Here is a 230,686-nt window from a genome sequence, read left to right as displayed (position 1 = left end):
AACCGGTGATCGGCTGTCAGTGCGGTGCCCGCATCCTGTCTCCTCGGGGCCCATCGTGAAGGTGGAGAAGTATGTTTTCTCCGCGGGAGATTGTTCCGGTGAAGTCGAAGGAGCGGGCGGGCATCGGGGTTAGGATGCACAAGGAGATCTGCCCAGCTGGTACCGCTCATCGGCGCGGTATCGGACTCTGCCGCAGAGGCGGTGATGCCGACGATGAGGAATTTTCCGGTGGGGAACGTGGCGAGCCGGACGGTCGGAGGGCGCCGGTGCCGCACACTGAATACCACCCGCGCCGCTGCGCTCGCGGTGGGCGTTGCCGTCGCGATCGCGGGCTGCTCGACCACTTCCGATCCGACGACCTCGCAGACGTCGAACGGTGCAGTGCCCGCCTCGACGACCGCCGCCGCACCAACGGGGTCGGCGCTGAAACCCATCGACCCGGCCGCATTCCAGGACGCTGTGAACGCGGCGGCCGAGGAGCTGCTCGTACCCGGCGCGGTGGTGCAGCTCCGCACCCCCCAGGGGAACGTCGACGCCGTGGTCGGTACGACCGAACTGGGCGCGCAGACGCCGCCCGACGAACACACCCATTTCCGGATCGCGTCGAACACCAAGACCATGACTGCGGCGCTGACCGTGCTCCTCGCCCAGGACGGGAAGCTCGAGTTCAGCGACCCGGTGTCCACCTACGTTTCGGATGTGCCCAACGGCGAGAACATCACCGTCGCAGAGCTGTTGACGATGCGCAGTGGGCTGTACAACTACACGAACTCGCCCGAGTTCGCGGCCACTCTGGATACCGACCCGGCGAAGGCCTGGACGCCGCAAGAGGTCTTGGATATCGCGTTCCGGCACCCGCCGGAATTCCCGCCGGGCACCTCCTACGAGTACAGCAATACGAATTTCGCGTTGCTGGGTCTGATCGCCGAGAAGGCCGGCGCGCGCCCATTGGCCGAGCAATTCCGGGATCGATTGTTCGGGCCCCTCGGGTTGCAGCAAACCTCGCTTCCCGCCGCCGACGATGCCGCGACCATCCCGGATCGCTATTCGCACGGCTACATGTACGGCGAATCGTCCTACGCGATGATCGACGAGGAGTATCCCGCCGACATGCAGGCCGCCGCACGCGCGGGAACGCTCCAACCCCTCGATTACACCAACCAGAATTCCTCCTACGCCACCGCTGCCGGTGGCGCCATCTCCACGGCAGACGACCTGGCCACGTGGATCCGGGCCCTGGTGTCGGGCAATGTCCTGAATCCCGAGTACCAGCAGCAATGGCTCCACAGCCTGCAACCCGAGGATCCGAGCGCACCCGACGGGCAGCAATACGGGTACGGCATCAGCTATCAGCGTTTCGGGCCGAATGCGTCGATGTATTACCACGGCGGTGAGCTGCCGGGTTTCAACTCGTTCATCGGCTACGACCCGGACAACGACGTCACGCTGGTGATCTGGACGAATCTGACCCTGTCACCCGAGGGCAAGACCACGGCGAACGCTATGCTCCCCACCGTTCTCGACGAGGTCTACGCCGGGATGTCGCTGGCGCCCACACCGGCTCCGACCACCACCAGGTGATGCGGTGCGCTGTGCCACGGTCCGATGCTCGAGATCGACCGCGGGGGCCCGTCTACCGCGGGCAGGTCTCGTCGGTCGCCGGTGCGGCCGCCGGCGGTCGGGCAGAATCGTCCCTTGTGACCGACATGTCCGCACGAACACCCGGCGCGGCAGACGCCGAGGATGCCGACCTGGCCAGGGCGCGCGACGGAGACGATGCCGCGTTCACCCGCCTCGTCGGACCGTTGCGCCGCGAACTGCACGCCCACTGCTACCGCATGCTCGGCTCCAGTCACGACGCCGACGACGCACTGCAGGATGCCCTGCTGCGGGCGTGGCGGGGTTTTGCGCGGTTCGAAGGTCGGAGCACGCTGCGCTCCTGGCTGTATACCGTCGCGACGCGCACATGCCTGGACGCTGTCGAATCGCGCGGTAGGCGGGCGCTACCCGTCGACCTGGGTCCGTCCAGTGATCGTGCTGTCATCGGGGACGTCCCGCTCACGGACGTGGCGTGGCTGGGGCCCTACGCCGACGCGGGTCTGACCGCCGGTTCGGCGGGGCCGGCCGCACGCTACGAGCAACGCGAGGCTGTCGAATTGGCATTCGTTGCGGCACTGCAACATCTGCCGGGCAATCAGCGGGCGGCCCTGCTGCTCTTCGAAGTCTTGGGCTTCTCCGCCGCCGAGATCGCCGACACCATGGACACGTCGAGGGCGTCGGTCAACAGCGCGCTGCAGCGGGCACGGGCGATCGTCGCCGAGAAGATTCCGCCGGTGACGCAGGCGCAAACTTTGCGAGAGATCGACGACACGCGTCTGCGTGCCATCGTCGCCGGGTACTCCACCGCATTGGAACGCGGTGACGCCGACGCCCTCGTTGCCCTGCTGACGGAGGATGTCACCTGGTCGATGCCGCCGATGGCGCACTGGTACCGCGGTCTCGACGCGGTCACCGATTTCGCGGTCCGGGTCCCGCTCACGGGGTGCGGTTCGTGGCGTCACCTCCCGGTCTGTGCGAACGCTCAGCCCGCCGTCGCCTTCTACCTGTGGGACGAAGACGCCGGCACCCACCTGCGCTGGTCGATCACCGTGCTGACCCTGCGCGGCACCAAGATCGCGGACCTGACCTCGTTCCTCGGGCCGGAGCATTTCGACCCCTTCGGTTTGCCCGAATCGCTGCCCTGATTGGGGGCCGGATGCCATCGTGCGCCGTTCGTCGGCACCCCTGCGGGCGGGCGATCGCCGAGGTAGTCTTCCGATGCCGCGGTTTCGCCACCGATGATGCAGCCGCAGGTTACAGTCGGAACCGGTTTTTCCTTCTTCAGCAGGGTGGGATCGCGATGAACTTGATCAAGAAATCGGCAGCGTCGGTCCTCGTCGTAGCGACGGTGACACTCGGGGCGGGTACGGCCCACGCCGACCCAGTCCTACCGAACACGGGAACGCCTGCACTGGCGATCCCCGGCAGGCACGAGGTCGACAAGCAGAAGGCGCTCGAGAACATGCTCAACGAGCTCGGCGTCGGCTGGGCCAACGGGGGAGCGGCCGGGACGGCGATCGGCGCGCTCATGGGTCTCGGCGTCGGATGTATCTCGATGTTCCCCGGCAGTCTCGCCGGTTGCATCATCGGCACACCGATCGGGGCGATCACCGGCGCGATCGTCGGTATCGGACAGGGCAACCCCCGGGCGCAGCAGGCCATCCAGGAATACATCAACACACCGTGAGTCGTTGTCCGTCAACTCTGTTCGCGGAGTTGACGGATCACGGGCGCCAACAGCTCCAGATACGGTTCGTGGACGGTGATGTACGAGAAACCGTAGCGCTCCCGATGGCGTCGGAGTTGCTCGGCCATCTCCTCCACGGTTCCCACGAGGACATACGGGGTGTCGAGGACGTCGTCGACCGTCATCGTCCCACCGAGCCGGTCCGCGATCTCAATGGCCGCGGCCCGGCGGTCGTCCGTCTCGACGACCATCTGGACCAGTAGATGCCACTCGATGTCTTCGGCTCTCGCTCCGGCGTGTGTCCGTACGAAGCGAATTCGTTCGGCGGTCTCGTCCGCGGTGGCGAGGCGAAAGGTGCCCGGCGGTCGGCCCGGGATCTGAAATGCCCCCGCGACGCCGACGATGTCTGCGTGGGCCGCTGCGATCCGCAGCACCCGGTCGCCGGTGCCGCCGATGATCAGCGGCGGGCCCGAGCCGCCGAATCCGCGCCGCTGCAACGGTCGTGGCAGGGCGCGGCCCTCGGGTAGTTCGTCGAGATCCCCGGTGAAGAAGGTGCGTAGGTCATCGACCATCTCGGACAACTGTGCGACCCGTCCGCCGAGGGCTTTCCATTCGATACCCGCAGCGTCGAACTCCCACTTCATGTGTCCGGCACCGAGTCCGATGTCGAGCCTTCCGTCGGTGAGGACGTCCGTCGTCGCGATCTCGCGGGCGAGTAGGGCGGCATTCCAGAACGGTGCGTTGAGCACCAGCGTTCCGACACGTAAGCAGGTGGCGTCGGCGACGGCCACCATCAGCGGAAAGGGGGCCGGGGCGCCGAGATGGTCCGCGGCGAACACCGTGTCGTAGCCGGCGCTCTCGCCGAGTCGACATCGGTCGAGAAGGGCGTCGCGGGATTCGAAGCCGAAGATGTTGAACGAGAATCGGAAATCACGCATGGACTTCACGATGCACCCGAACTGGCTCGGCCGGTGACCGAATGCGGTGAGTGAATCCCGGGACCGCACGACGATGAATGTGATGCTCGCCACAATTAGGTCAGTTTTCCCACGTGACTGTGTCCCATACACGCGGTAGCGCAGAGATTAGGGCAGGCATGCCTTATCTTCTGCGATGTGACAACTAAGAGCATTTCACGCCTTCACGGCCCCAGCGTCGACTACGCCATCGCGGCTTTTCGTGTGGTTATCGGCTTCCTGTTCTTCTGCCACGGCACGTCGACCTTGTTCGCGTGGCCGACTGCACCTCATGGAGGGCACACCGCAGCGGTAGGCGCCTGGCCGAGTTGGTGGGGCGCAGTCATCCAACTCGTCTGTGGCGCCGCGTTGTTCCTCGGCCTGGGGACGCGCTTCGCCGCGTTCATTGCCTCGGGTTCGATGGCGTACGCCTACTTCTGGAGTCATCAGCCGGACGGCGTCCTCCCCATCCAGAACAACGGTGAGCTCTCCGCCATCTTCTGCTGGGCCCTGTTCCTGATGATCTTCCTCGGCGCCGGCGCTCTCTCGCTCGATCGCCTCATTGCTCGCGGTGGGCGCACGGCGCAGTCGGACAACGGCGACGACGGCACCGCCGGCGAACAAGGACCGACCACCGAATTGCGTGAGGTGAACGCCTGAACTGCTTCTCATGGGCCGGGGCGGTGACCGTCATCCCCGGAGGTGAGGTAGGCATCGACCGCGTGCTGGAGGCGGTCGAGGGGGGCACCGAACGCACTGAAGTCGCCCCGTCGCTGGGCGTCGCGGAGCTGTTCGAGTGCCGCCTTCAGCTCGACAGCCGCGGTCGCATCCGCCGTCGGCGGGTCCGGTGTGGTGATGCCGCCGACATCGGGTGGGGGCGCTTGCGGTGACGCGGCCGGATCCGGCGCACCCGGATTGCGCTGGACAGGCGAACAGTGCCCAGCGTCACGACGACTGCTGGGCACTGCTCTCGTGCTCGGTATCGACCGAGGTGAGAATGGGTGGGGCTACCGAGTTCGGTACGTCGACGAGAAGGGTGGCCTCGCCAGCCGGAGCAATTCCAGGGCCAGCAGCGAGCCGCGGGGGCCCAGCTCGTCCTGATAGCGGCGGATCACGTCCGTTTCGCCGCCGAGCGCGACCATCGGCGCTCCGGACTCGACCCGGGTTCGAGCCGCGAGCTGCGCGAGAGCGAGACGGCGATTGACCGCGTCCAGGATCTCCGCGTCGAGGCGAGCGATCTCGGCGTGAACGCGATTCAGATCTGTGGCGGCAGGTAATGCGCCCGCAGCGTTTTCGGTGACCGCCCCGAAATCCGTGTCCGTCATCGTTGCTCCTCGACTGGGTGATCGTGTACCACCATCGTCGGACCCGAGTGGCCGTGACGACAGACACCCTGGGGTGCAGATCGTCGACCCCTTGCCTTCCGCGAGGCATTTGCGGACTATCGCAGTGCGATGAACCGCTGCAGTTTCCCGCTCGCGAGATGACGCTGCAGATGGTCGACCACTTCGATCCGGACCTGCGGATCGGCCACACCTTGCCGGCGCAATGCCGCCGTGACAGCCGACGTCAGGGCGGCGACGTCGGGTTCGCCGACCGCGAAGATCTCCGCTCCGTCGACGGTCTGTCGGACCTGGTACTCGGAAATCCGCGGATCTGCACCGAGGACGTAGCGAAAAGTGCTTGCGGGCACGATCGTGGTTCCGTACCGGAAATCGTCGTCGCGCCGCCCACCGATGTCGGCGACGCGCGCGAACGCGCTTCCGCACGCGCACCTACCGGGCAGCAATGTGACCTGGTCTCCGAGGTCGTACCGGATGAAGGGAAACGTGCGGTTGGCCAGACCCGTCGCGAGGGTTCGCGCCGCAGGCACATCGGCTGCGACCGGAGCACCACTGTCATCGACACGCTCGAGCACAACCTCGTCCTCGCACACGTGCAGGCCCTCGCCGTATCCGCAACCCACGGCTTGAACGCCGATCTCGGTCGACCCCCAGAGGTTGTGGATCGGCACCGACCAGGCGTCGCGGATGGCTTGCCGGTCCTCCTCCAGCAGGGGTTCGGAGTTTGTGCTCACGCGCACAGGACTGATCTCCAGATCACCCGCCACCGCGGCTCGGGCAAGTCGCCCGACGACCGTCGCGTAGCCCACCAGATGCGTGGGCCGGGCAGCGGCCACCGCGGCGACGATCTCGTCGAACGGTGCGCCCGCCGGGATCACGACGGTCTCCATTCCCGGTGCGGTCGGCACATCGAACAGTGGTGTGCTCGCATGCGGGGGGACACCGGCCGCCAGCACCGCCAGCCGCGCGGGAGACCGCACCGACGACGCCCGCCGTTCCTCGCGCGCCTGTACCCGCCAGGCGAGGCACGCCGCCGAAACGTAGAACTGCCAATCCCAGACGTAGACGCCCCGGACACCACTGGACCCACCCGAGCTGAAGATCTGCTCGTCGCCCGACGTGTACGAAAACCATTGCTGCTCGGCCAGAATCCGTTCGGCACGTTCGCGATCGAGGTCGCGCACCGTGACGATCGCATCCCACTCGTCCTGAGCGTCCCGCTTCGTCATCATCGGCAGCGTTGCCAGGTCGGTGAGCGAGGCCGAGGACGGATCGAGATCACGAAGTCTCCGGGCGTGAAATGGTGACCGCTCGCGTGCGTGCGCGAGGAGGGCCCGCAGCCGGTCGGTTCGGTAGCGCTCGATCTGATCTCTCGACCAGTCCAGGCGTCCCAGGTGATCCTCGAGGGCGGCCTGAACCGCACTCACCTGACCGGCGCGCACACGCGCGTACGCCGCGTGCTCCGCGTCGTCCGAAGCACCTCCGGGAACCGATCGGGACATGACGCCCTCCGCATCACAATGGTCCGGCGCAGCACGTTCGTGCGTACCCCTCCGAGTTTTGCACAGCGCCGCACCGGCCGTCATACACGTGCGCGAACCCAGCTCGGTCGCGTCCATCGGCGCCCGCGGCCCGGGGCAGGTCTCGTCGTATCGAGCGAGCGTCCTTCAGAGTTCAGCGGACGGTGCGCGTTCGGCGGTGCGAACCTTTCGCAGGAGCCGCTTCAGTGTTCGGGAGTCCCTCCACCCGAACGATGTGCGGTCTGTGGCGCGGCGGTGGAGCATGTCGAAGATTCGTGCGGGGACGACCACCTGGTGTCTCGCCGCACTTGCCACGACCTCGATGACCGCGCGGTGGGGCCGGTCGTCCTCGAGCGCGAAGCCCGCATCGTCCAGCGCCCCGGGAGGCAGTGCCGGCCGCAATGCCGAGATCACCTCCTATGCAAAGGCGTTGAAGTCTTCCCTGCCGAAGGCGTTCGTGAGGGTGACCGTGGCGACGGAACCGAGCAGTTCGCTCTCGCGGGCCAACCGGGGGAGTTGCCGTTCCCAGCCGGGCGTCGAGGTGATGCCCGCTCCGGCGATCACGCCGACCGCGCCGAGGGCTCGAACGTGGTCGATCCACCCGTGCGGGGGCTCGACCACGCCCTCGAAGAGGACGTCCGTGTCGTCCTCGATCAACAGGGTGCGCCCGTCGACCGAACGCAACGACAGCACCGCCGAGGTCACGCCGTCGACGCCGTCGAAGACTGGGCTGGGATCCCGCCATCCGCGCCCCGCCAACCTTCGCAGCAGGGGTTGTCGCATGCCGGGTTCGACGCTGTTGTCGAGCGCCACCGTCGGTGTGACCCGGTGGCCCGCTGCGTGGTAGATGGCGATCGCGTCGACTCCTGGTTCCCCCATGGATCGTTACGATGCCACATAAAAAATCCGACTGGAAGGTTTTGTTCTCCGTTTTCGCGCCCACGCGCTTCCTGCGAGACAGTCAATTCGAGTTTCGAAGTTCGAATTTGAGGACCTTCCCGGTCGGGGTGCGGGGGAGTTCGAGGGGAAAGACGATCTCATCGGGCACCTTGAACTTCGCGATACGCCCACGGGTGTGCTCGACGAGTTCCTCAGCCGTGACCGTGGCCCCCTTCCTCACAACGACGAATGCCTTGGGTCGCTCGCCCCACTTGGGATGTGGGACACCGATGACCGCGACGTCGAGTACGGCGGGATGCGTTATCAATGCCTGCTCCACCTCGATGGTCGAGATGTTCTCGCCGCCGGAGATGACGATGTCCTTCGCGCGGTCCTTGAGCTGGATGTAGCCGTCCGGGTGCAAGACGCCGAGATCGCCCGTGTGGAACCAGCCGCCCGCGAAGGCTTCCGCCGTGGCCTCCGGGTTGCGGTAGTAGCCGAGCATGACGTTGTTGCCGCGCAGCACGATCTCGCCCATGGTCTCGCCGTCGGCGGGGACGTCGTTCATCTGCGCGTCGACGACGCGGGCGTTCTCTGCCTGCACCATGCCCACGCCCTGCCGGGACAGCAGGGACGCGCGTTCCTCGGCGGTGCGCTCGCTCCACGACTCCTGGTACTCGCAAATCGTGTACGGCCCGTAGACCTCGGTCAGCCCGTACACATGGACGACCGTGACGCCGATCGCCTCCAACTGGGCGATCACCGTCGGTGACGGCGGCGCCGCGGCGGTGGTGATCCGCAGGGCGTCGACCGGATGTGCCTGGGGCGCTTCGGCAATTGTGGAGCACACGGCGGGAGCGCCGCACAGGTGAGTGACCCCGAGGGTGTCGATGGCGTCCCAGATCGCGTCGGCACGCACCGCGCGCAGGCAGATGTGCGTGCCGGCGGCCTGCGTGACCGCCCACGGGGTGCACCAGCCGTTGCAGTGGAACATCGGCAGCGTCCACAGGTATTTGGTGGACCCGGTGAAGCCGTTGTGGAACGTTTCGCCGAGGGAATTGAGATAGGCGCCGCGGTGCGTGTACATCACGCCCTTCGGTTTCCCGGTGGTTCCGGACGTGTAATTGATCGCGATCACCTGCTGTTCGTCATCGACACCCCAGTGCAGCGGGATGTCGTCCACGGCGTGTGCGGCCGCGAGGAAGTCGGCGTACATCCCGGTCGCGATCCCCTCCGGGACTACCGGCCGCGCGATCGTTGAGTCGGGAATCTCGATTACCTCGCGCAGGCTCGGGACGGCGTCGCGGGCGGTCGCGACGGATCCCACGAGTTCGGAGTCAACGAACAGCAGGCTCGTCCCGGAGTGCTCGAGGATGTACTCCAGTTCACGGCCCGCCAGCCGCCAGTTCAGCGCGATGAAGATGCCACCTGCGAGGGGCACCGCGAAGTGGGCGAACAGCATCTCGGGGGTGTTCGGGCACAGGAACGCAACGCGGTCGCCGGGCTCGATCCGGCTCCGCAGGACCCGGGCGAGTCTCTCGACCTCGTCGCCGAACTCGCGATAGCTGTAGCGGCGGTCGCCGTGAATGACGGCGACCCGATCCGGGAACACCGTCGCCGAGCGCTCCAGGAAGCGCAGCGGACTGAGCGGTGTGTGGTTCGCGGGCGAGAGGGTCGGTCCGGACACTGGAACCTCCGAGATGTGGTGAAGGTGCTCTGACGGGCGATACCCGCCCAAGATGACGTTATGGAACATCACTCCGGTGCCGCTACCCTCCGAGGTGGGTACGCCGAATATGAGAGTGCCGGTGAACGACACGTCGAGACCCCGCGATTCGCCGACCGGCTGTCGCCGAGCGTCGAGCCCGTCAAGTCGTACATGCGCAATCCCGTGGGCAAGTAGGAGGTGCGCAGAAGGTAGGAAGCTGTCGTGGACGTCCTGCGACAGGGTGTGCTTCCCTGATCTGTCGCCGTCTCGGTTGGTGATTCCGAGATACCTTGCATGCGAGGGCTGTTCATCTCGTCGGGATGGGCCGTCCGGACAGGGTGCTGCCACGACTACGGGCCGCGGCGGGCTCGTCGCACCGGGCCGTGTCGAAATCGAGACCACGCCGCAGAGCGGGAACGGGTGAGCCGCTGGGGCATTCGGCTACCCGTCAGACGTATTACGGACTTGTCACGACATGACGTCGAAACGGTAACGAAACCTCAGAACAGCACAATTTTCACTCGCGTTTCTCAATAGTCGAACATCCGTACCTTGTTCATGCCGTGTGAATTTCGGGAGGAGGCCACGTTCGGGGGCCCGCCGCTGCAGATCTGCCGACGCGGGTTCGTAATCCCGACACCTTCGAGGCGCGGGACGAGGCACCGAAAGGGACGGCCGACAACCGAGGCGTTGTCGCCGGCGCGCCGCGTCCGCACGCGCGGAGAGGATTGAGCCAGCATGACCACTCGCAACATGGAGAAACACACCCTCGGCTGGATCGCCCTGATCGGCGCGGTCGTCACCGTTCTGCTCGGGCTGGGCGCCGGAACCGCCGGAGGCGCCCCGCACGACTGGGAAGAAGTCGCCGAGTGCGAAAGCGGCGGCGACTGGACCACCGACACCGGAAACGGGTTCTACGGCGGACTGCAGTTCACACCGGAAACCTGGAAAGCCAACGGTGGAACGGGAGTGGCCTCGGAAGCCAGCCAGGCCGAGCAGATCCGGGTCGCCGAGAACGTCCTGAAGACCCAGGGCCCCGGCGCATGGCCCGTGTGCGGACAGTATCTGAAAAAGGGCGGCACAGCGCCCGTCGAGGTACCCCACACCACGCCTGCACCTGCACCTGCCATTGAAATTCCTGAGCCTGTCGAAACTCCTGACCTCGCCGAGACGCCGGATGTTGTCGAGACGCCGGATGTTGTCGAGACGCCGGATGTTGTCGGGACCCCGGATGTTGTCGAAGCGCCTGCGACCGTCGACGATTCCGCCGCGGTGAAGGCGGCGGTGAAGGCGGCGGCCCAGGAAGCGCTGAACAGCGCGCGTGAACTTGCCGAGCAGAGCGGGTCGGGTCAGGTGTTCGAGGAGCGGGCGTCGGCTCCCCGGTAACGTCCGACGGTTCTTGTGCGAACTAATCACACAGAACTGTCGTGTCGTCGCCTACGAAGGAGATCTCGTGCAGAAGAAGTCCGCTCGGCGTTCCGCAGCATTGGTCGGGATATTGTCCGCACCCCTCGTCCTCGGAGCCACCGTCGGTGCCGGAACCGCGAGTGCGGAACCCTGGCACGTCGGCCCCGTCTACCGGGCCGAGACGTCCGGTGAAGGCGCGGAGTACTTCTGCGGGAAGGCCGCGGCTCTCGAACAGACGTCGGGAGTCGTGATCGTGCCGTGCACGTTCGATGAACCGACCAACGTCTGGTACCGCGTCGTCTTCAACCCGGCCTCCTGGGGCTTCGACTTCTGAGGCGGACTGCCGGGATGTGAGGCGCACCTGACGAAGCGGTGACCGGACACCGTCTGCGCACTCCGCTTCGTCGAGTGCGTCGCCTACCGGCCGCGCGCAGACTTCTCGGTATGGCCGAGGGAAGAACAGAATGAGTGTCGAGACAGCCCAGCGCAGTGAGGTCGGCGTCGCAATGGCGCGGAGTTGGCTTCTGGTTCCTGCAGTCGGGAGCGAGGTCCTCGCGGCGGCGGCTGCGTCCGGCGCCGACTCGCTGATCATCGACCTCGAGGACGGTTTGCCATTCGCTGCGAAAGACGAGGGGCGGGCCTGCACCGCCGAGTGGCTCGCTCGGAATGCAGGTTGGGTGCGGATCAACGACGCGACCACCCCGCACTGGCAGCGCGACCTCGACGCGATCCGCGATCTGCCCGGACTGCGCGGGCTGATGCTGTCGAAAACCGAATCGCCCGAACAGGTACGGGACACCGCTGAAGAGATTCCCGGTGTTCCGGTGGTCGCCCTCGTCGAGTCCGCGGCCGCGATCGTGGCAGCCGAGGACATCGCTCGCACCGCTCCCGTCTCTCGGCTCGCGTTCGGGATCGGCGACTACTGCCGCGACACCGGTGCCGGGCGAACCCCGATGGCTTTGGCGTACGCCCGATCCCGGCTCGTCAATGTGAGCAGGGCGGCCCGGATCGGAGCCCCGATCGACGGACCGACACTGTCGCTCGACGCCGAGGCCGTCCGGGACGACACGCGACTGGCCCGCGAGATGGGGATGACCGGAAAACTGACCCTCGCTACTGAGCAGGTGCCGGTGATCAACACCGCGTTGGCACCCGACTCGAACGATATCTCCTGGGCCGAAACGACGATCGCGCGTCTGGGTGCGGACGGCAGTCGTGTTACCCACGGCGGGCATCCGCCGCAACTCGCCCGCGCCCACGACATTCTGCGTCGCGCAGCTCACTTCGCGTCGCGGACGTAGGGCGGTCCGGCGTCCTCGCGCTCGGCTTGCCGGGTCGCGCGGTACGCGGTGAACACGCCGGCCGCCGCGATGACGCCGAGGCCGAGGAAGAGCAGTCGTGCGGAGGCCAGGGCCGAGGGCGCACCGAGATTGACCAGCACACCGGCGAACGCTGACCCCACGGCCATAGCGATCAACTCGACCGTGTTGAGCCCGGCCGCGGCCTTCGCTCCCTCCTGCTCGTCGTCGGTACTCCGCATGGCGGCGACCATCAGGTGCGGGAAGGCGAGGCCGATTCCGGCACCTGCGGCGGCCAGGGCGCCCGCCCACAGAATCACCGTGACCGGTCCGGCGTCGTCACGCCAGAGGGCCGCCGTGAGGAGCAGGCCGGCGGCGAGGACCGCGGGTCCGGCGATCTTCGCCGCCGTCTGCGCCCGCGGGCGGGAGATGTCGGAGCTGAAGATCATGGTCGCCGACCATCCCACCGACATCATGGCGCCGAGGAATCCCGCGGCGAACGGCACCAGTCCGGCGAGCCGTTGACCGAACAGCGGTGTGAAGGCCTCCGACACGGTGCCGGACGCGAGCACCGCGATGGTGAGGTAGATCCACTTCAGGGACGACGCCCGGGTGTACGTCGACTGCGGCAACACCCGGCGCGGTGACCGCAGCTCCCAGGCCAGGAAGAGAACGATGAATGCGGCCCCGACCGCGATCAGGGCCAGCATGTGGGTCCGGTTGCCGACGATGCTCGCCACGCTGATTGCGATCGTCGCGAGGGTGAGCAGGACGAGTGACGTGGCAGGCACGGGTTCTCCGCCACGCACACGCTCGGTGCGAGGCAACGCCCGGGGCGCGATCACGGCGATGGCGGCGGCGACCACTGCCAGGGCGACGAACGCGAGACGCCACTGGCCGAGTTGCGCGAACAGCCCACCGATCGCCGGTCCGGCCAGAGTTCCGACGCCCCACATCGCCGAGACCAGCGCGGTTGCACGGGCCCACAGATGCTCCGGTAGCGCCTCGCGCAGTACCGCGTAACTCAGCCCCGCGAGCAGGCCCCCACCGAGCCCCTGGACCGCTCGTCCGACGAGGAGCACCTCCATCGAAGGGCTCACGGCGCAGATCATCGTGCCGACGAAGAACGGAGCCAGCGCGAACAGGTACGCACCGAGCGCCCCGCGATGTGCGAGCAGCCGGCTGACGGTCATCGACGAGATCACGGACGCCACCATGAAGACGGTCGCGCTCCACGCGTACAGCGATTCGCGCCCGAGTTCGCCGATGGCGGTGGGCAACAGGCTCGTCGTCAGAAAGATGTTGACGGCGTGCAGTCCGACGCCGCCGGCGAGGACGGCGGAGGTGGAGCGGTAACGGGGTCCGAGCAGCTCGGACCAGCTGGCCGGTGACGGGGCGGTCGATGTCATGCACACCACGCTAAAATCTCGAGTGGACTCGAGGTCAAGGGGCGGATGTGATGTCATTGGATCCGAAGGATCTGCTGTCGGTGGGGGAGGTGTCGCGTCGGACCGGTGTGGCCGTCTCGGCGCTCCATTACTACGAGCAGCTCGGACTGATCGCGTCGACGCGGACATCCGGGAATCAACGCCGGTACGAACGGCACATGCTCCGACGGATCTCGCTGATCGTGGTGGCCAAACGGCTCGGGATTCCACTGGCCGACGTGGGAGCGGTGTTCGAGACGCTCCCGGCCGACCGGATGCCGTCGATCCGCGACTGGCAGCGCGTGTCGAAGCTGTGGCGGGTGCAGCTCGAGGATCAGCGCAAGCGTATCGAGCGTCTCGAACGCGAGCTCACCGGATGCATCGGGTGTGGTTGCCTGTCGATGAAGGCGTGCTATCTGCTCAATCCCGAAGACCAACTCGCCGTGGAAGGTTCGGGTCCGAACCGGCTCTGAAGAACGGATTCCGGCAGTCGGTAGGTCGCGATCGATCTCCGTGAGGGAGGGGTGATTCCACTCCCAGGGGTGCCGCGAAGCCCCCCGAGGGTTGGTTCAGTTCGGGCGCTGGAGTGGGCAGAGTTGTACCTGTCAACGAAGCACGATCCGACCATCCCTTGGAGATACTGAATGATCAACGCCCGCCGCACCATTGCCGCCATCGCTTTCGCTGCTCTTCCCGTCCTGAGTGCCTTCGGGGCGGCGTCCGTTGCGCATGCCGAGCCGATCGGCCCGAACGGGCCCACCGGTGGCCCCTGCCCGATCGTGAACACGGACTCGCAGGGCAACGAGACAGTGACGTACGGCAAGCCCGGAGACCGCAACGGCGCCCTGGTGTGCGGTGCGGACGGTGAATGGACGGTGGGTAAGGCCGGCGGTTTCAAGGGCGGCCCCGGACAGATTCAGACTCAGCCCGGACTCTCACGCGGGTGAGCAGGGCATGAACTCGCTCGGTTGAACGTTCCCGGCGAGCATTGACGGACGGGTCAGAGGTATTCGTGGCGGTGTCCGCATTCGAGACCGTCGGGCGCTGATCGTGGGCATCGATTCATGCAGTGGAAGACGCGATACCGCTTCCCCGGGGGCAGTGACGCGAAGCCTGCATGAGCGTCCTTGATCTCGTATCCGATCGGACCGCGGCAGAACGAACAGGTCTTGGTCTCGTCGGTTCCGGTCTCCATCCATCGATCGTAGGGCGGTTCACGGTGAGGAAGTCAGGAATCTCGCGTTCCGTTTGCCGCGGGTGACCTCAGGTCGTGGACGTCGCCAAGATGTGTTTGAGGACGGCGAGGTCTGTCGTCGCGCCGAGGTCGGCGATCGTCACACCCGATAGTGATGCGCGCCAAGCCTGTTCGGCACCGGCCATGACTTTCGCGATGCCGCATGCAGAGCGGCACTGCTCTGGAGGGGCGGCGAGCACTCCTTGTCGTCGGATTTCGGTGCACCGAAAGGCGGGCTCGGTTCCGTCGACGGCCTGGACGACGTCGAGGACCGTGATGGCCTCGGGTGCGCGGGTCAGGACGTATCCGCCATCGCGCCCCTCGGTGGGGTGGACGAGGCCGGCACGTGCGAGCGACTGTAGATGCTTGGCGAGGTATGTCTTCGACACACCGTGCAGTTCGGCCAGCCGGGCCGTGGGTACCGGGCTCTCGGCCTGGCTGAGAACCACGCAGCAGTGAAGTGCCCACTCCACGCCGCCGGAAAGCTTCATGGCCACGACTCTATCCACGCCCCTGTGTCGGTGTTGTGGGGTGGTACTGCGTCATCGTGTCAGGCGTGTTCGCGCAACCACTCGTCCAGCGTGGTCGGTGCGATCCAGGTATTGGCGCCGGGTGTCGGAGTGATCGCAGCGTCATCGAGCTCGGCGCCGAAATAGCCGGCGTCGGGGTCGGTGGTCACGGTCCGCTGGTCGCCGGTCGAGGCGAACAGCCGTCGAACGAGGGCATCGATGCCGAGCGGTTCGGGCCCGGCAATCTCGACCGTGCCGCCGAGTGGGGCGCCGACGGCGACCTCGGCTACCCGGGTGACGACGTCGTGCGAGGCGATCGGCTGAAGGTGTGCCGGGGTCGCGTGGACGGTGTCGCCGACAGTGCCTGCGTCGGCGATGCCGGCGATGAACTCGAAGAACTGCGTCGATCGCACGATCGAGTAGGGGATGGGGCCGGACTTGACCAGATCCTCCTGGGCGACTTTGGCGCGCATGTATCCGGAGTCGGGGAGCCGGTCGGCGCCGACGATGGACAGGACGACATGGTGCCGGCCGCCTGCCGCCTCTTCGGCGGCGAGCAAGTGGTTCGTCGATTCGCGGAAGAAAGCCAGGACGTCGTCGTCTTCCCATGACGGCGAGTTGGTCAGGTCCACGACGACGTCGGCGCCCTCCACAGCCTCCGCGACGCCCTTGCCGGTGGTGGTGTCGATGCCGTCGCCGCGACCGAGTGCAGCGACGTCGTGACCGGTCTCGGTCAGCTTCGATGCGACCTGACTCCCGATGAGTCCGGTTCCGAAAATGACGATCTTCATACCCGTCTCCTAACGTGGATTTATATTGTCCTAGTTTACTCGGATGGTAGGTGTCCGAGTCAAGGGTTGTGTATGTTCCGTGCGCCGGGCCGGGGGTGGGCTTCCTCGTCCTTCGTGGTAGAGCTATGCATGCAGCGACGGCGAGAATCAAATCTGTTCTGGTGCAGGGACTATGTCGAACCGGCATCGAGACCAATGCCGGTCGCCGATGCGGCGCCCATCGGGGGGTGTCCCTGGCGGTTGCTCCACGAAGTCCTTGATAAAGCGAGTCCTTCACACCGAACACGCTGTCCCCGCATTCGAATTGCGGGTCACCCAACCGCCCGCGGACGTCGCAAAGCTCTAGCGCTCTGCGATGTCGGCACCGCGATATCACAGCCGGCGCGGACCCTCGCACACCGGAGAACATCGCCGCCGGTCTCGCAGGGCTCTTCGCAGCATTTCCCGACGCGCAATGGAACCTCGATGACACGCTCCTCGATGGCAACGGTGCAGCGGTGACCTACGCACTGTCCGGTCACTCGGATAGCCGCCTGGGCCCGTACGAGCCGAAAGGGCAGAGTGTGCACCTGGCCGGAGTGCAGATGCTGGAAGCGAAAGGCAACCACATCATTACCAGCACCGACTATTGGGACGGCGGTGCCCTTCATCGCCGGCTGGGCACGGCATGAATCTTCAATGCGACTTCAGCCCTTCCTCTTTCGGACGATCTCCGTCGACTCCTGGGCCTTCGCCCGCTTCTCCGCCCGGCGCTCCTCGAGTGTGCGTGCGGACTGTTTCGAACTCTTGACGGCGGATTTGTCAGCCATTGTCGCTCCATCTTCGAGAGTGGCAACCACGAACTGATCCCGACCATACCCAGGTAAGTAGATAAGTCCACTTCGGTATCCGACTCGAACGTGGTGCCGAGCTGGAAGCATCCTTCCGTGAGATCCCAAGAACCGCAGGAACGCTCACGAACTTGCTTATTCCTGGGCGGTGGCTATGGTGCATGCAGGCATCAACGGCATCTACCGGAGGACTGAAATGTGAATGCAGCTACCGATCGTCAATGGGCGGTTCGTGACGCTGTTCTGCGTTGGCTTCTCGCGAAGACCACGGAAGGGTACCGAAGTCCGATTCTGGACGCGGATGCCATCGGTGAGACCGTTGGCTGGGCACCCGCGCCCCTGACTCGGGACGAAGTGGCCGATGCGTCGAATTACCTCTACCGGGAAGGGTATGCGACAGGGGTGCCGGTGACGGGTATCGGCATTCCGCGCCCGATGTTGACGGTGGCCGGGCGGCGCGTCGCCAAGACGGAAAGGCCGTTGCGCCGGGCGATGCGCGGTCACGACGTCGTGAGCTAGCGGCATCTCGCTCCGTCCGTCGACGCACCAGCTGTTGCGTCACCTGTGCAGACGAGAGCGAGGCGGTATGGGTGCACGAGACTGCCGTCGCCCGTAGCGTCTACATAGATCTCATACTTCCTACCACTGGCGTGGCTGGTGTTAGAGATGTATGTACTTCACGGCTACCCGTAACACGCTGCGGTGTTGCGGGTTTTACCGTGTCCCACACCGACGCTTGTGGCGCAGGAACAATCCTGGTCTGGTTCACCCCCACCCGGGGTGTCGCGGCGGGAGCACTACGACGGACACGGCGATGCCGCGGCCTGCTCGGAGTGGGACTCTTCTTGTCGCGGCATTGGCGCACCGGCGCATGCTCGATCACCCGGATCCGCGGATTCTCCCCGCGCTTGCGAACGGATTGTCCGCGTCCCAGCAATGCCCGCTTGGCCAGGTTCACGCCCGCGACATGGTCACGATGTCCGCCGACTTTGCACCGCGCACACCAGGCCCGATGGTAACCACCCGGCCGGATGAGAGGTTCGTTGCAGCCCGGACACAACGCCGAGGATCCTCGTGCTGGTACGGACACCACCGTCACACCGACACCGGCGGCGGTGTGGGTGAGAGCGTCGACGGCTTTGCGGCGGGCTGATTGCGCGGCCCGGTTATTGTTGACCCGCCCATGCCCGCGGGTTTCGAGAGTGGTGAGGTCTTCCACCGCGATCACGCTCGCGCCCGCTGCGGCAGCGAAGTCGGTAAGCTGGCGGCCGAAGTGAAACGCCAATTCCCGGTTGATCATCCCCCGCTTGGCACCCACTGCCTCGCGGTATCCATCGAGGACGGCGATCTTCGCCTCCAGCTGGGCGCGGACCTCGGGGGGTGCGGTCGCGGCGAGCCGGCGCAGGCGAGCCGCTTTGCGGTGCAGCAGCTGCCCTTCGGCCTGCAGTCGGGCCAGCTTGATCCCGAGGCCTCGGTCGTCGTACGTGAAACCCCGATAGTCCGAGACCAGACCATCCGGGGTTTCGGTGGCAACGGCGGCCACCCCGAGTGTGGACGGAGACCAGTCCACGCCCACCACGGTAGTTCCCGATGTCACATCAGCGGCTGGGACCGCTTCGGTGGCAGCGCACCGCAACAGCAGACCACGGTGGTCGACATCGAGGGTCGGTAAATGCCACTCGCGGATCGGCCGCCCGTGCAGGTGCCGTGGGATCGCGGCGGCCAGCCGGACTCGTCGCCACTGCGCGCGTCCTGTCGGGGCGACGGTGGTGGGTAGTGTGACCGTCAGCGTCATGGCGGCGTCGGTGACGGTGATGTGTGCGAGTTGTCGATCCGCTGCCGAAAGCCGAGCCATCGCCGAGGTTCGGGGTGGCGTCTGCACGTCGGTGATCCGCACCCGCGCGGACTGCGCTGCACCCGAGTCCGCGCCGTCGATCTGGCGGGTGCGGGCGAGCAATTGCCGACGGACTCCCCGCGCGAAACCCGACGGCACATACTCCGCAGCACCACTCGGTGCGCTCAGACGGCCGGTTTCCGAATCGAATCGGGCCGACAGCGACGCGATGGCGGTATCCCGGTAGGTCAGGGTCCGCAGCGTCGCCACAGCTTGCGCGGTGACCACGCGCGTGACTCGTGAGGGCGCGTAGACACCGTCCGGGTAGCGCGGGGTCCAGCCCAGACGCGCGGCCGCGACATGCCCGTGCTTCGGCAGTGCCCGGCCGTGGCTGTCACGACCGGTAGCGAGGACATCGAAGGTGGCCGGTTGCCACAGCCGTGAAATCAGCTCGGTTTCGGCACCGGAGATCAGGTCGAGCATCCACCCGACACGAATGTCGAGGTCGTCGAGTCCGATCGGCGCACCGGTCGCGTCATCGACAGCCAGGTAGGGGCGGGTGGTGAACGAGAACTGTCGCAGCGCAGTCAATCCGGTATCGGCCATCAGTTAGTCCATCTCCAACCGTGCTGCCGCGTCGCCCGGAAGAAGTCGACGTTGATTCTGCTTCGACCGCAATGGGTAGAAGCGGCCGGAAAACGAAGCGAGCACTGCCATGAAGTCATCCATCAGCTCCTCTACCAGCGACGTGTCCCCATGGTCACGCAGGACCTCGACCTTAACCCCGACCGCCGACAGGTACCGCTCGATCCACGCCACCGGAGAACCGCGCCAACCGATCCCGCCACACCACTCGCACCACCGTGAAGTGGCCCTTGGCTGCGTCCTCGAGCATCCGATTCAGTCCCGCTCGGGTCTCCCGCAGACCTGAACCACGATCCCTGTAGACCCTGTACACGGTGCCGGCGGCACTCTCACGCAGCATCCTTTCCTGATAGGCGAGCGAAGATTCCTGACCGGTCGAGCCGGACACCCGGCAGTACAACGCTTCCGCCCTGTCGGCTGGAACACTCTCCGGTGTAGGTCGACCCAGGTAGACGTCGAGATCCTCCCGATCGAAGACTCGCTGACCGGAACCTGTACGCCGAGAGGGTAACCGGCCCTCCGGCGCGGCCTTCCGGACACCCACCACCGACATGTTCAGGTATGCCGCAGCTCGCCGATGCGCATGATCCGACTAGCAACAGGAAGGATTAGGAAGTATTAGGAAGTACGTCAACAGTTGAGAGCCTTCGGCGGCGGGGGAGTCGGGCCGTCACAGGTCGGCCGGCTCCCCGCGCCTCGCTCAGATGGCTCACGGCGCAGTCAACCCTTCGATGACGGCCGCGGTGGTGTCGGCGATCGCCTGGTTGTTTCCCTGCGCGTCCTGCTGATTGGTGAGGCTGTCGGTGAGGATGGCGAGGACGACGGGTGCGCCGTCCGGACTCCACGCGACACCGGCATCGTTGGCGGTGCCGAACCCGCCGCCACCGGTCTTGTCGGCGGCAGTCCACCCGGTCGGCAGACCGGCGCGCATTCGCTTGTCCGACGTCTTGCTCGCCCGCATCCACTCGAGAAGCTGATCGCGGCTCGCCGCGTCGAGGGCGTCTCCGAGGAGCAGCGCCCGGAAACCCTGCGCGAGGCCGTTGGGTGTCGTCGTGTCCCGGGGATCGTCGCGGAATGCGGTGTTGAGTTCGGTCTCCCACCGGTCCAGTCGTGTGCTCCCGTCGCCGACGTCCCGGGCGAGTGCGGTGATCGCCTGCGGCCCGCCGATCTCCCGGAGTAGGTAGTTCCCGGCGGTGTTGTCGCTCTGCGTCAGCGCTGCTTCGGCGATCTGCCCCAACGTCATCGGGGTTCCGACCGCTGCGGCGGTGACCGGCGAGTTCTCGACGAGGTCGCCGGGTTCGATCACGACCGTCTTGTCGAGTGACGTCGATCCGTCCTCGGTCTTGCGCAGAACCGCCGCGGATGCGTAGGCCTTGAAGGTCGAGCACATCGCGAACCGTTCGTCGCCCCGGTGGCTGTAGACCTCGCCGGTCGCGGGATTGACGGCCGTCACTCCGATCCGGGTGGAGTACTGCGCCTCCAGGGCGTCGATCGTCGCGTCGAGGGGCCGCCGATCCGGCGCCGCAGCCACCGACGTGGTGGGCTGGGCCTGTTCCGCGGTGGCCGTGCACGCCCCGAGCAGCAGGGGCAGCGCCAGCGCGAGAGCGACGGCACCTCGGCGACCGGTGCGCCTGGGCTTCGGATGATTTCGGTGTGTGGGCATGGATCCAATGTCGGATGCGGACACTCATAGCGCAAAGACGAAAGCGGCGTCGTCGCGAGTCGGGTGCGCTATCACCCCAGTTCAGGACGACGTTTTATGCCAGGGAAACGGTGGCGTCGCCCGACGTGGGCGGTCGGAACTGGTTCAATGGTCGCCATGGACCTGCTCCGCCACCTCAGTTTCTTTGTCGCCGTTGCGGAGGAGGGACATTTCGGCAACGCCGCATCCCGGCTCGGGATGACGCAGCCGCCGCTGTCACAGGGAGTGCGGCGGCTCGAACAGCGACTCGGCGCGGAGCTGGTCCAGCGCAGTGCCCGCGGAGTCGGACTCACCGACGCCGGACGCCAATTGCTCCCGCGTGCGCGACTTCTCGTCGCCGACGCCGCCCGATTCGAGGACGAAGCGCACCGCATCGCCGGCGGTCGCGACGCGGTGGTGCGATGGGGTGTCCCGCACTCGGTGGCCGACGGTGTGGTGGTGCGGTGTGTCCGTGCCCTTCGCGACGCGGACGAGACCCGGCCCACCCGGGTGGTGACGACCACGGCGCCCACCACCGAACTCGTGGACGCCGTCCGTACGGGCAGTCTCGACGTCGCCGTGGTCGAGCATCCCGCGCTGCTCACCGGTCTCGACAGCGGGCCGGTGCTGAAGCTTCGGCGGTGGGTGGTGGTGCCGGACGACCACCCGGCCGCGGTCGCGAAGAAGGCACAGGTCCGGATGCTGCGCGGGCTGGCGTTGGCCATCGGTCCACGCTCGGACAATCCACCTGCCCACGACCTGTTCGTCGACTTGTGGCGGGTCCGGGGGCTGGACCCGGACATCGTGATCGCACCGGGTCCGCGAGAGATTCTCACGCACGTGGCCGCGGGCGGTCATTTCGGGGTGACGGCGACGGCACCGACGGTGATGCCGGGTGTGGCCTGGGTCGATCTGCTGCGCGAAGACCTCGCGCTGCGTCTGCGCATCGTCTGGCGATCGGGGACCGACGTCGCACCGTCCGCTGCCGCCCTCGACCGGGTGCTGCTGAGGGCCGATCGATGACCCCGCCGGCGGCGAAGCGGATCCGTGACGTCTTCGCCGACGCCGGGTGCACCGGATGGCTGCACGCCCGCCGCGTCGGGACCCCGACCGGCGACGCGGGTGACATCGCGGTCGGCGCGGACGACCTCGTGGTTCTGGCGTCGGTCTACAAACTTCCGCTACTCGTAGCCCTGTGCCGTGCTTTCGAATCCGGGGAGTTGTCGCCGACCGCGACCGTCCGGGTCAATCCGGCCGACTGCACTCCGGGGCCGACGGGGGTGTCGACGTTCCGTGATCCCGTCGTGCTGAGCTGGCGGGATCTGGCGATGTCGATGATGACCGTGTCCGACAACGCCGCCGCCGACCTCGTCCTCGGGCAGGTGGGACTGGCGAGCGTCGAGCGCACACTGTCCGAGCTGGGCATGACGAGCACGCGCATCCTCGGCGGCACAGCGGATGCGCACCGCAGCCTGGTGATCGACGCCCATGCGCACACCACCGCGGAAGCATTCGCGGCGCTGGCCGACAACGACGAGGCGTGGACCGTGTCCGCCTACGACCCGTCGTATGCGAGCGCGACGACTCCGCGGGAGATGACCTCGCTTCTCGACGCGATCTGGACCGGAAGGGCGGTGCCCGAGCCGCAGGGCGAGTTCGTCCGGCACGTGATGTCCGCGCAGATCTGGCAGCACCGCATCCGGTCCGGGTTCCCGTATTCCGAGGTGGACGTTGCCGGGAAGACCGGGACCATCGGCGCCATCCGCAACGAGGTGGCCGTCGTGACGTTTCCCGGTGAGATTCCCGTCGCGGTCGCCGTCTTCACCCGTGCCGCCCGAACCGACCCTGTACTACCGGTGGTCGACGCCGCGATCGGGCACGCCGCCCGGATCGCGGTGACCGAACTCCGCTCCGGCCGCGTCGACTGAGGTACTCAGCCCGGATAACGCCGGGGCGTGAACACCCTGGTCCCGTGTTCGTTCTCGACGACGGTCGTCATGGAGGAGCCCACGATGAGCAGGCAACGCATGTCGATCTCGGCTGGGTCGAGGTCCGCGAGCCGCACGACCCGCACCGACTCCTGCGCGCCGGCCACGTCGCGGCCGATGATCACCGGGGTGTCGGGGGAGCGGTGCTCGAGAACCAGGTCGCGCATCGCGGCGACCTGCCAGGTGCGCGACTTCGACGCCGGGTTGTAGACGGCGAAGGCCATGTCGGCGCTCGCAACCGCGGAGATGCGCTGCGCCACCACGTCCCACGGCTTGAGCCGGTCCGACAGCGACAGGACGGCGTAGTCGTGCCCGAGGGGCGCGCCGACCCGGCTCGCGACGGCGTTCGCGGCGGTCATGCCGGGTAGGACGCGCACGGGGACGCCGCGCCACTGCTCCTCGGCCGCGACTTCCAGCACCGCGGCGGCCATCGCGAACACACCCGGGTCGCCGGACGACACGACGGCGACGCGGGCGCCGTTCTTCGCCAGGTCGAGTGCCATCGCGGCGCGTTCGGCCTCGACGCGGTTGTCGCTGGAGTGGCGGCGCTGGCCGGGACGTTCGGGGACCCGGTCTATGTAGGGGCCGTAGCCGACGAGGTCGGTGGCGAGCGACAGTTCGTGCTGCACTTCCGGTGTCGTCCATGCCTGATCACCGGGACCGAGCCCGACGACGACGAGTTCGCCCTGCGGTGCCGCGTCGTCGCGGCGGGCGTTCGACGGGCTGGGCACGATGGCGATCGAGAAGTAGGGGACGTCGCTGTCCGAGACGTCGTCGGCGGCGTCGATCTTCTGCCTGGTCGTGCTGGCCCGTTCGACGTACCACGTCTCGTCGATGCGGCCGGAGTCCTTCAACGCCTGCCGGACGGCCGGGTAGGTGCGTCCGAGCTTCAGGATTGCGGCGGCGTCGGTCTCCCGCAGGCGCCGCGTCAGCTCGCCGGGCGGCAGCGTTCCGGGCAGGACGGTCAGGATTTCCTCGCCCTCGACCAGCGGCATCGCCAGTGCGGCGGATGCGGCGCTGATCGACGTGACCCCGGGAATGACTTCCGCCTCGAAGCGCTGCGCCAACCTCTTGTGCATGTGCATGTAGGAGCTGTAGAACAGCGGGTCGCCCGCCGCGAGGAGCGCGACCGAACGGCCGGCGTCGAGGTGGGAGGCGAGTCGCTGCGACGCCTCCTCGTAGAACTCGTCCATCGCCCCCTGGTAGCCGCCGGGATGGTCGACGGTCTCGGTGGTGACGGGGTAGACGAGGTGCTCCTCGATCTGTCCCTCACGCAGGTACGGCGCCGCGACCGCGCGGGAGATGCTCTTGCCGTGCCGGGCGCTGTGGAACGCCACCACATCGGCCTCGGCGATGACCCGCGCGGCCTTGACCGTCACCAGTTCCGGGTCACCCGGTCCGATGCCGACGCCCCACAATTTGCCGGTCACGCGCTCTTCGGAGCTCATTCGACCTCGCTCGCAATCGCATTCAGTGCCGCAGCCGTGATGGCACTGCCACCCCGGCGGCCGCGGACCACCAGATAGTCGAGTCCGCCCGGGTGCTCGATCAACGCTTCCTTCGACTCCGCGGCACCGATGAAACCGACCGGACCGCCCACGATCGCGGCGGGCCGGGGTGCACCGGATTCGATCATGTCCAGCAGGTAGAACAAGGCGGTCGGGGCGTTGCCGATCGCGACGACGGCACCCTCGAGTTTGCTGCCCCACAATTCCAGCGCGGCCGCAGAGCGGGTGTTCCCGATCTGCTCCGCCAGCACCGGGACCCGGGGGTCGCGCAGGGTGCAGAGCACCTCGTTGTCTGCGGGGAGACGCTTCCGGGTGACGCCTGCCGCCACCATCTGCGCGTCGCACAGGATCGGGGCGCCGCCCGCCAGCGCCGCGCGGGCGGCCTTCACGACGCCGGGGGTGAACGCGACGTCGTCCACGAGGTCGACCTGACCGCTCGCGTGGATCATGCGGACCACGGCCTGTGAGACGTCCTCGGGAAAGGCACTGAGATCCGCCTCGGCGCGGATCGTGGCGAAGGACTGGCGGTAGATCTCCGCGCCGTCTCGGATGTACTCGATCATTCGCTCACGATAGAGGCACCGCGGTCACGGCTCCTCCACCCGGTAACCCGTCTCCGTGGCGACGACGTCGGCGACCTCCCCCTTGGGTCGCCCGCAGCACCGCTCGCAGCCCGACCAGTGCTGCCTGCCCTCCACCGGGAGTTCACCGCGCGCGACGGCATCCCGCGCGTCGGACCGCACGTCGGCGAGCGCCTTCTCGCATCCGGGCTGCCCGGTGCAGGCACTGACGTTCAGCCAGGGGGAGTTCTCGTCGAAGATCAGGCCCATCGGGGCGAGGACCCGGACGACCTGCTCGGCGGACCACTCGTCGAGATCGCACAGCAGCACCGATTTCCACGGCGTGACGACCACCGGCTTCTCGACGGCGGCGAGGAACTCCGCCAGCCGGGCGTCGAGGATCCCGAACGCGAGACCGCCGCCGAGGGTCACGTTGCCGTCCGGTTGGTCCAGCCATCCGATCGGTGCCCGATGCTCGTCGAACCCGCTCACCGGGTCGGCGGTCGGTGCGAGCGTCAATGCCGACAGGGTCCGTTCGACCCCGTCGGCGATCTCGGACAGCCGCCAGTGCTGATCACGCAATTCCAGGAAGACGCGGGCGGCGTCGAGGAGCACCGCCACCGATTCCGTCGTCGTGATCCGGGCGCCGCTGTCGCGACCGGCGAGAACCAGGGCGACCTCCGTCTCGCTGACCGCATGGACGCCGAAATCGCCGCCGAGCGCCGACACGTCGCCGCGCCCATCGTCGAGAGTGAACAGGGTGCGGCCGGGGAGGTCCGCCAACGCGGAGTCCGCGCACAACGTCCGGTCGAGTTCGTCGACCAGATCCCGCAGATCCGCGAGACCACCGATCCGGCCGGTCAGCGGCGAGACGAGGATGTTGCGGACCCGCTCGTGCGTCTCCGACGGCAGGAGACCTGCGTCGGCGAGGCGCCGGGCGAACTCCCGCGGGTCGCGGACCGCCCGCAGTTGCGCGTTGCCGCGGGAGGTCAGTTCGATCTCGCCGTTCCCGAGGTCGCGGGCCGATTCCGCGAGGGTCTGCAGCTGGGTGGAGGTCAGCACACCTCCGGGAAGGCGCACGCGCGCGAGCGCGCCGTCCGCGGCCTGGTGGACCTGCAGCGCGCCGGGGCATGCATCGGGGCGGGAACGGGAGTCGACCATGGTCCCAGGTTACGTCCGGCCCCGGGTAGCATCTCCAGCACTTGCGACAGCAGGAGAGGAAGCCGGTGAAAATCCGGCGCGGTCGCGCCACTGTGAGCTCGCCGAAACCGGTGGGCGAGCCAGACCCTCACCTGCCGTCCTCCGACCTACGGTTCCGCACAGAACCACTGCCACGGGGCGCGACACCCCCAGGAAGGCTCCACACGTGATCCTGCTGCTCTCCACCTCCGACACCGACCTGCTCAGCGCACGCGCCAGCGGGGCGGACTACCGCTGGGCCAACCCGGCACGGCTGCTGGTCGAGGAGGATCTGCCGGGACTGCTCGACGGCGCCGACCTGGTCGTGGTGCGCATCCTCGGCGGCCGCCGGGCGTGGGAAGAGGGCCTCGACGCGGTCCTGGCCAGCGGACTGCCCGTGGTGGTCCTCGGCGGCGAGCACGCCCCGGACGCCGAGCTGATGGAGTGCTCGACGGTCACCGCCGGTGTGTCGGCGGAGGCGCACAACTATCTCGCCGAGGGCGGCGCCGACAACCTCGCCCAACTGCACCACTTCCTGTCGGACACCGTGCTGCTGACCGGTCACGGTTTCGAGGCGCCTATCCACCTGCCGAGCTGGGGCGTCGCGCCGTTCGCTCCCGCTGCGAACCCGGACCGCCCCACGATCGCCGTTCTCTACTACCGCGCCCAGCACCTGGCCGGGAACACCCGCTACATCGAGGCGCTGTGCGACGCCGTCGACGCGGCGGGCGGCACCCCGCTGCCGATCTTCTGCGCGTCGCTGCGCACCGCCGAACCGGAGTTGCTGAACACTTTGCGCCGGGCGGACGCGATGGTGGTCACCGTGCTCGCCGCCGGCGGCACCAAGCCGGCCGGGGTCTCGGCAGGTGGCGACGACGAGGCGTGGGACGTCGCCGCGCTGGCCGCGCTGGACGTGCCGATCCTGCAGGGTCTGTGCCTGACCAGCAGCCGTGAGTCGTGGGAGTCCAACGACGACGGATTGTCGCCGCTCGACGTCGCCACCCAGGTCGCGGTCCCCGAGTTCGACGGTCGGCTGATCACGGTGCCGTTCTCGTTCAAGGAGATCGACGCCGACGGTCTCTCCACCTACGTTCCGGACGCCGAGCGCGCCTCCCGGGTGGCGGGCATCGCCGTCCGGCACGCCCGACTCCGGCACATCCCCGCATCCGACCGCCGGATCGCTCTGATGCTGTCGGCGTACCCGACGAAGCACGCCCGCATCGGCAACGCCGTCGGTCTCGACACCCCGGCCAGTGCGATCCGGTTGCTCACCGAGATGCGGACCGCCGGATACGACCTCGGCCCGGCGGACGGGCCGGATTCCGTGCCGGGTCTCGCCGCCCAGGACGGCGACGCGCTGATCCATGCCCTCATCGCCGCCGGCGGACAGGACCCGGACTGGCTGACCGCGGAGCAGCTCGAGGGCAACCCGATCCGGATCTCCGCCGCCCGCTACCGCGAGTGGTTCTCGGCGCTGCCCGCGGAACTGCGCGAGGGCGTCGAGGAGCACTGGGGACCGGCGCCGGGCGAACTGTACGTCGACCGCTCGCAGGATCCTGCCGGTGAAATCGTGATCGCCGCAATGCAGTTCGGGAATCTCGTGCTGATGGTGCAGCCGCCGCGCGGGTTCGGGGAGAAGCCGGTCGCGATCTACCACGATCCGGACCTGCCACCGAGCCACCACTACCTCGCCGCCTACCGGTGGATCGCCGCGGACGCCGCCGCCGGCGGTTTCGGCGCCGACGCAGTCGTCCACCTCGGCAAGCACGGAAACCTCGAATGGCTGCCCGGCAAGACGCTCGGCATGTCCGCGTCGTGCGGCACCGACGCCGCGCTGGGCGACCTGCCGCTGATCTACCCGTTCCTGGTCAACGATCCGGGCGAGGGCACGCAGGCCAAGCGCCGCGCCCATGCGACGCTCGTCGATCACCTGATCCCGCCGATGGCCCGCGCCGAGAGCTACGGCGACATCTCACGACTCGAGCAGCTCCTCGACGAGCACTCGAACATCTCCGCGCTCGACCCGTCCAAGCTGCCTGCCATTCGCCAGCAGATCTGGACGCTGATGCGTGCCGCCAAGATGGATCACGACCTCGGACTCGAGGAGCGGCCCGACGAGGACGTGTTCGACGACATGCTGCTGCACGTCGACGGCTGGCTGTGCGAGATCAAGGACGTCCAGATCCGTGACGGCCTCCACATCCTCGGTGCGGCCCCCCGCGACGACGCCGAGGTCGAACTGGTGCTCGCGATGCTGCGCGCCCGGCAGATGTGGGGCGGCGAGCAGAACGTTCCCGGACTCCGGGAGGCGCTCGGCCTCAGCGAGGACGGCGACGAATCCCGCACCCGCGTAGACGACATCGAGCAGCAGGCGCACGCACTGGTGCAGGGGATGCACGACGCCGATTGGGAACCTGAGGCCGCCGACACCCTCACCGACGATGTCACCGTCGCGAAGATCCTGCGTTTCGCCGCCACCGAGGTGGTGCCCCGGCTTCGCGAGACCGACAACGAGATCGCCCAGGTGCTGCACGCGCTCGACGGCGGATTCATCGCCGCCGGGCCGAGCGGTTCGCCGCTGCGCGGGCTGATCAACGTGCTCCCGACAGGCCGCAACTTCTACTCCGTCGACCCGAAGGCCGTGCCGTCCCGGCTCGCCTGGGAAACCGGCCAGGCGATGGCCGAATCGTTGCTGGACCGCTACAAGTCCGATCACGGTGAGTGGCCGCGCTCGGTGGGCCTGTCCGTGTGGGGCACGTCCGCGATGCGCACCTCCGGCGACGACATCGCGGAGGTCTTCGCGCTCCTCGGTGTGCGCCCGGTGTGGGACGAGGCGAGCCGCCGCGTGGTGAACCTCGAGGTGATCGACCTCGAGGAACTCGGCCGGCCGCGCATCGACGTCACGGTCCGGATCAGTGGCTTCTTCCGGGACGCGTTCCCGCACGTCCTGGCGTTGCTGGACGACGCCGTCCGGCTCGTCGCCGCGTTGGACGAACCGGCGGAGAGCAACTTCGTCCGCGCCCACGCGCAAGCGGATCTCGCCGAGCACGGCGACGAACGGCGCGCGACCACCCGCATCTTCGGGTCGAAGCCGGGCACCTACGGGGCCGGGCTGCTGCAGCTGATCGATTCCAAGAGCTGGCGCGGCGACGCCGACCTCGCCGACGTGTACACCACGTGGGGTGGTTTCGCATACGGCCGCGGACTCGACGGTGCGCCCGCCGCCGACGACATGCGGACCGCGTACCGTCGAATCACCGTGGCGGCCAAGAACACCGACACCCGCGAACACGACATCGCAGACGCCGACGACTACTTCCAGTACCACGGCGGAATGGTCGCGACCGTGCGGGCGCTCACCGGAAAGTCGCCCGAGGCGTACATCGGCGACAGCACCCGTCCGGAGTCTGTGCGCACCCGAACCCTGTCGGAGGAGACGTCCCGAGTGTTCCGCGCCCGCGTCGTGAACCCGCGGTGGCTCGAGGCGATGCGCCGCCACGGCTACAAGGGTGCGTTCGAGATGGCGGCCACCGTCGACTACCTGTTCGGATACGACGCCACCACCAACGTCGTCGCCGACTGGATGTACGAGAAACTCGCCGAGTCGTACGTGCTCGACGACCAGAACCGCAAGTTCATGGAACAGTCCAACCCGTGGGCCCTGCACGGCATCGCCGAACGCCTGCTCGAGGCGGCCGAGCGGGACATGTGGGAGCACCCCGACCAGCAGACCCTCGACGGCCTGCGGCAGGTGTATCTCGAGACCGAAGGCGAACTCGAAGGGGACTGACCCACCGTCCGGGCTTCGCGGTTCGGTCTAGCATGGGGCCGGTGACCACAGAATTCGACCGGGTGTCGTCCGCGAAGTATGTCCTGCTCACCACGTTTCGGAAAGACGGCACCCCGGTGGCGACGCCGCTCTGGGCCGCCGCCGACGGTGAGCGTCTGCTGATGTGGACGGTCACCGACTCCTACAAGGTCAAACGGATCCGCCGCAACCCGGAGGTGACGGTGGCTGCGTGCGATGCTCGCGGCAAGCCGAAGGGGCCCGAGGTTCCCGCCCGCGCCGTCATCCTCGACGCCACCGACACCGATCACACGCGGGACGTGATCGCCCGCAAGTACGGCATCCTCGGCTGGCTCACGATGAAAGGCAGCCTCCTGCGCCGAGGAAAGACCGGCACCATCGGGCTCGCCGTCACGGCCGACGACCGGTAGGCAGGGGCCGCCATCGAACCGAGAACGTGATCCGAACGCGGCGTCGTCGAACAGTCGGTTGCCGAAACCGTCCAGGCGGCGGGCAACAATAGGTCTCGTGATCGGCTGAACGAGCCAACGAGTTACGGTCACGAGTATGCCGAGAGAGACGCGCGACTCGGAGGAGCGTCCCTATGTCGTCGCTCATGTTGCGGTCGCCCTGGACGGGGCCACGACGGGCTTCGAGCCGGATGTGGGCCGGTTCTACGAACTCGCGGCGACCTGGAGAGAAGACGTGACCCTGGTGGGGGCGGACACGATGCTGGCGCAGGAGCAGGCGTTGGCTGCCGCTCCCCGCCCCGGCCCGCTCGAGGGCGGGCCGCTGCTGGCCGTTGTCGACAGCCGGGGACGCGTCGACGACTGGGTGTGGGAGGCGCTGCGGGACGTCGGACACTGGTCGGAGGTGCTCGCTTTGCACGCCGAGGCCACCCCGCCTCGCGGAGGTGGCCGACCGGTGCAGGAGTTGGTGACAGGTACCGAGCGTGTGGATCTGGCTGCTGCTCTGGAGATCCTCGGCGGGCGCGCCGGCGGCGAGGTCGTGCGGGTGGACAGCGGGGGTGCGCTGATCGGCGTCCTGCTCGGCGCTGGGTTGCTGGATGAGGTGAGCCTGCTCGTCCACCCCCGGCTGCCTGGTGTGCGGACACATCGTCTGTGGCACGGATCGGCACCGGCAGCGATCCGGTTCGACCTCATCGCGAGCCGTGCCTTCGAAGACGGCCTCGTCTGGCTCCGCTACCGGCCCGCGCGATGAGGGGGCGGGTCGCCTCTTCGCGGAACGGGTATGTGGCACCGCATCTTCGGTGACCGGTCAGGCGAGTGTGCGGAGATGGTCGGCGATCATGCGCTGAGCGGTGTCCGGGGTGTCGGTGTCGCCGAGCAGAACGTGCATCGCGGCGCCGTCGACAAGTGCGTGCAGGCGCATCGCCTCGGTGTCGACGTCGATGTCCGGCGCGATCAGGCCCCGTTGAGCGAGGCCGGTCAGGATCGCGGCGCAGGCACCGCGGAGCTGCCGTTGGGCGTCGAGGGCGATCTCCTTCAGCAGGGGATGGGCGGGGCTTTCCGCGACCAGGGCCAGGTTCACTTCCATTTCGCAGCGTCGGCGGTCGTCGAGGGGGAGGACTTCGTCCAGCACCGCGAGAGCGCGCTGCCACGGGTCGGTGATCGAGGCGTGGGTCTGTGCTCGTTCGCGGACACGCGTTGCGACGAGCCGCATCGAATAGGCGAGGAGTTCGGCCTTGCTGGCGAACACGTGTCGGAGCGATCCGCTCGAGATTCCGGCCTCCGCGGCAACATCCCGGACGGACACGGCGCCGATGCCCTCGCGTTGGATCACCCGCCACACGGCCTCGGCGATCTCGTGCTGCCTTCGGTCGTGGTCGATGAGCTTCGGCACTCTGCCATGTTAACACGACCGTGTTAGCATGAGCGCTTGCTAGCACGATCGTACTAACAAGTACTGGAGGGCTGAAGGCATGACGTCGCTGTCGAGTTCCCACCGCTATGCCGCGCTCGACGTCATGCGCGGTGCGGCCATCCTGGGCACTCTCGCCACCAACATCTGGATCTTCACCAACGTCGGGGGTCTGGTGGGGTATATCAACGGCACCGGACGAGCCACCGGCGGATGGGCCCCGGTGCAGGCGGTACTGCAGCAGTTCGCGCAGGGCAAGTTCCTCGGCCTGCTCACCATCATGTTCGGCATCGGACTGGTCATTCAGCAGCGCTCCGCGCAGCGACGGGGCCGGCGGTGGCCGGGCGGCTACCCGTGGCGTGCGGGGCTGCTGATGCTCGACGGAGCACTGCATTTTCTGCTGTTCACCGAGTTCGACGTCCTGATCGGATACGCCCTCACCGGATTGATCGTCGCCTTCATCCTGACCACAGGCATTCGCGCGCAACGCGTCTGGGTGGCGTGTGCCGTGACCGTCCACGCGGCGATGCTCGGCCTCGTCGTCGCGGCATTGTCCTCGGCGCCCGCGCGGGAGCCCCAGCCGCTGTCACCGAACCCCTATGCGGACGGCAGCTTCTGGGATCTCGTCGTCTTCCGCGCCGACCACGTGTTGCTGTTCCGACTCGAGGTGCTCTTCATCTTGCCGCTGTCGATCGCCCTGTTCCTCGTCGGCGCACACCTCTACGGTGCGCGCGTCCTCGACCCGGACCGCGGCGACTTGCGTCGGCGCCTGATGGTCGCGGGCCTGGCAATCGCACTTCCGCTGGACTTCGCGCTCGGATTGTTCGGCGGAGACGTAGGCCTGATCCTCGGCAGGTACGGGACCGCTCCGGTGGTGGCGTTGGGGCTACTCGCCGCGATCGCGCACCGCTACGCCGACGGACGCGAACCCGGCCCGGCCGGTCGGGCGCTCTCGGGAGTCGGCCGCACTGCGCTCAGTTGCTATGTGCTGCAGAACATCCTGTGCTCGATCGTCTGCTACGGCTGGGGATTCGGCCTCGCGGCCCGGTTGAACGGCGCCACCGTCGTTCCGGCGACCATCGTGTTGTTCGGTGCCGTCTCGGCGACGCTGATCGTCGTGTCACGCCTGTGGTTGCGGCGGTTCGATCGGGGGCCACTCGAAGGGCTCACACACCGGGGCTACCAGCGTCTCACCCGGGCGGACAGGAACGGTGTCACCGCGCCAGTAGCGTCGTCCATTCCTTGAACTCGAGGGCGTACGACGGTGCGGGCGTCGTCACGGAGGGGCACGGCTGTCGCCGAGTCGCCAACTCCACCAACGACTTCGCTGCCCGCATCACGCTGACGTGATGATGCCGGGAGACGTCGAGCAATTCCTCGAACGCCTCGGCGTCGCCGTAACCGCGGGTGGCGATGAGGATGCCTTTCGCGGTGGCGAGAACCTCGCGTCCGTCGGGGTGACGGTGCGGAATCGGATGTGCGGGCGGTGCGGCCTCGAGTACGTCGTTCGACACGGTGATCTCCTGGGTTGTGGTGCTTCGCTGATGTCTGGGCGCGGTCATACCGCCGCCACCATCAGTGCCGTGGCGAGGGCGACGATCAGTCCTCCCGTCGCGGCGGCGAGAACTGAACCGGTGATGATGCCGATTCCGGTGGCGCAGACGAGGCAGACGAACGTCGTCAGTGCCACGTCGGCGAGAGCGAACCGTCTCGTGACCTTGGTGTGGTCGTGGAGCAGTTCGCGGGTGGTGGTATCGGAGTGCATGAAACCTCCTGGTCAGACGGGCAAGGGACGTACTCGGCGCATGCGCCGGCCACGCGGCGCTACGGTGAGTTTCGGCCCCGTTCTCTGGAGACCTGAATATGACATGCGCGGCGAAACGGCTCTGGAGTGAGCAATCTCATATGCGCGATGTCTGCAGCATTTATAACGGAAACAGTACGGGCTGTCACCTAGACGAGCGTCCGCATAGGATCCGCGACTCAGAGCGCCTTGCTGACCGACGACATGTGGAAGTCCGGGACACGCAACGGCGGCATCGCGGTTCGGGTGAACCAGTCCTTCCATTCCCGGGGCAGCGTCCGCTCGGTGGCTCCGCCCTGGGTGACCCTCCGCAGCAGGTCGAGGGGGCTCTCGTTGAACCGGAAGTTGTTCACGGCGCCCGTGACCTTCCCGTTCTCGACGAGGTAGACACCGTCCCGCGTCAGTCCCGTGAGCAGCAGGGTGGCGGGGTCGACCTCCCGGATGTACCAGAGGGTGGTCAGCAGCAGCCCGCGTTCGGTCTCGGCCACCATCTGATCGAGTGACACCGAACCGCCGGCGTCGAGGATCAGGTTGTCGCCGGGCACGGTCACGTCGGCGCCGAATTCCTTCGCCGCCGCCCGCGGGTACGCGAGCGCATTGACGGTGCCGTCACGGATCCAGTCGACCCGGCCCGCGTCCATCCCGTTGTCGAAGACGGACACCGATTCGGACGACGACCCGGTGACGACGAACGGTGTGTATTCCACGCCGAGCGCGGCCGGATCGGAGTAGAGGGTGAGGGGCAGCGCACTCAGCTTCTCCCCGATGCGGGTGCCCCCGGGCGCCGACAGGGCGGAGTGCCCTTCTTCCGCTGCCCGGCCCTCCATGGTCCACATCAGGTAGATCATGAGGTCCGCGACCGCGGACGGCGGCAGGATCGTCTCGTAACGGCCGGCGGGCAACTCCACCCGGTTGCGGGCCCAGTCGAGGCGCGTCGACAGGTCCTGGAGCAACTTCACGCTGGCCACATCCGTGAAGTCCTTGGTGCTGGTGCCCACCCAGGCGCTGGCGTCGCCGCGTTTGCCGTTGATCTCGACCGACCCGGTCGGCTGGGCGAACCGGCGCCGGATCCCGGTCGACGTGCCCAGCCAGGTGGTGTGCAGCTGGTGGTGGGCGAAACCGTAGAGCTGGTCGCTGCCGTCGAAGCCCATGCTCAGATCCTGGGCGAGCTGTTCGAACGCGCCGATCTCGGTGCGCTCCGCCGAATCGTCCCACCGCTCGTCGGTGTCGGTGCCGGTGAGCAGCGGCATCGCGTCCGATGCGGGTGTGGCTGCGCGGGCGGCGATTTCGGCCGAGCGGACCACGCCGTCGATGTCGGCGGCGTCGACGGAGGCGGACGTGACGATGCCGACCCTCGCGTCCTCGCCGGCCCGGACGATCGAGATGACGGTCCAGCTGCGCGACGTGGACACCCCGTTGGTGGTCATCGAGTTGCCTGCCCACCGCAGGGACGCCTCGCTGGCATCGGTGACGATCACGATGGTCTCGTCCACGGTGGCCCGGGCGAGGACCTGCTCCACGAGTTGCTGCGGTGCGATCATCGGCCGCCTTCCGTCCGAGTGTTCAGTACGTTGACGCCGCGGAAGAGTGCCGACGGGCAGCCGTGGCTGACGGCCGCGACCTGGCCGGGTTGCGCCTTGCCGCAGTTGAAGGCGCCGCCGAGCTGCCAGGTGGAGCGGCCGCCGACGGCCTCCATCGAACCCCAGAAGTCCGTGGTCGTCGCCTGGTACGCGACGTCGCGGAGTTGCCCGTCGAGCTTCCCGCCGCGGATGCGGTAGAACCGCTGACCGGTGAACTGGAAGTTGTAGCGCTGCATGTCGATCGACCAGGACTTGTCGCCGACGACGTAGATTCCGTCCTCCACACCGGAGATCAGGTCGTCGGTGCTGCGGTCGGTGTCGGGATCGGGCTGCAACGACACGTTGGCCATCCGCTGAATGGGGACGTGATGCGGCGAGTCGGCGTACGAGCAGCCGTTGGAACGCGCCAGCCCGAGCCGGGGCGCGAACGCCCGGTCCAGCTGGTAGCCGACGAGAATCCCGTCGGCCACCAGGTCCCAGGACTGGGTTTCGACGCCTTCGTCGTCGTAGCCGATCGTGGCGAGACCGTGCCGCTCGGTGCGGTCCGCGGTCACGTGCATGATCGGCGTCCCGTAGCGCAGCGTGCCGAGCTTGTCGGGGGTGGCGAACGACGTGCCGGCATACGCGGCCTCGTAGCCGATGGCGCGGTCGTACTCGGTGGCGTGCCCGACGGATTCGTGGATCGTCAGCCACAGGTTCGTCGGGTCGATCACCAGGTCGGTGGGGCCGGGTACCACGGTGGGGGCCTTCACCTTCTCGGCCAGCAGGTCCGGCATCCGGGCGAGTTCGTCGGTCCAGTTCCACACCCCGTCGCCGGCGACGTACTCCCATCCGCGGCCGACAGGGGGAGCGAGGGTGCGCATCGTCTCGAAGACGCCGGCCGACTGGTCGACGGTGGTGGCTTCGAGTTGCGGATGCAGCCGCACCCGCTGCTGCACGATGGACGATCCGGCGAGATCGGCGTAGAACGTCTGCTCCTTCACCTGCAGGCATCCGGCGGTGACGTGGTCGACGCCGTCGGATCCGAGTAGCCTGCGGGAGTATTCACCGAGCAGCGAGATCTTGTCCGAGGCGGGAACTTCGAACGGATCGACGTCGTAATCGGACACCCAGTGGACATCCGTGTGCACCGGTTCGGCGGCGAGTTCGACGTGCTCCCGGTTCAGTCCACGCAACGCCCGGGCGACCGCGACGGCCTGTTCCGCGGTCGCGGCGGCGGTCGCCGGCGTCAGCTCGGCATGCGAGGCGAAACCCCAGGTGCCGTCGACGACGACACGCACCGCGAAGCCGAGTTCGCTGGTGTCCACCGCCGACTGCACCTCACCGTCGCGCAGCCGCAGCGACTGGCTGGTCAGCCGATGCACGCGCAGGTCGGCGTGCGACGCACCCGCCGCGCGGGCAGCGGCGAGTGCCGCGTCCGCCAGCGAACGCAGGGGGAGGGCAAGGAATTCCGGATCAACCTGTCGTGGAGCCGTCACCTGGACCACCGTAGTCGGTCGCTCAGCCGAATTGCTGCCAACCCAACCGGATCACCATCGCGATCACCACGATCAGCAGGGTGATCCGGACGAATCCGGCGCCCTTGCTCAAGGCCATTCGCGAACCGATGACCGCGCCGATCACGTTGCAGACCGCCATACCCAGACCGAGTGCCCACAGCACGTGGCCGGTGGCGGCGAAGAACACCAGCGCACCGAGATTCGATCCCAGATTGATCACCTTCGCCATCGCCGCGCTGCGCACGAACTCCGTGCCGAGGAACGTGGCGAAGCTGATGATGAGGAATGTTCCGGTGCCCGGCCCGAACAGGCCGTCGTAGAAACCGAGGAGCCCGGCAGACAGCAGGACGACTGCGACGACCTTCCGCCGTGTCGGCGGATCCTTCGCCAGCGTGGTCCCGAGCTGCGGACGGATCGTCACGAAGACGGCGACGCCGACGAGTACCGCCATGATGAGCGGGATGAAGACGTCCTTGTCGATGCGCGACACCGTTGCCGCGCCGAGCGCGGACGCCACCGCCGCGAGCAGGCCGGCGGGAACCAGCAGCCGCCAGTTCATGGGGATCCGGCGCGCGAACGTGACGACGGCGGCGGAGGTGCCGGTGAACGCGGTGAGCTTGTTGGTGGCCAGCGCCGCCTGCGGCGTCAGCTGCGGTGCGACGAGAAACAGTGCGGGAATGAGGATCAGTCCGCCGCCGCCGACGACAGCGTCCACCCACCCGGCGGCCGTCGCGGCGGTGAGAAGAAGCGCCCAGTCACCCACATTCATGGTGCAGACTCAACCACACCCACCCTGAGGTACTTACGCTGTGCACATGCGGAGGTTCAGTCTGTGGCTGCGAGGAAAGCCGACGGTTGCGGACTCGATGTTGGCGGCGATCCTGTTCACCCTCGAGGTGTTCGTGTTCACCGCGTCGGGAGACCGCTCGCCGTGGGTGCAGCTGGTCATGGGTTTCCTGCTGTGCCTGCCGATCGCGTGGCGTCGGAAGTACCCGCGGGCGGCGGCCGGTGCCGTTCTGGTGACGTCGATCACGATCACCTTCATCAGTTATTCGATCGGTGACCTCGACGCCGAACATCCCGGTCTGCTGGCCCTTGCCGTTGCCCTCTATACGCTCGTCGCCTACGTCGACCGCCGCACGGCCGCGGTGTACGCGGTGGGCCTCGCCGTCGATTCGGCCCTGTCGATCTGGTTGCTGGAACAGGAACTGGTGGCGGCCGGACTGTTTTCCGTCCTCGTCTTCGCGCTCTCCTGGATCACAGCGGAGTTCCTCGGCGCCCGCCGGGCCTACGACGAGGAGGTCGCCGCACGCCTCGTCGTCGCCGACTACGACCGGGATCGCCGCGCCGAGGACGCGGTGGCCGCCGAGCGGACCCGGATCGCCCGGGAACTGCACGACGTGGTCGCGCACGCCGTGAGCGTGATGATCGTGCAGGCCGACGGCGCGTCCTACGCCCTGAAGACCAACCCCGACATCGCGAAGCAGGCGCTCACCAACATCGCGAGCACCGGGCGGGAGGCCCTGGCGGAACTGCGGCGCACCGTCTCGCTGTTGCGCACCGAACCGGCGACCGACGACATGCCCCAGCACGGCACGGCCGGCCTCGCCCGAGTGGTCGACATGATGCGCAGCGCCGGCCTGCCCGTGGAACTCGAACTGACGGGGGAGCTGGACGACATCAGCCCCGCGGTCAGCCTCGGCGTCCACCGGCTGGTCCAGGAATCGCTGACGAATGTGCTGCGGCACGCCGGGGAACGTCCGCGCGCGAAAGTGCGGGTGCGGCGCCGCGAGACGGACGTGCTCGTCGAGATCACCGACAACGGCAACTCGTCCGGACAGTTCTCGCTCGGGTCGGGCAACGGGCTGCTCGGCATGCGAGAGCGGGTCGCCGTCCTGCACGGCACCCTCGAGGCGGGACGGCAGACCGACGGCAGTTGGCGGGTCACCGCGGAGTTGCCGCTCGAGCTGGAGGACTGAGCGGCCCCGGTCACTCCGTCTCCGGTGGCGCTGCTTCCTCCGGCTGGTCGAGGACGCTGACGGTGACGCCGTAGGGGAGGAACCGCACCGACCGGTGGGGATCCGTGTTGTGCTTGTGCGCGCGGAGCGCATCGAGTTCGGTGGCATACACCTGCTCGACACGTGCGACGCCCTCGTCGTCGAGCGTGTAGATCGCCCACACACCGTCACCGGTCTCGCCGGCCGTTTCCGGCTTCGACGCGCCGCGCGGCGAGCGGGCGAAGTCCGCGAACACGCCCGTCCACGGAATCTGAGAATCCGCCTGGTCCAGGAACCTGACGATCCGGTCCTTGACGCCCTGCAATTCCTCGCCGGCCTCACGGATCACGCGGTCGAGATCGTCGGGGTCGAACCCGAACGGCCTGTTGTCGCCCATCACTGTCTCCTGACTTCGGCGGGACATCTCCAGTGTGGCCGCGGATGCCGATCGGCGCCACGACGGTCCGCCGATCGGCATCCGCGGCCACCGAACAGGGCCTCCTCCCGCGGGACCTCACGCGTCCGGTGCGGTGTAGACGCGATCACCGCCCACATAGGTCAGGACCGCCCGGCTCCCGCCGATCTCGTCGGCAGTTCCCGTGAACGGGTCCCGGTCGAGGACTACCAGGTCGGCGAGCTTGCCCACCTCGATGCTCCCCGTGTCGTCGAGGTGGTTCACGTACGCGGACCCGGCGGTGTAAGCGGTCAGTGCGGCCGTGAGGTCGATTCGTTGCTCCGGGAGGAACACCGGGCGGCCTTGCCCGTCCCGGCCCGGCAGCACGCGATTGACCGCGACGTGGATGCCGTGGATCGGGTCGGCGCTGCTGACCGGCCAGTCGCTGCCGGCCGCCAGCGTTGCGCCCGAGCGCAGCAGGGAACCGAAGGGGTACTGCCGGCGGGAGCGTTCGTCCCCGAGGAAGGGGATGGTGAGTTCGTCCATCTGCGGTTCGTGGGCTGCCCACAGCGGTTGCATGTTGGCCGTGACGCCGAGCGCGCGGAAGCGCGGGATGTCGTCCGGGTCCACGACCTGAAGGTGGGCGAGGTGCGGCCGGGTGTCGCGGAATCCGTTCGCCGTCCGAGCGGCGTCGACCGCGTCGAGCGCGTCGCGCACGGCCCGGTCGCCGAGCGCGTGGAAGTGCACCTGAAAGCCGAGGGCGTCGAGCTCGGTGACGTACCCGCGCAGCGCGTCCGGGTCGACGAAGCTGGTGCCGGAATGGGCTGTCGCGCAGCCGCATCCATCCAGATACGGGGAGATCATGGCCGCGGTGCGGGATTCGGCGACACCGTCGAGCATGATCTTCACGGTGTCGGCCCGCATCCTCCCGACGCGGAGACGGGAACGTCGCCGGAGCAGGTCGGGGATCTGCTCGGCGCCCCGATCGCGATCCCACCACAAGGCGCCCGCCACCCGCGCAGTGAGGGACCCGTCGCCGGCCGCGGTCAGGTAGGCGTCCGAGACGTCCGAGATCCCGGAGGTGTCGCCGAGTAGCGCGTCCTGCCAGGCGGTGATGCCGAGCGCATGCAGGTGCTGCTGGGCATGGAGCAGGGCCTTCAGTCGGTCGTCGGGCGTGTGCTGCGGGGTGTGGCAGCCGACCAACTCCATCGCAGACTCCTGGAGCATGCCGGTCGGCACGCCGTCGGCGTCGCGTTCGATTCGTCCGCCGACGGGGTCGGGGGTGTCTCGGGTGATGCCCGCGATGTCCAGGGCTCTCGTGTTGGCCCAGGCCCCGTGGTGGTCGCGGTTGGGCAGAAACACCGGCCGATCCCGCACGACGGTGTCGAGGAGTTGCGCGGTGGGTGTCCCCCCGTCGAACGCCTCCATCGACCACCCGCCGCCGACGATCCACGGCAACTCCGGGTGTGCGTCGGCGTAGCTGCGGATGACGGCGAGGGTGGCGGCGGCATCGCTGACGCCGGTGAGGTTGCACCGGGCGTACTCGAGTCCGGCCACCACGGGATGGATGTGCGCGTCCTGGAAGCCGGGGAGCAGCAGCCTGCCGGTGAGGTCGACGACCTCGGTGCGGGTGCCGATCAACTCCCGGACCTCGTCGTGGCCGACAGCCGATATCCGGCCACGGGTGACCGCGACCGTCGTGGCGCGGCTGCGGGCCGGGTCCAGGGTGGCAATCGATCCGCCGGTGAAGACCAGATCTGCGGGTTCTGCTGACATCGAAAATCTCCTGTCGGGAAGTGATTTCGTCGGTGGTCGGATCAGGTCGCGTCGCGCTGATCAGGAACGGGTGGTCACGGGAACCTCGGTGGGTGCACCGAGCAGGTCGGCGGCGTCGGCATCTGTTCCGCGTCCGGTGACGAAGTAGGGCGACCGCCGGACCCACTTCGCGTGCGCGGCCACCACCAGCCCCGAGATCAGGATGAGGACCGGGAACAGCAGCTGAAACCAACCGTTGGTCGCGCTGAACTCGAGATGATCTGCCGAGGTGTAGAAGATCCAGCCCAGGTAACCGCCCAACGCCAGCAACACCAGGGCGCTGACGGCGGGAAACACGACCGCGCGCAGTCCCTCCCACGGACGTTCGCGCAGGAGTCCGCGGAACCGGACGGCGGCGGCGAGCGCCGTCAGGCCGTACCAGAGGGCGACCACCAGACCGATCGAACTGATGCCCGCACCGAGAAGGTCGCTGAGCTTGGGGATGACCGTGGCCAGCAGTGCGACCACGGCGGAGATGCCGCCGAGCAGCACGGTTCCGGCCGCCGGGGTTCCATAGCGGGAATGGATGCGGGTCCACACCGGGCCGAGCGTGCGGTCCCGGCCCATCGCGAACAGTCCACGCGCGCTGGGTATCACGGTGGCCTGGAGCGAGGCGACGACGGAGAACATCAGCGCCACCACGGGGAGCGCGGCCAGCGGCTGACGGGCGAGTGCCTCGCCGAGGAACGCGAGCCCGACGGTCCCGTTGTCCGCCAGTTCCGTGGGGGTGAGGACGCGCTGGAAGGCCACCGCACCGAGCAGGAACAAGCCGAGGACCAGGAAGACGGTGATCACGCCGGCGCGGGACGCATCGCGCGGATCGCGCACCTCCTCGCTCACACTGAACGCCGCTTCGAAACCCCAGTAGAAGAAGACCGCGATCACCATGCCCTCGGCGAGCACGGCGAACGACGGAATCGCGAAGGGATTGAACCAGGACAGGGAGAACGGCTGGCTCCCGGCAAACAGTCCATACGTGCAGAAGCCGATCAACACGACGTACTCGAAGACGAGGAGATACTTCTGCAGCCGTGCCGCGACCGCGACGCCGCGGACGGCGGTGAAGGTCACCGCACCGAGGATCGTCAGCCCCAAGATCGTCGACTGCAGCGTGGAGTCGGGATCGAGAGCGAGCCCGCCGATGCCGTGCAGGCCGGCCATGCCGGCGAGTTGCAGGATCGCCGACCCGGCGATCGCGGTGGTGTAGGCCATGAACACGACAACCGCGACGATGGCCATCCACCCGGTGAGGAAACCCAGCCACGGACTGAGACTGCGGCCCACCCAGACGTAGCTGTTGCCGCAATTGGGTTCGACCCGGTTGAGCCGGGCGTATCCGCTGGCAATTCCCAGAATCGGGACGAACGCCAGTAACAGCACCACGGGCATCTGGAGACCGACCACGGCGGCGATGACCCCCAAACCGACACCGATGCTGGTCGTCGCCGCGGTACTCGAGGCGGCGATCGCAACTCCATCCATGACGCCGAGGGATTTGCGGAGGGACGTCGCCCTCGGCGCGTCCGCCGCGCCGTTGTTCACTGCTGCCATGTGTGCGTCGCTTTCGCTGGAGGTGGAGAGGGACGAGAGGCCACGCGCCGGTCCGGTGTCTCGTGCCCGCGGCCTGGGGCTTCGCTCCCTGCCTGTGACATGCAACACCGTCGCCGTTTACACCGTCAACGGTGTTGGCATAAGCTGCGGCCGACGGAAGGATCCCGGAATGGCGAAGCAGGTGGTCTCGGACTCGGCCCGGAAGAGGCGCAGGCCGACGAAGCAGGGTGGAGTTCTCTCGGAGCAGCTGATCATGGAGACGGCACTGCGGTTGCTGCGGCACCACGGCAGCGCGGGCCTGTCCGTCCGCCGCCTCGGTGCTGCGCTCGGGGCAGACCCCAGCACCCTGTACCGGTACTTTCGCGGCATCGACGACCTCACGTTGGCGATCGCCGACGAGCTGATCGGCCGGTCATTCCGCGGGTGGGAACCCACCGGAGACTGGTGGCGCGACTTGCACTCCCTCGGAATACGTTCGCATGCAGCGTATCTGGACCACCCCCAGGCGGCAGTCCTGTCGGCCAGCCGTGTCAGCGGTCGCACCTCGGAGAAAGCGGCCGTCGACACGATCCTCGGGATACTGCGCGAGGCGGGGTTCCCCGACGGCGCAGCGGTGCGCCTCTACCGTGCGTTCGTCGATCAGATGCTGGCGTTCGCCGCCCTCGACGGAGCCGAACTCGCACTGCCCGAGGACGTCCGTGAGTCCGACCGGCAACTGTGGCGATCGTCCTACGCGCAACTGCCGGCCGAGACGCACCCGCACATCGCCGCGACGGCGGGCCTGCTCGTCGACCTCTCCGACCGCAGCGCCTATCCCGACGCACTCGAACTGCTCCTCGACGGCGCGCGCGCACTGCTTCACCGACTCGACGCGAAGCGAGGATCGGCAACCTCGTGACCTGGCAGGCGGGTCGTAGAATCCATGGAAGGAGAACCCGATGGACCCGCACCTTCGCAACGCACGGACCACCGATCTGCCGCCGCCGGCGCTGGACGGCGAGCTGCGGTTCGATCAAGCGACGCGAGAACAGGCCGCCGACGATTTCGGGCACCTCGTGCACACGGAACCGGAGGCCGTCCTGCTACCGGGATCCACCGACGACGTCGCTGCGACGATCCGCTGGGCCGCGAAGCGGGGCCGCACGTTCGCCGCGCAGGGGCAGCGCCACTCGGTGTGGGGACGATCCGGAGCCCGGAACGGCATCGTGGCCGCCATGTCGACGCGGCACTCCGTCGGCCGGGCGGTGAGCGACCGGATCGTCGTCGGCGCGGGCACGACGTGGCGCGAGGTGCTCGCCGCGACGCTGCCGCGGGGACAGACCCCGCCCGTGCTCACCGACTACCTCGACCTGTCGGTCGGCGGGACACTCGTCGTCGGGGGCGTGGGCGGCACGACCTCGCGGTACGGCGTCCAGAGCGACAACGTCATCTCGATGGACGTGGTGACCGGCACGGGGCAGACGATCACCTGTTCGGCACAGAGCCACTCGGACCTGTTCGACGCGGTGCGGGCAGGGCTCGGCCAGGTGGGCGTGATCACCGAGGCGACGCTCGAACTCGTCGCGGCACCCGAGCAGGTGCGCAGGTTCGTGCTGGTCTACCCGAACCTGGCGGGGATGCTGAAGGACGCGCGCCTCCTGTCCGCGGGCGCCGGCTTCGACGCGGTGCAGGGCGCGATCCTGGCAGCACCGACCGGTGAGCTCTCGTTCCAGCTGGACGTGGCGAAGTTCTTCACCGGGAGCCCGCCGGACGACGACCTCCTGCTCGCCGGACTGTCCGACGACCCCGCCGGACGGATGCCCGGCACGATTGCGTACGTCGACTACCTCGAGCGGCTGGCCGGGCTGGAAGCGGCGTTGCGGGACAACGGCCAGTGGTTCCACCCGCACCCCTGGATCACCACCTTCATCGGAGACTCGCACGTCGAGTCGGTGGTCGACGACGAGCTGGGCAGGCTTGACCCTGCGACCGACCTCGGCAAGTTCGGTCAGATCGTGCTGTCGCCGATCCGCACCGGAGCGATCACCAGTCCACTGCTGCGGACACCCTCGGAGGGCCTGTGTTTCGCGTTCAACTTCGTCCGGGTGCCGACGACCGCCGACCTCGGCGACGCCAACAGGCTCGTTGACTCCAACAGGGCCGCGTACGACCGCGTCCGCAACGCCGGCGGCGCGCTCTACCCGGTGAGCGCGGTCCCCATGTCCCCCGAAGACTGGCGCCGGCATTTCGGGTCCGCGTTCCACCGCCTCGACGAGGCCAAACGGAGGTTCGACCCGGATCACGTCCTCACCCCCGGCTACGACGTGTTCGAGGGCGTCAGCCGCCGGCGAGCGGCACCAGGATGAAGTGACCGGCTCCGCGGGCAGCGGAGAACACGTCCCAGGACATCGGACCGCCGGGACCACGGCCCTCCTCGTACCGGAGATCGAACGCGGGATTCACGGGTGCGAGCCGGTAGTCGAAGAAGGCGTAGTTGGCGCGCAGCAACGTTCGCGCCGGTTCCGTGGCCTCCGCGAGACGGGGCACCAACCGGTCCTCGACCACCAATCCGCGGTCGGAGAACTCGTCGACGATCACACACTCACAGAAGTAGGCGAGGGTCCCGATCTCACCGGGGGATCGCACCGGCGCCTCCCCGACGAGTGTCCCGACCGCCCGGCCGACCCGTTCGTAGTCCTGCGCGCTCGCCCAGTTACCGAAGATGGGGGGTGCCTCCCACGGGAGACCGCTCTCGACGTCGTAGTACACGGCGCCGACTCCCAGCACGGCGAGGAGGCCGGCCAAAGTGCCTGCGGCGGCGCGGTACGGGGTGTCGCGCGCGGCGCTCCAGTGGATGCCGGCGGCGAGGACGGCGAACATCGCCAGCGTGGTCGCCGGCGCCACGTAGTACCAGTGGTACGGCACGGTGTCGAGCACGACGTAGGCGACGTAGTAGAGGGCGCCGGACAAGCCGAGCGCGAGCAGCGGCACGGGGACCGGCACCGGTCGCTTCCAGGGTCTGGCGTACGAGGCGAGCGCGACGAGAATCAGCACCAGCGCGAGGACCGCGGGACCGAATGCCGCCACGGTCCGCCACGGGTTGGACTCGAAGTACATGATCGGGCCGGTGAGGTAGTTGTAGCCGCCCACGTCGGAGGCCTGGCCCTGCTTGATCAGGAAGGTGTCGGGCAGCGCCGAACCGAGGACGACCCAGCTGAACAGGTACCACGGCCCTGCGATCGCGGCGAAGCCGGCGAGGGCGCGCCGCAGTTGCGTGCGAATCGCCGGTGACAGGGCAGCGATGACCACGACGAAAACGAGCAGGTCCAGACGTACCAGCGCCGCCATCCCCGCGGCCGCACCGAACCAGGCGGCCCTGCCCTCGAGCGCGAACCACACCATCACCGCGACGGCCGCCGGGATCAGCAGCACCTCGAGCCCGACCGCGGACAACACGAACGGGTTGAACACCACCAGCGCGCCGGCGAGTACCGCCCACCCGGTCCCGATGCCGAGCCGCCGGCACATCCGCGCCAGTACCCAGCCCAACAGGGCGGTGACCGCGACGTTGAGCATTCCGAGTGCCAACAGGGGGTCGCCCGGGCCCCACAACCGGGTCAGGAACGTCAGTGCCCCGAGCGCGAGCACGTTGAGCGGGGACGTCGACGTGTTCGCGGTCAGGCCGTGGACGATCGCCCACTCCCCGTGGACGGCGAGGTTCCTGGCGGCCGACAAACTGATGTAGGCATCGTCCGTCAGGCTGCCGGAGACGATCCAGAACAACACGGCGGCCAACACCGCGCCGGACGCGGCGAGGATCATCGGCGCCCGGAACGGTCTCGGTACCGGTGGCGGGGCAGACCGCTCGAGCGGTTCGTTCAGCAATCCTGTGGACACCGCGACATCCTAGAGAGGGGAGCCGCGACTGCTGCTGGCAGCCGCCGAATTCGACGGCCGCACGGTCCCGGTCGCCGGAAAGGTCGTACCGCGCGCACGCGCTGGTGCCCGCCGACTGTTTAGTCATTCGACAAGGCGGGAAATCGACGCCCCAGGGTCGGAAGCGTCACCGGTGGCACCACCGGCCCAGGTTCCGCGGGTTGAGCCCCCAGGTCGCGGGACCGCCCCGGGCTTTTTTATCGGCTGCGCCGCTCGTGAGCGGTGAGCAGCAGAGCGTCGAAACGGTCGCGAAACGAAGTGGGCGCGCGGATGTCGTCGCCGAACGCGAGAACGAGTTGCTCGGCGATCACGCGGATCTTCGTGTTCGTCTCCTGTGACCGCCACGTCAGGAGGTCGAAGGCGGCGTCGGCGGAGAGGGAGTAGACGAGCATCAGCGCACCCTTGGCCTGTTCGATGATCGCCCGCGAACGGACGACGTCGGCCTCGTCGAGCAAGCGCGGGTTGTTCCAGACGTCGTCGGTCCTGTCCTGCCACACGAGCACGACGAAGCGGGTGTCCGCGGACGTGAACGTGGAGGCGAACCCGTGCGCCCACAGCCAGTTCCCGTTCCTGTGCCGGATGCGGGCATACCCGGCGTGGGCGGTGCCGGTGTCGAGGACACCCCGGACCAGGCCGAACCACCGCGGCGCATCCGACGGGTGCATCAATCCCGCGAGGTCCACACGATCGAATTCGTCCAATCGGTATCCGACGAAGTCGGCGAGGGCGGGGTTCGTCAACACCAGTTGCCGTCGGTCGTCATAGACGCTGACCGGGCGTGGAAGAGAGACCACCAGCGAGGTGAACGCGTCCTGGCCGAGGCTGTCGGCCGGTGCGAGGGGGAACCCGGGCATGCGTACTTCCTTCGATGTTTCGCCCCGACGACGACTGGTACAGCGATCATCGCGGCGTGCGCAGAACGATCCGCTAGAGGTATTCGGAGCCGAGCCCCGTTCGGCTGGGTGTGACGTGCGTCCTACTCGCTGAATTCGCCCATCGCGGGCGTCCATCCGCGGATCTGCACGTTCTGCACCAGATTCTCCTGGGCGAACGGATCCTGCGTGAAGAGGCGTGCGACGGCGTCCTCGTCCTCGGCGTCGACGATGAACAGCGCACCGTGGCCGTCGGCGAGGGGGCCGGTCGAGCGCATGACCTTGCGTCGGACCAGTTCGGTGAGCCACCCACGATGCTGTGTCCGGTGGTCGTCGCGGAGGGACGACGTCTCGGGGCTGTACGTGTATTCCACGACGAACAGGGCCATGAGGTTCTCGTTCAGCCGTGGTCGATGTAGGACTCGAGCTGGTCGCGTTCGGTCTGCAACTCGCCGATCCGGCTCTTCACCACGTCGCCGATGCTGACGATGCCGACCAGCTGCCCGTCCACGATCACCGGCAGGTGCCGGATCCGGCGTTCGGTCATGGTTTCGGCGAGACTGTCCACGGTGTCGGTCGGGAGGCAGGCGAACACCGACGTCGTCATGATGTCCACGACCCGGGCATTCAGGATGTCTGGGCCGCGTTCGTGGATGCGGCGCACCACGTCGCGTTCGGTGACGATCCCGACGACGGCGTCGTTCTCCGTCACCACCAGGGCACCGACATTGTGCCTGGCGAGTTCGCCGATCAGCGTGCTGACCGGCATCTCCGGATCGACCGTCACCACGGCCGGACCCTTGTTCCGCAACACATCCGCGATTCGCATCTGGACACCCCGATCTGTGGGCACTCCGACTGGCCGCCGATTCGATCATAGGCAGACTTCGAGCGTATGCCAGCGCTTCTGCCGGTCTTGGTTTGGTTATCCAGTCGTGACCGCCGCGTACCGCGGGCCGGGCGCCCGCCCGGACCGCGGTGTTAGGTTGGCGCTGTGCCGATCACCGTGCTACTCGTCGACGACCAGGAACTGATGCGGATGGGCCTCAATATGGTGCTCGACGCTCAGGACGACATCACTGTCGTCGGGGAGGCGAGCGACGGCGCGGCCGCCGTCGCCGCGGTCCGCAAACTCGAACCCGATGTGGTGCTGATGGATGTCCGCATGCCGGTGGTGGACGGGGTCAGCGCGACCGCCCAGATCCTGGAGTCGGGGGTCGCGAGCCGCGTGCTGGTGATGACCACCTTCGACCTCGACGAGCACGCCATGGGTGCGTTGCGGGCCGGGGCCAGCGGCTTCCTGCTCAAGGACACCCCGTCGGAAGACCTGGTGTCGGCCATCCGCAGTGTGGCCGCGGGGGACGCAGTGGTGTCGCCGAAGGTGACCCGCCGGCTGCTGGCGAGGTTCCTCGACGACGGTCCGGGTCCGCTTCGTGACCCGGAGGTCCTCGACGTGCTGACCGAGCGTGAACGGGAAGTGCTGCAGCTGGTCGCCACCGGGTTGTCGAACACGGAGATCGCCGGTCAGCTGTTCCTCTCGGAGTCGACCATCAAATCGCACGTGGGCCGGATTCTGACCAAGTTGAACGTCCGCGACCGGGTCCAGGCAGTGGTGCTGGCCTACGAGACGGGCCTGGTGCGACCCGGCTCGTAGGCCGGCGGGTGGGGAAGCGTACTGCCGCTAGACGGTGAAGGTGCCGACGGTCGGGACCACGGTGCACGTGACGGAGTCGGCGTAGCCGACCGTGCCGAACATCGTCGCGAGGACGGTTCCCTTGCCGGTGTCGACGATCTTCGACAGCAGCGGGGTATTGATGATCGGCAGCTTGTCGTCGAGCGTGACGATCCCGCCCTGGAACGTCGTGAGGTTGATCCAGGCGACGCTGAGGTCGGACGTCTGCGGGATCGCGACGTAGGCGGGGATGGCCTGGAATCGGAGTTGGTTGGCGGTGATCTGGGGGAACAGGTTCGGTCCGCCCTGAGCGCTCGCCAGCGTGACCGTCGCGGGCTTGTCGGCGACGCCGCACCCGAGCGTGGGGGACGGGTACATGAAGTCCTGCGGTGTGGTGAGTCCGACCTCGAGCACGTCCTTCGGGATGAACACGCTGGCGCCGAGAAGGGCGTCCACGGCCGCGGTCGCGGCGGGGGAGACCTCGGTGGCCAGCGCCTGCAGTTCGGCGGCACCCTTCGCGAAGTCGGCGACCGGTGCTGCCGATGCCGGTCCCGAAGACAGCATGCCGAAGGCGGCTGCGGACGCGAGAACGATTGCGGCTCGGCGGAAGACGGTGGAACGAGTCATATCGGCTCCTCGTTGTGCGCGGGGTCGGAAGACCCCCATCGCAGTGAACTGCATCATGCCCAGACTCTCAATGTCAACTTGAGGTTTAGCATTGTGAGCGCTTCGATATCTGCGGCCGGGAGAAAATCGGCGCCGTCGAACGTTGAACGATCAGACGGTTGACCCAGACCCTCGATGACCCGGCCGTCCGAAAGGGGGCGTCATGTACGCCGCACTGTTCCTGTTGTACGTAGTGGTGGAGATCGCCGCGCTCGTCCTGGTCGGTCACGCGATCGGCGTGCTGTGGACCGTGCTCCTCCTGCTCGGTGGAACGCTGATCGGACTGCTGCTGATGCGGTCGCAGTGGCGTCGTGTGATGGACGGCCTGCGCCGGGCGGCGAGCGGCGACGGCTCTCCTGGTTCGGCGGTCGCGGACGGCGCACTCGTCGCACTGGGCTCCGCGCTGATGTTCGTCCCCGGCCTGGTCACCTCGGTGCTCGGGCTGCTCTTCCTCGTTCCCCCCACCCGATGGGCACTTCGGCCCGTCGTGGTCCTGCTGGCAGGCAGGCGTGCGGCCACCGTCGCGGCCGGGGCGGAAGCATTCGCACGGGCACCCCGGCGGGGTGGCGGCGAAGTGATCGAAGGGGAGGTGGTCGACGAGGTCTTCGAGGGCGTAGTGATCGACGAGGAGCCCCGAACCCCGACCCGTGATCCCCGCGTTCTGCCCTAACAGGCAGACTGGTTGCCTGTGACTACACAACTGCTGGTCGGCGGCCGAATCTACAGTTCCTTTGCTCCAGACGCCACGTCGATGGCAGTGACCGACGGTGTCGTGTCGTGGGTCGGCGACGACCGCGCGGCCCGTGCGCTGCACCCCGGTGCCGGCGTGGTCGACCTCGGCGGCGCATTCGTCACCCCGGCTTTCGTCGACACCCACGTGCACGTCACGGCGCTCGGCCTGAACATCGTCGGGCTCGACCTGGTCGGTGTCGGGTCGCTTCGCGAATGCCTCGACCGGCTCGCCTCCTTCGCCCGCACCCACGGCGACGCGGTCATCTGGGGACACGGCTGGGACGAATCGGCGTGGCCGGAAGGCGCCGGTCCCACCACGGCGCAGCTCGACGAGGCCGCGCCCGGACGCACGGTGTATCTGTCCCGGATCGACGTCCATTCGGCGGTCTGCTCGACGGCCCTGCGCCGGTCGGTCCCGGATCTGAGCGACACCGCCGGCTTCTCGCCGGAGGGGCCGCTGACATTCGAGGCGCACCACGCCGCCCGCACCGTCGCGCGCTCGCTGCTGACGGCCGAGCAGCGGTCCGCCGCCCGCATCGCGGCCCTCGACGCCATCGCCTGCCGCGGCATCGTCGCGGTGCACGAGTGCGGGGGCCCCGACATCGCCGGACTCGACGATTTCCGTGAACTCCTCGCCACCGCGCACGGTGTCGAGGTCCGCGGCTACTGGGGTGAGGCGGTCGCCGACGCCGACGAGGCCAGGAAGCTGCTGAACGCCACCGGCGCCCACGCGCTGGGCGGCGACCTGTTCATCGACGGATCCCTCGGCTCCCACACGGCGTGGCTCAGCGAACCCTATGCCGATCTGGCCGGCGGCACCGGCAAGAGCTACCTGGGAGTCGACGAGATCGCCGCCCACGTGCGCGCCTGCACGATCGCCGGAATCCAGGCCGGATTCCACGTCATCGGCGACGCCGCCGTCCGGGCCGCGGTCGACGCGTTCGCCGTCGTCGCCGCCGAACTGGGCGGGCCCGCGGTCGCGAAGGCCGGGCACCGACTCGAACACGCCGAGATGATGACCGGGGACGACGCCGCGCGGCTCGCGCAGTGGGGTGTGATCGCCAGCGTCCAGCCCGCGTTCGACGCCCTGTGGGGTGGCACCGACGGCCTGTACGCGCAGCGCCTGGGAACCGAGCGTGCCCTCACCCTCAACCCGTTCTCCGCCGCCGCCTCCGCCGGGGTGTCGCTGGCGTTGAGCTCCGACGCGCCCGTCACCCCGGTCGACCCCTGGGCGATGCTGCGCGCGGCCGTCCATCACCGCACCCCCGGCAGCGCGATCTCCCCGCGCGCGGCGTTCTCCGCTGCCACCCGGGGTGCATGGCGGGCCGGCGGGGTCCGAGACGGTCTCGCCGGGACGCTCGACCCGGGAGCGCCGGCGTCGTACGCCGTGTGGGATGCCGGGGAACTCGTGGTCAGCGCGCCCAAGGACTCCGTGCAGCGGTGGTCGACCGATCCCCGGTCCCGGGTCCCGGCCCTGCCGCGGCTCGAGGACGACGCGCCCACACCCGTGCTGCTGCGTTCGGTGCACCGGGGGAGCGTCGTCCATGAGCGGTAGCACGACGTCTCGCTGGATTACCGGAAAGCGCGGCGTGGCGGTGCGTTCCGTCCTGTCGGTGGCAGCGGGATTCCTCGTGTTCGCCGGGTTTCCGCCCCGGCCCCTGTGGTTCCTCGCGCCCATCGGCATCGCCCTGCTGACGCTGATCCTCACCGGAGCGGGGGGTGCGGCACCGAGACTGCGCGCGGGCTTCGGCTACGGGTACCTCGCGGGACTCGGTTTCCTCGTGCCGCTGCTCCCGTGGATCGGGGTGTTCGTCGGAGCCCTCCCGTGGCTAGCGCTCGCCGCGGTCGAGTCGCTGTTCATCGGACTGTTCGGGGTGCTCGCCGTGCTCGTGTCCCGGCTGCGCTGGGCCCCGCTGTGGATCGCGGCGTGCTGGTCGCTCACGGAATGGTTGCGCGCGAGCGTGCCGTTCGGCGGCTTCCCCTGGGGGCGGTTGGCGTTCGGCCAGTCGGAGGGCTGGTTCCTGCCGCTCGCGAGCATCGGCGGTGCCCCGCTGCTCAGCTTCGCCGTCGCACTGACCGGTGCCGGGCTGGCATCCGTCGCCGTGACGGTGCGGGCCCGGGCGGGCGGCGCCACGAACTGGACGCGGCCGCTCGCAGGCGGTCTGGTCGCCGCCCTCGCCGCGACCGTCGTGTCGCTCGCGCTATGGCCGACACTGCCGGGCATGGACTCGGGAGACCGGACGATCACCGTCGCCGCGATCCAGGGCAGCGTCCCCAAACTCGGACTCGACTTCAACGACCAACGCAAGCGGGTCCTCGACAATCACGTGAACCGCACCCTCGAACTCGCCGACGACGTCGCGTCGGGCGCGGCGCCGCAACCCGACCTCGTCGTCTGGCCGGAGAACGCGTCCGACATCGATCCCCTGCGCAACGCCGACGCCGCCGCCGACATCTCCCGGGCGTCCGAGGCGATCGGTGCGCCCATTCTGGTGGGCGCGGTGCTCGTGAATTCCGACCGCACCACCACCAACTCGGTGATCGTGTGGGACGGCGATGCGGGACCGCAGGAGCAGCACGACAAGAAGATCATCCAGCCGTTCGGCGAGTACCTGCCGTACCGCGGGTTCTTCCGGCACTTCTCCGCGTATGCCGACCGGGCGGGCAACTTCGTTCCCGGCGACGGGGACGGCGTCGTCCACGCGGACGGAATCGCCGTCGGGGTCGCGACCTGCTACGAGGTGGCGTTCGACCGGGCGTTCGAGCAGTCGGTGCGCAGCGGCGCCGAACTGCTCGCCGTCCCCACCAACAACGCCACGTTCGGCGACACCGAGATGACCTACCAGCAGCTCGCCATGTCGCAGGTGCGGGCGGTGGAGCACGGCCGCGCCGTCGTCGTCGCCGCAACCAGCGGTGTGAGCGCGATCATCGGGCCCGACGGTTCCACGGCGGCGGAAACCTCACTTTTCGTACCCGCGGCCCTGGTGTCGCAGGTGCCGCTGCGCACCGGTACTACGCTGGCAAGTCGGCTCGGCCCGATTCCGGAGGTTCTTCTCTGTGTCGGCGCCGTCGCTGCCGTCGCGTTCGCCGTGGTGCAACGACGACGCACAGTTCGCACACTGATTCAAGGCAGTACCGAGAAGGCGCCGGCAGTTGCCGGCAGGGAGGATCCTCATGGCATCGGAGACCGATTCCGGGCAGAGCGGGGCACCGAGCGCACGGACTCTGGTGATCATTCCGACGTATAACGAGCGGGAGAATCTCGGCCTGATCGTGGGTCGCCTGCATGCGGCGCTGCCGCGGACGCATGTTCTCGTCGTCGACGACGGCAGCCCGGACGGCACGGGCGACGTCGCGGACGCCCTCGCGTCGAACGACGACGCCGGCCGCATCCACGTGATGCACCGCACCGAGAAGAACGGTCTCGGCGCCGCGTACATCGCCGGTTTCCACTGGGGACTGGACCGCGACTACACCGTCCTCGTCGAAATGGACGCGGACGGCAGCCACGCGCCCGAGCAGTTGCATCGACTCCTCGACCAGGTGGACGCCGGCGCCGACCTCGTGCTCGGTTCGCGGTACGTGCCGGGCGGCACGGTCGTCAACTGGCCGAAACACCGCGAGTGGCTCTCGCGCGGCGGAAACATCTACTCGCGGCTCGCGCTGGGCGTGAAGATCAAGGACATCACCGGCGGATACCGGGCGTACCGCCGTGAGGTACTGGAGAAGCTCGACCTCGCCGCGGTGGAGTCGCACGGCTACTGCTTCCAGGTCGATCTGGCATGGCGGGCCATTCAGGAGGGCTTCGACGTCCGCGAAGTTCCCATCACGTTCACGGAACGAGAGATCGGCGAGTCGAAGATGAGCGGCGGGATCGTTCGCGAGGCGCTCCTCAAGGTCACGCAGTGGGGGCTCCGGAACCGGATCGCCAAGATCAAGGGTGCGGCAGCCGGCTAGTTACCCGGCACCGACCGCTGCCCCATTCCTTCCGCGGAAGGAATGGGGCAGTGCCGTATCGACCGCACCGAAACGTGACGTACGTGGGCAAACCGACGCCATGTCCACATCGTGAGACACCCTGAAACGGTCTGAACCGTACGTCCGATAGGAACCTGAAGCGTACTCCCGGGTAAGGTTCGGTAAATTCCCAGGTTCGCAGGTCACTATGAGTTTCTTCGGTGGCCGGTGGGTTCGTCCCACCGCCGGAGCGGGAAAGAGGACGAACAAGGTGGTCGAAGCTGTGCCGAGTGGTGACGTGACCACCGAGGGTCGCATTCCGGACGGTGCATTCCCGCTCTCCGCCGCTCAGCAGGGCATGTGGTTCGCCCAGCAACTCGGTCCCGACGTGCCCGTCACCATCGCGCAGTGCGTCGAACTGGTGGGTGCACTCGACTTACCGCTGCTGTCGGAGTCGATGATCACCGCGGGCCGCGAACTCGGCTCCGCATTCCTCCGCCTCGTCGAAGTCGACGGAGTTCCCTATCAGCTGGTCGATCCCACCCTGGAAGCATCGGTCCGGTTCGTCGACCTGCAGCACGAGCCCGATCCGCGGGCCGCGGCCACGGAGTGGATGCGGCAGGAGTACACCGCCCCGCTCGACGTGTGCCGCGATCGGCTCACGACCTCGGCGCTGCTGTGCATCGGGCCGGACCGCCACTACTGGTACAGCCGGGTCCACCACGTCGCGCTCGACGGCATGGGATCGGTGACACTCGTCGACCGGACCGCGGAGCTGTACACCGCGGCCGTCGAGGGGCGCACCGCCGGGCCGTCCAAGGCCGCCGCACTCACCGACGTCGCCCGGGTCGACGACGACTACCGGACGTCGTCGCGCTACCGCGCCGACCGGGAGTACTGGTCCGAGCGGGTATCCACCATCGGCGAACCGCACAGCCTCGTCGACCGGACCGCCCCCGCACGGGCCAGGAGCCGCACGACGGGCGGCCAGATCCCCGACGTCCTCGTCGATCACCTCGAGGCCGCGACGGACCGCCACGACTCGTCGACCGCATTCGAAATCATCGCCGCCTTCGCCGCGTACCTCTCCCGGATGACCGGACGCGAGGAGGTCGCGGTCAGCCTGCCCGTCACCGCCCGCACCACCGCGCTGCTCCGCCGCTCCGGCGGCATGGTGTCCAACGTCGTCCCGCTGCGCTTGCACGTGCGCCCGGACATGACGAACACGGATCTGGTGTCGGCGGTCCGGCTGGAAGTCACCGCGGCGCTCCGGCACCAGCGGTACCCGCACATCGATATCCGACGCGACGCCGCCACCGATGATCAGGGCTTCTACGGCCCACTGATCAACGTCATGCTGTTCCACAACGAGATCACCCTCGGCAGCATCGTCGGCCGACTCGAACTGCTGTCGACCGGCCCCATCACCGACCTCGCCGTGAACGTCTATCACGGGGTCGCCGGAACCAGCCTCAACCTGGACCTCGAGGCCAACCCCGACCTGTACTCCGAAGACACCCTCGCCGCCCATCACGCTCGCTTCAGCCGGTTCCTCGGCGCGTTCCTCACCTCCGACACCGACGGACCGCGACGGATCGGCGACCTCGAGATCCTCGACGACGGCGAACGCCGCAGTCTGGTGCCCGCCACCGGGCGCGCCGGATTCGCACCCGTCACGCTGCCGGACTTGCTGGCCGGCGCCGTCCGCAGCAACCCGGACGGGGATGCCCTCGTCGCACCCGGGTACGGGACGTCCGCCGTCGCCCTGAGCTACCGCGCACTGGACGAGATGTCGAACCGGCTCGCGCGTCTCCTGATCGACCTCCAGGTCGGTCCCGAGGTTTCCGTCGCGCTGGCCTTGCCGCGGTCGGTCGAGTCCGTGTCCAGTGTCTGGGCGGTGGCGAAGTCGGGGGCGGCGTTCGTTCCGGTGGATCCGAGTTATCCGGCTGACCGGATCGCGTTCATGCTGGAGGATTGTGGTGCGCCGATCGGTGTGACGACGGCCGCGTTGCGGGAGGGTCTGCCGGAGGGTACGCACTGGATCGTCCTCGACGACGACGCAGTGGTCGAGGGTCTGGCCTCGTACTCCTCGGAGCCCCTGGATAATTCGGACCGCACGGGTGTGTTGTCGGTGGATCATCCGGCGTATGTGATTTATACGTCGGGGTCGACGGGTCGGCCGAAGGGTGTGGCGGTCACGCATCGGGGTGTGGTGAATCTGGCGGCGGATGAGCGGGATCGGCTCGGCGTGTCCGTGGGGTCGCGGGTGTTGCATTTTGCGTCGCCGAGTTTCGATGCGTCGGTGTTCGAGTTGGTGATGGCGGTGTGTGCGGGGGCGACGTTGGTGGTGGCGCCGACCACGATTTTCGGTGGCTCGGAGTTGGCGGAGTTCCTTGCCGAACATGGGGTGTCGCATGCGTTCTGTACGCCGGCGGCGTTGGCGTCGCTCGATCACCGTGGTCTGGACCGTCTGAAGACGGTGGTGGTGGCCGGTGATGTGTGTCCGCCGGAGTTGGTGTCGCGGTGGGCGCCGGGCCGGGTGATGGTCAATGCGTACGGTCCGAGTGAGACGACGATCATGTCGTCGGCGACCGGTCCGTTGGTGCCTGGGCGGCCGGTGAGTATCGGGTCGCCGTCGGTGGGTGTGGATCTGGTGGTGCTGGATCGGCGGTTGCGTCCGGTTCCGGTCGGGGTGCGGGGGGAGCTGTATGTCCTGGGTTCCAGTTTGGCGCGCGGGTATGTGCATCGGGCGGGGTTGACGGCGGGGCGGTTCGTGGCGTGTCCGTTCGGTGCGGGTGGGCGGATGTATCGCACGGGTGATGTGGTGCGGTGGGTGGCCGCCCCGGACGGCACCTGGGTTTTGGAGTTTTTGGGGCGTAGTGATTTTCAGGTGAAGATCCGGGGGTTCCGGATCGAGTTGGGTGAGATCGACGCCGCGCTGACCGCGCATCCGGTGGTGGAGTTCGCCCACACGGTCGGCCATGACGACGGGAGTGGCAGCAGTCGGCTGGTGTCGTACGTGCTTTCGGCGCCGGGTGTGGAGGTCGAAACCCGGGCTCTCGCCGAGTTCGTGGGGGAGCGGTTGCCCGGGTATATGGTGCCGTCGGCGATCATGGTGTTGGATTCGTTGCCGCTGACCCCGGCGGGGAAACTGGACCGCAACGCACTGCCCACACCGGTATTCGCCGCACACTCGGCCGAGATTGTGCAACCCAGAACGGTCACGGAGGAGATCCTCCTCGGGATCTTCCGCGACGTCCTCGGCCTACCCGATTTGAGCGTCGACACCAGCTTCTTCGAACTCGGCGGCAACTCACTGATGGCCACCCAGGTCGTGTCCCGAGTGAACACCGCCCTCGGTGCGCGGATCGGGGTCCGGGACCTCTTCCAATCGCCGTCGGTGTCGCAGCTGGCGGTCGCGGCGGCGAACACCGGCGCGCAGGCCGACTCGCGTCCGGTACTGGAGGCTCGGCAACGGCCCGACCGGGTGCCCCTCTCCGTTGCGCAGCAACGCATGTGGTTCCTCAACCAGTTCGACACGGCATCGCCCGCCTACAACCTGCCGATCGCGCTGAGACTCACCGGCGCACTCGACCGCGACGCCCTGCTCGGGGCGATCGACGACGTCCAGGAGCGTCACGAGGCGCTGCGCACCGTCTTCCCCGACAGCCCCGACGGACCCCACCAGCTGGTCGCGTCCGTCGTGAGCGTGCTGGCCGGCGACGATCCCATCGACGTCGACGCAAATTCGCTCACCGCCGCGATGACGACCCTCGGCGGCACCGGATTCGACCTCACCACCGACAGACCGCTGCGCGCCGGCCTGTTCCGGGAGGCACCCGACCGGCACATCCTCGTCCTCGTCGTCCACCACATCGCCGCCGACGGCTGGTCGATGACGCCGCTGGCTGCCGACGTGATGGTCGCGTACGCGGCGCGCGCCGCCGGTCACGCACCCACCTGGGCGCCGCTTCCGGTGCAGTACGCCGACTACAGCCTCTGGCAGCGGGATCTACTGGGTTCGGAAGACGACCCGAACAGCCTGTCCGCCAGGCAGATCGCCCACTGGCAGGCAGCGCTCGCCGGCGTGCCGCAGCTGATCGAGCTGCCCACCGACCGGATGCGGCCCGCCGAGATGTCCCACCGGGGCGGGCGTGTGCAGTTCACGATCCCGGCCGACGTGCACGGGCGTCTCGTCGATCTCGCCCAGAGCACCGGCACCACGCCGTTCATGGTGACGCACGCCGCCCTGGCGGTTCTGCTCCGCCGTCTCGGCGCCGGATCGGACATCGTGATCGGCACCCCCGTCGCGGGACGCGGCGAGGAGGCGCTCGACCACCTGGTCGGCATGTTCGTCAACACACTCGTCCTCCGCACGACCGTCGACCCCGGCGACACGTTCGGTGACGTACTCGCCCGGACCCGCGACGCCGACCTCGCCGCGTTCCAGCACAGCGACGTCCCGTTCGAGCGCCTCGTGGAGGTGCTCAGCCCCGCCCGGTCGTCGGCACACCACCCGCTGTTCCAGGTGATGCTCACCTTCCAGAACACCGCGAACACCCGGGTGGAACTCGACGGACTCGAGGTCGAGGCAACCGAGATCGACGTCCACGTGGCAAAGTTCGACCTGCAGCTCACCGTCGTCGAGCAGTTCGACTCCACCGGCGCACCCGCCGGTCTGGCCGTGCAATTGTCCTACGCGACAGACCTGTTCGACGAGGACACCGCCGTGTCGATCGGCGAACGATTCGGCCGGCTCCTCGACGTGGTCGGCGACAACCCGCCGGTCGCCGTCGGCGACATCGACCTGCTCGACGCGGACGAACGGTCCGCCCTCGCGGTGGCCAACGCAACGAACCACCCCGTGCCCGCGGACACTCTGGTGTCGTTGTTCGCGGCCCAGGCCACCGCCACACCCGACGCCGTGGCGCTGGTCTTCGAGGAACGATGGCTGACCTACGCCGAATTCGACGAGCACACCGACCGCCTCGCCCGTTATCTGATCGGAAGCGGAGTGGGACCGGAGTCCGTCGTCGCGGTCGGGATGCGCCGTTCGATCGATCTGCTCGTCGCGATCTACGCCGTCGTGAAGGCCGGCGGCGCCTACCTGCCGATCGATCCCGATCACCCCGCCGAGCGCACCGCATACGTGCTCGACACCGCGCAGCCGGTGTGCGTGCTGACACGCGCCGCCGACGACACCACGTTCGCCACCGCGGCACCGGTGCTGCACATCGACACGCTCGACCTCCCCGACGAGGACCCGGCACCGATCTCCACCACGCTTACCGTGGACAACACGGCGTACGTGATCTTCACGTCCGGGTCGACGGGCCGGCCCAAGGGTGTTGCGGTCACCCACGGCGCGATCGTGAACCGCCTGCTGTGGATGCAGCACGAATACCCGCTGACTTCCGACGACGCGGTGATGCAGAAGACTCCGGTGACGTTCGACGTGTCGGTGTGGGAGCTGTTCTGGCCTCTGCAGGTCGGTGCCACGCTGGTGATCGCCGCACCGAACGGGCACCGCGACCCCGACTACCTCGCCACCCTCATCCGTCGGCACCGCATCACCACGATGCACTTCGTGCCGTCGATGCTGTTAGTGTTCACTGCCGAACCTGCTGCGGCACAGTGTGATTCGTTGCGGTTGGTGTTCTGTTCGGGGGAGGCGTTGACGCCGGAGCAGGTGTCGCGATTCCGGGCGGTCAGTGGTGCCGATCTGCACAACTTGTACGGGCCGACGGAGGCGGCGGTCGATGTCACGTACTGGGAGACCGGTGCGGCGGACACGCACACGGTGCCGATCGGGCGTCCGGTGTGGAACACGCAGTTGCATGTGCTCGATGCCCGGTTGCATCCGGTGCCGAACGGGGTGGCGGGGGAGTTGTATCTGGCGGGGGTTCAGCTGGCGCGGGGGTATCTGAACCGGGCGGATCTGTCGGCGGATCGGTTCGTGGCGAATCCGTATGTGGCGGGTGGGCGGATGTATCGGACCGGGGATCTGGTGCGTCGCCGCGCGGATGGAGTGTTGGAGTATGTGGGGCGTACTGATTTTCAGGTGAAGTTGCGGGGGCAGCGGATCGAGTTGGGGGAGATCGAGACGGCGCTGGAGGCGCATTCGGATGTGTCGCAGGCGGTGGTGGTGGTGCACCGCGACGACCTCGGCGAAGAGGCCCTCGTCGCCTACACGGTCGGTGCCGTGAACGTCGCGGCGACCGATCTCCGCGACCACCTCGCCACGATTCTGCCGTCGTACATGATCCCGGCGCACGTCGTGCACCTGGACACCCTGCCGCTGTCGGTGAACGGCAAACTCGACCGCAAAGCGCTGCCGGCACCCGACCTCGACGCGGCAACCACCGACTACCTGGCGCCGCGGACGCCCACCGAGGAGATCGTCGCCGGTGTGTTCGCCGACATCCTGGGGGTCGAGCGGGCCGGTGTCCACGACCACTTCTTCGACCTCGGCGGCAACTCCCTCGTCGCCACCCGACTGGTGTCGCGACTGCGCACGGCGCTCGGCGTCCCGGTGGCGCTGCGCGACGTCTTCGATGCGCCGACCGTCGGCGGGCTCGCGCAACGATTCGACGAAGTCGACCGCGACGCCCACACCTCGACTCCCGCACTGGTTCCGCAGGTGCGGCCTACGCGGGTGCCGTTGTCGCCCACCCAGCAGCGGGTGTGGTTCCTCAACCAGTTCGATACCTCGAGCCCCGTCTACAACCTGCCTCTTGCCGTGCGGTTCTCGGGTGACCTCGACGTCACGGCACTCGGTCGCGCACTCCGCGACCTGCTGGACCGGCACGAATCGCTGCGCACCGTATTCCCCGGCTCCGACACCGGACCCTGGCAGCGCATCCTCGATGCCCCCGACATCGACCTCGGCCTCACCGTCGTCGAGGCCCGGGAGGCCGACCTCGACAACTCGATCCGGACGTTCGCCCTCACCGGCTTCGACGTCACAACCGAGATTCCCGTGCGCGCACGACTGGTGCGCGTACGGGACGACGAACACGTGCTGACGCTGGTGGTGCACCACATCGCCGCCGACGGATGGTCTTTCGCACCACTGTCCCGCGACCTGATGGTGGCGTACGCCGCGCACAGCGGCGGCCACGACCTCCAATGGACGCCGCTGCCGGTGCAGTATGCCGACTACACACTCTGGCAACGAGAACTCCTCGGCGAGGAGGACGACCCGAACTCCCGGGCCGCCCGCCAACTCTCCTACTGGGGAACCGCGCTGGCCGGGCTGCCGGACAGCATCGACCTGCCCACCGACCGACCCCGACCCGCTGTCGCGTCGAAACACGGCGCGACGCTGTCCTGGGAGATCTCGGCGGAACTGCACCAACGCCTGCTGACCCTGGCCCGCACCCAGAACGTCACCCTGTTCATGGTCGCGCACTCCGCCCTGTCGGTGCTGATCAGCAGGCTCAGCGCGACCACCGACATCGCGATCGGCACGCCCGTCGCCGGCCGCGGCGACCGCGACCTCGACGACCTGGTCGGAATGTTCGTCAACACCCTCGTGCTCCGCGCACAGGTGGACCCGGCATCGTCGTTCACCGCACTGCTGCAGCAGGTCCGCGACGTGGACCTCACCGCGTTCACCCACACGGATGTGCCGTTCGAACGTCTCGTGGAGCACCTGAACCCCACCCGCACGGCGGCCCACCACCCGCTGTTCCAGGTCGCGCTGTTCTTCCAGAACCATGCACCCGCGCACCTCGAACTCCCCGGGCTGTCGGTGTCGAGCGAGCCGATCCTCCCCGACGTCGCCGCGTTCGACCTGCAACTCGTCCTCACCGACACTCACGGTGCCGATGGCAGGCCCGGCCCCATCGCCGCCGAGTTCAACTACGCCACCGAATTGTTCGACGAGAGCACGATTCGCTCGTTCGGCGCACAGTTCGTCCGGATCCTCGAAGCTGTGACTGCTGCACCGCAGACGCCGGTCGGCGACATCGCGGTCGCGGACCCCGCCGCGCGCCTCCGGGAACTGGCCGGGTGGAACGCCACGGACCACGACGTTCCCGTCGCCACCCTGCCGGACCTGTTCGACGCACAGGTGGCGCGCGCTCCCGGCGCGACAGCCCTGGTCTTCGACAGCGCCTCCCTGACGTACGCCGAGCTCGACGAGCGGGCGAATCGACTCTCCCGGTATCTCGTGTCGTGCGATGTGGGGCCGGAGTCGCGGGTGGTGCTGGCGATGCGGCGCTCGCTGGACCTCGTGGTGGGAATGTACGCCGTCGTCAAGGCGGGTGGCGCCTACGTGCCCGTCGACCCCGATCACCCCGCCGACCGCATCGGGTACGTGCTGCAGTCCGCCGCGCCGGTCCGCGTCCTGACCACGACCGCGGACCAGCCCGCACTCCCGTCCGGCGTCGACGTGGTCACCATCGACGCGCTGGACCTGACCGACTTCTCCGGCGCGCGCGTCACCGACGCCGACCGGATCGCTCCGCTGCGCGCGGACAACACCGCCTACGTGATCTACACGTCGGGGTCGACGGGTAAGCCGAAGGGTGTGGCGGTGCCGCACGCGGGCATCGTGAACCAGTTGGTGTGGATGCAGTCGGAGTACGGGCTGACCGAGCGGGATGTGTTGTTGCAGAAGACGGCGACGACGTTCGACGTGTCGGTGTGGGGGTACTTCTGGCCGTTGCAGGTCGGCGCCACCATGGTGCTGGCCACTCCGGACGGGCACCGGGATCCGGTGTATCTGGCGGAGGTGATCGACGAGTACGGGGTGACGGTCACCGATTTCGTGCCGTCGATGCTGGATGTGTTCGTTGCGTCGGTACCCGCCGGCTCGTGTTCGAGTCTGCGGCACGTGTTCGTGATCGGCGAGGCGCTTCCCCCGGAAACCGCGACTCGGTTCCGTACCCTGTCGTCTGCGGGGTTGCACAATCTGTACGGGCCGACGGAGGCCGCGGTGTCGGTGACGTACTGGGAGACGTCCGATGCCGACGAGGTGACGGTGCCGATCGGTGTGCCGGAGTGGAACACCCAGGCGTACGTGCTCGACTCGCGGTTGCATCCGGTTCCGGCGGGGGTGCCGGGGGAGCTCTATCTCGGTGGCATCCAGTTGGCGCGGGGGTATTTGGGCCGGGCGGATTTGACGTCGGACCGGTTTGTGGCGAACCCGTTCGGCGATGTCGGGGCGCGGATGTACCGGACGGGTGATCTGGTGCGGCGCCGGAGGGACGAGGTGCTCGAGTACATCGGGCGTACCGATTTCCAGGTGAAGTTCCGTGGTCAGCGGATCGAGTTGGGTGAGATCGAGGCGGTGTTGCGGTCGCATCCGGATGTGACGGGTGCTGCGGCGCTCGTATATTCGGATGCCGCGACGGGTGATCATCTGGTGGCGTATGTGGTTCCCGCGTCGGGTCGCACTGTCGACGCCGCGGACCTGCGCCGGCACGCAGCGGGTGCGCTTCCGGCGTACATGCTGCCGTCGGCTGTGGTGCTGCTCGACGAGTTCCCGCTGAACACGAGCGGGAAACTGGACCGCAAGGCCCTCCCCGCACCGGAGTTCTCCTCGGCTGCGGGTGAATACATCGCACCGTCCACGAGCGTCGAGCACTCCGTCGCCGCGGTGTTCGGCACGGTACTCGGACTCGACCGGGTGAGCGTCCACGACAGTTTCTTCGACCTCGGCGGCAACTCGCTGATCGCCACCCAGCTGGTGTCCCGGATCCGCAGCGAACTCGACGTGCCGGTCGCGGTGCGGGACCTGTTCGAGTCGCCGACCGTCGCGGAACTCGCGGGCCGACTGTCGCAGTCGCACGGTGCGGACACCCGACCGGCACTGACCCGGCGGGAACGGCCGGTGCAGATTCCGTTGTCGCCGGCCCAGCAGCGGATGTGGTTCCTCAACCAGTTCGACCCGTCGTCCCCGGCCTACAACCTGCCGTTCGCGGTGCGGTTCACCGGGGCACTCGACCGGGCGGCACTCGAGGCGGCCATCGCAGACCTGATCGAACGCCACGAAACGCTGCGCACGGTGTTCCCGGACTCGGCGACCGGTCCGCACCAGGTCGTGCGCGACACCGCCGACGCACGCCCGACCCTGTCCGTCGCGGCCGTTGGTGAGGACGAACTGGAGACCGTCCTCGGACGATTCTTCACCACCGGTTTCGACGTCACGACCGACCTGCCCGTCCGCGTCACGCTGATCCGGCTGGGCGCCGACGACCACGTGCTGGCACTGGTGGTGCACCACATCTCCGGCGACGGCTGGTCGATGGCACCGATGGTGCGCGACGTGATGATCGCGTACGCGGCCCGCACACGGGGAGAGCGCCCCACCTGGACGGCGCTTCCCGTGCAGTACGCCGATTACGCCCTGTGGCAACGCGACCTGCTCGGCGAGGAATCCGACCCCGACTCTCTCGCGGCCCGGCAACTCGACTTCTGGACGAACATCCTTGCGGGTGTTCCCGAGGAGCTGGATCTCCCGACGGACCGGCCGCGACCCGCGGAACAGTCCTACCGCGGTCGGCACGTCAACTTCGCCGTCGACGCGTCGACGCACCGCGCGCTGGCCGCGCTCGCACAGTCCCGGCGGGCCACGCTGTTCATGGCCGTGCACACCGCGCTCGCCGTCCTGCTCGGGCGTCTCAGCGCCTCCCCGGACGTCACCATCGGCACTCCCGTCGCGGGCCGCGGCGAACGCGAACTCGACGATTTGATCGGTATGTTCGTCAATACGGTGGCCCTGCGGACCCCCGTCGATCCGGGTTCGGCATTCACCGACCTGCTCGACCATGTCCGGGACGCGGATCTCGCGGCGTTCTCCCACGCCGACGTGCCGTTCGAACGGCTGGTGGAGGTGCTCAGCCCCACCCGGCACGCTTCCCGGCACCCGTTGTTCCAGGTGATGCTCACGTTCCAGAACCTCGCGCAGACCACACTCGAACTCGACGGACTCACACTGCGCGGACTCGACACCGACATCGACGTCGCGAAATTCGATCTCCACTTCACCCTCGTCGAGCGGTTCGACGCCGACGGCAACCCGGGTGGGATCACCGCACAGTTGACGTATGCGGCGGACCTGTTCGACGAGGACACGGCTGCCTTCATCGCCGCCCGATTCAGCGCGATCCTCGATGCCGTCACCACGGACGCGGGCACGCGTGTCGGCGACATCGAACTGCTCGACGCCGACGAGAACGCCGCACTGACGCTCTGGAACTCGACCGACCACGACGTTCCCGTCGCCACCCTGCCGGATCTGTTCGAGACACAGGCGACGCGGACGCCGGGTGCGACGGCGGTGGTGTTCGAGGGCGCTGCGCTCACGTATGCGGAGTTCGACGCTCGGGTGAACCGGTTGGCGCGGTATCTCGTGTCGTGCGGTGTGGGGCCGGAGTCGCGGGTGGTGCTGGCGATGCGGCGCTCGCTGGACCTGGTGGTGGGAATGTACGCCGTCGTCAAGGCCGGTGGTGCGTATGTACCGGTCGATCCGGATCATCCGGTCGATCGCATCGGGTACGTGCTCGACTCGGCGCAGCCGGTGTGTGTGCTGAGCACGTCCGCCGATCGCGGCGCCCTTCCCGGCACGTTCCCGGTGATCGAGGTCGACGCGCTGGACCTGTCGGAATTCGGGTCGCATCCGATCAACGACGCCGATCGGGCGCATCCGCTGCGCGCGGACAACACCGCCTACGTGATCTACACGTCGGGGTCGACGGGTAAGCCGAAGGGTGTGGCGGTGCCGCACGCGGGCATCGTGAACCAGTTGGTGTGGATGCAGTCGGAGTACGGGCTGACTCAGCGGGATGTGTTGTTGCAGAAGACGGCGACGACGTTCGACGTGTCGGTGTGGGGGTACTTCTGGCCGTTGCAGGTCGGCGCGACCATGGTGCTGGCCACTCCGGACGGGCACCGGGATCCGGTGTATCTGGCGGAGGTGATCGACGAGTACGGGGTGACGGTCACCGATTTCGTGCCGTCGATGCTGGATGTGTTCGTTGCGTCGGTACCGGCCGGGTCGTGTTCGAGTCTGCGGCACGTGTTCGTGATCGGCGAGGCGCTTCCCCCGGAAACCGCGACTCGGTTCCGTACCCTGTCGTCTGCGGGGTTGCACAATTTGTACGGGCCGACGGAGGCCGCGGTGTCGGTGACGTACTGGGAGACGTCCGATGCCGACGAGGTGACGGTGCCGATCGGTGTGCCGGAGTGGAACACCCAGGCGTATGTGCTCGACTCGCGGTTGCATCCGGTTCCGGTGGGGGTGCCGGGGGAGCTCTATCTCGGTGGCATCCAGTTGGCGCGGGGGTATTTGGGCCGGGTGGATTTGACGTCGGATCGGTTTGTGGCGAATCCGTTCGGCGATGTCGGGGCGCGGATGTACCGGACGGGTGATCTGGTGCGGCGCCGGAGGGACGGGGTGCTCGAGTACATCGGGCGTACCGATTTTCAGGTGAAGTTCCGTGGTCAGCGGATCGAGTTGGGTGAGATCGAGGCGGTGTTGCGGTCGCATCCGGATGTGACGGGTGCTGCTGTTGTCGTATATTCGGATGCCGCGACGGGTGATCATCTGGTGGCGTATGTGGTTCCCGCGTCGGGTCGCGCTGTCGACGCCGCGGACCTGCGCCGGCACGCAGCGGGTGCGCTCCCGGCGTACATGCTGCCGTCGGCGACGGTGTTGCTCGACGAGTTCCCGCTGAACACGAGCGGGAAACTGGACCGCAAGGCACTCCCGGCACCCGAATTCGTCTCGAATACAACCGAATACGTGGCACCCCGCAACGACGTGGAGCAGAAGCTCGCGGACGTGTTCTCCGACGTGCTCGACGCCGGCCGGATCGGTGTGCACGACAGTTTCTTCGACCTCGGCGGCAACTCGCTGTCCGTCACCCGGGTGACCGCGCGCATCACCGAGGCGACCGGAACCCGGTTGTCGGTTCGCGACGTGTTCGATGCGCCCACCGTGGCCGCACTGGCGTTGCGTATCCACTCCATCACGACTGAGGTGCGCCCGGCCCTGACCGCAGTGACCCGGCCCGCCCGCATCCCGCTGTCGCTCGCGCAGCAGCGCATGTGGTTCCTCAACCAGTTCGACGCCGACTCCCCGGCCTACAACCTGCCGTTCGCGGTGCGGCTGTCCGGCGCGATCGACACCGCAGCGTTGGCGGCGGCGTTCGACGACGTCGTCGAACGTCACGAGTCGCTGCGCACCGTGTTCCCGGACGGTGAGGGTAGCCCCGAACAGATCGTGCTGCCCGCCTCCGACGTCTCCGTGACACTGCAGCCGGTCGACGTCACCGAAACCGACCTCCCCGGCCGAATGGTGGCGTTCGCATCCCGCGGATTCGACGTCACCGCGGAGACACCGGTACGGGCCACGCTGTTCCGCACGGCGCCCACCGAGCACGTCCTGGCGATCTCGTTGCACCACATCGCGGCCGACGGCTGGTCGTTCGGACCCCTCGGCCGCGACGTCATGGTTGCCTACGCTGCCCGTGCGCAGGGGCACGCCCCCCAGTGGGCGCCGCTCGAGGTCCAGTACGCCGATTTCAGCGTGTGGCAGCGGGAGGTGCTCGGCAGCGAGGACGACGCCGAATCCGTCATGACCACCCAACTCGGATACTGGACGCGAACACTCGACGGCGCGCCCGACGAACTGCGCCTGCCCTTCGACCGGCCGCGTCCGGCTCAGCCGACGTTCGCCGGGCGATCGGTGGGCTTCAGCATCGATCCCGAAACCCACCGCGGCATTCAGCGTCTGGCCCGGGAACACGGGGCCACCACATTCATGGTGGCCCACGCCGCGTTCGCGCTGCTCCTGGGCCGTCTGTCGGCCAGCGACGACGTCGCGATCGGCACCCCGATCGCCGGACGCGGCGAACGCGCTCTCGACGACCTGGTCGGCATGTTCGTCAACACCCTCGTCCTGCGCACAGCGGTGCGCAGCGGAAACAGCTTCGCCGAGTTGCTGCACACGGTGCGCGACACCGACCTCGCAGCGTTCGCCCACGCCGACGTTCCGTTCGAGCGGCTGGTCGACGTGCTCGCCCCGGCGCGCACCCCGGCGCATCACCCGATCTACCAGGTTGCGCTGTCGATGAACCCGGGACAGCCGGACGCGTACGAACTGCCGGGATTGCGGATCGGCGTCGAGGACGTGGACCCGGGGGTCGCCAAGATCGATCTGCAGTTGACGTTGGGCGAGAATCTCGACGACACCGGTGCGCCGTCCGGGATCCGTGCCGAATTCACCTACGCCACCGACCTGTTCGACGAGTCCACCGTCCGCGACTTCGCGTGGCGGCTGCAGCGGATTCTCGAGGCCGTGATCTCCGACCCGGGCACCGCCGTCGGTGATCTCGACCTGCTCGACGACACCGAACGGGCAGCTCTCGTCCCGGCAGCGGGCAGGCCCGGACTCGCACCCGTCACCGTGCCGGATCTGCTGGCCGGCGCGGTGCGCAGCAACCCGGACGGTGACGCGCTCGTCGCCCCGACAGTGCTCGGTGCGTCCGCGGGCACCACCAGCACGCTCACGTACCGGGAGTTGGACGCAGAATCGAACCGCCTGGCGCGACTGCTCGCCGACATGCAGGTCGGTCCCGAGGTTTTCGTCGCGCTGGCCTTGCCGCGGTCGGTCGAGTCCGTGTCCAGTGTGTGGGCGGTGGCGAAGTCGGGGGCGGCGTTCGTTCCGGTGGATCCGAGTTATCCGGCTGACCGGATCGCGTTCATGCTGGAGGATTGTGGTGCGCCGATCGGTGTGACGACGGCGGCGTTGCGGGAGGGTCTGCCGGAGGGTACGCACTGGATCGTCCTCGACGACGACGCAGTGGTCGAGGGTCTGGCCTCGTACTCCTCGGAGCCCCTGGATGATTCGGACCGCACGGGTGTGTTGTCGGTGGATCATCCGGCGTATGTGATTTATACGTCGGGGTCGACGGGTCGGCCGAAGGGTGTGGCGGTCACGCATCGGGGTGTGGTGAATCTGGCGGCGGATGAGCGGGATCGCCTTGGCGTGTCCGTGGGGTCGCGGGTGTTGCATTTCGCGTCGCCGAGTTTCGATGCGTCGGTGTTCGAGTTGGTGATGGCGGTGTGTGCGGGGGCGACGCTGGTGGTGGCGCCGACCACGATTTTCGGTGGCTCGGAGTTGGCGGAGTTCCTTGCCGAACACGGGGTGTCGCATGCGTTCTGTACGCCGGCGGCGTTGGCGTCGCTCGATCACCGTGGTCTGGACCATCTGAAAACGGTGGTGGTGGCCGGTGATGTGTGTCCACCGGAGTTGGTGGCGCGGTGGGCGCCGGGCCGGATCATGGTCAATGCGTACGGTCCGAGTGAGACGACGATCATGTCGTCGGCGACCGGCCCGTTGGTGCCCGGGCAGGCGGTGAGTATCGGGTCGCCGACGGTGGGTGTGGATCTGGTGGTACTGGATCAGTGGTTGCGTCCGGTTCCGGTCGGGGTGCGGGGGGAGCTGTATGTCCTGGGTTCCAGTTTGGCGCGCGGGTATGTGCATCGGGCGGGGTTGACGGCGGGGCGGTTCGTGGCGTGTCCGTTCGGTGCGGGTGGGCGGATGTATCGCACGGGTGATGTGGTGCGGTGGGTGGCCGCCCCGGACGGCACCTGGGTTTTGGAGTTTTTGGGGCGTAGTGATTTTCAGGTGAAGATCCGGGGGTTCCGGATCGAGTTGGGTGAGATCGACGCCGCGCTGACCGCGCATCCGGTGGTGGAGTTCGCCCACACGGTCGGCCATGACGACGGGAGTGGCAGCAGTCGGCTGGTGTCGTACGTGCTTTCGGCGCCGGGTGTGGAGGTCGAAACCCGGGCTCTCGCCGAGTTCGTGGGGGAGCGGTTGCCCGGGTATATGGTGCCGTCGGCGATCATGGTGTTGGATTCGTTGCCGCTGACCCCGGCGGGGAAACTGGACCGCAACGCCCTGCCCGCACCCGTCTTCGCGCGCCGCAATGAGTTCACGGCGCCGCAGACCCCGGCCGAGCAGGCGATCGCCGCCGTCTTCGCCGACGTGGTGGGGGAGCCGTCGATCGGGCTGGACGACAACTTCTTCGACCTCGGCGGCAACTCGCTGTCCGCCACCCAGGTCGTCTCCCGGGTCGGTGCGGCGCTGGGTAGACGCATCTCCGTCCGCACCCTGTTCGACAACCCCACCGTGCGCGCACTTGCCATCGCCGCGCTGTCCGAGACGACGGTCGAGCGGCCTGCCCTCGTCGCCGGTGAGCGGCCCGCGACGATCCCGCTGTCGCCGGCACAGCAACGCATGTGGTTCCTCAACCAGTTCGACACCTCCTCGGCCGCGTACAACATCCCGCTCGCGCTGCGCATGTCCGGCAGGATCGATGTCGCGACCCTGCGTGCCGCGCTCGGCGACGTCCTCGAGCGGCACGAGGCGCTGCGCACCGTCTACCCGGCGACCGAGACCGGGGCGCATCAGGTGATCGTCCCGGTGGAGTCGATCTCCCTCGATCTGACGCCGTCACGCCTGTCCGGTGAAGACCTCAGCGGTGCGATCCTGCGGCACGCGTCCGCCGGGTTCGACGTCACCATCGACGTCCCGCTGCGGGTCCACCTGTTCCGCGAGAGCCGCTCGGAGCACATCCTGCTGTTCGTCGTCCACCACATCTCGGCGGACGGCTGGTCGTTCATCCCCCTCGCCTCCGATGTCATGACGTCCTACGCGGCCCGGACCGCCGGTGACGCCCCGGCCTGGAACGCCTTGCCGGTGCAGTACGCGGACTACGCCGTGTGGCAGCGGCAACTGCTGGGCGACGAGCAGAATCCGCAGTCGTTGGCCGCCGGCCAGATCGCCTACTGGAAGCGAACACTCGCGGGTCTGCCGGATCAGGTGGAACTACCCACCGACCGCCCCCGACCGCCCGCTCCGTCGAACCTCGGCGGCACGGTACGACTGGCCCTGGGCGGCGACAGCCACCTGCGACTGCTGGACGTGGCGCGCACCCACCACGCCAGCCTGTTCATGGTCGTCCACACCGCGCTCGCCGCGCTCCTGTCGCGGATCGGGGCCGGCCCGGACATCGCCATCGGAACATCCGTCGCGGGTCGCGGGGAGCAGTCCCTCGACGGACTCGTCGGCATGTTCGTCAACACCCTGGTGCTGCGCACCGACGTGCAACCGGAATCGACGGGCGCCGAACTGCTCGAGCAGGTCCGGCGCGTCGACCTCGAGGCGTTCTCCCACGTCGACGTGCCGTTCGAGCAGCTGGTCGACGCGATCAACCCGACCCGTTCCACCGCGTTCCACCCGCTGTTCCAGGTGGCGCTCGCACTGCAGAACCTGCAGACCCCGACGCTCGAACTGCCGGGACTGGAGGTGTCCGCACTCGAGATCGAATCGCCGATCGCCAAGTTCGATCTCAACTTCGTGCTCGGCGAACGCCACGACGAGGAGGGGAACCCGACCGGTCTCGATCTCGAGCTCGGCTACGCCAAGGACCTCTTCGACGAGGACACCGCACTGCGGATCGGCGAGTCCTTCCTCCGGGTCCTGATCGAAGTGACCCACGATCCTCGAACCACGGTCGGCGACCTCGACCTGCTCGGCGACGATGCCCGGCTGGGTCTGCTCGCCCTGTCACACGGCGCGACCCGGGACACGGCGCAGCGCACCCTCGCCGGTCTCCTCGACGACCAGGCACGGACGACACCGGACGCCCCCGCGGTGCTCTGGCACGACGAGGCACTGACCTACGCCGAGTTCGATGCTCGGGCGAACCGCCTCGCGCGCAGGCTCATCGGCGACGGCGTGGGACCCGACGTCGTGGTGGCGGTGGAGATCCCGCGGTCGCTCGACCTGCTCGTCGCCGTCCACGCCGTGGTGAGGGCAGGCGGCGCCTACACCCCACTCGATCCCGGTCAACCGGCGCAGCGCAACAGCGACATCGTCGAACAGTCCGGCGCGTCCGTGGTGCTCACGAGCAGCGCGTTGCTCGCACAGACCGGGACGACACGGTACGGGGTGCGGGCGATCGTCCCCGCAGACGCGGACCCGGCAGAGTTCGGTGCGGAGCCGATCCGCGACGACGAACGCGTCGCACCGCTGCGCGCGGACAACACGGCGTACGTCCTCTTCACGTCCGGTTCCACGGGACGGCCCAAGGGGGTTGCCGTCTCCCATGCGGCGATCGCGGCGCAACTCGAGTGGCTGCGTGCGCAGTACGCGCTGAGCACCGCCGACACCATGCTGTTCAAGACCCCGGTGACGTTCGACGTGTCGGTGTGGGAGTGCTTCGCGCCGCTCGTCTCCGGCGCGCGGCTCGTCGTCGCCGAAGCCGACGGGCACCGCGACCCCGAGTACCTCACGGACGTCCTCCGCGCACACGGCGTTACCGTCGTGCACTTCGTGCCGGCGATGCTGGCGGCCGTGACGTCCATCCCCGGGCTCGACGACCTGCCCGCGCTGCGGCAGGTGCTGGTCGGCGGCGAAGCAGTGTCGCCGGAGACGATCGACGACTTCCGGGCGTCCCATCCCGCGGAAATCGACAACACGTACGGACCCACCGAGGCGGCGGTGACCACCACCTTCTTCGCGGCGCGGTCCGACAACTCCGACACCGTCCCGATCGGTCTGCCCGTCTGGAACACCAGCACCCTCGTCCTCGACGGCCGCCTGCGTCCGGTTCCGGTCGGTGTCGCGGGCGAGCTGTACCTCGGTGGAGTCCAGCTCGCCCGCGGATACCTGGGCCGCCCCGACCTCACCGCCGAACGGTTCGTCGCCGACCCCTTCTCCACGTCGGGCGCGCGCCTGTACCGCACCGGCGACCTCGTCCGCTGGAACGCGGACGGCCGGCTCGAGTACCTCGGGCGCACCGACTTCCAGGTGAAGGTCCGCGGATTCCGCATCGAACTCGGCGAAATCGTGTCGGCACTGCTTCGGCACGAAGACGTGGACCAGGCGATCGTCGTCCCGCATTCGGACCCGCACACCGGCGATCACCTCGTCGGGTACGTCGTGCCGCGGCGCGGAAGCACACTGGACCGGGACGCCGTCCTCGCCGAGGCGGCGGGCAGCCTGCCCTCCTACATGATTCCGTCGCTGCTGATCACGCTGGCGGAACTACCGCTGACACCGAACGGGAAGGTCGACCAGAACGCGTTGCCCGCGCCGGTGTTCACCGTGAAGGCGGAGTACACGGCGCCACGCACCGAGTCGGAACGCATCGTCGCCGGAATCTTCGCCGAACTCCTCGGCGTCCCCCGGGTCGGTGTCGACGACAACTTCTTCGAACTCGGCGGCAACTCCCTGTCCGCCACCAAGCTCAGCACCCGCATCGGGGTCGCGACGGAGACACGCGTCGCCATCCGCGACGTGTTCGACGCCCCCACCGTCGCGGCCCTGGCCGGGCGACTCGACGGGCACGGTCCGACCACGGCGATCGCACCCTTGACGGCGGCGGTCCGCCCCGACCGGATCCCCCTCTCACTCGCGCAGCAGCGGATGTGGTTTCTCAACCAGTTCGAAACGTCCTCGCCCGCATACAACCTGCCCGCCGCGGTCCGGCTCACCGGACCGCTGGACACAGCGGCGCTGGCCGCGGCGATCGACGATCTGATCACCCGGCACGAATCGCTGCGGACCGTCTTCCCCGATTCCCGGGGCGGACCGCACCAGGTGATCCTCGAACCCGGAGAGTTCACCCCCGACGCCGCACCGGTCCGCGTGGACGAGACCGGGCTACGCGCGGATCTCGAGCAGTTCCTGCTGACCGGCTTCGACGTCTCCCAAGCCGTGCCACTGAGGGTGAAGGTGTACTCGCTCGGCGACACCGAGCACGTGCTCGCTCTCGTCGTCCATCACATCTCTGCCGACGGCGTGTCCATGGAACCGCTGATCCGGGACGTGATGATCGCGTACTCGAGCCGCGCGGCAGGCCGTGCGCCCACCTGGGCACCGCTGCCGGTGCAGTACGCCGACTACGCGCTGTGGCAGCGGGAGGTGCTCGGCGCCGAATCCGACCCGGGCAGCCTCGCCGCCGCCCAGCTCGAGTATTGGACCCGGACACTCGCCGGTGTCCCGGACCAGCTGTACCTGCCGGGCGACCGGGGCAGGCCGGCCGTTCCGTCGCATCGGGGTGCGGCAACGCGTTTCACCCTGGACGCGGACACGCACCGGGCCCTGGCCGAGCTGGCACGCGCGCACGGCGCCAGCATCTTCATGGTCGCCCACGCCGCGCTCAGCGTCCTGCTGGGCCGGCTCAGCACCAGCTCCGACATCACCGTCGGCACGGCGATCGCCGGTCGCGGCCGGGTGGAACTCGACGACATCATCGGCATGTTCGTCAACACCCTCGTGTTGCGCACGACGTTGGACCCGGGGGCGTCGTTCGTGTCGCTGCTCGAACAGGCCCGGGATGTCGACCTCGAGGCGTTCGCCCACGCGGACCTGCCGTTCGAGCGGCTGGTGGAGGTACTCAGCCCGGTCCGCTCCACCTCGCACCACCCGCTGTTCCAGGTGGCGCTAGGCGTGCAGGCGGTCTCCGCCGACCGACTCGAACTGGACGGGCTGTCGGTGGAGCCGATCACCCTCGACGCGAGCATCGCGAAGTTCGACCTGCACTTCACGCTCACCGAGCGGCTCGACGCCGCCTCCGAGGGCGCCGGCATCGATGCCGAACTGGTTTACGCGACAGACATTTTCGACGAGAGCACCGCCGCCGAGTACGCGACCCGGCTGCGGCGGATCTTCGAGGCGGTCGTCGCCGACCCGCAGCGGCCGATCGGTGACATTCCGGTCCTCGGCGACGAGGAATACGCGGCGCTCACCCCGGTGCGCGGCGCCGACCCGCGACCGGTGCAGATGCTGCCCGAGATCCTCGCCGACGCCGTCGCCGCGGCACCGGACGGACCCGCCGTCGTCTTCGACGAAGAGAGCCTCACGTACCGGGACCTCGACGAACGGTCGAATCAGCTGGCCCGGTTGCTCGTCGACAGGGGAGTGGGACCCGAAACCCGGGTCGCGCTGGCACTGCCGCGGTCCGTCGAATCCGTGGTGGCCGTGTGGGCGGTGGCCAAGACCGGTGCCGCGTTCGTGCCCGTCGACCCCGGCTATCCCGCGGACCGCATTCTGCACATGGTGCAGGACTCCGGGGCGATGGTCGGGATCACCGTGTCCGCGAAACAGGATCTGCTCCCGGACTCGATCCGCTGGATGCTCCTCGACGACCCGGCGGTCGAGGTGCGCTGCACCCACGAATCCCGGTTGCCGCTCACCAACCGCGACCGCATGCGCCCGATCCTGTCCGACCAGGTGGCGTACGTCATCTACACGTCGGGGTCCACCGGCCGGCCCAAGGGAGTCGCAGTCACGCATCGCGGTCTGATCAATCTGGTGACCGACGAGCGTGAGCTCCTCGGGGTCACCTCCCGTTCGCGGACACTGCATTTCGCGTCCCCGAGTTTCGACGCCTCGGTGTTCGAGATGCTGATGGCACTCGGCGCGGGAGCCACGATGGTCATCGCCCCGCCCACGATCTACGGCGGATCGGAACTCGCGGAGCTGCTCGCCGCGGAACACGTCACCCATGCGTTCTCCACTCCGGCGGCGCTGGCGTCGGTGGACCATCACGGGCTCGACGACCTCGCCGTGGTCGTGGTCGCCGGTGACGTGTGCCCACCGGAACTGGTCGCCCGCTGGGCGCCCGGGCGGCGCATGGTCAACGCGTACGGCCCCAGCGAGGCGACGATCATGTCGTCCATCACCGAACCCCTCCGCGCCGGCGAACCGGTCACCATCGGCGGCCCGAGCCGCGGAGTGCGGGCACTCGTGCTGGACGGCCGGCTGCGCCCCGTGCCGGTGGGTGTGCCGGGCGAACTGTACGTCGGAGGCCCGAGCCTCGCCCGCGGCTACCTCGGACGGCCGGGACTGACCGCCGAACGCTTCGTCGCCGACCCGTACGGCGAGCCCGGCGACCTGATGTACCGCACCGGCGACCTCGTCCGGTGGCGGGAGAACCGCGTCCTCGATTTCGTCGGCCGCACCGACCACCAGGTGAAGATCCGCGGATTCCGGATCGAACTCGGCGAGATCGATGCCGCGCTCACCGCACACCCGCAGATCGAGTACGCCACCACGATCGGGTACGAGCACCCGAACGGGGAGACCTCCCTCGTCGCGTACGTGCTGCCGTTCACCGGTGAAGACGTGGACCGGGTCGAGGTCGCGAACTTCGTCGGACGCACCCTGCCCGCCTACATGGTTCCCGCCTCCGTCACCCTCCTCGACGCCCTGCCGCTCACCCCGGCGGGCAAGCTCGACCGGGCCGCGCTGCCCGAGCCGATCTTCGCCGCCGCGGCCACGACATTCGAGGCACCGCGGAACCCGATGGAGGTGATCGTCGCCGGTATCTTCGCGGACATCCTCGCATTGCCGGAGATCGGCATCCACGACAGCTTCTTCGACCTCGGCGGCAACTCGCTGCTCGCCACCCAGGTGGTGTCGCGGATCAACGCGGCACTCGACGTCCACGTCGGGGTCCGTGAAGTGTTCGAGTCGCCGACCGTGGCCGCGCTCGCGGCACGTATCACCGAGACCACCGCCCACAGTGTGCGGCGCCCCGCGCTGACGGCGAAGCCCCGGCCCGAACACATTCCGCTGTCGCTCGCCCAGCAGCGGATGTGGTTCATCAACCAGTTCGACACCGCATCGCCCGCCTACAACCTGCCGGTCGCGCTCCGGCTGTCGGGCGAGGTGGACCTGCGTGCCATGCAGATCGCGATCGCCGATCTCGTCGGGCGGCACGAGGCGCTGCGCACCGTCTATCCCGACTCCGCCGACGGTCCGCACCAGGTGATCGTGCCCGCCGGGGACGCGGTGCCCGACCTGACACCGGTGACGGCGCACCCCGACGACGTCCTCGAGCGGGTGCTCGCACTCGTCACGACGGGCTTCGACGTGACCGCGGACGTGCCCCTGCGGGCCCGGATGTACCGCGTCGGCGCCGACGACTACGTGCTCGTGATGGTCGCCCACCACATCTCGGGTGACGGCTGGTCGCTCGCCCCGCTGGCCCGCGACGTCATGCTCGCCTACACCGCCCGCGCCGAGGGACACGTTCCCCGCTGGACGCCGCTGCCGGTGCAGTACGCCGACTACAGCCTGTGGCAGCGGGAACTCCTCGGCGACGAGGCCGATCCCGAATCTGTCGCCGCCGCTCAGATCGCCTACTGGACCCGCACACTGGAGGGTCTGCCGGACCGGCTGTCCCTGCCGACCGACCGTCCCCGTCCCGCGGTCGCGTCGCACCGGGGCGCGCACGTGCCGTTCACCATCGGCGCCGGCACCCACCGCGCCCTGCTGGCGCTCGCCCGCGGCCGGAACACGTCCCTGTTCATGGTGATGCACACCGCGCTCGCGGTGCTTCTCGCGCGACTGAGCAACGAGTCCGACATCGCCGTCGGCGCACCCATCGCCGGCCGCGGTGAGGAATCCCTCGACGAACTCGTCGGGATGTTCGTGAACACCCTGGTGCTGCGCACCCAGGTGGACCTCGCGAGTTCGTTCGCCGACAGCCTCGCCGACGCGCGGTCTGTCGATCTGAATGCGTTCGCGCACTCCGACATTCCGTTCGAGCGCCTCGTCGACGTGCTGAACCCGGCCCGGTCCCGCGCGCACCACCCGCTGTTCCAGGTCGCGTTCTCGTTCCAGAACCTCGCCACCACCACGCTCGAGCTTCCCGGACTGCACGTCGAGGGACTCGACGTACCGAACACGATCTCCAACTTCGATCTGCACCTGACACTGTCGGAGAAGCACGACGCCGACGGATCCCCGGACGTGATCGAGGCCCAGTTCACCTACGCCACCGACCTCTTCGACGAATCCACCGTGCGGGCGTTCGCGGAACGCTTCACCCGCGTCCTCGAGTCGGTCGTACAGGATCCGGACGTGGCCGTCGGGGCCATCGACCTCCTCGACGGCCCCGAACGGCAGTCGGTCCTCGCCGACTTCAACGACAGCGGCGTCGATCTGCCGCCGACGACGCTCGCCGAACTGTTCTCCGCCCAGGTGTCGCGCACCCCCGACAAGGCCGCGGTGTTCTTCGAGGGCACCGAACTGACGTACGCAGAGTTCGACCGCCGTGTCGACGCCCTCGCCCACCGGCTGATCGCTCGCGGGGTGGGACCGGAATCCGTGGTGGGACTGGCGATGAACCGGTCGATCGAACTGCTGGTCGGGATGTACGCGGTGCTGCGAGCCGGCGGCGCGTACCTGCCGATCGATCTCACCCATCCGGCCGACCGACTCGCCTACGTGCTCGCGACCGCACGCCCGGCGTGCATCCTCACCACGTCCTCGGACGGGTTCGCCTCCGTGAACGTCCCGGTCATCGAGATCGACAGCATCGACCTCGCCGGCTCGCCCCGCGAACCGGTGACCGATGCGCATCGCCTCGCCCCGCTGCGGCCGGAGAACACGGCGTACCTGATCTTCACGTCCGGGTCCACCGGCCGCCCCAAGGGGGTCGCCGTGACTCACGCCGCCATCGCGAACCAACTCCGCTGGAAGCAGCACGAATACCCGCTCGACACCACCGACGCCGTCGTGCAGAAGACACCCGTCACGTTCGACCTGTCGGTGTGGGAACTGTTCTGGCCGCTGACCACGGGCGCCCGACTGGTCATCGCCCGCCCGGACGGTCACCGCGACCCGGCCTACTTGGCGGACCTGATGCGTCAGCAGTGCGTCACGACAGCACATTTCGTGCCGTCCCTGTTGGAGGCCTTCCTGGCGGATGCCGGGGAGCAGCCGGCCCTGCGGCGGGTGCTGTGCATCGGCGAGGCGCTGCCCGTCGACACCGCCGCCCGCTTCCGCCGCCGGTTCGGGACCGTCGCGCTGCACAACCTGTACGGGCCCACCGAGGCCGCCGTGTCCGTGACCGCCTGGACACACACCGCCGGCGACATCGACACCGTTCCCATCGGCGGACCCGAGTGGAACACGCAGGTGTTCGTGCTGGATGCCCGGCTGAACCCGGTCCCCGTCGGGGTGGCGGGTGAGCTGTACCTGGCCGGTGAGCAACTGGCCCGCGGCTACGTCGCTCGCGCGGATCTGACGGCCGAACGCTTCGTGGCCAACCCCTTCGGCGCATCCGGTTCGCGGCTCTACCGCACCGGCGACGTGGTCCGCTGGCGCGTCCGGGACAGCAGGGGTGTCCTCGAATACCTCGAGCGCTCCGACTTCCAGGTGAAGGTTCGCGGGTTCCGCATCGAACTCGGCGAGATCGAGTCCGCCCTGGTGTTGAGCGCGGCGGTGGGGCAGGCCGTCGTCGTCGCCCACCAGCACCCGCACACCGGGACCGCCCTGATCGCGTACGTCGTCCCCGAGGACGGCGCCGCCGTCGACTCCGCCGCGGTTCTCGCCGCTGTCGGCGCGGCGGTGCCGAGCTACATGGTGCCCGCCGCCCTCGTCGTGCTCGCGCAACTACCCCTGACCTCGAACGGCAAACTCGACCGCAAGGCCCTTCCTGCGCCCGACTTCGCCTCGGCGACAGACGAATATCGCGCTCCCGCGACGCCCACGGAGGAAGCGGTTGCCGCCGTGTTCGCCGACGTGCTCGGCGTCGACCAGGTCGGTGCCGCCGCGAACTTCTTCGACCTCGGTGGCAACTCCCTCGTCGCCACCCGGGTGGTCGCCCGGCTGTCCGAGCGGCTCGGGCGCCGCGTGGAGATTCGAACCCTGTTCGAGGCGCCCACCGTCGCCGCCCTGGCGGCACTACTGGATTCGATCGAGGCGACCGCACCCGCCCGCCCGGCGCTGACACCGGCGGTGCGCCCCGAACGGATTCCGCTGTCGTCGGCGCAACGCCGGATGTGGTTCCTCAACAGGTTCGACCCGAACTCCGCGGTGCACAACATTCCCGCGGCGGTTCGCCTGTCGGGCGCGCTGGACGTCGACGCACTGCAGCATGCGGTCGCCGACGTCGTCCGCAGGCACGAGTCGCTGCGGACGGTGTACCCGGACTCCGCGGACGGCCCGCACCAGGTGATCCTGCCCGTCGACCGGGTAGGGGGCGAGCTGTCCGTCGTCGCGACGGACGAGGCTGCGCTGCCCGCTCAGATCGCCGGCCTGGTGACCACCGGATTCGACGTCACCACGGAGGTTCCGGTGCGGGTGCGGATCTTCCGCATCTCTCCGACGGAACACGTTCTCGCCCTGGTGGTCCATCACATCTCCGGCGACGGCTGGTCGATGGCACCGATGGTGCGGGACGTGATGACGGCGTACGCGGCGCGGTCGGTGGACACCACGCCCGACTGGGCGCCGTTGCCGGTGCAGTACGCCGACTACGCGCTGTGGCAGCGGGCGCTTCTCGGCGACGAGGCCGATCCCGAATCGGTGTCGGCACGGCAACTCGCGTTCTGGACGCAGACCCTCGCGGGCGCACCGGATCAGCTGGACCTGCCCACCGACCGCCCGCGTCCCGCGGTCGCGTCGTACCGGGGCGGCACCGTCGACTTCGCCGTGCCGGCCGAACTGCACGGCACGCTCCTGGGTACGGCGCGGGACGCGAACGCGTCCCTGTTCATGCTCGTGCACTCGGCGCTCGCGGTGCTGCTGAGCCGACTCTCCGGCACCGGGGACATCGCCATCGGCACCCCCGTCGCGGGCCGAGGCGAACGCGAACTCGACGACCTGATCGGGATGTTCGTCAACACGCTGGTCCTGCGCCAGCAGGTCGACGGAGGCCGGACCTTCGCCGAACTGGTCGCCGACGTGCGCGAGACCGATCTCGCCGCCTTCTCCCACGCGGACGTCCCGTTCGAGCGCCTCGTGGAGGTCGTCAATCCGTCGCGGTCCACCGGGCGGCATCCCCTGTTCCAGGTGATGCTCACGTTCCAGAACCTCGACCAGGCGACACTTCAACTGGGTGACCTGTCGATGAGCGGCGTCGACTTCGACGTCGACATCGCCAAGTTCGACCTGCAGCTCACCCTGATGGAGCAGTTCGACTCGGCGGGAAGTCCGGACGGGATCGCGGCCCACCTCACGTACGCCTCCGACCTGTTCGACGAGCCGTCCATGCACGTGTTCGGACAGCGGTTCCTGCAGATTCTGCGGGCGGCCGCCGACAGTCCGGACACCGCGGTCGGCGACATCGATGTCCTCGGCAGCGGCGAACGGAAGCAGATCGCCGGCACCAACGCGACATCGCACGAGGTGCCCGCCGGGACCCTGGCGTCGCTGTTCGACACGAGGGTCGCGGCGGACCCCGACCGGATCGCGGTGATCTTCGACCGGGACGAGTTGACGTACGCCGACTTCGACGCCCGCGTGAACAGGCTGGCGCGCGGACTGATCGAGCAGGGCGTCGGCCCCGAGTCGGTGGTGGCGGTCGCGATGCGCCGGTCGATCGATCTGCTCGCCGCGATCTACGCCGTCGTGAAGGCCGGTGGCGCCTACCTGCCGGTGGATCCGGACCATCCGGCCGAGCGCACCGCGTATGTACTCGACACCGCACGGCCGGCATGTGTCCTGGTCAGCGGTGCCGGACTCCCCGGCGGCGGATCGGTCCCCGTCATCGACGTCGCGTCCGAGGATTTCTCCGGCTTCGACGACTCGCCCGTCACCGATGCGGACCGGCTGTGGCCGCTGTCCCCGGCGAACACGGCGTACGTGATCTTCACGTCCGGGTCGACGGGCCGGCCGAAGGGCGTCGCGGTCACCCACGGTGCGATCGTGAACCGCCTGCTGTGGATGCAGCACGAATACACCCTGACCAGTGCGGACGTCGTTCTGCAGAAGACTCCGGTGACGTTCGACGTATCGGTGTGGGAGCTGTTCTGGCCGCTGCAGGTGGGAGCCTCCGTGGTGATCGCCGCGCCGGACGGACACCGCGATCCGCGGTATCTGACAGGGCTGATGCAGGAACGTCACGTGACGACCACCCATTTCGTGCCGTCGATGCTGTCGGTGTTCACTGCAGAACCTGCTGCGGCGCAGTGTGATTCGTTGCGGTTGGTGTTCTGTTCGGGGGAGGCGTTGACGCCGGAGCAGGTGTCGCGGTTCCGGGCGGTCAGTGGTGCCGATCTGCACAACTTGTACGGGCCGACGGAGGCCGCGGTCGACGTCACGTACTGGGAGACCGGTGCGGCGGACACGGTGACGGTGCCGATCGGGCGTCCGGTGTGGAACACGCAGGTGCATGTGCTCGATGCCCGGTTGCATCCGGTGCCGAACGGGGTGGCGGGGGAGTTGTATCTGGCGGGGGATCAGCTGGCGCGGGGATATCTGAACCGGGCGGATCTGTCGGCGGATCGGTTCGTGGCGAATCCGCATGTGACGGGTGGGCGGATGTACCGCACGGGTGATCTGGTGCGTCGCCGCACCGATGGTGCGCTGGATTATCTGGGTCGTACCGATTTTCAGGTGAAGTTGCGCGGTCAGCGGATCGAGTTGGGGGAGATCGAAACCGCGCTCGAGACCCATCCGGACGTGTCGCAGGCGGTGGTGGTGGTGCACCGCGACGACCGCGGCGAAGAAGCGCTGGTGGCGTACTTGGTGGGCCGGCGCGCGGCCGATTGGTCCGACGTGCGTGCATACCTGTCGGCCCGCGTCCCGTCGTACATGATCCCGGCGCGCGTCGTGCACCTCGACACCCTGCCGCTGTCGGTGAACGGCAAACTCGACCGCAAGGCCCTGCCCGCACCGGCCGTCCGGTCGGCGGCCGACGAGTACCAGGCGCCGCGAACGGCGGCCGAGCGTGCTGTCGCGACGGTGTTCGCCGACGTGCTCGGCATCGACCGCGTGGGAGTGACGGACAGCTTCTTCGACCTCGGGGGCAACTCGCTGATCGCCACCCGGGTCGCATCCGCGCTCGGGTCCGAGCTGGGAATCGACTTCCCGCTGCAATGGATGTTCAGCGACCCCACCCCGCAGTCGCTGGGACAACGCATCCAGAAGTGGACGAACGACGGGGTGGACGGTGCCGGTGCGTCACTCGACGTGCTGCTCCCGATCCGCACGAGAGGGACGGCGGAGCCGCTGTTCTGTGTCCATCCGTTCATCGGGCTCGCCTGGAGCTACGCGGGGCTCGGCCGCGAGCTGACCCAGGACCGGCCGATCTACGGGCTGCAGTCGCCCGCGCTGACCGAGGACGAGCCGCACCTGGAGACGATCACCGACTTCGCGGCCCGCTACGTCCGGGAGATCCATTCGGTCCAGCCGCACGGCCCGTACCACCTGGTGGGGTGGTCGCTGGGCGGGGTCATCGCTCACGAGATGGCCGTGCAGTTGCAGGACGCCGGTGAAGAGGTGCGTCTGCTGGGGCTCCTCGACAGCTACGTCGGGATCGACCGCAGCGTGGAGAATTCCGCGACCACCGCGGATCTTCTCGGCGGTGTCGGCCTGGACCTCCCGGACGACAGCGTGCTCGACGAACTCGCGCCGGACGGACAGTTCGACGCCGAGCGGGCGGCGGCACTGCTGCGGGTCGTCGGAGGGCCGCTGGGGGCGCTGACCGCTTCGGAACTCGAACGGATCTACGGCAATGCGCTGCGAGCCCCCGCACTGATCGACGCACACCGGCCGAGGGTGTTCGACGGCGATCTGGTGTTCTTCACCGCCGCCCTGGACGACGGTTTCCACGTGGACCCGGTGACCTGCTGGGGCCAGTTCGTGCGCGGGAGCATCGACGAGCATCCGGTGGACGCGACGCACTGGACGATGACGACGCCGGCTGCTCTCGCCGCGATCGCACCGCACCTCGAGCGTTCGCATCGTCGGCCGCGGCACGCCGCGCCCGACACCGGCAGGGACAGCGATCCCGACGACAGCGCGAACCGGCCGCACTCGGTGCGCTGACCGCATCACCGCCCGACAGACCGGAAGGTTTGGTTTGGGCGGTGATGGGGGAATACCACGAAATGTGAGTGGTTGTACGGAAAACGAGCGGTTGACCACCCCGAATGTCGTGGACGCCCGACCGGTCGTGGTTTCGGGGTGCCGATTTCATACCTTAGGTGTGAGATTTACCCGAAGCGAAGACCAAACCCTTGACTCCGCGGTACCGAATAGTAGATTGAGAGCGGTCATGTGACCTACCTCTCAAATGGTACGGAAGCCCGAGAGGTCGGTCATACGTGGTTTCTTCGACTGCGTGTTCGGGGCGTGACGCTCGGTGCTTTGTGTGCTCGGAATGTAACGCGCCCGCGTTCAGCAGATCGGAGTACTTGGATGAGTCCTGTCGAGACGGTGACCAGCCCAGTGACGAACAGAAGCTTGTCCGTGTCGAACACCCCGTCCGCGCCGAAGCCGGGGTCGCAGTCTCCCCGGACGCGGCGAACGCCGCCCCGGCAGAGCCGAGACGGCGTTCGTACGGTTCGGTTGCCTGTGTCAGGCTCCGCGGCGCTTCGCCTTCAGCAGGTCGAGGCGCTCCTTCAGCAGCTCCTCCAGTTCCTCCTTGGAACGGCGTTCGAGCAGCATGTCCCAGTGGGTACGCGGCGGCTTGACCTTCTTGGCCTCGGGCGCAGTGCCCTCTACCAGGGTTCCCTCGAGGCCGTTACGGCACAGCCACGTGCCGGGAATCTCGGCATCGTCGGCGAAGGGAATGTCGAAGACCTCACCGTTGTCGCACCGGTACTTGGCCATCCGACGGGGCGCGAGGTCGTGGTCACGGTCGGTCTCGTAGCTCACCGCTCCGAGTCGACTTCCTCGAAGTACGCGATCTGCCATGGTTGTGTCCTCTCCTCGATCGTCTCCGCGCGAGTACGCCTGGACCAGAACCAAGCGTTCACACTCATCTACAACGCCACGGCCTCCCGATTGGTTCCCGCACGCCGCGCAGATGCAACCTCGACATCTTACCGGGCGGGCCTCGAGGCGCCGCGCAGTAAGGTGGTTGACCATGACCGGCGCCTCCCGCAGACCCGATTCCTGTGTCTGGTGCGGCCGGGAAGTGGCCGAGACAGGGATGGGGCGGCGCCGCCGGTACTGCCGCCAATCCTGCCGGCAGCGCGCATACGAGCAGCGCAACCAGGTCAAGGGCACGAGCATCTCCGCCGATGCGGTGGTGCTCACCTCGGAGGAAGCCTCCGCCATGGTCGACCGGGTTTTCCAGGTTCGATGTGCCGCCGAGGACGTGGCGACAGCCGTTGCCGAAGGTGCGGCGGCCCATGAGGTGGAGTCTCTGTGCGCCGACCTCGTGCAACTCGCACGTGAGGCCGAACGCTTCCGCTGAGCCTCGGACAGAGGCGGGGGAGCGTAGGACGCACTCTGCTCGACCGGTCCGACCGTCGCCCGTCGATGGCGATTCCGAAACGAACATCACGAATCGACGCACGCCGAGCCCACGCGTACAGCACGATCAGTACAGCGTGGGAGACCGGCGTCGGTTGGTCCGTCTCACGCGCAGGACTTGCGCATCCAAGGTCTTCTACCCGCTGGGGGAACGAGATGACGACTGTGAATTCGCCGCAGCCGAATAACGGCGCCGAAGATGTGAACGTTCCCGAAGGGGCCTTCCCGCTCTCCTCGGTGCAACGCAGCATGTGGTTCGCCCAACAACTGAGCCCCACCGTTCCGAAGTTCATCGCCCAGTACATCGAGTTGCGGGGCGAGATCGACCTGGACCTGTTGAGCGATGCGGCGGTCCGGGCGGGTCAGGAGTTCCAGTCGCCGTTCCTGCGACTGCTGGACGTCGACGGGGAGCCCTACCAGGCGGTCGATTTCAGCATCGACCCGTCGATCGGCTTCCTCGACTTCCGGGGCGAGTCCGACCCGATGGCTGCCGCGCAGGTGTGGATCGACGAGGATTACGCGACGCCGCTCCGGCTCACCCGGGACCGGCTCGTCGAGATGAACGTTCTCCAGGTCGGTGAGCAGCACTACCTGTGGTACACCAGGATTCACCACGTCGCGCTCGACGGATACAGCGGTATGACCATGGTGAACCGGATCGCGGCGCTGTACACGGCGGCGGTCGAGGGCACCGAACCGGAACCGAACCGTGCGCTGGATCTGCGCGACCTCTACGAGCTGGACCAGAAGTACCGGGCGTCGAGCCGCTTCGAGAACGACCGGTTGTACTGGGCCGAACGCATTGTCGGCATCGAGCACGGGTCGACGCTCGCCACCCACGACGCGCCCGCGGCGGCGAAGAGCCGGCTCGAGAGCGCGAAGATCTCCGACACCGCACTGGGTTTCCTCGGAGAGTCGGATCAGCGGGTCGGCGCCACGTCGGCGGCGGTACTGCTCGCCGGGTTCGCCTGCTATCTGTCCCGGATGACGGGCAAGCGGGACGTGCTCATCAACCTGCCGGTGTCGGCGCGCACCACGGCGCCGTTGCAGCGTTCCGGTGGCATGCTCGTCAACGTCGCCCCGCTGCGGATCACCGTCCGCCCGGAGGACACGGTGGCCGAGCTCGTGCAGCGAACGCAGCTCGAACTGATGGGTGCGCTACGCCATCAGCGGTGCAGCCTCGAGGACATCCGCCGCGATGCCGGGCTCGCCGGGACCGCGGAGGGCCTCGCCGGCCCGATGGTGAACGTCATGCTGTTCCACCAGGCGTTCACTCTCGGCACGGTCACGGGCGAGTACCACATCGTGACATCGGGCCCGGTGGACGACCTGCTGGTCAACATCTATCAGAGCGGTGACGGGCAGACGCTCCTCGATTTCCGCGGCAACCCCAACCGGTACGGCTCGGAGGAGTTGCGCGCCCACCACCGCAGGTTCGTGGAACTGGTCGAGGAGTTCGTCACGGCCGAGCCGCAGACACGGACCGCCGACATTCACGCCGAGAGTGCGCGCCTCGGCGCGCGGTTCCTCGAGCGGGAGGCCCAGCTCGCGTTCTGGAAGCGGGAGTTGGCCGGCCTGCCGGAGGTGACGGCACTGCCACTGGATCGGCCGCGTCCGGTTGAGCGGGCCGGGGCCGGCGAGGTGGTCGGGTTCGCCGTCGACGCGGACGTGCAGCGCCGCGCGGCACTGCTTGCCGAGGAGGCGGGCACCGGGATCTTCACCACGCTGCACGCCGCGCTGGCCGTACTCCTGGGCCGGCTGGGCGACACCGACGACGTCGTGATCGGAACGCCGGTCGTCGGGCGCGAGGCTTCCGACTCCGACGACCCGGAAGCCGGAGCATTCTTCAACAAGACCGTCCTGCGGTCGCAGGTGGACACCGCAACGTCGTTCGTCGACCACCTGAGCCGGGTCCGGGACGCCGACCGGGCCGCGTTCGCGCATGCGGCGCTGCCCTTCGACGATCTCGTCGCCACCCTCGGGGCCGAATCCGATCCCTCGCACGCCCCCCTGTTCCAGGTGATGCTCGAATTCACCGACGGTGGCCATCCGCACTACTCGTCCGGGGACGTGACGGTCAGCCCGATCCAGCGCGAACACCGCGCGCTGGGGCTGGATCTCGTGTTCTCCCTCACCGAATCGGAGACGGGCGGCATCATCGGCCGGTTGCGGTTCGCGACGGACGTGTGGGACCGCGCCGGCGCGGAGGCCCTGGCCGCGCGCTTCGTTCGCATCCTGCAGACGGTGACGGCGGACCCCGCCGCACCGATCGGGGACGTCGACCTCCTCGAGCAGGTCGAATACGCGGAACTCGCGCCGGTCCGCGACGAACCGTCGGTCGAGCCCCGCACGCTGCCCGCGTTGCTCGCGCGCGCCGTCGAGGCGGGCGGCGACGGGGACGCCCTCGTCTACCAGGGACGCACCCTGACCTACCCCGAACTCGACGCGCAGTCGGACCGTCTCGCCCGCATGCTGATCGGACACGGTGTGGGACCGGGTTCGGTTGTGGCGCTGGCGATCGCGCGGTCGATCGAATCGGTGCTGGCCACCTGGGCGGTCGCGAAGTCCGGGGCCGCGTTCGTCCCGGTCGACCCGAACTATCCGCCCGATCGCATCGAGCACATGCTCACCGATTCCGGTGCGGTCGTCGGTCTCACCGTGGCGGCGCACCGGTCGTCGCTGCCGGAGATCACGCCGTGGTTCGTGATGGACGACGCGTCGTTCGGCCGGGACCTGGCGCAGCACGCGGCCGGCACGGTCGCCGACCCCGACCGCCTGCGGCCGCTGCGGACCGCGGATCCGGCCTACCTGATCTACACGTCCGGTTCCACCGGCACACCCAAGGGTGTCGTCGTCACTCACATCGGCCTGGCCAATTTCGCCGAGGACGAGCGGCAGCGGTTCGCCGTGACCGCGGAGTCCCGCACCCTGCACTTCTCCTCACCGAGTTTCGACGCGTCCATCCTGGAACTGCTTCTCGCGGTGGGTGCCGGCGCCACGATGGTGGTGGCGCCGTCGACGGTGTACGGCGGTACCGAACTCGCGGACCTGTTGCGTCGGGAACGGGTGACGCACGCGTTCGTGACCCCCGCCGCGCTGGCATCCGTCGATCCGACCGGCCTCGACCACATCCGGTGCGTCGTCACCGGTGGTGAGAGCTGTCCTCCTGCGCTGGTGGCGCAGTGGGCGCCGGGGCGGGTCATGTTCAACGCATACGGCCCGACCGAGGCCACCGTCGTCGCGAGCGTGGCCGGACCGTTGACGGTCGGTGAACCGGTGACGATCGGCCGCCCGTCCCGCGGTTGCGCTCTGCTGGTGCTCGATTCGCGGTTGCACCCCGTCCCGAGAGGGGTCCCCGGTGAGCTGTACATCACCGGTGACGGTGTGGCACGCGGGTACCACAATCGGTCGATCCCGACGGCCGAACGGTTCGTCGCCGACCCCCACGGGGCGCCCGGCGAGCGGATGTACCGCACCGGCGACCTGGCACGGTGGAACGCTGCCGGACAGCTGGAATACCTGGGCCGCACCGACTTCCAGGTGAAGATCCGCGGGTTCCGCATCGAACTCGGCGAGATCGACGCCGTCGTCCGCTCGCATCCGAGTGTGGCGTTCGCGACCACGGTCGGACGGACCGCACCGTCCGGCGACACCGTGCTGGTGACGTACGTGCTCCCCGAGGGCGGGACGGACATCGTCGTCGGCGACATCCTCGAGCACGCCGCGGCCGCGCTGCCCGCGCACATGGTGCCCGCCCGGGTGATGGTGCTCCGCGAGGTCCCGCTGACCCCGGCGGGCAAACTCGACCGGAAGGCGTTGCCGGAACCGCAGTTCGAGGCCACCTCCACCGTCTACCGGGCGCCGGTGACCCCGACCGAGATGCAGATCGCGGAGGTGTTCGCGGCGCTTCTGGGAGTCGAGCGCATCGGCGTCGACGACAGCTTCTTCGACCTGGGCGGCGACTCCCTCGTCGCGACTCGCGTGGTGTCCCGGGTCAACGCGGCCCTGAGCACGGAGATCGGGGTGCTCGATCTGTTCGAGGCGCCCAGCGTCGCGTTGCTCAGTGCCCGCGTCGACGCTCTCGGGCCCCGCACCTCCGCCCGCCCCGTGCTCGCTCCGCGGGCCGGGTCCGGCCCGGTGCAGGTGTCGCTGGCGCAGCAGCGGATGTGGTTCATCAACCAGCTCGACACGGCCTCGCCCGCATACAACATTCCCGTCGGCATCCGGCTGCGCGGCACGCTCGAGGTGGACGCGCTGCGGACCGCGGTGAGTGACGTCCTCGCCCGGCACGAGTCGCTGCGGACGGTGTTCCCGAACACCCCCAACGGTCCCATTCAGGTGGTTCTGCCGGTCGCCGAGGTGAGCCCGCACCTCGACGCGGTCGAGGTGGCCGAGAACGAGCTCGAATCCCGCCTGATCGCCGACGCCGCAACCGGTTTCGACGTCACCGTCGAACCGCCGATCCGGGCGGAGCTCTACCGCACCGCGACCGACGATCACGTGCTGGTGTTCGTGGTGCACCACATCGCCGCCGACGGCCTGTCGATGACACCGCTGACCCGGGACGTGATGGTGGCCTACCACGCCCGCGCCGCAGGCGACACGCCGCAGTGGGCACCGCTCGAGGTGCAGTACGCCGATTTCGCGGTGTGGCAGCGCGAGCTGCTCGGTTCCCCCGACGATCCGACGAGCCTCCTCGCCCGCCAGCTGGCGTTCTGGGCCCGCACGCTCGACGGCGCCCCCGAGGTCATGGACCTGCCGACCGACCGGCCGCGCCCGGCCCGGCAGTCGATGATCGGCGCCACCGCCGACTTCTCGATCCCGGCGCGCATCCACGCCGCGCTGCTCGAGATCGCGGGCGCCAACGACGCCAGCCTGTTCATGGTGGTGCACGCCGCCCTCGCGGTCCTGCTGTCCCGGTCGAGCGGCTCGTCCGACGTGTCGATCGGATCCCCGGTCTCCGGTCGTGGCGAACGCCAACTCGACGACGTCGTCGGCATGTTCGTCAACACCGTCGTCCTGCGCACCACCGTCGACCCCGATCGGAGCTTCCCCGAGATCCTCTCCCACACCCGCTCCGTGGATCTGGAGGCGTTCAGCAACACCGATCTGCCGTATGAGCGGCTCGTCGACGAACTGAAGCCGACCCGCTCCGAGGCACATTCACCGCTGTTCCAGGTGATGCTGGTGCTGCAGGGATTCGCGAACACGCGGCTCGAGCTGCCCGGGCTCGACGTGGAGGTCGAGGCCCTCGAGACCGGCGCCGCCAAGTTCGACCTGCAGGTCATCCTCACCGAGCACACCGAGGAATCCGGCGCCCCGGGTGCGATCGACGTCCAATTCTCGTACGCGTCGGAACTGTTCGACCCGCCGACGATGACGGCGCTGGCCGAACGCTTCGTCACCTTGCTCGAGACCGTCACCGCCGGTTCGGACGCGAAGGTCGGCGATATCGACCTGATCGGTGCGGACGAGACCCACCGGATGCTCGAGCAGTGGATCGACACGGACGTCGCCGTGCCGGACTCGGCGACCTTGGTCAGCCTGTTCGAGGCGCAGGTGGCCCGGACCCCGGACGCCGTGGCCGTCGTGTTCGCCGAAGAGGAACTGCTGTACGCGGAATTCGATGCCCGCGCCAACCGGCTGGCACGCGAACTCCTTGCCCGCGGCGTCGGACCCGAATCCCGGGTCGCCATCGCCCTGCGCCGTTCACTCGAGCTGATGATCGCGATCTACGCGGTCGAGAAGACCGGGGCAGCGTACGTTCCGCTCGACCCCGATCACCCCGCCTCGCGAATCGCCTACGTGATCGAGAGCGCCGAGCCCGCATGCGTTCTCACCTCCTCCCGCGACCGGTGCGAGGGCGTCGACGGCGCGGCCGGTGCGTCCGTGATCGAGATCGACACCCTGAACCTGTCCCGGCGGCCGAGTACCCCGATCACCGACGCCGAGCGGGGCGGTCCGATCCACCCCGATTCGACCGCCTACGTGATCTACACGTCCGGATCGACGGGCCGTCCCAAGGGGGTCGCCGTCAGCCACCGCGCGATCGTGAACCGCTTGCTGTGGATGCAGGACACGTACCGGATGGACCACACGGACGTGGTGCTGCAGAAGACACCCGTCACGTTCGACGTGTCCGTGTGGGAATTGTTCTGGCCCCTCGAGGTCGGTGCGCGACTCGTCCTCGCCGCGCCGGACGGTCACCGCGACCCGACCTACCTGTCCCACATCATCGCCGACCACCAGGTCACCACCATGCACTTCGTGCCGTCGATGCTCGCGGTGTTCACGGCAGGCGCCGAACCGGAACTCTGCGGTTCGCTGCGCCAGGTGTTCTGCAGTGGTGAGGCGCTGCCGCCCGCCACCGCCGACGCGTTCCGGGAATTCGGGTCCGCGGCGCTGCACAACCTGTACGGCCCGACGGAGGCCGCGGTCGACGTCACCTACTGGGAGTGCACGGAAGGCGACCGGGCCTCGGTCCCGATCGGGGCGCCCGTGTGGAACACGCAGGTGTACGTCCTCGACTCCCGGCTGCACCCCGTGCCGGTCGGCGTGCACGGCGAGCTGTACCTGGCCGGCATCCAGCTGGCCCGCGGCTATGTCGGCCGCAGCGATCTGACGTCCGACCGGTTCGTGGCGAACCCGTTCGGCGCGCCGGGACAGCGGATGTACCGCACCGGCGACGTCGTCCGCTGGCGTGCCGACGGCAACATCGAGTACATCGGACGCCGCGACTTCCAGGTCAAGCTCCGCGGTCAGCGCATCGAACTCGGCGAGGTCGAGGCGGCCGTGCTGGCGCACCCGTCGGTGGCGCAGGCGGTCGTGACCGTGCACCGCAGCGAGGCCACCGGCGAAAGCCTTGTCGGCTACGTGATTCCCGTGGCCGGCGCCGACATCGACACCGCCGTCGTGCGCGACGCGGCGGCGGAGGCGCTGCCCGCCTACATGGTGCCGACCCGGATCATCGTGCTCGACCGGTTCCCGCTCGGGGCGACCGGCAAGCTGGACCGGGGAGCCCTGCCCGAGCCGGAGTTCCTCAGCCCGTCCGCAGAATTCGTCACCCCGCGGAACCCGATCGAGGAGATCCTCGCGTCGATCTTCGCGGATCTGCTCGACGCGCCCCGGATCGGTGTGTACGACAGCTTCTTCGACCTCGGCGGCAACTCACTGGTGGCCACCCGGCTGGTGGCGCGGGTGAACGCCGCGCTGGGCAGCCGGATCGGGGTCCGGGAGATCTTCGACGCCCCGACCGTCGCGACCCTGGCAACCCGGATCGAATCCGAGGCCGTTCAGGGGGCCGAACGCCCGCCGCTGGTGGCCGGGGTGCGCCCCGACCGACTGCCGGTCTCGCTGGCGCAGAAGCGCATGTGGTTCATCAACCAGTTCGACCTCGACTCCCCGGCCTACAACATCGCGCTCGCGGTGCGGTTGACGGGCGACCTCGACGAGGACGCGATGCAGGACGCCGTCGCCGACGTGATGGACCGGCACGAGTCGTTGCGCACCCGGTTCCCGATGGTGGAGGGCGAACCCGTCCAGGTGATCCTGCCGACCGAGGACGTGGTGCCCGATCTGTCGCCGATCGCGACGACGGAAGCAGAACTGCCCGAGCACATCTCGCGACTCGCGGGCGCCGGGTTCGACGTCACCGTGTCGGTGCCGGTGCGCGCCGCCCTGTTCCGTACCGATCCCGGCGAGCACGTTCTCGTCATCGTCGTCCACCACATCAGCGCCGACGGCTTCTCCATGGCCCCGCTCGCCCGGGACGTGATGACCGCCTACGCGGCCCGCACCGGGGGACAGGCACCGGACTGGACGCCGCTGCCGGTGCAGTACGCCGACTTCGCGCTCTGGCAGCACCGGGTGCTCGGCAACGCCGACGACCCCGACAGCCTGCTGGCCGCCCAGCTCGACTACTGGACGCACACGCTCGCCGGGCTTCCGGAACTCCTCGCGCTGCCGACGGACCACCCCCGGCCGGTGCAGCAGTCGATGCGCGGCGGCATCCACTCGTTCAGCATCGACCCGCAGGTGCACGGCCGGTTGATCACGACTGCTCGCGAACACAATTCGAGTGTGTTCATGGCCGTGCACGCGGCGCTCGCCGTGCTCCTGGCGCGGCTGGGCGACACGGACGACGTGTCGGTGGGCACCCCCATCGCAGGTCGTGGCGACGCCGCCCTGGACGACATGGTCGGCATGTTCGTCAACACCCTGGTGCTGCGCACCCCGGTCGAACCGGCCGGCACGTTCACCGATCTGCTGTCCACGGTCCGCGACACCGACCTGAGCGCGTTCCACCACGCGGATCTGCCGTTCGAGCGGCTGGTCGACGCGATCTCACCCGAACGCGCGACGTCGCATTCGCCGCTGTTCCAGGTGGTGCTCGAGTTCCGCAACAACGAGCGCCCGCGGCTGGAGCTGCCCGGGTTGACCGTCACCGGCCTCGACCTGGCCACCGACATCTCCAACTTCGACCTGCAACTCACCCTCACCGAGGAATTCGGGGTGTCGGGGGAGCCCGCCGGGATCTCCGCGGCCTTCACGTACGCGTCGAGCCTGTTCGACGCGTCCACGATCGCCGGCTTCGCCGACTACCTGCAGCGGATCTTCGACGCGGTGACGTCCGAACCGGGCATGGCCGTCGGTGACATCGACCTGATGGTGGCGTCCGAACGTGCGGCCCTCACCCCGGTGATGGACGGGCCCGACGCCGAACCGCGGACCCTGCCCGAACTGCTCGCGGCCGCGGCCTCCGTGGATCCCAAGGCGGCCGCGCTGTCCTACGAGGGCCGTGAGGTGACGTACCGCGATCTCGACGAGCGGTCGAACCGTCTCGCCCGCTTGCTGATCGGGCGCGGCATCGGCCCGGAATCGGTGGTGGCGCTGGCGCTGGCGCGGTCGCCGGAGTCGGTGCTGTCACTGTGGGCCGTCGCCAAAACGGGTGCCGCGTTCGTCCCGGTCGACCCGAACTACCCGACCGACCGGATCGTCCACATGCTCAGCGACTCCGGTGCGGCGCTCGCGCTCACCGTCGCCGAGTTCCGTCCCACGCTGCCGGACTGCACGTCCTACGTCGTGGTCGACGCACCCGGATTCGACGACGAGGTGAGCGCGCACTCCGCCGCGGTCGTCACCGACGCCGACCGGACACACCCGCTCGCGCTGGAGAACCCGGCCTACCTGATCTACACGTCCGGGTCCACCGGCACCCCGAAGGGCGTCGTCGTCACCCACCGCGGCCTGGCGAACTTCGCCACCGACGAACGCGTCCGCTTCGGGGTCACGCCGCGGTCGCGCACGCTGCACTTCTCGTCGCCGAGCTTCGACGCGTCGATCCTGGAATTGCTGCTCGCGGTCGGCTCCGGCGCGACCATGGTGATCGCTCCGGCGTCCGTCATCGGCGGCACCGAACTCGCCGACGTGCTCCGGGAAGGCCGGGTCACGCACGCGTTCGTCACCCCGGCGGCCATGGCGTCCGTGGACCCCGCGGGCCTCGACCAGCTCGAGTGCGTCGCCACCGGCGGCGACGTGTGCCCGCCGGAGCTGGTGGCGCAGTGGGTGACCGGGGGCAGGCGGATGTTCAACGCCTACGGCCCCACCGAGGCGACGGTCGTGTCCAGCGTGACGGGACCGATGATTCCCGGTGAGGGCGTCACCATCGGCCGTCCGCCGATGGGAACCGGGGAGATGGTGCTCGATTCACGCCTGCACCCGGTGCCCAACGGGGTGACCGGCGAACTGTACGTCACCGGTTCCGGTCTGGCCCGCGGCTACAAGGACCGGGCGGGCACGACGGCGGAGCGTTTCGTCGCCAACCCGTACGGCGGCCTCGGGGCCCGCATGTACCGGACCGGCGACCTGGCGCGCTGGAACGGTGCCGGCCAGCTCGAGTACCTGGGCCGCAGCGACTTCCAGGTGAAGATCCGCGGTTTCCGCATCGAACTCGGCGAGATCGAGACCGCCCTCACGCGCTACCCGGGGGTCGCCCGTTCGGTGGTGTCCGCGCACCAGGGCAGCACCGGAGCCAACCGGCTCGTCGGGTACCTCGTCCCCACGGCGGGCGCGGAACTCGACCCGGAAGCCGTCCTCGATTTCGTCGGCGGATTCCTCGCCCCGTACATGGTGCCGTCCGCGCTGATCGTCCTCGACGAGTTGCCGCTCACCCCCGCAGGCAAGCTGGATCGCCGCGCGCTGCCGGAACCCGACTTCGGCGCCCGGGTGTCGACCGGCCGCGCGCCGGTGTCGGAGATGGAGGAGGTGCTCGCCGGACTGTTCGCCGAGGTCCTCGGTCTGGAATCGGCCGGTGTCGAGGACTCGTTCTTCGCCCTCGGCGGCGACAGCATCATGTCGATCCAGTTGGTGGCCCGCGCGAAGGCGGCGGGTGTGGTGCTGACCCCGCGGGACGTGTTCGAGGCCAAGACCGTTGCCGGTCTCGCCGCGGTGGCGTCGTGGGTGGGGGCCGCCGACATCGTCGTCCTCGACGAACTGCCCGGTGGCGGAGTCGGCGACATGCCGACCACCCCGATCACGAAGTGGCTGCTCGAACGGGGCGGCGAGTTCAACCGCATGTCGCAGTCGGCGCTGCTGACCGCACCGCCGAACCTGCGCGAACTCGAACCCCTGAGCGCCACGTTCCAAGCCGTCCTCGACCGGCACGACATGCTGCGCGCGCAGCTGATCGTCTCCGCCGAGGACTCGCACCTCGCCGTCCGCCCGGTCGGCGCGGTCGACGCACAGGACCTGATCCGCCGGGTCCCCGTGTCCACGGCCCCGGGAACCCCGGCGTTCGCGGCGACGGTGATCGCGGAACTCGACGCCGCGCTGGACCGACTCGATCCCGCGGCCGGCGTCATGGTGCAGGTGGTGTGGTTCGACGCCGGGGAATCCGGCGGCCGCCTGCTCGTCGTCGCGCATCACCTCGTCGTCGACGGTGTGTCGTGGCGCATCCTCGTCCCCGACCTCGCGACCGCCTGGGCGCAGATCTCGGCAGGCCAGGAACCGGTCCTCGAACAGGTCGGCACGTCCATGCGCCGGTGGGCGCACGGACTGGTCGACGAGGCGGCGAACCGGGCAGCCGAACTGGACCTGTGGCAGCGCATCCTCGACTGCGAGGACCCACTCGTCGGCAGCCGCCCGCTCGACCCCGACATCGACGTCAACGCGACCGTCGGCCGCGTCACCGTGCAGCTGCCCGCCGAGGTCAGCGAAGCCGTCCTCACGGCCCTGCCGGAGGCCATCCACGGCAGCGTGAACGACGGACTCCTCACCGCGCTGGCGATGGCGGTCACCCAGTGGCGGCGCACCCGCGGCCACACCCTGCACGGCCGGTCCGTCGACGGGACCCTGGTGAGCCTCGAGGGTCACGGCCGTGAAGACCAGGTCGTGCCGGGCGCCGATCTGGGCCGCACCGTCGGCTGGTTCACAGCGATGTTCCCGGTGCGTCTCGACCTGTCCGGCATCGACCTCGACGACGCGTTCGACGGCGGAAAGGCCGCCGGCTCCGCGATCAAGGCGATCAAGGAACAACTGCTCGCGATCCCGGATCACGGCATGGGTTACGGCATGCTGCGGTACCTCAACGCCGACACCGCCCCGCTGCTCGCGGCCCGCTCGCTGCCGCAGATCAGCTTCAACTACCTGGGACGCTTCGCCGCCGACCTGTCCGAGGCGGCCACCCGCGCCGGCTGGACGCCGACCGGTGAAGTCGACATGGACCGTGCGCAGGACCTCGACACCCCGGTCACCTCGGCCATCGACGTCAACGCGGTCACCACCGAGGTGGAGGACCGGCCTCAACTGCGCGCCACCTGGGCGTACGCGGCCGGTGTCCTGACCGTCGCCGAGGTCCGGGAACTCGCCGAACTGTGGGTCCGGGCGCTCACCGCGCTCACCACGTACGCGGCCCGCCCCGACGCCGGCGGCGTGACCCCGTCCGACCTCGAACTGGTCAGCCTCGACCAGGACGCCATCGACCGCATCGAATCGCGCTTCCCGGCGCTGTCCGACATCTGGTCGCTGTCGCCGCTGCAGTCCGGACTGCTCTTCCACGCACTGCTGGCCGATCAGACGATCGACTCGTACACGGTGCAGGTGACTCTCGAACTGCGCGGTGCCGTGCCGTCCCGCATGCGGGTGGCCGGGCAGGCCCTGCTCGACCGGCACGCGAACCTGCGGGCGTCGTTCGTCTACGACGAGGGCGGCACCCCGGTTCAGGCGATCCACGGGTACGCCGAGCTGCCCTGGACGGAGATCGACCTGTCCGGGCTGGACGCGGAGAGCCGCGAGGCCGAGATCGTGCGACTCCTCGACGCCGACCGGCGCCGCGGGTTCGACATGGCCACCCCGCCGCTGTTGCGGTTCATGCTGATCCAGATCGGTGGGGACGAGCAGCGCCTGATCATCACCAACCACCACATCCTGCTCGACGGCTGGTCGATGCCGCTGCTGATCCGCGACCTCCTGACCCTGTACGCCACGGAGGGTGACGCCACGGCGCTGCCGCGGGTGCACCCGTACCGCGACTACCTCGCGTGGATGTCGCACCGCAGCACCGAGGACTCCCTCGGTGTGTGGCGGCGTGCCCTCGCCGGGGTGGAGGAGCCGACGCTGCTCGCGCCCGCCGACGCGTCGGTGCAGAGCGACACGCAGTCCAATGAACTGCTCGTCGAACTCGACGTCGACCGGACCGATCAGCTGAGTGTGCTCGCACGCGAGCACGGTCTGACCCTCAGCACCCTGATCCGCACCGCGTGGGGAATCGTGCTGGGCGGCTTGGTCGGTCGCTCCGATGTGGTCTTCGGTGGGACGGTGTCCGGTCGGCCTCCGCAGATCGCGGGGATCGAGTCGATGGTGGGCCTGTTCATCAACACCCTGCCGGTGCGCGTGGTTCTCGACCCGCGGGAAACGCTGGGGGAGTTGCTCGAACGCATCCAGGGCGAGCAAGCCGCGCTGCTCGACCACCATTACGTCGGACTGACGGACATTCAGTCGGTGGCCGGTCCCGGTGCCGGTTTCGACACGCTGACCGTGTTCGAGTCGTATCCCGTCGATCGGGAAGGGCTGACCGAGCAGACCGACATCGCCGGCATGCACGTCCTCGACGTGCACGACAGCGCGAACGCCGCCCACTACCCGCTCGCGCTGATCGCCTCGGCGCACGAGAACCTGCAGCTGAAGCTCGAGTACGTCGAGGAGCTGTTCGACCGGGCCGACGTGGAGCGGATCGGCGACCGGATCGTCCGGGCGCTGATCGCGCTCGCCGAGCATCCCGGGATGAAACTGGCGCAGCTGCGTCTGCTCACCGACGTCGAGGAGGCCGAACTGGTTCCGGCCCGCGGCCCGTCCGGCCGCTCCGTGCGAACACTGCCGCAGATGTTCACCGACACGGCCGCCGCCGCGGGGGACGCGACCGCACTCGTGTTCGGGGACCGCCGGATGTCCTACCGGGAACTGGACGAACGGTCCAACCAGCTCGCGCGTCTGCTCATCGACCGCGGCGTCGGCCCGGAAGACATCGTGGCCCTGGGTATCTCACGGTCCATCGAATCGGTCCTGGCGGTCTGGTCGATCACCAAGACCGGCGCGGCGTTCGTTCCGGTCGATCCGACCTACCCGCGTGAGCGGGTCGAGCACATGGTCACGGATTCCGGGTGCACGTTCGGTCTCCGCCTGGACGCCGACCACGGCCGGCTCCCCGACGCGGTCAGCTGGCTGACCCTCGACGACGCCGAGACCGCGACGGCCGTTCGGGCGATGTCCACCGACACCGTCACCGACGACGACCGCGTCGCGCCCCTGCGCTTCGCACACCCGGCGTACGTCATCTACACGTCCGGCTCCACCGGCAAGCCGAAGGGCGTGGTGGTCAGCCACCGCGGTCTCGACAATTTCGCCGAGGAGCAGCGGACCCGCTACGCGACCGATTCCACGTCGCGGGCGTTGCACTTCTCCTCACCGAGCTTCGACGCCTCGGTCCTCGAATACCTGCTGTCGTTCGCCGTCGGCGCGACCATGGTGATCGTGCCGCCGTCCGTGTACGGCGGCGAGGAACTCGCGGAGTTGATCCGCAGCGAGAGCGTCACCCACGGGTTCGTCACCCCCGCGGCGCTGGCCTCCGTCGACCCCGAGGGGCTCGACGTGTTCCAGAACGTGGTCGCCGGCGGCGAGGCCGTCCCGCCGGAACTGGTGACCCGCTGGGCGCCGGGCCGCACCATGTACAACGGCTACGGTCCCACCGAGACCACCATCATGAGCAACCTCAGCGACCACCTGCAGGCGGGGGAGACGGTCACCATCGGTGCCCCCGTCCGCGGCGTCTCCGAGGTGATTCTCGACTCGCGGCTGCAACCGGTCTCCGTCGGCGTCGCCGGCGAGCTCTACATCTCCGGTGAGGGCCTGGCCCGCGGCTATCATGCACGCGCCGGGCTGACCAGCGAGCGGTTCGTCGCCAACCCCTACGGCGGGCCGGGCGACCGGATGTACCGCACCGGCGACCTCGCGCGGTGGCGGTCCGATCACACGGTCGAATACCTGGGCCGCACCGACTTCCAGGTGAAGATCCGCGGGTTCCGCATCGAGCTCGGCGACATCGACAGCGCGCTCGCCGCGCATTCGTCCGTGGCGTTCGCCGTCACCCTCGGGCGTCCCGGCCCCGCCGGCGACACCGTACTCGTCTCCTACGTGCTGCCGGAGACCGAGTCGGCACTCGAACCGCCGGAACTGAAGGAGTGGACGGCGAACCTGCTGCCCGCACACATGGTGCCGTCCAGCATCATGATCCTGGACGAGATCCCGCTCACCCCCGTCGGCAAGCTCGATCGGGCAGCGCTGCCCGAACCGCAGTTCCTGCCCACGTCGGACGACTTCCGGCCGCCGTCGACGGTCCTCGAACACACGATCGCCGACGTCATCACCACCGTCCTGGGCATCGAACGGGTCGGCATCGACGACAACTTCTTCGACATCGGCGGAAACTCGCTGATCGCGACCCGTGTCGCCGCGCGCCTGACCGCGGAACTGGACACCGACATCGGTGTCCGCACCCTGTTCGAGGCGCCGACGATCCATCAGCTGGCTCGCCTCATCGAGTCGACGGCATTCGCACCCGCGCAGGACGGCGCCCACGTCCGGATCCCGCTCGGCCCGATGCCGCGGCCCGCGCACGTGCCGGTGTCCCTGGCGCAGAAGAGGATGTGGTTCCTCAACCAGTTCGACACGTCGTCGGCGGCCTACAACATTCCCCTGGCCGTGCGGCTGACCGGTCACCTGGACGTGGAGTCGCTGCGCGCGGCGGTGACGGACGTCTTCGTCCGCCACGAATCGTTGCGGACCGTGTTCCCGTCCCACGACGGCGAACCGACCCAGGTGGTCCTCTCGCCGGGTCAGTGGACGCCGAACCTCGAGATCGTCGAGGTGTCCGAGGACGAACTGAGGGAGCACATCGCCGGTCTCGCGACCGCCGGCTTCGACGTGACGGCCGACGTGCCGATGCGGTCGGCGCTGTTCGCACTCGCCCCCGACGACCACGTGCTCGTCATCGTGGTGCACCACATCTGCGCCGACGGGTTCTCGCTCACCCCGCTCGCCCGGGACGTCATGACCGCCTACGCCGCCCGCATCGCGGGGAGCGCACCGCAGTGGAACCCACTGTCGGTGCAGTACGCCGACTACACCCTGTGGCAGCTGCAACTGCTGGGCGACGAGAGCGACGCCGAATCGCTGATCTCCCAGCAACTCCGGTACTGGACGGATCAGCTGGCCGACCTGCCCGAACTCCTGCAGCTGCCCACCGACCGGGCGCGGCCGGTCCAGCAGTCGTTCCGCGGTGCGCAGGTCGACTTCACGATTCCGGCGGACGTGCACCGGGCGCTGGCGGCGTTGGCGCGCAAGCACAACTCCACCATGTTCATGGCCGTCCACGCGGCCCTGTCGGTGCTGCTGTCGGCGCTCTCGTCGACCGAGGACATCGCGGTCGGCACACCCATCGCCGGCCGCGGTGACGCGGCACTCGACGACATGGTCGGCATGTTCGTCAACACCCTGGTGCTGCGGAGCGCTGTCGACCCGGCGGCGGGTTTCGGCGCCCTGATGGATCAGGTGCGGGCCACCGACCTGGCCGCGTTCCACCATTCGGACCTGCCGTTCGAGCGGCTCGTCGACGTTCTCGCGCCGGAGCGCTCCACCGCGCACTCGCCGCTGTTCCAGGCGCTGCTCGAGTTCCGGAACAACGAGACGCCGCGGCTCGAGCTCCCGGAACTGACCGCGGCCGCCGTCGATTTCGATCTCGAGGTCGCCAAGTTCGACCTGCAGCTCAGCGTCGAGGAAGGATTCGACGCGGACGGGGTGGCGTCGGGTATCGCCGCGTCGTTCATCTTCGCCACCGATCTGTTCGACGCCGGCACCGTCCGGACGTTCGCCGACCGGTTCCTGCGCATCCTCGGTGCCGTCACCTCCGACCCGCTGGCCCCGGTCGGGGACATCGTGATCACCGACGCCGCCGAGCGGTCGGCGATGGCGACCGAATGGAACACCGCCGGACTCGACGCGGGCACCGACACCCTCGCGGACCGGTTCGCCCAGAGCGTGGCCCGGTTCCCCGACGCCACGGCCGTGACGTCGGAGGACGTGGCACTGACGTACGCGGAGCTCGACGCCCGGTCGAACCGGCTGGCCCGCCTGCTCATCTCCCAGGGAGTGGGGACGGAAACGCTGGTGGCCGTGGCGCTTCCACGCACCTGCGATCTGATCATCGCCCTGCTGGCGGTGATCAAGACCGGCGGCGGCTACCTGCCCGTCGATATCACCTACCCGGCGGACCGGCTGGCGTTCGTGTTCGAGGACGCCGCACCGAACTGTGTCATCACCACCACGGGGGACGTCTCCGCCCTGCCGGATTCGGAGACCCCGGCGATCCTGCTCGACGACCCCGAGACCACCGCCGACCTCGCGCAGCAGTCGCCGGCGACGATCACCGACGCCGACCGGCTGGCGCCGCTCGACTCCGCGTCGGTGGCGTACGTCATCTACACCTCCGGGTCGACGGGCCGCCCCAAGGGCGTGGTCGTCTCGCACCGCAACGTGCTGACGCTGTTCGCGAACACGCAGCCGCTGTACGGGTTCGACGAGAACGACGTGTGGACGATGTTCCACTCGTACGCGTTCGACTTCTCCGTGTGGGAGCTGTGGGGTCCGCTGCTCTATGGCGGCCGACTCGTCGTCGTCGACTACTACACGGCGCGGTCGCCGGAAATGTTCCACGAACTCCTGCGGAACGAGCAGGTCACCGTACTCAACCAGACCCCGACCGCGTTCTACCAGCTCGCCGAGACCGACCGCATCGTCTCGGAGATCGACGTGAACGCGGCGGCACTGGCCCTGCGGTACGTGATCTTCGGTGGTGAGGCGCTCGACCTCGGACAGCTCGGCCGCTGGTACTCGCGGCACGACGACTCCGCCCCGACGCTGGTGAACATGTACGGCATCACCGAGACGACGGTCCACGTCAGCTACCTCGCGCTCGACCGCGAATTCGCCGAGTCCGCGTCGGCCAGCGTGATCGGCCGCGGAATCGCCGGGCTGCACGTCCACGTCCTCGACCGGCGCCTGCACCCGGTTCCCCCGGGCACCATCGGGGAGATGTACGTGTCGGGTGACCAGGTGACCCGCGGCTACCTCGGCCGGGCCGGGCTCAGTTCGACCCGGTTCGTGGCCGACCCGCTCCGGCCCGGGGCCCGGATGTACCGCACGGGTGACCTGGCGCGCTGGAACACCGACGGCCAGCTCGAGTACCTGGGCCGCAGCGACTTCCAGGTCAAGATCCGTGGTTTCCGCATCGAACTCGGCGAGATCGAATCCGCGCTGCTCCGGTACCGCGGCATCGCCCAGGCCGTCGTCCTCACCCGCGACGACGGGCACGGCGGTCACCGGCTGATCGGCTACGTGGTTCCGGAATCCGGCGCCACCGTCGAGGTGTCGTCCGCGCTCGAGTTCGTCGGCACCCAGCTCACCTCGTACATGGTGCCCGCCACCCTGGTGGTGCTCGACGCACTGCCGTTGACGAGCAACGGCAAACTCGACCGCCGCGCGTTGCCGGAACCCGACTTCGGGGCCCGGGTGTCGGCGGGCCGCGCCCCGGCCACGGAGATGGAAACCGTCCTTGCCGGTCTGTTCGCCGAGGTACTCGGTCTGGAATCGGTGGGTGTGGACGACTCGTTCTTCGCACTCGGCGGCGACAGCATCATGTCGATCCAGTTGGTGGCCCGGGCGAAGGCCGCCGGCGTGGTGCTCACCCCGCGGGACGTGTTCGAGGCCAAGACCGTTGCCACGCTCGCCGAGGCCGCCTCCTGGGCGGGCGCCGCCGACGTGGTGGTCCTCGACGAACTGCCGGGCGGCGGGATCGGCGAGATGCCGGTCACCCCGATCACCGCGTGGCTGCTCGAACGCGGCGGCGACTTCCGCCGCTACACCCAGACCGCGCTGCTGTCCCTGCCCGCCGCGGCCGACGAGACACTGCTGAAGCGCACGATCGCGGCCGTCGTGGATCACCACGACATGCTGCGGGCGCGTCTCCTCGGTGCCGAGCCGCAGTGGCGGATCGAGGTGCAGGCCGTGGGCGCGGTCGACGTCGACGACGTGCTGCACCGCGTCGAGGTCGCGTCGGTGGTCGGTTCCGGGTTCGCGGAGGTCGCGACCCGTGAACTCGATGCCGCGGCAGGACGACTGGACCCCGAGGCCGGGGTCATGCTGCAGATGGTGTGGTTCGACGCCGGCGACGAGGGCGGGCGGCTGCTGGTCGTGGCCCACCACCTGGTGGTCGACGGTGTGTCGTGGCGGATCCTCGTCCCCGACCTGGCGACCGCGTGGGCGCAGGTCTCCGCCGGTCAGGAACCGGCCCTCGAACCGGTCGGCACGTCGATGCGGCGCTGGTCGCACGGCCTCGTCGAGGCGACACGCGAACGCGCCGGCGAGATCGAACTGTGGCGCCGGGTGCTCGAGGCCGACGACCCGCTCATCGGATCGCGTCCGCTCGACGCCGCGGTCGACGTGGCCGGGACCGTCGAGAAGGTGACCGTGGAGGTGCCCGCCGACGTGACGGACGCACTGCTCACGCGTGTTCCCGAGGCGTTCCACGGCGGCGTCAACGACGGACTGCTCACCGCGCTGGCGCTGGCACTGGCCCAGTGGCGGCGCACCCAGGGCGACTTCACGCGCGAATCGCTGGTCAGCCTCGAAGGCCACGGCCGCGAGGACCAGGTGCTGCCGGGCGCCGACCTGGGCCGCACCGTCGGCTGGTTCACGGCGATGTTCCCGGTGCGCCTGGACCTGTCGGGCATCGACCTCGACGACGCGTTCGCCGGTGGCAAGGCCGCGGGGTCCGCGGTCAAGGCGATCAAGGAACAGTTGCTGGCCATCCCGGATCACGGCATCGGCTACGGCATGCTCCGCTACCTGGACCCGGAGAGCGCGGATCAACTGCGGGCGCTGGCGAAGCCGCAGGTCACGTTCAACTACCTGGGCCGGCTGGGCGGCGCGACGTCCACCGACATCCACGGTCACGCCTGGGTTCCGGTGACGGACACGAAGCTCGACGACATCCCCGCCTCCGACATCCCGGTGGCGTCGGCGCTCGACATCAACGCCGTCACCGGCACCGGGGCCGACGGCAACCGGCTGCGGGCCACGTGGGCGTTCCCGACCGGGGTCCTCACCCCGTCCGAGGTCCGCGCACTCGCCGACCTGTGGGTGCAGGCGCTGACCGCGCTGACCACCCACGTCGCGCGGCCCGACGCCGGCGGTGTGACCCCGTCCGATCTGGACCTGGTCACCCTCGACCAGGACGCGATCGACCGGCTCGAGGCCCGGTTCCCGGCACTGTCGGACATCTGGTCGCTGTCACCGCTGCAGTCCGGGCTGCTGTTCCACGCCCAGTTCTCGGACGCCTCGGTCGACCCGTACCTGGTGCAGCTGGCGCTGAAACTGCGCGGAAACATCGACCCGGACCGGATCCGCCGGGCCGGACAGGCCCTGCTGGACCGGCACCCCAACCTGCGGGCCGCGTTCGTCCACGACAGTGCGGGCGCCTCCGCGCAGATCATCCAGCAGCACGTGGAACTGCCGTGGTCGGAGTTCGACCTCTCGGCACTCGACCCCGACGAGACCACCCGCGAATACGACCGGATCGTGGCACGGGACCGGTCGGTGAAGTTCGACATGGCGAACGCGCCGCTGCTGCGGCTGGCCCTCGTCCGGCTCACCGAGGAGGACTACCGGCTGATCCTGACCAACCACCACATCCTGCTCGACGGCTGGTCGACTCCGCTGGTCATCCGCGACCTGCTGACGCTGTACGCGTTGGACGCCGACGGCAGCCTGCTGCCCCGGGTCCACTCCTACCGCGACTACCTGTCGTGGATGAAGCGCCACGACACCACGGACTCCCTCGACGCCTGGCGCACCGCGCTCGACGGGGTCGAGGGGCCGACCCTCCTTGCCCCGCTGGAGCGGGGTGAGGCGCACTCCGTCGTCGCGGAGGAGACCGCCTTCACACTGTCGGTGGAGCAGACCACCCGGTTGCGGGACCTGAGCCGGGAACGCGGGCTCACCCTCAACACCGTCGTCCAGACGGCGTGGGGAATCGTGCTGGGCGGCTTGATCGGCCGCTCCGACGTGGTGTTCGGCGGTACGGTCTCGGGCCGGCCGCCGCAGATCGCGGGCATCGAATCGATGGTGGGTCTGTTCATCAACACCCTGCCGGTGCGGGTGACCCTCGACCCGTGGGAGTCGCTGGGCGAGCTGCTCGAACGTGTGCAGAGCGAACAGGCCGCACTGCTCGATCACCACTACCTGGGTCTGACCGACATCCAGTCGGCGGTCGGCGGCGGCGGTGCCTTCGACACGCTGACCGTGTTCGAGTCGTACCCGGTCGACGAGGCGGGGCTGACGGAACAGACCGACATCGCCGGGATGTTCGTCACCGGCATCGACGGCAAAGACTCCGCGCACTACCCGCTCGCCGTCGTCGCCTCCGGGGACGCGCGGCTGAACTTCAAGTTCGAGTACCTCCCCGAGGTCTTCGAGGAAAGCGCGGTCGACGAGATCGCGGACCGGCTGCAGCGGGTGCTCGACGCCCTCGCCGACCGACCCGAGATTCCGCTCGCCCACATGCAACTGCTCACCGAGGCCGAACTCGCCGAGTTCGCGCCGGTGCGCGGCCGTCCCGGGTTCTCCGTCCGGACGCTGCCGCAGATCTTCGAGGACGCGGCCGCCCTGGATCCGAACCGCACGGCGCTGACGTTCGAGGGCCGCAACGTGTCCTACCGGGAGCTCAACGAACGCTCCAACCAGCTCGCGCGGGTGCTCATCTCCCGCGGCGCCGGCCCGGAGACGTTCGTGGCGCTCGGCATTCCCCGATCGATCGAGTCGGTCCTCGCCGTGTGGGCGGTGGCCAAGACGGGTGCCGCATTCGTCCCCGTCGACCCGAACTACCCGATGGACCGCATCGAGCACATGCTCACCGATTCGGGTGCCACCATCGGATTGACCATGGCCGCGTACGAGAAGGCGCTGCCCGACTCGGTGCCGTGGCTGCAGCTCGACTCGCCCAAATTCGAAAAGGCCTGCCAGTCGAAACCGGCTCTGCCGGTGGCCGATTCGGATCGGCGGTCGCCGATAAGCCTCGACAACGCCGCCTACATCGTCTACACCTCCGGTTCGACGGGGAAGCCGAAGGGCGTCGTGGTCACCCACGAGGGCCTCGACAACTTCGCCGAGGACCAGCGGCAGCGTTTCGCCGCCGCGCAGACGTCCCGCACCCTGCACTTCTCGACGCCCAGCTTCGACGGGTCGGTGTTCGAGTACCTGCAGGCCTTCGGGGTCGGCGCCACGATGGTGATCGCCCCGCCAACGGTGTACGGCGGAGCGGAACTGGCCGAACTGATCAGGTCCGAACACGTCACCCACGCGTTCGTCACCACCGCGGCGCTGTCCACGGTCGACCCGACGGGGCTCGACGAATTCCAGCACGTCGTGTTCGGCGGCGAGGCGTGCCCGCCGGAACTGGTGACCCGCTGGGCGCCCGGCCGGCAACTGTCCAACGCGTACGGACCCACCGAGACCACGGTGATGGCGAACATCAGTGACCCGATGACGGTGGGCGACCCCATCACCCTCGGCGGCCCGATCCGCGGAGTCGGTGAGCTCGTGCTGGATTCACGTCTCCAGCCGGTGCCCGTCGGGGTGCCCGGCGAGCTGTACATCACCGGTGCCGGTCTCGCCCGCGGCTACCACCGGCGCCCGGAACTGAGCAGCCAGCGGTTCGTCGCCAACCCGTTCGGGGAGGCGGGGGAGCGGATGTACCGCACCGGCGACATCGTCCGGTGGCGCGCCGACCACACCGTCGAGTACGTGGGCCGCAGCGACTTCCAGGTGAAGATCCGCGGTTTCCGCATCGAACTCGGCGAGATCGACAACGAGATCGCCACGTTCCCCGGGGTCAGCTTCGCCGCGACCCTCGGTGTTCCCGGCCCGTCCGGTGACACGGTGCTGGTGACCTACCTGCTGCCCAACACGGCCGGCGGCGTCGATCCGGCCGAACTCACCGCGCACCTGTCGACCCGGCTCCCCGCGCACATGGTGCCGACGAGCGTCATGTTCCTGGACGAGATCCCGTTGACCCCGGTGGGCAAACTGGACCGGTCGGCGCTGCCCGCCCCCGAGTTCCACGTCACCACCACCGAGTTCCAGCCGCCGACCAACGACCTCGAACGCAAGATCGTGGACATCTTCGCCGATGTCCTCGGTGTCGAACGGATCGGTATCGACGACAACTTCTTCGATCTCGGCGGAAACTCGCTGGTCGCCACCCGTGTCACGGCGCGGTTGCGGGATGCCCTCGACACCGACATCGGTGTGCGTGCCCTGTTCGAGGCCCCCGACGTCCGGTCGCTGGCCGCACGCGTCGCCGACAGTGTGAGCGGCGGCGCCCGCCCGGCCCTCGCGCCGGTCGAACGGCCCGACCGGATTCCGCTGTCGCTGGCGCAGAAGCGGATGTGGTTCCTCAACCAATTCGACACGTCCTCACCGGCCTACAACATTCCGTTGGCCGTCCGGCTGACCGGAACCCTGGACGAGGACGCCCTGCGGCTGGCGATGGCCGACGTCCTCGAACGGCACGAGACGCTGCGCACCGTCTTCCCGACGGTCGACAACGAACCGACCCAGCGGATCCTGCCCGCCGCCGATGCGCAACCGGGCGTCGACACCGTCGCGGTGGCGGCGGAGGACTTGCCGCGGCACATCATGGATCTGGTGTCCCTTGGGTTCGACGTCAGCACCGACGTGCCGGTCCGCGCGGCCCTGTTCCGGATTGCGCCCGACCATCACGTGCTGACGATCGTGGTGCACCACATCAGCGCGGACGGATTCTCCCTGGCGCCGCTCGCCCGCGACGTCATGGTGGCGTACACGTCACGGCTCGGCGGCGACGGCCCGCAGTGGGATCCGCTGCACGTCCAGTACGCCGACTACACGCTGTGGCAGCATGCCGGACTCGGCTCGGAGAACGATCCCGAATCGATGATCAACCAGCAGTTGCGGTTCTGGTCGGAGACGCTGGCCGGGGTGCCGGACGTCATCCAGTTGCCGACCGACCGGCCGCGCCCGATCCAGCAGACGTTCGAGGGTGATCGGGTCGAGTTCGCGATCGACGCCGACCTCCATCAGCGGCTCACGGCACTGGCCCGGGCCAACAACGCCACCATGTTCATGGCCGTCCACGCCGCGCTGGCGGTTCTGCTGTCGAGGCTCGGCAGCACCGACGACGTCGTCATCGGCACCCCCGTCGCCGGGCGCGGTGAAGCCGCACTCGACGACATGGTCGGCATGTTCGTCAACACCCTGGTCCTGCGGAACCGGATCGACCCGGCGTCGACGTTCACCGAACTGGTGCAGCGGATCCGGGAAACGGACCTGGCCGCGTTCCAGCACTCGGATCTGCCGTTCGAGCGCCTCGTCGAGGAGCTCAACCCGACCCGGTCCACGTCGTACTCGCCCCTGTTCCAGGTGGCCCTCGAGTTCCAGAACAACGAGAACCCGACGCTGGAACTGCCGGATCTGCGGGTCGAGAACGTGGACCTCGAAACCAAGGTGGTGAAGGAAGACCTCGAGGTGATCCTCGCCGAGCAGTTCGATCAGGACGGCGCGCCAGCGGGTGTCGCCGGCGGACTCGACTTCGCCGTCTCCCTGTTCGACCGCGGGACCGCACGCTCGATCGCGGACCGGTTCGTCCGGATCCTCGCGGCCGTCACCGCCGACCCGGACCGGCCGATCGGCACCCTCCCGCTGCTCGACGAGGCGGAGATCGAGGAGATGGTCCCGGCGCGCGGCAAGCCCGACGTGCGCCCCGAGGTGTGGCCCGACCTGCTCACGGCCGCCGCGGCACTCGACCCCGATTCGGTGGCGTTGTCCTTCGAGGACCGGCAGGTCACCTACCGTGAACTCGACGAATGGTCCAACCGGCTGGCGCGGGTGCTGTGCGCCCAGGGAGTCGGGCCGGAGACGTTCGTGGCCATCGGAATGCCGCGATCGATCGAGGAAGTCGTGTCGATCTGGTCGGTCGCGAAGTCGGGTGCGGCGTTCGTGCCCGTCGACCCGACCTACCCGCGGGACCGCATCGACTACATGCTGACCGACTGCCGGGCGTCCGTCGGCCTGACCGTCGCCGGCCGTCGCGACAACCTGCCGGACACCGTGTCGTGGCTGGTGCTCGACGACGAGTCCTTCGCCGAGCAGGTCGCGGCCGTCTCCTCGGCGCCGGTCACCGACGCCGACCGCACACGCCCGCTCCATCTGGCCCACCCGGCGTACCTGATCTACACGTCGGGATCGACCGGTAAGCCGAAGGGTGTCATCGTCACTCACCGCGGCATGGCCAACCTCACCGCGGAGGAGCACGAACGGTTCCAGGTCACGCACGAGTCCCGGGTCTCGCATCTGGCGTCCCCGAGCTTCGACGCGTCGATCTTCGAGCTGATGATGGCGTTCGGCGCGTCGGCCCGGGTCGTGATCGTGCCGCCCACCGTCTTCGGTGGCACGGAGCTGGCGGACCTGTTCCGGCGCAACGCGGTGACGCACGCGTTCATCACGCCCACCGCGCTGTCGTCCATCGAGGACGTGGGACTCGAATCGCTCCGTGTCCTCGCGGTGGCCGGTGAGGCCTGCCCGCCGGAGCTGGTGGAGATCTGGGGTAAGCACCGCAACATGCACAACGGCTACGGGCCCACGGAGACGACCATCCAGGCGAGCGTCAGCGCCCCGATGCGTCCGGGTGGCGTCGTGAACATCGGCGCCCCCGCGCTGGGATTCGGTTCGCTGGTCCTCGACGAGCGCCTGCAGCCGGTCCCGGTCGGTGTGCCCGGCGAGCTCTACATCACCGGCCCCGGACTGGCACGCGGGTACCACAACCGGTCGGCGCTGACGTCGGAGCGGTTCGTCGCCTGCCCGTTCGGCGAGCCCGGTCGCCGGATGTACCGCACCGGCGACGTGGTGCGCTGGCGCGGCGACCACACCATCGAGTACATCGGCCGCACCGACTTCCAGGTGAAGGTCCGCGGCTTCCGCATCGAACTCGGTGAGATCGACGCCGTCCTCGCCCGCCACCCCGCGGTCGCGTTCGCGGCCACCATCGGTCACACCGGACCGTCCGGCGACACGCTCCTCGCGTCGTACGTGCGGGCGGCCGAGGGACACGATCTCGAGCCGGCGGAGTTGCGTACCCACGCAGCCGACCGCCTGCCCGCGCACATGGTCCCGTCCGCGGTGGTCGTCCTCGATCAGATCCCGATGACCCCGGTCGGCAAACTCGACCGCAAGGCGCTGCCCGCACCCGAGTTCGGCACCACCGGCGCGGCCTTCCGGGCCCCGACGACGGCGACCGAGCACATCATCGTCGAGGCGTTCGCCGAGGTGCTGGGCGTGGACCGGGTCGGCACCGCCGACAGCTTCTTCGACCTCGGCGGCAACTCGATCGTCGCCACCCGGGTGATCACGGTGCTGCAGGAACGCCTCGGACGGCAGATCCCGTTGCAATCCATGTTCCTGGACCCGACCCCCGCCGGTCTGGCACTGCGCGTCGACACCGAGAACGCGGCCGGGTCGCCGGTCGACGAGGCGCTCGGCGTGGTCATCCCGCTGCGGCCGACAGGGGACAAGCCGCCCCTGTTCTGCATCCATCCCGGGATCGGGCTGTCGTGGGGTTACGCGGGTCTCCTGCAGCACCTCTCGCAGGACCGGCCGGCGTTCGGCCTGCAGTTGCCGATCATCAGCGGTGGCCCGAGCTTCGAGTCGATCGAGCAGCTGGCGCACCAGTACGTGCTGGAGATGCGCAAGGTCCAGGCGCACGGGCCCTACCACCTGCTGGGCTGGTCGCTCGGCGGCGTCATCGCCCACGCGATGGCCGTCGAACTGCGGCGGGAAGGGGAGGCGGTCGACACGCTGGCCGTCATGGACAGCTACGTGACCGACGGGACCGACCAGGGCCCGGAGAGCCTCACCGTGTCCGAGTTGCTCCACGGCCTCGGGCTGGACCTCGAGTCCGTCTCCGAGGAGGAACTCACCTACGAGCGGGCAGTCGAGTTGCTGGACGACGCGTTCGGGCAGAAGACGGGACTGACCCCGAAGCACCTGGAGCGGATCAGCGCCGGATTCACGAACTCCTCGCGGATCATGAACAACTTCCGCCCGCAGGTGTTCGACGGGGATCTGCTGTTCTTCACGGCCGCCGGATCGGCGTCGACGGAACAGCATTCGCCGGACGAGTGGCGGAGTTCCGTCACCGGAGGCATCCGGGAAGTGAAGATCGAGTGCGAGCACAATCAGATGATCGAACCCGAGGTCCTGGCCGTGGTGGGGCCGGTCCTCGAGGATTATCTGAGCGCGCATTGACCCGATTTCGTTGCGTCGGGCCCGCCCTCCATTGCAGTGGCGTAACGGGCGGGCCCGAATACCGATATCTCCTGCGAACTCGGTAACAATCGATCTACGCAAACTAGGAGGCGGCATGAAGCGCTCACGTATCTCGAGCCTCACCGCGGGTGCACTGTGTGCCGCATTCGTCGCCTGCGCCACCGTCGCGAACGTCGGAGTCGCGGCTGCTGTGCCGATCTATCCCGCATCCGACCCCGATCCCTTCTACCTGCAGCCGCAGGGTCTGGCGGATACGGCGGTCGGCGAGCCGCTCGTGGTCCGGCCGATGCCGCCGTTGCTCGCCTTCCCCGACACCGACGTCTGGCAGGTGAAGTACCGCACCACCAACTCGGAGGACCACCCGATCTCGTCGGTCACCACCGTGCTGGTTCCCCGCACCCGGGCGGTGAACGGGCCGCTGCTGTCGTATCAGCACATCATCAACGCGCTCGGACCGCGGTGCGCGCCGTCGCGGACCCTGTATTCGAACGATCCCGACCTCCAGATCAAGGAGGCGCCGGCACTGAACCTCGCACTGCAACGCGGCTGGACGGTCGCGCTTCCCGACCACCTCGGCCCGAACAGTGCGTACGGTGCCGCACGACTCGGCGGAACCATTACCCTGGACGGCATCCGCGCGGTTCAGCGGGTGCCCGAACTCGCCGTGGCGGAGAGCCCGGTCGCGCTGGCCGGGTACTCCGGTGGCGGCATGGCGTCGGCGTGGGCTGCGGCGCTCGCCCCCACGTACGCGCCGGAACTGAACATCGTCGGTGTCGCCGAGGGCGGTGTGCCCATGAACATCGGCAAGATGGCCAACGGCCTCGGCATGCAACCGCATCCGGCGTTCGGCCTCGCGATGGCGGCGGCACTCGGACTCGAGCGTGAGTACCCGGACCGCCTTCCGATCAGCGAGCAACTCAACGATCGCGGCCTGGCGATGCGCGACGAGATGGTCAACGCGTGCACCAACGGCATCCTCGCGGCAGGCGCAGGGCGCAGCGCGACGGAGGTCGCCAGGACCACCGACCTCATGAGCAGCCCGCAGGCCTGGGAGGTGCTGAACGAGAACAGTGTCGAGCTGTATCCGGGGGTTCCGACCGCGCCGATCTTCGAATGGCACAGCCCGACAGACGTACTCATTCCGGTCGATTCGATCGAGGCGACCGTCGCGCGATACTGCGCCGCCGGCGTCACGGTGCAGTCCGATCTGTTCCCGAGTCCCGACCACCTGACCACCGCCGTGCTGGGCCTTCCGACCGCCCTGGACTACCTCGATGCCCGGTTCCGCGGCGATCCGGCGCCGTCCAACTGCTGACGGTGGGCGTCGATCCGCGACGGGTCGCGTGTGCGGCTCGTCGTCGGATTATGTTCTGCCCGTACGCAGTCCGAAAGTTGAGCGTTTGAGCAGATCTGCCAGGGGGTATTCCGAATCCATGCACCCCAGCACACGCACCGCAGTCGTGACGGGATCGGACTCGCCGATGGGCCGAGCGGTCGCACTGGCGCTCGCGGACGACGGGTTCCACATCGGCCTCGCCTACGCCGCGGACCGGGACAGCGCCGAAGCCACCGCCGCCGACGTACGGTCCAGATCGGTGAATGCGGCCGTGCAGCGCATGGACCTGGCGGACCTGCCCGACTCCGCGGCCGCCGTCGACGAGTTCGCCCGTGAGCTGGGCGGAATCGGCGTTCTCGTCAGCTGCCCCGGCAGTACGGCCGTCGAGTGCATGCAGCGCGCCGTCCGTTACATGATTGCAAGTGGCGGGGGCGGCCGGATCGTCAACATCGTCCCGTCGTCGTCCGGTCTCGGCGGACTCACCGGTCTGCTTGCCGCCGAATTGGCGCGATACTCGATCACGGTCAATTCGGTCGTGGTGCCCGCGGTCGAACCGGACTTCGCGTCGCCCGGCCCCGACGACCGGGAAGTCGCCGCCGTCGCGTCGTACCTGACCGCGCCGGCCGCAATGTTCGTCACCGGGGCCGCCTACGTGGTCGACGGCACCCGGATCGCCATGATCCCGCACAGCCTGACCGAGGCCGGCACGCGGCGGCCTGCCCGCCGCGCCAACCGCGTCCGGTCCTACACCGGCCGCTGGGCGCCCACCCGCTGGACGCGGTGACCCGAAACTCGCGGACCCGCAGCCGAAAGCGTCGTTGCCGCCGCGCACCGGGAGTACCGTGTGCGCAGGGGGCTGCGAGTCGAGAGTGACGGTGTGATGCCGGCGGCAGTGAAGGGCACAGTGGGAAATCTGCCCCACGAACTGACGAGTTTCGTCGGCCGTCGACGTGAGGTGACCGAGGCGCGACGTCTGCTGTCCGTGTCACGACTGGTGACGCTCGCCGGGATCGGCGGGGTCGGGAAAACCCGGCTGGCGTTGCGGGTGGCTGCCGATGCGAGTCGCGCATTCGAGGACGGCGTGTGGCTGGTCGAACTGGGAGAGCTGGACGACGACACGACACTCGTCGACGCCGTGTCGACGGCACTGCGACTGCGCGAGCAGCGCTCCGGGAACCCGGAGGTGCTGCTGACCGAGTACCTCGCCACCCGGCAACTGCTGCTGGTGCTCGACAACTGCGAGCACGTAGTCGCCGCGGCCGCCGCGTTGTCGGAGACGTTGTTGCGGAGCTGCCCGGAGTTGCGGATCCTCGCGACCAGCCGCGAACCGCTGGCCATCGGCGGCGAGGCGGTACTGCGGGTGCCGCCGTTGACGGTGCCCGAACCCGAACGCTCGTCACTGCAGGGCCTGCCGCAGTACGAGGCGGTGACGTTGTTCGTCGAGCGGGCGGCCACGGCGGTGCCGGAGTTCGAACTCACCGAGGACAACCATGTGGCGGTGGCCCGGATCTGCCGCCAGCTGGACGGGTTGCCGTTGGCGATCGAGCTGGCGGCGGTGCGGCTGCGGGTGATGTCGGCGGAACAGATCCTGCAGCGACTGACCGACCGCTACCGGTTGCTGACGGTCGGCTCGCGGGGCGCGCCGAGCCGGCAGCAGACCCTGCGGCTGTGCGTCGACTGGAGCCACGAGCTGTGCACCGAGGAGGAACGCGAGCTGTGGGCGAGACTGTCGGTGTTCGCCGGCGGCTTCGAACTGGACGCCGTGGAGGGAATCTGCGCCGGGGACCTGCCGGTGGAGAACGTCCTCGACGTGGTGGCGTCGTTGATAGACAAGTCGATCCTGATCCGCGAGGAGTCGGGGCCGGCGGTGCGATACCACCTGCTCGAGACGGTGCGCGACTACGGCCGCGAGAAGTTGCAGGAGACCGGGGAGTACGTGTCGCTGCGGCGGCGGCACCGCGACTGGTACGAGCAGTTGGTGGTGCAGTGCGAGGCCGAGTGGATCGGTCCCCGGCAGGTGATGTGGATCGGCCGGCTCGACGCGGAGACGCTGAACGTGCGGGCGGCTCTCCATTTCTGCCTGACCGAGCCGGGGGAGGCCGAGACGGGGCTGCGGATCGCCGCCGCACTGTACCCGTACTGGCGCGCCCGCGGACTGCTCCGTGAGGGTCGCCGCTGGCTCGGACAGCTGCTGGGACGGCACCCGGGTGGCGCGAGCCGGGAACGGATCGAGGCGCTGTACGTCGACAGTGTGCTCGCGGGCATGCACGGCGACCGCGAGGCCGCGAAAGCGCTGGTCGACGAGGGGGTCGTCCTCGCCGAGCGGAACGGTGACATGCTGATGCGTGCCCTGGTGGTCCACGCCGCCGGGTGCTGCGCCATGTTCGCCGGGGACCTCCCCCGCGCACGGGCCTGCTTCGAGGAGGCACTCGCCGAGTTCCGCGACAAGGGCAACCTGCTCCAACTGACGTGGGGACTGCTCGGGGTGGCACTGGTCAGCGGCATGCAGGGTGACGGGGCGGTGGCGAAGATGTGCGGATCCGAGATCTTCGCGCTCACCGAGGCGCACGGCGAGTCCGTGTACCGGGGCTGGTCGCTGTGGGCGGCGGGAATGGCGGCGTGGCAGCGCGGACACCTTGCCCTCGCCGACGACTACGTGAAGCAGGGGCTGCGGCTGTCCCACCTGGTCGACGACCGGATCAGCGCGTGCGGGGCACTCGAGGTGCTCGCCTGGGTCGCCGTCGGCTCCGGCCGGGCCCAGCAGGCCGCCGAACTGATGGGCGCCGCGGAGGCCGTCGCGCAGACCGTGGGCAACCCGAGCACCGTCTACCCGAACCTGCTCGTCCACCACGCCGAATGCGAGCAGCAGGCACGCGCCGTGATCGGGGACCGCGCATTCGACGCCGCCTTCGACCACGGCATGCACACGTCGTTCGACGATGCGGTCGCCTATGCGCTCGACGAGCAGCGACCGGAGGCGGTGTCGGCGTCGAACGGGGCGACGCACCTGACCCGACGAGAATGGCAGGTCGCGGAACTGGTCGCCGACGGGCTCACCAACAAGGCGATCGCCGCCCGGTTGGTGATCTCCCAGCGCACGGCGCAGGGGCATGTCGAGCACATTCTCGCGAAACTGGGTTTTAACTCGCGCACCCAGATCGCGGCGTGGATCGTCGAACACGCACAGGACCCGCACCCCTGACCGGGCACCCACACGGGACGAAATAGGTATGTCCCCGGGTCGTTCAGCCGCTGTACTTCGCCGCCGCGGACGGGATGCTCGTACGCGTCCCCCAATCCGGCTCGAGACCGAGGCCCCCGATGTCCACTGATCCCCGAACGCACCGAAAGCCCGACCCCCAACTTCCACGGCCCCCGATCCTCCGTCGGGCGCACACCGACCGGTGTCTTGTGTGGATCGGGGGAAGCCGAATGGCAGACGAGGTGGTGGGGCAGGAATTCACGGGGGTGACGGCGTGACCACGGACGGCATGACCCGCTGGCAGGGTCTTGCCCAGAAATGCGAACTGATGATCCAGCGCTGCCTCAACTGCACGACCCTGCTCGCGCCGTTGATGGCCACCTGCTCCGCGTGTCAGGGTTCGAACCTCGAGCGGGTCCCGTCGTGCGGCGTCGGATCGATCGTGTCCTCGAAGGTGGTCCACCGCGAGGTGAACGAGACCAACCGTGGCCTCGTCCCGTGCACGATCGCGATCGTCGAACTCGACGAGGGACCATGGGTGTACACCTGGATCGACGGCGACGTCCCGGCACCGTCCGACTGTCCGGTTCGCGTCGAGTTCCGTCCCGCGTCGACGGCGGAACAGTTGCCGGTGTTCGCGGTCCGCTCCGCCGGTCAGCGGTGAGCGGCATGACGACACAGATCACAGAGGAACCGGAGGAAGCGTTCGGCACCGATTGGCTGCGCCTGGCGCTTCGCCGATGCGATCTGCTCGCGCAGATGCACTCGGTGAGCTCGGATGCCCGGTGGATGATCAGCTTCGCGATCCAGTGGGCACCGTTCGGTGGTGCCAGCGCGGCGGAACTGCTGGAGCGATTCGGTGTCAGCCGCCGACGCTTCATGGAACTCGTGCTCGAGGGACTCGCACCGAAGTCCACCGATGTCCAGAAGATCCGTGCGATGAAAAGTCACCTGCGCACCTCCCTCGCGCAGGCGTGGGGCGTGCAGTAGCACCGGTCGATCACCCGGGCAGCAGGTCGTCCAGGTGGATCGGCACCTTCCGAACCCGCACCCCGGTGGCGTGACGAACAGCGTTCGCCACCGCGGCCGCTGCCCCGACGATGCCGATCTCACCGGCGCCCTTCGATCCCATCGGATTGGCGTGCTCGTCGACGTCGTCGAGGCACACCGCGTCGAGGTACCTGATGTCGGCGTGCGTGCTGACGTGATAGGAGGCAAGGTCCTGGGTCACGACGTGACCGAACCGGGGGTCGTTCACACTGCTCTCGTGCAGCGCCATCGAGATCCCCATCGTCATCCCGCCGAGGAGTTGCGACCGAACCGTGCGGCTGTTGATCACCCGGCCGATCGCGAACACCCCGAGCATGCGTTCGACGCGGATCTCGCAGGTGTCCCGGTGGACGTGCGCCTCCACGAAGTGGGCACCGAACGAGTGGAGCGCGAACTTGTCGGCGTCGGGGTTGTCGGGCGTCCCCGCACTCGTCGCCGCGCCCGGGGCGGGGGACGTGCCGTGCTGGTCCCGGAACGCCCGGGCCGCCGCGACGATCGCACTGCCCCAGGAACTGGTACCCGTGGAGCCGCCTGCGACGGTCGCCGACGGAAGATTCGTGTCGCCGATCTGCAGGACGATCGCGTCGAGGGGACAGCCCAGCGCGTCGGCGGCGATCTGCGTGAGCGCGGTCCATGCGCCGGTGCCGATGTCGACCGACCCGATCTGCACGGTGTACGTGCCGTCGGATTCGTACACGATCCGGGCAACCGATCCCGGTGACGTGTTGGCGGGATACGTTGCGGACGCGACGCCCATCCCCACCTGCCACTCGGAGTCCGACCGGGCCCGCGCCGTCGCGTCGCGGTCCGCCCACCCGAAACGCCGGGCGCCCTCCCGCAGGCAGTCGGTGAGGCGCCGACCCGACCAGGGGTGGCCCGTACTCGGGTCGACGTCGGGTTCGTTGCGGATCCGCAGTTCGATCGGGTCGAGTCCGCAGGCCTCGGCCAGTTCGTCCATCGCCACCTCGGCCGCGAACATGCCCGGGGTCTCGCCGGGCGCACGCATCCAGGAGGGGGCGGGCACGTCGAGGGACGCGAGACGGTGGGTGGTGTACCGGGTGCCCGCGGAGTACATCAGCCGCGACGGGACTGCCGCCTGTTCGGCGAATTCCTTGATCTTCGCGGACTGCACGATCGCCTCGTGGGAGAGCGCGGTCAGCCGTCCGTCCGCATCCGCCCCGAGCCGGATGTGCTGCACCGTCGGGGTGCGATACGCGGAGAGGGCGAACATCTGCTGCCGGGTGAGCGCGAACTTCACCGGCCGGCCGTCCACCCGCTGCGCCGCCAGCACCACGAGTACGTCGTGCGCGTGCGGCAGTCCCTTGGAGCCGAAGCCGCCGCCGACGTACGGGGCGATCACCCGCATCTGCTCGACTTCGAGTCCGAACAGCGGTGCCAGCGTCTGCCGCACGGAGTGGACGCCCTGCGTCGAATCGTGCAGCGTCAGAACCGGTCCGCTGCCGCCCGGGGTCCATCGGGCGATGGCGGCGTGCGGTTCCATCGGATTGTTGTGTTCCATCGCGGTGGAGTACACCTGATCGACCGTGACCGCGGCGGCGGCGAGTGCCGCGTCGACGTCGCCGTCCTCGGTGTCGGTTGGGAACCCCGCGTTCACGTCTTCGGGGGCGTACAGGTCGTCCCGGCCGGAATGGAAGTCGGTGTCGTGGGATTCCACGTCGTAGTCGACACGCACGAGGCTCGCGCCGTGCCGGGCGACCTCCGGTGTCTCCGCGACCACCGCACCCACGAATTGGCCGCGGAAGTGGACGTCGGGGTCCTGCAGGATCGCGAGTTCCCCGTCCGAGGTGTCTGCGAGGCGAGGCGCATCGAACACCGTCAGGACCGCGAGCACCCCGTCCAGGGCTTCCGCGTCGGCCGTGTGCATCGCCGTGACCCGGCCGCGTCCGATCGTCGACAGGATCGGATGCAGATACGTCGGCTCCTCCACCGGGTACTCGAACGCGTACAACGCCGTGCCGGTCACCTTGTCGTGGGCGTCCAGCCGTTCGGCGGAGGTCCCGATCACCTTCGGATCGACGAGGGTCATCGGCGCGCCTCCTCGGCGAGTGAACGAAGTACCGACGCGAGCACCCGGCGGGTCAGCGCGACCTTGAATTCGTTTCCCGGAAGCGGTTGTGCCGCGGCGAGTTCCGCTGCGGCGGCCTCGGCGTACGTGGCCTCCGTGGGCGGCGACCCGACGAGGACCTCCTCGGCGAGCGTGGCACGCCAGGGTCGGTGCGCGACCCCGCCGAGCGCGACCCGCGCCGACGTGATCGACGTGTCCCCGATCGTCAGCTCGGCGGCCACCGACACCACCGCGAACGCGAACGAGGCACGGTCACGCACCTTCCGGTACGCGGACCGGTTCTCGGCAGGCGGCGGGGGCAGCTCCACGGCCGTCACGAGATCACCGTGCGCGAGGACGGTGTCGCGGTCGGGCCGGTCCCCGGGAAGCCGGTAGAACTCGCTCAGCGGGATTCGCCGGTCACCGTCGGCACTGCGCACCACCACGACACCGTCGAGCGCCGTCATCGCGACGGCCATGTCGGACGGGTGCACCGCGACGCAGTGCTCCGACGCGCCGAGAATGGCGTGGTAGCGGACGTAACCGCCGATCGCGGAACACCCGGTGCCGGGCTCCCGCTTGTTGCAGGGCGTGGTGACGTCCTGGAAGTACACGCAGCGAGTCCGCTGAAGCAGATTTCCCGCCGTGGTCGCGACGTTGCGCAGCTGGCCCGACGCACCGGAGAGGAGCGCGCGCGACAGCATCGGGTACCGGGCGCGGACGACGTCGTGCGCGGCGAGATCGCTGTTGCGGACGGCCGCCCCGATACGGAGCCCGCCGTCCGGGAGTTCGGCGACGTCGTCGAGGGGAAGACGGCTCACATCGACGAGGAGATGCGGTTGCGCCACCCCGAGCTTCATGTGGTCGACGAGGTTGGTGCCGCCGGCGAGGAACGACGCCCGCGGGTCACCCGTGACCGTGGCGACGGCACTGTCGACGTCGGTGGCCCGCTCGTAATCGAAGGGAATCACGCCTCTGCCGCCTGCCTGATCGCCGCGAGGATGTTCGGGTACGCGCCGCACCGGCAGAGGTTTCCGTTCATCCGCTCCCGTATCTCGTCGTCGGTGAGTTCGGGCGGGGCGGTCAGGTTCTCGGTGACGGCGCTCGGGTGCAGGGCCAGGAACTCGTCGAACATCCCGATCGCCGAACAGATCTGACCGGGCGTGCAGTAACCGCACTGCAGTCCGTCCTGCTCGACGAACGCCTGCTGAACGGAATGCAGCACCTCTCCGTCGGCCAGTCCGTGCGCGGTGACGACGCGGTCCCCGTCGTGGGCGATCGCGAACGTGAGGCAGGGCGTGACCCGTCTGCCGTCGAGGAGGACGGTGCACGAGCCGCACTGGCCGTGGTCGCAGCCCTTCTTGGGCGCGGTCACCCCGAGGTGATCGCGAAGCGCGTCGAGCAGCGTCGTGCGGGTGTCGACTTCGAGTGTCCGTTCCTCACCGTCCACGGTGAGGGTGATCTTCCGGTAGCGGGGGCTGTCCGCGACATTCATGGCGGGAGGTTACCCGCGGTGGCAGATCCCGAATCAGAGTCGGCTCCCGCGGGGAATTGCTGGTATATCGGACCACATGGCCTCTGCTCAGTGGATCGACACGCACGTGCATCTGGTGGACTTCCTGCAACATCCCGCCGCCGTGCACGAATTACGCGACACCCTGGTCGACGCCGGTGCGCAGCGCGCCGTGGTGTTCGGTCTCCCGCTGAAGAAGAAGTGGTCGACGGCCGAGCCGGTGCGGCCGGACTACTACCTCGACGACAATGCGCCGTGTCATTACCACTCGCTGACCGACGCCATCGTCCTCGACCTGCTACCCGAACTCGAATCCGACGGCCGGTTGACGGTGGCGCCGCTCGTCTGTGGTTTCGATCCCACCGACCGCCTCGCGGTCGAGCATGTCGAATTCGTGTGGAATCGCACCGATCGCTGGGCCGGTGTCGGTGAGGTCATGTTCCGTCACGACGACCTCACGAATCTCACGCTCGGCGAGGTGCCCTCTCCCGACCACGTGGCGATGGACGAGGTTCTCGCGTTCTGCGCCGAGAAGGAGGTGCCGATCTCGCTCCATCACGACTCCGCCTCGACCGGAATGCCGGGCAGGCACGAATACATCGGCGCACTCGAGCGAGCCCTCGAACGGCATCGGTCGACCTCCGTCGTCTGGTGCCACGCGGGCGTGTCGCGCCGCGTCGACCCCAGCGGTCAGTTGGGCCTGGTCCGCGAACTACTGGGTCGGCACCCGAACTTGACCGTCGAACTGTCGTGGGTGCTGCTGGATCGAATCGTCGACAGCTCCGACGTCGCCGCCGACTGGGTGGAGGTGATCACCCGGCATCGCGACCGATTCGTCGTCGGCACGGACACCGTGGGCAGGGCGGAGACGGTGAAGACCCGGGGACGTCAAATCCGTACGTTGCTGGGTGCGCTACCCGTCCCGGTCGCGCACCAGGTTGCCGTCGTCAACGCCGAACGATTGTGGTTCCCCTGACGACGGACTGGGTACTTGCTGAACCCGGAAACAGTGAGTGATCAGGAAGGGACGTCATGCGCGTCGAGCACATCACGGTGGTCGTGCCCGCCCACGACGAGGAAGCGTTGCTGCCGCGCTGCCTGGAGGGCCTGCATACCGCCGCGCAGGCGGTGTCCGTGCCGGTCACGACGGTGGTGGTGCTCGACGGGTGCACCGACGGCAGTGAAGCCGTCGTCCGCAGGGCGGGTGTCGACGTCGTGGTCCTGGGTGCGCGGAACGTCGGAGCGGCCCGGCGTGCGGGTTTCGACTCGGTCGCCCCGCGCCCGCACGAGTGGTTCGCCACGACGGACGCCGACTCGCGCGTCCCCGCGCACTGGCTGTCGTCCCACCTGCAACACGCGAGTCGTGGGGCGCAGTTGGTGGCGGGCACGGTGGCGGTCACCGACTGGTCGGGGTGGCCCGACCACGTCCGGTCGCGGTACGGCAGCGCCTACCGGTCCGGCGCCGCCCACGGGCACGTGCACGGCGCATCCCTCGGATTCTCCGCGGACCTGTATCGGGCGGCGGGAGGGTTTGCCGCACTGCCCGCGCACGAGGACGTGGATCTGGTGCAGCGGATGGTCGAGCGGGGAGCGAACGTGGTGTGGAGTATCGATGCCCCGGTGGAGACATCTGCGCGAGTCGACGCCCGCGCGCCGCAGGGTTTCGCCACGTACCTCGAAGGACTGCAGGACCGATGAGCGCCGACGTCACCCACGACAGCAGCCCCACCGACGCCGCAGTGCGGGCGATCATCGGTGCGGGGGACGCGGAACTGCCGCTGCCCGGCGGAGGCTCGACCGCAGCCCGGTGGGCACGGCTGACGCAATGGTGCCGCCACGACCTCTCGGTCGGCCGGCTCCTCGAGGCACACGCCGACGCGGACGCGATCCTCGCCGAAGTCGACGGCACCCGCGCCGGCCGGAACGAATTCTGGGGCGTGTGGGCCAGCGAGCCACCACACCCCGTCCTACACGCGTCCGGCGACGTCACCGGGTGGCGCCTGCGGGGGACCAAGGCATGGTGCTCCGGGGCGTCGATGTGCACGCATGCCCTGGTCACGGCACGAGTCGACGGGCAACCCCGCCTGTGGGGAACCGGGGGTCACGGCGGGACGCGGAGGCTGGCGGAATCCGGGCATGGCGGCGACCGACACCGAGTCGGTGACGTTCGACGGTGTTCCCGCGCGACCGGTGGGCGCGCCCGACGAGTACCTGGATCGTCCCGGGTTCTGGCACGGCGGCATCGGGGTGGCGGCGTGCTGGTTCGGGGGCGCACTCGCCGTCGCGGAACCGCTGCGGGTGCGGGCCCGCAGTGGCCGCGCGGACAGTCACCAGCTCGCGCACCTCGGCGCGATCGACGTCGCCGTCAGCGCGGCACGATGGGCACTCGAATCGGCGGCCGGGGAGGTGGACGCGAGCCCCCTCGACCGGAAATCCGCCCAGATGCGCGCGTTCCGGGTGCGGGCGCTGATCGAACGGACCGCGAGCGAGGTGATCGACCGCGTCGGCCGAGCGCTGGGCGCCGCGCCGCTCGCGACCGACGCCGACCATGCCCGCAACGTCGCGGACCTCCTCGTCTACATCCGGCAATCCCACGCCGAACGCGATCTCGCGACACTCGGCGCACTCGTCGCGGGGGAGGACTGACAGTGGACAACGGCACCAGGTTCCGGGAGATCCCCGTGGCCGCGCGCGGCACACCGGAGGACGAATGGCAGCCGTGGCTGGAGTCCACCCGCTTCCTGCCGGTACCACTCGCGGAATGCGACCGGTTGGTCGTCGTCGCACCACATCCCGACGACGAGGTACTCGGCGTGGGCGCGCTGATGGCCGCCGCCGCGGCCGCCGGCATACCCGTCGTGGTGGTGGCGGTGACGGACGGTGCGGCGTCCCACCCGGACTCGCCGACGCTGTCGCCCAACGCCCTGGCCGCCGCCCGGATCGCCGAATCGAACCAGGCGACAGCACTGTTGGGTGTCGGGGAACCACTGCGACTCGGAATACCGGACGGCGGGGTGAGCGCACACGAGCACGCACTCACCACCGGCCTCGTGGACGTGCTCACCGCGACCTCCGGTGAAGGGGAGAGGGTGTGGGTGCTCGCGACCTGGCGAGGGGACGGCCACCCCGATCACGAAGCCACTGGGCGAGCTGCGGCAGCAGCTTGTTCGATCACCGGGCACCGACTGATCGAGTATCCGGTCTGGATGTGGCACTGGGCCCGGCCTGCCGATCCGGCGGTGCCCTGGAACCGGATACGCGTCCTGACCCCGGCCGCCGAGATCCTGGCACGCAAACGCCGTGCCGTCGACGAATTCCGGACCCAGATCCTCCCGCTGTCCGAGGACCCGCGGGACGCCGCGATCCTCCCGCCGTGGGTGCTCGCGAGACTGATGCGGACAACGGAATGGGTGCTGTGGTGAGCGCGATGGATCCCGGCTACTTCGAGACGATGTACGCGGACTCGGCGGACCCGTGGGGCTTCGACGAACGGTGGTACGAGCGCCGCAAGTACGCGCTCACTCTCGCGGCCCTGCCCCGTCCGCACTATCGACGGGCGTTCGAACCGGGGTGCTCTATCGGCGTGCTCACGGCGCACCTGGCGCGGCGCTGCGACCGGGTCGTCGCAACGGACGTGGTTCCGCGCGCCCTGGAGAGCGCACGGGACCGTCTGCGGCGCGAAGGAGTGGCCGACCGGGTGGAACTCGGCCTCGCATCGCTGGTCGACCCGTGGCCGCCCGGCGCCTTCGACCTCGTCGTGCTCAGTGAGGTGCTGTACTACCTGACGCCCGCCGACCTCGCCACCACGCTGGGACGTGCCGTCGACGCCCTGGAAGTCGGTGGCACTCTCGTGGCGGTCCACTGGCAGCATCCGGTACCCGAGTACCCGCAGACCGGCCGCGCGGTGCACGAGACGGTCGCCGCGACGGACGGCCTCCACCGTGCCGGGGCGTACCAGGACGCGGACTTCCACCTCGACGTCTACACCCGAGGTCCGGTGCCCTCGGTGGCCGCGGCGGAAGGGTTGAGCTGACCGGGCGCCGCGCTCACTGTTCGGGCAGGCTGCCCGTCTCGAGGAAGATGACGCGCCTGCCGATCTCGACCGTGTGGTCGCAGAACCGCTCGTAGAAGCGGCCGAGCAGGGTGATGTCGACGGCCGACTGGACACCGTGCGGCCAGTCCTCGGCCTGGGTGATCGTGAACAGGCTCCGATGGAGTTCGTCCATCGCCTCGTCCGCCGTCAGCAATCCGCGTGCGCGTTCGGGATCGCGGTGTTGCAGAACCTGCTCCGTCTCCTTCGCCTGCGCGACGGCGACGGCGCTCATCTCGGTGAACACGTCCAGGACCTCGTCAGGAACGACGTGGTCGGGATGCCGTCGGCGGGCGATCTTCGCGATGTGCACCGCGAGTCCGCCCATGCGGTGCAGATCCGCGGAGATGTGGAGGCCGCCGACCATGAACCGGAGGTCGTGCGCGACCGGCGCCTGCAGCGCCAGCAGTGCGAAGGCCCGCTTCTCCCAGTGCGCCGCGGCATCGTCGAGTTCGCCGCTCACATCGATGACGTGCTCGGCGAGCTCGAGGTCTGCCTGCAGCAGTGCGTCGCTCGCCTCCGACATCGCGGTAACGGACAGCCGGCACATGGAGGCGAGATCGCCGGACAGGCTGTCGAGGTTTTCCGCGAAACGAGTACGCATCGGCTCAGCCTAGGGGTGTTCCGTGACAACTGCCTCGATCTACCGGGGGTCGGCGTGGGCGAGCTTCCGGTATCCCTGCGCGCCTGCACGGTCTACCGCCGCCTTGACCAGGCCGAATACGGTGCCCTGCACGGCCGCCGCGATCAGCACCTCGCGGGTGCTGCGTGTGAGATCCTTGGGGTCGGGAGCCTCGGATTCGCCGGCGACGCGCTTCCACACCTGACCGAAGGCCGCACTGGCCGCGATTCCGCCGGCGACACTCGCGGCCAGCGCCAACGGTTTGTACATTGCCTTCGACACAGCACTCATGTTCCCGCCCTTCACATTCGATCACGTCGATCACTCTCGTACGGCGAGTACCCGGAATCGCCGTCCTCACACCGCGATGCCGCGCCGCCGGAGATTGTTTGGTTCGACGCCAGGTTGGGGACAGTGTTCTGTATGACCCACGAATCAGCTGGAGAGCCAACTCGCATCGTCGTGGTGGGAAGCGGCTTCGCCGGATTCGAATGCGCACGCGCTCTCACGCGTCGCCTCCGGGGGACCGATAGCCGCATCACCATGATCTCGGCGCACGACTACATGCTCTACACACCGCTCCTGCCCGAGGTGGCGGGCGGAATCCTGGACGCACGGTTCGTCACCGTCCCGCTGTCCGAGGCGCTGCCGAACGTCGAACTGGTGAAGGGCAACGTCGATTCCGTCGACTTCGAGGCCCGCACCGTGCACGTGACCGACTGCGAGCAGGGCGTCGAGGACGTGGCCTGGGACCGGGTGGTGCTCACCCCCGGGTCGGTGACGCGCCTGTTCGACATTCCCGGTCTCGCCGAGCACGCCAGGGGACTCAAGACGCCGGCCGAGGCGCTGTACTTCCGCGACCAGCTCCTCACCCAGATCGAACTCGCCGAGCGGGACACCGATCCTTCGGTCGCCGACGCCCGCCGGACGGTCGTCGTAGTGGGTGCCTCCTACGCGGGCACGGAACTCACCGCCCAACTGCGCGCCCTCGCCGACGAAGCGGCCGCGCGGCGAAACCTCGACCCCGCGAAGATCCGGTTCCTGCTGCTCGACGCCGCCGACAAGGTGATGCCGGAGGTGGGGGAGAAGCTGGGCGGCAAGGTACTGGATGTGCTGCGCTCCCGCGGCATCGACGTGCGACTGGAAACCACCCTCACGGAACTCGGACCCGAACACGTCACGCTCGACGACGGCACCGTGATCCCCACCCGCACCGTCGCCTGGGTGACGGGAGTGACCGCCAGCCCCCTCATCGACACGCTCGGATTACCCACCGAGAAGGGAAGGTTGACGGTGCGCCCCGACCTCTCGGTGGAGGGGCATCCCGACGTGTTCGCGGGCGGCGACGCCGCAGCTGTTCCCGATCCGAAGAACAGCGGGTCGATCACCCCACCCACCGCCCAGCACGCCGTCCGGCAAGGGCAGGCCCTGGCCAGCAACGTCGCGGCCAGCCTGGGCGTCGGCGACCCGAAACCGTACAGCCACCGCGACATGGGTCTCGTCGTGGATCTCGGCCCGGGGTTCGCCGTCGCGAATCCTCTCGGCATCCAGCTGTCGGGGTTCCTCGCGAAGGTGGTCACGCGCGCCTACCACCTGTACGCCATGCCGAACGCGGCCAATCGCTGGGCGGTCGCTCTCGCCTACCTCACCGATCTGCTCTTCCCCCGCCCACTTGTGTCGATCGGACTGGTCACCGATTCGGAATCGCGGTTCGCGGCCGGGGAGGGCGTAGGAGCGCAGCACTGAAAGCACGCCGCCTGCGAACGCAACGAAAGGAACAGATGATGGCTGAGAGCAAGAAGCAATTCGTCGCACTGCGCCTCGACGAGGTGATCCACGAATGGGAGGCGGACGCGCCTGCCGGTGGTTCCGAATCCGGGGGATCGGAGGGTCCGTTGGTCACAGCGCAGCGCCACCGAGCCGAGATAGACACCGCGACCGACGAGCGTGTCGACGAGATCGCCGACGCGTATCCCGAGATCGCGCAGGCGTGGTCGTCGCGCGGAGCCTAGGACACCAGCAGCTTCGCCAGCGGACTGGACTCGAGGTTGTCCAGAAGGTCCTGTGCGTCCTCGAACACCGCCGCCGCGCCGGCCTCCGTCAACTCGGCGCGGGAAATACCCCCGCTGAGGAGACCGACGAACGAGACACCGGCCCGAGACGCCGCCTTGCCGTCCCACACAGCGTCGCCCACCATCACCGCAGTGTCGGGCGACGAGGACGCTCGGTCCATCGCCGCACGGACCACCCCAGGATCCGGCTTGGCATGATCGACGTCCTCGGACGACGTGGTGTGAGCGATGTACGAGTCGACCGACAAGATCTCCCGCAGCACATCCAGCTCCTCCTCCGGGGCGGAGGTGGCAAGGACGACCTGCACACCGCGCCCGTGCAATTCCCGGATCAGTTCCCGTGCCCCGGACAGCGGCCGCATGCTGTCCCGCGCGCCGAGGTAATACGTCGTGTGGAGATCCTTCGCGCGGTCCCCGAGCTCGTCCGCATCGTCACCGAGAAGCGATTGCAGGAGAAGCGAAGAATCCAGTCCGATCGCACGATGCACCCGCCACGCGTCCACATCGTGCCCGACCTCCCGGAACGCCCGCTGCCACGCTCGGACGTGCAGGTAATTGGAGTCGACCAGGGTGCCGTCGACGTCGAACAGCGCTGCTCGGGTGGTGGACGCGGATTCCTCAGACATAGGCTCGAGCAAACCACAGTTTTCGATGCGATGAACGTGGGTAAGCGCGGAGAGTCCGTCAAGTACTCATTCGAGGGAGTGGTCGTCATCGAGGCACAACACGACACGTCGGCGTCGGCTTCGGACGTGTGGTCCGTTCTCGCCAACGGGTGGCTGTACCCGTCCTGGGTGGTCGGAGCGTCACGCATGCGTGCCGTCTCCGCCGAATGGCCCGCCGTCGGGAGCCGTCTGCACCATTCCGTCGGCGCCTGGCCCGCGTTGATCGACGACTCCACCGAGGTCCTCTTCGCCGAAGAGGACCGTGAACTTCGGCTGCTCGCCCAGGTGACGCCTACGAAAGCTGTCGTGCGACTGCGACTCGAGCCGCGTGGATCCGGCTGCCACCTCCGGATGTCCGAGGCCGCAGCCTCCGTTCCGTTGAAGTGGGTTCCGCAGACGGCGCAAGACCTTGCGGTCCTCCCGCGAAATCTGGAGTGTCTACGCCGGCTCTCGTTCCTCGCCGAGCGAAACACGAAACCCTGACGCCGTGACAGTGCGGACTGTCGACGCTGTCGTCATCGGGGCCGGACCCAACGGTCTCGCCGCAACGGCCACCCTGGCGGAGGCCGGCTGGGACGTCGTCCTCCTCGAACAACAACCCGAGCCGGGTGGCGCCGTCAGGTCGGCCGAACTCTTCCCGGGTTTCCGCACCGACCTGTTCAGTGCGTTCTATCCCCTGGCAGCGGTCTCACCGGCGATCCGGCACCTCGACCTCGAAGGTGTCGGTCTGCGATGGAGCCAGGCGCCCGCCGCGGTCGGGCACCCCAGGCACCCGCACGACGACGACGCCCCGCTGATCCACCGGGATCCGGCAGACACCGCGGCCGACCTCGGGCGCAGGCAACCGGGGGACGGACAGGCGTGGCTCCGCCTCTTCGAGCAGTGGAAGGACGTGAAGGAACCGTTCCTCGACACCCTGTTCAGCCCGTTTCCGCCTGTACGGGGACCACGGCGACTTTTGTCGCAGCTCGGCACCGCGGAAGCTCTCCGGCTCCTGCGTTTCCTCATGCTGCCCGCACGCCGGATGACGCACGAGCTGTTCGACGGAGAATCGGCCCGGGTATTGTTGCTGGGCAACGCAATGCACGCCGACACCCCGGTCGACGCACCGGGGAGCGGAGTCATGGGATTTCTCCTGACCATGCTCGCGCAGGACGACGGGTACGTCGTCCCGGTCGGTGGGGCCGGCGCCCTCTCCGCCGCGATGGCGGAACGAGCGAGACGGAACGGCGCGGAAATTCGGTGCGGCGAGGAGGTGACGTCGATCGAGGCAACCGGGGGAGTGGCGACAGAGGTTCGGACCGCGGGCGGCGACCGCTATCTGGTCAGGCGCGCGGTGCTCGCCGATGTCTCCGCGCCCGCACTCTACGGACGGCTGCTGGATTCCTCCGCTGTCCCTGCGGGCGTCCGTGCAGACCTCGAGAAGTTCGAATGGGATACCCCCGTCGTCAAGGTGAACTACGCTCTGGACCGCAAGATTCCGTGGCGGTCGCGGAGCCTCGAATCCGCCGGAACCGTGCATCTGGGCGCCGACGACAACGGACTGGTCCGGTGGATGGCCGACCTGACCACAGGGGTGATCCCGACCCACCCGTTCCTGCTGTTCGGTCAGATGACGACGTCCGATCCCAGCCGCTCGCCCGAGGGAACCGAAAGCGCCTGGGCCTACACGCATCTGCCGCGGGGAATCACGGACGACGAATCGGCCGAGTTGCTGGGGCACCGAGTGGACGCGATGCTCGAATCGCACGCGCCGGGATTTGCCGAGCGCGTGGTGGGGCGCAATGTGCAGCGTCCAAGTGACCTCGAGGCGAGCAATGCGAACCTGCACGGCGGCGCCGTCAACGGCGGCACCGCCCAGCTGTACCAGCAGCTCGTCTTCCGCCCGACCCCGGGTTCGTCCGGGCCCTACACGTCCATCGACCGGCTGTATCTGGCCAGCTCGGCCACCCATCCGGGCGGCGGTGTCCACGGTATGTGTGGATACAACGCGGCTCGTGCCGCCCTGGCCGATCACGGGCGGTGGGGGTTGGTGCGGAGGAAGGTCCGTGGCCGCATCCTCGACCTCGTGGTCACCCCCGACGGAAAGCGGTCGCCGCACCGCCGCTGAGTGGTAAGACCGTCAGGAGTCGATGTGGTCCAGGAGCCAGCGCGGACCGATTGTTCTGGCCCCGAGTGCCTCGACTCGGTCGCGGAGTTCTCGGTCTGCGGTGACGACGGTGATCGGCCGGTCGCCGTCCTCCTCGGCGGCTGCGGCCACCACGTCGACGATCGCGTCGTCGCCCGAACCGACCGCCGATACCACGTGCAGGCCCTCGAATTCCGGGTTGGTCTCACCGGTGACCGCGGCCTTCGCCGCGCCCTCGAGGACGACCACCACCTCGACGGGCTGGTCCAGGCGCTGTTCGAGGGTGCCGAGCTTGGCGAGCAATCGTCGAGCCGCACCGGCACGATCACGCCACCAACCGTCAGGTCGCGAGCCGACGACGTTCGCAGCATCCACCACAACCAGCGCAATTTTGTCGTCAGCCACGCCCTCAGTCTCCTCTCTCCTCGCATCCGCCGTGGGGTGCTAAGACAGAGGAGATGGTCTGTCCGTCGTGGCGAGGAGGCCGATATGGACGTCCGCTTCATCTCCCGTGACGGTGTGCGTTCGTGTGCGGTGACGGAACTGGGGGCGTTGCTCGACCGCCCCGACGGATTGGTCTGGGTGGATGTCCCGGCCTGGGACGACCAGGCGAACGACGCTTTGACCACGATTTTCGGCTTCCATCCTCTCGCCGTGCGGGATTCGATGAACCGCAATCAGGTCCCGAAGGTGCACAGGTACGAGGACCACTTCTTCGTGGTCCTGCACGCGCCGCAGTCGGGAGCGCACGGACACGTGCACTACGTCGAACTGGACCAGTTCATCGGCGGCCGGTACCTGGTCACCGTGCACGGTCCGGTGAATCCGGCGATCGATCCCTCGACCGCAATGGTCGAGGCGAATGCGGTGCTGGGCCGGCTGGAGTCGGGGAAGTTGCAGCCGGGCACCGCGTTCGAGTTGTCGTTCGCGTTGCTCGCCGCGTTGACGGCTCGGATGCGGGCGTACACCGCCGAGCTGACCAAGGACGTGTGGAAGCTCGAGCAACAGGTCACTGGCGGGCACCTCGGCAATCCGGAAACCTTTCTCGACGAAATGTTCCGGGTCCGACACGGTCTGCTCACGGTCGGCACCATGGCCGCGTTGAGCCGAGAGGTCTACGGCCGCATGGTCACCATCGAGGCGTTCGGCGCCGGCAACGGGCAGGATCTCCTGCTCGACGCGGTCGACCAGTTCCAGCATCTGACCGCGATGGCCAAGGGCCAGAAGGACTACCTCCAGGGCACGATCGAGTTCTACCAGGCACGCACGAACACCAAAATGACCATCGCTGCCGAGCGACTCGCCGTCATCGCGGCCGTCACGCTGCCGATTACTGCTCTGTCCTCGATCATCGGCATGAATGTGATCGTGAACGAACGGACGCAATGGCTCTCGGTTGCCGCGATCCTGCTCGTGATGCTCGCGATGTCCGGGGCACTGCTCGTCTGGGCGAAGCGTAAAGGCTGGTTCTGACGCGTGTAATTTGGCGTTCAGCGGGGGAGTGGCGAACTCGGCGGCAGGGCCGTGCCTGGGGTGGGGGAGGACGCGTGACCAGTTCGTGGCATTCCCACCATCTGCGACTCCTGCAGGCTCGTCGGAAATCGCCGCATCAAGTCCCCAAAAAATTCGACGGTATGACTCTGACTCGGACGGAACGCGTCGATTACCCGAATTTTGGTGGTCACCCCGCGGCGTCGGGGTAGTGGGACCCCTGTCTGCACCTCTCGACTAGTTCACAACTTGTTCGAAAGGCTTGGACGCAACGGGCCTCAGGCCGACGCCGGAGTAGGGGAGAGGACGCTGCCGGGGCCGGTGGAGCGGCCAGGGGTAGTGGAGCGACTCGCCCGGCATTCAGCCGAGTAGCGGTCGGCAGCGAGCAGGAATCGCGCACCCACCGTCAGCGCCCTTCATCTTCCGTCGTCGATATTTGACTCGGACCGTGACGGAACACCCAATTTTAACGAACTCGCGGGGTCGCCAACGCTCGCAGCAACCGTCGTCACCACAACCAGCACGGTTCCTTTCCATAGCCGATCACCACATAACCAGCGCATAGGAGACGGTGTGGTCGCTGCTCAACTACGCAGGTGTGCGTTGAGCCGAGCGGCCTGTCGCGTGAGGTGGTCCCGTTCGGGGAGGTTGGGCGCCGACCGGGCTGCTTCGGCGTAGAGCCGTGCTGCGGTGGCCGGGTCCCCGTCACGCTCGTGTAGGTACGCCGCGGCCGCGGAGTGCCGGGGCAGAGCGGGGTCGAGCCCCGACAGGGCGGCCAGGCCCGCCCTCGGGCCATCTGCCTCGCCGACGGCGACGGCCCGGTTGAGGCGGGCCACCGGGCTGTCGGTGAGGCGCACCAGTTCGTCGTACCACTCGACGATCTGCACCCAGTCGGTCTCCGTGGACGTCCGGGCGTCGGCGTGGAGCGCAGCAATGGCGGCCTGGGCCTGGAACTCGCCCAGTCGGTCGCGGGCGAGGGCCGACTGGAGTACGACGACGCCCTCGGCGATCAGGCGGGTGTCCCACAGACTGCGGTCCTGCTCGGCAAGAGGCACGAGGCTGCCGTCGGTGCGGGTCCGCGCCGGGCGCCGTGCGTGGTGGAGCAGCATGAGCGCGAGCAGGCCCGCGACCTCCTCGTGGTTGGTCTTGGCCGCCAGCTGGCGAGTAAGCCGGATCGCCTCGGCGGCGAGATCGATACTGCCGCCATAGCCCTCGTTGTAGACCAGGTAGAGCACGCGCAACACCGTCGCGACGTCACCGGGCTGGTTGAACCGCACGTCCGAGACGGTCCGCTTGGCCCTGCTGATCCGCTGGGCCATCGTCGACTCGGGCACGAGGTAGGCCTGCGCGATCTGACGCGTGGTCAGGCCGCTGACCGCGCGCAGCGTCAGCGCGACGGCCGAAGCGGGTGTCAGCGACGGGTGCGCGCACAGGAAGTACAGCTGGAGTGTGTCGTCCACCGCCTCGCCCGGGCCGGGGGAGGGCTCGGCGTCGACACGTTCCTCGCGGTGCCGCCGCGAGGAATCCGCGCGGGTGGCGTCGAGAAACTTGCGCCAGGCCACGGTGACCAGCCAGCCCTTGGGGTCGCGCGGCGGGTCGTCCGGCCATGCACGCACGGCCTCGATCAGAGCGTCCTGCACGGCGTCCTCGGCCGCCGCGAAGTCTGCTCCGCGACGAACGAGGACGCCGATCACGGTGGGGGTGAGGGTCCGCAGAAGGGCGTCGTCCACCGTGCGTCACTCCGTGACTGTCGGGTGCGCGGCCAGGAACGGACGCACCTCGAGCCATTCGTGGATCGGTTTCCCATCCGCACCCGGGGCCGCGGACAGCTCGCCGGCCAGTTCGAGTGCCCGCTCGTGGGTCTCGACGTCGATCACCATCCAGCCGGCGATCAGGTCCTTGGTCTCCGCGAACGGGCCGTCGGTCACCGGTGGTCGCCCCTCGCCGTCGTAGCGGACGAACGTGCCCTCCGGGGAGAGTGCCTGACTGTCGACGAACTCGCCGGTGCTCTCGAGCCGAGCGGCGAAGTCGTTCATGTACTGCACGTGGGCGGAGATTTCCTCCGGTGTCCACTGGTCCATGGGCACGTCGTTGACCGATGCCGGCGCGCCACGGTAGTGCTTGAGCAGCAGGTACTTGGCCATCATGTTCTCCTTGGTGCGGTGCGGCCCATTCTGGCCGTATTCACTCCGGGGACGAAGCGACGCGCGGGTTCTCGACATCCCTGCACGGAATTTTTCGATCGTCGCTTTCCGTGACGGACGGCCAACTGCTCCACCGTTCGACGATGATCCCCTCCGGCCCGCACATGGTGCAGATGGCACCGACTGGCGCGAGGGGCGTGTTGTGATGTACAACATACTCGTAAGTTTGTGACTCACGTCACTCCTGCTACCACGGGGTACGCCAACACATGACCCGCACCACGGTGCACCAGGACGATCAGCGCACGATGTCGCCGCCCCCTGCCGAGGAGCCGCCACACCGCCACACGCTGCGTCCGACCGTATACATCGCCTCTGTCTCGGCGGCAACCGCAACCGCGCCCGCCGTCGTCGTGACGGGATCCGTCCTCGTCGCAGTCGCCACCTCCGTGTCAGTGCTGGCCGCCGTAGTACTTGCCGCGCTCCTGATCTAACCGTCCGACTCGCGGACGCACCCTTCGACCACTACGCGGCACTCGCCGGCGCAGAAGACAGAAAGCACGTCACATGAACACCTTCACCACGCCCACCTCCGCTCGCAATCGCGGCTTCGCCCCCTCCCGTGGCTCGATGAGCACGGTCGAGATCAAGAACCGCATCGAAGCAATGTTCCGCGAGGACGACGAGCGCGAGTCGAAGGCAGTCCGAGCGGAGTAGTAGTGCCGGCTCTCAGCGCGTATTGCCGCGCACTTCCTCACGAAGTCGCGGATTGAGAGAGACCCGCACCAGGGCGGCCGCCAATTCCGCGACTCGGTCCTCCGAGGCAAGGGCGGACAGTGCGGCGGGATCGTCCGGTAGCCCCAATTCACGCGCAGACTCGGTAGCTCGCGTGTCGAAGTAGGGGCGCACCCACGTCCATACGTCCTGAACTTCCCGGAGGAAGATATCGGCGCCCACCGGGCCGATTCCGTCGAACTCCGTCAGTAACCGAATCGCGGCGGAGGTCTCCTGATCGCTGGCGCGGGCCAGCCGGCGCAGGTCACCGCCGTACTCGTCGTGGACTCGAACCGCGGCGGCGTGTAGACGGGTAGCCGTGCTCTCGTCATAGCGCACGTAACCTGCCCTGCCGAGTGCGGAGATGATCATGCGACGGTCCGCCGCGCGCATCGCGCGTGGGCTGCGCAAACCCGCTCGGAACAGTTCCCTGGCCGCCGCGACGGCGATCTCCGAGGAGATCCGCGCGCTCAGCAGCAAAGACAGCGTCAGCAGTTGGAAAAGAGGCGTCGGGGTGTCCTTCAAAGTCACGTGCGACTCGGACGCATACGTCGGACCGGCCGTGTCGAGAAGCACACGCACGGTCTCCGCCCCGCGTGCCTTCGGATGCCCACGAGTGGACTGCTTCCCGGGCATGTCGACTCCGATCAGCTGTGTGCGATTTTCTCCACTCTGTCGAAGGCGTCGCGAACCGTGCGGCACGTGGGGATCATCGCGTCGAGACCGATAGCCTCGATGGGCCGCAGCACCGCTCTATTGCCCGCCAGCGCCCAGGTAATGTGCTGCCGCTTGGCCGATTCCGCAAACTCGGACAGTATCGACAATCCCGAGGTTCCGACGAAGTCGACTGCAGTCATGTCGACGATGATGCGTGAGGAGGAGCCCCCGTCGGCCAGGTGCGCGAGGGCAAGCGCGAAGGAAGGGGCGGCGAGCACGTCGATGTCGCCGGAGATTTGCCCCACCGTGGCGTCGGCGTCCGGCGCGAATTCGACGGCCATCCCCAGTCCACGGTCGCTGGTGAGCATCTCCCGGGTGCGGTGGCCGGTGGCCCGCGCGGTGGGGGGAGTGACTCGGAACGACGTGTGTAATAGCTTCATGACCCTCCGATCGCGTGCACTCTATGGGAGTCCGTGCGCCGTGGGCCGAACGGAGCGCAGCGGCACCGAGTCCGCAGTGGGAGTGCACACAATATCTGTCCACCGCGCACTGCTGCGGCCTCCGGACAATCTGCGGCTGTGTTCTCAACCACGCGCGATCTACATTACGTCTACACCAGATCGGCATCAACCGATTGCCAACGTGGTCGAACGGTGAGGGCGCGCGTCAGTCGAACTTCGAATTGTGATGCGTGATGACTTCCCGTGCGACGCCGGTGAGCTTGATGTTCATGTCCTGCGACGTCTTGCGCAGCAGGTCGAAAGCCCTACCTTCGGAGATGTCGTGGAAGGCCATCAACAATCCGATCGCTTTTCCGATCTCGCGGTTGCTGGCCAGGCCCTCACGCAGAGTCTGCGCTTCCTGGTGTTCGTGGAGCGCTGTCAGCGTCACCGCCGCGAACGCCGTGATCAGGATCGCCTGATCGATCGATTTGTCGGTGAATTCTCCGGGGTTGTCCGAGAACAGATTGAGTGCGCCGACCTTGCGTCCGCGGATCATGAGCCGGAAGCCGGCAGCGCCCCGGACCGGGGTTTCGGCAATGGCCCGACGGGCAAGGCGCGGCCACTGCGTCGAACGGGCGAGCTCGCTCTCGACCTGCGGTGCGTCGTTCTCGATCGCATCGAGGCAGGGCCCTTCCTGCTCGGCTCGTTCGAGCGCGTCGACCTGGGCTGCGATGTCATCGCTCGCGGCCACGGTGACGTGACGATCGTTCTCCTTCAGCATGAGGCTGGCGTGGGCACACCCGGGAACCAAAGTGGCAGCCGCATCGCAGATGGCCTGGTAGACCTGAGCGAAGTCGTCGCCGTTGTAGACCATCTCGGCCAGCTTCGCGAAGACGGCACTGGGTCCGTCGCCTCCGGTACGCGTCATCTCCGAAGGATCATTCGGCATTATTCGCCTCCCGAAGTGCACTAACGCGGCGTGAACCGGCGTCGCAATTCTCGCGACGTCCGATCAATTCTGCCAGAACGGCAACGACCACTAGGGGGCCGAGGGGGCCGGCATCGCACGTGGGGGAGTCGTTGCCCGGGTATTGCCATGCGTGCGGCAGCTAGCTAGACTCGAACATGTATTCGAACGACCTTTGGGGGAGGTTGGTTGTGGGGGCATTACTTCTCGAGGAATTGCGCGCTTTCACGGCGCGGTTGCAATGTGCCGAGGCGGGTGGCGATGCGGGGTTGGGCATCGATCTGCTCGACGCGATCGAGGCGTTGAAGTCGGTCGGGTGTGCGGTGCAGGCGGTGATCGCCGACGGCGTCGCCACGAGTATCCGTGCGGACCGCAAGGCTGCCGGGTTGCCGCGGGTGGAGTGGGACCGCGGCATTGTCTCGCAGATTGCGTTGGCGCGCAGGGAATCCCCGAACCGCGGTGGTCGGCATCTCGGGTTCGCGCGGGCGTTGGTGCACGAGATGCCGCACACCCTGGCGATGTTGCGGTCGGGCCGGTTGAACGAATGGCGTGCCACGTTGTTGGTGCGGGAGACGGCGTGCCTGTCGGCGACGGATCGGGGCTTCGTGGACCGTCGGTTGTGTTCGGACCCGGCCACTCTCGACGGGGTCGGCGACCGCGGGCTGATCGCGCGGGCGAAGGCGTTGGCGGTGGAACTCGATGCCGCGTCCGTGGTGCGGCGGCATCGTAAGGCGGTGTCCGAGCGTCGGGTCACGACACGGCCGGCCCCAGATTCGATGGCATATCTGAGTGTGCTGATGCCGGTCGAGCAGGCGGTGTGTCTGCAGGCCACGTTGGGTCGGGATGCGGACAGTCTGATCGCCGCCGGAAACAGTGGCGGCCGCACCCGCAATCAGCTGATGGTGGACCTGTTGTTCGACCGCGGAACCGGCCGGGCCGCTGCGAGTGGTGTTCCGGTGGCGGTGAATCTGGTGCTCTCGGACGAGACCTTGCTGGCCGGCGGGCAGGAGGCGGCGCAGTTGCAGGGGTTCGGGCCGGTGCCGGCGGGGATTGCCCGGCAACTGGTGGCAGATGCGGTGGGGTCGGGTATCGAGGCCACCTTACGAAGGATTTACACCTGCCCGCAGTCGGGGGCGTTGACGGCGATGGAATCCCGGTCGCGGACGTTCCCGAAGAGACTCGCGGCACTGATCGACCTCCGGGACCGCACCTGCCGCACCCCGTGGTGCGATGCGCCGATCCGGCACCACGACCACATCCGCTCACACCGAGAATCCGGTGCCACGACGGCAGACAACGGGTCCGGCCTCTGCGAGGCCTGCAACTACGCGAAAGAGGCGCCCGGCTGGGCTGCCCGTCCGATACACCGGCCCGGGCGCACCCACTTCATCGACCTGGGCACTCCGACAGGCCACCACTACCGATCGGCGGCCCCGCCGCTCCCGGCCGCGGCGCGAGAGTCGGAGGTCGAGACCCTTCTGATCACACACCTCCGCGCCTCGTGAACGACGCCTCCGAGACGGACGTGTAACGCCGTTGCTGCAATGTGCGACTTGTCTGTTAACGCGTTGACACCTACTCGGGTGTTCGACACGGGCTACGAACGGATGGGGTAGACCATGGAACGTCGCGTTTCAGCACGCAAGGTCGCGCATCGACGAAGGATCGCAGGCAGTCTGGTCGCGCCCGGCGCGTTGGGGCTGGCGGCGCTGCTCGCGACACCGTGGTCGAACCCGGGTTCACCGGCCACGACGTCGACAGCCTTGACCGCGGCGGCCTCGGACGCGTGCTACGACATGGTCAGCATCGCCGTCGCCGGCCGCGGCGACACCCCGCGCGACGGGACCCGGATGCTCGTGGCGCCCGACGGCACGCGGCTTCCCGCGTCGTACTCCAGCGACTACAGCAGTCCATGGATCGACGAGGTGGTGAATGCGCCGCAGCAATCCGTCGGCGGAGGGTCCTATGCCGCGGTCTACATCGAGTATCCGGCCAACATGAACTCGTACGAAGACGCCGTGAACGCCGGCGTCGACAACACCGAAACCGTGATGCGGTCGATTCACGCGTCGTGCCCGGACACGAAGTTCTCGATCGTCGGCTACAGCGAGGGCGCCGATGTGGCACGGCGGGTTGCGATGGAGGTCGGCAACCAGGAGGGCCAGGACGGCTCGTACGACATTCTCGATCCTGCGTCCGTGGTCGGCGTCGTCATCCTGGCGGATGCCGGCCGCAACCTCGGGGGAGGGCCATTTCCCGGTTCGGAGAACGAATTCCGCAATCCCGACGGCTTCGACCTCGCCTACCAGTCGGGGCAGACGGGCACATCCGGGCGGGGAGCATTGCCCGGCACGTCGGGCAGCTTCGGTGCCCTGGACGGGAAGGTCGCATCGTTCTGCTCGGAAGGCGACCTGACCTGCTCCGCGCCCGAGAACATTGCGCTACTGCAGCTCGCGATCAACGTGGGACGGCAGCTGAACGTCGACTCGTTGCAGAAGGATGGGCTGACCCCCGCGACGGGACAGGATCTCGCGGTGGTGCTCGGGCAGATCGCCCTCGCCGCGTTCGCGGACATCCAGTCGCAGGACGATTGGATGCAGTCCGACGAGACGTTCCTCGACGTTTTGATCAAGGTGTCGGATCCGGCGTACAAGCCCGATGGCGGTGCGGCGCAATCGGACACGTCAGCTGGTCCGATCTCGTCGAATCAGGCGGTCGACCTGGTCTACCTGCCGGCGAAGGTGCGGAACGAGATCATCGGGTTCATTGCGGACAACCAGAACACGATCCAGGTGGCGATGAGCGACCCGTATCAGCAGACGCTGGGGGAGGGAACCGGCCATCACTTCGACTACTGGCGTGATGCGAACGCCGGCAGCGGGAAACCGCTGACTTCTGCCCAGTACGCCGCAGCGTGGTTGACACACCTGGCGCAGGAGGCGGAGAAGGGTGAGTCGCGCGCGGCCGCGGCGGAAGCGTCGACCGCGAAACTTGCCGCTGCCTCCACGAAGGAGACGGAAGCGGAAGCGGCTCAGGTCGTTCCCACCACCACGGACAGCGCGAAAAAGGCTCAGTTGGCGGGCAACCCGGTCAGCGCGACGACCACGACGACCAGCAGTTCGCCGACACCCACGACGACGGTCGCGACGACGACGTCACCGGAACCCACGACAGCGGTGGAAGTAGCCGCAGAAACCACGACGTCGGCGTCGGCGCCTCAGGCCGTCGCCGGAACATCGGACGCATCCGTGGTGACTACCACCGCGGCGGAACCCACCGCGACCACTGAATCGGAGTCACCGACGACCACCACGCCGGTCGTCACCACGACGACGCTTCAGCCGGCGGCCGGGTGACGCCCGATCAGCCCCGGTCGGCTTCGCGTGCGGCGCGTTCGAGGCGGGTCCGGTAGGTCTCCCACCACATCCGGTCTTCTGCGGGCAGGTTGGTGTTGTCCGCGCGCAGGCCGACCGTGCCGTCGACGAGTTCGCGGACGATGTCGGCGTAAGCCCACGCTGTCCGGTACTGCCCGACGATGTATTCGCGTGACTCGCCGGGGGTCGTCCACATGTCCACGTTGTCTTCGGCGTGGTCGGTCACCCACGGTGGGTATTCGACGGATCGGCCGAAAGTCTTGCCGAAGTAGCCGATCTCGACGCCCGTCAGGTGTTTGACCAACCCCAGCAGATTCGTGCCGGTCGGGGTCATCGGCCGGCGGATGTCGTATTCGGACAGCCCGTCAAGCTTCCACAGCAGAGCGTCGCGGGCGGCCTGGAGGTAGTGGTGCAGGTCGGCCTTCGGATCTGTCAATGCCCTTCCTGATCGGTCAGTTCCTTGCCTTCGAGGGCCTTGACGCGGCGCCGTTCGAGGAGCACGAGACCCGTGCCGATGACGAGGCAGAGGACGCAGGCGATTCCACCGATCAGCGCCCAGCCCTCGAATCCGTAGCCGGCCGCGACCAGCGTCAACCCGAGTACGGCGATTCCGGCGGCGATCAGGATGTAACCCGGCCAGTTGCGGCCGTCGGTGATCGCCTCACCGGCATGGTTGCGCATGGTGTGCGCATCGTCCTGCGGGTGATGCTCGGAGTTCAATTCCCGGCTGGGTCCGTTGTCCGGCTGATACGTCACTACAGTCCTCCTGTGTGCGAGCGGTGATCTGAGTTTCATCAGTCGGTCTCGGTTTCGGCGTCGGCGGAGTCCTCCGCCAACTCGGGTGCGTTCTCGCGCGTCGCCATGCCGCCGTCCTTGCCGTGATCGGCGGGACCGGGACGGCCACCCTTGGGCTCGTCCGTCTCTCCGTGAGTGTCTTTGGTCATGTTCGTGCTCTCCTTCAGTGGCTGTGCCGACGGCGTTGTCGCACGGCGACGTAGGCGACGACGAATGCGCTCACGAGTCCGGCGGCCGCGACACCACGGGGTTGCTGCCGGACCCGGTCGAGTTCGTGGCGCGCGCCGGCTTTCACGCGGGCGGGCACGTCCACTTTGCGGTGCAGCGCATCCACCGTGGATGCGAGAGCGGCCCGTTGTTCGGCGACCGAAGGTTCCGGTTGGGGCTGTGGGTCGGTCATCGAAGACCGTCCTTGACGGTGTCGACGTCGGTGCGAACGCTGTTCGCCGTCCGCTCGGGTACGGGCGGCAGCGCGTTCTTGGCGCGGCGGGCTCCGACCGCCGCCACGACACTGCCCACCACGATCAGCGCGGCGGCCACGATCAATGCGGCCAGCCACGGGTCGAGTGCCGTCGCCAGTCCCAGTATTGCGGTGGCGACGAGGGCCCCGAATCCGTACAGCAGGACCAGCACGCCCGCTCCGGAGACTCCAGCTCCGATCCCGAAGCGCGTTCCCTTGTCTTTCACTTCGGTGAGGGCATGGGTCATCTCGGTCCGTACGAGTCCCGTGACCTGATCGGTGAGTCGTTCGACGAGTTGGACCGTCGACAACTCGTCGAGATCGTGTGCAGCGCCGGGTGGCTGGACCCGCGGGGCATCGCCGCGATGGATTTCGGTCATGTCCGTGCTCCTTTCTCGTCTCCGCTCCGCCTACCCGGAAGCCTTACCGGCAAAACACAATGCCTCGCCGGCCGGCTCACCGATGCCGCGACTGCAGGATTGTGCCGAAGCCCCAGAGTCCACAGAACATCGCGAGGGCCGCTGCGGCGGCGACGGCTCCGGCGACGGGTGAGATCACGAAGCTGAAGATCAACGCGACCACGCCGATCAGCGCCAGCCCGAGGGTGGCGATGCCGCAGATCGCGAGGCGATGCGACGCAGAGACGAGATCGGGGAGAGCGTGCCGGCGGAAGAGTAGGCGGTGCAGGCCGGCAGGGGCCACCAGGAGCATGGTGGACGTCACCGACAGAGCGACCGTTGCCAGATAGATGGCAACCTCGCTGTCCGAGAGGTCCTCGAAACGTTCCTGGAACGGCAACGTCAACAGGAACCCGGTGAGGAGTTGCACACCGGTCTGCACGACGCGAAGTTCCTGGAGAAGGCCGCTCCAGTTCCGGTCGAGTCGTTGAGTCTCGGTCTCGTGCCTGGCGCGGAAGTTCCAGTTCGCATCGTCCCGATCCGGTCCTCGACTGTCCATCCCCCACGAGTACCCCATTGACGGCCTCGAGGGCACGATTTCGTGTGGAATACGTGACGAAAACCGGGCCTGCCCATCGTGAGATGGACAGGCCCGGTTCCGGAGTACGGGGACTAGCGTCGCCCGGCCGCGCTTCGCCCGGTGACGAGCTTGACCAGGAACAGGAGTATCACCGCGCCGAGGAGGCAGGTGAAGAAGCTGAACCAGAGACCGCCGCCTTCGACGTCGGTGCCGAAGAGGCTCAGGATGAAGCCGCCCAGGAGGCCGCCGACGATTCCGACGACGATGTTGAGGATGATGCCCATCTGAGCGTCGGTCTTCATGATCTTGCTGCCGATCCACCCGGCGAGGCCGCCGATGATGATCCAGCCCAGAATTCCCAGTCCTAGCACGTATCAGTCCTTTCGGGGGAGAGTGGTGACCGGCGATTGCCGATTCCACTCGGAGAAGAGACGCTCGGTGCGGGCCGGTCGTGAACCGGCCCGCACCGTCTCACTGTTCGGCGCGTTGGCGTGCTTCCTGCGCTTCGGCCTTGCCTCGGGCCTTCTCGGCTTCGGCTTCCTTTGCGGCCGCCTCGCGCTGGGCCGCCGCCTTGTCCTGCTGCGCCTTGCCCTCGCGGGTGAGGTCGTCCTGACCGGACACCGCACCCGCGGCTTCCTTCGCTTTTCCCTTGACGTCTTCGACGACGCCCTTGACGGCCTCTGCGGGACCGCTGTTGTTCTCAGCCATGTTCGTCACCTTTCGGTTGTGGGCGGAAGAATTGTGGGTACTCACCGCGCTTGCGCGGCTGCCTGCTTCTCGGAGTGCGCGCCGTCGTTGGACAGGCTGCCGCCGGAATTCTCGAGGTGGGCGCGTACGAACCACTGGAACTTCTCGAGTTCACCGGTCTGCCCGATGAGCAGATCCTCGGTGATCGGGTCGAGGTCGCCGGTCTCGGAGATCGCCTTGCGGTTGTCTTCGACGACACCGCTGTAGACGAGGTCGAGTGCACCGAGGTGCGCCTGCGCTGTGTCCCGCTTCACCGAGTAGTCGTCCCACGTGCGGTCGCGGGCGATTGCGGCAGGGGTTCCGTCGGGCGATTTCCCCAGCGCGGCGATGCGTTCGGCGACGGCGTCCGCGTAGCCCCGTACCAGCTCGACCTGCGGGTCGATCATCTCGTGCACGCCGATGAAATTCGGACCCACGACATTCCAGTGAATGTGCTTGAGCGTCAGATGCAGATCGTTGTATGCGCTGAGCCGCTTCTGAAGTATGTCGGCGACTCGCGCGCCCTGATCGTCGGAAAGACCTGGCACGGTGAACTTCGACATTCTCGGTCCTCTCTTTCGCTACTACCTGCCGGCGGAACTTCGAGGCATTGGGTGCCCCGCTCGGTTGTCGGGGGGCGAGGCGCCGGATGACTCACCGCGTACCCGTGGAGAGAAGTCTCGAATCGCCGGGACCCCGCCTCGCCGCAACCTGCGATCGTGCCGAACAACGTTCCTGACTCGATCGCTGAAGTTCCGACAACCCGACCGTACTACAAAATCTATGTCGAGCAAATCAGATCTTCTGCGGTGTCGATCGCGGATGCGCTGTGGTCGGCAGATCTCGATTGGGCAAACGCTCCGCCCGAATCGCCCCGTACCCACAAGAGAGGCACTATTTTCGGTCTGATTCGACCAAAGGGTCGACCGTGCGCACGCCGAGGAGGAGCAATGCTCAACGTGACTCTGCTTGTGGTTCTGCTCGTTGCGAGTCTGGGGGGCGGCGCTGCGCTCCACGGCCTGGCCGATCGAAGGGCGGCACGATGAGTGCCGGGCACACGCTGCCTGCGCGGCAGTCGACGGCATTGCGCACGGGCACGGTGCGATGGTTCAACGCCGAACAGGGTTTCGGTTTCCTCGCCCCGGCCGACGGATCCGACGACATCTTCGTGCACGTCTCCGAAATCGCCGGCGACGGCCACCGCATTCTCGAGGAAGGGCAGCGCGTCAGCTTCGCCGTCTGCCGCACCGAGACCGGCGACCAGGCGCGCGACGTCCGGATCGCCTGAGCCCACCGAATCGAGTTCGTCGAACCCGCAAGTCGGGACGCATTCGGCACGCGCTCGCACTTTCGTTCGCCGGCGGGTTGAGGGTCGCGGCAGCTGGGTACGCTGCCGAGGAGTCGCAGAAACCGACGACACAGACGTGGAGTGCAGATGGCCGAGGTCGACGAGGTTAGACGAATGAAAACGAGATCCGGTGTGCCCGTGGAGCTTCGTGTGGCGGCGGAGTTCGAACAGTTGCCTGTGGTGCGCGCCGTCGCGGAGACTCTCGCCGTTCTGGGAGACTTCACGCTCGACGACGTGGCCGATATCAAACTTGCCGTGGACGAGGTGTGTTCGGAGCTGATCGCGGCTGCGCCGGGAAGTGCCGAACTGACGTGTTCGTTCGCCGTCACCGAGACTGGGTTGCACGTGACGATCAGTGCACCCCTCACCCGCGGTGGAGTGCCCAACCGGGAAAGCTTCGGCTGGCACGTGCTCGAGACGTTGATGAATGCGGTTTCGGTATCGGAGGGACCCGTCGGCAACGGGTCCGTAGAACGGACCGTGGCGGTGGAACTGGTCAAATACCGGGGCACCATCTAGTGTCACCGGTTTCGGAACGCAGCGAGCGGCACCGTCCCGGCAGAGACGACTACAAGGACGTGGCGCCCGCGGTGGCGCGCCTGCGAGCCCTGGACGCGTCGTCCGGGGAGGCGTCCGCGCTGCGCGACGAAGTCATCACACGCTGCCTTCCGCTCGCCGATCACATCGCCCGAAGATTCGGCGGGCGCGGCGAGGCGCACGAGGATCTGCTGCAGGTCGCCCGGCTCGGGCTGGTCAAGGCCGTCGACCGCTTCGATCCGGACCGCGGCTTCGACTTCGTGTCCTACGCAGTGCCCACGATCATGGGCGAGGTTCGCCGGTATTTCCGCGACACCGGCTGGTCGATGCGGGTGCCCCGGCGCATGCAGGAACTCCACGCGTTGATCACCAAGGCCGTCGACGAGCTGTCGCAGGAACTGGGACGGTCACCTTCGGCCAGTGAGATCGCCGCCGAACTCGAACTCGACGTCCGCGAAGTATCCGAGGGCCTGCTCGCAAAAAATGCCTACCAAACACTGTCGATGGATGCGGCCATGGGTGATGATCCCGACGACCTTCCCCTCGCCGAGACGCTCGGCGAGGAGGATCCGGAGCTCGCGAACGTGGAAAGTCACGCCGCCGTGCGGCCGGCGCTGCAGAAACTTCCGCCGCTCGAACGCCGCGTGCTGATGTTGCGGTTCTTCGGATCGATGACCCAGACGGAAATTGCCCAGCGCGTGGGCGTCTCACAGATGCAGGTCTCGAGGATTCTGGCGCGCACCCTCTCCGGACTGCGGGAGCAACTGGGCGGCGGCTGAACACCCCGGGTCAGCCACCCAAACCCGCGACCGTCGATTCGAGCGACGCGGCGTGGAACTCCAGATCGCTCTGCGAGCAGTCGCGGTCTTGCGGGAGTTGCTCGCGCAGTTCGGCCCGGGTCACGATGACCAGGGACTGATGCTCGTCGCCCAGCTCACCCGAATCGACGATGGTGGGGGCGCCGCTCTGCAGGATCAGGGCGGGATCCGGCAGTGGCGAATCGAGAAGTGTCTGCAGGTGCGTCGCGGTCACGTGGGTGTTCATAGTGCCCGGCATACCCGGAGGCGCCGCGTTCGAACCGTGTCGGTTGGTGCTGCCGCGACTCGGGCGCACGGCACCTGGCGATCGCGCTCGGCGCCGGCACCGGGGGGCGGTGAACGCGCTGGTCTCGACGACGCTCTGGACGCCGTGGCCTGGACGGGGAAGAGCGCGCGCGCCACCTCGCTGGCGCTGGCACCGCAACCCCCGTTCGGTCCTCTCGACCCGGAGATCCGGGAGAGCGCGGCCGCGTTCGTGGACGCACTGGCAGACGGGATCCGAGCCGAATTCGCCTTCGCCGACAGCCGCGACGCTCATGTCGCCGCCTGTCGGGCCGCGGAGGAACGGCTCCGCAACTTCGAGGATGCGGTGTCCTCCCACCGCGGTCTCACCCGGGGTTCGTCGATGAGCGCCGGAAGCATCCTCCGGCCGTCGGCGGCGGCGCTGAGTTTGCTGACCGGGGAATCTCCCCCCTCACCGTCCGGGACGGGATCGGTGGACGAAGGCGGTCCCCGGGTCGAGTAAAGTCTTCTCGACGGTAGAGACAACTGCTGCGTTCGTTCAGTGGGTGTCCTGTCGGTTACACCCGGAATTTGAGGTGTATCCGAGAATGACCGAGACTGCGGGTGAGCGCCCTGAGTCGTCGATGTCCCCTGATCTCGACAGCGCGACGATCGCTGCCCAGTTGGGCTCCTTGGCAACCGCGTTGGACGAGTTCAATCGCAATTCCGGTTCGCAGGTGGAGATGAGCCTGTTGCTTCAGCGGGTCTGCGATCAGGTGGTGGACGCGATCGCCGACGCCGACATGGCCGGGATATCGCTGCTGCGCGACGGACGGGTGGTGACCGTCGCGTACACGGACGAGGCGGTCCGTGAGATCGACATTCAGAACTTCCAGGCCATCGACGGCGACTACTTCGGTGTCGCCGGAACGCGGAAGGTCGTCAAGGCCCGGCTGGGGGAGGCTGCGGCCCGATGGCCGTCGGTCGCGGACAATCTCGACCAGGCCGGCATGCGCAGCTTCCTGTCCGCGCCGCTCGCCGTCGACGAGGCCCTCGCCGGCACACTCAACATCTACGGGCAGGGGGATCACGGGTTCAGCGAACTCGACGCGGTGGTGCTGCTCGTCTACACGACGGCGATCGAGGGCCTGCTGAGGAGCGCCCGCAGCGTGGAGTTGGCCAGGAACGAGGTTTCGGGCCTGACGAGGGCGATGAAGTCCCGAGCGGTCATCGAGCAGGCCAAGGGAATCGTGATGGCGCTGCGGGGCGTGCCCGCAGACCAGGCATTCGAGATCCTCGTCGCGCAGTCGCAGCAGGAGCACGTCAAGTTGGCGGAGGTGGCCCGCCGCATCGTCGACTCGGTGACGACGACTCCCGAATGAACCGAGGCGGACAGTGCGATCAGTCCACGACCGGGGACAGCGAACCGAGGAAGGACTGCGCCCAGCGGTGCACGTCGTGGTCGAGCACCTGACGGTGCAGTCGCGACATGCGGCGCCGTCCCTGCTCCCGCTCCGGGTCGAGCGCGGCCATGATGGTGTTCTTCACTCCGTCGAGGTCGTGTGGGTTGACCAGGTAGGCGCCCCGGAGTTCGGCGGCGGCACCGGCGAACTCGCTGAGCACCAGCGCACCACCCAGATCCGCGCGACAGGCGACGTACTCCTTCGCGACGAGGTTCATCCCGTCCCGCATGGGGGTGACCAGCATGACGTCGGCGGCCAGGAACAGCGCGATCAGCTCGCTGCGATCGACCGGCTGGTAGAGGTAGTGCACGAATGGCCGGCCGATCTGACCGTGATCACCGTTGATGTGGCTGACCTGCTCCTCGATGGAACTGCGCATCTTCATGTAGTGCTCGACGCGTTCACGGCTGGGGGTGGCGAGCTGCACCATCGCGGTGTCGGACGGATCCAGGCGGCCCTCGTCGAGGAGTTCGCCGAGCGCCGAGAGGCGCAGGTCGATGCCCTTCGTGTAGTCGAGCCGGTCGACTCCGAGGAGGATCTTGCGGGGGTTCCCGAGCTCGCGGCGGATCTCGGCGGCCCGTTCGACGATGGCAGGATCGGTGGCCTGTTCGACCAGTTGCCGCGAGTCGACGGAAATGGGGAACGCGCCGACCTGCACGACCCGGTCGTCGAGTGTCACCTTGCCGAGTGCACTGCGCACGCCGACGCCTGCGGTGGTGGTGTCGAGTCCCAGAAGCCTGCGCGCCAGGAACAAGAAATTGTTGGCGCCGCCGGGCAGGTGGAAGCCGATGAGGTCGGCCCCGAGCAGCCCCTCCACGATCTCCTTGCGCCACGGCAACTGCATGAACAGTTCGACGGGCGGGAACGGGATGTGGAGGAAGAACCCGATGGTCAGGTCGGGGCGCAGCTCCCGCAGCAGGCGGGGAACCAGCTGCAACTGGTAGTCCTGCACCCACACGGTTGCGCCCTCGGCCGCGGTGCGCGCGGTCTCCTCGGCGAAGTGGCGGTTAACCTCCAGGTACGAGTGCCACCAGTCCCGGTCGAAGACCGGTGCCACCAGCACGTCGTGGTACAGCGGCCACAGCGTCGCGTTCGAGAATCCTTCGTAGTACAGCGCGACCTCGTCCGAGCTCAGCTCCACCGGGTACAGGTCGATCCCGCCGGAGACGATCGGTTCGACCTTCGTGTCGGGCACACCGGGCCAGCCCACCCAGGAACCGCGTTCCCGGTCGTGAAGGATCGGCTCCAGTGCTGTGACGAGGCCTCCGGGGCTCCGCTTCCAGCGAGTCGTCCCGTCGTCGACTGTTTCCATGTCCACGGGCAGCCTGTTGGCGACCACCACGAAGTCGGACGTGCCGTGCGGAGCAGTGTTCTTCACGCCGAGCGCCCACCCTGGTGAATTCCCTGGGCGACCAGCAGGAAGGCGTCCTCGAGGTCGGCGCAGAACGGGATCTGTGCAGCCATCTTCATCGCCGTCAACGGCCTGCGGAGAGCGTTGTTTCCCGTCACCGCCCACGGCACGGTGAGCCTGCGGGCGCGGGCGGCCATGGTGCCGAGTACCGGCAGAGCAGACGCGCAGAAGAACTGCACGTCCGTCAGGTCGAGCACGAACGGAAGTCGTTCGCTGATCGCCTCGTCGAGATGATTCCCGAAGGTGTGCAGCGTGGTGACGTCGATGTCACCGGATATCCGGACCACGAGGATCCCGCCGGCACCGGGCGCACTGACGACGGAGAGCCGCCCGTGCTCGGGCTCGACGGCCCAGCTGAACAGCGTCGAATCCTCGTCAGGGTCGTAGTGTGTCGGCAGCGCACTGAGAACAGATTTCATGTCGTTTCCTCACGGTCGAGCGACGTTAGGAGACAGGCACGACATAAGGCGCGTGAACCGTGCCCGTCCATTGCGGCTGGGGGCTCAACCGTGCAGGACTCCGACGTTACCCCATTGTGTCAACGGCGGGGGCGCGCTTTTCTGCGCAGGATCGTCACCGATGCCACGGCGGCCACGCTTCCGCTTGTCCCACTGCACTTCTCGGTGTCCAATCGGGGTATCGAACCGGAGCGCGGCGTAGCTTGTTCGCGGAGTGGGTAATCGGAACGGATGGAAATCATCGCCATCGTGATCCTTGTCGGCGTCGTGACGTTCGTGATTGCCCGCCGCCGTGCGCACAATCGGAAACGGAACTGATGCGGGTCGGCCCTACGGGCGGCGCCGCTTCTTGTGCGAACTGTCGCAGAAGGGAGCGATGCTCGTCCGCCCGCACCGGCACAGCGCCACGGTGGCCCGATCGGTGCCGAGCGGGTTACCTTCGGGGTCGAGGATCCGCGCGGCACCGCGCACCAGCAGTGGACCATCGGGGCAGACCGTGATCGTGACGTCGGATTCGTCGGCCCCGGCACTGGGAATGGAGTTCATATGACTACCTTGCACTCTCCGTCGATGTCGGACACGGTCGCGCAATCGGGAACGTCCATGCCCTTTCCGAAGCCGCGCGGGCCCGTCAGCGACCTCCTGTTCTCCATTCTGCGCGCAGACGTCGCCGATGCCGAGCCGTTCGTGGCGGCGGCACGCTCCCTCGCCTCGTCCGCGCGCGACAGCCCGCGGGCGTTCCTCGTCGACGAGGACGCGCAGATCTGCCTGACCGCGCTCTACGAACTGCACCTGCAGGGGATCACCGGTGTCGGCGACGAATGGGAGTGGAATAGCGACCTGATCGCCGCCCGGTCGGCGCTCGAGGTTCCGTTCGACGCCGCGATCCGTGACGTCGCCGATGCGCCGACCGGCGCCGACGACGTGGTGGCGGCACTGTGGGCGATGACCGCCCCCAGCACGGCGCCCGGGCTGTCCGGTCACATGGCCCACGAGGCGGATCTCACCCAGTTCCGGGAACTGCTGATCCACCGTTCCCTGAACCAGTTGCGTGAGGCCGACGTGCACACACTCGGCATTCCGCGACTCGCGGGCGCGCCGAAGGCGGCGCTGGTGGAGGTGCAGTCCGACGAATACGGCGGCGGCAGACCCGAGCGGATGCATTCGGCGCTGTTCGCCACCACCATGCGTGAACTCGGGTTGTCCGACGACTACGCGCACTACATCGACGCGGTGCCCGCCGTGACGCTGGCGTCGCTGAACGCGCTGTCCCTGTTCGGCCTGCACCGCAGCCGACTCGGGGCCCTGGTGGGACACCTGTGCGCGGTGGAGACCACGTCCGCGTTGCCGAGCAAGAAATACGCCGCCGGACTGCGCCGCCTCGGATTCGGGAAGGCGGCTACCCTGTTCTTCGACGAGCATGTGGAGGCCGACTCCGTGCACGAACAGATCGTCTGCCGCGACCTCGCCGGCGGACTGGTGGCGGCCCGGCCCGACGTGGCCGACGACATCCTGCTGGGGGCCGCGGCCTGCCTCGCCTTCGACGACCTCGTCGGCGACCACGTCGCACGGTGCTGGGAGGAGAACCGCACGTCGCTGCGGCAGCCGCCCGGTTAAAGGGTCAGGTGCCGGACGCGGCGACCGCGTGCTCGAGATCGCTGAGCGACGTCTCCAGGTGCGTGATGATCCGCTGCAGGTGCGGGACGGCGTTCCGATCGCCCACCACGCCGACGTCGAGCTGACCGGACCGGCTGGTGAGGGTGATGCTGAGCGCCTGACCCCCGAGGACCGTCGGCGCCGGATACACCGCGTCGAGGCGGGCCCCGTTCCAGTATCGCGGCCTCGACGGGCCCGGCATGTACGAGATCATCACGTTGAACGGTGGGGGAGTCTCGTCGACGAACCGGCGGACCGGCTCGAGCAGGATCGGGCTGATCGCCAGCGCACTCATCAGCTGGAACTGGGTGTGGCTCAGCGCACCGAAGACCCGGTTGGTGTGCTCGACCGACTCGCTGATGCGGGCGAGGCGTGCCGCCGGATCAGCTTCGTCGGTGGCCAGGCCGACGACCATCGCGCCGACGCCGTGATCGCGGCCGCGCGGTCCGATCATCGTGCCGCCGAGGTCGAGGGGCACCGGCAGCATCGCCGTCAACGGTGCGTCCGGGAGCGCGTACTGCTCGAGGAGATACCGGCGCAAAGCGCCCGAACACATCGCGAGCACCACCGCGTTGATCGTGGTGCGGGCCGCGGTGGCCACCGACACCAGGCGCCGGATCGGCCACGATCGTGCCGCCAGTTTCCGGGCCCGGCCGACCGGAACGTTGAGCATCGTGGGCGGTGACTGCAGAGGCAGGGTCAGATGCTGCTCGCGGACGCCGTCGTAGGCGACCTTCGCGAGCGCGGGCAGCACCCCGACGATGCTGGTGGCGGCCCGCACCCCGGCCCGGACCACGGCCACCGGCAACACGGATTCGCGCCGCGGCACACCGGCGACCCCGGGAGTCCACGGTGCGGGGCAGTCGCGGGCGTCGGGGTCGGTCGACAGCGCGTGATGGAGAAGTCGCAGCCCGGCCGGTCCGTCCATCAACGACAGGTGAATCTTCGAGAACACGGCCGTCCGTCCGTCGGCGAGCCCCTCGATGACGTGCATCTCCCACATCGGGTGCTGCGGATCGAGCGGCATGCCGTGCATCTGGGACACCAGCGACAGCAGGTCCTCCATCCGGCCCCGGCCGGGGACCGCCGTGTGCCGCACGTGGTAGCCGAGATCGATACGCTCGTCGAACGACCACCAGGGGTAACTGGCCCCGCGGAGCGGGCGTACGGCGCGCCGGCGGAACGTGTCCGACGCGCCCTCGTGCGAAATCAGCGCCTCGAACATGGCCCGGGCATGATCGGGCCCCGACTCGCGCGGCGGTTCGAACAGTTCGAGCGCACCCACGTGCATGGGATGCGACGGCGTCTCGAACAGCACGAACATCGCCTCGGTGGGACTCATCACCGACATCCAGCGCCTCTTTCTCATGCTCGGGACACGGCCCGAGCATGCCCCGGCGCATCCCACGTCTCCAGGGTAAGCAGAACACGGAAACTTCTTCCGCAAGGCCGTTTTCGTGCCCCGCCTGCTCAGCCGCGGTCGAGCTGCGGAAACACCGTCTCGCGGGCGAGGAGCAGAACGGCGGCGGCGACGGGGATCGCGAGCAGCGCCCCGACGATCCCCAGCAGTGCGCCACCGATGAGGACGGCGACGACGGTGACCATCGGGGGCACCTTGACGGTGCGGCCGATGATGCGGGGAACGAGAAGATAGTCCTCGAACAGGCGGAGGGCGATGAAGAAGACGATGGTGGCCAGTGACACCGGCAGGGAGACGGTGAGGGCGACCAGTGCCACCACCACGCCGGCGAGGGTGGAGCCGACCACCGGAATCAGATCCAGCACGGCGACCAGGACGGCCAGCAGCAACGGGTAGGGGACGTCGAAGGCGACCAGCCACACGAACGTGAGGATGGCGGTGATCAACGAGATCAGGAGATTCCCGAGCACGTATCCGCCGACCTTCGCGAAGATTTCGTCGCCGATCAGGATCGTGCGGGGTCGCCGTGAGTTCGGGGCCAGGCGGTAGATCGACGACCGGATGTGTGCGAAGTCGGCCAGGAAATAGGCGGTGAGCACGACCACGATCACGGTGCCGCTGATGGCGCTGAACACGAACTTGCCCGCACCCACGAGCCCGCCGACCACCATCGGCGCGTTGCTCGCATCGAGTGCCCGGCGCAGTTCGTCCTGCAGGTGGAACCGGGTGCTGAGTTCCTCCAATACCGGGTAGCGCTGCTCGAGGTGTCCCAGGTAGTCCGGGGCGTTGTGCACGAGTGCGCCACCCTGCGTCACCATGGGCGGGATCGCGGCGGCCAGGAACCCGGCCAGCACGGCGAAGGCCAGGACGAAAACCGTTGCGACCGCAGCCCATCGGGGAAAACCGTGCCGCACCAACCAGGACACCGCGGGTTCGAGGCCGATCGCGAGGAATGCGGCGACGGCGATGAGGACCAGCACCCCGCGGGCCGCGAGAACGACCTCGATCAGGGCGTATGTGACGGCGACACCGGCGGCCCCGGCCATTCCGATGAAGAACGGGGACCGGCGATCGAACCGCGGTCCGGGCTTCCCGAGCGGATGCGTCGCCGTGCTGATACGCGCCGCGCCCTCCTCCGCGGCCACGATCGGCTGCTCCTGCGCGGGGGAATGCGGTTGGGCCACGCTGTCGTCGTGACCCCCGGCGCCCGTGGTCACGGCCGTCTGACGACTCTGTCCCGCCGTCCACTGCCAGCGGTGTCCCGGCCGATGCGGGGACACCGATCCGCGGCGGTCGTGCCGGGTCTCGTGGTCGGCACCCCCGCCGATGCGGGTGCCGAGCGGCAGTAGTCGTCGATCAACTCCACCGCACGATCCGCGCAGACGGCGGGCGACGGCATCCGCCCGATGCCGAGGCCGTCGATCACGATGACACTGCGGCGACCCAGTCCTTCGACGCCGAGTGACCAGCCGAACGTGCGGTTCCACGCGAGCACCGCGTTGCGTCCGGGCAGATAGTGCAACCGGAGCGGCAGAACGAGGACGGCTTCGATGCCGTCGCTGTCCCACCAGTCGATGGAGTCGGCGTGAACGGTTCTGGCCACTGTGTGGATGTAGTCCCGAACGGTGCGGGTGTCGGCAATGCCTGTTCCGCTCTTCATCGTCCACCGCCTCAGCTGCTAGACGATCGACATACCCGGCCCCGCGACAGTTGAAACTTCACCCACCGAGGTGTGTGTGCTCGAGCGGCGCGACCCGCCCGACTCCGGGTAGCCTCGCCGCATGCCTTACGTGGAGCGCTCGGGAGATGTGTTCGTCCTGTACTTCGGCGAGGAGGGGGAACCGGACAGCGAGAACGCCTTCCACCCGGATTGGATCGACAGCATCGACGGCCTCCTCGACCAGATCGAGCAGCACGACGGCCCCGCCGCCCTGGTGACGACAGGACCCGGAAAGTTCTACTCCACCGGTCTCGACACCGCCTGGGTCGTCGCCAACACCGACAAGCTGAACTCCTACATCGACCGGGTGCAGACCCTGTTCGCGCGGATCCTCACCTTCCCCCTGCCGACCGTGGCCGCGCTGACCGGGCACACGTTCGGCGGCGGCGCCATCCTCGCCGCCGCCCACGATCACCGGGTGATGCGTGAGGACCGCGGCTACTTCTGCCTGCCGGGCATCACCATCGGGGCGAGTTACGCGCCGGGCAGCATCGCGCTGCTCGCGGCCCGCCTGCCCGCGCGGGCCGTGCACACCGCCCTGGTGACCGGCCGTCGGTACGGCGGCGTCGCGGCGAGCGAACTCGGGTTCGTCGACGAGGTCGCCCCCGAGCAGCAGGTGCTCACCAAGGCCGTCGAACACGCGCAGGGGCTCGCCGCGACCCGCGGACGCACACTCGGTGAGATCAAGTCCTCCCTCTACGCGGACGCCGTCGCCTCGCTCCGCACCCCGGTGGCGAACCTCGAATCGCAGGAGGCGCTGAACGGCGGCTGACGGGTCGCCGGGCGCGCCGAGGGGTGCCTGCCGCGAAAACGGGTACTACTCCCGCGAGGAGCGGGGCGTCGGGCATCCGTTCTCACCGTCATCCGGAGGCGACCACCATGAAACGCGTTCTGACACTTTTCCTGTCGATTCTGCTGGCCGTCTTCGTGCTCGCCGCGTGCGGAAGCGACGGTGACGACTCGTCCGGTTCGGCGGAAACGGCGCACGGCGGGGACCATCCCATGTCCGGCATGCCGTCGATGTCCATGTCGATGCCTGCGGGGGCGGGTCAAGCGGGCGGGCAGGAGATCCTGATCTCCGATTTCAAATACACCCTGCCCGGCACGTTCGCGCCGGGAGAAGAGGTCACCGTCCGCAACGACGACACCGCCGAACACACCGTGACGGCGGACACCGGCGACCTGTTCGACGTGGAGGTCGAACCGGGTGCGACCGCGACGTTCACCGTCCCCGGTCAGCCGGGCACCTTCGCGTTCCACTGCACGTATCACCCGAACATGGTGGGCACGCTCGAGGTTCGGTGACCCCGTCAGTCGAGCGGCTCGGTGCGGAACACCTCGCACCGGTCCGCGGCGGCCGCGAACGCCTCCGGGGAGGAATTCGCGACCGTCCCGGCCTTGAGGAACATGGTGACCCCGTGCGGCACCCGGATCGGAAACTCGTGGAGGATCCGGGCCCGCTCCGACACCGGCAGGGCGACCAGCCGGACGCGCTCGCGGCGACGCCCCCAGGTCAGCTCCCCGCGCCCGGCGGCCCGCGCGTTCTTCGCCCAGTCCGATTCGGCGTATCCCGCGACGACGTAGCGCCGGCCGTCCACCTCGTACGGTGACACGGGCGTAGACCGGAGCACGCCCGTCTTCCGGCCGGGGACGGTCAGCGCCGGCATCGGCATCGGAACGCCCAAGCGATGCAGGCCCACGATCACCTTGTTCACGTGGGCGAGATACCAGGGCGGCAGCACTCTTCCGGTCCGGCGCACCATGTCCTCGACTATTCCGAACCCGGTGCTGTCGTGGCAACCACCTCGTGCTGTGCCGGCGCCTCGCTGTCTCGCCACCAGCAGAACACGAACAGCGCCAGCGACGCGACGAGTGTGGAGACCACCCACACCGTGAGGGCGATGTCGACCCACGACCCGATCGGCGGGCTTCCCGGCAGGATTCCGCGCAGGGGCACGACGGCGAACAGCATCGCGGCCATCCAGCCCAGCATGTCCGTGTTGACGGCGCGCTTGCGGCGGAACGTCTGCAGCGCGACGAAGGCGGCGAGGCCCGCGAGGATCGTCATCATCAGCAGCAGGATTCCGGCGTAGATCAGGTTCCCGCCCGTGCGCGCGAACATCAGCGCGGCGCCGGTGCCGTTCCGGGACAGGTCCGTGTCGACCGCCACCTCCTCGGCGCGCGTCTTCCACCCGTCGACCCGGCCTTCCAGCAGCAGGGCCGTGGGCACCAGTTCACGGTCGGCGCCGAGGCCCTGGTACGCCTCCACCACCATCGGATTCACCTCGAACCGGTCGAACGGCCAGTAGGCCGCGTTGCCGGTGGCGATGAACTCGGTGTCGAAGGTCGTGGCCGAGGCGCCCGCCCGGAAGACGATTTCCTCGTGGCTGGTGCTCGGGATGAGCAGCAGCGTGATGTCCCGGTTCAGTGTGTCGCCGTTGGCGTGGAGGAAATCCTCACCGACGGAGATCGTCACCTCGGCCTGCACCCGGTCGGTCGTCGGCTGCAGCGACTTCGCCGTCACGAGGACCACGACCTCGTCGCTACCGATCTCGAACGCTCCGTCGTCGTCGCCGGTGCGGCTGCTCAACCCGTACACGGTGAGCGACGCGGCGTAGATCAGCGCGAGGAGAAGCGCCGGGACGGCCCACTGGAGCCGGGGGTGGGATGTCATGGGCGTCGGCGGATCACAGCGCGGCGGTGGTGTTCTCGGGGTCGATCAGGATCTTCGCGTGCACCTCGGGGCTGCCGAGCGCGGTGAACGCGGATTCGACACCGGCCAACCCGACGGTGCCGGTGATCAGCGGCGTCGGGTCGACCTTTCCGTCGGCGAGCATGTGGAGTGTGTCGCGGAATTCGCGGGGGTCGTAGGCGATGGCGAAGCGCAGGTCGATCTCCTTGTTGATCGCCAGAGCGGGCCGGAAGGTGTCGGTCTCCATGCAGACCCCGACCACGACGACACGTGACCGCAGCGGCGCGCCTGCCAGTATGCCGTCGATGACTCCGGGCATGCCGACGCACTCGAAGACGACCGGCCCGGACGGTGTCGCGCCCACCGCGTCGGCGAGGGCGAAGGCATGCCACCACGGCAGCTTCGGGATTCGACGCAGCTTCTCCATGGTGTCCAGTCCGAGGGCGAGTACCTCCGTGATGGACGTCGTCTCCCTGCGTCGCGGATAGGACGTCCAGGGTGACGCCGTGGCAGGGTCGACGACGACGTCGGCGCCGCATTGCCGGGCGAGCGCCCGCCGACGCGCGGAGAAGTCGGCGGCCACCACGGTGCGGACACCGGACGCCTTCAGCATGCTGATCACGGCGAGACCGATCGGGCCGCATCCGATGACGATCGCGGTCCGGCGCTTGCCGACATCACCCTTCCGCACCGCGTGCCACGCCACCGCCATCGGCTCGGTCAGCGCGGCCGCCTCCGTCGACAGCCCGTTGGGCACCGGCAGGGTCATCGACTCCTGCACCACCACCTGTTCCGCGTAGCCGCCCGGCGCCGAGGCCGACAGCCCGGTCAGGTGGATGTCCGACCCGGTGCGCACGATGGGCAACGCAACCACCGCGGTACCCACCGGCCACCTCTTCCGGCAGCCGGGCCCGTAGCCGGCGACGGTGCCGCTGAACTCGTGCCCGAGCACGACTCGCTGGTGGGAGCGCATGAAGTCGCGGTAGCCGGTCTCGGCCGCCAGTTCCGCCATCTCGTCGGCGTGCACGCGGGCGTGCAGGTCCGAGCCGCAGATCCCGCACCGGGACACATCGATCAGCACCTGACCCCTCACGGGGATCGGAGGCGGGATGTCATCCACCTCCAGGCGAGCCTCGGTGCAGATGACAGCCTTCATGCCGACTCCTCGGGTGCGGTGGGCCTCCGTTCCGAACGTAGAACACTCCCGTCGCCGAGACACCACGATTGCCGAATGGCTTCAGGGTTGTCCCGCCCCGGCGATCGGTGTAAACCGACAGCATGAGCGTCCTCGGTCAGATGGACTCGTTACGTCGTGTCTTTCCCACCGCCCGCCGCAACCGGGCAGACCTGTTGCGCTGGTTGCGGCGCCGACCGCAGCTACTCGCCGCCGTCGGGGTTTACGAGTTCGCGCTCGCGACGAGCGCCAGGCTCGACCCCCGCCTCAAGGCGCTCGGCGAGATCAAGGCGGCCGCACTGACCAACTGCGAGTACTGCCTCGACATCGGATCGGCGTTCAGCCGCGCTCTCGGAGTGAGTGACGCGCAGTTGCGCGCCCTCCCGAAGTTTCGTGAGAGCAGCGAATTCGACGACACCGAGAAGCTGGTGCTGGAATTCGCCGAGGCCATCACCCGCACACCCGCCCACATCGGCGAGGACCTGCGGCGCTCACTGCTCGCCGAGTTCTCCGAGGCGCAGCTGACCGAACTCGCCGCGGCCATCGCCTGGGAGAACCACCGGGGACGGCTCAATCAGGCGCTCGGTGTGCGTCCCTCGGGTTTCTCCGACAGCGACTTCTGCGTCGTGCCCGAGCAGTAGCCGACGGAGTCTCCGAACTCGGTCCGATCGACGTCAGACAGTCAGCGGCAGCGGGAACGGGACAACCCGCCGAGCACGAAACCCAACCCGATGCCAAGCATCCACACGTCCTTGGCGACGGCGATGCCGTTCTCGTTCGGCCAGATGCTGCCGGGGTTACGCAGCGCGGGCGTCCTCGCGTACATGGCCACGAGGCCGCCGGAGAACCCGGTGAGCGCCGCCCCGGCCACGGCGGAGGGCACGAACGGTGTGAGCAGTGCTGCGCCCGTGCCTATCTCGGCGACCGACAGTAACTTGATGAATCGTTCCGGCGGGATCGCGTTCAGGAACGGGAACGCCCCCGCCGCCATCCCGTGAATACTCTGGGCGGTCTGCTCGTCCGCCGACCATTTCTGCATCCCTGTATGGAGGATGAAACCCCCGGTCGCGATGCGCGCGGGAAGGTCGCCGAGTGTGGTCAGTCGCATAGTGGTCTCCTGTCGTCCGGGTCGAACCAGAGAAACTGTTCCCTCCTCAGCCTCCCACTCGGTCGACGACCGGGAGCGGTTTCGACGGAGCAACGGCGCCGAGCGGACGGTGGACACACGAAGCCCGGCGGTGGCGGCGGAGGTGTGGGGCATTCGGCCAGTGTCGTCACGGCCCGCTGTGGGAACGCTGAGAGCGCGTGGCCCACCCCGCGGCGGTCTGTTGTACTGAAAGTCGCGGGGCACAGAGAGGAGAGGCGGTGCGAGTTCTTCTGGTCGAGGACGAACGGCGTCTCGCTGAGACGGTGCGCCGTGGACTGACGGCCGAGGGGTTCGTCGTCGACGTCGAGCACGACGGCCTGTCGGGTTTCGAGGCGGCGCTCAGCGGCGACTTCGACGTGGTCGTCCTCGACATCATGCTGCCCGGGAAACACGGGTACGACATCGTGCGGGACCTGCGGCGTCGTGAAGTGTGGACTCCGGTGCTGATGTTGTCGGCCAAGGACGGCGAATACGACCTGGCGGACGCGTTCGACCTCGGCGCCGACGACTATCTGATCAAACCGTTCTCGTTCGTGGTGCTGGTGGCCCGGCTGCGGGCGCTGATCCGCCGCGGCGCACCGCGGCGTCCCCCCGTCCTGACGGTGAACGGACTGGAACTGGATCCCGCCCGGCATCGGGTCACTCGCGACGGCATCGCGCTCGCGCTGACGCCCCGCGAATACAGCGTCCTGGAGTTCTTGATGCGGAACGCCGGGTCCGCGGTCACCAAGCAGGAGATTCTGCAGTCGGTGTGGGACACCCACTACGAGGGCGACGACAACATCGTCGAGGTGTACATCGGTTATCTGCGACGCAAGGTGGATACCCCGTTCGGCAGAAACAGCATCGATACCGTTCGCGGGGTCGGCTACCGGCTGAAGTCCGGTGACGACTGACAGGTACCGTCCACGGGGAGGGTGATCACGAATCGCGCCCCGCCCGTGTCGCTGTCGGTGACGTCGATCGTGCCACCGTGTGTCGCGACGATCTCGGCGACGATCGCCAGGCCCAGTCCCGCACCCCCCGAGTCGCGGGTGCGGGGGGTGTCGAGGCGGACGAACCGTTCGAATATCCGCTGCCGGTCCAGCAAAGCAATCCCCGGCCCGTCGTCGGCGACCTCGAGGACCGCTCCGTCGGACGACGTACGGCAGTTCAGGCGGATCTCACGCCGGGCGTGACGCCGCGCGTTGTCGACGAGATTGCGCACCACCCGCGCCAGTTGCTGCGGGTCGCCGACCACGCGGACCGGCGCGATCGCCGCCCGCACCACCAACTCCGGCGACATGTCCCGCACGCGGGCACTCTCGGCGTACATCAGGTCGTCGATATCCACGTCCACCGACGTGTGGGTGAGCCCGTTCTCGTCGGCCCGGGCGAGGAGCAGCAGGTCCGCGAGGAGATGGTTCATGCGGCGCGCCTCGGGCAGCAACGACTCGTCGACCAGCGACGTGTCGACCAGTTCGGGGCGGGTGTGCGCCAACTCCAGGGCGGCGGTGATGGTGGCCAGCGGGCTGCGCAGTTCGTGCGATGCGTCGGAGACGAATCGTTGCTGTGCGCGGTGACCGGACTCGAGCCGGCCGAGCATGCTGTTCATCGTTTCGGCGAGCCGGGCGATCTCGTCCTGGGTGTCCGGGACCGGGACGCGTTCGTCGAGCCGGTCCGTGGAGATGGCGGCCACCCGCGCCCGGATCCGTTCGACGGGCAGGAGGGCCGCGCCGACGAGTCGATAGCTCGCCACCGCCACCAACGCGACGACGACGGGGCCACCGATCGCCATGAGCAGGGCCACCGTGCCGAGAATGCCCTCGATGGGTTCGCGGTCCGCCCCGACCACGACGGTCGCGGGACCCGACGGCGACTGCGCGCCCTGTTCGACGATCCAGTAGTCGGGTTCGCCGCCGAGATCGATGTTGCCGAGGTACCGCGAATCGCCGGGCGGCACTGGCTCGAACGTGACAGGGAGGCGGTCGGCGCCGGGTGAGGCCGCCACGACGATGCCGGCCGAGTCGATGACCTGGATGGTGCCGATCTGGCCGTCGGTCGCGAACAAGGAGCTGTCGAGGCCCCCGGGTGCCGCGGTCCGGAGTTCCTCGACGATTTGCCGTGCGCGGGTGTCCGCGGCGTCGCGCGCCGAATGCTCCAGCGTCCGATACAGCACCACGAGCAACGCTCCGCCCGCGAGGACGAGGCAGATCGTGACCACCAGGGCGGCCGCCGCCGCGGACCGGGCGCGCACATTCCACGACCTCGGGTCGAGCAGATTCCGATCCATGGTGTCAGTGTTGCTCATCCACCTTGATCGTCTCCGACGACGGCCAGTAGAGCGTCGACGAAGGACGTCGCGGTGGCCCCGTCGAAGAGGTCGGTGGCGTACACCAGTTCGGCGTCGATCCCGGCCGGCCTGCCGGTGGAGTCGTGGCACTCGGTGAAATGAAAGTGGAGATCGCATTTCGCCACGTCGAGGGGCCGCGGGGTGATGTCGAAACGGAGGCCGGCGACGTCCAGGGTCGCCGGGGTGAAGTTGTTCAGCGACATCGCGACCTGGAAGAACGGGTGCAGCGACGGCGACCGGGGCGGGTCGATCAGGTCGACGAGTCGCTCGAACTGCAGGTCCGCGTGCGCGAAGGCACGCAGTTCGACGTCATGGGTATCTCGGATCACCGCCGCGAGCGTGTCCCCGGGATCGACCCGGGTCCGCAGGACGACGGTGTTGACGAACATCCCGACGACGTCGTCCAATTCCGGGACGTTCCGACCGGCGACCGGGGTGCCGACGGCGATGTCGGTGTCTCCGCTCAACCGGGCGAGCAGGATCGCGACCGCAGATCGCAGCGCGGTGAACACCGTGGCGTGATGTCGGTGCGCAAGCGACGCGAGCGTGACATGTGCGGTCTCGTCGATCCGGAACGTGACGCGTCCCGCGCCGTACGTCCAGTTCTGCGGCCGCTGTCGGTCGAGGGGCAGCCCCACCTCGCCGGGGAGTCCCGACAGTTCCTGGGTCCAGAACGCGAGTTGCCGCGACGCGACGCTTCCCGGATCGTCCTCGGTGCCCAGCATGTCGCGACGCCACACACTGTACTGCGGGTAGGTCACCCGGGGCGGCTCCCAGCCCGGGGGCGCGCCCGCGGTCCGGCTCGCATACGCGGAGACGAGATCGCGTGCGACCAGCGCCAGCGACCATCCGTCCGCGGCGATGTGGTGGAGGACGCACGCGAGGAGGTGATCGCGTGCGTCCAATGCGAAGAGCCGTGCGCGCAAGGGGGGTTCGGTCCGCACGTCGAACGGCGCCCCCAGCACCCGATCCACCCGGTTGCCGACGTCGTCGGGTCCGGCGGGGATCGGCGCCAGATCCGGTAGGGCATCGTCGACGGACAGCAGACGCTGATACGGCCCCGACGCCGAGTCAGGGAAGACGGTGCTTAACGCACCGTGGCGCGCCACGACGTCCGCCACAGCGCAGCGCAGCGCGTCGACGTCCACCGCCCCCGCCACCCGCACCGTGAACGGAATGCTGTACAGCGGCGGGGTGGTGGCCGTGCGGTCGATGAACTGCTGCGACGGCGACAGCGGTACCCGGTCGGGCACGGCGGTGGCGGCGATACCCGGAGCGCGCACCGTGCCGGATCCGGAAGCGTCCCTGTCGTCGATCCGCTCCGCGAGCGCCGACACGGTCGGGGTCTCGAACAGCTCACGCACACCGAGCGTCGCGTCGAGTTCTGCGTTCAATGTCGCGACCACCCTCGTGGCGGACAGGGAGTCTCCGCCGAGGTCGAAGAACGAATCGCCCGCCGCGACGGCGGGGACACCGAGCAGTCGGCCGAACACGTCGGCGACCGTGCGCTCGGTCACCGTGTCCGGTTCGCGTCGAGGGGTGGTGGTCGTGCGGAAGGCGGGGGCGGGGAGTGCGCCGCGGTCCAGCTTCTTCGTCGGTGTCAGGGGAACCGCGTCCAGCACGGTGATCGATGCGGGAACCATGTAGTCCGGCAGGAACCGTGCGAGGTCGCGTCTCGCCGACTCGGGCGTGGTCTGCGACTCGCGCCGCACCACGATGTAGGAGACCAGGACCGGGTCTCCGGCCGGGTTGCGGTACACGACCGTGGTGGCGAAGTCGATGTTCGGGTTCCTGCGCAGCGCGGCGTCGATTTCGCCGAGCTCGATGCGGAATCCGCGGACCTTCACCTGATCGTCGGCGCGTTCGAGGAATTCGAGGGTGGTCGCGTTCGTCCACCGGACCCGGTCACCGGTGCGGAACATGCGGGATCCCGGCTTGCCGGCCGGGTCCGCGACGAATCGTGTGGCGGTCAGTGCCGGTTGCCGGTGGTATCCGCGGGCGAGTGCCGGCGTCCCGAGGTACAGCTCGCCGACGGCCCCCGGCGGGAGGGGGCGCAGCAGCGGATCGCAGACCGTCGCCCGCACGCCCCGCATCAGGGACCCGATCGTCACCCGGCTGCCCGGGTCGAGGGGGTCGGTGAGGGTGACGCTGCACGTGGTTTCGGTGGGCCCGTAGGCATTCCGCATCGTCCGGCCGACCGCCCACCGATCAGCGAGGTCCTGCGGGCACACCTCGCCTCCGACGAGGACCAGCTCCAGGGAGTCGAGCCCGTCGGGTTCCACGGTCGCCAGCGCGGACGGCGTCGACAGCAGATGGGTGATGCGTTCGGCGCGCAGCAGTTCTCGCAGTTCCGCCCCGCCGTACACGTCGGTCGGTGCGATCACCAGGGTGGCGCCGCCGATGCACGCCGCGAGCACCTCGACCAGTGCGGTGTCGAAGCTGGGCGATGCGAAATGCAGGACCCGCGAATGTGCTGTGACCGCGTACTTGTCCCGAATCTCCTGCACGAGGTTGGCGAGACCGTCGTGCGTGACGACGACCCCTTTCGGGACCCCGGTGGAGCCGGAGGTGTAGATCACGTAGGCGGGGTGCTCGATGCGCACAGGGCTACCGCGTTCCGCGGTCAGCGGATTCTCGTCGCCGTCGTCGAGGCTCAGCCAGCGGATGGTGCCGGGCAGGCTATCGCGCGCCGCGCGGACGGTGAGACCCAGCGCCGCGCCGGAGTCGCCGAGGGTGTAGGCGATCCGGTCGGTGGGGTGGGTCGGATCGACGGGCACGTACGCCGCGCCGCTCCTGACTACTGCCCACAACGCCAGCACCGATTCGTACGACCGCGGAATCGACACCGCCACCAGGTCCTCGGGTTCGACGCCGTGCCCGGTCAGCACCCGCGCCCACCGGTCGGCGGCCTCGTCGAGTTCGCGGTAGGTCACCACCCGCCCTCGGTCCCGGACCGCGACGGCGTCGGGGCGGGTAACGACGGTCGCCGCGAGAATCCGATCCAGCGTCACAGGTTCCGAATCCGGCAGTCCGGAGGCCGGAGTGAACGCCTCCCGCTCGGCGTCGTGGAACACGTCGAGGTCGGCGACCAGGCGGTCCGTGCCGGTGGCGGCATGGAAACGCGCGAGGAACACGGTGAACCGTCTCTGGTGCCCGGTGACCTCGTCCTCGTCGTACAGCGCCGGACTCGCCTCGACGTCGATGCGCGGAACCGAGCCGGGTGGTCCCGGATAGATGTTGACGGCCAGGTCGGCCGTGGGACCGGTCGTCAGCACCTGCACGCGTCCGCTGACCGGACCGAGAGTGATCTCCTGCTTGAACAGCATCACGTTGACGACCGGACCGAAGTGGGTGAGACCCGTTCCGGCAGAGGCGGTGTCCTTGCCGATGTCCTCGCGGCGGTACCGCTGATGGCGGAGCGCCCCCGTCAAGGCCGTTCGGGCCGCCCGCACCGCCTCCCGCACCGTGCCGGTGCCGACACCGCGCAGAGGGAGGGGAAGGACGTTCGACACGGAACCACCGGCGCCGCGCAGCCGCGCAGATGTCCTGGCGGACACCGGAAGTGACAGGACCACGTCGTCGGCGCCGGTCATGCGGGCGAGATACGCGGCGAACGCCGCCACCACCACCACGGTCGGGCTGTGCGCGTTCCCGTCGTCGGTGGGACGCAAGAGGTCGCTGCTGCGGTCCGCGCTGCCCCGTGCCACCAGCACCGAGGCGCCGGGATTCGGGGTACGTCGTCCGCTGAGGCCGACCATCGGGGGCAGGTCGCGGACCTGCGCCCGCCAGTAGGCGCGGTCGCGTTCGAAGCGGGGCGAAGACCGGTAGTCCGCGTCGTCCGCCGCGATCCGCCCAGGATCGACCGTCCGGAACTCCGGAGGCCGGTCGCCGTCGATTCCCGCCACGTACAGTTCGGCGGTGCGGCGCATCAACATCATCGCCGCATAACCGTCCATCGCGACGTGGTGGGCACGCGAGTACCAGTAGGTGCGCTCGGCGCCCACCTGCAGAATCGTCGATAGGACGAGTGATTCGCCGTACATGTCGACGGGGGAGGTGCAGTCATTCCGCATCCACCGTTCGGCCGCGTCGACCGGATCGGGTTCGTCCCGCAGGTCGACCACCGGCACCGGCTCCGACGTTCCGGTGCCGAAAACCTGGTGGGGCCGGCCGTCCACCTCCCGCACGGTGAACGATCCCAGTTCGTGGACGGCTCGTGCGGACGCGTCCGTCAGTAGGTCCAGGCGTACCGGACCACGCAGGTCCACGTACTGGGCGATCACGTAGGGAATCTCGGGGGTGAGCTGCTGTGCGAACCAAATGGCGTGCTGCGCCTCGGTCAGCGGGACGACCCGCCCGGGTAATCGCACCCGCATCAATGCCTCCTCACAACGACCGAGCCCAGGGACGGGACGACCGCTGATGGTGACACACGCACGCTGTGAAATCGCTGAGGGCCGTCGTCGCCGCGACCCCACGGGGGAGTCGCGGCGACGACGGTGTGAGACCGGCGGCTCAGTGGGCGAGGACGACGGCCCCGTCCGTGTCGGCCGCGGCCGCCGACCCCGAACCGGGCGCGCTCAGTTGCGAAATCCGGCGGGGCAACGCGAAGGCCACGACCGCGCCCAGCAGCGCCGAGATCGCACCGATCACGAACGCGATCGTGATGCCGGTGTCGGTGTAGAAGACCGCACCCTGCATGACGGTCGCGATGTGCGAGTTCAACACCGAGAAGACGATCACCGGGAGGATTGCGGGCAGGATGCTCTGGAACACCGCCACCATGCTCGCCGTGGTCGCCTGCAACTGCGGCGGCACCGCGGCGATGAGCAGGTTCGGGACGGAGGCGTACCCCATGCCCATTCCCACGCCGAGGAGTGCGGCGAAGCCGATCAGGAGTGCCTTGTCGTCGTGGACCATCGCCGTGAGCAGGCAGGCGGCGGCCATCACGAGCATGCCCACGACCATCAGGGTCCGCGGGCGGACGTTCCGGGGGACCAGGGTTCCGACGATCAGCCCGCCGATCACCACGGCGCCACCCAGCGGCGCCTGGAAGATCGCGAATCCCTCTGCGCTGATGCCGAATCCGTAGCCGAGCCCCAGGATCGCCGGGGTCATGCACATCATCGGGAGCATGATCGTGAACACCGCGGACGTGCCGTAGCAGAATCCCGCGCCGAGCGCCGTCAGGAACACCGGCCGCTTACCGAAGAACCGGATGTCGATCAGCGGGTCCGCGAGCAGTCGTGCGGACACCGTCCACGCCACCAGCAGGGCGACACCGCCGGCGAGGAACCCGATCGTCGACCCCGACGCCCAGCCCCACGAGGGCCCGAAGCTCACCCCGACGAGGATGCCGGCGAGTCCGGCTCCCAGGAGCGCCGCGCCGATCAGGTCGATGCGGGCGCGCAGGCGCACCGGCGATTCCGCGGTCGTCGCCCGGATCAGGACGGCGAGAATCACCAGACCGGCCACGAAGAACCAGAAGATGCTCCGGAAGCCGAAATTGTCGATCAGCCAGCCGGTGAAGAACGGTGCGGGGATCGCGATGAGTCCCATGCCGCTCGTGGCGATGCTGACCGCCAACGCCACCGTCCGGGCGGGGAAGACGTCGCGGATGAGCGAATAGCTCAGGAACAGGCAGGGCACGAGCAGACCGGTGAGGGCGCGGCCGGCGATCAGCACCGCGTACGTCGGTGCGATCGCCGAGATCAGCGACCCGAGCGCCGACAGGCCCACGGCCGTCAGCAGGAGTCTCCGTTTGCCGTGTGTATCGGCGAGCTTGCCGATCAGCGGGCAGGTGATCGCTCCCACCAGCAGGAACGCCGTGAGCAGCCATGCGCCCTGCGTCGTCTGGTAGTGGGTGACGATCTGCGGCAACGCGATCGAGATCATCATGTAGCTGACCGCGAGCATCTCCAGCAGCAACACGATCGAGGCGAGCGAGAAGATCAGGCGGGGTGTCCATCGCTCGGTGGTCGCATGGGTGACCATCATCGGGTCCTTTCGAATACCTGCACGGGACTCGTGACGGCGCCGCGGCACTGCGGCGCGGCCCGAGCCGGGCGGTAGGGGTGGGTGGTCACATTCGGTGGTCGAAGTCTCGTGAATGTGTAATTGACATCACAGTTCTCGGGGATGCTGCACGCCATGCGGCGTTCCGCCCAGCGGGAAACCGACCGGCGGGTGTTCCCCGGTTGACGCGAATCGGTGAATCCCGAACGCTCCTCGAGCGAGGATCGACTCATGGCCGAAACGCAGCGCGCGCAGGACCTCCGCCGGCTGAGAACGCCACGCTCGGCGGCCGTCGCGGGGATCGTCTTCGCCGTGCTGTTCGCCACCAGCCTCGTCCTCCTGCGGACCGCGCTGCCGGCGGACCCGTTCGACGAAACCCCCTGGGTGGGCAGCGGCGAGATGCGGATCAAGGCGGCCCTGCTGCTTGCTCCGTTCGCGGGGATCGCGTTCCTCTGGTTCATCGGCGTCATCCGCGACCGGCTCGGCGACCTCGAGGACCGATTCTTCGCGACGGTGTTCCTCGGCAGCGGATTGCTGTTTCTCGCGATGGGTTTCGTCTCGATGGGGGTGGCGGGAGGCGTCCTCGCCATTGCCCGTCACTCGGGCAGCTCCGCGAACGAGATCGTCTATTTCGGCCGCGAGATCATGCTGCAGATCAACCACGTCTACGCGCTGCGTATGGCCGCGGTGTTCATGATCTCGCTGGGGACGATCTGGCTGCGGACCGGCTTGATGCCGCGATGGCTCGTCGTGACCACGTATTTGCTGGCCCTGGGGCTGCTGGTGATCGTCGACTTCAGCCTCTGGTCGACGTTGGCGTTCCCGGCGTGGGTGCTGCTGGTCAGCGTCTACATTCTGGTCACCGGACGCCGCGCGAGCGCCGCCGGGAACGGATCGTTCAGGTCCGCGCCGGCGTCGTGGAGACGAAGTCGTCGATGATCTCGACCACCGCGGCGGGATCCTCGAGGTGGGGATAGTGCCCGACACCGTCGAGGACGGCGAGCCGGCTCCCGGGAATCGCCTCGTGCGCCGCGTATCCGTGCGCGACCGGGATGATGCCGTCGGAATCGCCCCAGATCAGTTGCGTCGGGAGACCTTCGTTGAGGTACAGACGGCTCAGCGCGCTCACCGCCTGCCCCCGATGGTCGACGACCGCGCGGAGCGTCCGCAGAAACGCCTGCCGGGTGGCCGAATCGGACAGCGACGAGTAGGCGTTCCACATCTCGTCGCCGCGGACCGAGTGGAACCCGGCCGCCGCCAGCCAGCCACGGACCTTGTTTCCGGCGTCACGAACCACGGTGGGCGCCACCAAGGGCAGGACGAACTCGGACCCCGGCGCCGCCAGCAACCGCAGGGTCCAGTTCACGTCCGGTCCCAGTCCGCCGCTGCCGATGAGGACCAGCCGGTCACACAGTTCGGGATGCTGATAGCTGAACTGCATCGCCACCCCACCGCCGAGGGATTGACCGATGACGGTCACCCGTTCGATGCCCAGTTCGTTCAGGAGGTCGCGCAGCCACGCGGCGAACGCGCCCAGCGAGTAGTCGCCGCGCGGCTTGGCGGAATCGCCGTGGCCGGGCAGGTCCGGCGCCAGGACCCGGTACCGCTGCGCCAACTGCGGGAAAACGGCACGCCACGTCGCGGAACTTCCCGCCATCCCGTGTACGAGCAGCAGCGTCTCGCCCTCACCCTCCATCCGGTATGCGACGGCGTCCCCGTGCAGTGTGAGGTGCTGGAGCTGGGACATACAACGACCTCCCGATCGTCTGATGCAGCGGTCTCTCGGTAACGATAGGGGAGATTCGCCCGATATCGTCATCAACTGCGGCGTGGGAACTTGATCTCAGTCCCGGGTTGATCTAGCAGGAACCCCGACGCGAGGCTCGAAAACAGGAGGAACCCGCATGAACGCTGTGTCGAGTTCGGCCATCGCCCGTCCGCGCGTCCTGCTGATCGACGCGGATGTCGAGAGATCCCTCGTCGAGCGCCTCCGGGACGCGGGGTTCTTCGTCACGAGGACATATGCGGAGCCGGTGCGGTCGCGGATCGAACCCCCCGATGTGGTGATAGTCGACGCACGATCACCACATCTCGACGCCGACACCACTGTGCGTGCGTTGAAGGCGATGCGATTCGCGCTCGCCGTTGTGGTGATCGGCACGTTCCGTTCCGGCAACCGGCGCAGCGACCTCCTCGAGGCCGGCGCCGACGACGTGATGGAGATGCCTGTCGGGGCGGACGAGCTCGTCGCACGGCTCCGCGCGATCCTCCGCCGGGTGAAGCCTGAGGTGCCCGCGCAGGTGCCCGACGGCGCGCAGGACGTCTGCCTGTGCGAGGAACCTCACGAACCCGACCACGACGGGCTCCGCACCACGCTGACCAGGACGGAATTCGTCCTCTTCACCGTGCTCGCGCAGAATGTCGACCGGGTCGTCACCCGCCGCGACCTCATGCTCATGGTGTGGGGTGTGACGGTCGAATCGAAGACGAACGTCCTCAATGCCTACATCTGCTCCCTGCGACGGAAACTGGTGGCCGTGGGATCGCCGTACGTCGTCCACACCGTGCGCGGCGTGGGATTCGCCCTCGGCGAGGTCGAGCGTCCCGGGAGCATCGATCCGGTCCGTCAGGTGCCCGTCGCCGCCTCGTGACCCCGACCCGGCGGCGCGAAGAATGCGAGCGCGCGTTCGAGCACTACCTCCGGCCTCTCGTCGACGAGGAAGTGTGAGGCGCCCTCGACGACCTCGACACCGAAGTCATCGGTGTGCTTCTCGAATCCGCCGAGGAACTCCGGGCGCACGATGGGGTCTTCGGCGCCGATGAGCACCCGGGTGGGGGTGCCGAGCCGGCGGTTCCGGTACGCGCCGGACATGATCCGTGCGGCCTCACGCATGATGAAGCATCGGTAGAGAGCGGACGCTGCGTCGGCGCGGGCAGGTTCGCGCAGCTGGGCGGCGAACATCTCGATGTCGTTCTCCGAACAGGTGTTCCGGTTCGTGGTGAAACCCCGCAGCAGGTGGTAGGTCAGTCGTTGACGCCCCCGTCCGAGCAGGCGTGGACCGAGGAACGGTGCGGCGATCACGGGTTCGAACCAGCCGTGCCGTGCGATCGTCAGCAGCAGCCGTGGATCGAACCGAACGAACGGGTGGGGGACACCGAGACTCACGTATTTCCGCACACGGTGCGGCGCGCGCAGGCACAGCTCGTATCCGAGCAGAGCGCCCCAGTCGTGCGCGATCAGGCAGACCCGGTCGAGTTCGAGCGCGTCCAGTAGCGCGACGACGTCGGCGAGCAACTGCTCGCGGGTGTATCCGGTGGGCGGGGCGTCGGTCCAGCCGGCGCCGCGCAGATCCGGGCAGATCACCCGGTAATGCGCGGCCAGCCCGGGGAGGACCCCGCGCCACTCCCACCAGTTCTGGGGGAAGCCGTGGAGTAGCACCACGGGTTCGCCGTGACCGGCCTCGGCCACGTGCATGCGCAGGCCGGGGAGTCGGAGGTAGCGGTGCCGGACACCGTCCAGTGCGGGAAAGGTGTTGTCCGGCTCGCCGTTCGGTCCGGAAACTCTGTCGTGTCCGCTGGCCTCGTGTCTCATGACATCACGCTACTACGATCATAGTGCCAAGTCACTATGTTTATAGTAGCGTGTGACGCCAACGAGAACGACAGCGCTCGACGCAGCGATCGACCTGGTCGGAACCGAGGGACTGCGATCACTCACCCACGCCCGGGTCGACGAACGCGCCGGCCTCCCGAAGGGGACGACGTCCAATTACTTCCGCACCCGGGCGGCGCTGCTCTCCGGCACCGTCGACGCGATCGTGGAACGCGAGATGGCCGAAGTCGGTGTACTGGCACCGACATCCGCAGACGACCTCGTCGACGCGCTCTGCGGTCTGATCGACTACACGACCGTCGCCAACCGAACCGTCACCGCCGCACGGCTGGTCCTGTTCCTCGAAGCCAGCCACGACCCCACTCTCCGGGAGGCGCTGGCACGGGGGCGCGCGGCCATGGAGGCGTCGGCCGTCTCGGCATTCCACCGGCTGGGAGCACGGGATCCACAGACCGCCGCCACCGCAGTCATGGCCTGCGCAGAAGGCCTGATCCTGCATCGCATCGCCCGACACGACACGACGGATCCGCGGCCGACGTTCGAACTGGTGGTCCGGGCCGCGCTGAGCTGACGGCCCGTGTTCGCCGGCGAGATTCGATACCCGGATCGGTCACCTCCGGTCGCGCCGGCGGAAACCGATCAATCCCACTGTGATCAGTGCGACCGCGAAAACCAACTCCCACACGATCGGTGCCGGGTCGAATGCTTCTCCAGGCAGTTTCGGAAGATGACTGAATGGTTCCAGGTCGAGGACCCAGGCCGGGAGGCCGGAGAGAGCGCCGACCATGAAGATCAGGATGAACGTCACATAGACGGCCCATGCGGCAGGCGCGAGGCGGGGCAGCAGTCCGAACAGTGCCACGGTTACTCCGGCCGATATCCAGATCGCGGGAAGCTGAACCAGCGCGCCGGCCACCGTCGCGGGGAGCTTGCCCGCGATGTCCCCGACGGCCGCGCCGTACGTCACTCCGACGGCGACACCGGCGACGACGATGGCGACGGCTGGGCCGAGCACCGCGAACAGCAGGTGGCTCAGTGCCCACCGGACGCGGCCGACCGATCCTGCGATCACCGGCTCGCCGCGTTGCGCGGCTTCCTCGTAATGAAGCCGGAGTGCGGCGGAGATCGCGTAGGCCGACGCGGCGATGCCCAGCATGGTGAGCGCGAAGGCGACGAAGACGTCTTCCACGGTTGCATTCCCGCCGAGGCGGGCGAGGACGTCGTTGATCGTCCGGCTGTCGCCGAGTTGGATGCCGAGCCCGTGAGCGGCGCTGCCGAACAACAGTCCGTACAGGAGCAGGGCGACGGTCCACGCGAGCAGTGTCCCGCGGTGCATCCGCCACGCCAGACCGACGGGCCCCGCGAGAGCAGGCCCGGCGGTCTCGTCGCCGGGGCGTTCGGCGATGAGACCGCCACCGATATCGCGGCGGCGGAGCAGCACGTAGGCGGCGACGGTCGATGCCGCGGTCCCTGCCACATGCAGGAGAAGTGTCCACCAGCGCTCCTCGGCGAACGGGCGCAGCTGCAACGACCAGCCCTGCGGCGACAACCACGACAATGCCCCGGAACCGGCATCACCGACGGCGCGGAGTGCAAAGAACACTCCGAGTGCGCCCAACGCGAACCCGCGGGCCGTGCGGGCGGAGGTGGTCAACTGCGCGGCGACGCCGGCTCCGCCGGTGAACACGAGACCGCTTGCGGCCAGGGCGGCTCCGTAGCCGATCGAGCCGGCCAGCGGCAGGTCGAACATGCGCAACACGACGCCGAATGCGGTTCCCGTCACAATCGACGCACCCGCGGCCACGACGATCGCGGCGGTCAGTCCGGCGTACCGGCCGACCGCGGTCGAATCGATCAGCTCGGCGCGACCGGATTCCTCCTCGGCCCGGGTGTGCCGGATCACGGTCAAGATCACCGCGACGGCGATCACGGTGTACAGCGCACCGGCTTTCCAGATCGCCACCGCCCCGGGACTGGGGTTGAATATGGGTCCGTACATGGCGATCTGGGCGGGACTGGCGGCGGTCGCCGCCGCAAACTCCGCTGTCGACCTGACAGTGCAGCATGCTGCCGTTGATCACGATATCCGCGACGCCGGGGATGTGGTGCAGGTCGCCCGCGTCGCCGAGTAGTTCGGCGGTGATCAACGTGCGGCTGAGGTGACGCATCGAGTCGACGGCGCCGCTGTCGACTGTCTTGCCTTCACGGATGATCGTCACCCGATGGCAGAGCGCCTCGACCTCGGAGAGGATGTGGCTCGACAACAGGATGGTGGCGCCGCGGTCGACCGCTTCGCGGGCGCACGCGCGGAAGACTTGCTCCATCAATGGGTCCAGACCGGAGGTGGGTTCGTCGAGGAGCAGAACCCTGGCGTGTGACGAGAGGGCCGACACCAGGGCTACCTTCTGCCGGTTACCTTTGGAGTAGCTCCGCGCCTTCTTGCGCGGATCCAGATCGAACCGATCGATGAGTTCTCCGCGGCGTTGTTCGTCGAGTCCGCCGCGCAGTCGTGCCAGCAGGTCGATCGTTTCGCCGCCGGACAAGGATGGCCACAGTGTGACGTCGCCGGGCACGTAGGCCACTTCACGGTGCAGCGCGACTGCATCGGACCACGGATCGCGACCGAGCATCCGGGCCTGACCCGACGTGGCGCGCAGGATCCCGAGCAGTACACGGATGGTGGTGGATTTTCCGGAACCGTTCGGCCCGAGGAAGCCGTGGATCTCGCCGGTGTCGACGGTGAGATCCAACCCGTCCAGTGCGTGAACGTGACCGAAGTGTTTGTGAAGACTGTGCACTTCTATGACGTGGTGCATGTCAGCTCCTGTCCTGCTCAACTGTCGCTGATCCACCGGCCGGTGTACTAGGGCCTTTCGTCCGCGTTCTTTCGTTGCCGCAAACACGCGCGACCATCGGGCGAGGTGGTGACCAATGACCCTGACGCGCCGATGGAGCCAGGACCCACACTGAGACTTCGGGGACACGGACCGGGAGGAATTTCCTGTGCGAACCGGCAGAGTGGCTGTTCTCGTCTTGGGCTGTCTGAGCGCCCTGACCGGGTTCGCGCTGCTCACTGCCGCGGTGTTTCTGGGGTGGGCCTACTTCATGCAACGCGACGGTGGGCACTTCACCTCGCCGCGTGAGCACTTCGAGACGAGTGAAAGTGCCCTGGTATCGGAGAAGGTCGATCTGTTCGAGGGCGCCGACTTGCCGGAAGGGTTCAGCACCGAGGACCTCGGCCGGGTACTGCTGCGAGCCACCGCGACCGATCCCAGCCAGGAGATCTTCATCGGGATCGGCCCTCGTGACGAGGTCGACAAGTACTTCACCGACGTTGCTCGCACCGAGGTGACAGACGTGCACTTCGATCCGTTCCGACCGACCTATCGGCAGATTCCTGGAACCCGGCCCGCGGAAGCACCAGGGGCGCAGTCGTTCTGGTCGACCTTTTCATCGGGTCCCGGAACACAAGAAGTGCGCTGGGAGCTGCAGCAGGGTGCCTGGACGGCTGTCGTGATGAATGCCGACGCCGCCCCCGGGGTGTCGGCCGACATTCAGGCCGGGGCACGCCTCGCTTTCCTCGGACCGCTCGCTCTGAGTGTCCTGATCGGCGCAGTCGTCTTTCTGATCATCGGAATCCCGTTGATCGTGGCAGGAGCAATCGGTCTGGGTCGGCACGGTCCACCGCAACCACATCCCGTCGGACGGGACGCAGCCGACGACACCCACCCCCAGGTTCCATGGACCGCCTATCCCACCCGTCTCGTGGGCGAACTCGACGAACCACTGTCGCGATGGCTGTGGCTGGTGAAGTGGTTACTGGCGATCCCGCACTACTTCGTGCTCTTCTTCCTCGGGGTCGCGTTCGTCGTCACCACCCTGGTGTCCGGATTCGTGATCCTGTTCACGGCGCGGTATCCGCGGGCCCTCTTCGACTTCGGCGTCGGCGTTCTCCGGTGGTGGTGGCGCGTGCAGTTCTATACCTACTCGGCCCTGGCGACGGACCGCTACCCACCCTTCACCCTGAAACGTACCGACTATCCGGCGGACTTCGACGTCGATTATCCCGTGCGGCTGTCCCGCGGACTGGTGCTCGTGAAGTGGTGGCTGTTGGCGATCCCGCACTACCTGATTCTGTCGCTACTCGCGGGAGGGTGGTTCGGAAGCTGGCGTGCCGGAGCGTTCGCCACCGACGGTGCGCACTACGGGCAGACGTGGCTCGTCGGTTCTCTGCTCGGTCTCGTGGTGACCTTCTCGGCAATTGCGCTTCTCTTCACCGGACGGTACCCACACGGTCTTTTCGACTTCGTGATGGGCATCAACCGCTGGGCGTTTCGCGTCGCGGCCTACGCGACCCTGATGCGGGACGAGTACCCACCGTTCCGCCTCGACCAGGGACCGTTCGAGCCAGATGAGCCCGGGCCTCACTCGAGCGGTGACGATTCCGGTGCCGACACCTCTCCGGAAAGGCCCCACCCATGAAAGTACTGGTGGCGTACGCGACAGCGAAGGGCTCGACCCGCGGGATAGCCGAGAGACTCGGGTCGTGTATCGAAGGTTTCGGGCAGGAAGTCGATGTGCGGGCGGCCGCCTACGTGTCACACGTGCACTCCTACGACGTGATCGTTCTCGGAAGCGCGATCCATGACGGGCAGTGGCTCGCCGACGCCTCCGATGCGGTCGAGCGCCTGCGGTCGCAGTTCGAAGGGAAGCGAGTATGGGCGTTCTCGGTGTCGTCGGTGGGCGTCACCAGCACGACCCTGTCCAAGCGGCTGGCGCGTTTTCTGCGTCGCGTGACACCGGAGCCGCGAGCGGTGCGGTTGCTGCGGGATGCGGCCGATGTGCGCGATCACCGTTTCTTTGCCGGGGCGATCGCCCCGGGTGATTGGCCGGGATTCGGGCGAGTTGTCTTCAGGCTCATGGGTGGGCACTACGGCGACGCCCGGGACTGGGCGGACGTGTGCGCGTGGGCAGGCACCATTGCCGCCGAATCGACCCGGGACACGGAAAGACGGACCTAGATCCAGTGGTCGGCGCCGCAGAGGCATTGCTCTCGCGGTGCCGGGCCGGTGGAGGCGAGATCGGAGGAGCATCGATGAGTCCATGGAAGAGGCGTGTGACGTGGTCGAGTCTGACAACGCCGCAGCGCGCCGCGCTGGTCGTGGCGGCGGCGGTGCAGCTGGGGCTGGCCGTGGCGGCCTGGGCAGATCTGGCGAAGCGTGATCCCCGCGAGATCAGGGGGAGCCGAACTATTTGGGCTGCCGTGATCGCGGTGAACTTCATCGGACCCATGGCGTATTTCCGGTGGGCTCGCCGCACCCCGGAGGAGGCACGATGAAGGGCCGGAAACCGTTCAGGGTGAGCCGATTCCCTCACTCTGCTTGACCTCGCGGCGGAGCGCATCGAGCTGCGGCGCAGTTCCGAGCGCAATGAGAATCGTGCCCGGGTCCAGACGTCGCTCCAGCGGGGGATTGGCAACGAACTGCCCCGTCGGTGACCGCAACGCCATCAACAGCGAGCCGGTGGCCGCCGCGAGGTCCGCTTCCGCCAGCGTCCGCCCGGCCAGCGGCGAACCAGCCGAGACCTCGACCTCCTCGATCCGGTAGTCCAGTGTCTCGTCGTGCATCACGACGTCCAGGAACTCGGCGACGTGTGGCTGGAGCGCGAAGGCACCCATCCGGCGCCCCCCGATGAGCTGAGGGTTGACGACGCGGTTTGCTCCCGCCCGAATCAGCTTGGACGTCGAACCGTCGTTGCGGGCGCGGGCGATGATGATCAGATCCGGCCGCAACGCACGGCTCGAGAGGGTGACGTAGACATTGTCCGCGTCGGTGTCGAGCGCCGTGATCAGGGCGTGGGCACGGCCGATTCCCGCCGCTTCGAGAACCTGGTCGTCAGTGACATCCCCGACTACTGTCGGGACGTCGAGGTCGGCGAGGCGCTCCGGATCTCGATCGACGACGACGACCGGCATCCCGAGCGTGGCCAGGTACTGCACTCCGGCCCGTCCGACCCGGCCGAAACCACAGATGATCGCGTGCCCGGTCATCCGGCTGATGTGTCTGTCCATTCGCCGACGCTCCATGTGCTGACGTAGATGTCCCTCGATGAGTGCTTCGAGGATTACCCCGAACGTGTATAGCGCCGTACCGACACCTGCCAGTATGAGCAGGATCGTGAAGATCTGGCCCACCGCACCGAGTGGGTGGACCTCACGAAACCCGACCGTGCTGATCGTCGTCACCGTCTGGTACAGCGCATCCAGAATGCCGAAGCCCAGGACGACATACCCGAGCGTGCCTGCAACGACGACGAACCCGAAGGCCCCCAGTGCGCGGCCGATCCTCAGGAGGGGACTCATCACGGTCCGCCCGGCCGGGACGGCGGTGGAGGCGTCTCGTCTCGTCACCGGCGCACGATCAGCAGCGGGCAGGTGAGCGCGTGGAGGAGCGCCCGACTCGTCGAACCGAGCAGCAACGAGGTGAAACCACCCCGCCCACGGCTGCCGGTCACCACCAACTGCGCTCCTTGCGATTGCTGAAGCAAGTGGTGAACCGGTCGATCTCGGACGACAATCTTGCGGACGGACACGTCCGGATACTTGTCCTTCCATCCGGCGAGGCTCTCCGACAGGACGGCCTCTTCAGCGGTCGCGATTGCCGACCAGGGAAGTTCGTTGTCGCTGAGATCGGCTGGGGCAACGGCGACACCGACCACCACCGGGCCGTCCAATGGCGGCGCGTCCGTTTCGGGCATTCCGCGGATCAACGCCACCGGGCAGGGTGCATGACTGGCTACCGCGGCGCTGACCGATCCCACCAGGCCGCCGGTGAACTCTCCGAGGCCACGGGAACCGACGACCAGCATGCGCGCCGACTTCGCGGCGTCGAGCAGGGCCGGCACGGCCGAGCCGTGACGCAACGCCGTCCGTAGGGTGAGGTGGTTGCCGCGCACGCTCCGCCGGGCGAGTTCCGCGGCCGTGGCGAGACGCTGGGTGCCCCCATATTCCACGCCGCTGAACACACCTGCGGAGAGGTTGACGGCGTCACCGAATGTACCGGGCGCCGTCAGGAGGGAGGACACCAGAAGTAGCGGGACTCGATGGTGGACGGCCGCATCGGCGGCCCAGCGCACGGCGTCGAGCGATTGCGCCGATCCGTCCACACCCACGACTATCGGTGAATCAGTCTGCATGTCGATTCCTCGTCTCTGTTCGGTCGTGCCGGCCACGTAGAGAATGTGCCACCGCCGCGTGACCGTCTCGACAGGGCACACAGTCTCCAAATCGCGGAGCGGCCGCTCACAGCGAGTTCACACCGTGGAGAAGAAGGGCGGGCAAACCCGGGACCATCAGTCCGACACCGACCGACACGATCGCGGCGCCGACGACCCGATGATGCGGATTACGGAAGACGCCGAGTCCGATGAAGACGACCGCTGCTGCACCCCCGAGGACGGTGAGGGGAGACGTCACCGACAATGCCGCGAAGCCCACGACGGCGGCGGCCGCGACCCATGGCCATCGCAGATCTCCGGCGTCGAGATATTGTGCCTGCATGACGGCTCCTCTCCTCGTCCACCAGCGTCGGCGTGCCACCATCACGGGACAAGGGTCCTAGGGCCTCACCTCGTCGCATTCCTCGAACGATCCCCCGGAAGGGTCCAAATGCCCTGGTGACGAGATCGCCGGTGCGCGATCGTGGAGTGAGCACGGAGGTGAAGAGAATGGTCAAGCGTTGGCTGGTCATGGAGACCGAGAACGACGACCTGCGAATGCCGTTCGCTACTCGTCTCGCCGGGGCCGGACGGCATCTACCCACGACACATCTCACGACCACGGACCTGATGTCGACCACCCGGCACTCGACTCACATCGACCTCGAGCGGCTCACCGGGATCCGCGAGCGCCGGGTGTCGGTGGGGGACGAGGACTCCTACACACTGGCGATCTCGGCGGCACTGGATTGCCTGGAACGGTCGAATCGGGACGCCGGGTCGATCGATGTGGTGGTCAGTTGCAGCATCACCAAGTTTCACGGCGGGCTCACCCAATGGCTGGAACCGACGATGAGTAGTGCTGTCGCCCAGGCGATCGGCACGCAGGGGGCGATGACCTTCGATCTCTCGAACGCGTGCGCCGGGATGCTGACCGGTGTGACGGTGATGAACAACTGGATCCGTCAGGGAATCGTCGAACGGGCACTTGTCGTCAGTGGTGAGTACATTTCGCAGCTCGGACAAAATGCTGCCCAGCACATCCGGAACATCATGAGCAAGGAGCTCGCGTGCCTCACGCTCGGCGACGCCGGCGCCGCGCTACTCCTCGAGCGTGCCCCTGCCGGATCGGCCGGGATCGGTCTGGCCGGATTCACCACCGTCGCCGACTACAGCCGGCTCTGTCTCGCCTACCCCAAGGGCGGCGACCCCGGCGCCCGGATGTTCACCAATTCGCGCGGGATCCAGCGGGCGGCGATCGCAGACACCCCCCTGTTGTTGCACGAGGTGCTCGACGCCGCCGGGATCTCCCTCCACGACATCGATCACGTGATCACACACCAAACCTCGGCGCGGGCGATCCGCAAAGGAATGGCGGAGGTGACCGCCACGCTGGGCGATTCTCCACGGCACGACGCCGTCATCACCGTCGACCGCTACGGAAATACGGCCTCGACGACCCACACCGTCGCGCTCGTCGAGGAACTCGAAGCAGGCCGCATCCAAGCGGGTGAGACCGTGGCGTTGATCGCCCTCGCCTCGGGTTTGGAGATCGGCGTCGTTCTGTTGACCCTGGACGAGGAATTGGTGGCACGCTATGGGCACAGTCATTGATCGGCTCGACGTCACACGAGGCGGCTGGCGTACCCGCCACAGTGCATTGCATCTCGCGGTGTCGGCCGCCCAGACCTGCCTCGAACGGGCCGGTCGGAATGCCGATGACCTGGACCTGCTCGTCAACGTCGGGTTGTACCGCGACCGGAATCTGGGCGAACCCGCGCTCGCGGCACTCATCCAGGAAGATATCGGAGCCCACCCGGAGGACCCCCACGACGACACGCACGGGACCTTTTCCTTCGATGTCGCAAACGGATCCTGTGGGGCTCTCAACGGTCTGCAGATCGTCGACGGATTCCTGCGGTCGCACACGATCGACTGGGCGCTGGTGGTTGCCAGTGATGCCGATCCCGGACGTGGGATGAGCGAGCACTTTCCGTTCGCGCCGACGGGTGGAGCCATCCTCTGCCGCTGGACCGACGACGAATTCGGCCTGGGGCCCGTCCACTGGATGAATTGCTCGGACGCCGGTGAAAGTTTCTGCGCCACCGTCGGACTCGAGGATTCCCGGAACGTACTGCGGTTCCGGGAGTCGGATTCGATGGACGAGCGATTCGCGACCGCCGGAGCGCAGGCGGCGCGGGAATGCCTGGAGGCATCCTCCCTCGACCTCGCCGATGTCGATTTGATCGTGGCCGCTCCCGCCCGGCGGAAGTTCCGCGCGACGCTCGCCGAGCACCTGGGCGTCCCCGTGCCGCGGATCGTGGTCGCGGATGACGAACGGATGCATACCGCGTCCCTCGTGGCAGCCCTGGACCGCCGGACGGGTGGCATCCCGGCCGGGAATCGAGTCCTGATCATCGCCGTGGGTGCGGGGGTCACCGCCGGCGCCGCGCTGTACAGGGAACACCCCTGACACCGGAAGCGGTCAGGTCCTTCCCACCGCACTGGAACCGAAGGGCTCCCGGGGCCGGGACACCACTTCGACACGGCGGGGTACCGCTTCAGCGTGGTCGTGCAGCTTCGGTACTGGCGGCCTCACTCAGCTCGTTCTCGGAGTCGATCGGGATTCCGAGATCTGCCGGGATCTGTTCGACACCATGGACCCCGCCGTGCTCGACGCCATCGACGTCATCATCGAGCGTGCCACCCGCGCGGGCCTCACCACCTCCCTGTGCGGGCAGGCGGTGTCGACCAATCCCGCTCTCGCGGAACATCTCGTACGTAACGGCATCACGTCGGTGTCCGGGTCTGCAGTACCGATTCGTCCTGCCGGGACCGACAGTGACCGCGAGGGAACAGATGGCCTGTCTCGACCTCGTCACCGAGGTCGCGTCAGGGGCCGACTACGTGGCCAGCAGGTGGCGGACGTCGTAGGCGAGCTCGGTGCGCGAGTGATCGTGGATACTTCCGGTCCGGCCCTGAGACAGCTTCGGGGGCGGGGTCTTTCTCGTCAAACCCAGCATTCGCGAACTTCGGGACTGGACGGGGCGGGAGTTGTTTGTGATCGACGACCAGGTGGCTGCGGCTCGGGAGGTCATCGACCGGGGGGTCTGTGAGGTCGTGGTCCTCTCCCTCGGTGCCGAAGGCGCCCTGCTGGTCACGCGGGACCGCGACGAGTATTTCCCGTCGGTCGAAGTCCCCGTGGTCAGCGGTGTCGGAGCGGGCGACAGCATGGTCGCCGGTGTGGTGGGTGGCCTGGCGTGCGGTCGGTCGTTGAGCGACTCGGTACGGCGTCGCGGCGGGGGCGGCGATGCTGCAGGCACCCGGCACCGCCCTGTGCTGGCGAGCCGACGTCGAGCGGTTCTACGCCCTGCTCACCGACGGATCCGCTGCCGGCACCACCGTCGGATAGTCACGCGTGTGCCACACGACCATCGGCAGTCACAGTGTCGGTGCCACCGGGACCGGGACGGTGCACGGTGACGGTTCGCTCATCGGGTTCCTCCTCGGCGGTCCCCATCCGCCGACGTTCGCAAATCTGATCTCGCTGCGTCGAGCAGGATCCTGCGTTCCGCGGCCGCGATGTTGTGGCGGGTCGTGGCGGCGACGTCCGGTGCCCACCCCCGGTCTCGGATCACCTCGAGCATCAAGGTGTTCTGCGCCAGCACCTCCGCCGTCATCCTGTCGATGCCGTGCGCCCGCGCTGCGTCGACGAGCCGCGTCAACAGCATCGTTCCGATTCCGTGCGATTGGTACTCGTGATCGACCACCAGCGCGAATTCGACCAACGGAGAGTCGTTTTCCGACTGGTCGGCCGGGCTCACGTAGTTCGCGACTCCGACCAGGATGCCGCCGATGAAGGCACCCAGTGCGCAACGCCCGGGGTCTTGCCGGCACAGTGACTCGGCCAGATCCTCGAGATGCTTCGGACGGGCTCCGAAGAACCTCAGGTAGGCGTCGTGCTGGTCCATCCGCTCGTGCAGATCCTGCACGTCGGTTCTGTCGGTGGGGCGAAGGGAGCGCACGACGACGCCCGTGGTGACCGCGTGTGGCCTCCGAGCCTTCATTCACCGTCACCTCCGTCGTCGGCCGTCGGAATTCATTCAAGCCTCCATGACCCCCTTCGGACAGTGACTCCCTACCGAACGATGAGGAGCGGGCAGCGCACCGAGTGCATCAGGGCGCGGCTCGTGGATCCCAACAGCATGCTGGTGAATCCGCCGCGTCCGCGACTACCGACGACGAGAAGTCGTGCGTTGTCGGCTTGTTCGCGAAGATTGCGTACCGGTCGGTCCATGACGACCATCGTCCGAACCTTGACGTCGGGGAAATCCTCGGCCCGGCCGGCGAGACTCTCCGACAGGAGGGCCGTTTCCTGGGTGACGATCTTCTTCCACCCGGAAACGCTACCGCCCGCGTAGTGCACGGGGAGGTCGACGTCGGACCAGGCGTGAACGGCCGTGAGTTCGCACTGCCGCAGATCGGCCTCCTCGAAGGCCACCGAGATGGCGGGCTCGCTGTGTGCCGACCCGTCCACGCCCACGACGACGGGGCCCTCGAGTCGGGTGACGTCGGAATCGGGTAGGCCGCGGATGACCGCGACCGGGCACGGTGCGTGGGTGGCGACCGCGGCGCTGACCGATCCCACGAAGCCGCGCTCGACGATTCCCTGCCGGTTCGAGCCGACGACGACCATCGCTGCGGATTTCGACCTTTCGAGGAGTTCCCCGGCCGGCGTTCCGGTGCAGAGCGTGGTGTGAATGTCGAGGGAATGCCTGGGAACCGTTCGGGCGGCGATCTCCGCTGCGGCAGCCAGCCGGTTCTTCCCGTTGCGTTCCTCGTCGTCGAAGAAGCTCTCCGGCATGCCGATCGGGACACCGTAGGCGCCGGGGACGAACGTGGTCGCGATCAGCGACAGCGGGGAGTTCCGCAACGCCGCCTCCTGTGCGGCCCACGCAACCGCCTGGAGCGATGACGGTGACCCATCGGTTCCGACAACGATCGGGCGGCGCGCGGTCATGGTCTTCTCCTCGAGGAAGCGCGCGGCAGAAGTTGCCGCTACCTCTCATCGTGACGGTGCGCCCGTCGGCCGCGTAGGGGAGAAGGTCCCCACCTTCGTGGGCGGGGCGAGCCGATCCCGGCTCACGGCAGCGGAGCCGACCACCGGAGAGTGGTTCCGCCACCGAGGGTTGTGTCGATGGTGAAGTGCCCGTTCACTTCCCGCGCCCGGGCAGCCAGGTTTTCCAACCCACTGGTGACGACGTTCTCCACGAAACCTTTGCCGTCGTCCGCGACCTCGATGGCGAGATCGTCGTAGACGGAGATGCTGACCGTGACCGTGTCGGCTCCTGCATGCCGTACCGCGTTGCTCAACGCCTCACGCAGGACAGCCTCGGCATGTTCGCCGAGCGCGGCGTCGATGACGGACAGTGGCCCGGACATGTGCACGGTCGTGCGTAGCCCGGAATCCGCGGTGGTCTCGGCGACGATCTCGTGCAACCGCCGCCGCAACTGGGTCATACCACCCGAACCGCCGTGAAGGTCGAAGATGGCGGTACGGATATCACGCACGATGTCGTGAAGGTCGTCGATCGACTGTTCGAGTCGCTCCTTGACGATCGGAGCCTTCGCCCTCTGCAAGGTGCTCTGCATTGACAGGCCAACCGCGAAGAGTCGCTGGATGACGTGGTCGTGGAGGTCCCGCGCGATCCGATCGCGATCGGACAGGACATCGAGCTCACGCATTCGGCGTTGACTGTTGGCGAGCTGCAGCGCGACCGCCGCCTGATCTGCGAACCCCGACATCAACGCCAATTGGTCGTCCGTGAACGGCGACGCGTCGACGTGACGGAGCGTCACCAGAACCCCTGCCACCGATTGCGCGGCGCGCAGGGGCAGCGCCAGCGCCGGGCCGAACCGGGTTCCGGTCTCGAACCCAGGATCGAAGGCCAGCGCGGTGACCCGAAGCGGTGTCCGCTCGCGGAATGCCTCACCGGAAGTGGATTTCTCGATCGGGATAGTCCGGCCGATGATGCGATCCGACACCGTGCCGGCCGACGCCGTGACCACGAGTTCGGTGACCTCGTCCGACGGGATGTCGGGATCGTCCGGCACAGCAAGGAAAGCACTGTCGGCGCCGGTGAGGGCAAGCGCGTCGTCGGCGATCACCCGCAGCACTTCCGCCGTCTCGCTGCCCGCGAGTAGTTCGGTCGCTATCTCACGTGTCGCCTCGAGCCAGGCTTGCCTCGTCCGGGACTCCTCGTACAGGCGGGCGTTCTCGATGGCGATCCCGGCGGCGGCCGCGAGTGCGCGGAGAAGAACCTCGTCGTCCTCGGTGAACTGTGCACCGTTCGCCTTCTCGGTGAGATACAGATTCCCGAACACCTCGTCTCGGATCTGAATGGGCACTCCCAGAAAGGTTTTCATCGGCGGATGGTGGTCGGGGAATCCTACCGAGGCAGAGTGATGTGACAGGTCCTCCAACCGGACCGGCTTCGGATTGGTGATGAGGAACCCGAGGACCCCGTGACCCCGGGGCAGGTCGCCGATACGTTCGCGTGTCTCCTCGTCGATGCCCTCGAAGACGAACTCACTCAAGCCCTCACCCGGGGCGAGCACCCCCAGCGCGCCGTAGCGGGCATCCACGAGATTGATCGCGGCATGGACGATGGTGCGAAGCGTGTCGTCGAGGTCGAGTCCTGACGTGACCGCGAGCATCGCCTCGAGCAGCCCGTCGACGTGATCTCGGGCATCGACGATCTGCGCGATGCGTTCCTGCACCTCGGTCAGGAGCTCACGGAGCCGCAGCTCGGACAGGCTACCGAGTAGCGGACCCCGGTCGCGCTCATCCGGTTGACGGGTCACGAGACGCATTCTCCCACGTAGTGGCGTTGCCGCATGACGGAACCGCTACTGGACTCAGGGCTTCGCCCGTCAGGTGCCGGACGGTCTCGACGGCATCTTCGTGGCAAGTACCGCTGCCTGAGTCCTGCGCTCCACCCCCAGTTTGGTCAGCAGCCTGGACACGTAATTCTTGACGGTTTTCTCGGCAAGGAACATCCGCGCAGCAATCTGACGGTTCGTCAGCCCCTCACCGAGCAGGGCGAGGAGTGTCCGTTCCTGATTGGTCAGATGCCCAAAGATTCCTTCCTTCTCACTGGCGTTCGCGCGGACCTTCACCATCAGAGCAGCGGCGGCGCGACTGTCGAGGAGCGACTTGCCGGCCCCGACGTCGTGGACCGCCTGGGTCAGTTCCATACCCCGGATGTCCTTCACGACGTATCCACTGGCCCCGGCGAGAATCGCGTCGAGCATCGCCTGGTCGTCCGTGAACGAAGTGAGGATGAGGCAATGCAATTCCGGCATCAGTGAGTGCAGTTCGCGGCACAGTTCGATTCCATTGCCGTCGGGGAGTCTTACGTCGAGGACTGCAACGTCCGGTTTCAGTGCGGGCACTCGTGCCATCGCCTGAGAGTAGGAGGCGGCTTCACCGACGACGGTCAGGTCGGGGTCGGCGGTGAGGAGGTCCGCGATTCCGCGCCGGACGACCTCGTGATCGTCCACGAGAAAGACGTTGATCATGCGGCAACCTCCAGTCTTGCTGTGTGATCGCTCCGGAAAATCAGACTACGCCGAGATCAGCAGGCATCCGAAGCGTCCCACTCGAGGGCCTCCGGCGGTTATCGAGCAGCTGGACGAACCTGGCTCGCCCCATGCCGGCGTGGCCGGTGGGGCATCAACATCGCCGCCGCCAGACCGACGGTGGCGATGAGTGTCGCGGCAGCGCCGACTCCGACGAGGGGGGTTGCGAGCCAGGCGCCGAGCAGGACGACCAGGCCTGCGGCCGCTGCCCCTGACACCACTGAGAGCGCGAAGCCGGCGGGATGCACGTACAGAAACTCCTCAGGTTCGTCGTCTCGGCGGTGACGATCGTCGCGCGGCGATGCGGTGGCGTGGCCTTCGAACATGATGTTCCTCGTTCCCTCGCCGACGGGTGGTTCCGATGTCGTGCGCCGGCTCTTCTGCAACGGTGCGATAACGGCGCGCTCGATTCCAGGGCCGAAAGTCACTCTTCTCGGGTTTTCGCGGGAGAACTGCGCGGCAATTGTGGCTCTCGGCCACTCTTCCGAGGCCGGTCCGGCCCCTGTCATCCCTGCAAATGACCTTGGGCCCTAGCCGCTCACCTCGTGCGCGCAAGGCTCGAAAACAGGAGGACGGTCCGAGGAGGCTGTGATGATCCTGATCAGGCACTGCCCTGGTGGCGCCTGGCGCCCTGGAGCCGAAATCCCCTCATGCGTGCCACGGACCGATGCGACTCCGTCGTCGCGGCCGTCCTGATCACATTCATCCTGATCGTGGTTCCGTTCGGTGGACGGCACCGGACGGCACCCTGCGCTCGACCGCCGTGGAAACCAGACCCGGCACGCACAGCGGCGACACGGTCACCGTAGGGGTGGACACAAACGGCAACGTCGTCGCCGAGCCCCGTTCTCGAGTGCAGAACGCGGCGATCGCCGTGAGCGCGGCACTGTCGGTCTGGGCGGCCGCGGCGGTCGGCTCCCTCCTGCTGTACTCGGGGGTGCGCTGGACGAACGGCCGACGCCGGATGCGCCAGTGGGATCGAGAGTGGAACGATCGCGGCCGCACACCCGGATGGCCGGTCAGCTGACCGTGGGAGGCGCCGGTCGTGGACGGGCAGCGCCGACGGTGGCTAGCCCAGACTGACCGTGCACCCCGGCTCCAGTCGGACCACCTGGTCACGACACGAGATCTCGATCGCGCGTTGATTTCCGGCGCCCGCACTGACCTGAACGCGGCGACCGCTGATGGTCAGCCACAACTGATGTCCGCGATAGACGATCGGGAATTCGAGCGCACCGAGCGTTCTCGGCCATTCCGGGCTGAAAACGAGGCGATCACCACGAGTTTCAAGTCCCGTGAAGCAGCGCTGAAGCAGGTCGATACTCCCCGCCATGGCTGCCAAGTGGATCCCCTCGGAGGTCGTACCTCCCTGGATGTCAGTGATGTCGGATGCAAGCACCCTGTCGAAGAACTCCATGGCCTTGTCGCGATTGGCGCGGGCCAGCACCCAGGAATGCACCACCGCGCTGAGTGTGGAACCGTGCGAGGTCCGGGCGATGTAGTAGTCGATGGTGCGCGGTATCGCCTCCGGTTCGAGCTGATATCCGAGTCGTTCGAACAGATCACGCAGTTCGTCGGCGGACAGCAGATAGAACAGCATCAACACGTCGGCCTGCTTCGATGCCCGGTACCGGTTGACGTCGTCCCCCTCCGCCTCGAGGGTGCGGTCGAGCCGTTGAATGTCGGTGTACCGCTCCCGGTAGCCGGCCCAGTTCAGTTCCGCCAGCGCCTCGTAGCCCTCGAACTGACTGATGACCCGATCGTGGAAGGGAACGAACATGCGGCGGCTCACGTCCGCCCACCGGGCCATCTCGCTCACGTCCAAGCTCAGGGAGTCGACGAGATCGGACCGGTCCGGGGCCGGAATCACATCGAGCGCCTCTCTCGCCCGGAGGATCACCCACACGGCCATGACGTTGGTATATGCGTTGTTGTCGACTCCCTCGTGCGGAGCCTCGGGGTAGCCGGAATGAAACTCGTCCGGTCCCATGACCCCGCGGATCGTGTAGCGCCCCCGGGCGCCTCGTAGGAGGCGAGGCCTGCGAAGAATCGGGCGATCTCCACCAGCATCTCGGCGCCGAAATCACTGAGAGACTCGAGGTCCCCGGTGACCTGGTAGTAGTGCCACACGTTGTAGGCGATCGCGATGCCGATGTGGTGTTGGCGCCAACTCGGGTCTGGGAGCCAACGACCGGACCGCGGGTTGAGATGCAGTTGCTGGCTTTCCTCCCGGCCGTCGCTGCCCGACTGCCACGGGAACATCGCGCCGCGATATCCGGCCGCCCGCGCGGCCCGGCGGGCCTCCGGCAAACGACGGTACCGGTAGCGCAGCAACGACCGGGTCAAGATCGGCACCCGCAGATTCAGGCACCGGACTCTCGGTGTGTGCGGATGTGGTAGTCGCCACCTCCGTGTCAGTGCTGGCCGCCGGACCGGGAAGACGAACAACTCGTCCCAGAAGACGTGGCCCCGATACGCCTCACCGTGCAACCCCCGGGCGGGCACACCGACGTCGAGGTCGGCGGTGTTCGGCGACACCGTCTGCAGGAGTTGCATCTGATGGAGCCGGGCGATGCGCAGACCGTCCCGGTAGTCGCCGAGGGTGATCCCGATACGGTCCCACAGGTGCTCCCAGGCCAGCACGTGACCGTCCAGCACTTCCTCGAACCCGCCGATCGACGGCACCCAGCGGGCCGCTTCGTCGGCCGGCTCGGACAATGCGTGATCGCGCCCCGTGAACACCGTCACCATCTTCTCGAACGTCACGGATTCACCCTCGGTGAGGTCGACCGTGATGTCGTGGCCGATGCGGCCGTCGCGATTGTGCAGACGGTAGGTGCACTCACGGTGTCGGTCGCGGGGCAACAGCGTGGTTCGTGCCGCCATGGCCACCGGTATGCGCGATTGAGTGGTCTGCATCGCCAGCAGGACGGAGTCCGCCGACAGCGGGCCCGAATGGAGTAGTACGAGATGATCGGCGGCGAGATCCCGGTACCGCTCGACGAGGGTGTTGCGAACCGCACGATTTAACGCCGAACGCAATTCGACCGAGCCGGACCTGTTCTCGGCGATGATCGTCGTCTGCAGCGCGCACACGTGGGGGAGGTGCATGGCGACGAATCGCCGCTGGATAACCGACGTCGTTCGCCCGGTCTCGTCGCGGTACCGGAACCGGCGGGTGAGTACGGCGCGACGCAGATCGAGGTACTGGCGGTACTCGAGCAGGTCGACGGCGTCGACGTCGAACCACGGCCCGCCCTCGATACGAAAGGTCGTCGTCAGCCAGTTCGGCGCGTTCACCATGCTTTCGTTCACGATCTCCATCCCGGCCCGCTCGTCGCGCAAGCGGTTGTACACACCCGCGAGATACGTGCCCGGGTAGTGGACCGGGCCGGCGGTTGCTTCGGGTGCGCACCCGCGAGTGGCGAAGTAGCCGTTCCCCAGAGTGCAGACGGCCTCCCGTAGCTTCTCGGTCGGGGGTTCATAGCCGTCGAAGAACAGCATCCATGCATCGGCCGCAGACGCGGTCTCGGGGTCGCGGCCGAGACGATCCGCCAGCCGCTGCAGCAGTACGCGGACCTGAACTGGATCGGTCACGGCGAAGCGTGCCGCAGACCGTCGATCCCCGACCTCACTGCTGCGGACGACGATCCCCACCCCGTTCGCCGTCACGGCGTCGAATGCGTCCTCGTCGGTGAAGTCGTCGCCGACGTAGATCGGCAGTAGGGATCTCGCGTCGTGGATGTGCTCGAGGACCCAGTTCAGTGCGCGTCCCTTGTCCCAATCGACGTCGGGACGGAGTTCGACGACCTTGCGACCCCCGGTGACTCTGAGCCGGACCTCCCCGGACGTGGCGACATCGTGGACCGTGGCAACGACCTCGTCTATCCGATCGGCGGCAACGTTGCGATAGTGCACGGCGACGGTGTACTTCTTGGGCTCGATCAACACGCCCGGCACGCCACGGAGGCGGTCGGTGAGGGCGCGGGTGGCGTGATGCAGCACCGGTACCGCGGCGAGAGCGTCGGGATTCTGGTAGTACTGCCCCTGCGGTCCGGCCAATTCGAACCCGTGGCTGCCCGCATACCAGATCTCCGCCATACCGACCCGTGTCTGCACGTCCGCGAGGTCGCGTCCGCTGATCACGGCCACCGGACACTTGCGTGTCAATCGGGCCAACTCGGCGGCCACACCGTCGACCAGGACGGCCTTCGCAGGATCGGACACGATATTCGCGAGGGTGCCGTCGAAGTCGAGAAACACTGCGGGCCTGCGGACACGGAGGACGGCGGGGAGTTCGTGCCGAGAGGTCAGAGCGTCCGGAATTTCGGATAGCCGGAGATCGCCTGCACGGAACGGGATCTCGGAGGGGTCGACGACGACGATATCTGCTCCGCATCTTCTCAAGTCGTCGGCGCGGTGGTCGTGACCGACCCCGATGACGAGTGCGAAGCCGCCACGCGTGGCCGCGGCAGCCGTTTCTCCGGAGGCCGTGACGACCACCGCACCGCCCGGCCGCGTCCCCAGCCGGTCGGCGGCGTCGACCGGTGAGGCGCCGTCGACCCGTACGGGAAACACGTCGGCGATTCTCGCGGCGTCGAGCACCGGTCGAACGTCGCGATCGGTCGAGAAGACCGCCGTCGCCACCCCGAGACTCTGCAACTGACGGACGAGTGCTCTCGTGGTGTCGGCCCGCGCGGACTCGGCCATCACGACGTCGAGGTCGAAGAGCACCGCATCGTGCCGTCGCAGATCGATCGCAGCGTGTGACATGGGCTCAGCCCCCGGGTGGTGGACGCATGTCAACTGCTTTCCGAACTGCCGCGACGTCGGTATGCCCAGATTACGTCGGAAGCACGATGATCAGGCGCGACCGGAAGTGACCTGCTGGGCGAGTGTCCGACCCCACTGCTCGGCGCGTGTCTCCTCACCTTCCTCGAGCCGCGATTCCTTGTCGACGAGGAAACTCTCGGATTCGGCGACGAGATCGAACCCGTGCCGGCGTAGCTTTCGGCCGATACCCTTCGATGCTCGTCCGGTCAGGAGGGCAGGGCCGTCGGCGCGAGTGTCGAACGCCACCGCCTTCCCGTGGGTCGGGGGGAGCCCGTCGAGCCATTCGCGGAGGCCCTCGCTTTCCGCGTCAGGTTCCAGTGCCACAGTGCTGTCGGGTTTGTGCGCTGTCACGGCGGCTCCGTGGCGGGTCGACTCGCGACTCATCCCGTGGACATGCGTCGGGCCGCCGACCATCACGAGATCGTAGCCGGACAAGTCTTCGTCACCGGCTCGGGCGACCGGGACTGCTGTGACGGTTCCCGTGGACTCGAGACCTCGGGCGATCGCCTCTGCGACGTGCCGGGTATTTCCGAACATCGATTCGTAGACCACGAGTGCTCGCATGTCGACTCCTTCTGCAGTTGGTGGGCTCGATCCCGGCGCTCGGTGCCCGAGCATGTTCTGGCCGACGGTTCTCGTCGATGGGTGTGCACCGGACATCACACGCGCCCACCAGTCCGCCAGTGGGCTCGGGTCGGGCCAGTCGATTCGGTCGTCTGGTGTCCGGCGCTGGTGAGCGCGTGTGTCTCGGTGTCGACTGATCTTCCGGTCGACGATGGTGCCGTGGGGATTCATGACGAACTCCGGGGTGTCGTGTCACTTCGGATTCAACCAACGATGTCGTCCACCGAGTAGGGTCAACCGTCACTTTCCGGACTGTGCCAGGCGGCCAAGCGTCGAGCCTGCCGCATTGCAGCCAGATGACCTACGCCCCTGGCCCCTCCGGCATGCCGCGTGTGCGATGTTTCGCAGCACGGGCAGGCACGATAGGGCGAAGGACACGGTCTCCCAGGGGCACCCCGAAGGGAGTGATGCGCGGGAAGGACTTCGCGATGCGGTGACGTTCCTCCGCGGGAACCTGAAACCAGAACTCCCGGATTCCGAGGGGTTCGGCGATCTCGGCGCGGACGAGGTCGGTGAACGACGAGCCGGTCGCCCGAGTGGTGAGTTCCGCGACCAGTGATCCGAACGTGACGGCGTGATAGCCCGGCATGACGGCTCAGCGACGATCCGGCGCCGCGGATGCGAGTGCGCCGACGACGCTGTCGTGATCGAACAGCGCCGAGGGTCCCGGTGCCAGTCCGCGCACGCGGCGCAGACCGGCCTGGTGCGTCAACAGCTCCCGCACCGTCACCAACTCCTTGCCGGCACTCGCGAACTCGGGCCAATACGTGGCGACGGGCGTCGTAGTCGATCAGTCCGCGGTCCACCAGCCCGGTGGAGCACCGTGCTCGCAACTCCCTTGCCCGTGGAGAAGGACACCGACACGGTGTCGGATTGCCAGCGGGTGTCGCGCGCGGCCCATCCCGACCAGATGTCGACCACGGGCTCACCGTGCAGGTACGCCACCGCCATCACTTGTATACAACGCCGGATACGGCGCGCTGATTCCGCCGGAGCGAAACCACCGGAAACGGCCGAAAGACCCTGTGAACCACCCCTCGCACGGTTGGACACTGGTAGTACGGCGGGCCGACCCGGACACACACCGCCGAACAGACCGTAGGAGGCCGCCCCGTGATGTACGACGATGATTTCGGCGGTTGGGGGTATGCACTGATGTTCACCGGTATGGCGCTTTTCTGGGGGCTGCTGATCGTGGGGATCATCCTGCTGATCCGTTATGTGAGTCACCCGTTCCCGGCACCGCCCGGTGGGTCGCCGCCGCTTCGCAGTGCTGAGGCGGTCCTTGCCGAGCGGTTCGCGCGCGGCGAGATCGACGAGCAGGAATACCGGAGTCGCCTGACCATTCTGCGCGCCGGGACGACACCCTGACACGAGCGCACGGCGAAGGAGGTGACCGTGATGGATGCGATGCAGATGTTCCACATGTTCATGATGTGGCTGCACAGCACGGGTGTTCTGCCACCCATGCCCATGATGCCGATGTGACCCGTGGCCGCCGGGAACCCCAAGGGACCGGGCCCCGGCGGGACACACCGAAGACGACCGACCGCAGACCCAATCGACGAGCGAGTTGACCGACGTGAGCACGACGAATCAGCGCTACATGACCCAGACGGACTTCATGTCGTGGCGGATGGAGCAGGACCCGATCCTCCGGTCGACCATCGTGGCGGTCGCGCTGCTCGACCGCAGTCCGGATCAGAGCCGATTCGTCGACATGATGCGCAGGGCGGTCGACCTGGTTCCCCTCTTCCGGCGGACGGCGATCGAGGCTCCGATGGGCTTTGCGCCGCCGAGGTGGGCGGACGATCACGATTTCGATCTCAGCTGGCACCTGCGCCGCTACACCCTCCCCGAACCACGAACATGGGACGGGGTTCTCGACTTCGCCCGGACCGCCGAGATGACCGCCTTCGACAAGCGCCGTCCGCTGTGGGAGTTCACCGTTCTCGACGGACTCCACGACGGCAGGTCCGCCCTCGTGATGAAGGTGCATCACTCTCTCACCGACGGTGTCAGTGGAATGCAGATTGCCCGGGAGATCGTGGATTTCACCCGCGACGGCGGGCCGCGGCCGGACCGGACCGACCATCGGACGGCCGCGCCGAACGGTGAATCGCCCACTCCGCCGGGCCGCCTCTCCTGGTACCGGAACACGGCCGCCGACGTGGCCCGCCGGGCATCGAACGCGCTGGGCCGCAACAGTGTTCGACTGGTCCGGACTCCGAGGGCCACCTGGCGCGATGCAGCCGCACTAGCCGGCTCCACACTGCGCCTCACGCGTCCCGTGGTGTCCACGCTGTCCCCGGTGATGTCGAAACGCAGCACGCGGCGTCACTGTGCGGTGCTCGACGTGCCGGTGGAGGCGCTCGCTCAGGCGGCCGCGGCGGGTGCCGGTTCGATCAACGACGCGTTTCTGGCTGCTGTCCTGCTGGGAATGGCGAAGTACCACCGACTGCACGGCGCCGAGATCAGCGAACTGCGGATGACGCTGCCGATCAGCCTGCGTGCCGAGACGGACCAGGTGGGAGGCAACCGCATCACCCTGGCACGTTTTGCACTACCCACCGACATCGACGACCCCGCCGAGTTGATGCGCCGGGTGCACGCCACGGTGGATGCCTGGCGCCACGAGTCCGCGATTCCGCTGTCACCGACGATCGCCGGCGCCTTGAACCTGCTTCCAGCCTCGACACTCGGAAACATGCTCAAACACGTCGACTTCGTCGCCTCGAACGTCGTCGGATCGCCGGTGCCACTGTTCGTCGCCGGGTCGGAGATTCTGCACTACTACGCGTTCAGCCCCACACTCGGATCGGCGTTCAACGTCACCTTGATGTCCTACACCTCACGATGCTGTGTCGGGATCAACGCCGACGCCGATGCCGTCCCGGATCTCGCCGCCTTGACCGATTCGATAGCCGACGGGTTTCGCGCCGTCCTCGGGCTGTGCGCGAAGACAACCGATACGAGGGTGGTCGTGGCCTCGTGATCGCGGCACACCCCATACCCGAGAACCACATCGAGGGCGCGACACCGCGTCCACACCGAACGGAGGCCGATGAACATGAACGAGAAGAAGTGGTCCGTGGAGATCGTCATCGACGAACACGACGCCGACGAGGGTGGATCCAGGACCCGGGCACAGGCCCGGCTCCGAACCCGCGATACCCACACCCTCGTCGGGGTCGGGCTCGCCCGCCGGAATCCCGCGGACACCGAGATCCCCGAGATCGGGGACGAACTGGCCACGGCACGTGCGTTGGCCGACCTGGCCCACCAATTGATCGAGCTCACCGCGTCCGACGTAGAAGCGGCCACGCACAGCCGCGTTCACCTCACCGAGTGACCGGACCCGCCGGTAAGGCAAAAGGAGTGAGCGCATGGATGGGCAATCGACCGTGCACACCGATGCGAGTGTTCTGAATCGCCGCGGCCTCGACCAACTGATCGAGGCCCTCCGCGCCCGCGGCTATTGCGTTGTCGGTCCCACCGTCGAGGACTCGGCCATCGTTCTCGCCGAACTCGAATCCGGCGCGCAGCTACCGTCCGGCTGGGGTGTGACAACCGGGCCCGGGACGTATCGGCTGCGTCGGCGGGACGACGCCGCGGTCTTCGGCCACTCGGCCGGCCCGCAGTCGTGGAAACGCTTCCTCCATCCGCCACGACAGCAGCAGTGGTCCGTCGACCGGGACGGTGCCTTCATCGCACCGGCACCCGACGAGTGGCCCTACGCATTCGTGGGGGTTCGAGGCTGTGATCTCGCGGCGATCGCGGTCCTGCGCCGGGTGCTGTGCCCGGACCCTGATTCCGACAGCACCACCGCCCGCAGGTTCCGGCACCTGTTCATCGTGGCCGCCCACTGCACCGAACCCGGAGGTGTGTGTTTCTGTGCCTCGATGGGGACCGGACCGGCGGCCGGCCCCGGATACGACCTGGCACTGACCGAGCGCATCGACGACAACGGTCACCGCTTCGTCGTCGAGGCCGGTACCGAATCCGGTGCCGCCGTCCTCGCCGAGGTCGACCACCACACCGCCGCGACCGCAGAGGTCGACGAGGCCCGGAACGCCGTGAGCACCGCAGCCGGCCGGATGGGACGGGCAATGCCCGAGGTGGATCTCGTGCACTGCTCCGCGACGCGCGCGGAGCCGACGTCTGGGAGGACGTTGCCAGCCGGTGCCTGACCTGCGGAAACTGTGCGATGGTATGCCCTACTTGTTTCTGCACCACCAGTGAGGACGTCACCGATCTGACCGGCGAGCACGCCGAGCGCTGGCAGCATTGGTCGTCGTGTTTCGAACCCGATTTCAGCCACGTCCACGGCGGGAACATCCGGACGTCAGGGGAGAGCCGGTACCGGCAGTGGATGTCCCACAAACTCGGCACGTGGTTCGACCAGTTCGGCAGCTCCGGGTGCGTGGGATGCGGACGGTGCATCGACTGGTGCCCAGTCGGTATCGACATCACCGAAGAGGCCGCACGGCTCGTCCAGCTCATGCCGGCGTATCGGCCGGAGGACGACCGGGAGCAACGGTGAACGCCGACGAAGCGCCGCTGCCCCCCTGCCCCCTGCCCTCGGACACAGGCACCGGCTGCGGCTCGCAGAACTCAGCACCCCGGTTCGATTCGCCGCGGGGGAATTCGTCTTCCGCGAGAACGAACCGGCGACCCGGTGCTGGCTGCTCGGCACCGGAAGTGTCGTCCTGACCACGCTGGTACCCGGCCGCGGCACCGTCGCACTCGAAACCTGCACCGAGTGCAAGCGGCGCGGACTGACGTGTGTGATGGTCGCCGACGGAACACCGTGCCTCGGCCCGGTGACCCACTCCGGGTGCGGCGCGCTGTGTCCGTCGGTCGCCCGCGGGTGCTACGGCTGCTTCGGTCCCACCACCGACCCGAATCTCGCCGCGATGAGCGGGTGGCTGCGCACGTGCGGAATGAACGAGGACGCCATAGGCCGCATCTTCGCCACGTTCAACGTAGCGGCCTACGGATCGGAAGGGCACGACCGTGGCGCCCCGGAATAGGGAACTGACCGTGCGCGCCCTCGCCAGGGTCGAGGGTGAGGGCCGGGTCGACGTAACCGTGCGCGAGGGGAGAGCCGAACGCGTCGAACTCAACATCTACGAGCCGCCCCGCTTCTTCGAATCCTTCCTCCGCGGCCGCCACTTTCTCGAACCCCCGGACATCACCTCGCGTATCTGCGGTATCTGCCCGGTCGCCTACCAGGTGAGCGCATGCAATGCCATCGAGCAGGCATGCGAACTCGAACTCGACGACGCGGTGAGGGATCTGCGGCGACTCTGTACTGCGGCGAGTGGATTGTCAGTCACGTGCTGCACATCTACTTCCTGCACGCACCCGACTTTCTGGTGTTCCCGGATTCGATTGCCCTCGCCCGGCGCGATCGGGAGGCCGTCGAGCGGGGCCTGTCGTCGAAGAAGGCCGGAAACGCGATCCTCGATGTGCTCGGTGGCAGACCGATCCACCCGGTCAACGTCCGAATCGGCGGGTTCCACCGGATGCCGACCACAGCCGAACTGATTCCCCTGTCCGACCAACTGTGCACGGCACTCGATCACGCCGTGGCAACCGTCCGATGGGTGTCGTCCTTCGACTTCCCCGACGTCGAACTCGACCACGACCTCCTCGCACTTCACGACGACTCCAGCTACGCGATCGACGACGGCGAGATCTGGTCGTCGACCGGATTACGCTGCACCGCTGACGAATTCCCGAAGCACGTGGTCGAGCGTCAGGTCCCGCACTCGACCGCGCTCCACGCCGAGCTCGACGGCCGCCGGTACCTCACCGGACCACTGGCTCGATACTCACTCAACTCGTCGCAGCTTGCCGGAGTGTCGGCGCAGACCGCCGCCGATGCCGGGCTGGGCGCGCAGTGCCGGAACCCGTACCGCAGCATCGTCGTCCGCGCCGTCGAGGTCGTCTACGCCGTCGAGGAAGCGTTGCGGATCATCGACCGATACGAGCGGCCTGCGGAGCCCTTCACCGCAGGGCCACCGATACGCACGGTCGGGCACGGGGTCAGCGAGGCACCCCGTGGACTGCTGTATCACCGATACGAGTTCGATCCCACCCGATCGATCCGCGCCGCCATCATCATTCCTCCGACCTCGCAGAATCAGGCTGCCATCGAACACGATCTACGGCGCGCGGTGGACGGAAATCTCATGCCGGCCGATGACGATCTGACAACGCTGTGCGAACGAACCATCCGCAACTACGATCCGTGCATCTCCTGCGCCACCCACTTTCTGACCCTCACGGTCGACCGCCGATGACCGTCGTGGTGATCGGGCTGGGAAACGATCTCCGCCGCGACGACGGGATCGGCCCGATCGTTGCGCGGCAGGTCGCGGCCACGTCGCCCCGGACGTGTGCGTGTCGGTATCCGATGGGGACCCGGCCACTCTGCTCGAAGCGTGGACCGGTGCGCAGTTGGCCGTCATCGTGGATGCCGTCGTCTGCGACCCGGCGCCGTGTATCAGCTCACTCCGGACGAGCTCGGCGACGTTCGGGCGGGGTCGTTCAGCACGCACGGAATCGCGCTCGACCAGACAATCCGCCTCGGCGCCGTGCTCGATCGGCTGCCCCACAGAATGATCGTCCTGGCGGTGGAGGTCGCTGATCTGGGCGGTGGCCGCGGGCTCTCACCCGCGGTGGGCCGAGCTGTCGACACGGCGGTGTCGGCGGTGCTGTCGGTGATCAGTGAGCCCTCCGACCGAATGTCCTGACCGTGCGCAGGTGTCGCCGGAATCGTCAACGAGCGGAGTGGCGGCGGCCGATCGAGAACACCGACTCGACGGGGCGTCGTGGAGTCTGCCGTGGCGGAGACTTCTTCTCAGTCGTGCCTACCCGAATCAGGGCCTGCGGGAAGCCGCGGTCGGGGAGTAGTTCGCGGATCATCTCCCGGCTCTGCCGTAGTTCGGTCGTGTGCGTCAGCGGGCAGGTCGCGAGACCGCCGACGGTAGCCTCCAGCAGCACCGCGGACAGGGCCTCACCAGCCCTGAGCCACGCATCGCGGCTGTCGGTGTCGGTGCTCAGCACGAGAACCGTCGAGCGGTCGATCTCCGCGGTCGCGTTGTTGTCGCGGCCTGTGGGAAAGCGGCGCCCGATGTCGACGCGGTCACGGTTCTCCGCGGTCGCGAGCGAATCTGCGGGTATTCCACCCTGAGGAATCGAATGACCGGCCCACCAGTGGAGCTCGGCCTGGTACGCGGAATCGTATTTCCGTGCCGCCGCAGTCAACTCCGTCGCCTTCGCAAGGGTCGGACGAGCATCCTGTCCCAGCCGTGTCAGGTGGACGTCCATGCCCCGCGCCATGTCGGTCAATGCCGTGGGCAACGGGGTCTTCACGCTGATCGGGCCGAAGGGCCTGCGGTCGGAATACCGGTGCCGGATCGCCGCGAGCAGATCGAAGTCGTGCGACTGAGGCCGGGCGTCGTGGCGGAACCGAATCGTCGCCAGGTGCCCCGAGTGCGGACCCTCCGGGACGCGCCGAATGTCGACGGACCATTTGAGCCCTGTCAATGCCGTCTGGAGATGATTCAGCGCCGCACCACAACTGACGACCAACTGTCGGCCCGACGGGTCCGTCGAGGCCAGAAGCCGCCCACGTTCGGTGTAGAGGTCGAGCTGGCCGTCGGCGTACGTCCACTGCCACGGTTGACTGTTGTGTACCGACGGTGCCCGGCAGGCGAGGTCCACGGCAATGCGAACGACGTTCTCGTCGGGAATGGTGCTGTCCACGATCGCCTCCTCGGTGAATCGCACTCCGCCCTGACCTGGGTCGGACAGTCGGTGCGTCCACCTCAGTGTTCGCCTTTCCGTGGCCCGAGGTTAGGGCCGATGGTCACTGGCGGAGACCTGTCGACGATTCGGGCCGGAAGACCCTACTGACGGGGATGCGCCCGCTGCAAACCTGGGAAGATGTCCGGCGCTATCGCCATCCGCATGGTGTGCACGCGGTGAGTCGACCGTGACCGACGCGGGGACACCTTCTCTCGCCCCGGTTGTCGTCGGAGTCGACGACTCGGCGGCAGCGAGAGCCGCTGCACACTGGGCCGCCGCGGTTGCGGAGAGGCAGGGAACAACGCTGCACCTGGTTCACGTGCTTCCCCCACACCCGGTCTTCTACACAGAACCGCGGCCCCTGCCGTCGGAAGACGAGGACCACATCGCAGGGGAAACGTTCCTGGCCGATGCGGTGCGCAGCATCAGAGCCGACCGGAGTGCCCTCGCCGTGGAGTGTTTCCTACCGGCCGGATCGACGGCGCCCTGCGCCCTGTTGCCGTTGGCGGACTCGGCGTCCATGGTGGTGATCGGGTCGACGGCACGAGGCCCGGTGGAAGGATATTTGAATGCGACGGCGTTGCGACTCGCCCATCACTCCCGGTGCCGGGTCGTGGTGCGGCCCGAAACCGAGAACGCACCGGATGAGGTCGCGGCCCGTCAACGGGAGCGTTGCGGTTCTGGCGGAAAGTCTCGCGGGACTGGCCGAACGATACCCCGACGTCGCCGTGCGAGAGATTGTCGAGTCCGGTGAAGTTGGCGAAGTATTGCTCCGCTGGTGTGTGGACGCGCAGCTTCTCGTCGCCGGAAGCCACGGGCACGGCGCGCTCGGCCGTGCGGTCCTCGGGTCGACGAGTCGGGACATGCTGCACCGGGCTCGGTGTCCGGTCATGATCAGCAAGGTTCACTGTGACACCGACACGGTCCCTGATCAGGTCGTGGAGTTCGGCGACCGCTACACCGCAAATGTGCCGGTCAGATGGTGCAACCTTCCTCGGCGGCGTCGATGACCAACGGCCCTAGAGTCACCGAGCTGCGAGCACAACACTCGAAGCCAGTACAACTCAGGAGACACGATGATCGGCGGAGCACCCACCACATTCACGGACGCACTGTGAACACGCGAGAACTGCCCGTGGTACCCGACCGACGTACGGTCGAGTCAGCTGTGGCGCTGGCGTGTCGCGCGCCGTCACTGCACAACAGCCAACCGTGGCGTTGGGTGATGGGCACTGCCCTGCGGTTGTACAGCGATCCCGACCGGCTGCTACCCGCCACCGATGGCTTCGGTCGTCAGATGGTGATCTCCTGCGGTGCGGCCTTGAATCACCTCGAGTACGCCTTCGCGGCGAATCGCTGGCGTCCTGTGATCGAACGGCTGCCGCGTTCCTCCGACCGGCAACTTCTGTCGACGATCGGCTTCGTCCCGGCTCCGACACCGACAGATTTCGTCGCCCGAATGGCGGCGGCGATCGAACGAAGGCGAACCGAACGACTGCCACTGGACGCACCGCCCGCGTGGACGGAGACACTCGAACAGCTGGTGCGAATCATTGCAGGAACAGGCGTCGAACTCGAAGACCTCGGCGAGCGAAGCCGTCCCGCACTCGAGGACGCATCACGCCGGATGACTGGTTTACGGCACGACGACCCCACCTACCAAGCCGAACTGCGGTGGTGGTCGGGGCGCGGACTGTTCCCCGACGGTGTGCCGGAACAGGCGCGCCCGTCCGACTCGCAGCAGCACTCGGTGCACCTCTCACGTGAGTTTCCACCCGGCCGCGCGAGCACACCCGACGGCGGCCCGTCGGAAGACAGCGCCGCGATCCTCCTGCTCTCCACATCCTCGGATTCGAGACTTGATTGGCTACGGAGCGGCGAAGCACTCTCCGCCGTTCTGCTCGCCTGCACGGACCGCGGACTCGCCACCTGCCCCGTCACCCATCTGACCGAACGCGCCGCGACACGGACAATGCTGCGGGAGCTGTCTTCCGGGGACGGGATGCCGCAAGTTCTGATCAGGGTGGGAGCGGGCACCGGGGTGGGGGAACCGTCGCCCACACCCAGACGCCCGTTATCGGAAGTCCTGGTTCGAGAGCGGCCTGCTCCGAGCAACCCGCCAGGTGAGTAGGGCATGCTGACTCATCCGGACGTCGCTGGATGCGGTGCGGTGGGCCGCACGTGAGGCAGAAGTGCGCGGGGCGCCGCTACTGTTGTTGTCCTGCATCACGTACCGCGGTGCACAAGATGGGCCGCGACTCGCTGAAATCCTCCACGCCCGAGCCGAGCGGGACCTTGCCGAAGCACTCGAGACCGCCCGAGCCGGATCCGCAGACTCAGACATCGACATTCGGGCCGAAGTGTCCCATCAGAACGCCCCGGGATCACTCGTCGACCGATCCGCCGGCGCAATAATGGTCGTACTCGGCAGACGCGGACTCGGCGAGTTCACTGACGGGCTGATCGGCTCCGTGACCTCGGCCGTGGCGCGTCATGCGCAGTGCCCTGTAGCAGTGATCGACGGCTGGTCGAGAGTCGCGGACGGCACGGGACCCGTCGTCGTCGGCGTCGACGGATCTCCGAGCAGTGCCCGGGCCGTCGGTCTGGCGTTCGAGGAGTGTTCCCTTCACAGCACGGAACTGATCGCACTGCACGCGTGGTCCGACCAGGACCTGTCGATACTCCCCGTCGGTGAAGAGCAGACCATGGAGCGGTCGGTGCTCGAAGCCGGCGTCGCCGAATGGTGTGAACGATTCCCCGAGGTCCGGGTGCGACAGACCCTCGTTCGGGACCGACCGGTTCGCCACCTCCTCGAAATGGCCGACGAAGCCCAGATGATCGTCGTCGGCAGCCGCGGACGGGGCGGCTTTTCCGGGATGACGCTCGGCTCGACCAGCGCAGCCTTGGTGCACATAACCCCGTGTCCCCTCCTGATCGCCGGACCGATCCGACCAGAGCGATGACCTTGGGCCCTACATCGGCATCTGTCCCGGCGCGACACTCGAAGGAGCAATCGCAGGAGGTCGCCATGATCGGGGAACAGACACTGGTATCGCGGATGTGGCGATTGGGGCCGTGGAGCGGGAACCGACTGATGCGGGGAAGCTATCGCCTCGAATCCTCGGTCTTCCTCGCCGTCGTCGCCCTGGTGCTGATCTTGGTTCCCCTCGCCGCAGCCTTCGGAACCGTTACTCACACACGCCTCGACGGCCAATCCCGCGCCGACCGCGAGAACCGGCATCAGATCGCGGCAGTGCTCCTCGAGGACCCAACTGTGAACCTGGCGGATACCACCCCGGCAACGGGTGCCACGGGGCAGGCACAGGCCCGGTGGACAGTGGATGGGACCACACGCACCGGCCAGGTACTGACCGCGCCGGAAGCGAAGGCGGGACAAACGATCAGCATGTGGATCGACCCGGCCGGCAAGATCGTCGATGCGCCGAAGACAGGCACCGAGAACGCATTCGAGGCCGTGGGCGCCGCACTCGCACTGTGGACAATGGGTGCGACGATCTGTCTCACGATGTTGATCGGAATTCGCTGGGCAGGAACGAGATACCGGATGTCACAGTGGGACCGCGAGTGGAGGAACCTCGGAAAGGCCCCCGGGTGGCCGGTCAGCTGACGCCCATTGATGTCGAACACAAGAAGACGACGACGATTTCCGAATGGTGAGGCCAGAGCCAGTGGACGACAACTTGAGCTTCCTGGACGCGGGTTTTCTCGAGACGGAGGACTCCGACCCACACGCGAGCCTGACGATCGGTGCTCTCGCCATCATGGAGGGCCCCGTTCCCGGGCAAGACGAATTTTGTGACACGGTCGCCGCACGTTTCGCGAAGCTCCCGCACGCCCGAGACAGGGTTCACACGGTCCCACTCGACTTCAGCCCACCCTCCTGGTCACCGGATCCGCATTTCGACCTCGGCCATCATCTGCGACGGGTCGCCGTCCCGGAACCAGGGGAGGAGGAGTCCCTGTTCGGTTTCGTTGCCCGGGTCATGGCGCACCGACTCGACCGTGACCGCCCCTTGTGGGAATGCTGGGTCGTCGAAGGCCTCACCGACGACCGCTGGGCCATACTGACCAAGATTCATCACTGCATGGCGGACGGGATCACCGGAACCAAATTCTTCGAGGCCATGTGCGACGAAGTCGTGGCCGAAACGTCGACGACCGCAGAGCCCGACACCGACGCCGAGCCGGTACCGACCGTCGGTACACGCCTCGAGAGCGTCGAGAGCCTGGTCCGCTCGACGATCGAGTTCCTGTCCCCGGTGCGGCAACTCCGGCTCGTCTCGGCGGCACTGGCAATTCCACGTCGGCTGACAGCCGCCGGTATCGGCGTGGCAACCGGCCTCACCCACCTGCTGTCCGAGATACTGACCTCATCCACGGACACTTCGCTGATCGGACCGATCGGTCGCCAGCGCCGCTACTGCGCCGCGCGAGTCAGGATGCATGACGTTCGCGAAATCTGCGCCACGTACCAGGTCACCGTGAACGACGTCGCACTCGCGGCGATCACCACCGGACTACGGCAGCTGCTCCTGAAACGGGGCGAGCGTCCCGAACCCCACACGGTCCGCACGCTCGTTCCCGTGTCCGTCCGCTCCGCAACCGAGGAACATGCGATCCACAATCAGGTCTCGCTCATGCTGCCCTTTCTGCCAGTCGACATCGAAGACCCGGTCGAGCAGTTGGTCGCCGTCCACGAACGCCTCACGACGCACAAGGCGAGCAAGGAAGCGGAAGGGGGCAAGGCGTTCACCGCGGTGGCCCAGTACGGACCGTTCATGCCCATGGCCTGGGCCGTTCGACTCGCCACCCGGTTTCCTCAGCACAGTGTCGTCGCCGTCGCAACCAACGTCCCCGGTCCGAAAGCCACACGACACGTGATAGGCCGCACGATCCTGGAGATCTTTCCGTACGTGCCGATCGCGCTGCGGCTGCGGATCGGGATCGCGATCCTCAGCTACAGCGACCATCTCGCCTTCGGTCTCACCGGGGACTACGACACCACACCGGACCTCACCGACCTCTCCGACTCGATAGAACGCGGTGTCCTGACCCTCCTCGCCTCGTCGCGCGCGGCTGACGCAGCCTCCGAATGACCGCCGGCGACCGTCGCGAGCAACTCTGCTCGGGCGACCTGATCACGCTCGTCTCAGACGTCGGACCGGTACCCATGAACGTCGGCGCTTTACTGTTCGTTGCCGGTGACGGTGACGTGGATGCGGCGACCGTCGAGGCCACGTTCACACGACGGCTCACCAGCATTCGGCGCCTGCAACAGCGCCTGGCCACGCCACGGCGGGGCCTGGGACGGCCGTACTGGGTCGACGACTCCGATTTCGATGTCCGCGCCCATGTGGCCCGAGTCCGGTGCCCGAGCCCGGGGGGCCATGACGCTGCGCTGGCAATCGCGGTGGACGCGGTGACCCGGCCGCTGCCCCGGTCACGACCATTGTGGCGGGCGGTCGTCGTCACCGGTCTCATCGACGATCACACCGGTCTGGTACTGGTGCTGCATCACGTCGTGGCCGACGGGATCGGTGGTCTCGCCGTGCTCACGCGCCTGGTCGACGGCGCGGACCCGGCTGAGCCGGCCGACGATACCGCGGCACCGCCTCGGGGCCGGTTCGTCGACGGCGTTTGCGAACGGTGCCGCACGCTGCGCCGAGTTCCGCGCAGGATTGCTCGTATACGAGGCGGCTGGGCCGAACTCGGTCGTGGTCGCGGCGGGTGGGCTCCGCGGTGTTCCCTGAACACTGCCACCGGTCCCCGTCGCAGGGTAGTGACCGTCGACGTCGGTCTCGACGGTGTCCGGGCAGCGGGGCGGAGGTCGGGTGCCACCGTCAACGATGTTCTGTTGGTCGCCGTCACTGGGGCATTGGCCGAACTCCTACGTGAGCGGAAGGAGTTTCCCCAGGAGTTGGTGGTTTCGGTCCCCGTCTCGGCCCGGAGTGCGACAACCAGTGGGCACCTGGGGAACCAGGTCGGCGTGATGCCCGTCCGCGTACCGCTGGTAGGAAGCTTCGAGGAACGGCTCGCCGCTGTTTCGCGCGTCACCCGCGCCCGGAAGATGCGGACCCGAGGCACATCCTCGACGCTGATCGGACCACTTTTCCGGATTCTGGCCGCCGTGCGGTTGTTTCGGTGGTTCGTCGATCGTCAGCGACTCGTCAACTCGTTCCTGACGAACCTCCCGGGTCCCCCTGGGCAACTCGTCATCGCCGGTGCACCGATCACGGGCATCACCCCGATTACCGTCACCGCGGGGAATGTCGGCGTCGCGTTCGCGGCATTGTCCTATGCGGGCACGCTGACAGTAACGATCATCGTCGACCCCGACGTCGTACCCGAGGTCCGCGAGCTCGCCGCGGCTCTGCACGAGCAATTCCGGGCCGCCATCGAGTGACGAGCTGGGTCGCGACTCAGAGAGACTCTGCCTCGTCACGAATCAGGCGCAGTACCGGCCCGCCCATCGCCTTGCCGAACGGGCCCACCACCGTCCAATACCCGCGGAAGCTCCGCCGTGCCTTGTCGTCCGTGCCGTGTACGCGCACCTCGGTGACCAGGACAGACGTGTGGGCGTCGTACGTGAGAACTGTGAAACCCCAAGCGCCGATGCCATATCCGGGAAGGGCGAACCGGCCGAAGTCTGCTGGCGACTACTCGACGCGGCCGTAGCCTTTCTCCCACCAGCGACCGATGAACCCGAGCACCATCGCGTGACCGGGCTCCGCCGCCAGGAGGTGGACCCGCCGTTCTTTGGCCGCCCACGAAACCGCCTGCAACGATGATGGTGAGCCGTCGATCCCTGCAACGATCGAACAGTGGCCGGACATGGCGCACTCCTCCGGGTTTGCTGGTGCCGAATTTTCTGCCTCGACCTTCATCGTTGCGGCCCCCGGATGACACGGGGTCGCCGTAGTATCCGCCGAAAATCGGGCGTATTTGGCGTAGCCGCTGGTCGGGGGTGACTTAGCTGGTGGGCGCATCACCGCAACGGCATCTACCTGTGCGACGCGCCGACCAGGCAGCGCGCGGCCCGGGCCATTCTGCTGGCACACCTCGAATTCGACAGCGCCGCGTTGCCGTGACCGCGGCGCGATGGGCCTCGAGGTGGAATTACGCCCGCGGTGTGGTGCCGCTGACGATACGGTGGATGGTGGAGCGACCGACGCTGTACTCGTCGGCCAGGTCCGCCAAGCTCGCGTCGTCGTCGGGGTCGTGGTACCGGCGGTGGATCGTCTTGCGTGCGGCGAGAGGCAGTTTCGGTTGCTTACCCTTGAGGCGCCCTTTCGCGCGGGCCTTCGCCATGCCCTCCCGGGTCCGCAGGTGGTTCAGGTTCGCTTCGAATTCGGCGACCATAGCCAGCGTCTGCAGGAACAGCTTGCCGAACGGGTCGTTCCAGTCGTACACCGAACTACCGAGCCCGAACAGCACTTCGCGCTCGCGTAGACCGGTCAGGATCTCGCCGGCCTCGGCCATGTTGCGCGCGAACCGGTCGAATTTCGTTGTCGTCAGCACCACCTGCCGGCCGGTGACGGCCGCGGCGGCGGAGGTGACCGCGGCGAGCGCGTTGTCCAGCCCGGCCCGGTTCTTGCGGGTCGTGCCGGAGAACCCCTTGTCGATGAAGATCCGCTCGCGCGGCACTGCGAGCGCGAGCAGCTGTTCGGTCTGGATCCCGACATCCTGTTCGTCGGTGGAGCATCGGGCATATCCGACGCGGAACGGCTCACCCATCCATCCAGCGTTCCATAGGGCGGGGGTTCACCGGAACAATACGCGGAACACTCAAACGGAACAGTGGTGAGCAGTGGTGCGATCCGCAGCGCGCGGTGTTCCGCTGGCCGTTCGTCTTACGGAACAGCGGACAGTCGAAGGTGGGGGCAAGTTCGTCCGCTATCGTTCACCTGCGTTCGGCGCCACCCACGCCGCGATCTGTGCCCGCGAGACAAATCCGAGTTTGGCGAGGATGTGCTCGACGTGCCCTTGCGCGGTTCGCTGGGATATCACGAGTTTGTCCGCAATCACTCTATTGGTCAGCCCCTGTGCCACTAGGTCTGCGACTTGCCGTTCGCGCGGTGTCAGGTCTTTGTTCGGACCGGATCGTGGTGGGTCACCGGCTGCTGTGCTTTCACCGAGCGCATAGGCCACCGCTTGCCTGAGGCTAAGACCTCGACCTTGTTGGACGGCCTTGCTGAAGGCTCGCTCGCCGAGTACGAGACGTAAGCGGGCCAGGCTCGATTCCTGACCTGCGTTGATGTTGTACCGATTCAGCCGTTTGGCTCCGGTGGGTTCCCCTAACTTCTCAATTGCTCCCATCAGCACCGCGGCGTGCTCGGTTCGGTGCTCGGTGGCGGCGATCCACGCGCACGTGTAGAGGCAGCTGGTTGCGGTCGAAGGGCTGTTGAGGCTTCGGCTCAGTTGTAAGCCTCGTGTCAGCAGCTGAGTCGCTTGAACGGGGTCGGTGCACGAGACAGTTGACCCGAGCGCTGCCAGGGCTTGCGCTTGGTGGACAGTTTCACCCAAAGGCTCGGTGATGGCGAGGATTTCTTCAAAGCAGGTCATCGCTCGTGCTCGGTCCCCGCACCGTCCGCACGCAACTCCCAGTCCGAGGAGCACCTCGAGGTGCGTATCGAGGTCTTCGGATGCTCGGCACGCGTCGAGGACCTTCTCGAAATGAGTGACAGCCAGTGCCGCATCGCCGCTCGAGAGTGCTAGTTGACCCTCGGTGCGGGTAACCAACTGCTCCAGGATCGGGTCCGCCATGCCCGCGGCGTATTTACGCGCTTTCGCCACGAGAGCGAAGGGATCGGTGCCCTCGCCCTGCAACGCGGCGAGCATGCCCTCGGTGCAGAGCGCTGTGACCTGCGATCTGGTTGGTTGCTCGACCTGGGAGGTCAAGGCCCGACGGAGCCATTGCCTACCTTCACTCAGGAGGCCACGGGAGATCCAAAAGCGGCGAAGAGCGTTGGCTATTTGCAAGCCGACAGGAGCGTGGATCGGATCAGCAAGGCAATACGTCATCGCGTCGCGGAGATTTGGTAGCTCGCGCTCCAATCGGGTGGTCCACTCTGCCTGCCTGGGGCTGAGCCATTCGGTGTGTGCCCGCACGGTCAGTTGTTCGAACCAGTCCCGGTGCCGTCGTTGCAACGTCGAGTACTCGCCGCTCTCCCGAAGCCTGTCCCGCCCGTAGTCGCGAACCGTTTCAAGCAACCGGTACCGGATGACACCGTGTGTCTGCTCTGGGATCAGGATCGACTTGTTGACCAGCGCGGCCAACACCTCTAGCAGCTCGTTCGGGCCGAACTCCCCAGCGCAGAGCGCCTCCGCCCCGTCCAGCTCGAATCCTCCTGTGAAGACCGAAACCTTTCTCCACACTTCGCGTTCGCGTGCCGTGCAGAGCTCGTGGCTCCAATCAATACACAGTCGCAGGCTCTGTTGACGAGCAGGTGTACCCCGGTTCGCAATGCTCAGAGGTCGGTATCGATCGCTCAGGCGAAGCAAGATCTGCTGCGCCGACAACACCCGCAACCCCGCAGCCGCGAGCTCGATCGGCAGCGGCAGCCCATCGAGCCGCTGACAGATTCGTGCAACGACAGCCTTGTTGTCCTCGGTCACGCCGAACCCTGGGACGGCGGCGCATGCACGCTCGATGAACAGCCGCACTGCCTCATAGCTGGACAGCCCTTGCGCTGAGCAAGATCGGTCCGGATCTGGAAAAGTCAGTGGCCGCAAGGGAAGCGCGGCCTCCCCTGCAATTGCCAAAGTCTCCCGGCGTGGCGAGAATGCGAAGTCTTGGGCACTTCCGGAGCAATGCCGCCGTCGGGGCCGCGACTCCATCAACCACGTGCTCGCAATTGTCGAGCACGAGGAGGAGCTGTCGGGGGGCGAGGTACTCAGTTAAGGCTTCGAGCGTCCTCGTGGCCGATGGCGTCTCGATACCGAGGGCGCCGGCTACTGTTTCGGTGAACCGCGTGTCGTCCTGCTGCTCACCGAGTTCGATCAGCCATACCCCGTCGGTGAACGCCCGGCTCACGTCCGCTGCCACTCGCAGCGCAAGTCGTGTTTTACCCACCCCGCCGAACCCGGTGAGGGTGACGAGCCGGAATGCGCTGAGAAGGCGTTTGACCTCGGCGACTTCGCTTCGGCGACCGACGAAGCTGGACAGCTCGAAGGGTAGGTTTCCTACCCTCGAGCCCGTAGGGAGTGACATGGACCGCTTCTTTCATCCTGTTACGGTTCGCGCAGGGTGTGACGTCGGCGGGTAAACGTGCGCGAGGTTGTGGGCGTTTCGGGCGAGGAACTGTTCCCGTAGGCGTAGCACCATGAATAGAGTTGCGCCGTAGCGGCGAGGGCATTGTGGTGTTGGATCGTCGCCGACGACCGGTTGTACTGCAGTGCAAGGTTGTTCAGGTTGCAGAGTCGGTAGAGGCGGAGTATCCGAGAATTGACTGTTGCGGTGATGAACTCAGTCCGAACCATCTTGTGGATCTGGGTTCGGCACCCGGAGTGGTCTTTCGTAATCGGATGTGGTGTTGGTCGGCTCGTGCTGGCTCACTGTGCGGAACGTTGGGCGGGGATAGGCAATGGCGAGTTGGCTTTCGAGATGCTGGCCGCATCCGCTGTCTCGGACGCTTTCCCAAAGCTTGTCGAAGAAACGTGGTCGTGACATCCCGAATCGTTGGAATGTCTCGTCATCGGGTGCTCCGCCATAGGGCGCCCAGATTCGTGCGAATCGGAGGATCTCCTCCGCCTCCCTGTCGTGAGGTGCCGGCACTTGACGATAGGCCTGTCGACGATGCCCCGTCCGGGATCTGCAGATGCGGTCGTCGGCCTGCGCGCGGTGGGGTTGATCAGCAGCAATGGGGGATGCGTCGGGGTGGTGTGTGGTCATGGTGGTTCCCTGTGGGTCGACTTCGGGCACGCGTGGTCTGCGGTCCGCCGATGTAGGCACCGGGGTGGTCGTATCGCTCTCCTATCGTGTGGTCTGGAGCCAGACCGTGGTGTCCGGTGGAACTGTGAGAGCGTCCGTCGGGGGGCCGGAGGAGAGGAGGACGGTTGCGCCGGCGTCGATCGGGGCGGGCCCGCTGGAGAGGTTCACGACGCACCGAAAGGATGGTCCCCGGTCGAAGGCGAGGACATCGGGGGCGCAGGGCTGCCAGGCGAAGTCGTCCCCGCGCAGGGCGGGCAGGGTGCGGCGGAGTCGGAGTGCGGTGCGGTAGAGGGTGAGCATCGAGTCGGGGTCCCCGGATTCGGCGGCGACGGTCTTCGACTTCCAGGAGCTGGGTTGGGGCAGCCACGGCTGGATGTCGTCGGCGGCGAACCCGAAGGGCGGGTGATCACCGTTCCAGGGCAGCGGGACCCGGCATCCGTCGCGGCCGCGGATGGTGTGCCCGGATCGTTCCCAGGTCGGATCCTGCAGCAGGTTTTCGGGGAGGTCGGTGACTTCTTCGAGTCCGAGTTCTTCGCCCTGGTAGAGGTAGGCCCCGCCGGGCAGGGCGAGCATAAGAAGGGCGGCGGCGCGGGCGCGTCGAGTGCCGAGGGCGAGATCGGAGTCGGTGCCGGCGGTCAGGGTCATGGGCAATGTGCTGGTGTCGGCGCGCCCGAATCGGGTGAGGTGGCGGGTCTCGTCGTGGCTCGACAGCACCCACGTGGCCGGCGCTCCGACCTCGCAGAGCGCGTCGCGGCTGCGGTCGATCGCGGCGCGCAACACTGCCGGGTTCCAGCCGGCTCGGGGGAAGTCGAAGTTGAAGGCGGTGTGCAGTTCGTCCGGTCGCACGTAGCGGGCCAGGCGCTCGGGGCTGCGGACGATCGCCTCCGCGACGAACATGCGGTCTGGCCCGTATGTGTCGGCGATGGTGCGGAACTCGCGCAGGATGTCGTGGAGGGCGTCGACATCCCAGTGCGGGTTGTCGACCCAGGTGCTGGATTCGAAACGGGCTCCGGGTGCGTGGCCCGCGTCGGGCAGGCCGGGGACCTTGGCCATGGCCGACACGGCGTCGATGCGCATGCCGTCGACGCCGCGGTCGAACCAGAACCGTAGGACGTCGGCGAAGTCGGCGCGCACTTCCGGGTTGGTCCAGTCGAGGTCGGGTTGTTCGGGGGCGAACAGGTGCAGGTACCACTGGCCGGGTTGTCCGTCGGGGTCGGTGGTGCGGGTCCAGGCCGGTCCGCCGAAGGCGCTGATCCAGTCGTTCGGAGGGCGCTCACCGGTGTCGCCGCGTCCGTCGCGGAAGAAGTACCGGGCGCGCTCGGGCGAACCGGGAGCGCTGGCCAGGGCGTCCTGGAACCAGCTGTGGGTGTGCGAGGTGTGGTTGGCGGGCAGGTCGATGATGATGCGGAGCCCGGCGGCGTGGGCGGCGGCCAGTAGGGTGTCCGCGTCGTCGAGGGTGCCGAAGAGCGGGTCGATGTCGCGGAAGTCGGCGATGTCGTAGCCGCCGTCGGCCATCGGTGACCGGTACCAGGGGGTGATCCACACGGCGTCGACGCCGAGGTCGACGAGGTACGGCAAGCGGTCCCGGAGGCCTGTGATGTCGCCGATGCCGTCGCCGTCGGAGTCGGCGAAGCTGCGCAGATACACCTGATAGATGACGGCGTCGTGCCACCACTGGGGTGATGTGGTCATGGTGTCCTCGGGGTTGGTGGGTCGGGAGTTCATGCTCGGTGCGGAGTCAGCCCTTGACGGCGCCGGAGATCATCGCCTTGACGAAGTGGCGTTGGAACAGCAGGAACACCACGATGGTCGGTGCCATGATCAGCAGTGATCCGGCGTTGAGGAGGACGACGTCGGTGGAATACTGGCCGACGAAGTTCTGCAGTGCGCCCGCCATGGTGCGTTTGCTGGGGTCGTCGATCAGGACGATGGCCTGCAGGAAGGTGTTCCAGGTCCACAGGAACAGCAGCAGGCACAGCGAGGCCAACGCCGGGACCGCCAGCGGGATCTGGACGTGGCGGAACGCCTGCCAGGGGCCGGCACCGTCGAGGGCCGCGGCTTCGGTGAGCTCTTTCGGCATGGACAGGAAATGCGCGCGCATCCAGAACACGGCGAACGGCATGAACGTGCCGATCAGGACCAGGATCAGCCCGAGGCGGGTGTTGAGCAGATTCATCTCGCGCAGCTGGTAGTAGAGCGGCACGATCGTCGCTTCCCGCGGGAGGGTCAACCCCAGCAGCATTAGCAGGAACACGACGGTGCCGCCGGGGACCTTCAGCTGCCCGAGCCCGTAGCCGGCCATCGCGGCGAACAACGCGGCGACCGGGACGACGCCGGCGACGAGGATGATGCTCGAGACCAGCAGGGGAGTCACCTCGGCGACGCGCCAGGCGTCGAGGAAGTTGTGCCACTGCGGGTTCGACGGCCACGACAGTCCCAAGGGGACGGTGCCCTGCGGTTGCAGTGCCGCCGACAGCATGCTCAGCAACGGCAGGATCGAGAAGATCATGGTGCCCAGCAGCAGGGCGAGTCCGGGGATGCGTTGGCGGACGGAGGTTTTCATGGCTATTTCTCTCTGAAGAAGCGCTGGATCGGCAGGATGACCAGCAGGATCAGGCCGGTCAGGACGACGGCGAGTGCGCTGGCGAGGCCAACGCGGGCTTCGGTGAAACCGAGTTGGTAGATCTGGACGCCGGGCACGGTGGTCGCGTAGCCGGGACCGCCCTGGGTGGACATGAACACGATGTCGAAGCTGGCGAGGGCGGCGATGATGGTGACGGTGACGCAGACCCCGATTTCGGCCCGCAGGGCGGGGACGGTGACGTACCGGAAGGTGCTGAAGAAGCCGGCACCGTCGATGCGGGCGGCCTCGTAGATCGCGATGTCGATCTTGCCGATGCCCGCCATGAGCAGGATGGTGCAGAATCCGAGCCCGAGCCAGGTGCCGATGATGCCGACCGCGGGCAGTGCCCAGTCGAAGTCGCCGAGCCACGAGCGGGTGAGGCCGCCGAGGCCGACGGCCGAGAGGAGTTGGTTCACGGTGCCGTTGCTCGAGAACATCCACACCCAGGCGACCGCCGCCGCGGCGCCCGGGATGATCTGCGGCAGGAACAGCAGAGTGCGGGTGAGGGTTCCGAGGCCGCGGATGCGGATCTCCTGGAGCAGTGCGGCGACGAGAAGTCCGCCGATGACCGGGAAGACGGTGAAGAACGCGATGAGGAAGAACGCGTGGCCGATCGAGGACAGCAACTGCGGGTCGGTGAGGACGCGGCCGTAGTTGCCGAGTCCGACCCAGCTGCCGACGGAGATGCCGTCCCAGTTGTAGAGGGAGTACCAGATGGTGGTCACAAGCGGCCGCAGGACGAAGACGGTGTACACCAGCGCCGCGGGGAGGACGAACAGCCATCCGGTCAGGGCTCGTTTGGCGCGGTGCCCCCGGTCGTGCCGGGTTGCGGCGCGGTGACCGAACGCCCGGACGGGGGAGGCCTGGGGGGTGTGCGCGGTGGAGGTCATCGGAGAAGGTCCTGCTGGTAGGCGGATTGGACGGCGGCCATCATCTGCCCGGGTGTGGTTCGGCCGGCGGCGAGCATCTGGACCTGCGGTAACCAGGTGCCGGACATGCCGTTGGTGGCGTTCTGGACGAACTGGACCTGGCCGCCCGAGGCGACCAGCCTGCCGAAGGCGGCCTGGATCTGAGCACCCAGCGATCCGGGCGCGGTGGCCGGGACCTTGCCGGTGCCGGCCGGGGCGAAACCGGCATCGACCGCGACCTGCCGTCCGGCATCTGAACGGAGGAAGTCCAAGAAGGCTGCGGCGGCGTTCTTGTCGTCCGAGCCCGAGGGGATCGCGAAGTTGGACACCGGATCCGACATGGCCAGCACGGGCGCCCCCGCCGGTGCCGGCGGGAGAACGAAGCCGACGTCCTCGCCCATCTTGGTCTGCAGGGTCGCGGCATCCCAGTTCCCGGAGGCGTAGAACAGTGCCTCGCCGGCGGCGAACCGTCCGGCGGCGGCGGTGGCGTCGGTGCCGTTGGTGTCCTGGGGGAAGTACCCCTTTGCGGCCCAGTCGGCCACGACCGCAGCCGCATCGACGCCGGCGGGGGTGTCGAGGGTGGCGCCGGGAGTGTTGAAGACCCAGTCGTTGACCGCGTCCTGGCCGAGGGCGGTGTTCAGCATCATCTGGACCAGGAAGGTGACCTGCGCGCTCTTGTTGCCGGCCATGATCGGGACCAGTCCGGTAGTCTTCGCCGCCGCGAGTGCCTGCTCGAATTCTTCGACGGTGGTGGGCGGTGAGGTCATTCCGATCCGGGTCGCGAGCTCCTCGTTGTAGTAGAGACCGGTCAGGGTGAATCCGCTGGCCATCGTGTACTGCGGGCCGGTGCCCCGGACCCCGGCGTCATCGACCCGGTACATGGCCATCTGCCCTTCCGGTAGCTCGTTCCAGCCGTAGGCCTCGGCCCACGGATCGAGTGCGGTGAGCTGGCGGTTGGCCACCGCCGCCGGCAGCGCGATGATCCGTGCGATGTCCGGCGGGTTGTCCGAGGCGAGCACCCGGGGCGCGTTGACCGCCTGAACCTCGTCCGGGTCATAGCGCGCGGTGATGGTCACGTTCGGGTGGCGCTCGGTGAACGCCGCGATCAACGCCTCGTCGATCTTCTTCAGCCCCGCCCCGTCGTACAGGGTCAACTCGATCGGGTCGGTACCGAGATCCGTGCTCACCGCTACCGGCTCCGTCGGGGCTGTCGTGGTGTAGCCGCTGCCCGGCGGCGCGCAGGCCACCGCCGTCGGCAGGATCGCGGCTCCGGCGACCGCGGCGAACCTGCGCGCCCACCGGCCCCGGTTCGAGTGGTGTGAGTCCATAGCTCCTCCGCATTGAGACGCGCATCACAATTCGGAAGCGCTTCCGAAGCGTATGTCGGAAGCGCTTCCGAAATCAAGGTCGGTCGGGCTACCATCGCCTCGTGCCCGATCAACCTGGTTCTTTGAGTCTCAGCGACGTCGCCCGGGAAGCCGGCGTCTCGCTGACGACCGCCTCCCGCGCTCTCAACGACTCGTACGGGGTTTCCGCGGCCACGAGAGAGAAGGTCCTCGCCATCGCCCGTCGCCTCGACTACGTGGTCTCCCCGGACGCGGTCCGCCTGGCCGGCGGGCGGACCCGACGGGTGGCGTTGGTCGTTCCCCATATCGAGCGCTGGTTTTTCGGCGAGATGGTCAATGGAATCGAGACGGTGCTCGCATCAGCGAACTTCGACCTGTTGCTGTACCAGGTCGGTGGCCCCGAGGATCGCCAGGACTTCTTCACCCGGTTACCCGCCCGCCGGAAGGTCGACGCCGTGGTGGTGGTCGCGTTCCCGGTGGATCAACGCGAGCGCGAACGGCTCGCACTGATGGGCGTCGGTATCGTCGCCGCCGGCGGCCAGAGCGCCGACTACCCCTATGTCTGCATCGACGACTACCACGCCGGGCGGCTCGCCGTCGACCACCTCCTGGAATCAGGACACCGGCGGATCGCCATGATCGCCGCCCACGACCCCGATCAGCCCGGGTGGCCGGCACGCTCCGGTCGATCGGAGGCGTATGTCGACGCACTGACCGCAGCGGGCATCGCTGTGGACCACTGCCTCGTCCGCGACGTCGACTGGGGCGGCCTCAACGCCGCAGAGGCGATGGCCGACATCCTCGACGCCACCCCGGAATCGGCTCCGACCGCCGTCTTCGCGCACAGCGACGAACTCGCCCTCGGAGCGATCCGAACACTGCGCCGCCGAGGCCTGCGCATTCCCGAGGACGTCTCCGTCGTCGGAATCGACGACCATCCGCTCGCCGCACTCACCGACCTGACCACCGTGCACCAATCCGTGCGCGAGCAGGGCGAGATCGCCGCCCGACTCGTCCTCGACGCACTTGCCCCCATCCCAGACGGGGATGCCCCCACCGCCGTCACCGCACCGACCACACTCGTCGTCCGCGGCAGCACCGGACCCGCACCGGATCACGCTCGGTCACTCGCGGCTTCTTCCGACGACCCACACCCCGAACTTGCCGGTAGCCGCCCCGCGGTTCCCGCGCACCCCCAGGAGAGATGATGCGACTCGCCCTTCCCGACCACTGGGTCTGGGACAGTTGGATGACCGACGACGGCACCGATTACCACCTGTTCTTCCTCCGCGCCTCGCGCGCCCTGCAGGACCGCGAACGCCGCCACTACCGCGCGACCATCGGTCACGCGACGTCTCCGGACGGTGAGCAATGGACCCTCACCGCCGACGCGCTGGCGCCCTCCGATGGCCCGGCCTTCGATGACCTCGCCACCTGGACCGGCTCCGTCGTCCGCGACACCGGCGGACTCTGGAGCATGTTCTACACCGGAGTGAGCCGGGCCGAGAACGGCCTCAAACAACGCATCGGCCGCGCAACCTCCCCAGACCTGCTGACCTGGACCAAGGACCCCGACCTCGTCCTCGAGGCCGACGGCCGCTGGTACGAACGCCTCGGCGAAGGAACCTGGCCCGACGAAGCCTGGCGCGACCCTTATGTCTTCGAACATGCCGGTCAGTGGCACATGCTGATCACCGCCCGAGCCAACACCGGCGACCCCGAGGGCCGCGCCGTCGTCGGCCACGCCACCAGCGACGACCTGAACCACTGGCACATCCAACCCCCACTGTCGGCGCCCGCCGGCTTCGGCGAAATGGAGGTGCTCCAAGTCCACGACGTCCAGGGAAAGCCAGTCCTGGTGTTTTCCTGCGCGCCCAAGAACGCCCGCGTGACTGCCGAGCACAGTGCGGGGACGTGGATCGCCGAGGGACAGTCCCTGCTCGGGCCGTGGAAGGTCACCGACGCGAAGAATGTCGACACCGCGGACCTGTACGCGGTGCAGATGCGGCAGGCACGAGACGGCAACTGGATGACGTGGGGCTTCAACAGCGACGGACCGCAATTCGGCACCATCTCGTCCTCGAGCTACCTCCCGCCCACCGCCACAGAAAGTTCGACACCGACGACCTGACACCACCGATACACCCGCGCCACAGACGCACCACCCCACCTCACTCACTCGGATCGTCCGGCACGTTCCTGCCGGTGGAGGGATTCAATTCTCATGGCAACAATCACCTATGACCGCGCGACCAGGCTCTTTCCCGGCTCGGACGTCCCCGCGGTCGATCAACTCGACCTGCACATCGAGGACGGCGAGTTCCTCGTCCTCGTCGGCCCGTCCGGCTGCGGCAAATCCACCTCGCTGCGGATGCTCGCCGGACTCGAGGACTTCGACGGCGGGCAGATCCTGATCGGCGGCCACGACGTCACGCACGCCGAACCCAAGGACCGCGACATCGCGATGGTCTTCCAGAACTACGCCCTGTACCCGCACATGACCGTCGCGGAGAACATGGGCTTCGCCCTCAAACTCGCGGGTACCGACAAAGGCGAGATCCGCAGGCGCGTCGGGGAGGCCGCCGACATGCTCGACCTCCGTGACTACCTGGACCGCAAACCCAAGGCCCTCTCCGGCGGCCAGCGACAGCGGGTGGCGATGGGCCGCGCCATCGTCCGGCAACCCCAGGTGTTCCTGATGGACGAGCCGCTGTCGAACCTCGACGCGAAACTGCGCGTGCAGACCCGCACCCAGATCGCCCAGCTCCAGCGCCGACTCGGCACCACCACCGTCTACGTCACCCACGACCAGGTCGAGGCCATGACGATGGGCGACCGGGTCGCCGTCCTCAAGGGCGGCGTGCTGCAGCAGTGCGCGTCCCCCCGCGAGCTCTACCGCCGGCCCGCGAACGTCTTCGTCGCCGGATTCATGGGTTCACCGTCGATGAACCTGTTCACGCTGCCGGTAACGGACGGCGGAATCCGCTTCGGCGAGCAGGTGATTCCGGTGCCGCGGGACACCCTGTCGTCCGCCGGCTCCGAGGTGGTGTTCGGGATCCGGCCCGAGCACGTCGAACTCGCCAACGCCGGCCTCGAACTCGAGATCGACGTCGTCGAGGAACTCGGCTCCGAAGCGTTCATCTTCGGACGCACCCAGGTGGGCGGACGGCACGAACCAATCGTGGCCAGGGTCGACTGGCGAAACCCACCGGAGAAAGGCCAGACCGTGCACGTCCGCATCGACCCGACGCACGCCCACCTCTTCGCCAACACTCCCGGCGGCGCACGGCTACCGCAATAGCAGCCACGGCTGCTGAGTGCTTCGTGCCTCGCGGCATGGACTGCCAGCATCAGATTCGCACCGACGTGCTCGGACAACCGGGCGATCTCGCCGTCGGGCCGCCACCGCCGCCCGCCCCTCATCAGGCCCGAGACGGAACCGAACCGGGAACACCCGTCACCGGCCCACCCCCTCCCGAACCAGCAGAGAAGCCTCCCGACATGACCACCACCACCACCTCCACCGCCCGATGCGACATCGCCGTCGTCGGGGAATCCCTCATCGACATCACGATCGGTGGCGACTGCACCCGCGAACGGGTCGGCGGTAGTCCTGCTCTCCTCGCGCGGAGCCTTCGCCGGCTCGGTATCGCCACCACCCTGTTGACGACGTTCGGCGCCGACCGCCACGGCCGCGCCCTCCACGGCGAGCTCACCCGCTGCGGCGTCCGAGTGGTTCAGGCAGGTCATCCCGCCGCCCGCACCTCCACAGTCACCGCCCACCCCGACCGACCCGACACCGAAACCGTGGTTCTCAGCTGGGATCTCGTCCACACCGACGTCCCGTCGTGTGATCACCTGCACGTCGGCTCCATCGCCGTCGTCCGAGCACCCGGCGCCGATGACGTGGCACGACTCGTCTCCCGCCGGCACCCGGACACGACCATCAGCTACGACGTCAATGTCAGGCCCTCAGCGATGGGCCCCCGGCACATCTCGATCGTACGAATCGACGAGATGATCTCCCGCAGCGATATCGTCAAGCTGAGCGACGCGGACCTGGAATGGGTGCGGCCGGGCGAGCGCCACGGTGACGCGATGCGGTGGTTGATGTCTCGGGGCCCGGCGATCGTGGTCGTCACCCACGGCGCGGCCGGAGCCACGGGCTACACCAGGAGCGGGTCGGTGCGTGTGCGTGGCCATCGCGTCGACATCGGCGACCCGGCCGGGGTGGGTGACGCATTCATGGCCGGACTTCTGCACGCCATGACCGGGCGTGGTCTGCTTGGCCGCAACACTAGTCGGCCACTGCGGGCGATCGACCTCGACGACCTCCGAGGCATCCTGCACCACGCGAACCTCTGCGCCGCACAGGCCATCGACGTCGCGTAGCGACGCACAACCGGGGGTACCGAACATACGTTCGATCGGTGCGACACCCACGAGCCTGCCGGCGACCAGTACGGCGACGACCGAAGCGCAGTCGTATCGCTTAGTGGTCATATCGCTCAGTACGGCCGTCACCGAGTCGCCCGGGGCGGCCGTGGGAACCCTCGTGCATGCATGCCAGAGCGCAGTCCGAGGTTCGGGCTCATCGTCGAAGGCCAGCAATTCGGACACCGGCACACCCTTTCCGAACGTGTTGTGGAGTGCCCTTCGATCCTGGCACGGGTGATACCGAAGCCGGCCACGTTCCGAGTGGAACCGGATGCACCCTCATTACGTCACAGTGACGTAATAAGGGTGCATGGGCGGAGGGAGGGGAGACCCGAAACCGAACATTCATTCGGAAAAGCGGGCCACTCGACGACACCGCCGAATTGGCCTTAGCGGTCCGGGGCCGCACATCCGGCGGCGTGAATATTATTCAGCGCGCCGACGGACGCATCAGCCGCGACGCTACGAGGCCGACGCATCGAGTCGGATACGCGGCGAACAAGTGCCGGACGGGCCCGAGGACCAGATCGACGCAGAACTGGCTGCGGGTAAACAGGCAGGCCAAATCCGGACCTCTGACCTGCGGCGATAAAATGCCACCTTTTGCCGATAATCGACATTATGTCAACTAGTGGATCGCAGGGCCTGCCCCGCGCCACCGGCGACCTCCACACCCGGACGACGGGTCGGCAGCGTCGTCGCGTCGAGCTCCGGGCGACAGCCGCGCACCCTTTCCGTAGACGCACCCGTTTTCGGCCTCGAGAACGCGCGCGGGAACCGAGAACGAGTGCGTCCGTCCCTGAACGCTGAGGAATCCGGCACGAAGTCATGGATGCGTCCTAGCCACAGCGGCCCGGAACGGCACAGCGCCCGACTCGCCGGGATGGACGTTAGGGCCGCGTCCTGACGCTTCTCCCCCGTGTCGATACTCCGGAATCTATCCGACAAGCATTGCACGACAACGGCTCTCGTGTTTTCCGCTGCGTTGACGGCGCCAGTGACGGAGTCTTCCCTACACCGTCACTGGCGCCGAAAGGCCACCATAACAGATAATCGAATGTATGTTCGATGTGTTGGCGGGACTCGGCACCTCCGCGCTGTCAGCGCGCGAACCCGGGCCGGAGAGCATATGCTTCCGGTCCCCCGCCGGCACACATCACGGAGCGGAGTGCACCATGACCATCACGATCTACAGCAAGCCGGCCTGCGTGCAATGCACCGCCACCTACCGCGCCCTGGACGACGAGGGGCTCGACTACACGATCGTCGACATCACCCGAGACCCCGACGCCCATGACTACGTAAGAGGTCTCGGCTACCTGCAGGCCCCTGTCGTCGTAGTGGGTGACGACCATTGGGCGGGTTTCCGGCCCGACCGCATCAAGGCGCTCACGTCAGCCTGACAGATACCGGCCTCGGCTCCCGGACGACGGCAGCGTCGACGGTGGAGGTCCTCATCGGCCCGACGATTGCTCGGCCCGGGGCGCTCGGTGCCGCGGGCGCACGTGCTCGAAGATCAGGATGGTTTCTGTCGAGGCGACCGCGGGATGTGCGCTGAGGTGGTCGAGGACGAAGCGTCTCAGCTCTTCACTGCTCGCGGTGGCGACGTGGATGAGGTAGTCGTCGGCGCCGGCGATGAAGTACACGTTCAGCACCTCGTCGACGGTGGCGAGTTGCTCGGCGAGCTGCCCGAGATGCTGTCTTGCGTTGGCCTGTACTCGAACTGCGATCATTGCCTGCAGGTCCCTGCCGAGGGTGGCGGGATCGATGTCGGCATGGAAGCCGCGGATCACTCCGCGATCGATCAGGGAACGCACGCGGCCCAGGCAGGTCGAGGGGGCGATGCCCGCGAGGGCGGCGAGGGCGTTGTTCGGGGTACGCGCGTCGCGCGAGAGTTGATCGAGGAGGATTCGGTCGATCTCATCGATCGGCGCCCCCGTTCGAACATCATTCGATCCCGAGCCTTCGCCAAACGGCGCGCCTGAAACATTCTTCTTCATCGGCTCAGTCTAGAGAATTTTGTTCTCTTACCTTGGCTTCCCTGCGCCGCTTGTTCACTATTGATGCCTGTCAGTCGAATTACTGGTCGTGAACCCTGGACATCCTCCCCCGACACCGAGATCGTCGCCCCTGGGCGTGATCGGAAAGGCTCACCATGAGCAACCCCCAGTCCCCGCCCGCGCGCCACCGCGTCGTCGTCATCGGATCTGGCTTCGGTGGGCTGTTCGCAACGAAGGCCCTCCGCCGCGCGGACGTGGACGTCACGGTGATCGACCGCACCACCCACCACCTGTTCCAACCCCTCCTGTACCAGGTGGCCACCGGCATCCTCTCCGAAGGCGAGATCGCCCCCTCGACGCGGTTGATCCTCAAGGACCAAGCCAACGCCGCCGTCCGACTCGGCGACGTCACCACGATCGACCTGACCGAACGTACGGTGACGTCCGAACACCTCGGGCAGATCACCGTCACCGGATACGACAGCCTCATCGTCTCCGCCGGGGCGCAGCAGTCCTATTTCGGCAACGACCACTTCGCCGAGCACGCACCCGGCATGAAGACGATCGACGACGCCCTCGAACTCCGCGGCCGGATCCTCGGCGCGTTCGAGCAGGCAGAGGTCATCACCGACCCGCGGGAGCGGGCACGCCTACTCACCTTCGTCGTCGTCGGTGCCGGCCCCACCGGCGTCGAGATGGCCGGCCAGATCGCCGAACTCGCACACCGCACACTCGTCGGGGCGTACTCCAACTTCGATCCCCGGGATGCGCGGATCGTCCTGCTCGACGCCGCCTCGGCGGTACTGCCGCCGTTCGGGGACAACCTCGGCTCCGAGGCGGCGGAAACCCTCGAAAAGCTGGGCGTTGAGGTGCGGCTGGGTGCGTCGGTGACCGACGTCGACGCCCACGGACTAACCGTTCGCGACACCGACGGCACCGAGCACCGCATCGAATCCGCCTGCAAGGTCTGGTCCGCGGGGGTGGCCGCGAGTCCCCTCGGTCGCCAGCTCGCCGAACAGTCCGGCGCCGACATCGACCGCGCAGGCCGCGTGGCCGTCGACGAAGACCTCACCGTGCCGGGCAATCCGAATGTGTTCGTTGTCGGCGACATGATGTCGCGTGATCGTCTGCCCGGCGTCGCCCAGGTCGCGATCCAAGGGGGTCGCTACGCCGCGAAACAGATCGCCGCCGAGGTCACCGCCGCAGCCAAGGGACGCCCGGTACCGGAACGGAACCCCTTCCGGTACCGCGACAAGGGCTCGATGGCAACCATTTGCCGATTCAACGCGGTCGCCAAGATCGGCGGCCTCGAGCTGACCGGTTTCCTCGCGTGGATCATGTGGCTGGCCGTGCACGTCGTCTATGTCGTCGGCTTCCGCAGCCGCCTCGCGACCCTGCTGTCGTGGGCCTGGACCTTCCTCGGCACCTGGCGCGGTCAACTGACCAACACCCACCAGCAGATCACCGCCCGCAACGCGATCGCGCAACTGCACTACCTCGAACGCCGCATCGAGGACACGGAAGCCGACGTCGCGCGGGCGAGCTGACACGACACCGACTTCGGTGTCCGCACGGGGGCCACCGTATGACTGCCAGCCCATCTTCCCGCCGGCGCTACCGCGATTGCGGCCGGCGGACCTCTTTGGAAACCTCGAAGACATGATGCTGGCGAATGCCTGCGAACTGTATCGCGACGCAGGTTTCATCGGGCAGCCGGCGGCCGCCGTCACCAGCCTCGCCTTCGTGATTGCCGGTCTCGCGGTCGTCGCGCGTCGTCCGCACGGCACGCCGACCGTGACGTACGGCCTCCTCGTCATCGCGGTCGGTGCCGGGTCGCTCGTTGCACACGGACCCAACCCACCATGGCAGGCCTACGCACACGACATCCCGATCGCGACACTTCTGGCCTTCCTCGCCGTCGACGCCGCCTCCGACCGGTTCGGCCGGCGGCTGTCGCCGGTGTGGTGGCTTGCCGTCCCGGTCGTGGTGATCCCCGCGGTGGCGGCCGGCCCGACGGCCTCCACGATTGTGCAGGCAATACTCGCCGCGGTCGCCGTGGGACTCGGTCTGGAACGCGCCCGCGTCCGTCCGCAGCTGCGGCGCATGACCGTCGTCGCGGCACTGCTTCTCGTGTCCGGCGCGCTGCTCGGCACCATCGGCGACCGGACGTCGATCTGCCGGCCGGGCAGTATCCTGCAGGGCCACGCGCTGTGGCACATTCTCGCCGCCGCTGGGTTGTGGCGGCTCGCGCCCACGATCGGGTCCACCGCCGACACGGTCGCGGCACGGCGCTCCCAGGCGGGCTCCAACGGCGACTTCCGTCGACCGACGACGTGACTGCGGGGTGCCACCCCTTGTGGTTTCGGCCAGCCGAACATTATGATTCGACCGTGAAAACAACGGGCTTCAAGGTGGGTGCGCGACGAGGGCCGGTAGCCGGTGCCGCGGTGCTGACAGCGCTTGCCACGGCGCTGATGCTGTCGGGATGCGGCACGGGTGACGGACCGGAAAACGACAAACCGGTGGTGTTGACCACGTTCACCGTTCTCGCCGATATCGCCGCGAACGTCGGAGGCGAGCACGTGACCGTCGAGTCGATCACCAAGGCCGGCGCGGAAATCCACGGATACGAACCCACCCCGGGCGATATCAAGAAGGCAGCCGAGGCCGACCTGATCCTCGACAACGGGATGAACCTGGAGGCGTGGTTCGCCCAGTTCGTCGACGGTGTGGACGTCGAGCACGTGGTCGTCAGCGACGGCGTCGAGCCGATCGCCATCGGCGAGGACGCCTACGCGGGCAAACCGAATCCGCACGCCTGGATGTCACCGTTGAACGTGCAGATCTACGTCGACAACATGGTCGCCGCGTTGAGCGAACTCGATTCGGCACATGCAGCCGACTATCGCATCAACGGCGACGCGTACAAGGCGCAGCTGCAGAAGGTGCAGGACGAGTTGGTCGCCGAGCTGGGGGCACTGCCGGTCAACGAACGGGCGCTGGTCACGTGCGAGGGAGCGTTCTCGTATCTGGCCCGGGATGCCGGGCTGACCGAGAAATACATCTGGCCGGTCAATGCCGAACAGCAGGCCACGCCCCAGCAGATCGCCTCGACGATCGAGTTCGTCAAGGACAACCGGGTTCCGGCGGTGTTCTGCGAATCCACGGTGTCGGATGCGCCGATGCAACGCGTCGTCGAGGCCACGGGCGCCGCGTTCGGTGGCACCCTCTACGTCGACTCGCTGTCCGAGGCGGACGGGCCCGTGCCGACGTACCTCGATCTGATCCGGCACGACGCCGACACCCTCACCGCCGCACTGAACGGGCAGCAATCATGACCACCCGGCCGGCCGTCGAGGTACAGGACGTCACCGTCCACTACGGCGATGTCCTTGCGCTCGACCAGGTCTCACTTGCCCTGCAGCCAGGACGCGTCTGTGGCCTCGTCGGCATGAACGGTTCCGGAAAGTCCACCCTGTTCAAGACGATCATGGGCACGGTCAAACCCGACTCCGGCACGGTCCGCATCAACGGCACGGCGCCGGCCGCGGCACGCAAGACCGGTGTGCTGGGTTACGTCCCGCAGAGCGAGGACGTGGACTGGACGTTCCCCCTCTCGGTGCGTGACGTGGTGATGACCGGCCGCTACGGGCACATGGGGCTGACCCGGCGGCCCGGCAGAGCTGACCGCGAGGCCGTCGACCACGCCCTCGAACGCGTCGAACTGACCGAACTGGCGGACCGGCAGATCGGGCAACTGTCCGGCGGCCAGAAGAAACGCACCTTCGTCGCCCGCGGAATCGCGCAGGGTGCCACCATCCTTCTCCTCGACGAACCGTTCGCCGGGGTCGACAAACGCTCCGAAGCCACCATCACCGCACTGCTGCGTGAACTCGCCGCCGCGGGTGCGGCGATCCTGGTCTCCACCCACGACCTGCACGCACTGCCCACCCTGGCCGACGAGGCGATCCTGCTGATGCGCACCGTCCTCATGCACGGTGACCCGACGGTCGTGCTGCAACCGGAGAACCTGGCGGCCGCCTTCGGCCTCGACGTCATGACAAGGACCTGAGAATCAATGGATGTCATCGACTTCTTCGTCGACCCGCTGCGCTACGACTTCATGGTCCGCGCGCTGATCACCACCCTGATCGCCGCCGTGGTGTGCGCGGTGCTGTCGTGCTGGCTGGTTCTGATCGGCTGGTCACTGATGGGTGACGCGGTCTCGCACGCCGTCCTGCCCGGCGTCGTCCTGGCCTACATCGTCGGCGCCCCGTTCGCGATCGGCGCGGTGATCTTCGGGTTCCTGGCCGTGGCACTGATCGGGGTGGTCCGCGACACCAGCCGCGTCAAGGAGGACGCCGCGATCGGCATCGTGTTCTCCACCCTGTTCGCGCTCGGGCTGGTGCTGGTCTCGGTCACCCCGAGCCAAACCGACCTCAACCACATCATCTTCGGCAACCTGCTGGGCGTGAGCCGGTCCGACCTCGTCCAGATCGCGATACTCGGGGCCGTCGTCTTCGTCGCACTGATCGTCAAGCGCCGCGACTTCACCCTGTACGCCTTCGACCCCACCCACGCCCACGCGATCGGCCTGAACCCGCGCCTGCTCGGGGCCGCGCTCCTGGGGCTGCTGGCCCTGACGGCGGTGGTGGCCCTGCAGGCCGTCGGCGTCATCCTGGTCGTCGCGATGCTGATCATTCCCGGGGCCACCGCGTACCTGCTGACCGACAGCTTCCACCGGATGCTGGTCATCGCCCCGGCGATCTCGGCGGCCTGCGCCGTCATCGGCCTGTACTTGAGTTATCACCTCGACACGGCCAGCGGCGGCATGGTGGTGCTGTCCCAGGGTGCGGCATTCGCGCTGGTCTACCTGTTCGCACCTCAGCACGGAATCATCGGTCGCCGGATCACCGCGTCCCGGCGACGCCGGTCACCGCGTGATGAACACGGGAACACCGAGAATCACGCGGAACGCGATTGGGCGCCGGAACCGAAGTCGTAGAACCGGCGCTCGATCGCGTTGCACACCGTCACTACGTAGGTCCATACCATTGGATAACTTATTAACCAATGGTATGTTCGCTGGGTGGCATCGGTTAACGGCGGACTGTTGTGGCCTCCTGTCGCCTACGAGCAGCATCCGTGGGTCAGCACCGCCGGCGACTACGGCTCTCGGCGCGAGCGGCGCCTCACTGCCGGCCCCTACCGTGCGGCAGTACCGGCGTTCATCGCGGAGCAAACCATCTCACTGAGCGGCGAGCTGCAATCGCTGACGGAGGAAGCGGCGACCGAGCTCACCCGTTTCGACGTCGAGGTCGGCCACATCACCGCCCCGTTCGCCTCCATTCTGCTCCGCACCGAGAGTGCGTCGAGCTCGGAGATCGAGAACCTCAGCAGCGGGGCGCGGCAGATCGCGCTGGCCGAACTCGGCGAGCACGCCTCCCGCAACGCCCGCCTGATCGTCGGAAACGTCCGGGCCATGCACGCCGCGTTGGAGTTGTCCGACTCCATCGACGCCGAGGCGATCCTGCAGATGCATCGCGCGCTGCTCGAACACGGCGATCGGAACATCGCCGGTCGATGGCGGCAGCAGCAGGTCTGGATCGGCGGCGGAAGCCTCGGACCCCACACCGCGCAGTTCGTCCCCCCGCATCATGACCGGGTTCCCGCACTGATCGACGACTTGATCGTCTTCGCCAACCGCGTCGATGTGCCCGTGATCGCCCAGATTGCGGTCGCGCACGCGCAGTTCGAAACCATCCACCCGTTCCCGGACGGCAACGGGCGTGTCGGACGCGCCCTGATTCAGGCGATGCTGCGCGGCGGACAGCTCACCCGCAGTGTTGCCGTTCCGGTGTCCGCGGGCCTACTACACGACACCGCAGAGTATTTCGACGCGCTCGGCGAGTACCGGTCCGGGAACGTCGAGCCGATCGTCCGGTCGATCGCGGAGGCATCGTTCGGTGCGGTCGCCAACGGTCGCACCCTCGTTCAGGACCTGGAAGCGGTTCGAGCCGACTGGCGCACCCGTGTGACGGCGCGGCGCGGCGCGGCGGTACACCGGCTGGTGGACGTGCTCCTTCGTCAACCGGTCGTCGACAACAAGCTCGTCACATCCACGCTCGGGGTGACCGGCGCCAACGCGCAGATCGCCATCGACCGCCTGGTCGACGCCGGGATCCTCACCCAGATCACCGACGGGCGACGGAACCGGATCTGGCAGGCCAAGGACGTGGTCCGGGTGCTGGACGAGTTCGCCGCCCGCGCCAAACGCCGCCGACACTGAATGCTCCGATCCCCGGCGGGTGCCGTCGAATGATCCACCGGGGGAACTTGACGTGTCGCCCGCCGCCGTTTATCCGCCCGCACCGCGGGTATCAACACCGTGACGTCCGGAGTGAGACCGCCGAGAACGAAGGTTCCGCTGATGACACTCGTGCCCCGGGCCGCGGTCACGCTGATCGCCGCAGGCCCCCTCGCCCTGTTCCTGGCCGCTCCCGTCGCCGCGGACCCACCCGACGTGACCCTGGCCGCCGCGGTGGCCGGGAGCACCGTCACGACGACCATCGCGAACGACACCGGTGCGGACATCGTGTGCGGACTCGGCGGGCTGCATGCGGCGGATGACATCGTGAACCCCGAGTCCGTGGCGGTGTTCCACGCATCGAATGTGGTGATCGGGCCGGGACCGCGGGACTTCGTGTTCGACGCGGTGCCCGACGGCGACTACCTGGTCCACTGGATCTGCAGTGAGAACGCGGGCCCCGGTGACGAGGTGTGGGGTTCGGCGCCGCTCCCGGAGACCGCATACGCGAAGCCGGCGACGGCGGAGCCTCTCCCCGTCACCGTGAGCACGGAAACGTGTTTCGGGTCGGTGTGCCTGCCGCCGGGCCTGGGTCTCTGACCGGCAGTCCGGGTCACCGGAGCGAATCGCGCTGTTCCCGAAGGAATTCCCGCTCGGCAGCGTTCGCGGTGCGGTCGCGCGCCGTCTCGTATGCGCGCGCCGCCTCGTCGGGACGTCCGAGTCGGCGGAGCAGATCGGCCCGCACCGCGTGGTACAGGTGGTATTTGCCGAGGTCGAGCTGGTCGACGAGGGCCAACCCCTGCTCCGGTCCCCTGACCTCGGCGACGGCGACCGCCCGGTTCAGGGCCACCACCGGACTCGGCGCCACCGACATCAACTGGTCGTACAACTGCAGGATCTGCCACCAGTCGGTGTCGGCGGCCGTCTCCGCGTCGCTGTGGACGGCGTTGATCGCGGCCTGAATCTGGTACTGCCCGGGGGTGTTCCGTCGCAGGCACTCCCGCACCAGCGACTGCCCCTCGGCGACGAGGTCACGATCCCACCGACTGCGGTCCTGATCGGGCAGGAGCACGAGCCGGCCGTCGCCGTCGGTGCGGGCGTCTCGCCGCGACTCGATCAGCACCATCAACGCGAGCAGCCCGGTGACCTCCGGTTCGTCGGGCATCAGCGCGGCCAGGACCCGGCCGAGGCGGATGGCCTCGGCGCACAGGTTCGCCCGCGTCAGCCGGTCCCCGGAACTGGCCGTGTAGCCCTCGTTGAAGATCAGATAGACGACGGCCAGGACGGCGCGGAGGCGGTCCGGCAGATCGGTCTCGCTCGGCACCCGGTACGGGATCCGGGCGTCCCGGATCTTCCCCTTGGCCCGGACGAGGCGCTGCGCCATGGTCGGCTCGGGGACCAGGAATGCGCGCGCGATCTCCGCGGTGCCGAGCCCGCCCAGGAGGCGGAGGGTCAGCGCGACCTGGGCGGCGGGGGCGAGCGCCGGGTGG

General features: G+C 68.0%; 180 protein-coding genes, 11 pseudogenes and 1 riboswitch (1 of these 192 only partly in view). Of the genes and pseudogenes, 95 read left to right on the top strand and 96 right to left on the bottom strand.

Annotation, left to right across the window (positions count from 1 at the left end):
* Positions 1-381 precede the first annotated feature (381 nt).
* The 3 genes from QM841_RS14655 to QM841_RS14645 all read left to right on the top strand — a co-directional run bounded on the left by QM841_RS14655 (position 382) and on the right by QM841_RS14645 (position 3,286).
* The gene (locus tag QM841_RS14655; protein ID WP_283332555.1) at positions 382-1,581 is read left to right on the top strand and encodes a serine hydrolase domain-containing protein; all 1,200 of its coding nucleotides are present in this window, start codon (positions 382-384) and stop codon (positions 1,579-1,581) included.
* Positions 1,582-1,697: 116 nt separating this feature from the next.
* Positions 1,698-2,744 carry a sigma-70 family RNA polymerase sigma factor gene (locus QM841_RS14650; RefSeq protein ID WP_349307402.1) on the top strand — a complete coding sequence of 349 codons (1,047 nt, stop codon included), beginning with the start codon at positions 1,698-1,700 and terminating at the stop codon, positions 2,742-2,744.
* A 155-nt stretch (positions 2,745-2,899) separates the two neighbouring features.
* Entirely contained in the window at positions 2,900-3,286 is a 387-nt protein-coding gene (locus tag QM841_RS14645) for a hypothetical protein (protein WP_283332515.1), read from the top strand.
* Positions 3,287-3,297: 11 nt separating this feature from the next.
* Here the strand turns inward: QM841_RS14645 and QM841_RS14640 are convergent, their stop codons facing one another.
* Positions 3,298-4,224, bottom strand: a complete 927-nt coding sequence (locus tag QM841_RS14640) for an LLM class F420-dependent oxidoreductase (RefSeq protein WP_283332554.1) — start codon at positions 4,222-4,224, stop codon at positions 3,298-3,300.
* A 177-nt stretch (positions 4,225-4,401) separates the two neighbouring features.
* Here QM841_RS14640 and QM841_RS14635 point away from each other — a divergent pair, with 177 nt between their 5' ends.
* Positions 4,402-4,902: a DoxX family protein gene (locus tag QM841_RS14635; protein ID WP_283332514.1), complete on the top strand. Its 501-nt coding sequence runs from the start codon at positions 4,402-4,404 to the stop codon at positions 4,900-4,902.
* An 8-nt stretch (positions 4,903-4,910) separates the two neighbouring features.
* Here the strand turns inward: QM841_RS14635 and QM841_RS14630 are convergent, their stop codons facing one another.
* From QM841_RS14630 to QM841_RS14605, 6 genes are all read right to left on the bottom strand, one after another.
* Positions 4,911-5,207 carry a hypothetical protein gene (locus QM841_RS14630; RefSeq protein ID WP_283332513.1) on the bottom strand — a complete coding sequence of 99 codons (297 nt, stop codon included), beginning with the start codon at positions 5,205-5,207 and terminating at the stop codon, positions 4,911-4,913.
* 42 nt (positions 5,208-5,249) lie between these two features.
* Positions 5,250-5,567, bottom strand: a complete 318-nt coding sequence (locus tag QM841_RS14625; protein ID WP_009472741.1) for a chorismate mutase — start codon at positions 5,565-5,567, stop codon at positions 5,250-5,252.
* A 116-nt stretch (positions 5,568-5,683) separates the two neighbouring features.
* Positions 5,684-7,087: a phenylacetate--CoA ligase family protein gene (locus QM841_RS14620; protein ID WP_283332512.1), complete on the bottom strand. Its 1,404-nt coding sequence runs from the start codon at positions 7,085-7,087 to the stop codon at positions 5,684-5,686.
* Positions 7,088-7,252: 165 nt separating this feature from the next.
* Positions 7,253-7,519: a hypothetical protein gene (locus QM841_RS14615; protein WP_283332511.1), complete on the bottom strand. Its 267-nt coding sequence runs from the start codon at positions 7,517-7,519 to the stop codon at positions 7,253-7,255.
* 3 nt (positions 7,520-7,522) lie between these two features.
* The gene (locus QM841_RS14610) at positions 7,523-7,984 is read right to left on the bottom strand and encodes a hypothetical protein (RefSeq protein WP_283332510.1); all 462 of its coding nucleotides are present in this window, start codon (positions 7,982-7,984) and stop codon (positions 7,523-7,525) included.
* 82 nt (positions 7,985-8,066) lie between these two features.
* A complete protein-coding gene (locus QM841_RS14605; RefSeq protein ID WP_280784473.1) occupies positions 8,067-9,671 on the bottom strand; it encodes an AMP-binding protein in 1,605 nt (534 codons plus the stop codon).
* Between the two features lie 60 nt (positions 9,672-9,731).
* On the opposite strand from QM841_RS14605, the gene QM841_RS14600 reads away from it, so the two are divergent.
* The 4 genes from QM841_RS14600 to QM841_RS14585 all read left to right on the top strand — a co-directional run bounded on the left by QM841_RS14600 (position 9,732) and on the right by QM841_RS14585 (position 12,400).
* Entirely contained in the window at positions 9,732-9,887 is a 156-nt protein-coding gene (locus QM841_RS14600; protein WP_283332509.1) for a hypothetical protein, read from the top strand.
* A gap of 543 nt (positions 9,888-10,430) precedes the next feature.
* Positions 10,431-11,078, top strand: a complete 648-nt coding sequence (locus QM841_RS14595) for a transglycosylase family protein (protein WP_283332508.1) — start codon at positions 10,431-10,433, stop codon at positions 11,076-11,078.
* A 67-nt stretch (positions 11,079-11,145) separates the two neighbouring features.
* Positions 11,146-11,433, top strand: a complete 288-nt coding sequence (locus QM841_RS14590) for a hypothetical protein (RefSeq protein WP_280784471.1) — start codon at positions 11,146-11,148, stop codon at positions 11,431-11,433.
* A 130-nt stretch (positions 11,434-11,563) separates the two neighbouring features.
* A complete protein-coding gene (locus tag QM841_RS14585; protein WP_283332507.1) occupies positions 11,564-12,400 on the top strand; it encodes an HpcH/HpaI aldolase/citrate lyase family protein in 837 nt (278 codons plus the stop codon).
* On the opposite strand, the gene QM841_RS14580 is transcribed toward QM841_RS14585, so the two are convergent.
* Positions 12,379-13,806: an MFS transporter gene (locus tag QM841_RS14580; RefSeq protein ID WP_283332506.1), complete on the bottom strand. Its 1,428-nt coding sequence runs from the start codon at positions 13,804-13,806 to the stop codon at positions 12,379-12,381. The two genes, QM841_RS14585 and QM841_RS14580, sit on opposite strands and share 22 nt — an antisense overlap.
* A gap of 50 nt (positions 13,807-13,856) precedes the next feature.
* Here QM841_RS14580 and soxR point away from each other — a divergent pair, with 50 nt between their 5' ends.
* Positions 13,857-14,297: a redox-sensitive transcriptional activator SoxR gene (gene soxR, locus QM841_RS14575; RefSeq protein ID WP_280784468.1), complete on the top strand. Its 441-nt coding sequence runs from the start codon at positions 13,857-13,859 to the stop codon at positions 14,295-14,297.
* A 171-nt stretch (positions 14,298-14,468) separates the two neighbouring features.
* Positions 14,469-14,771 carry a hypothetical protein gene (locus tag QM841_RS14570; protein WP_105421629.1) on the top strand — a complete coding sequence of 101 codons (303 nt, stop codon included), beginning with the start codon at positions 14,469-14,471 and terminating at the stop codon, positions 14,769-14,771.
* A 53-nt stretch (positions 14,772-14,824) separates the two neighbouring features.
* Here the strand turns inward: QM841_RS14570 and QM841_RS14565 are convergent, their stop codons facing one another.
* The 4 genes and pseudogenes from QM841_RS14565 to QM841_RS14550 all read right to left on the bottom strand — a co-directional run.
* Positions 14,825-15,019, bottom strand: coding sequence for a hypothetical protein (locus QM841_RS14565; RefSeq protein ID WP_005246414.1), 195 nt, complete (start codon positions 15,017-15,019; stop codon positions 14,825-14,827).
* 68 nt (positions 15,020-15,087) lie between these two features.
* A complete protein-coding gene (locus QM841_RS14560) occupies positions 15,088-15,549 on the bottom strand; it encodes an RrF2 family transcriptional regulator (RefSeq protein WP_105421627.1) in 462 nt (153 codons plus the stop codon).
* Positions 15,550-15,608: 59 nt separating this feature from the next.
* Positions 15,609-16,358 carry an SDR family oxidoreductase gene (locus tag QM841_RS14555; RefSeq protein ID WP_283332505.1) on the bottom strand — a complete coding sequence of 250 codons (750 nt, stop codon included), beginning with the start codon at positions 16,356-16,358 and terminating at the stop codon, positions 15,609-15,611.
* A gap of 147 nt (positions 16,359-16,505) precedes the next feature.
* Positions 16,506-16,674 (bottom strand): annotated as a pseudogene (locus QM841_RS14550) (hydroxyquinol 1,2-dioxygenase); the annotation flags it as partial.
* Between QM841_RS14550 and QM841_RS14545 the strand changes: the two are divergent.
* Positions 16,646-17,029: an ester cyclase gene (locus QM841_RS14545; protein ID WP_349307403.1), complete on the top strand. Its 384-nt coding sequence runs from the start codon at positions 16,646-16,648 to the stop codon at positions 17,027-17,029. The pseudogene QM841_RS14550 and the gene QM841_RS14545 sit on opposite strands and share 29 nt — an antisense overlap.
* 15 nt (positions 17,030-17,044) lie before the next feature.
* On the opposite strand, the gene QM841_RS14540 is transcribed toward QM841_RS14545, so the two are convergent.
* Entirely contained in the window at positions 17,045-17,167 is a 123-nt protein-coding gene (locus QM841_RS14540; RefSeq protein ID WP_283332504.1) for a hypothetical protein, read from the bottom strand.
* 219 nt (positions 17,168-17,386) lie between these two features.
* On the opposite strand from QM841_RS14540, the gene QM841_RS14535 reads away from it, so the two are divergent.
* Positions 17,387-17,707, top strand: a complete 321-nt coding sequence (locus tag QM841_RS14535; RefSeq protein WP_283332503.1) for a serine recombinase — start codon at positions 17,387-17,389, stop codon at positions 17,705-17,707.
* 100 nt (positions 17,708-17,807) lie between these two features.
* Here the strand turns inward: QM841_RS14535 and QM841_RS14530 are convergent, their stop codons facing one another.
* The 4 genes from QM841_RS14530 to bla form a co-directional block, all read right to left on the bottom strand.
* Positions 17,808-19,628 carry a zinc ribbon domain-containing protein gene (locus QM841_RS14530; RefSeq protein ID WP_283332502.1) on the bottom strand — a complete coding sequence of 607 codons (1,821 nt, stop codon included), beginning with the start codon at positions 19,626-19,628 and terminating at the stop codon, positions 17,808-17,810.
* Positions 19,629-19,631: 3 nt separating this feature from the next.
* Positions 19,632-19,841, bottom strand: coding sequence for a recombinase family protein (locus QM841_RS14525; RefSeq protein ID WP_283332501.1), 210 nt, complete (start codon positions 19,839-19,841; stop codon positions 19,632-19,634).
* Entirely contained in the window at positions 19,801-20,220 is a 420-nt protein-coding gene (locus QM841_RS14520; RefSeq protein ID WP_283332500.1) for a recombinase family protein, read from the bottom strand. Before QM841_RS14520 ends, QM841_RS14525 begins: the two co-directional genes overlap by 41 nt.
* 156 nt (positions 20,221-20,376) lie before the next feature.
* Positions 20,377-21,330: a class A beta-lactamase gene (gene bla, locus QM841_RS14515; RefSeq protein ID WP_283332499.1), complete on the bottom strand. Its 954-nt coding sequence runs from the start codon at positions 21,328-21,330 to the stop codon at positions 20,377-20,379.
* Positions 21,331-21,477: 147 nt separating this feature from the next.
* Here bla and QM841_RS14510 point away from each other — a divergent pair, with 147 nt between their 5' ends.
* Positions 21,478-22,371 carry a LysR family transcriptional regulator gene (locus tag QM841_RS14510; protein WP_283332498.1) on the top strand — a complete coding sequence of 298 codons (894 nt, stop codon included), beginning with the start codon at positions 21,478-21,480 and terminating at the stop codon, positions 22,369-22,371.
* On the top strand, positions 22,368-23,276 hold the full coding sequence (locus QM841_RS14505; protein WP_283332497.1) for a serine hydrolase: 909 nt from the start codon (positions 22,368-22,370) through the stop codon (positions 23,274-23,276). Before QM841_RS14510 ends, QM841_RS14505 begins: the two co-directional genes overlap by 4 nt.
* A gap of 5 nt (positions 23,277-23,281) precedes the next feature.
* Here the strand turns inward: QM841_RS14505 and QM841_RS14500 are convergent, their stop codons facing one another.
* Genes QM841_RS14500 through cobG form a run of 3 tightly spaced genes read right to left on the bottom strand, consistent with a single transcriptional unit; the run spans position 23,282 to position 26,565 of the window.
* Complete coding sequence (locus QM841_RS14500) at positions 23,282-24,784, bottom strand: precorrin-2 C(20)-methyltransferase (RefSeq protein WP_283332496.1); 1,503 nt, start codon at positions 24,782-24,784, stop codon at positions 23,282-23,284.
* Positions 24,781-25,407, bottom strand: a complete 627-nt coding sequence (locus QM841_RS14495; RefSeq protein ID WP_283332495.1) for a precorrin-8X methylmutase — start codon at positions 25,405-25,407, stop codon at positions 24,781-24,783. The genes QM841_RS14500 and QM841_RS14495 overlap by 4 nt, the downstream gene beginning before the upstream one ends.
* Before the next feature lie 24 nt (positions 25,408-25,431).
* On the bottom strand, positions 25,432-26,565 hold the full coding sequence (gene cobG, locus QM841_RS14490; RefSeq protein ID WP_283332494.1) for a precorrin-3B synthase: 1,134 nt from the start codon (positions 26,563-26,565) through the stop codon (positions 25,432-25,434).
* Between the two features lie 6 nt (positions 26,566-26,571).
* Positions 26,572-26,714: riboswitch (cobalamin riboswitch) on the top strand.
* Between the two features lie 56 nt (positions 26,715-26,770).
* On the opposite strand from cobG, the gene cobN reads away from it, so the two are divergent.
* From cobN to QM841_RS14475, 3 genes are all read left to right on the top strand, one after another.
* Positions 26,771-30,373 (top strand): cobaltochelatase subunit CobN, encoded by a 3,603-nt coding sequence (gene cobN / locus QM841_RS14485; protein WP_283332493.1) that lies wholly within the window; start codon positions 26,771-26,773, stop codon positions 30,371-30,373.
* 32 nt (positions 30,374-30,405) lie between these two features.
* The gene (locus QM841_RS14480; RefSeq protein WP_283332492.1) at positions 30,406-30,801 is read left to right on the top strand and encodes a PPOX class F420-dependent oxidoreductase; all 396 of its coding nucleotides are present in this window, start codon (positions 30,406-30,408) and stop codon (positions 30,799-30,801) included.
* 136 nt (positions 30,802-30,937) lie between these two features.
* The gene (locus QM841_RS14475) at positions 30,938-31,591 is read left to right on the top strand and encodes a dihydrofolate reductase family protein (RefSeq protein ID WP_283332491.1); all 654 of its coding nucleotides are present in this window, start codon (positions 30,938-30,940) and stop codon (positions 31,589-31,591) included.
* A gap of 57 nt (positions 31,592-31,648) precedes the next feature.
* On the opposite strand, the gene QM841_RS14470 is transcribed toward QM841_RS14475, so the two are convergent.
* Entirely contained in the window at positions 31,649-32,233 is a 585-nt protein-coding gene (locus QM841_RS14470; protein WP_283332490.1) for a TetR/AcrR family transcriptional regulator, read from the bottom strand.
* Positions 32,234-32,312: 79 nt separating this feature from the next.
* Between QM841_RS14470 and QM841_RS14465 the strand changes: the two genes are divergently transcribed.
* The gene (locus QM841_RS14465; RefSeq protein ID WP_283332489.1) at positions 32,313-33,497 is read left to right on the top strand and encodes a DUF418 domain-containing protein; all 1,185 of its coding nucleotides are present in this window, start codon (positions 32,313-32,315) and stop codon (positions 33,495-33,497) included.
* Here the strand turns inward: QM841_RS14465 and QM841_RS14460 are convergent.
* From QM841_RS14460 to QM841_RS14440, 5 genes are all read right to left on the bottom strand, one after another.
* Positions 33,466-33,813 (bottom strand): ANTAR domain-containing protein, encoded by a 348-nt coding sequence (locus QM841_RS14460; RefSeq protein WP_280784451.1) that lies wholly within the window; start codon positions 33,811-33,813, stop codon positions 33,466-33,468. The two genes, QM841_RS14465 and QM841_RS14460, sit on opposite strands and share 32 nt — an antisense overlap.
* On the bottom strand, positions 33,810-34,016 hold the full coding sequence (locus QM841_RS14455; RefSeq protein ID WP_280784450.1) for a hypothetical protein: 207 nt from the start codon (positions 34,014-34,016) through the stop codon (positions 33,810-33,812). The genes QM841_RS14460 and QM841_RS14455 overlap by 4 nt, the downstream gene beginning before the upstream one ends.
* Before the next feature lie 218 nt (positions 34,017-34,234).
* Positions 34,235-35,596 carry a metallopeptidase TldD-related protein gene (locus QM841_RS14450; RefSeq protein ID WP_280784449.1) on the bottom strand — a complete coding sequence of 454 codons (1,362 nt, stop codon included), beginning with the start codon at positions 35,594-35,596 and terminating at the stop codon, positions 34,235-34,237.
* Positions 35,593-37,113, bottom strand: coding sequence for a TldD/PmbA family protein (locus tag QM841_RS14445; RefSeq protein ID WP_283332488.1), 1,521 nt, complete (start codon positions 37,111-37,113; stop codon positions 35,593-35,595). The genes QM841_RS14450 and QM841_RS14445 overlap by 4 nt, the downstream gene beginning before the upstream one ends.
* Before the next feature lie 22 nt (positions 37,114-37,135).
* Positions 37,136-37,903: a TSUP family transporter gene (locus QM841_RS14440; protein WP_011593477.1), complete on the bottom strand. Its 768-nt coding sequence runs from the start codon at positions 37,901-37,903 to the stop codon at positions 37,136-37,138.
* 46 nt (positions 37,904-37,949) lie between these two features.
* On the opposite strand from QM841_RS14440, the gene QM841_RS14435 reads away from it, so the two are divergent.
* Positions 37,950-39,113, top strand: a complete 1,164-nt coding sequence (locus QM841_RS14435; protein ID WP_280784447.1) for a sensor histidine kinase — start codon at positions 37,950-37,952, stop codon at positions 39,111-39,113.
* 10 nt (positions 39,114-39,123) lie between these two features.
* On the opposite strand, the gene QM841_RS14430 is transcribed toward QM841_RS14435, so the two are convergent.
* From QM841_RS14430 to QM841_RS14420, 3 genes are all read right to left on the bottom strand, one after another.
* Complete coding sequence (locus tag QM841_RS14430) at positions 39,124-39,528, bottom strand: Rv0313 family protein (RefSeq protein WP_005246369.1); 405 nt, start codon at positions 39,526-39,528, stop codon at positions 39,124-39,126.
* Between the two features lie 117 nt (positions 39,529-39,645).
* Positions 39,646-41,301 (bottom strand): amidohydrolase, encoded by a 1,656-nt coding sequence (locus tag QM841_RS14425; RefSeq protein ID WP_280784446.1) that lies wholly within the window; start codon positions 41,299-41,301, stop codon positions 39,646-39,648.
* 60 nt (positions 41,302-41,361) lie between these two features.
* Positions 41,362-42,891: an APC family permease gene (locus QM841_RS14420; protein ID WP_280784445.1), complete on the bottom strand. Its 1,530-nt coding sequence runs from the start codon at positions 42,889-42,891 to the stop codon at positions 41,362-41,364.
* Positions 42,892-43,060: 169 nt separating this feature from the next.
* Here QM841_RS14420 and QM841_RS14415 point away from each other — a divergent pair, with 169 nt between their 5' ends.
* Entirely contained in the window at positions 43,061-43,789 is a 729-nt protein-coding gene (locus tag QM841_RS14415) for a TetR/AcrR family transcriptional regulator (protein ID WP_283332487.1), read from the top strand.
* A gap of 40 nt (positions 43,790-43,829) precedes the next feature.
* A complete protein-coding gene (locus tag QM841_RS14410; protein WP_283332486.1) occupies positions 43,830-45,236 on the top strand; it encodes an FAD-binding protein in 1,407 nt (468 codons plus the stop codon).
* On the opposite strand, the gene QM841_RS14405 is transcribed toward QM841_RS14410, so the two are convergent.
* The 4 genes from QM841_RS14405 to QM841_RS14390 all read right to left on the bottom strand — a co-directional run bounded on the left by QM841_RS14405 (position 45,208) and on the right by QM841_RS14390 (position 48,507).
* Complete coding sequence (locus QM841_RS14405; protein WP_283332485.1) at positions 45,208-46,767, bottom strand: glycosyltransferase family protein; 1,560 nt, start codon at positions 46,765-46,767, stop codon at positions 45,208-45,210. The two genes, QM841_RS14410 and QM841_RS14405, sit on opposite strands and share 29 nt — an antisense overlap.
* 236 nt (positions 46,768-47,003) lie before the next feature.
* Positions 47,004-47,660 (bottom strand): PAS and ANTAR domain-containing protein, encoded by a 657-nt coding sequence (locus tag QM841_RS14400; protein WP_283332484.1) that lies wholly within the window; start codon positions 47,658-47,660, stop codon positions 47,004-47,006.
* Positions 47,661-47,782: 122 nt separating this feature from the next.
* The gene (locus tag QM841_RS14395; RefSeq protein ID WP_105417547.1) at positions 47,783-48,067 is read right to left on the bottom strand and encodes a YciI family protein; all 285 of its coding nucleotides are present in this window, start codon (positions 48,065-48,067) and stop codon (positions 47,783-47,785) included.
* 11 nt (positions 48,068-48,078) lie between these two features.
* Positions 48,079-48,507, bottom strand: coding sequence for a CBS domain-containing protein (locus QM841_RS14390; protein WP_009472696.1), 429 nt, complete (start codon positions 48,505-48,507; stop codon positions 48,079-48,081).
* Between the two features lie 165 nt (positions 48,508-48,672).
* Between QM841_RS14390 and QM841_RS14385 the strand changes: the two genes are divergently transcribed.
* Entirely contained in the window at positions 48,673-49,332 is a 660-nt protein-coding gene (locus QM841_RS14385) for a response regulator (protein WP_005260679.1), read from the top strand.
* A gap of 27 nt (positions 49,333-49,359) precedes the next feature.
* Here QM841_RS14385 and QM841_RS14380 read toward each other — a convergent pair whose 3' ends face one another.
* Complete coding sequence (locus tag QM841_RS14380) at positions 49,360-49,977, bottom strand: hypothetical protein (RefSeq protein ID WP_280784440.1); 618 nt, start codon at positions 49,975-49,977, stop codon at positions 49,360-49,362.
* Positions 49,978-50,179: 202 nt separating this feature from the next.
* Between QM841_RS14380 and QM841_RS14375 the strand changes: the two genes are divergently transcribed.
* From QM841_RS14375 to QM841_RS14355, 5 genes are all read left to right on the top strand, one after another.
* The gene (locus QM841_RS14375; RefSeq protein ID WP_283332483.1) at positions 50,180-50,686 is read left to right on the top strand and encodes an FxsA family protein; all 507 of its coding nucleotides are present in this window, start codon (positions 50,180-50,182) and stop codon (positions 50,684-50,686) included.
* Positions 50,687-50,698: 12 nt separating this feature from the next.
* The gene (locus QM841_RS14370; protein ID WP_283332482.1) at positions 50,699-52,303 is read left to right on the top strand and encodes an amidohydrolase; all 1,605 of its coding nucleotides are present in this window, start codon (positions 50,699-50,701) and stop codon (positions 52,301-52,303) included.
* Positions 52,293-53,996 (top strand): apolipoprotein N-acyltransferase, encoded by a 1,704-nt coding sequence (lnt, locus tag QM841_RS14365; protein WP_283332481.1) that lies wholly within the window; start codon positions 52,293-52,295, stop codon positions 53,994-53,996. The genes QM841_RS14370 and lnt overlap by 11 nt, the downstream gene beginning before the upstream one ends.
* Positions 53,923-54,705: a polyprenol monophosphomannose synthase gene (locus QM841_RS14360; protein WP_280784436.1), complete on the top strand. Its 783-nt coding sequence runs from the start codon at positions 53,923-53,925 to the stop codon at positions 54,703-54,705. Before lnt ends, QM841_RS14360 begins: the two co-directional genes overlap by 74 nt.
* A 271-nt stretch (positions 54,706-54,976) precedes the next feature.
* Positions 54,977-84,517: a non-ribosomal peptide synthase/polyketide synthase gene (locus QM841_RS14355; RefSeq protein ID WP_283332480.1), complete on the top strand. Its 29,541-nt coding sequence runs from the start codon at positions 54,977-54,979 to the stop codon at positions 84,515-84,517.
* 531 nt (positions 84,518-85,048) lie between these two features.
* On the opposite strand, the gene QM841_RS14350 is transcribed toward QM841_RS14355, so the two are convergent.
* Positions 85,049-85,387, bottom strand: coding sequence for an RNA polymerase-binding protein RbpA (locus QM841_RS14350; RefSeq protein WP_005255751.1), 339 nt, complete (start codon positions 85,385-85,387; stop codon positions 85,049-85,051).
* 172 nt (positions 85,388-85,559) lie between these two features.
* Between QM841_RS14350 and QM841_RS14345 the strand changes: the two genes are divergently transcribed.
* The 7 genes from QM841_RS14345 (at position 85,560) to QM841_RS14315 (ending at position 118,443) form a co-directional block, all read left to right on the top strand.
* On the top strand, positions 85,560-85,892 hold the full coding sequence (locus QM841_RS14345; RefSeq protein WP_283332479.1) for a hypothetical protein: 333 nt from the start codon (positions 85,560-85,562) through the stop codon (positions 85,890-85,892).
* A 215-nt stretch (positions 85,893-86,107) separates the two neighbouring features.
* Positions 86,108-112,894, top strand: coding sequence for a non-ribosomal peptide synthase/polyketide synthase (locus QM841_RS14340; protein ID WP_283332478.1), 26,787 nt, complete (start codon positions 86,108-86,110; stop codon positions 112,892-112,894).
* Between the two features lie 115 nt (positions 112,895-113,009).
* Positions 113,010-114,230, top strand: a complete 1,221-nt coding sequence (locus QM841_RS14335; protein ID WP_280783141.1) for a lipase family protein — start codon at positions 113,010-113,012, stop codon at positions 114,228-114,230.
* Positions 114,231-114,348: 118 nt separating this feature from the next.
* Positions 114,349-115,035 carry an SDR family NAD(P)-dependent oxidoreductase gene (locus QM841_RS14330; protein WP_283332477.1) on the top strand — a complete coding sequence of 229 codons (687 nt, stop codon included), beginning with the start codon at positions 114,349-114,351 and terminating at the stop codon, positions 115,033-115,035.
* A 60-nt stretch (positions 115,036-115,095) separates the two neighbouring features.
* Complete coding sequence (locus QM841_RS14325) at positions 115,096-117,453, top strand: ATP-binding protein (RefSeq protein ID WP_283332476.1); 2,358 nt, start codon at positions 115,096-115,098, stop codon at positions 117,451-117,453.
* 274 nt (positions 117,454-117,727) lie between these two features.
* Positions 117,728-118,117, top strand: a complete 390-nt coding sequence (locus QM841_RS14320; protein WP_105417507.1) for a Zn-ribbon domain-containing OB-fold protein — start codon at positions 117,728-117,730, stop codon at positions 118,115-118,117.
* A 5-nt stretch (positions 118,118-118,122) separates the two neighbouring features.
* Positions 118,123-118,443, top strand: a complete 321-nt coding sequence (locus QM841_RS14315) for a hypothetical protein (RefSeq protein WP_280783144.1) — start codon at positions 118,123-118,125, stop codon at positions 118,441-118,443.
* 10 nt (positions 118,444-118,453) lie between these two features.
* Here QM841_RS14315 and QM841_RS14310 read toward each other — a convergent pair whose 3' ends face one another.
* The 3 genes from QM841_RS14310 to QM841_RS14300 are packed head-to-tail and all read right to left on the bottom strand — an operon-like array spanning position 118,454 to position 122,063.
* Positions 118,454-120,550, bottom strand: a complete 2,097-nt coding sequence (locus tag QM841_RS14310; RefSeq protein WP_283332475.1) for a xanthine dehydrogenase family protein molybdopterin-binding subunit — start codon at positions 120,548-120,550, stop codon at positions 118,454-118,456.
* A complete protein-coding gene (locus QM841_RS14305) occupies positions 120,547-121,539 on the bottom strand; it encodes an FAD binding domain-containing protein (RefSeq protein WP_283332474.1) in 993 nt (330 codons plus the stop codon). The genes QM841_RS14310 and QM841_RS14305 overlap by 4 nt, the downstream gene beginning before the upstream one ends.
* On the bottom strand, positions 121,536-122,063 hold the full coding sequence (locus tag QM841_RS14300; RefSeq protein WP_283332473.1) for a 2Fe-2S iron-sulfur cluster-binding protein: 528 nt from the start codon (positions 122,061-122,063) through the stop codon (positions 121,536-121,538). Before QM841_RS14300 ends, QM841_RS14305 begins: the two co-directional genes overlap by 4 nt.
* 76 nt (positions 122,064-122,139) lie before the next feature.
* Here QM841_RS14300 and QM841_RS14295 point away from each other — a divergent pair, with 76 nt between their 5' ends.
* The 5 genes and pseudogenes from QM841_RS14295 to QM841_RS14275 all read left to right on the top strand — a co-directional run bounded on the left by QM841_RS14295 (position 122,140) and on the right by QM841_RS14275 (position 126,114).
* A complete protein-coding gene (locus QM841_RS14295) occupies positions 122,140-123,057 on the top strand; it encodes an amidohydrolase family protein (RefSeq protein ID WP_283332472.1) in 918 nt (305 codons plus the stop codon).
* Positions 123,058-123,113: 56 nt separating this feature from the next.
* Positions 123,114-123,779 carry a glycosyltransferase family 2 protein gene (locus tag QM841_RS14290; protein ID WP_283332471.1) on the top strand — a complete coding sequence of 222 codons (666 nt, stop codon included), beginning with the start codon at positions 123,114-123,116 and terminating at the stop codon, positions 123,777-123,779.
* A pseudogene (locus QM841_RS14285) lies at positions 123,776-124,727 on the top strand (acyl-CoA dehydrogenase family protein). The gene QM841_RS14290 and the pseudogene QM841_RS14285 overlap by 4 nt, the downstream one beginning before the upstream one ends.
* A gap of 2 nt (positions 124,728-124,729) precedes the next feature.
* Complete coding sequence (locus tag QM841_RS14280; RefSeq protein WP_283332470.1) at positions 124,730-125,503, top strand: PIG-L deacetylase family protein; 774 nt, start codon at positions 124,730-124,732, stop codon at positions 125,501-125,503.
* On the top strand, positions 125,488-126,114 hold the full coding sequence (locus QM841_RS14275; protein WP_283332469.1) for a class I SAM-dependent DNA methyltransferase: 627 nt from the start codon (positions 125,488-125,490) through the stop codon (positions 126,112-126,114). The genes QM841_RS14280 and QM841_RS14275 overlap by 16 nt, the downstream gene beginning before the upstream one ends.
* 13 nt (positions 126,115-126,127) lie before the next feature.
* Here QM841_RS14275 and phoU read toward each other — a convergent pair whose 3' ends face one another.
* Positions 126,128-126,775: a phosphate signaling complex protein PhoU gene (gene phoU, locus QM841_RS14270; protein ID WP_283332468.1), complete on the bottom strand. Its 648-nt coding sequence runs from the start codon at positions 126,773-126,775 to the stop codon at positions 126,128-126,130.
* Between the two features lie 39 nt (positions 126,776-126,814).
* Positions 126,815-127,084 (bottom strand): DUF4235 domain-containing protein, encoded by a 270-nt coding sequence (locus QM841_RS14265; RefSeq protein WP_280783154.1) that lies wholly within the window; start codon positions 127,082-127,084, stop codon positions 126,815-126,817.
* Positions 127,085-127,216: 132 nt separating this feature from the next.
* On the opposite strand from QM841_RS14265, the gene QM841_RS14260 reads away from it, so the two are divergent.
* Positions 127,217-128,539, top strand: coding sequence for an NAD(P)/FAD-dependent oxidoreductase (locus QM841_RS14260; protein ID WP_283332467.1), 1,323 nt, complete (start codon positions 127,217-127,219; stop codon positions 128,537-128,539).
* Positions 128,540-128,577: 38 nt separating this feature from the next.
* Positions 128,578-128,805, top strand: coding sequence for a hypothetical protein (locus QM841_RS14255; RefSeq protein WP_280783156.1), 228 nt, complete (start codon positions 128,578-128,580; stop codon positions 128,803-128,805).
* On the opposite strand, the gene QM841_RS14250 is transcribed toward QM841_RS14255, so the two are convergent.
* The gene (locus QM841_RS14250) at positions 128,802-129,491 is read right to left on the bottom strand and encodes an HAD family hydrolase (protein WP_283332466.1); all 690 of its coding nucleotides are present in this window, start codon (positions 129,489-129,491) and stop codon (positions 128,802-128,804) included. The genes QM841_RS14255 and QM841_RS14250 overlap by 4 nt on opposite strands.
* Before the next feature lie 78 nt (positions 129,492-129,569).
* Here QM841_RS14250 and QM841_RS14245 point away from each other — a divergent pair, with 78 nt between their 5' ends.
* Both QM841_RS14245 and QM841_RS14240 read left to right on the top strand, forming a co-directional pair.
* Positions 129,570-130,013 (top strand): SRPBCC family protein, encoded by a 444-nt coding sequence (locus QM841_RS14245; protein ID WP_317567508.1) that lies wholly within the window; start codon positions 129,570-129,572, stop codon positions 130,011-130,013.
* A gap of 4 nt (positions 130,014-130,017) precedes the next feature.
* A complete protein-coding gene (locus tag QM841_RS14240; RefSeq protein WP_283332465.1) occupies positions 130,018-131,640 on the top strand; it encodes a phytoene desaturase family protein in 1,623 nt (540 codons plus the stop codon).
* Between the two features lie 12 nt (positions 131,641-131,652).
* Here QM841_RS14240 and QM841_RS14235 read toward each other — a convergent pair whose 3' ends face one another.
* Positions 131,653-132,063, bottom strand: a complete 411-nt coding sequence (locus tag QM841_RS14235; protein WP_283332464.1) for an NYN domain-containing protein — start codon at positions 132,061-132,063, stop codon at positions 131,653-131,655.
* 84 nt (positions 132,064-132,147) lie between these two features.
* On the opposite strand from QM841_RS14235, the gene QM841_RS14230 reads away from it, so the two are divergent.
* On the top strand, positions 132,148-133,131 hold the full coding sequence (locus QM841_RS14230) for a magnesium transporter CorA family protein (protein WP_283332463.1): 984 nt from the start codon (positions 132,148-132,150) through the stop codon (positions 133,129-133,131).
* Between the two features lie 602 nt (positions 133,132-133,733).
* Here the strand turns inward: QM841_RS14230 and QM841_RS14225 are convergent.
* On the bottom strand, positions 133,734-134,879 hold the full coding sequence (locus QM841_RS14225) for an RNA polymerase sigma factor (RefSeq protein ID WP_283332462.1): 1,146 nt from the start codon (positions 134,877-134,879) through the stop codon (positions 133,734-133,736).
* 6 nt (positions 134,880-134,885) lie between these two features.
* Positions 134,886-135,293, bottom strand: a complete 408-nt coding sequence (locus QM841_RS14220) for a YciI family protein (RefSeq protein WP_283332552.1) — start codon at positions 135,291-135,293, stop codon at positions 134,886-134,888.
* Positions 135,294-135,562: 269 nt separating this feature from the next.
* Between QM841_RS14220 and QM841_RS14215 the strand changes: the two genes are divergently transcribed.
* Positions 135,563-135,787, top strand: coding sequence for a hypothetical protein (locus tag QM841_RS14215; RefSeq protein WP_283332461.1), 225 nt, complete (start codon positions 135,563-135,565; stop codon positions 135,785-135,787).
* A 73-nt stretch (positions 135,788-135,860) separates the two neighbouring features.
* On the top strand, positions 135,861-136,010 hold the full coding sequence (locus QM841_RS14210) for a hypothetical protein (RefSeq protein WP_283332460.1): 150 nt from the start codon (positions 135,861-135,863) through the stop codon (positions 136,008-136,010).
* 12 nt (positions 136,011-136,022) lie between these two features.
* On the opposite strand, the gene QM841_RS14205 is transcribed toward QM841_RS14210, so the two are convergent.
* The 3 genes from QM841_RS14205 to QM841_RS14195 form a co-directional block, all read right to left on the bottom strand.
* Positions 136,023-136,703 (bottom strand): HhH-GDP family DNA glycosylase, encoded by a 681-nt coding sequence (locus QM841_RS14205; RefSeq protein WP_283332459.1) that lies wholly within the window; start codon positions 136,701-136,703, stop codon positions 136,023-136,025.
* An 11-nt stretch (positions 136,704-136,714) separates the two neighbouring features.
* Positions 136,715-137,065, bottom strand: coding sequence for an STAS domain-containing protein (locus tag QM841_RS14200; RefSeq protein ID WP_283332458.1), 351 nt, complete (start codon positions 137,063-137,065; stop codon positions 136,715-136,717).
* Between the two features lie 325 nt (positions 137,066-137,390).
* Positions 137,391-138,116 (bottom strand): GAF and ANTAR domain-containing protein, encoded by a 726-nt coding sequence (locus QM841_RS14195; protein WP_280783168.1) that lies wholly within the window; start codon positions 138,114-138,116, stop codon positions 137,391-137,393.
* Between the two features lie 209 nt (positions 138,117-138,325).
* Between QM841_RS14195 and QM841_RS14190 the strand changes: the two genes are divergently transcribed.
* Complete coding sequence (locus QM841_RS14190) at positions 138,326-139,639, top strand: HNH endonuclease (RefSeq protein WP_283332457.1); 1,314 nt, start codon at positions 138,326-138,328, stop codon at positions 139,637-139,639.
* A gap of 114 nt (positions 139,640-139,753) precedes the next feature.
* Positions 139,754-141,490, top strand: coding sequence for a cutinase family protein (locus QM841_RS14185; RefSeq protein WP_283332456.1), 1,737 nt, complete (start codon positions 139,754-139,756; stop codon positions 141,488-141,490).
* 7 nt (positions 141,491-141,497) lie between these two features.
* Here the strand turns inward: QM841_RS14185 and QM841_RS14180 are convergent, their stop codons facing one another.
* The 9 genes from QM841_RS14180 to QM841_RS14140 form a co-directional block, all read right to left on the bottom strand.
* Complete coding sequence (locus QM841_RS14180; protein ID WP_283332455.1) at positions 141,498-141,944, bottom strand: mycothiol transferase; 447 nt, start codon at positions 141,942-141,944, stop codon at positions 141,498-141,500.
* Positions 141,941-142,264, bottom strand: a complete 324-nt coding sequence (locus tag QM841_RS14175) for a hypothetical protein (RefSeq protein ID WP_283332454.1) — start codon at positions 142,262-142,264, stop codon at positions 141,941-141,943. Before QM841_RS14175 ends, QM841_RS14180 begins: the two co-directional genes overlap by 4 nt.
* Before the next feature lie 38 nt (positions 142,265-142,302).
* Positions 142,303-142,452, bottom strand: a complete 150-nt coding sequence (locus QM841_RS14170) for a hypothetical protein (RefSeq protein WP_280783172.1) — start codon at positions 142,450-142,452, stop codon at positions 142,303-142,305.
* 14 nt (positions 142,453-142,466) lie between these two features.
* Complete coding sequence (locus QM841_RS14165; RefSeq protein WP_283332453.1) at positions 142,467-142,703, bottom strand: DUF3618 domain-containing protein; 237 nt, start codon at positions 142,701-142,703, stop codon at positions 142,467-142,469.
* Positions 142,700-143,143 carry a phage holin family protein gene (locus tag QM841_RS14160; RefSeq protein ID WP_280783174.1) on the bottom strand — a complete coding sequence of 148 codons (444 nt, stop codon included), beginning with the start codon at positions 143,141-143,143 and terminating at the stop codon, positions 142,700-142,702. Before QM841_RS14160 ends, QM841_RS14165 begins: the two co-directional genes overlap by 4 nt.
* Positions 143,144-143,219: 76 nt before the next feature.
* Entirely contained in the window at positions 143,220-143,720 is a 501-nt protein-coding gene (locus tag QM841_RS14155; protein WP_283332452.1) for a DUF6328 family protein, read from the bottom strand.
* 113 nt (positions 143,721-143,833) lie between these two features.
* Positions 143,834-144,112, bottom strand: coding sequence for a GlsB/YeaQ/YmgE family stress response membrane protein (locus QM841_RS14150; RefSeq protein ID WP_280783176.1), 279 nt, complete (start codon positions 144,110-144,112; stop codon positions 143,834-143,836).
* 100 nt (positions 144,113-144,212) lie between these two features.
* Positions 144,213-144,449 carry a microaggregate-binding protein 1 gene (mbp1, locus tag QM841_RS14145; protein WP_005570747.1) on the bottom strand — a complete coding sequence of 79 codons (237 nt, stop codon included), beginning with the start codon at positions 144,447-144,449 and terminating at the stop codon, positions 144,213-144,215.
* Positions 144,450-144,490: 41 nt separating this feature from the next.
* The gene (locus QM841_RS14140; protein WP_037232228.1) at positions 144,491-145,030 is read right to left on the bottom strand and encodes a Dps family protein; all 540 of its coding nucleotides are present in this window, start codon (positions 145,028-145,030) and stop codon (positions 144,491-144,493) included.
* Between the two features lie 479 nt (positions 145,031-145,509).
* Here QM841_RS14140 and QM841_RS14135 point away from each other — a divergent pair, with 479 nt between their 5' ends.
* The 3 genes from QM841_RS14135 (at position 145,510) to QM841_RS14125 (ending at position 147,131) form a co-directional block, all read left to right on the top strand.
* Positions 145,510-145,755, top strand: a complete 246-nt coding sequence (locus tag QM841_RS14135) for a cold-shock protein (RefSeq protein WP_009472643.1) — start codon at positions 145,510-145,512, stop codon at positions 145,753-145,755.
* Between the two features lie 147 nt (positions 145,756-145,902).
* Positions 145,903-146,334, top strand: coding sequence for an ATP-binding protein (locus tag QM841_RS14130; protein WP_164061353.1), 432 nt, complete (start codon positions 145,903-145,905; stop codon positions 146,332-146,334).
* The gene (locus QM841_RS14125) at positions 146,334-147,131 is read left to right on the top strand and encodes a SigB/SigF/SigG family RNA polymerase sigma factor (RefSeq protein WP_283332451.1); all 798 of its coding nucleotides are present in this window, start codon (positions 146,334-146,336) and stop codon (positions 147,129-147,131) included. The genes QM841_RS14130 and QM841_RS14125 overlap by 1 nt, the downstream gene beginning before the upstream one ends.
* Positions 147,132-147,141: 10 nt before the next feature.
* On the opposite strand, the gene QM841_RS14120 is transcribed toward QM841_RS14125, so the two are convergent.
* Positions 147,142-147,396, bottom strand: coding sequence for a hypothetical protein (locus QM841_RS14120; RefSeq protein ID WP_105417453.1), 255 nt, complete (start codon positions 147,394-147,396; stop codon positions 147,142-147,144).
* A gap of 144 nt (positions 147,397-147,540) precedes the next feature.
* On the opposite strand from QM841_RS14120, the gene QM841_RS14115 reads away from it, so the two are divergent.
* Together QM841_RS14115 and QM841_RS14110 are read left to right on the top strand one after the other, a co-directional pair.
* Positions 147,541-147,915, top strand: coding sequence for a hypothetical protein (locus tag QM841_RS14115; RefSeq protein ID WP_283332450.1), 375 nt, complete (start codon positions 147,541-147,543; stop codon positions 147,913-147,915).
* A gap of 85 nt (positions 147,916-148,000) precedes the next feature.
* A complete protein-coding gene (locus QM841_RS14110; RefSeq protein ID WP_280783178.1) occupies positions 148,001-148,774 on the top strand; it encodes a GAF and ANTAR domain-containing protein in 774 nt (257 codons plus the stop codon).
* 19 nt (positions 148,775-148,793) lie between these two features.
* On the opposite strand, the gene QM841_RS14105 is transcribed toward QM841_RS14110, so the two are convergent.
* From QM841_RS14105 to QM841_RS14095, 3 genes are all read right to left on the bottom strand, one after another.
* Positions 148,794-150,233: an alpha,alpha-trehalose-phosphate synthase (UDP-forming) gene (locus QM841_RS14105; RefSeq protein WP_283332449.1), complete on the bottom strand. Its 1,440-nt coding sequence runs from the start codon at positions 150,231-150,233 to the stop codon at positions 148,794-148,796.
* A complete protein-coding gene (locus tag QM841_RS14100) occupies positions 150,230-150,685 on the bottom strand; it encodes an STAS domain-containing protein (protein ID WP_283332448.1) in 456 nt (151 codons plus the stop codon). The genes QM841_RS14105 and QM841_RS14100 overlap by 4 nt, the downstream gene beginning before the upstream one ends.
* A 369-nt stretch (positions 150,686-151,054) precedes the next feature.
* On the bottom strand, positions 151,055-151,270 hold the full coding sequence (locus QM841_RS14095) for a CDGSH iron-sulfur domain-containing protein (protein ID WP_105417444.1): 216 nt from the start codon (positions 151,268-151,270) through the stop codon (positions 151,055-151,057).
* A gap of 24 nt (positions 151,271-151,294) precedes the next feature.
* Here QM841_RS14095 and QM841_RS14090 point away from each other — a divergent pair, with 24 nt between their 5' ends.
* Positions 151,295-152,341, top strand: a complete 1,047-nt coding sequence (locus QM841_RS14090; protein ID WP_283332551.1) for an iron-containing redox enzyme family protein — start codon at positions 151,295-151,297, stop codon at positions 152,339-152,341.
* Positions 152,342-152,345: 4 nt separating this feature from the next.
* Here QM841_RS14090 and QM841_RS14085 read toward each other — a convergent pair whose 3' ends face one another.
* From QM841_RS14085 to QM841_RS14075, 3 genes are all read right to left on the bottom strand, one after another.
* Positions 152,346-153,731, bottom strand: a complete 1,386-nt coding sequence (locus QM841_RS14085) for a WS/DGAT/MGAT family O-acyltransferase (protein ID WP_280783182.1) — start codon at positions 153,729-153,731, stop codon at positions 152,346-152,348.
* Between the two features lie 119 nt (positions 153,732-153,850).
* On the bottom strand, positions 153,851-155,017 hold the full coding sequence (locus tag QM841_RS14080) for an AI-2E family transporter (protein ID WP_283332447.1): 1,167 nt from the start codon (positions 155,015-155,017) through the stop codon (positions 153,851-153,853).
* Positions 155,014-155,460 carry a DUF6292 family protein gene (locus tag QM841_RS14075; protein WP_283332446.1) on the bottom strand — a complete coding sequence of 149 codons (447 nt, stop codon included), beginning with the start codon at positions 155,458-155,460 and terminating at the stop codon, positions 155,014-155,016. The genes QM841_RS14080 and QM841_RS14075 overlap by 4 nt, the downstream gene beginning before the upstream one ends.
* Before the next feature lie 121 nt (positions 155,461-155,581).
* On the opposite strand from QM841_RS14075, the gene QM841_RS14070 reads away from it, so the two are divergent.
* Complete coding sequence (locus QM841_RS14070; RefSeq protein ID WP_283332445.1) at positions 155,582-156,292, top strand: enoyl-CoA hydratase/isomerase family protein; 711 nt, start codon at positions 155,582-155,584, stop codon at positions 156,290-156,292.
* Between the two features lie 107 nt (positions 156,293-156,399).
* Positions 156,400-156,825, top strand: coding sequence for a cupredoxin domain-containing protein (locus QM841_RS14065; RefSeq protein WP_280783186.1), 426 nt, complete (start codon positions 156,400-156,402; stop codon positions 156,823-156,825).
* Positions 156,826-156,830: 5 nt separating this feature from the next.
* Here the strand turns inward: QM841_RS14065 and QM841_RS14060 are convergent, their stop codons facing one another.
* The 3 genes from QM841_RS14060 to QM841_RS14050 are packed head-to-tail and all read right to left on the bottom strand — an operon-like array spanning position 156,831 to position 159,368.
* Positions 156,831-157,283: a nitroreductase/quinone reductase family protein gene (locus QM841_RS14060; protein ID WP_283332444.1), complete on the bottom strand. Its 453-nt coding sequence runs from the start codon at positions 157,281-157,283 to the stop codon at positions 156,831-156,833.
* Between the two features lie 8 nt (positions 157,284-157,291).
* Positions 157,292-158,194, bottom strand: a complete 903-nt coding sequence (locus tag QM841_RS14055; RefSeq protein ID WP_283332443.1) for a DUF8686 domain-containing protein — start codon at positions 158,192-158,194, stop codon at positions 157,292-157,294.
* Positions 158,195-158,207: 13 nt separating this feature from the next.
* Positions 158,208-159,368, bottom strand: a complete 1,161-nt coding sequence (locus QM841_RS14050; RefSeq protein WP_283332442.1) for a zinc-binding dehydrogenase — start codon at positions 159,366-159,368, stop codon at positions 158,208-158,210.
* Positions 159,369-159,490: 122 nt separating this feature from the next.
* On the opposite strand from QM841_RS14050, the gene QM841_RS14045 reads away from it, so the two are divergent.
* Positions 159,491-160,027: a carboxymuconolactone decarboxylase family protein gene (locus tag QM841_RS14045; protein ID WP_280783189.1), complete on the top strand. Its 537-nt coding sequence runs from the start codon at positions 159,491-159,493 to the stop codon at positions 160,025-160,027.
* A gap of 41 nt (positions 160,028-160,068) precedes the next feature.
* Here QM841_RS14045 and QM841_RS14040 read toward each other — a convergent pair whose 3' ends face one another.
* Entirely contained in the window at positions 160,069-160,494 is a 426-nt protein-coding gene (locus QM841_RS14040) for a hypothetical protein (protein ID WP_283332441.1), read from the bottom strand.
* 257 nt (positions 160,495-160,751) lie between these two features.
* Here QM841_RS14040 and QM841_RS14035 point away from each other — a divergent pair, with 257 nt between their 5' ends.
* The gene (locus QM841_RS14035) at positions 160,752-161,429 is read left to right on the top strand and encodes a response regulator transcription factor (RefSeq protein ID WP_283332440.1); all 678 of its coding nucleotides are present in this window, start codon (positions 160,752-160,754) and stop codon (positions 161,427-161,429) included.
* On the opposite strand, the gene QM841_RS14030 is transcribed toward QM841_RS14035, so the two are convergent.
* From QM841_RS14030 to QM841_RS14020, 3 genes are all read right to left on the bottom strand, one after another.
* Complete coding sequence (locus tag QM841_RS14030) at positions 161,402-162,805, bottom strand: sensor histidine kinase (RefSeq protein WP_283332550.1); 1,404 nt, start codon at positions 162,803-162,805, stop codon at positions 161,402-161,404. The genes QM841_RS14035 and QM841_RS14030 overlap by 28 nt on opposite strands.
* A gap of 14 nt (positions 162,806-162,819) precedes the next feature.
* Positions 162,820-167,241 carry a non-ribosomal peptide synthetase gene (locus QM841_RS14025; RefSeq protein ID WP_283332439.1) on the bottom strand — a complete coding sequence of 1,474 codons (4,422 nt, stop codon included), beginning with the start codon at positions 167,239-167,241 and terminating at the stop codon, positions 162,820-162,822.
* 139 nt (positions 167,242-167,380) lie between these two features.
* Positions 167,381-168,862 (bottom strand): MFS transporter, encoded by a 1,482-nt coding sequence (locus tag QM841_RS14020; protein WP_283332438.1) that lies wholly within the window; start codon positions 168,860-168,862, stop codon positions 167,381-167,383.
* A 249-nt stretch (positions 168,863-169,111) separates the two neighbouring features.
* On the opposite strand from QM841_RS14020, the gene QM841_RS14015 reads away from it, so the two are divergent.
* Positions 169,112-169,819, top strand: a complete 708-nt coding sequence (locus tag QM841_RS14015) for a hypothetical protein (RefSeq protein WP_280783194.1) — start codon at positions 169,112-169,114, stop codon at positions 169,817-169,819.
* Here the strand turns inward: QM841_RS14015 and QM841_RS14010 are convergent.
* Positions 169,779-170,627: an alpha/beta fold hydrolase gene (locus QM841_RS14010; protein ID WP_105417417.1), complete on the bottom strand. Its 849-nt coding sequence runs from the start codon at positions 170,625-170,627 to the stop codon at positions 169,779-169,781. The two genes, QM841_RS14015 and QM841_RS14010, sit on opposite strands and share 41 nt — an antisense overlap.
* 157 nt (positions 170,628-170,784) lie before the next feature.
* On the opposite strand from QM841_RS14010, the gene QM841_RS14005 reads away from it, so the two are divergent.
* The gene (locus QM841_RS14005) at positions 170,785-171,531 is read left to right on the top strand and encodes a response regulator transcription factor (protein WP_283332437.1); all 747 of its coding nucleotides are present in this window, start codon (positions 170,785-170,787) and stop codon (positions 171,529-171,531) included.
* Here QM841_RS14005 and QM841_RS14000 read toward each other — a convergent pair.
* Positions 171,507-172,472 (bottom strand): alpha/beta fold hydrolase, encoded by a 966-nt coding sequence (locus tag QM841_RS14000; protein ID WP_283332436.1) that lies wholly within the window; start codon positions 172,470-172,472, stop codon positions 171,507-171,509. The genes QM841_RS14005 and QM841_RS14000 overlap by 25 nt on opposite strands.
* Before the next feature lie 52 nt (positions 172,473-172,524).
* On the opposite strand from QM841_RS14000, the gene QM841_RS13995 reads away from it, so the two are divergent.
* Positions 172,525-173,064, top strand: coding sequence for a TetR/AcrR family transcriptional regulator (locus QM841_RS13995; protein WP_283332435.1), 540 nt, complete (start codon positions 172,525-172,527; stop codon positions 173,062-173,064).
* Between the two features lie 39 nt (positions 173,065-173,103).
* On the opposite strand, the gene QM841_RS13990 is transcribed toward QM841_RS13995, so the two are convergent.
* Together QM841_RS13990 and QM841_RS13985 are read right to left on the bottom strand one after the other, a co-directional pair.
* Positions 173,104-174,492 (bottom strand): ABC transporter permease, encoded by a 1,389-nt coding sequence (locus tag QM841_RS13990; RefSeq protein WP_283332556.1) that lies wholly within the window; start codon positions 174,490-174,492, stop codon positions 173,104-173,106.
* A 43-nt stretch (positions 174,493-174,535) separates the two neighbouring features.
* Positions 174,536-175,309: pseudogene (locus QM841_RS13985) on the bottom strand (ABC transporter ATP-binding protein); the annotation flags it as partial.
* A gap of 187 nt (positions 175,310-175,496) precedes the next feature.
* Here QM841_RS13985 and QM841_RS13980 point away from each other — a divergent pair.
* The 3 genes from QM841_RS13980 (at position 175,497) to QM841_RS13970 (ending at position 177,831) form a co-directional block, all read left to right on the top strand.
* Complete coding sequence (locus QM841_RS13980) at positions 175,497-176,975, top strand: DUF4389 domain-containing protein (RefSeq protein ID WP_283332434.1); 1,479 nt, start codon at positions 175,497-175,499, stop codon at positions 176,973-176,975.
* Entirely contained in the window at positions 176,972-177,514 is a 543-nt protein-coding gene (locus QM841_RS13975; protein ID WP_283332433.1) for a flavodoxin domain-containing protein, read from the top strand. Before QM841_RS13980 ends, QM841_RS13975 begins: the two co-directional genes overlap by 4 nt.
* Before the next feature lie 74 nt (positions 177,515-177,588).
* Positions 177,589-177,831 carry a PLDc N-terminal domain-containing protein gene (locus tag QM841_RS13970; protein ID WP_283332432.1) on the top strand — a complete coding sequence of 81 codons (243 nt, stop codon included), beginning with the start codon at positions 177,589-177,591 and terminating at the stop codon, positions 177,829-177,831.
* 15 nt (positions 177,832-177,846) lie between these two features.
* Here the strand turns inward: QM841_RS13970 and QM841_RS13965 are convergent, their stop codons facing one another.
* The 3 genes from QM841_RS13965 to QM841_RS13955 all read right to left on the bottom strand — a co-directional run bounded on the left by QM841_RS13965 (position 177,847) and on the right by QM841_RS13955 (position 180,051).
* Positions 177,847-178,854: a potassium channel family protein gene (locus QM841_RS13965; RefSeq protein WP_283332549.1), complete on the bottom strand. Its 1,008-nt coding sequence runs from the start codon at positions 178,852-178,854 to the stop codon at positions 177,847-177,849.
* A 44-nt stretch (positions 178,855-178,898) separates the two neighbouring features.
* The gene (locus QM841_RS13960) at positions 178,899-179,687 is read right to left on the bottom strand and encodes a universal stress protein (RefSeq protein ID WP_283332431.1); all 789 of its coding nucleotides are present in this window, start codon (positions 179,685-179,687) and stop codon (positions 178,899-178,901) included.
* Positions 179,688-179,793: 106 nt separating this feature from the next.
* Positions 179,794-180,051, bottom strand: coding sequence for a hypothetical protein (locus QM841_RS13955; RefSeq protein WP_283332430.1), 258 nt, complete (start codon positions 180,049-180,051; stop codon positions 179,794-179,796).
* A 167-nt stretch (positions 180,052-180,218) separates the two neighbouring features.
* Between QM841_RS13955 and QM841_RS13950 the strand changes: the two genes are divergently transcribed.
* From QM841_RS13950 to QM841_RS13935, 4 genes and pseudogenes are all read left to right on the top strand, one after another.
* Complete coding sequence (locus QM841_RS13950; RefSeq protein WP_283332429.1) at positions 180,219-181,322, top strand: 3-oxoacyl-ACP synthase III family protein; 1,104 nt, start codon at positions 180,219-180,221, stop codon at positions 181,320-181,322.
* On the top strand, positions 181,306-182,181 hold the full coding sequence (locus tag QM841_RS13945) for a 3-oxoacyl-ACP synthase III family protein (RefSeq protein WP_283332428.1): 876 nt from the start codon (positions 181,306-181,308) through the stop codon (positions 182,179-182,181). Before QM841_RS13950 ends, QM841_RS13945 begins: the two co-directional genes overlap by 17 nt.
* A gap of 103 nt (positions 182,182-182,284) precedes the next feature.
* Positions 182,285-182,512: pseudogene (locus QM841_RS13940) on the top strand (putative PEP-binding protein); the annotation flags it as partial.
* A gap of 250 nt (positions 182,513-182,762) precedes the next feature.
* A pseudogene (locus QM841_RS13935) lies at positions 182,763-182,942 on the top strand (PfkB family carbohydrate kinase); the annotation flags it as partial.
* 257 nt (positions 182,943-183,199) lie between these two features.
* On the opposite strand, the gene QM841_RS13930 reads toward QM841_RS13935, so the two are convergent.
* From QM841_RS13930 to QM841_RS13910, 5 genes are all read right to left on the bottom strand, one after another.
* The gene (locus QM841_RS13930) at positions 183,200-183,775 is read right to left on the bottom strand and encodes a GNAT family N-acetyltransferase (protein ID WP_283332427.1); all 576 of its coding nucleotides are present in this window, start codon (positions 183,773-183,775) and stop codon (positions 183,200-183,202) included.
* A gap of 71 nt (positions 183,776-183,846) precedes the next feature.
* Positions 183,847-184,728 (bottom strand): universal stress protein, encoded by an 882-nt coding sequence (locus tag QM841_RS13925; RefSeq protein WP_283332426.1) that lies wholly within the window; start codon positions 184,726-184,728, stop codon positions 183,847-183,849.
* A 122-nt stretch (positions 184,729-184,850) separates the two neighbouring features.
* Positions 184,851-186,581: a sensor histidine kinase gene (locus tag QM841_RS13920; RefSeq protein WP_283332425.1), complete on the bottom strand. Its 1,731-nt coding sequence runs from the start codon at positions 186,579-186,581 to the stop codon at positions 184,851-184,853.
* Between the two features lie 60 nt (positions 186,582-186,641).
* Complete coding sequence (locus tag QM841_RS13915; RefSeq protein ID WP_283332424.1) at positions 186,642-187,289, bottom strand: response regulator transcription factor; 648 nt, start codon at positions 187,287-187,289, stop codon at positions 186,642-186,644.
* Between the two features lie 98 nt (positions 187,290-187,387).
* A complete protein-coding gene (locus tag QM841_RS13910; protein ID WP_280783210.1) occupies positions 187,388-187,675 on the bottom strand; it encodes a hypothetical protein in 288 nt (95 codons plus the stop codon).
* A gap of 324 nt (positions 187,676-187,999) precedes the next feature.
* Between QM841_RS13910 and QM841_RS13905 the strand changes: the two are divergent.
* A pseudogene (locus QM841_RS13905) lies at positions 188,000-188,376 on the top strand (Rv1733c family protein).
* 42 nt (positions 188,377-188,418) lie between these two features.
* Here the strand turns inward: QM841_RS13905 and otsB are convergent.
* The 3 genes and pseudogenes from otsB to QM841_RS13890 all read right to left on the bottom strand — a co-directional run.
* A pseudogene (otsB, locus tag QM841_RS13900) lies at positions 188,419-192,122 on the bottom strand (trehalose-phosphatase).
* Positions 192,123-192,212: 90 nt separating this feature from the next.
* The gene (locus tag QM841_RS13895) at positions 192,213-192,746 is read right to left on the bottom strand and encodes a flavodoxin family protein (RefSeq protein ID WP_280783212.1); all 534 of its coding nucleotides are present in this window, start codon (positions 192,744-192,746) and stop codon (positions 192,213-192,215) included.
* A 372-nt stretch (positions 192,747-193,118) separates the two neighbouring features.
* Positions 193,119-193,745, bottom strand: a pseudogene (locus QM841_RS13890) (serine hydrolase domain-containing protein); the annotation flags it as partial.
* Between the two features lie 177 nt (positions 193,746-193,922).
* On the opposite strand from QM841_RS13890, the gene QM841_RS13885 reads away from it, so the two are divergent.
* The 7 genes and pseudogenes from QM841_RS13885 to QM841_RS13855 all read left to right on the top strand — a co-directional run bounded on the left by QM841_RS13885 (position 193,923) and on the right by QM841_RS13855 (position 199,567).
* Complete coding sequence (locus QM841_RS13885; RefSeq protein ID WP_164063258.1) at positions 193,923-194,177, top strand: SHOCT domain-containing protein; 255 nt, start codon at positions 193,923-193,925, stop codon at positions 194,175-194,177.
* 202 nt (positions 194,178-194,379) lie between these two features.
* Complete coding sequence (locus QM841_RS13880) at positions 194,380-195,801, top strand: wax ester/triacylglycerol synthase domain-containing protein (RefSeq protein WP_283332422.1); 1,422 nt, start codon at positions 194,380-194,382, stop codon at positions 195,799-195,801.
* Positions 195,802-195,870: 69 nt separating this feature from the next.
* Complete coding sequence (locus tag QM841_RS13875) at positions 195,871-196,158, top strand: DUF1876 domain-containing protein (protein WP_280783214.1); 288 nt, start codon at positions 195,871-195,873, stop codon at positions 196,156-196,158.
* A gap of 34 nt (positions 196,159-196,192) precedes the next feature.
* Positions 196,193-197,349: pseudogene (locus QM841_RS13870) on the top strand (4Fe-4S dicluster domain-containing protein).
* A gap of 208 nt (positions 197,350-197,557) precedes the next feature.
* Positions 197,558-197,839, top strand: a pseudogene (locus tag QM841_RS13865) (NADH-quinone oxidoreductase subunit B family protein); the annotation flags it as partial.
* A pseudogene (locus QM841_RS13860) lies at positions 197,823-199,114 on the top strand (Ni/Fe hydrogenase subunit alpha). The pseudogenes QM841_RS13865 and QM841_RS13860, both read left to right, overlap by 17 nt.
* Positions 199,115-199,312: 198 nt before the next feature.
* Complete coding sequence (locus QM841_RS13855) at positions 199,313-199,567, top strand: hypothetical protein (RefSeq protein ID WP_283332421.1); 255 nt, start codon at positions 199,313-199,315, stop codon at positions 199,565-199,567.
* Between the two features lie 25 nt (positions 199,568-199,592).
* On the opposite strand, the gene QM841_RS13850 is transcribed toward QM841_RS13855, so the two are convergent.
* Positions 199,593-200,606, bottom strand: coding sequence for an Acg family FMN-binding oxidoreductase (locus QM841_RS13850; protein ID WP_283332420.1), 1,014 nt, complete (start codon positions 200,604-200,606; stop codon positions 199,593-199,595).
* A gap of 205 nt (positions 200,607-200,811) precedes the next feature.
* Here QM841_RS13850 and QM841_RS13845 point away from each other — a divergent pair, with 205 nt between their 5' ends.
* The 7 genes from QM841_RS13845 (at position 200,812) to QM841_RS13815 (ending at position 207,048) form a co-directional block, all read left to right on the top strand.
* The gene (locus QM841_RS13845) at positions 200,812-201,378 is read left to right on the top strand and encodes a universal stress protein (protein ID WP_283332419.1); all 567 of its coding nucleotides are present in this window, start codon (positions 200,812-200,814) and stop codon (positions 201,376-201,378) included.
* Positions 201,269-201,634, top strand: a complete 366-nt coding sequence (locus tag QM841_RS13840) for a universal stress protein (RefSeq protein WP_283332418.1) — start codon at positions 201,269-201,271, stop codon at positions 201,632-201,634. Before QM841_RS13845 ends, QM841_RS13840 begins: the two co-directional genes overlap by 110 nt.
* Before the next feature lie 104 nt (positions 201,635-201,738).
* The gene (locus tag QM841_RS13835) at positions 201,739-202,755 is read left to right on the top strand and encodes an Acg family FMN-binding oxidoreductase (protein WP_280783222.1); all 1,017 of its coding nucleotides are present in this window, start codon (positions 201,739-201,741) and stop codon (positions 202,753-202,755) included.
* Between the two features lie 13 nt (positions 202,756-202,768).
* Entirely contained in the window at positions 202,769-203,587 is an 819-nt protein-coding gene (locus QM841_RS13830) for a universal stress protein (RefSeq protein WP_283332548.1), read from the top strand.
* 65 nt (positions 203,588-203,652) lie between these two features.
* Complete coding sequence (locus tag QM841_RS13825; protein WP_283332417.1) at positions 203,653-204,252, top strand: Rv1733c family protein; 600 nt, start codon at positions 203,653-203,655, stop codon at positions 204,250-204,252.
* A 61-nt stretch (positions 204,253-204,313) separates the two neighbouring features.
* Positions 204,314-205,741 carry a wax ester/triacylglycerol synthase family O-acyltransferase gene (locus QM841_RS13820; protein WP_283332416.1) on the top strand — a complete coding sequence of 476 codons (1,428 nt, stop codon included), beginning with the start codon at positions 204,314-204,316 and terminating at the stop codon, positions 205,739-205,741.
* On the top strand, positions 205,738-207,048 hold the full coding sequence (locus QM841_RS13815) for a wax ester/triacylglycerol synthase domain-containing protein (RefSeq protein ID WP_283332415.1): 1,311 nt from the start codon (positions 205,738-205,740) through the stop codon (positions 207,046-207,048). Before QM841_RS13820 ends, QM841_RS13815 begins: the two co-directional genes overlap by 4 nt.
* Positions 207,049-207,301: 253 nt before the next feature.
* On the opposite strand, the gene QM841_RS13810 is transcribed toward QM841_RS13815, so the two are convergent.
* The 8 genes from QM841_RS13810 to QM841_RS13775 all read right to left on the bottom strand — a co-directional run bounded on the left by QM841_RS13810 (position 207,302) and on the right by QM841_RS13775 (position 216,434).
* Positions 207,302-207,529, bottom strand: coding sequence for a hypothetical protein (locus QM841_RS13810; protein ID WP_283332414.1), 228 nt, complete (start codon positions 207,527-207,529; stop codon positions 207,302-207,304).
* 232 nt (positions 207,530-207,761) lie between these two features.
* Entirely contained in the window at positions 207,762-208,379 is a 618-nt protein-coding gene (locus QM841_RS13805; protein WP_283332413.1) for a recombinase family protein, read from the bottom strand.
* Between the two features lie 159 nt (positions 208,380-208,538).
* Positions 208,539-210,260, bottom strand: coding sequence for an ATP-binding protein (locus tag QM841_RS13800; protein ID WP_283332412.1), 1,722 nt, complete (start codon positions 210,258-210,260; stop codon positions 208,539-208,541).
* A gap of 52 nt (positions 210,261-210,312) precedes the next feature.
* Positions 210,313-210,855, bottom strand: a complete 543-nt coding sequence (locus tag QM841_RS13795; RefSeq protein WP_283332411.1) for an AAA family ATPase — start codon at positions 210,853-210,855, stop codon at positions 210,313-210,315.
* A 762-nt stretch (positions 210,856-211,617) separates the two neighbouring features.
* The gene (locus QM841_RS13790) at positions 211,618-213,267 is read right to left on the bottom strand and encodes a glycoside hydrolase family 13 protein (protein WP_283332410.1); all 1,650 of its coding nucleotides are present in this window, start codon (positions 213,265-213,267) and stop codon (positions 211,618-211,620) included.
* Positions 213,268-213,313: 46 nt separating this feature from the next.
* The gene (locus QM841_RS13785; RefSeq protein WP_283332409.1) at positions 213,314-214,138 is read right to left on the bottom strand and encodes a carbohydrate ABC transporter permease; all 825 of its coding nucleotides are present in this window, start codon (positions 214,136-214,138) and stop codon (positions 213,314-213,316) included.
* Between the two features lie 2 nt (positions 214,139-214,140).
* Positions 214,141-215,088 (bottom strand): carbohydrate ABC transporter permease, encoded by a 948-nt coding sequence (locus tag QM841_RS13780; protein WP_283332408.1) that lies wholly within the window; start codon positions 215,086-215,088, stop codon positions 214,141-214,143.
* Positions 215,085-216,434 carry an ABC transporter substrate-binding protein gene (locus tag QM841_RS13775; RefSeq protein ID WP_283332407.1) on the bottom strand — a complete coding sequence of 450 codons (1,350 nt, stop codon included), beginning with the start codon at positions 216,432-216,434 and terminating at the stop codon, positions 215,085-215,087. Before QM841_RS13775 ends, QM841_RS13780 begins: the two co-directional genes overlap by 4 nt.
* Positions 216,435-216,535: 101 nt before the next feature.
* On the opposite strand from QM841_RS13775, the gene QM841_RS13770 reads away from it, so the two are divergent.
* The 5 genes from QM841_RS13770 to nrdH all read left to right on the top strand — a co-directional run bounded on the left by QM841_RS13770 (position 216,536) and on the right by nrdH (position 222,292).
* Entirely contained in the window at positions 216,536-217,660 is a 1,125-nt protein-coding gene (locus tag QM841_RS13770) for a LacI family DNA-binding transcriptional regulator (RefSeq protein ID WP_283332406.1), read from the top strand.
* Positions 217,657-218,583 (top strand): glycoside hydrolase family 68 protein, encoded by a 927-nt coding sequence (locus tag QM841_RS13765; RefSeq protein WP_283332405.1) that lies wholly within the window; start codon positions 217,657-217,659, stop codon positions 218,581-218,583. The genes QM841_RS13770 and QM841_RS13765 overlap by 4 nt, the downstream gene beginning before the upstream one ends.
* 93 nt (positions 218,584-218,676) lie before the next feature.
* A complete protein-coding gene (locus QM841_RS13760) occupies positions 218,677-219,753 on the top strand; it encodes an ABC transporter ATP-binding protein (protein ID WP_283332404.1) in 1,077 nt (358 codons plus the stop codon).
* A gap of 200 nt (positions 219,754-219,953) precedes the next feature.
* On the top strand, positions 219,954-220,844 hold the full coding sequence (locus tag QM841_RS13755) for a PfkB family carbohydrate kinase (protein ID WP_283332403.1): 891 nt from the start codon (positions 219,954-219,956) through the stop codon (positions 220,842-220,844).
* A 1,220-nt stretch (positions 220,845-222,064) separates the two neighbouring features.
* Positions 222,065-222,292, top strand: a complete 228-nt coding sequence (gene nrdH, locus QM841_RS13750; protein ID WP_283332402.1) for a glutaredoxin-like protein NrdH — start codon at positions 222,065-222,067, stop codon at positions 222,290-222,292.
* Positions 222,293-222,343: 51 nt separating this feature from the next.
* Here the strand turns inward: nrdH and QM841_RS13745 are convergent, their stop codons facing one another.
* Positions 222,344-222,889, bottom strand: a complete 546-nt coding sequence (locus QM841_RS13745) for an Lrp/AsnC family transcriptional regulator (protein ID WP_283332401.1) — start codon at positions 222,887-222,889, stop codon at positions 222,344-222,346.
* A gap of 155 nt (positions 222,890-223,044) precedes the next feature.
* On the opposite strand from QM841_RS13745, the gene QM841_RS13740 reads away from it, so the two are divergent.
* The 7 genes from QM841_RS13740 (at position 223,045) to QM841_RS13710 (ending at position 229,796) form a co-directional block, all read left to right on the top strand.
* Positions 223,045-224,436 carry an NAD(P)/FAD-dependent oxidoreductase gene (locus QM841_RS13740; protein WP_283332400.1) on the top strand — a complete coding sequence of 464 codons (1,392 nt, stop codon included), beginning with the start codon at positions 223,045-223,047 and terminating at the stop codon, positions 224,434-224,436.
* 112 nt (positions 224,437-224,548) lie between these two features.
* Positions 224,549-225,226, top strand: coding sequence for a hypothetical protein (locus tag QM841_RS13735; RefSeq protein ID WP_283332399.1), 678 nt, complete (start codon positions 224,549-224,551; stop codon positions 225,224-225,226).
* A 74-nt stretch (positions 225,227-225,300) separates the two neighbouring features.
* A complete protein-coding gene (locus QM841_RS13730; protein ID WP_411194554.1) occupies positions 225,301-226,227 on the top strand; it encodes a metal ABC transporter substrate-binding protein in 927 nt (308 codons plus the stop codon).
* A complete protein-coding gene (locus QM841_RS13725; protein ID WP_061043113.1) occupies positions 226,224-226,961 on the top strand; it encodes a metal ABC transporter ATP-binding protein in 738 nt (245 codons plus the stop codon). Before QM841_RS13730 ends, QM841_RS13725 begins: the two co-directional genes overlap by 4 nt.
* A gap of 6 nt (positions 226,962-226,967) precedes the next feature.
* The gene (locus QM841_RS13720) at positions 226,968-227,894 is read left to right on the top strand and encodes a metal ABC transporter permease (protein WP_283332398.1); all 927 of its coding nucleotides are present in this window, start codon (positions 226,968-226,970) and stop codon (positions 227,892-227,894) included.
* Between the two features lie 84 nt (positions 227,895-227,978).
* Positions 227,979-229,178, top strand: a complete 1,200-nt coding sequence (locus tag QM841_RS13715) for a Fic family protein (protein ID WP_283332397.1) — start codon at positions 227,979-227,981, stop codon at positions 229,176-229,178.
* A gap of 141 nt (positions 229,179-229,319) precedes the next feature.
* A complete protein-coding gene (locus tag QM841_RS13710; RefSeq protein WP_061043110.1) occupies positions 229,320-229,796 on the top strand; it encodes a hypothetical protein in 477 nt (158 codons plus the stop codon).
* A 13-nt stretch (positions 229,797-229,809) separates the two neighbouring features.
* Here the strand turns inward: QM841_RS13710 and QM841_RS13705 are convergent, their stop codons facing one another.
* Positions 229,810-230,686, bottom strand: the 3' portion of a protein-coding gene (locus QM841_RS13705; protein WP_283332396.1) for an RNA polymerase sigma factor. 335 nt of this gene lie beyond the right edge of the window; the window shows 877 of its 1,212 coding nt (coding positions 336-1,212); its start codon lies beyond the right edge, outside the window — the gene reads right to left on this strand; its stop codon occupies positions 229,810-229,812.

The organism is Rhodococcus sp. IEGM 1307 (assembly GCF_030056915.1).
Lineage (GTDB): Bacteria > Actinomycetota > Actinomycetes > Mycobacteriales > Mycobacteriaceae > Rhodococcus_F > Rhodococcus_F opacus_D.
This window is presented reverse-complemented; position numbering and strand designations above follow the sequence as displayed.

Coding starts and splice junctions, on each gene's coding strand:
- QM841_RS14015 (WP_280783194.1), top strand. CDS start 169,112: ATGGCCGAAACGCAGCGCGCGCAGGACCTCCGCCGGCTGAGAACGCCA.
- QM841_RS14435 (WP_280784447.1), top strand. CDS start 37,950: ATGCGGAGGTTCAGTCTGTGGCTGCGAGGAAAGCCGACGGTTGCGGAC.
- QM841_RS14220 (WP_283332552.1), bottom strand. CDS start 135,293: ATGGCCAAGTACCTGCTGCTCAAGCACTACCGTGGCGCGCCGGCATCG.
- QM841_RS14000 (WP_283332436.1), bottom strand. CDS start 172,472: ATGAGACACGAGGCCAGCGGACACGACAGAGTTTCCGGACCGAACGGC.
- QM841_RS13930 (WP_283332427.1), bottom strand. CDS start 183,775: ATGAAGGCTCGGAGGCCACACGCGGTCACCACGGGCGTCGTCGTGCGC.
- QM841_RS14065 (WP_280783186.1), top strand. CDS start 156,400: ATGAAACGCGTTCTGACACTTTTCCTGTCGATTCTGCTGGCCGTCTTC.
- QM841_RS13970 (WP_283332432.1), top strand. CDS start 177,589: ATGAGTCCATGGAAGAGGCGTGTGACGTGGTCGAGTCTGACAACGCCG.
- QM841_RS13815 (WP_283332415.1), top strand. CDS start 205,738: ATGACCGCCGGCGACCGTCGCGAGCAACTCTGCTCGGGCGACCTGATC.
- QM841_RS14400 (WP_283332484.1), bottom strand. CDS start 47,660: ATGCCCGGGTTCCCCCTCGCACCGGCCGACAGCCTCGGCCAGGACGCG.
- QM841_RS14570 (WP_105421629.1), top strand. CDS start 14,469: ATGATCAACGCCCGCCGCACCATTGCCGCCATCGCTTTCGCTGCTCTT.
- soxR (WP_280784468.1), top strand. CDS start 13,857: ATGTCATTGGATCCGAAGGATCTGCTGTCGGTGGGGGAGGTGTCGCGT.
- QM841_RS13735 (WP_283332399.1), top strand. CDS start 224,549: ATGATGCTGGCGAATGCCTGCGAACTGTATCGCGACGCAGGTTTCATC.
- QM841_RS14345 (WP_283332479.1), top strand. CDS start 85,560: ATGACCGGCGCCTCCCGCAGACCCGATTCCTGTGTCTGGTGCGGCCGG.
- QM841_RS14255 (WP_280783156.1), top strand. CDS start 128,578: ATGGCTGAGAGCAAGAAGCAATTCGTCGCACTGCGCCTCGACGAGGTG.
- QM841_RS13915 (WP_283332424.1), bottom strand. CDS start 187,289: ATGATCAACGTCTTTCTCGTGGACGATCACGAGGTCGTCCGGCGCGGA.
- QM841_RS14130 (WP_164061353.1), top strand. CDS start 145,903: ATGGCCGAGGTCGACGAGGTTAGACGAATGAAAACGAGATCCGGTGTG.
- QM841_RS14580 (WP_283332506.1), bottom strand. CDS start 13,806: ATGACATCGACCGCCCCGTCACCGGCCAGCTGGTCCGAGCTGCTCGGA.
- QM841_RS13795 (WP_283332411.1), bottom strand. CDS start 210,855: ATGTCACTCCCTACGGGCTCGAGGGTAGGAAACCTACCCTTCGAGCTG.
- QM841_RS14520 (WP_283332500.1), bottom strand. CDS start 20,220: ATGTCGGTGGTGGGTGTCCGGAAGGCCGCGCCGGAGGGCCGGTTACCC.
- QM841_RS14600 (WP_283332509.1), top strand. CDS start 9,732: ATGGAACATCACTCCGGTGCCGCTACCCTCCGAGGTGGGTACGCCGAA.
- QM841_RS14475 (WP_283332491.1), top strand. CDS start 30,938: ATGCCGAGAGAGACGCGCGACTCGGAGGAGCGTCCCTATGTCGTCGCT.
- QM841_RS14455 (WP_280784450.1), bottom strand. CDS start 34,016: ATGCACTCCGATACCACCACCCGCGAACTGCTCCACGACCACACCAAG.
- QM841_RS13805 (WP_283332413.1), bottom strand. CDS start 208,379: ATGGGTGAGCCGTTCCGCGTCGGATATGCCCGATGCTCCACCGACGAA.
- QM841_RS14260 (WP_283332467.1), top strand. CDS start 127,217: ATGACCCACGAATCAGCTGGAGAGCCAACTCGCATCGTCGTGGTGGGA.
- QM841_RS14395 (WP_105417547.1), bottom strand. CDS start 48,067: ATGGCCCTGTTCGTCGTGGAATACACGTACAGCCCCGAGACGTCGTCC.
- QM841_RS14085 (WP_280783182.1), bottom strand. CDS start 153,731: ATGTCGGTGATGAGTCCCACCGAGGCGATGTTCGTGCTGTTCGAGACG.
- QM841_RS13960 (WP_283332431.1), bottom strand. CDS start 179,687: ATGCAGACTGATTCACCGATAGTCGTGGGTGTGGACGGATCGGCGCAA.
- QM841_RS14120 (WP_105417453.1), bottom strand. CDS start 147,396: ATGAACACCCACGTGACCGCGACGCACCTGCAGACACTTCTCGATTCG.
- QM841_RS14350 (WP_005255751.1), bottom strand. CDS start 85,387: ATGGCAGATCGCGTACTTCGAGGAAGTCGACTCGGAGCGGTGAGCTAC.
- QM841_RS14230 (WP_283332463.1), top strand. CDS start 132,148: ATGGACGTCCGCTTCATCTCCCGTGACGGTGTGCGTTCGTGTGCGGTG.
- QM841_RS14450 (WP_280784449.1), bottom strand. CDS start 35,596: ATGATCGCACCGCAGCAACTCGTGGAGCAGGTCCTCGCCCGGGCCACC.
- QM841_RS14110 (WP_280783178.1), top strand. CDS start 148,001: ATGACCGAGACTGCGGGTGAGCGCCCTGAGTCGTCGATGTCCCCTGAT.
- QM841_RS13765 (WP_283332405.1), top strand. CDS start 217,657: ATGATGCGACTCGCCCTTCCCGACCACTGGGTCTGGGACAGTTGGATG.
- QM841_RS14100 (WP_283332448.1), bottom strand. CDS start 150,685: ATGAAATCTGTTCTCAGTGCGCTGCCGACACACTACGACCCTGACGAG.
- QM841_RS14440 (WP_011593477.1), bottom strand. CDS start 37,903: ATGAATGTGGGTGACTGGGCGCTTCTTCTCACCGCCGCGACGGCCGCC.
- QM841_RS14510 (WP_283332498.1), top strand. CDS start 21,478: ATGGTCGCCATGGACCTGCTCCGCCACCTCAGTTTCTTTGTCGCCGTT.
- QM841_RS14205 (WP_283332459.1), bottom strand. CDS start 136,703: ATGCCCGGGAAGCAGTCCACTCGTGGGCATCCGAAGGCACGCGGGGCG.
- QM841_RS13785 (WP_283332409.1), bottom strand. CDS start 214,138: ATGAAAACCTCCGTCCGCCAACGCATCCCCGGACTCGCCCTGCTGCTG.
- QM841_RS14430 (WP_005246369.1), bottom strand. CDS start 39,528: ATGGGCGACAACAGGCCGTTCGGGTTCGACCCCGACGATCTCGACCGC.
- QM841_RS14195 (WP_280783168.1), bottom strand. CDS start 138,116: ATGCCGAATGATCCTTCGGAGATGACGCGTACCGGAGGCGACGGACCC.
- QM841_RS14335 (WP_280783141.1), top strand. CDS start 113,010: ATGAAGCGCTCACGTATCTCGAGCCTCACCGCGGGTGCACTGTGTGCC.
- QM841_RS13775 (WP_283332407.1), bottom strand. CDS start 216,434: ATGGACTCACACCACTCGAACCGGGGCCGGTGGGCGCGCAGGTTCGCC.
- bla (WP_283332499.1), bottom strand. CDS start 21,330: ATGCCCACACACCGAAATCATCCGAAGCCCAGGCGCACCGGTCGCCGA.
- QM841_RS14610 (WP_283332510.1), bottom strand. CDS start 7,984: ATGGGGGAACCAGGAGTCGACGCGATCGCCATCTACCACGCAGCGGGC.
- QM841_RS14045 (WP_280783189.1), top strand. CDS start 159,491: ATGAGCGTCCTCGGTCAGATGGACTCGTTACGTCGTGTCTTTCCCACC.
- mbp1 (WP_005570747.1), bottom strand. CDS start 144,449: ATGGCTGAGAACAACAGCGGTCCCGCAGAGGCCGTCAAGGGCGTCGTC.
- QM841_RS13720 (WP_283332398.1), top strand. CDS start 226,968: ATGGATGTCATCGACTTCTTCGTCGACCCGCTGCGCTACGACTTCATG.
- QM841_RS14620 (WP_283332512.1), bottom strand. CDS start 7,087: ATGTCCCGATCGGTTCCCGGAGGTGCTTCGGACGACGCGGAGCACGCG.
- QM841_RS14595 (WP_283332508.1), top strand. CDS start 10,431: ATGACCACTCGCAACATGGAGAAACACACCCTCGGCTGGATCGCCCTG.
- QM841_RS13975 (WP_283332433.1), top strand. CDS start 176,972: ATGAAAGTACTGGTGGCGTACGCGACAGCGAAGGGCTCGACCCGCGGG.
- lnt (WP_283332481.1), top strand. CDS start 52,293: ATGAGCGGTAGCACGACGTCTCGCTGGATTACCGGAAAGCGCGGCGTG.
- QM841_RS14275 (WP_283332469.1), top strand. CDS start 125,488: ATGGGTGCTGTGGTGAGCGCGATGGATCCCGGCTACTTCGAGACGATG.
- QM841_RS13925 (WP_283332426.1), bottom strand. CDS start 184,728: ATGACCGCGCGCCGCCCGATCGTTGTCGGAACCGATGGGTCACCGTCA.
- QM841_RS13885 (WP_164063258.1), top strand. CDS start 193,923: ATGTACGACGATGATTTCGGCGGTTGGGGGTATGCACTGATGTTCACC.
- QM841_RS14330 (WP_283332477.1), top strand. CDS start 114,349: ATGCACCCCAGCACACGCACCGCAGTCGTGACGGGATCGGACTCGCCG.
- QM841_RS13910 (WP_280783210.1), bottom strand. CDS start 187,675: ATGTTCGAAGGCCACGCCACCGCATCGCCGCGCGACGATCGTCACCGC.
- QM841_RS13790 (WP_283332410.1), bottom strand. CDS start 213,267: ATGACCACATCACCCCAGTGGTGGCACGACGCCGTCATCTATCAGGTG.
- cobG (WP_283332494.1), bottom strand. CDS start 26,565: ATGGTCGACTCCCGTTCCCGCCCCGATGCATGCCCCGGCGCGCTGCAG.
- QM841_RS14530 (WP_283332502.1), bottom strand. CDS start 19,628: ATGGCCGATACCGGATTGACTGCGCTGCGACAGTTCTCGTTCACCACC.
- QM841_RS13840 (WP_283332418.1), top strand. CDS start 201,269: ATGAGGTCGCGGCCCGTCAACGGGAGCGTTGCGGTTCTGGCGGAAAGT.
- QM841_RS13875 (WP_280783214.1), top strand. CDS start 195,871: ATGAACATGAACGAGAAGAAGTGGTCCGTGGAGATCGTCATCGACGAA.
- QM841_RS14420 (WP_280784445.1), bottom strand. CDS start 42,891: ATGGCAGCAGTGAACAACGGCGCGGCGGACGCGCCGAGGGCGACGTCC.
- QM841_RS13755 (WP_283332403.1), top strand. CDS start 219,954: ATGACCACCACCACCACCTCCACCGCCCGATGCGACATCGCCGTCGTC.
- QM841_RS14025 (WP_283332439.1), bottom strand. CDS start 167,241: ATGCGGGTGCGATTACCCGGGCGGGTCGTCCCGCTGACCGAGGCGCAG.
- QM841_RS13710 (WP_061043110.1), top strand. CDS start 229,320: ATGACACTCGTGCCCCGGGCCGCGGTCACGCTGATCGCCGCAGGCCCC.
- QM841_RS14210 (WP_283332460.1), top strand. CDS start 135,861: ATGAACACCTTCACCACGCCCACCTCCGCTCGCAATCGCGGCTTCGCC.
- QM841_RS14425 (WP_280784446.1), bottom strand. CDS start 41,301: ATGTCAGCAGAACCCGCAGATCTGGTCTTCACCGGCGGATCGATTGCC.
- QM841_RS14645 (WP_283332515.1), top strand. CDS start 2,900: ATGAACTTGATCAAGAAATCGGCAGCGTCGGTCCTCGTCGTAGCGACG.
- QM841_RS14170 (WP_280783172.1), bottom strand. CDS start 142,452: ATGACCAAAGACACTCACGGAGAGACGGACGAGCCCAAGGGTGGCCGT.
- QM841_RS14540 (WP_283332504.1), bottom strand. CDS start 17,167: ATGGCTGACAAATCCGCCGTCAAGAGTTCGAAACAGTCCGCACGCACA.
- QM841_RS14500 (WP_283332496.1), bottom strand. CDS start 24,784: ATGAGCTCCGAAGAGCGCGTGACCGGCAAATTGTGGGGCGTCGGCATC.
- QM841_RS14315 (WP_280783144.1), top strand. CDS start 118,123: ATGACGACACAGATCACAGAGGAACCGGAGGAAGCGTTCGGCACCGAT.
- QM841_RS13965 (WP_283332549.1), bottom strand. CDS start 178,854: ATGAGTCCCCTCCTGAGGATCGGCCGCGCACTGGGGGCCTTCGGGTTC.
- QM841_RS14160 (WP_280783174.1), bottom strand. CDS start 143,143: ATGACCGAAATCCATCGCGGCGATGCCCCGCGGGTCCAGCCACCCGGC.
- QM841_RS14495 (WP_283332495.1), bottom strand. CDS start 25,407: ATGATCGAGTACATCCGAGACGGCGCGGAGATCTACCGCCAGTCCTTC.
- QM841_RS13920 (WP_283332425.1), bottom strand. CDS start 186,581: ATGCGTCTCGTGACCCGTCAACCGGATGAGCGCGACCGGGGTCCGCTA.
- QM841_RS14060 (WP_283332444.1), bottom strand. CDS start 157,283: ATGGTGCGCCGGACCGGAAGAGTGCTGCCGCCCTGGTATCTCGCCCAC.
- nrdH (WP_283332402.1), top strand. CDS start 222,065: ATGACCATCACGATCTACAGCAAGCCGGCCTGCGTGCAATGCACCGCC.
- QM841_RS14055 (WP_283332443.1), bottom strand. CDS start 158,194: ATGACATCCCACCCCCGGCTCCAGTGGGCCGTCCCGGCGCTTCTCCTC.
- QM841_RS14250 (WP_283332466.1), bottom strand. CDS start 129,491: ATGTCTGAGGAATCCGCGTCCACCACCCGAGCAGCGCTGTTCGACGTC.
- QM841_RS14480 (WP_283332492.1), top strand. CDS start 30,406: ATGGGGCCGGTGACCACAGAATTCGACCGGGTGTCGTCCGCGAAGTAT.
- QM841_RS14310 (WP_283332475.1), bottom strand. CDS start 120,550: ATGACCCTCGTCGATCCGAAGGTGATCGGGACCTCCGCCGAACGGCTG.
- QM841_RS14565 (WP_005246414.1), bottom strand. CDS start 15,019: ATGGAGACCGGAACCGACGAGACCAAGACCTGTTCGTTCTGCCGCGGT.
- QM841_RS14040 (WP_283332441.1), bottom strand. CDS start 160,494: ATGCGACTGACCACACTCGGCGACCTTCCCGCGCGCATCGCGACCGGG.
- QM841_RS14390 (WP_009472696.1), bottom strand. CDS start 48,507: ATGCGAATCGCGGATGTGTTGCGGAACAAGGGTCCGGCCGTGGTGACG.
- QM841_RS14585 (WP_283332507.1), top strand. CDS start 11,564: ATGAGTGTCGAGACAGCCCAGCGCAGTGAGGTCGGCGTCGCAATGGCG.
- QM841_RS14640 (WP_283332554.1), bottom strand. CDS start 4,224: ATGCGTGATTTCCGATTCTCGTTCAACATCTTCGGCTTCGAATCCCGC.
- QM841_RS14560 (WP_105421627.1), bottom strand. CDS start 15,549: ATGAAGCTTTCCGGCGGCGTGGAGTGGGCACTTCACTGCTGCGTGGTT.
- QM841_RS14070 (WP_283332445.1), top strand. CDS start 155,582: ATGCCTTACGTGGAGCGCTCGGGAGATGTGTTCGTCCTGTACTTCGGC.
- QM841_RS14090 (WP_283332551.1), top strand. CDS start 151,295: ATGTCGGACACGGTCGCGCAATCGGGAACGTCCATGCCCTTTCCGAAG.
- QM841_RS13825 (WP_283332417.1), top strand. CDS start 203,653: ATGATCGGGGAACAGACACTGGTATCGCGGATGTGGCGATTGGGGCCG.
- QM841_RS14020 (WP_283332438.1), bottom strand. CDS start 168,862: ATGATGGTCACCCATGCGACCACCGAGCGATGGACACCCCGCCTGATC.
- QM841_RS13950 (WP_283332429.1), top strand. CDS start 180,219: ATGGTCAAGCGTTGGCTGGTCATGGAGACCGAGAACGACGACCTGCGA.
- QM841_RS14465 (WP_283332489.1), top strand. CDS start 32,313: ATGACGTCGCTGTCGAGTTCCCACCGCTATGCCGCGCTCGACGTCATG.
- QM841_RS13990 (WP_283332556.1), bottom strand. CDS start 174,492: ATGTACGGACCCATATTCAACCCCAGTCCCGGGGCGGTGGCGATCTGG.
- QM841_RS14380 (WP_280784440.1), bottom strand. CDS start 49,977: ATGACTCGTTCCACCGTCTTCCGCCGAGCCGCAATCGTTCTCGCGTCC.
- QM841_RS14200 (WP_283332458.1), bottom strand. CDS start 137,065: ATGGCCGTCGAATTCGCGCCGGACGCCGACGCCACGGTGGGGCAAATC.
- QM841_RS14460 (WP_280784451.1), bottom strand. CDS start 33,813: ATGACCGCGCCCAGACATCAGCGAAGCACCACAACCCAGGAGATCACC.
- QM841_RS14155 (WP_283332452.1), bottom strand. CDS start 143,720: ATGGACAGTCGAGGACCGGATCGGGACGATGCGAACTGGAACTTCCGC.
- QM841_RS14075 (WP_283332446.1), bottom strand. CDS start 155,460: ATGAAGAGCGGAACAGGCATTGCCGACACCCGCACCGTTCGGGACTAC.
- QM841_RS13955 (WP_283332430.1), bottom strand. CDS start 180,051: ATGCAGGCACAATATCTCGACGCCGGAGATCTGCGATGGCCATGGGTC.
- QM841_RS14415 (WP_283332487.1), top strand. CDS start 43,061: ATGGCGAAGCAGGTGGTCTCGGACTCGGCCCGGAAGAGGCGCAGGCCG.
- QM841_RS14265 (WP_280783154.1), bottom strand. CDS start 127,084: ATGAGTGCTGTGTCGAAGGCAATGTACAAACCGTTGGCGCTGGCCGCG.
- QM841_RS14410 (WP_283332486.1), top strand. CDS start 43,830: ATGGACCCGCACCTTCGCAACGCACGGACCACCGATCTGCCGCCGCCG.
- QM841_RS14095 (WP_105417444.1), bottom strand. CDS start 151,270: ATGAACTCCATTCCCAGTGCCGGGGCCGACGAATCCGACGTCACGATC.
- phoU (WP_283332468.1), bottom strand. CDS start 126,775: ATGCGTACTCGTTTCGCGGAAAACCTCGACAGCCTGTCCGGCGATCTC.
- QM841_RS14050 (WP_283332442.1), bottom strand. CDS start 159,368: ATGAAGGCTGTCATCTGCACCGAGGCTCGCCTGGAGGTGGATGACATC.
- QM841_RS13780 (WP_283332408.1), bottom strand. CDS start 215,088: ATGACCTCCACCGCGCACACCCCCCAGGCCTCCCCCGTCCGGGCGTTC.
- QM841_RS14010 (WP_105417417.1), bottom strand. CDS start 170,627: ATGTCCCAGCTCCAGCACCTCACACTGCACGGGGACGCCGTCGCATAC.
- QM841_RS14005 (WP_283332437.1), top strand. CDS start 170,785: ATGAACGCTGTGTCGAGTTCGGCCATCGCCCGTCCGCGCGTCCTGCTG.
- QM841_RS13745 (WP_283332401.1), bottom strand. CDS start 222,889: ATGAAGAAGAATGTTTCAGGCGCGCCGTTTGGCGAAGGCTCGGGATCG.
- QM841_RS14185 (WP_283332456.1), top strand. CDS start 139,754: ATGGAACGTCGCGTTTCAGCACGCAAGGTCGCGCATCGACGAAGGATC.
- QM841_RS13725 (WP_061043113.1), top strand. CDS start 226,224: ATGACCACCCGGCCGGCCGTCGAGGTACAGGACGTCACCGTCCACTAC.
- QM841_RS14290 (WP_283332471.1), top strand. CDS start 123,114: ATGCGCGTCGAGCACATCACGGTGGTCGTGCCCGCCCACGACGAGGAA.
- QM841_RS14375 (WP_283332483.1), top strand. CDS start 50,180: ATGTACGCCGCACTGTTCCTGTTGTACGTAGTGGTGGAGATCGCCGCG.
- QM841_RS14135 (WP_009472643.1), top strand. CDS start 145,510: ATGAGTGCCGGGCACACGCTGCCTGCGCGGCAGTCGACGGCATTGCGC.
- QM841_RS13760 (WP_283332404.1), top strand. CDS start 218,677: ATGGCAACAATCACCTATGACCGCGCGACCAGGCTCTTTCCCGGCTCG.
- QM841_RS13810 (WP_283332414.1), bottom strand. CDS start 207,529: ATGAAGGTCGAGGCAGAAAATTCGGCACCAGCAAACCCGGAGGAGTGC.
- QM841_RS14165 (WP_283332453.1), bottom strand. CDS start 142,703: ATGACCGACCCACAGCCCCAACCGGAACCTTCGGTCGCCGAACAACGG.
- QM841_RS14505 (WP_283332497.1), top strand. CDS start 22,368: ATGACCCCGCCGGCGGCGAAGCGGATCCGTGACGTCTTCGCCGACGCC.
- QM841_RS14215 (WP_283332461.1), top strand. CDS start 135,563: ATGACCCGCACCACGGTGCACCAGGACGATCAGCGCACGATGTCGCCG.
- QM841_RS14555 (WP_283332505.1), bottom strand. CDS start 16,358: ATGAAGATCGTCATTTTCGGAACCGGACTCATCGGGAGTCAGGTCGCA.
- QM841_RS14030 (WP_283332550.1), bottom strand. CDS start 162,805: ATGGATCGGAATCTGCTCGACCCGAGGTCGTGGAATGTGCGCGCCCGG.
- QM841_RS14300 (WP_283332473.1), bottom strand. CDS start 122,063: ATGAATGTCGCGGACAGCCCCCGCTACCGGAAGATCACCCTCACCGTG.
- QM841_RS14295 (WP_283332472.1), top strand. CDS start 122,140: ATGGCCTCTGCTCAGTGGATCGACACGCACGTGCATCTGGTGGACTTC.
- QM841_RS13945 (WP_283332428.1), top strand. CDS start 181,306: ATGGGCACAGTCATTGATCGGCTCGACGTCACACGAGGCGGCTGGCGT.
- QM841_RS14625 (WP_009472741.1), bottom strand. CDS start 5,567: ATGACGGACACGGATTTCGGGGCGGTCACCGAAAACGCTGCGGGCGCA.
- QM841_RS13895 (WP_280783212.1), bottom strand. CDS start 192,746: ATGCGAGCACTCGTGGTCTACGAATCGATGTTCGGAAATACCCGGCAC.
- QM841_RS14360 (WP_280784436.1), top strand. CDS start 53,923: ATGGCATCGGAGACCGATTCCGGGCAGAGCGGGGCACCGAGCGCACGG.
- QM841_RS14340 (WP_283332478.1), top strand. CDS start 86,108: ATGACGACTGTGAATTCGCCGCAGCCGAATAACGGCGCCGAAGATGTG.
- QM841_RS13740 (WP_283332400.1), top strand. CDS start 223,045: ATGAGCAACCCCCAGTCCCCGCCCGCGCGCCACCGCGTCGTCGTCATC.
- QM841_RS14140 (WP_037232228.1), bottom strand. CDS start 145,030: ATGTCGAAGTTCACCGTGCCAGGTCTTTCCGACGATCAGGGCGCGCGA.